Genomic DNA, 227,585 nt, shown 5'->3' on the forward strand with positions numbered 1-227,585 from the left:
ACTGGAGGTTTGTCATGCGTAAGGTCGCCGACTGCCGGGACATGCCCAGCGAATCCGGTTGCACGCTGACCATCGCCGGCGAGGAGGATGAGGTCGTACGTGCGGCGTCCGAGCACGCCGCGTCGGTCCATGGACACGCGGACACCCCGGAGCTGCGCGAGATGGTCCGCGGAAGCCTGAAGGACGAAGCCCCGCAACACGTCTGAACGAGCGGACGTCTGAACGCGTGGACCGGCCCGAAGCCGTGGCCCGTCCGAACCCGGGGTCGAGGTCCCGCTCCACCAGTACTGCCGGACTCCGCCGCACTGACCTGCGGCGGAGCCTCCGTATGCCCGCTTCATGGTGACGGATGATTAGACCGCATGGGTTACGCATGGTTTCCGGATTTGCGGACAGATGCGCGGAGGGATGCCGTCCGGTTGGCCGCTCGTGTGCTGCGGACGCCGGACGGTCGCCTTAGTGTCGGATAACAGACCGTCACAAGACCGCACAGCCCAACACGAACTGCAGGAGCCTTCATGCCGGAGCTGTTCATCGGCGGCCAGTGGACCGCCGCCTCCGACGGGCAGGTGCGCGAGATCCGTTGTCCGGCGGACGGCAAGCTGGTCGCCACCGTCGATGAGGCGGGTCCCCAGGACGCCGCCGCCGCGGTGGGCGCCGCACGCGAGGCGTTCGACAACGGGCCCTGGCCCGGCACACCGGCCGCCCAGCGCGGCCGGCTGCTGCTGCGGGTCGCCGATCTGCTCGAGCGCGACAAGGCCGCCTTCGCCCGCGCCGAATCCCTGGACACCGGGAAGCGGCTGGTCGAGAGCGAATACGACATGGACGACATCGCCAACTGCTTCCGGTACTTCGGCAATCTGGCCGCCTCGGGCGGCACCGACCGGGTCATCGACACCGGCAACCCGGAGACGGACAGCAGGGTGGTGCACGAGCCGGTCGGCGTCTGCTCCCTGATCACCCCGTGGAACTACCCGCTGCTGCAGACCGCGTGGAAGGTGGCCCCCGCGCTCGCGGCCGGCAACACCTTCGTGCTCAAGCCCAGCGAGCTGACCCCGCACACCGCCATCCTCCTGATGGGGCTGCTCAAGGAGGCCGGGCTGCCCGACGGCGTCGCCAACCTGGTGCTCGGTGCCGGGGCCGTCGCGGGAGCGCCGCTCAGCACGGACGAGCGCGTCGACCTGGTGTCCTTCACCGGCGGGCTGATCACCGGACGGCGCATCATGGCCGCCGCCGCGCCCACCGTGAAGAAGATCGCCCTGGAACTGGGCGGCAAGAACCCCAACATCGTCTTCGCCGACGCCGAGTTCGACACCGCGGTCGACTTCGCCCTGATGGCGGTGTTCCTGCACTCCGGGCAGGTCTGCTCGGCCGGCGCCCGGCTGCTGGTCCAGGACGAGCTGCACGACAGGTTCGTGGACGAGCTGGTGCGACGGGCCCAGGAGATCCGGCTCGGCGGCCCCTTCGACAAGGATGCCCGCACCGGCCCGCTGATCTCCGCCGCGCACCGCGACAAGGTCGAGGCGTATGTCGCGGCCGGCCTGGCGGAAGGGGCGGTGCTCCGCTGCGGCGGTGCGCGACCCGAGGACCCGGCGCTGGCCAACGGCTACTACTACCCGCCGACGGTGCTGGACGAGTGCACCGCTGGCATGTCCGTGGTCCGCGACGAATCGTTCGGCCCGGTGCTGACCGTCGAGCGGTTCCGCGACGAGGCCGAGGCGGTCGCGCTCGCCAACGACACCGTCTACGGACTGGCCGGAGCGGTCTGGACGCAGGACGGCGAACGTGCGCACCGGGTGGCCGCCCGGCTGCGCGTCGGAACCGTATGGATCAACGACTTCCATCCCTACGTGCCACAAGCCGAATGGGGCGGTATGAAGCAGTCCGGCGTCGGCCGTGAACTGGGCCCGGCCGGACTGGCCGAGTACCAGGAGGCCAAGCACATCTGGCGCAACACCGCGGCGCGCCCGCAGCGGTGGTTCGAATGAGCGCCCCCGGCCCGGCCTCCGAGCCGGTGAGCGGCGAGGTCGACAACGACGCGGCGCTCACCGAGCTCGGCTACAAGCCAGGACTCAAGCGCACGCTCGGCAACTTCCACACCTTCGCCGCCGGGATCAGCTACATCTCCATCCTGACCGGCACCTTCCAGCTGTTCTACTTCGGTGTCAGCTTCGGCGGGCCCGCCTACTGGTGGTCCTGGCCGATGGTCTTCATCGGCCAGCTGATGGTGGCGCTGTGCTTCTGCGAACTCGCGGCGCGCTTCCCCGTCGCGGGCTCGGTCTACAACTGGGCCAAGCAGACCGGCGGCCCGCACATCGGCTGGCTGGCCGGCTGGATGATGACGGTCGCGACCATGGTGTCGCTGGCCGCCGTGGCCCTGGCCTACCAGCTGACGCTCCCGCAGATCTCCAGTTGGTTCCAGATCATCGGCGACGGCACCGGCAAGTACGACGCGGCCGCCAACGCCGTACTGCTGGGCACGATCCTGATCATCTTCACCACCGTGGTGAACGCCTTCGGAGTGAAGCTGATGGCCACCATCAACTCCACCGGGGTCTTCATCGAGCTGATCGCCGCGGTCGTCCTGGTGATCCTGCTCGCCGCGCACATCACCCGCGGCCCGAGCGCCATCATGCACACCAACGGGCTCGGCCAGGGGCAGACGCTCGGCTACTTCGGCGCGTTCCTCACCGCCTCGCTCGCCTCGGCGTACGTGATGTACGGCTTCGACACCGCGTCCTCGCTCGGCGAGGAGTCCATCGACCCGGCCAGCAACGCCCCGCGGGCCATCCTGCGGGCGCTCATCGCCTCGTTCATCCTCGGCGGTCTGATCCTGCTCTTCGCGCTGCTGGCCACCCCGGACCTGCACGCCAAGGAACTCTCCGTGGACGGGCTCCAGTACGTGGTGAAGGCCACGCTCGGCGAGACGATCGGCCAGGCGGTGCTGTGGTGCGTGGTCATCGCCATCACCGTGTGCGCGCTGTCCGTGCAGACCGCGGGGCTGCGGCTGGCCTTCGCGATGGCCCGGGACAACAACCTGCCGGCCGGCCACAAGCTGGCCAAGCTGCACCCCCGGTTCCAGACGCCGGTGCTGGCCACCTGTGTGATCGGGATCGTGGCGATCGCCATCCTGGTCGTCAACATCAACCAGCCGCAGATCTTCTCGGTGGTCACCAGCATCGCCATCATCATGATCTACGTCGCCTATCTGCTGGTCACCATGCCCATGCTGGTACAGCGGCTGCGCAAGAAGTGGAAACCGTCGACCGACCACTTCTCGCTCGGCCGGTGGGGCCTGCCGGTCAACATCCTGGCCGTGCTCTGGGGCATCGGGATGACCGTCAACCTGCTGTGGCCGCGCGCCGAGGTCTACAACGCCACCGGTCCTCAGCACTGGTACCTGCGCTGGGGCGGTGTCCTGTTCGTCAGCGTCGTCGCGGTCGGCGGCTTCACCTACTACTGGTTCGTCCAGCGCAAGAAGACCGGCGTTCTCGCCGAACACGCCTTCGGCGCGGAGCCCGCACCGATCCACGGCGGGCCCTGACACGGGCCGCCCTGACCCGGGCCGTACGACCGGACCGTGGGACCGCACCGTGAGCACGCACTGTGAAACGAGGAAGAACTGACATGGACGAGTTCGACTATGTTGTGGTCGGTGGCGGAACGGCCGGCGCCGTGGTGGCCGCCCGGCTGACCGAGGACCCGAGCGTCAGCGTCTGCGTGCTGGAGGCCGGACCTTCCGACGTCGGTGACGACAACATCCTGCGACTCGACAAGTGGATGGGGCTGCTGGAGTCCGGCTACGACTGGGACTACCCGGTGGAGCCGCAGGAGAACGGCAACAGCTTCATGCGGCACGCCCGCGCGAAGGTGCTCGGCGGCTGTTCCTCGCACAACTCCTGCATCGCCTTCTGGGCACCTGCGGAGGACCTCGACGAGTGGGGCGCGCTGGGCTGCACCGGCTGGAGCGCCGCGGACTGCTTCCCGCTCTACCGGCGGCTGGAGACCAACGACGCGCCCGGCGACCACCACGGCCGCTCGGGCCCGGTCACCATCCGCAGCGTCCCGCCGAACGACCCGTGCGGCACGGCACTGCTGGAGGCCTGTGCGGCGGCCGGCATCCCCACCACACCGTTCAACACCGGCACCACCGTGGTGCGCGGTGCGCACTGGTTCCAGATCAACGCCCGTCAGGACGGCACCCGCTCCTCCGCGTCGGTTTCCTATCTGCACCCGATCCTCGGCAAGCGGCCCAACCTCGAGGTCCGCACCGGTCTGCAGGCCAAGCGGCTGCTGTTCGACGCCGAGAAGCGCTGCACGGGCGTGGAGTACCTGGCGCCCGACACCATCCACTCGCTGGCGGTCGGGGCGCGGCGCGAGGTGATCGTGGCCTGCGGGGCCATCGACTCGCCCAAGCTGCTGATGCTGTCGGGCATCGGCCCGGCCGGGCACCTCAAGGACTCCGGTGTGGACGTCCTCGCCGATTCCCCCGGAGTCGGCTCCCACCTCCAGGACCACCCGGAGGGCCTGGTCATGTGGGAGGCGAAGCGGCCCATGGTCGCCACGTCCACCCAGTGGTGGGAGATCGGCATCTTCACCGACACCCAGGAGGGCCTGGACCGGCCGGACCTGATGTTCCACTACGGCCAGGTGCCGTTCGACCTGAACACGTACCGCTACGGCTACCCGACGTCCGAGAACGCCTTCTGTCTCACCCCGAACGTCACCCGGGCCCGGTCGATGGGCACCGTCCGGCTGCGGACCCGCGACTTCCGGGACAAGCCGCGGGTCGACCCGCGGTACTTCACCGACGAGCACGACGTGCGGGTGATGACCCACGGGCTGCGCCTCGCGCGGGAGATCGTCGCGCAGTCCCCGATGGCCGACTGGGCCGGTGCGGAACTGGCCCCCGGTCCCGCGGCCACGTCCGACGAGGAGCTGCTGGACTACATCCGCAAGACCCACAACACGGTCTACCACCCGGCGGGCACCGTACGGATGGGCGCGGTCGACGACCCCGAGTCGCCGCTCGACCCGCAGCTGCGGGTCAAGGGCGTCACCGGGCTGCGGGTGGCGGACGCCTCGGTGATGCCGTTCCTGCCGGCCGTCAACCCGTGCATCACGACGATGATGATCGGCGAGAAGTGCGCCGACATGATCAAGTCGGCCTGATCCCCGGCGGTCGCCGCACCCCGGCACCTGTCGGCGCCGTCGCGTGACCGCGCTGTCAGGGGTCGGGGGAGGTGATCGCCCGCGCGGCGCTCACCTCCTGGCGGAGCGGGGCGAGGACCCCCTCCTCGTCCCCCGCCAGCTCGGCGCGGACCTCGATCAGCCGGTCCGAGCTCCGTACGCCGGCCGCCAGTTCCCGCAGGTGGAACGCGACCGCTTCGACCTCGGCGGGCGCGGGGTCGGGCGCGCCGTGGTTGACGCGGACCCGGGCGGCGGTCGTCGCGTCGACGATCCGCTCGACCGCGACGACCAGCGGCCACCAGGCGGCGGCCCGGGTTCCGGTGGGCGGCGGTTCGGTCAGCGTGCGCTGGAACTCCGTGCGCACGGTGGACAGATCACGGTAGAGGCGGCGTCGCTGCCGGGTGCGTGAGGCATGGTCGGTGGCCGGTCCGAAGGCGGTCTCCACATAGTGCGCGGTGTCTTCGACGGCACTGGCGAGCCGGTCCCCGATACGGGTCTGCCAGCTCTCGGGCCACAGCAGATACCCCGCGATCAACGCGATGCCGCACCCGATGAGGCTGTCGACGAGGCGCGGGACCACCAGCGCGAACCCCTGGTGGTTGAGAACGTCGGAGAGCAGCAGGATCACCGGGGTGATGGCCGCCGTCTGGTAGGCGTACCCCTTCGCCGACGCGGCCGGGATCAGCGCCGCGAGCAGCACCAGGGCCAGCACGTCCCACCAGCCGCGCGGCACCTGGCTCAGCACGGCCGCCGCGGTGACCAGGCCCACCGCCGTACCGAGTGCGCGCAGCACGGCGCGGGAGAAGACCGAACCGAAGTCGGGCTTGAGGACGAAGGTGACGGTGAGCGCGACCCAGTAGGAGCGGGGCACGGCGATCAGCGAGACCAGGCCCTGGGCGATCCCGATGCAGAGCGCGAGCCGCAGACCGTAGCGCCAGGACCCCTCGGAGAGCAGTACGTTACGGGTCGCACGGCGGACCCGGATGCGGAGCGCGGCCGGCAGGCCGAGGCGGTCGTCGACGTTGTACGGGTCGGGGTCCGTCTCGTACACGACGGCGGCCGCGTGGCGGAGCGCGACGTCGACGGCGAGTTCGGAAGGTACGGGCGGAGCACTCGCCGAGGGGCGGTGACCGGGGGACGGGCGGGCGGGTCCGTCCGCGTCGGGTGGTCCGGCGTCCGGCCGCCCCGTAGTGCCCGTCTCGACCGCGTCGGCCAGGTCCCGTACGGCGGCGGGAATCCCGGCGGGCAGCGGCGCGCCGTGCAGATGGGCGGCGGGCGCCGCCTCGACGAGCGGGATCAGCACGTTGAGCGCGGACAGGAGCCGTACGAACGGGCCGCTGCGACCGTGGGCTCGGGCGCGCCGGGCGAGGATCAGGTCGTACGACGTGTTGAGGGCCTGGGTGACCGCCTGCCGCTTGGCGTCATAGGTGTCCTTGCCCGCCGCTTCGAGGAGATCCGCGACCGCGCGGTAGGCGGCGGCGACGGCGGCGCGCTCGGGTTCCTGTCTGCGGAACGGCCAGGCGAGCAGGGCGAGGAACAGCACGAACAGGCCGCCGCAGGCGAGCAGCAGCGGGGCCTTCCACCACGGCCCCGGCAACGGGAGCCCGGCCCCGATCACCGAGTTCAGCAGAAGCAGCAACCCCGATACGGAGGCCACCGCGCCGATGGTCGACATCATCCCGGAGACGAGCGCGATCAGTGTCAGCGCGCCGACCGCCAGCCAGCCGTGACCGAAGACGATGGTGCCGAACATGACGCCGAGGGCACCGAAGAGCTGTGGCACGGCGATGTTGAAGACCCGCATGCGGTAGGCGTCGGCGGTGTCGCCGATGACCCCGGACAGGGCTCCCATCGACACCAGCGCCCCGTACGCCGGCTGTCCGGCGGCCAGGCCCACGGCGAGCGGCGCCGCCATGGCGATGCCGGCGCGGCCGACGGCGGGCCAGGGGATGGGAGCGGTCTGCGGGGTGAGTGTCCTGACCAGCCAGGCGGGCGGGGCGAGGCGGCTTTGCATGGGGCCCATTATCGGTGTCCGGGCGCGGCCGCGGGCTCGGGGGCTGCCGTGGGCTCCGCGGGCCCAGTCGTGCGCCAGGAGGGCTGGCCGGCAGCCGGTGCGGTCCGCGCGGCGCGGCAGTCGGTGTGGACCGGGCGGTCCGGGCCGTTTGCGGGATGCCGGGGGGAAGTCCGGCATCCCGCTCGGGTCAGTGACCACCGGCTCCCGGTGCGGTGGCCACCAGTGCGGACCACTCGCGGTCGTACTGGCCGGGCACTATGCGCCCGGCCTGGTGCCACTGCAGGGCGAGCGCGGCATAGATCGGAGGCCCGTCCACAAGAAGAACCGATTCTTCGGCCGTGCCGTCGCCTGTCCTCCGCCGCCGGCCGGTCGGAACCCCGGCCTCCTGGATCGCTGTCACGCCCCGACCAACGACCTCGTACCGGACAGGCAATCCCCCTCGGCCGCCCTTCACCCCACCGAGTGCACGAGGCGCCGTGAGCATGATGCACCGGCACGCCCCTCGTGCGGGTGATCGATTTCGGGGCCGGGTCAGCCGCTGTCCGGCCGCGGCCGGCCGGCGCGGCCGACGGCGTGCAGCGACCCGAGGAGGGCGAGGGAGTCGGCGTTCGCACTGCCCGGCTCGGCGGTGCCGACCAGCAGATACTGCCCGGGCGCACTCTGGACGTCGAAGCTCTGGTACGCCAGCTCGATCCGGCCGACGTCCGGATGGTTGAAGACCTTGCTCCTGCTGCCCAGGCGGCTGACGTCGTGGTGGTGCCACAGCGCGGCGAACTCCTCGCTGTCGGCGAGGAGCTCGGCGACGACCGCGGCGATCCCGGGGTCACTCCGGTCGTAACCCGCGGCCAGCCGCAGCGCCTCGACCGAGTCGCTCGCGACGGACTGCCAGTCGGCGAAGAGTTCGCGGGCGGCAGGATCGTGGAAGAGCGAGCGGATCATGTCGCGAGGGTTGGTCAGCGGTGAGAGCAGAGCGTCGGCCAGTGCGTTCGAAGCGAGGATCTCCAGACGGCGGTTGGTGACGTAGGCGACGGCCGAGGGAAAGGCGTCCATCAGTTGGAGCAGGGCGGGATCCACCAGGTCGGGACTGCCGGCGGGTACCGCCTTCGGCACGAGGCCGGCGAGCCGGTACGCGTGCCAGCAGGCGTCGGCGTCCAGCCGCAGAGCCCGCGCGATGGCGTCGATGACCTGACCGGACGGGTTCCGCTCCCGGCCCTGCTCCAGACGGGCGTAGTAATCGGCGCTCACCCCGGCCAGGACGGCGACCTCCTCGCGCCGCAGTCCGGCGACCCGACGCGCTCCGGAGGACGGAATCCCCACGTCAGCGGGTTTCAGCCGGGAGCGGCGCGCCCGCAGGAATTCACCCAGTTCATGACCGCTCATCCATGCATCGTACGTCGCCCGATCCTGGGAGTGGCGCACCCAGGAAGCCTCGTCCTGCCCTGTCGGCGGGATGTGGCGCATGCTCGGAACCGCGGTGGACCGCGCCCACCGCGCCGCCGAACCGCGGGACGACACAGGAACGAAGGAACGAAGCAGCGATGGTAACGAAGCAGCAGGTGGAAGCGTGGGTCGAGAGCTACGTGCGGGCCTGGAGCACCGGCGCGGCGAAGGACATCAAGGCCCTCTTCGCGCCGGACGCCGAGTACCACGAATGGCCGTACGCGACCGATTGGAACGGGCGCGACGAGATCGTCGAGGGGTGGCTCGGCCGGGAGCCGTGGCAGCAGGGCGGCTGGACGTTCGAGTGGTCCCTTCTCCTGATCAACGGAGACACGGCGGCCATCCAGGGCACCGGCGTCTACAAGGAACTCGGCACCTTCTCCAACCTCTGGACCGTGACCTTCGACAACCGCGGCAAGTGCACCGTGTTCCGCATGTGGAACAACGAGGCGTGACGCCCGATGTCTGACGCCTGGTCTGACGCCCGATGTCTGACGCCTGGTCAGGCGACGCGGCTGATGCGGCGGACGGCGAGCCAGAGCAGCAGGGCGGCCAGCGCGATGAAGATGCCGGTTTCGATGCCCTGGAACGCCCAGAAGCGGTCACCGGGCTGGAAGCGCTGCCAGTTGTAGGCGCCGCGCCCCAGACCCATCTGGCTCAGACAGCTGTCGGCGTCGGGGAGTCCCGGGGCCGCCTTGGTCCCGACCGACGGGCACCCCACCTGGCTGTTGCTCATGACGGCTCTGCCGCCGGCGTCCCGTACGCCCATGGAGGACACCCAGTTGCTCAGGGACGGGTTCGGCTGCAGGTTGCCGCTGACCGCGTAGGTGAGGTTGCGCGGGGCCATGTAGTGCATTCTGGCGAGGAGTTCGATGCCGATGCGGACCACGAGGAACCCGCCGAGAGTGACCGCCATGGCGGGCATCACCTTGCGCCAGACGGTGCCGGCGAAGATACCCAGTGCCACCGCGAACAGGGTGTAGCCGATCGGTGCGATGCCCTGCACATCGAAGAAGATGTAGGTGAACCGCCCGTTCCCGATGGTGGCCAGAGGTTCCGACCACCAGGAGACGCCCAGCGCGTACACGACGGCGAGGAGCGTCGTGGCCCCGCCGATCAGGCCGAACTTGGCCACTGCCCAGTGCCGACGGCTGACTCCTTGCGTCCACACCAGCCGGTGGGTGCCGTGCTCGACCTCCCGGGCGACCAGTGGGGCGCCGAAGAACAGCCCGACCAGGAGCGGCAGAGCCACGAACAGCACGCTGATGAATGGCATGGCGGCGAACTGATTGGAGAACTCGGTGCTGAGCTTGTGACAGTCGTTGTGGGAGACGAGCTCGGCCGAACCCAGCTTGGACAGACAGGCGGCCAGGCCGGAGCTCTTGATGGAGTGGTGCATCCGCAGCCCGGTGGGCACCACGAGGGCGGCGAGCAGCGCGAGGGCGATGACGGTGAACAGGGCCTGCTTGCGGTGCTGGCGCCAGGTGAGCCAGATCATGCGGTCACATCCATCGAGGTGCGGGCCGGACGGGCGGCGGCGGTGAGATAGGCCAGGACGAGGTCTTCGAGGGTCACTTCGTGCTCGGACCACGCGAGGTCGTCGAGCGGGCGGCCCTGGGTGCGCACGAGCAGAGTGGACTGCCGGTCGGTGTGGCTGGCGCGGACGACCTTCGCCGGACCGGGGATCGCGTCGGTCCCGGTGCGCGGGCCGACCCACGTCCGGTGTTCGGCGAGCAGATCGTCGACGGGGCCGGCCAGTTGGACCTGAGCCGTCTGCAACACGATCAGGTAGTCGCAGGTGCGTTCCAGGTCGGTCAGCAGATGCGAGGAGAGCAGGACCGTGGTGTCGGTCTCGCCGACCGCGCCCATCAGCGTCTGCATGAACTCATGGCGCGCCAGCGGGTCGAGACTGGCGATCGGCTCGTCGAGCAGCAGCAGGCGGGGCCGCTTGGCGAGCGCCAGGGCCAGCGCGACCTGGGCGCGCTGCCCACCGGACAATTTGCCGACCGGCTTGTCCGGCGGGAGGTCGAGCTGGGCGAGCCGGTCGCGGGCGAGGGCGGCGTCCCAGCGGCGGTTGAGCTTGCCGCCCATGGTGATCAGGTCGGTGGTGGTGAAGTCCTCGTAGAGCGGGGTGTCCTGGGCGACGAAGCCGATGTCGGCCAGCACCGAGGGGTTGTCGCGCGGGTCCTGGCCGAAGACCCGTACCTGTCCGGAATCCGGCCGCAACAGGCCGACGGCCAGGTGCAGCAAGGTGGACTTGCCCGCACCGTTCGGTCCGACCAGTGCGGCGATCCGCCCGGCCGGCAGCTGCAGTGAGCAGTCGCGCAGCGCCCAGGTACGCCCGTAGCGCTTGCCCAGGGCGTCCGTTTCCAACGCCGTGTCCGTCATGTGTGCTCCCACTTCGCTCATGAGATGTCCTTGGGTGCCGGGCCGTCGAGGGTGGCGCGCAGGGTGGTGTCGATCAGGGCGGCGATGTCGTCGCGGGGCAGGCCGGCGGCCTGCGCCTTGCGAAGCCAGATCACCAGGTCCTCGCGCAGGTCGGCCTGGTTGACCAGCGACGGTCCTGCCAGCGTGCGCACGATGAAGGTGCCCACGCCGGGGCGGCCCTCCGCCAGACCCTCGATCTCCAGTTCCCGGTACGCCTTCAGGACGGTGTTCGGGTTGATCGCCAGCGACTGGGCCACCGCCCGCACCTTGGGCAGCTGGTCGCCCGGCTCCAGCAGTCCGACCCGTAGCGACTGCTTCACCTGGAGCACCAGCTGCATGTAGGTGGCCACCCGCGAGCGGCCGTCGAGCACGAACTCGATCACCAGTGTTCTCCTATTGTCCTACGACAGTAAGACAGGATCCTCAGGGCACTTCGCACTGTCAAGGCCCAACAAGCGGAAGGGCGAACTCCGTTGATCCGTCGAAGGGCTTCGGCGGCGCGGCGCGGTCGCGTCGCCCCTGGTCGCCGGTGGTGTCGCAGGCCGGGCCCGGGCGGTGCAGTGTGGAACGCAGCCACCGTGAGGAGAGCGATGATGTCGGCGAACGGCGATGTACGGGTGCGTCGGATCTACGAGGAGCCGGCGCCGGACGACGGTGCCCGGGTGCTGGTCGACCGGCTCTGGCCGCGTGGGCTGACCAAGGCCAAGGCGGCCCTCGACGAGTGGTGCAAGCAGGTGGCCCCGTCGGCGGAGTTGCGTCAGTGGTACGGCCACGACCCGGAGCTGTTCGCGGAGTTCGGCCGGCGTTACCGCGCCGAACTGGAGGAACCCGAACGGGCGGCCGCGCTGGCGCACCTGCGCGAGCTCGCGGGGGAGGGGCGTCCGCTGACGCTGCTCACGGCGACCAAGCGCCCGGAGATCAGTGAGGCCGAGATCCTGGCCGGGCTGCTGGACGGCCGAACCCGCTGATCCGCGGGAGGCTCACTGATCGATGGGGCCCCATCGATGGGGCCCTGATCTGCGGGGCTCCAGGTCTGGGTGAGGCCCCCCGATCCGCTGGAGAACGTCCGAAGGGCCGGAAGGCGGCGTATGCGGGAGGAAGGGTCGGGTGTAGCGTGTGCTTACACGTGTAACTCAGGGGGTCGCGGGCCGGCCCGGGGCAGGAGAATCATGAAGCTCAACGTCCATGAACGCGGTGACGGCGACAAGGTCGCGCTGCTCATCCACGGCGGCATGTCGGACTACCGCACCTGGCACGCCGTCGAGGACGATCTGATCACCCGCGGCTACCGCGTCATCGCTCCCGACCTGCGCGGACACGGCCTCAGCCCGCGGGGCGAGTACCGGCCCGAGCTGCTGGCCGACGACCTGGTGGAGAACCTGCCGACCGGCGCGGACCTCGCCATCGGCCACTCGCTGGGCGGTCTGTCCCTCGCGCTCGCCGCCGACCGGCTGCGGCCGGCCCGCGCGGTCTACTCGGACCCGGGCTTCCGGCTGGAGAACATGCCGCCGAACGCGTCGGCGTTCATGCTGGCCATGGTCGCGAACGCGACCGGCGACAGCGTGCGCGCGATGAATCCCCGCTGGTCGGACGCCGATGTCGCGGCCGAGCTGGCGGGCTTCGCCCTCTTCGACCGTGACTTCTTCGCGCTCACCGAGAAGGGCACGGCCCTCGGATACCTGCCGGCGAGCGCCGTCGTGCCGTCGCTGGTGCAGCTGGCCGATCCCAGCCTGTGCATCAGCCCGGAGAACGCCGAGGAGCTGCTGGCCAACGGGTTCGAGATCCGTACGGTCAAGGGCGCCGGGCACTGCATCCACCGTGACGACTTCGCCGGCTTCATGGCGTCGCTCGACGGCTGGATCTGACCGCGACCGGGGACCGTGGATCGGTGGTGAACGGGCCGGGGAGCGGTGCCGGCCCGTTCACCAGCACACCCTGACCCGGCTCCGATTCCTGTTCCTGCTCCGGTTCCGGCTCGGGTTCCGGCTCCGGTCTCAGTGCACGGAGAGACCTCCGTCGACGAAGATCGCCTGCCCGGTGACGTAGGCCGAGGCGCGGCTCGCCAGGAACACCGCGGCGCCCGCGAAGTCCTCGGCCAGGCCGTTGCGCCCCACCATCGTGCGGGCGGCGAGCGCCGCGACCTTCTCGGGGTCCGACGACAGCCGTTCGTTGAGCGGGGTCATCACGAACCCCGGTACGAGCGTGTTGCATGTGACGCCGGACGGCGACCACGCCTCGGCCTGCGACCGGGCCAGCGACTCCAGTGCCCCCTTGGAGACGCCATAGGCGCCGCTCTGGACGAACGCCCGGTGGGCCTGCTGGGAGGTGATGTGGATGATCCGCCCGAAGCCCCGCTCGGCCATCCCGGGACCGAACCGCTGCCCCAGCAGGAAGGGGGCCTTGAGGTTCACGGCCATCGTGGTGTCCCACACCGCATCGTCGAGCTCGCTCATCGGCGGCCGCAGATTGATGCCCGCGCAGTTGACGAGGATGTCGGGTTCCCCGAACACCGCGGCCGCCTCGTCGGCCGCCGTTCGGACTCCGTCGCCGGTACTCAGGTCGGCGCTCACCCAGGCCGCCCGGCAGCCGTCGGCCGCCAGCTCGCCGACCGTGGCGGTGAGCTCCTTCTCGCGGCGCGCCACGATCACGACGCTCGCCCCCGCCCGGGCCAGCGCCCCGGTGATGGCCCGGCCGATGCCGGAACTGCCGCCGGTCACCACGGCGACGCGGCCGTCCAGCGAGAACAGGTCGGAGAGATATCCCTGCGAGATCATCCCAGCACCCTAGGCCCTGTCTTCAAACTGGCGGCGTCCGCCCGCCGGGCAGGCGCCAGTTTGAAGACAGGGCCTAGATCGCGCACCCGCGAGGGTGACGCCCGGGGCGGTTTCGATCGGGCGCGGTGAAGTCCGGTGGGGGAGCGGGGAAAGGTCTCTAGGGTGTGAGGCATGACGGGGAAGTGTCAGATCTGCGGGGAGCCGATCGAGGCCGGTGGGCGGTCCGGCAGGGCCGCGGTGTACTGCTCCCAGGCGTGCCGGCAGCGCGCCTACCGGGAGCGGCGGCAGCCGGCCGGGGTCCCGGCCGAGGAGCTGGTCACGGATATCGGGGACCGGGTGCGGCGGCTGCGGCTGGCTCCCGCACTCGCGTTCCACGCCGACGTCGAGTCGCTCTCGGCGCGGTTCGCACAGCTCCGGCGGGTGGCCCGCCAGGCGCGCGAGGAGTCCACCACGCCAACCCCGACACCGGACCCGACATCGACCCCGTCCCTGACACCGGACCCGGCTCCGACACCGTCCCCGACACCCGACCCGGCTCCGACGGCTCCCGCCGCGGCCGCCGAAAACGTCACACCCGACCGCGTGACGATTCTCGACGAGGACGGCTTCGCCGCGCTCACCGAGGAGCACCGGCGGGAGCTGCGGGTGCACTGCTACCGCCTGCTCGGTTCGTACGACGAGGCGGAGGACCTCACGCAGGAGGCGTTCCTGCGGGCCTGGCGGGCCCGCGAGACGCTCGCCGACGTCGGCAATCCACGGGCCTGGCTCTACCGGATCGCCACCAACGCCTGTCTGGACTTCCTGCGCAAGCACAACCGGCGCCCGACCACGTACGAGCCGGTGCCGGGCATGGACGCCGGTGACGGGCCCCCGCCGCCGCGGCTGCCGTGGCTCCAGCCGTTCCCCGACGACCAGCTGCCCGAGACGCCCGCACCCCAGCACGAGCCGGACGAGCAGGCGGTGGCGAGCGAGACCCTGGAGCTGCTCTTCCTGACCGCGATCCAGCAGCTTCCGCCACGGCAGCGGGCGGCCGTGATCCTGCGCGACGTCGCCGGCTGGTCCGCCCAGGAGACCGCCGACCTGCTGGGCGGCAGCCTGGCCTCGGCGAACAGCGCCGTCCAGCGGGGCAGGTCGGCGCTGCGCGAGGCGCTGCCGGGGCGGCGCGAGGACTGGACCGCGGCGGAGCCGAGCGCCGAGGACATGGCGCTGCTGCAGGGCTACATGGAGGCCGCCGCCCGCTGCGACATCGACGCGATGACGGAGCTGGTACGAGCGGACGCGGTGCTCACCATGCCCCCGAACCCCTTCTGGTTCACCACCCGCGAGGCGCTCTTCGCGTTCGTCCGGCCGAACCTGGATCCGGCGTCGCCGATGTTCGCCGGGTACTGGAGGCACCTGCCGGTGCACGCCAACGGCCAGCTCGCGGTCGCCGGCTATCTGCAGCGGCCCGGCACCAGCGTCTTCCGGGCGCAGCTGATCGACGTCCTGCGGGTGGAGGAGGGGCGGATCGCCGAGATCACCACGTTCGAGCCGCACCTGTTCACCGCGTTCGGGCTGCCGATGACGCTCTGACGAGCCGGCGACCGATGAGGCGGCGACCGGCGAGGCGGCGACCGATGAGTTTCCGCGTCGGGTACGTCGTATGGGGTGACGGGCGCACGGAGCGCCCCTGATCGAGGGATTGAGAACCATGCTGAAGAACAAGGTCGCGGTGGTCTACGGCGGAGCCGGCTCGCTGGGTTCGGGAGTCGCCAAGGCCTACGCGGAGGCCGGCGCGCGGGTGTTCCTCGTCGGCCGTACGGAGGCCACGCTGAAGAAGGCCGCCGCGGAGGCCGGCGCCGAGTACGACGTGCTCGACGCCCAGGACGAACAGGCCGTCGAGGCCCACGCGGCCTCGGTGGTCGAGCGGGCCGGCCGGCTGGACGTCTCGCTCAACCTCGTGCCCAGGGGGGACTTCCAGGGCGTGCCGCTCATGGACATGACGCTCGAGGACTACACCCGGCCGGTCGTGCGGGGCATCGCCTGCCAGTTCATCACCGCGCGGGCGGCCGCCCGCCGGATGGTGCCGCAGGGCTCGGGCGTGATCCTGTCACTGAACAGCGGGTCCGCCAACGGCAGCCCGATGATGGGCGGCACCGCCGCGGCCGATGGCGCGCTGGACGCGCTGATCCGCCAGTTCGCCCAGGAGATCGGTCCGGCCGGAGTCCGCGTCTGCGGGATCTGGACCGCCGGGGTCGCCGACAGTCTGACGCCGGAGAAGCTGGCCGCGGCGGGCGCCACCGGTATGGACGAGGCCGCCGTGCAGGGGCTCGTCGGACATCTGGACAGCATGCGGATGATGAAGCGCTCGCCGCGGATCGCCGACATCGCCGCGCTGGCGACGTTCCTCGCCTCCGACGCCGGGATCTCCATCACCGGCACCTGGGTCAACGCCACCGCCGGAATGTTCCCCAGCTGACCTCCGCTGACGGACCCGCTCTGACGGACCTCCCTCTGGCGGACCTCCCGCAGCCGGCCCCTCGCCGTCCGCGACGGCGGGGGTCAGAGGTGGTTCCGGCAAGGGCAGACCTGTCCCATAGGCGAAGCACCGCCGGCCCGCACGGTGGTGGTGACCGTGCGGGCCGGCGGACAGACGCACCCGTCAGGAGTGGGCGGCTCCCCGGGCCGAGACGGCGACGTACTGCACGCGCATCGGATGGCCCGGCTCGGTGGCGGGACCTGCGGGGGCTCCGAGCGCGGCGGGGAGGTTGCCGCCGACGGCCACGTTCAGGATCAGGAACAGGCCGTGGTGCACGGCGTCGTCCCAGGTCCTGGGATCCATCTGAGCCGCCGTGACCTTGTGGTACTCGCGTCCGTCGAGGTACCAGCGCACCTGTTCCGCACCGGCGGTGAGGTCGACCTCCACCGCGTAGGAGTGGAATCCCGTCCGGCAGTCGGGGCAGGACCGGTCCCCCGATCCCAGCCCTTGCGGCTCCTTGCAGGGGCCGCCTTCGAGCGTGCCGCAGTGCATCGTCCCGAAGACGGAGTCACGGCCGCTGACGTTCTCCATGACGTCGAGCTCACCGATCGCGGGCCAGCCGGTGTAGCCGTTGCGCAGTCCGGAGCCCAGGGTCCAGAAGGCCGGCCAGTAGCCGGCCGCCGCCGGTCCGGTGACGTCGGGCAGCGCGATCGACGCCTCGATCCGCAGTACCCCGCCGGGCGGTGGGGCGTAGTCGGAGCGCTTGGACTCGATACGGCCCGAGGACCACTGGCCGTTCCGCAGCCGGGGCACGATCTCCAGCGCGCCCTTCCCGTCCAGCCGGACGTTGTCGGTCGAGTCGGTCATCGTCTCGATCTCCCCGGTTCCCCATTGGGCTGCCGGGCAGCCGGGATAGCAGGTACCGAGGTCGTACTGCCACTTCGAGGCCGACGGGCGGCTGCCGGCCGGGCCGTCGAAGTCGTCCCTGAGGAGCTCGGTCCACCGGCCGGAAGGCACCGCGTCGCGGTCGGGGAGACCGCCCGCGTCCGTCAGCAGCCGCTCCAGCCGAGGGGTCAGTACGGTGGCGGCGACGTTGGTCAGATGCGCGTCGTCCCGGTACAGCAGGATCCGTTCCAGTACCGCCGGGCAGGTGGCACCCGCTCCGGGGCACAGCACGGAGTTCACCTCGACGGCCCGCACGCCCGGGACACGGCCGGCCGCGATCGATGCCGCGAGCGGATCGGGCCATTGCGCCGCGGCACGGTCGAACGCGCAGGCGTCCGGGTCCTTGGTGTGTCCGGAGACGCAGGCCGGGATGTCCGTCCCGGGGATCGGGGTGTCCTGGATGTAGACGATCGGCACCCCGAGGGCGCGCAGCGGCGACAGGGTCTTCTCCCAGGCCGCGGTGAGGAGCTTCCGGTCGTCGGTGTAGCGGTTGAGGGACGCGACGACGATGAGTCTGGGCTTGGGACCCTGGCGCAGCCGGGCCAGGCTGTCCGCGCGCCAGGTGTCGCACTCGGTGTACGTTCTGCCCAACTGGGGGTTCCGCACCGTCAGTCGCGGCAGCGGGCAGCCCTGCTTCACCAGTTCCTGCAGCGCCCAGCCGCGTTGGGCCGCGATGCCCAGCAGCGGGGAGAACCACTGGCCGGCGTGCGAGTCCCCGAGCAGGACGATCCGGTCCGGGCTCGCGGTCGCGCCGAACAGGCAGGGCGGGCTGGTGGTCGCGGTGGGCGCCACCTCGCACGCGCCGTCCGGTGGGAAGTCCTTGCGGGCCTGGACGGCGCCCGGCACCGGTGGGCCGGCCTCGAGCGGGGTACCGGTCCGCAGCAGCAGCGACCTGCCGTCGGCCGCGCCCGGCGGCAGCCCCTTCAGGTCGAACGCCGGAGCCGACGCGAGCAGATTCATCGTTCCGGTGCCCACCACCAGCGCCAGGACCACCGGCAGGACGACCGCCGCGATCCCCAGCGCGAGTCCGCGCCGCGGGAACTCGGAGACGGTCCTGCTGCGGCGCAGCGGCTGTTCGACCCAGCGCATGGTCGCGAGGGCGGGCAGTGCGGACGCCACGGTCAGCGCCGCCCTGGCGGGCCAGCCGAGCGTTCCCAGCCGGGCTTCGGCGAGCACGAGGACCGGCCAGTGCCACAGGTAGAGGGTGTAGGAGAGGCGGCCGATCGCCCGCGGTATCCGGCCGCTCAGGATCCGGCCGACACCGTACGCGGTCGCCCCTTCCGTCGCGTCCGCGTCGCCGGTCCCCGCCAGGATGACCGCGGCGGTGGCGAGCGTCGGCACGAGCGCCGCGTAGCCGGGGTACGGCGTGGCGCCGTCGTAGCGCACCACGCACCACACGATGGCCGAAGCTCCGGCCCACCCGGCCACCAGACGAATGAAGGACAGCCCGCGCAACCGGTGCCATGGCGTCAGTGCCAGCAGCGCTCCGACCCCGAACTGCCAGGCGCGGGACGGCGTTCCGAGGTATGCCAGCGCGACGGAGGTGTGTGTCCAGTGCAGTGCCAGGAGGAACGAGCCGAGTGTCAGCAGGGCGGTGACCGCGAACACGGCCGACCGCACGGCCCGGCCCCGGCGGGACGTCCTGAGCACCGCGAAGACGATCAGGGCGAGCAGCGGCCCCCAGAACAGATAGAACTGCTCCTCCACGGCGAGCGACCAGAAGTGCAGCAGCGGGCTCGGATCGCGTCCCGCGGCCAGGTAGTCGGTCTGCTCGGAGACGAAGCGCCAGTTGGCCGTCGACAGTGCGGCGGCCAGTACGTCGTACTCCAGGTCGGTACGGCGCAGCGGGACGGTGAGCCAGGCGGCGGCCAGCGCGGTCGCGCCGAGGACCACGGCCGCCGAGGGCAGCAGCCTGCGGGCCCGGCGGGAGAAGAACTCCCCGAGCCGGATGCGGCCGGTCGTGGCCGCCTCACGGATCAGCAGCCCGGTGATCAGGTAGCCGGAGATGACGAAGAAGATGTCCACACCGACGAACCCGCCGGTCAGGCCGGGCAGTTCGGCGTGGAAGGCGAGCACCGCGAGGACCGCCGCGGCGCGCAGGCCCTCGATGTCGGGGCGGAAGCCGGGAGCGGGGGGCCTGGACCCGGTCGGGCCGGGCTTCCGGAATCGGTCTCGTGCGGAGCCCGGCCCAGGGGTCGGACGGCTGGAACGGGTTTCGGTTTCCGGATGTCGGTCCGGAACCGTGGTGGAAGGCATGGGTGTGATGGCCTTTCAGCTCAGCCAGGGAAGCATGGGACTGACCCATCCGGAGGCGAGCAGCGCGGTGAGCAGGAGCAGTGAGGTGGCGGCCAGCGCTTCGGGCCAGCGCCGGGGCAGCATGCCGAGGCGGCCCGGGCGAGCGGCTCGTACGGCCTTGGGTCCGGCCTTCGCCGGACGCAGTTCGGCGATCAGATCGCGGACCAGCGGGAGGCCGATCTGGCACTGCACCAGGAGGTACAGGCCGAGACCCCAGTTGGGCCACCAGCCGTTGCGGGCGACGGAGAGGGCGAGCCCGGCCGCCGCCGCGCCGATGGATCCGCAGAGCCAGGCGAGCGAGATCAGCACGACTTTGTGTGCCATGCCGCTGGGCTTCACCCGTCCGGCGCCGGTCGGGACCCAGGCGGCGCTGTGACCGCGCAGCGTGTGCAGGAACGCGGCCGCGGCGGCGACACTCGTCAGGACGTTGGCGCGGATGACCTCGACCCGCCACCGGGTGTGGCTGATCCGGGGCAGCAGCACATGCCAGAGCCAGAGCGGCGCGAGCAGCGGCAGGACGTGCCAGGGACGGATCTGGTCCGGGTACCAGAACATCATCACCAGCGGCGGCAGCGGCGCGGCGAACGTGTTCACCGCGGCGGTCAGATAGCCGACGATGCCCTCGTAGAAGCACAGGCGCATCCGCCAGGGCGCGCCCATGCGCTGGAGGTCGGAGTTCCTGATCAGGTGCAGGTTGCCCATCGCCCAGCGGTACTGCTGGTTCACGAAGGACGAGAGATTGTCCGGCGAGGTGCCCTTGGCGACCAGCACCGGGACGTAGAGGGTGCGGAACCCCTGCTCGTAGAGGGCGAGTCCGGTGTACAGGTCCTCGCTGTGGTCGAGCTTGGCGAACCCGCCGGCCGCGTCGATCGCGGTGCGCCGGTAGACCGCGTTGCTGCCGCAGCAGATGGCCGCGTCACTGGCGTCCCGCGAGGGCTGGATCCACCGGAAGAACCACTCCTGGGCGGAGCCCGCGGCGCGCTGGATCCAGTCCATCGACTCGTCGGTGTCGAAGCACTGCGGGCTCTGGACGATGCCGATGCCGGGGTCGGCGAAGTACGGCACCAGGTGGTGCAGGAAGTCCGGCCGGGGAGCGAAGTCCGCGTCCAGGATGGCGATGTACTGCCCGCTGCTCACGGTGAGCGCGTGATTGAGGTTGCCGGCCTTCTTGAGGTGCCCCCGGTCCGGCCGGACGACGTACCGGTAGCCGTGCGCGGCCGCCAGAGCGGCCACTTCGGAACGGTCCGCGTCGTCCAGCACCCAGACGGTCAGCGCCCCGGCCCAGTCGACCGCCGCCACAGCCTGGTAGGCGTTCTCGAGGACGGCGAGCGGCTCGCCGCAGGTCGGCAGATAGAGGTCGACGTCCGGCAGTTCGGCCGGCTGCCAGGCCTTGGTCAGCACTTCGTGCGAGTGCCTGGTCAACCGCCGCTGGCGCAGGCTGTTGACCGACGAGAGCGCCAGCGCCACCAGATTGAGCACGAGGACGGCGAGGAAGGCCCACAGGGCCGGGGTTCGCAGCGCGAAGGTGAACATGGTCGCCGCCGTGAACACGAAGGCGAGTGAGGTGCAGATCAGGACCCAGCGGCGCTGCGGTCCGAAGTACCAGTAGAGCTCGTGATCCGACGGTGGTTGCGGCAGATGGTCGACGGTCAAGTGTCCCCCCACGGGCGCATGATGGACGATCCAGTGATCACCCTACTCGCAAAGGTATAGACCACTGGCGCCTCCATCCACGGACCGGGACAGGCGTCGACATATTCATGGTGACGACAGGATTCCGCGACAGTCCTGTCATCCTCCGTTCCTCTGGGAACGAGGTCAGGGGCAGTCCGGCAGGCTCACTCCGCGCTCCCGGGCTCTCCTCCCGCCAGTCCGCGCGCCCAGTCGGCGAGTTCGTCGAAGTCCGCCGCGAGGAGTCCGACGCCCGGTTCGATACGGAGAAGGAGGGACGGCGCGGAGTGGTGAGCGGTGACGTACTCGCGGTCCGGGAGCCGGATCTCGTCGTCGATCCACGCGAACGGCCGGCCGGCGGCATACCTGACGATGTCGTGGGTCTTGAAGTACGTGCCGTCGTCGCGTCGGGCGTGGAGCTCCGGCCAGTCGATGGCGGGAAGTTCCGGCAGACCCAGGCGCGGGCCGATCCAGCGGTTGGCCTGCGCGCCCCACGTCGTCGCCCACACCAGGTCGAACGGCAGCCCCATCAGCAGCGGGCCATGGGCGGGGTTGAGCCACACCCGCAGTGGCTTCTGCCAGGGCAGGTCCCAGCCGGAGGGCCGCGTCCGGTGCGTGGTGTAGCCGTCCGGTCGCTGGTGGGGCCGTGCCGCGAACGGGTTGAGGGGGCCGTCCACATCGATGAGGAGGAGGGGCTTCGCGGTCACGCTGACTCCTTGCCGGCTGGGTGCGGTGAGCGGCCGGTGTGCGAGGCCGGTGGACCTCCTCCCGCCGGAAAGCGGACGCCCGACTCAGCTACCCGGTCCCGGAGGGCACCAACCCATCGGTCCCGGACCGGGGGGCGGATCCCCGGATCCAGGACCGGTCGTGATCAGGCGGAGCACGAGCCGGGAACCGGTCAGGAGGACATGGCCCGCCGGGGCGGCCGAACGTGCACCGCCGACCCGCACGAGAGGCGGGTCGGCGGTGCGTCCGGCCGGTGCTTCAGCCGGTCAGCGGAGCGACTTCTGGGCCGAGCGGGTGCCGTGCGCGGTCGCCGCGGCCCAGAAGCCGCACTGGTGATCCGCGGCGAAGGCGGTGGACGTACGGTCGGCCACGGGGTTGAGGGTGAGGACCGTGTGCCGGGGGCCGGCCGGCGGCCACGGGGTCTGTCCGGCCACGCCGGGGTTGCCGGAGCGGGCGAACGCGGCCCAGTAGCGCTTCATCCGGTTGCCCAGGTCGACCTGGACACCGGTCAGCGGGCGGTCGCCCATGGTGAAGTCGTAGAGGTAGGCGAGTTCGGCGCTGTGCGCGTTGGCCATGTCCACTCCCGGGACCTGCGCCCCGTACAGCGTCGGTGAGTCCGGGTCGTCGAACTCGTAGACGTACGTGGGCACCTGGCCGGCGAAGGTGTCCGCCGTCCAGTAGGTGTGGCAGGCGAAGGTGGAGTCGGTGAGCAGCGCGGACATCGCGAGGTACGGGCTGGCGTATCCGGCCAGCGGATAGCGTGCCAGCACCTGTGACGCCGCCGGCCCGTACGTCGCCGTGATCTGGTCCGTGTACTGCTGCGCGGTCAGGTACGGCTGGGTCAGCGCGACGAAGAGCCTGCTCTCGGCACGGTTGCCGCCGATCAGGACAGGCACCTTGTTCCAGGTCCCGGCGGCGATCGCCTCGGAAGGCTGTGCGGGCAGCAGGAGATCACCGAACGCGGGCCCGCTCGTCGGCAGCGTGACGGCGGCCGCCGTCAGCCGGTCCGCCGGGGCGGCCCGCAGACAGGCGGCGCTCACCTTCGGGTCGGGGCAGCCGGCCGCGGCGGCGTAGCTCCGGGCCGCGGTCTCGGCCTGGACGCGGTCGGGTGCGGCCAGCAGCGTGCACGGACCGCTCTGCAGGATGGCGCGGGAGAACAGCCCGGCGGCCTGCGGTGCGGCGAGCAGCGAGCAGACCGAACCGCTGCCCGCGGACTGCCCCGAGATCGTGATGTTGCCCGGTGCGCCGCCGAACGCCGCGATGTTGCGCTGGGTCCACCGCAGGGCGGCGAGCTGGTCCATCAGCCCCCAGGACCCGGAGCGCAGCGCGTTCTGCCGCGCGAGCTCCGGCAGCGCCAGATAACCGAGCTGGCCGAGGCGGTAGTTGATGCTGACCACCACGGTATGAGTGAGGTCGGCCATGGTGCGGCCACCGAACTGGGTCCCGGTGCCCTGGCTGTAGCCGCCCCCGTGCATCCAGAAGACCACCGGCAGATCCGCTCCCGGACGGGCGTCCCGGGGGCGGTACACGTCGAGGTAGAGGCAGTTCTCGCTGACGGCCCGCGGGTCCCGCAGCCCGAACGGTGAGAACTGCAGGCACGCGGGTGCCTGGGTCGTCGCGTCCCGCACCCCGGTCCACCGGGCCGGCCGCTCCGGCGCCCGGAACCGCAGGTCGCCGACGGGCGGCGCCGCGTACGGGATGCCGAGGAACTCCTGCGCCCCGTCATGGACCTGCCCCCGCAGGACGCCGTCGGAGAGCGCCACCACCGGCGGGCTCACCGACGCTCCGGCGGTCGGCGCGGCGGAAGCGGGCAGCGCCTGGAGGAACAGGGCGGCCAGCGCGAACAGAACCACGAGATGAAGGGGCCGTCGGGAGCGGGCCCCGGACCTTGCGGCGCGGTCGGTCACGGGCGCAGCCCGGCGAGCAGGGCGGTGGCCGCCGCGAAGTCGGCCGGGCCGCTGTTCCAGTCGGCGTTCATGGGGGCGATGGAGACCTTGTCGGCGTTCACGGCCGCCACGTCGGAGCCCTTCGCGGGAGCGAGCGGGTCGAAGGACACCGTGACCTTCCACGTGCCGTCGCCCGCGTCGGTGTAGTGCGGGGTGAGCACCGTCTGGGCGTCCTGGAAGGTGAGGGAGACACCGCGCGCGGTGCCGGTGCCGTCCGCGCCGACGATGGGGTGGTTGACGTTCAGTCCGACACCGTCGGGCAGCAGGCGCCCGGACTTCGCGCGGGCCTGCAGCCGGTCGATGAGCTTGACGGTGAAGTCGGCGGTGACGCGCATGGCGTTGAGGGTGGGCCCGGGGGCGGGCACCGAGAAACTGCCGGTGCTCACCGCGATCGCGGGGATGCCGCGTTCCAGGGCGGCGATGGCGCCGCCGACGGTGCCGGAGTGGGTGGCGAAGCCCGCGACGTTGGTCCCGAAGTTGGTGCCCGAGATCACCAGGTCCGGGGCCCGGTCGGCGAACACCTGGGAGAGTCCGAAGGCCACCGCGTCGCCCGGGGTGCCGTCCACGGCCCACACCTGGGCCTCGGGGTGCTGCACCACCACGCTGGTCGCGCTCATCATCTTCGTCCCGGCGCCGCTCTGGTTCTGCAGCGGGGCGACGATGGTGACCTGATGGCCGGCGGCGGTCAGCCGGTCGTACTCGGCCCGGATACCGGGCGCGTTGTAGCCGTCGTCGTTGGTGAGCAGGATGCGCAGCGGGCCGGAGGACGCGGCGGGTTGGGCCGCGGCTGCGGGCAGCGTCACAGATACGGCGGACAAACACAGCAGCAGGGCGGCCGATGACAGCACGTGCTGACGTCTCACGATGTTGCTCCTTTGTGTCGGGGCAGCGGTGGGACCGGCGGGTGGCGGACCGGTGGACGGTCCGCGACCCGCCGGAGTTCTTGTCGGATCAGCTCTCCGGGGATCCGGCGGACGGCGCGGAGACCGGGGACGGGGGTGGTGCCGCGGTTGCCGGGGATGCCGGAGTGAGCGCCGGCAGCCGGGTCTATCGGGTTTGTCGGATCGGCCCGGTCAGCGGACGCTGCGGATGGGGAGGATCGCCAGCGCGCCCAGCAGCGACAGGGCGCCGCCGACCAGGAACAGCGGGGTGTAGCCGCCGAGGGTGGTGACGATCGCGGAGGCGACGAACGGGGCGATGATCTGCGGCCCCGCGTTGGCGATGTTGAGCACGCCCATGTCCCGGGCGGCGTCCTCCGCCCTGGGCAGGACGAGCGTGACCAGCGCGGTGTCGACCGCCATGAAGCAGCCGAAGGCCAGACCGTTGAGCGCGCTGAAGACGATCATCCCGGTCCAGGTGGGGCTGATCACGGGGACCGCCATGACCAGTCCCGCGAGGGCGGCCGAGACGGCGACGAACACCTTGCGCCGGTTCCAGCGGTCGGAGAGCAGACCGCCGACCACGGTCGAGACCGCCATCGCGACCATCGACACCGGAGTGAGGATCGCCATCGCCGCGGCCGGTTCCAGACCGGCGGGCAGCGCGATGTGATCGTCCAGGATGTACAGCTGGTATCCGGCGACCGAGAAGTATCCCAGCACCATCAGGGCGCGGCCGATGAAGGCCCACCGGAAGTCGTGATGGGACAGTGCCGACAGGAACGCGGCCAGCTGTTCGCGGCGCGGTACGGCCGGTGCGGGCTCGTGCCGGGGCACGTCGCGGCAGAGCGTCGTCAGCAGCACCGCGGCACCGGCGACGAGCACGCCGAACACCAGGTAGCCGGTGCGCAGATGGTGCGCGGTCTGCGAGCCGATCAGCACGCCGACCGTGCCGCCGATCGGCAGCGCCAGCCCGACGAGTGCGGACGCCGTTCCACGGCGGGCGGCGGGAATGCGGTCGGGCACCACGGCGGTGACCGCGGCCTGGTAGACGTTCATCGTCGCCTGCACCAGGCACCAGCCGATGCCCACCAGCAGCGCGGTGTGCACGCTGCCGATGAACGCCAGGCCCGCCAGTGAGGCGAAGGCACCGCCCAGGATCCAGGGGTTGCGCCGGCCGGTCCGGTCCGACAGCGCGCCCGCGATCGGGTTGAAAGCGGTGGCGAAGACCGCGCTGATGCCGCCCACCACGCCCAGGATGGCGACCTTGTGGGCGGGATCGATCGCCTCGATCTGGGTCGGCAGCAGAACGGCGCCGACACCCATGTACACCGCCAGCATGGAGGCGTTGGCCACCAGCAGCAGCGTCAGGAGTCCACGGTGTCGTGGCGTCTCCGGTGCGGGGCGGGTGGTCGGCTGGAGTACTTCGGTCGCGGTCACGGCGTCCTCCGGAGTCCGAGGGCCGCGGCCGGGGCGCGGCGGGTGCTGAGGGCGTACATGTCGACTCCTTGAGGGACGGAGCGGTGGCGTGGGACGGGAGCGGGGGAGGGTGAAGCGGCCCGGGTTCGAGCGGTGGTGGCGGGGTGACCCGGGAGGTGCGGGCAAGTCATCGCCGTGACTAGTTACACGTGTTATCTAACGCGGTAAGCACTGTGTAGCACCCTTCCGCTTCCCGCACCAGATCTGTTTCCGAACCGCGATACGGATCGTGATGATCGGTCGGCTCGGGATATATGCACGTGTAACTAATCTGGTTCCGGGGCGGTGCGGACGCGAGGCGCCGTGGTGAGGTGGGCCGGGGAATCCGTGCTCCCCGTCCGGGTGGGCCTGGGATTCCATGCTCTTCGTCCGTGCGGACGCCGATGGCGTGCCGCCTCGGGGTCGGCAGGGAACGCTTCCATGTGTATCGTCTGCGTTGCGACGGTCAAAAATGCGCAATGCCTACCGGCGGCGCGAGACCGCCCGGGAGCCGGGTGCACCCCAGACGCGAACGCGCGGGGACACCCTCGGCCCGCACCACCCCGCACCCGATCGCTCCGCTTCCCATCGCGCGGCGTCCCACTTGCCCCGCACAGGGGGGCCGCGACGATCCGGCCGCGCGGCGGTGATGCCCCCTGCGCACATCCTGCGCGGACCCCAGAGCACGTCCCGCATCCCCGCGTACAGCCGTCCCCTCGCCGCATGCCCCGGGCCCGTCCGCCCGGTGAGCCGACCGTGAAAGGCCGATCATGCAGAACGCGACTCACCTGTCCGAATCACCGCCGCCTCCACCACCCGTGGCGCCGCCGCGGCACCATCTCCCCGCCATCCCGCCCCGCGGCGCCCTGGTGGCGGGCGTCACCCTGCTCCTGCTGGCCGCAGGCATCGGACTGATGCTCCGCGGTGACCGGCCCCCGTTCTTCGAAGGCCTCGACGAGCGCTGGCTGGTGTGGACGACCGGGGCGCGTACGGGTACGGCCTCCGACCTGGCCCGCGATCTCGACCGGCTGGGCGGGCCGTTGGGTCTCGTCCTCCCCTTCGGCCTGATCGGCTGCCTGTGTGTGTACGGGCGTTGGAGGTCGGCGGTGTTCGTCTTCACGTCCGCCGTCCTCGCGAACATCCTGGTGATTCTGCCGCTGAAGCAGGTGGTCGACCGTCCACGTCCGCCCCGGCCGTGGGTGCTGGTGAACAGCGGCTCGTTCCCGTCCGGCGAGGTCTTCACCGCGACGACGCTGGTGATCGCGGTCGCCGTGGTCGCGTTCCGCCCCCGCGCGCGGCGCTGGTGGTGGCTGATCGGCGGCTCCTATGTCGCCGCGATGATGTGGAGCCGTACCTGGCTGCACGCGCAGTGGCTCAGCGACACCGTCGCCGGGCTCCTGGCCGGCGCCGGAACGGGCCTGCTGCTCTGGCTGGCCTTCGCTCCGCTGCTCAGGGGGGAAGCGGTGCGCGCGGCCGCCGACCGGCTGTGGGAGTGACGGCAGGACGGCCCGGTGCCCCGCGGCCGACCCGCTACCTTGGCGGCGGGGGCGGCCGGGCGCCGGACGACAGGGCGCGGGGCGGCCGGGCACGTGGTGGCCCGGCACCGGGTAGTCGGCCACGTGGTGGCCGCGCAACGACACCGTACGACCTAGAGGGGACGTAGCGCTGTGCGAGAGCTCGCTTTGGGGATCGCTCTGGGTTTCAGCGCCGGCATCAGCCCGGGACCGCTGCTCGCGCTGGTGCTGTCCGGGACGCTGCGGGGCGGTCTGGGCATCGGGTTGAGGGTCGCCGCGGTTCCGCTGCTCACCGACCTGCCGGTGATCGTGTCGGCCGTGACGGTACTGGCGATGCTGCCGGACTCGGCGATCTCGATGGGCGGCGTCGTCGGAGGGATCTTCCTCCTGTACCTGGCGCTGTCCACGCTGCGCGAGGCCCGGACCGCGCAACTGCCCAGCCGTGACGGGTCGGATGCCGGGGACCAGGCGAAGCGGGCCCTGTGGCAGGGGGCGCTGGCCAATCTCCTCAGCCCGCACCCGTGGATGTTCTGGCTCACGACGGGTGCGCCGCTGCTCGTGGCGGCCTGGCGGCACGGGTCACTGGAGGCCGGGTCGTTCCTGTTCGGGTTCTATCTCCTGCTGGTGGGCAGCAAGGCGTCGCTGGCCCTCGTCATCGCCCGTGCCCGGCACCGGATCGGAACGCGGGGCTTCCGCTGGACGCTCGCCGGCTCCGGCGTCCTGCTGATGGCCGCTTCCGGGCTGCTGCTGGCGGAGTTCGGACCCGGGCTGGTGGCCGCGTTCCGGTCCACGGCCGACTCGTGAACCCCGATGAACTGCTCGAGACGACCGTTCCGGATGGAGGCCCGGCACGCTCAGGAGGCCTCGGGATGTCGCCTCCGCTGATGTGTGACCCGGTGCGCTGATCATGACGGCTGGTCATGACGACTCGTCATGACGACTCGTCATGAGGTGAGTTCACGACGGAGGGCGCGGGCGATTTCGTCGGCCCGGTCGGCCGGCACACACTCCTGCTCGGGGCGTTGGAGCAGGCCGAACACATGGGGGCCCCGCAGTTCCCGGGGCAGATCCGCCATCCTCGGCACGATGTGGAAGTGGACGTGGGAGAAGCCCTCGGCCTCGGCGAACTGTATGACGTAGGTCTTCGTGCACCCCGTCACCCGGTGCAGGGCCCGGGAGAGCCTGACCTGCCAGGTTCCGAGTGCGGCGGCCTCCGCGTCGGTGAGGTCCTGCACCGCGGTGACGTGGCGGCGGGGCAGGAGCACCAGCCAGCCGGGCAACGCTGTGTCCAGGGCGTGGACCACTCGCCAGTGCTCGTCGGCGACGATGCGCTCGCGCGGCGGCAGTTCATCGAACCGGGACTCCTTGCCGCACGCGTAGCAGTTCGGTATCGGCATGCCTCTGAGCCTAGGGCCGGCCCTCAGGCCGGGGGGCGATGTTCGGACAGGGCGGCGATCCGGTTCGGGACTGCCGAAACAGCCGAGACTGCTGTGCGGACTGCCGAGCCGGCTACCGAGCGGACCACCGGGCCTCGGCGTCGCGGCGGAACAGGGCCGTCCACAGGAAGGGCTCGCCGAAGTACGGGGACTCGGGCGGTTCGTCGTGCATGCGGCGCAGTTCGATCTCTGTCAGGTCGGAGAAGATCCAGCGCAGGGACTCCGGGGTGTAGGCGAGTCCGCCCTGGAGGCCGGATTCGCGGTAGAAGTCCGTGTCGGGGAGTTCGGAGCCCATGCCGGCTGCACCGGCCGCGAAGCAGGTGAGGGCGAGATGTCCGCCGGGGGCGAGGGCGCGGTCGAGGAGGGCGAGGTAGCTGATGCGGCGGTGGGGCGGCAGGTGGTGGAAACAGCCCGAGTCGTGGATGAGGTCGTACGGGCCGTTCAGTTCGGTGTCCGTGAGGGCGAAGGCGTCGGCGCAGTGGAACCGGATGTCGGCTCCCGCCTCGCGGGCGCGGTCCTCGGCCCAGGTGATGGCGGCGGGGGAGAGGTCGACGGCGTCCACCTCGAAGCCCAGCGAGGCGAGGTGGAGCGCGTTGCGGCCGGGGCCGCAGCCCAGATCGAGCGCGCGGCCCGGAGCGATCAGGCCTCGGTCGAGGTAGGAGGCCAGGCTCTCGTCCGGCCTCGCCACGAAGAACGGCACCGGCCTTGAACGGTCCGCGTAGAAGCCGTCCCACCAGTCGGCCGCGCCGGCCGTCCAGCGATCGGCCCCCGGCGCGAACAAGCCGTCGAGGAGCCGCAGAACGTCGTCGACCGTACGGATGTTCCGGTCCATCCGGACCCCCTTTCGCGAAGGGCAATCCTATGCCAGAAACCGATGAAAGACCAGGTCAGGCAGGGTATGGAGGGGGTGCTGAGGGGTGATCTGCGGGCCCGCACGGCGGGCCTGGCGCGCCTCACCTCGGACCCCGCGCACTCGCCCGCCCACACCTCCGCCCAAGGCCGTGAGGGAGGCATTCGCCGTCACCCTCAGGTGGCTTTTCCTGTCGGTCCGGGCGGAGTTCCGGCGCGAGCGGCGGGTCAGTGCACGGTTCCGGCGTAGCGCTGGACGAACCCGGTGCCGGTGCCCGCCGTGACGGTGACGTCGTAGCGGCCGTCGTCCAGCGGCCAGGTGAGGGTGGTGCGGGAGCCGGGGGCCACCGTGACGGTCTGCGCGGTGCCGGCGTGGTCGTTCGGGGTGACGGTGAAGGAGACTCCGGTCAGGCCGTCGTTGACCAGGTTCAGGACGAGGGATTCGCCGGGGGACGCCGTCACCGACGGCACCGCGGCGGCGTTCTGGCCGGCGCGGACGACGGTCCCGGCGAAGCGGCGGACGAAGCCGTCGGGGCCGTGCACCGTGAAGTCGTAGCGTGCGTCGGCCGCCGACGTGACCCACGTGTACGCCTTCGAGCCGCCCGGGGCGACCGTGAACGGGGTGCCGGCGAAGGGGTGAGTGATGTTCGGGTACACGGTGTAGTGGAAGCCGGCCGTCCCGGCGTTGGTCATGGTGCAGGTGAGTACACCGGTCGCGCGGTCGACCGCGAGGTCGGCGCCCGGGGCGTAGGGCAGTCTGCGATGCGGCCGCGCCGCGGTCTCCTGCGCGGGCACGTACTGGGTGCCGGCGGCCGGCAGGGCGACGGCGGGGAGTTTCGCTCCGGCGTCGGCCTTGGCCATCAACGCGACGGTGTCGGGCAGTTCGGGGATCGTGTAGTCCGGGTCGGTGAAGTCGAAGCAGCTGGTGAGGTCGCCGCACACGGTCCGGCGCCAGGCGCTGATGTTCGGCTCCTGGACGCCCGTCACCTTCTCCAGGAAGCGCAGTACGGAGGTGTGGTCGGAGACCTGCGAATTGACGTATCCGCCACGCGACCAGGGGGAGGCCACCCACAGCGGCACCCGGCTGCCCAGCCCGACCGGCCGGCCCTGGGCGAACTCCTCGGGGGTGCCGGCCTCGGGGTGGGCGGGATCATGTGGTCGAAGTAGCCGTCGTTCTCGTCGTACATCACCAGGAACACGGTCTCCTTCCACAGCTGCGGATTCGACATCAGCGACTGCAGGGCGGAGTTGACCCACCAGGCGCCGTAGTCCGGGCTGGCGGTGGGGTGTTCGCAGTACACGTAGGGCGCGACCAGCCAGGAGACGGTGGGCAGCGAGCCGTCCTTGCAGTGCTGGTCGAAGACGGTGAGATCGAACTTCGTCATCGCGTTGACGTACCGCGGGTCGTTCTTGGGAAAGGTGTGGAACTGCCGGAAGTACGCGAGCGCGCTGTCGCCGTAGTCCCCGGTCAGATCGTCCTCGGTCGGATTGTGGTAGACCCGCCAGCTGACCTTGGCGGCCTCCAGCCGTTCCGCGTAGGTCGTCCAGTCGGCGACGGGATTGTCCGCGCTCGCCGTGTTGTCGGTCCATGGACCGGTGGTGCCGTCCCGGCCCGGGCCCGAGGTACCGCTCCACAGGTAGAGCCGGTTCGGGATCGTGGGGCCCGCCAGGGAGCAGAAGTACGCGTCGCAGAGGGTGAACGCGTCGGCCAGCGCGTACTGGTACGGGATGTCCGCGCGGGTGAAGTAGCCCATGGTGCGCTCGCCCTTGGCGGCGATCCACGCGTTCATCGCGCCGCTGTTGACGGCCTGGTGGCCGGTGGACCAGTCGTGCGGGAGGCCGGCGGCGTTCTGCGCGTTGTACTTCGACGTGTCCATCCGGTACGGGAGCATGACGCCGCCGTCGGTGCGGGCCGGGTCGGGCTGGCGGAAGACGTCGCCGCCGCCCGGGAACTGCAGGGCCTGCTTGTCGCCGAAGCCGCGGACGCCGTTGAGGGTGCCGAAGTAGTGGTCGAAGGAGCGGTTCTCCTGCATCAGGATGACCACGTGCTTCACGTCGGCCACGGTGCCGGTGGGAGCCGCGGCGGCGTCCTGGGCGGAGAGGCCGACCATGGTGGCCGCGCCGGCGGCGCCGGCCGACAGGAAGGTGCGGCGGCTGAGCGGAGTCATCGATCGGCCTTTCGGAGTGGCGAGGGTGGCGATGGCAGCGGCGGCGTCGCAGAGCCGCACAGGAGCGGCGGCGCTCGCGCCCGCATTTCGGCAGGGGCCGGTCGGGTTGACGACCCATCAGTGATCCACGGCTGGCGTGGAGTATTCCATGCGGGTCCCATGAAAGGAATTCTGGAAAAGGTTCTGGATTTGGTGTCGAAAACGGGGCGCCGCCATTGCGGCTGATTATCCGACCGGAGTTCCCCGTGATAGCCGGCGGTGAGGCGGAGCAGGGCGTGCAGCGCGTCGCCGACCTGCCGGCAGGCAAGAGCTTCGCCGATTACGCGCCGAATCCGGCTCATCGGACGGCGAAACTGCTGCGCCCGGCCGAGCAGGGACGTGCCGCGGTGCGGCGGATCGGCCCGGCTCACGCGGACTTGGGCGCGCGACTGGCCGACACTGTCGGCCAGGAACTGGCTGAATTGTGACAGTCTGGAGTCATCCGGGATGGGTAGATGGGTTAATGCAGGGCGATTCGGACGATCGTTGGTCCAGCGGAACACGTTGGGTGACGCGGCGCCAACCTATGTGGTGCGCTGTCCGGATCAGCTCTGGAATGACCCCCGGTGACCGCGCTTGCGGGACGTTTGGGCTTCGGCCCAACCACCATCGGTCTTCAGTCCCATGAAAGCGCTCATGCGAATGCACCGCACCTCCCTCGCCCTGGCCGGATCCGTTCTGCTGGCCACCGGCGCCGCGTGCCTCCTCCCCACCGCAGCACAGGCGGGGGCCGCCGCCACCGTTCCGTGTTCGGAAACCGCGCTCATCGCCGCGGTGAACGCGGCCAACACGGCCGGCGGCGGGACCATCACCCTGACGAACGGCTGCACGTACACGCTCACCTCCGCCCACGGCAATGACGGCGTCAACGGCCCCGACGGCCTGCCGATCATCACCACGCCGATCGCCCTCTCGGGGAACGCCAACACGATCACCAGGTCGGCGACGGCCGCCGCGTTCCGGATCGCCCAGGTCGCCGCGTCCGGTGGCCTGACCCTCAACGCGGTCACCCTCAGCGGCGGCAACGCGACGACCGCGGGCCACAACCACGGTGGCGGCGTTCTCAACTTCGGTGCGGTGACGCTGACCGGGAGTGCGATCAACGGCAACACGGCGGGCGGTCTCGGCGGTGCGATCTACAGCAGTGGCGCGGCCGCGGCGGCCACGTTCACCAGCAGCACGGTCAGGAGCAACACCGCGAACCAGGCGGCCGGCATCGCGAGCGCCGGAGCGACGCTCACCATGACCAGCTCAGTGGTCACCCTCAACACGGCAGCCACCCAGCCCGGCGGGATCTACTCCTCCGGAACCTCCACCATGACCACCACCTCGGTGACGGCCAACACCCCGACCAACTGCGTCGGCAGCCCGCAACCGGTCACCGGCTGCGTCGGCTGACCCCTTCAGCCATCTGAGCCGGATCCCAACCGCGCTCCGGCGAACCGGGCCGTCCGCCACCGCGGGCGGCCCGACCCTGCGGCCCGACCCTGCACCCGCGCTCCCGCACCCACGCCCCCGTACCGCAATCCCGTGGTCGTCCGTCATCGGTCATCGGTGGTCGGCCGGTGGCAGGCGATGGACCGCGGAGGGGGACTGGGGGCGCTGTCCGCCGCCGCTCGCGATCATGCGGACCTGGCCCGCGTCGCTGATCTCGGCACGGATGATCTTGCTTGCGTCGACATAGATCGGATATCCGCCCGACCCGATCGCGGTCGTCGCGAAGACCTCGACGACCTGCTGGGCGGGTGCGCCGTCCACCGGGAGAGGGTTGGTGAAGGTGAGCTCGAAGCCCGCGCGCTCGGACATGGCGTACTCCCAACGGTGAGCGATACTTCGACGCTACGACCGCCGCCGGTGGCACGCGACCGCAGCCCGTCGCCGCTCCACGCCGGGGCCGGTCATACAGGGGCTACGGCTTGTATTCCTGCCACTTCGTGACGGCTGCTTTGGGATTCCATGCCGAATTCGACGTGTGAGTGGCCAAACAGCGGTATTCCTTTCCCAGATACGACACCCGGTCATTCTCCGAATACTGCTTCTTGACTTTCCAGTCCGAGAATCCTGCTGCCATGCGAGAGCGCCCCTTCACTGGACCGGCTCACTGCCGACCTACCTGGATCTTCCCACGGCGATCCGGCACGCCCCTCCAGCTCACCGATCCCCGGCCGGCCGGACCACCCGGATTCAGCGGTCGCCCGGACCGGGCCGGTCGGCCGTGGCCGGGTGGTTCTGCTGGCCGGGGACCGTTCCGTTGCCGCCGGGGATGTACTGGTCCGCCTGGGACTGGAACATGCGGTGGTAGCGGCCGGCCTCGTCGGCCAGGAGTTCCTGGTGGGTGCCCTGTTCCACCAGGAGGCCTTCGTGGAGGACGTAGATCAGGTCGGCGTGCTGGACGGCCGCCATGCGGTGGGTCACCAGGACGACCGTGGTGGTCGGTGAGCGGAGCCGGCGGATCTTCTCGAAGCAGGCGATCTCCGCCTCGGGATCCAGCGCCGAGGTCGGCTCGTCGACGATGATCAGCGATGCGTCCCGATACCAGGTACGGCTGAGCCCGATGGTCTGCCACTGGCCGCCGGACAGTTCCGATCCGCCGCGGAACTGCAGGGCCAGGAGGGTCTTCATGCCGTGGGGGAGGGCGTTGATGACCGCGTCCGCGCCGGAGAACGCGGCCGCCGCGGCCAGCTGCTCCGGCTCCGGGGTCCGAGCGGGCTTGCCGATCGCCAGATTGGTCTCCGCGGTGAACGGCCACCTCGCGAAGGACTGGTCGAGCAGCGCGATGTGGGAGAAGACCTGATCGCGGTCGGCCTCCGCCAGATCGACCTTGTCCCACACGATCCGGCCGGCCTGCGCCTTGTGGAGGCCGGCGAGCAGCTTCACCAGGGTGCTCTTGCCGGATCCGTTCGTTCCCACCAGCGCCACCACACTCCCGGCGGAGATGGTGAGCGAGATGTCGTCGAGGGCGGGCCGCTCACGATCCGGATACCGGTAGGTGACGTGCTCGAAGCGGATCTCGGCCGGGTGCCGGGGCACCGGAACGCCGCCGACGGGAATGGCGCGGGCGGTCGCTTCGACGATGTACCGGTCCAGGTCGCCCGCGTACAGGGACTCCTCATGCAGCCGGTTGACGGATCCGACGAGGGCGCCGAGATTCGCCGATCCGGTCCGTACCGCCATGACCGCGGTACCGGCGACCGCCATGCTCATCCGGCCCGACAGCAGCAACCACGCCAGCGTGACGTACGCCAGCAACGACGCGGCGCCCGACAGCGAGGCGGCCAGGAGCTCGGTGGCGGCCTTCTCCTTGGCCAGCCGGGTCTGCTCCGCCTCCGCGGTCCTGGCCATCTGCCCGAAGTGCCGCAGCAGGAAGCTCCCGACGCCGTGCACGCGGGTCTCCTGGGCGGCGCTGCGCCCGGTGATCGATTCTCCGATGACCCGGGCCGCACGCTCGTGCTCGATCCAGGCCATGGTGGAGGCGTAGCGGCGCTGGGCCACATGCAGGGCGCCCCACCCGCGCGGCGCCGCGATCAGCATCAGCAGGAACAGGAGCACCGGGTGCAACACGGTGAGCACCCCGGCCGCGGCGACGAGAGAGAACGTGCCGTTCAGCGTCGCCACCATGGCGCTGATCATCTGGCGGGAGGACTGGGCGCCGAACTGCGCGGAGTCCAGCAGCTTGCGGAACGCCCCGTCCTCGACGGCCTCCAGCTCCACCCGCTCGGCGTGCCGCAGATACTCCTGGGTGGCCAGCCGCTCGACCTTCGGCTCCAGCCGGCCGGTGCCGGCCGTCGACAGGGACGCCGCCACCGCGCTGGTCACGGCGATGACCATGCCCACGATCAGCGCCGGCACCGCCGCGCGCACCCGCGCGACCGTGTCCCCGCTCCCGAACAGCGACTGCAGCACCTCGTTGGTGACCAGCAGCCCGACGGCATGGGCCGCACCCTGGTAGATCTCGGCCAGGACCATCGTCAGCATGGCGGTCCGGTCGGCCCGCCAGGCCAGCCGTACGGTCCTGCCCACCAGCCGCGGTGCCGAGCGGGCCATGGACAGCGCCGAGTGCTCCAGCATCGTGTACTCGTGCCGGGCCCATCCGTAGTCGTAGCGCAGCGCCCCGCCGAACAACAGCTGCTCGCTGTCGGACACGGCCGTCTCGACGGGCTGCGGCCTGCGGAACCACCTCCTCATCGCCACACCGCCCAGGCGTCTGCCGAGTGGGTGTGCGGCGTCGTGCGGCAGGGGCAGCGGCAAGGGAGTACGGCGCGAGTCATGGCGGCGTCCTTCGACGGTTTCGACGATTCGGACTGCGCACAGCACCTGCTGATGCCGTGAGAAGGCCCGGAAGCATCTAGACCTGCCCACCTCCGGTCCGCATCACCGCTCGGCGAACCGATGGACGGAAGCACGCCCGGAGCGCGGCGGGCGGACGCGCGCGATGCGGGGCGCAGTCGAATGGGCGCGGATACCGCCGCAGGAGGCAGGAGGGCAGGAACAGCCGTGGCCCGACCGCGTCACCGCAGGCTTCGCTGCCACCTGATCTCACCGTCGTGCCATGTGCCGGTGGGCGTCAGTCCGCACGCTGCGGCGACGGCGGCCGACGCCCGGTGGTCCGGATGGACATGGGCGACGAGGGTGAAGGGGCCGTCGACGGGTTGGCCCGCCAGCCAGGCGACCAGGCCCAGCGCCGCCTCCGTGGCGATGCCGCGCCCTTGCCACGGGGTGCCGACGACCCAGGCGATCTCGGCGGTCAGGCCGTCCCCGGAAGGGCCGATCGTCGCCTGGACCGTGCCCGCCAGGGAGGCCTCCTCGCGCAGCCGGATCACCCAGTTGCACCACGAGACGGCAGGGTCGGGTGCGCCCGCGACCATGCGTTCGTAGCGGGCGCGCAGGTCCCGCGGGGTGTCCGGGGTGCCCCCGATGAAGGTGTGCAGGGCCGGGTCGGACAGCGCGGCGGCCATCTCCTCGGCGTGATCCACGCGGAGTGGCAGCAGTTCCAGCCGCTCGGTGCCGATGGCCGCGGTCCTGATCGTGGGATTCACCGTCCTGGCTTCCGGTCCCGGTCGGCGCGTGCGGCCGAACTGCTCATCCGCTGATGGTGCCTGATGCTGCCGGCCGGAGGAACCGATTAATTCGGATGGGAATCCGGGCCTGTTCGGCGTTGAATCGATCCGGTAACCCGAGACAACCCGAGGTAACCCGAACCGGTGCGTTCTTCCAGCGGTTCTGAAGGAGAAATGCGATGCAATACACCCGCCTGGGTGCATCAGGACTCGTCGTGTCCCGGCTGGGGCTCGGCATGATGAGTTACGGCGACACCAGCCGGCGCGCCTGGCACCTCTCCGAGGACGAGGCGGAGCCGATCGTGCGGCACGCGGTGGAGCAGGGAGTGACGCTGTTCGACACCGCCGACATGTACGACAGAGGTGCCAGCGAAGAGGTCACCGGGCGGCTGCTCGCACGGCTCTTCGGCGACCGTGACGACTATGTCCTCGCCACCAAGGTGTACTACCCGATGAGCGAGAAACCGGGTGACCGGGGTCTGTCGCGCAAGCACATCCTCGCCTCGGTGGACGGCTCCCTGCGCCGTCTCGGTACCGACCACATCGACCTCTATCAGATCCATCGCTGGGACCACGAGACGCCCATCGAGGAGACGATGGACGCGCTCGACACCGTCGTGCGGGCCGGGAAGGTCCGCTACATCGGCGCGTCGAGCATGTACGCATGGCAGTTCGCCAAGGCGCAGCACACCGCCGTGCTCGCCGGTGGCACGCGCTTCGTGTCCATGCAGAACCACTACAACCTCGTCTACCGCGAGGAGGAACGGGAGATGATCCCGCTCTGCCTCGACCAGGGCGTCGGCGTCCTGCCGTACAGCCCGCTCGCGCGCGGGCTCCTCGCGGGCGGCCGGGGTCGCGGCGGGGAGCGCACCACCACACGCGGAGGTACCGATCCGCTCGCCGACCAGCTCTACACGGAAGCCGACTTCGACGTCGTCGACACGCTCCGCTCGGTCGCCTCGGAGCTCGGTGTGCCACCGGCCCGGGTCGCCCTCGCCTGGCTGCTGAACAAGGAGGGCGTGAGCGCCCCGATCGTCGGTGCGACCAAACTCGCCCACCTCCAGGACGCCGTCGGGGCACTGGACGTCACCCTCTCACCGGCACACATGGCGCGCCTGGAGGCGGACTACAGGCCGCACCCGGTGACGGGGCCGGAGTAGCGGCACGCTCGAACCGAGGGCGAGGGCCGCGGGCGGAACCGTGGGCAAGAACCGTGGGCCGAAACGCCGTCCTGGAACGGCGCTTGAGCGGGCCGCATCGCCTATGGACGGACGGCGCACGGTCGGGCACCGTGGGTGATCGCATATCCGGCGCCGGGTGTTCGCTCACCGGTGCACGGGCATGCCCTGTCATCCATCCGGTATCAGGAAACTGGGGTCCTTCGTGAGACACGTGACCAAGGTCTTAGCCGCACTCTCGTCCGCGGCGCTGCTGTCGCTCGGCGCTGCCAACTCCGCCCAGGCGGACAGCCCCGACAACGGCTTCTTCAACAAGCTGACCAATCTGAACTCCGGCATGTGCGCCGCGGTGGGCAACAACTCCACCCAGCCCGGCGCCGGGCTGATCCAGTTCCCGTGCGACAACAAGTACAACAAGCAGTTCTCGTCGGGCTGGGCGGGTACCAGCGCCTACTTCCTCCGGGTCCGGTCGACCGGTCAGTGCGTCACCCCGCAGGGCCCGGCCAACCACGCCCTCGTCGTCCAGTCGTACTGTTCCAACAACGACGCGCAGGTGTGGGTCGCCGAGTCGCTCGGCAACGACAGCTACCGGCTCAGGAACCGCTCCAGCGGCCTGTGCCTGACGGCCGCCTGGGGTATGACCAACAGCGGTCAGCCCCTCGACCAGTCCACCTGCGGTGGATTCAACGGCCAGGCCTGGCGCTTCTCCGCGATGCACAACTGATCGCGTGATCCAGAACTTCCGGGCAGCGGGCTGACTCCTTCGCCGGCCGCTCAGGGGTCGCCCGCACTCCCTTCCCGGGGACGGAATGCCGCGGGACGACCCGAACCGCCCCCGCCCAGCACGTACGCGACTCCGGCGCAGTTCGCGCGCCCGGGCAGCGCGCGCCGGGCGGGGGCACTCGCTTGTCGTCCGGGCTGCGCACCGTGGGCCGGGAGAATCAGGTCAGGTCAGGTCAGGCCAGGTCAGGTCACGTCAGGCCAGGCCAGGTCCGGCCGGATCAGGTCAGGGCCGGGTAGAGGGCGTCCACGCCCCCGGCGAAGCCCGCCTGCACCTGGCGGCTGAGGTCGTCGGCGAGGATCTCGTACGCATCCGCCTCGATGCCGTCGATCGCGAGGGCGGCGACAGCGGCGGGGTCCATCTTCGGAGCGGTGACCGTCGCGGCCATCTCGGTGTCCATGAATCCGACGTGCAGTCCGGCGACCCGGATGTTCTGCTCGGCGAGCTGGACCCGGAGGGCGTTGGTCATCGACCAGGCGGCCGACTTCGCGGCCGAGTACCCGCCGACGGTGGGCAGCGAGATCCACGACAGGACGGACAGGATGTTCAGGATCGTCCCGCCGCCGTTGGCCGCGACCCCCGGTGCGAAGGCACGGATCATCGACAGGGAACCGAAGTAGTGCGTATCCATTTCCAGCCGCAGGTCACCGAGGTCGCCGGTGAGCAGATCGGCCCCGGTGGAGGACCCCGCGTTGTTGATGAGCAGGGTCACCGCGCCGGCCGCCTTGGCGGCTGCCGCGACCGACTCGGGGTCGGTGACGTCAAGGCTGATCGGGATCACACCGGGCACGTCGATGGTGTCGGGGTTGCGCGCTCCGGCGTAGACGGTGGCGCCGCGGGCCACGAGCTCGGTGGCCAGCAGCCGGCCGAGGCCGCGATTGGCGCCGGTGACCAGGGCGGTCTGTTCGGAGATGATCATGGCGGAACTCTTCTCATGGAGCCTCGGACCAAGCTTGCAAATTGCAAGCTTGCATAAAGGAAGCTAACATGGGGGCTTGCGGCTTGCAAGCTGCAAGTCGCAGAAGGCAGTGAAAAGGCAGTGAATGGGGAACCCGGTATGAACAGCACAGATCTCGCCTCCGGGCCCTGCCCCCTGGGCCGCGCCGCCGGCATCCTCGGCGACCGCTGGACGCTGCTGATCATGCGGAACGCCACGCTCGGCGCGACGCGCTTCGAGCAGTTCCGTACCGGTCTGGGGATCGCGGACAACATCCTGTCCAACCGGCTGGGCAAGCTGGTCGACGCCGGGGTCCTCACCAAGGAGCCCTACGAGGACGGCAACCGGATCCGCTCGCACTACCGGATCACGCAGGCGGGAGTCGCCCTGCGCCCCGTCCTGGAAGCGCTCGCCGTCTGGGGCCACACCTACGCGAATCCGGCGGAGCCCACGATCGCCGTGCGGATCGTTCACCTCGCGTGCGGCCGGCCGACCGCCGACGGAAGCTACTGCGACGTCTGCGGCACCGAGATCACCAACGAGGACGCCGCCTGGGTCATGCCCTGGGTGTCGGAGGAGCCCATCCCCCTGGCCACCGCGGCCGCGACCGCCGCACCCGACGGAAGCTGACCACCCACTGCCGGAAGCTGACAACCCAGAGCGGACGGCCGGGAACCCGGCACCGCGTGGCCTCGGACAGGCTGCTCGTCCGGGGTCTTGGCGGAACCGCTCGGCGCGTGCCGATGCTGGAGACGGTCGCCCTCGATGTCGAGGTCGGGGATGTACCTGCCGAACCACTTCGGGTGGTACCAGATCTTCGCGCGGATGATCGCCATGAACGCGGGCACCAGGGTGAGCCGGACCACGAAGGCGTCCAGGAAGACACCGGCGGCGAAGCTGAAGCCGATTGCCTTGACGATCGGGTCGTCGGTGAACATGAACGCCACGAAGATGCTGAACATGATGAGCGCTGCCGCGGTCGCCACGCGCGCCGCGAGGCCGGTGCCGCGCTCGACGGCTTTGAGCGCGTCCCCGTTCTTTCATAGCCTGGGAGAACCACTCCCTGGCGACCGCTCGTCATGGTCGCCCTCGGCCGGAATTCACGACGTCGACGAACGCAATCTTCTAGTAGGATCCAGCGCCGATCGGTGTACGCCGGTGCCGGGGACGGCAGTGGCGGTACGACGACTTCCGTCCGGGAGGGCCCATGAGCGCCGACACGGTCGCAGCGCGGCAGTCGTGGGGGGAGTTCGGGCGACGGCTGCGCACGCTGCGCAGGTCGGCCGGGCTGACTCAGCGTCAACTGGCGCTGCGTGTGGGGTATCACCACACGCTGATCAGCAAGCTGGAGGGCGGCGTGCGGGAGCCGCCCGCCGGGCTGCCGCTGCGACTCGACTCGTTACTCGGAAGCCGTGGTGAACTCCTCGCGATCCTCGCCGACCGGCCGGACGTCCACCACGGCGCGCCGATGCTGCCCGCGACGCTGTTCTCGACCACCCCCCGCGGCGCCGCCGACCCGGCCCCGCCACAGCCCGTCGACCACTGGCCCACCCGGCTGTTGTCCTGTCCGCTGCACGGTGGCGGCGACTGCGAGGTGCCACCGCTCGCCGACGCGCTCACACTCCTGACCGCCGCCGACGGCGACCATGGGCGGACGGCGATGTGGCCCGGCACCGACGCCGACGCCATGCACGCGCTGACCGCTCTGATCGTCGGGTACACCCAGGACGGTCTGGAGAGCGTCTCCACGGAAACCGTCGGCTCGGTCGAGCGGGTGCTGCGCGTCGTGGTGCGGTGGGCCGAGACCCTGAACGGGCGCGGGACACTGCCGGTGCCGCAGCTGCGGCTCGCCGCCGAATGCGCGCAGATCGCGGGCTGGCTCCGGGTGGAGCGAGGGCAGCGGATCCTCGGGATGGCCTGGTTCACGCGGGGTCTGACCTGGGCGGACGTCGCCGATGACGTGGTGGCCCGGGCCACTTTGCTGTGCGACGTCTGCACGCTGGTCCGCCTCGACGGGGACGGCGCGTCCGCGCTGGCCTACGCGCAGGAGCTGGAGGCGGTGGACCCGCGCCGGGCGTGGATGGTGGCCATGTCGCATCTGCACCAGGCGCGGGCGCGGGCGCTGGGCGGCGACCTCGCGGAGTGCCGCAAGCGCGTAGTCCTCTCCCGCCGGGCGCTGGACCGCCTCGAGGGGCGGGACTTCCTCGAGGCGCCCTGGCTCGCCGGCGCCACCGGACGCCTGCAGGTGGAGGCGTCGATCGGCGGGACGCTGCGCGACGCCGCCGCGATCACCGGGGACCTGTGGGTGGCCCGACAGGCCGTCAATGCCACCGAGGCGTCGCTCAGCTGTCTGCCCGCCACGCATCGGCCGACCGTTCTGCTGCTCACACTGCGACTCGCCGACGCGCTCGTGTGCTCCGGACAGCTGGACGCCGCCGTGGCCGCCGCCGCGCCGGTGATCCCGGAGGCGGTCGCCGCGGACCGGACCAGTGTGAACCGCGAGCTCGACGGATTCCGGACGAGGCTGACGACGCGATACCCCGGCGCCCGGGAGGCCCGGAGCCTGCTGGAGCAACTGCCCTACCGTGTTTGAGGGTTGGCAGGACGGCCGTGCCGAGTCTGAGGATTGACAGGTGAGTTCACCTTCGGCGGTCCCCTTCCGTCCTCGGTTCGGTGTCCGCTGAGCGGTGCCGTCGAGCTCACGGGTTGCCGGAAGTTGCCGGATGTTGCCGGAGTTGGACTAGTCCATTGACGGGGTCATGGCGCGATGTGAACGTTTCGCTCGCTCACTCGAAACACGTAAGTCCCCCCTCGCTCACCGGCCCGGGCCGATCGTCCGGCCGTCGAGTGGACGGCTTCGTGGTCGAGGCATGCCCCTAGTCAAGGAGCCCCCCATGAAACGCAGAGCAGTGACGGCCGGGACAACCCTGGCCGTCCTCGCCGGGATGATGGTCGCCACCAGCGGCCCGCCGGCCGCCGCGGCCCCCGCCCCGACCGTCTCCCCAGGGCCGCTGGCGCTGGCGGTGTCGGCGGCCGACCGGGCCGCCGCCAGCGGCCTCGACACGCTGGTGAACGGGCCGGGTGAGAGCTACGAACGGCGTCAGGTGACGCCCTGGGTCAACGGCCTCTACTCGGTCGCCTACGAGCGCACCTACCGTGGCCTGCCGGTGGTCGGCGGGGACGCGGTGGTCCTGGCCGACGGCCAGGGCCGGGTGCAGGCGTCACAGTCCGCCGACTCGACGCGCATCAACGTGCCGACCACGGCGACCGTCACGGCCGGCACCGCAGAGGCCACCGCCCGCCGCCAGCTCACCGCGGTGGACAAGGTCGACTCGCACCGCCTCGTCGTGCGGGTCAAGGACGGCCACGACGCGCTGGCCTGGGAGACGGTCCTCGCCGGCCGCACCGCCAAGGCCCCGAGCCATCTGCACGTCTTCGTGAACGCGACCACCGGGGGGGTGCTCGACCATTACGACGACGTCAAGGCCGGCACCGGCAACAGCCAGTGGAACGGCCCGAACCCGCTGACCATCGCCACCACCAACTCGGGCGGCAGCTACTCGCTGCGCGACCCGGGGCGCCCCGGCCTGACCTGCGCCGACTACACGACCGGCGGCGTCTTCACCAAGTCCAGCGACACGTGGGGCACCGGCAGCGCCACCTCCAAGGAGACCGGCTGCGTCGACGTGATGTGGGCGGCGCAGCACGAGTGGGACATGCTGCGCGACTGGCTGGGCCGCAACGGGCACAACGGCAACGGCGGCAGCTGGCCGGTGAAGGTCGGCCTCAACGACGTCAACGCCTACTGGGACGGCTCCTCGGTCTCCATCGGCCACAACACGGCCAACCAGTGGATCGGCGCGATGGATGTCGTGGGCCATGAGTTCGGCCACGGCATCGACCAGTTCACCCCCGGCGGGACCAGCACCGAGGCGGGACTGGGCGAGGCGACCGGCGACATCATGGGCGCCCTCACCGAGGCGTACACCAACGAGCCCTCCCCGTACGACAGCCCGGACTACACGGTCGGCGAGACCATCAACCTCACCGGCAGCGGCCCGATCCGCATCATGTACAACCCGTCCCAGATCGGCGACCCCAACTGCTACAGCTCCTCGATACCCAGCACCGAGGAGCACGCGGCGGCCGGCCCGCTGAACCACTGGTTCTATCTGCTGGCCGAGGGCTCCAACCCCGGCGGCGGCAAGCCGACCAGCCCGACCTGCAACAACTCCACCGTCACCGGTGTCGGCATCCAGCAGGCCGGCAAGGTCTTCTACGGCGGGATGCTGCTCAAGACCAGCGGTATGACCTACAAGCGGTACCGGACCACGACCCTGACCGCGGCCAAGAACCTCGACCCCAGCTGTGTCCTGTTCACCAGGACCAAGGCCGCCTGGGACGCCATCACCATCCCCGCGCAGAGCGGCGAACCCACCTGTACCCCCAGCGGCAACAGTGACTACTCGATGTCGCTGAGCCCGACCGCCGGATCGGTGCAGCAGGGCGCCTCTGCCAACGTCACGGTCAACACCACCATCACCTCGGGCAGCGCGCAGACCGTGAACCTGACGGCGTCCGGCGCCCCGACCGGTGTGACGGTCGGGTTCACCCCGGCGTCGGTGCAGTCCGGCGCCTCCTCGACCATGAAGGTCACCGTCGGGTCGGCGGTCGCCGTTGGCTCGTACGTCCTCACCGTGACCGGCAGCGGAACCCAGAGCCACACCGCGCAGTACACCCTCACCGTCACTCCGGGCGGGACCAATCCCGGCGGCACCGCGCCGGACATCAGCGTGGCGAACGTCCAGGCGCACCTGGCGCAGCTGTACACGATCGCCCAGCAGAACGGCGGCACCCGGCAGGCCGGCACCAGCGGATACACGGCGTCGCTGGCCTACGTCAAGGGCAAGCTGCAGGCGGCGGGTTACAGCGTCACCGAGCAGTCCTGCACCGGCTGCACCAACCGCGGCAACAACCTGATCGCGGACTGGCCGGGCGGGCCCACCGACCAGGTCGTCATGTTCGGCGCGCACCTGGACAGCGTGTCGGCCGGCCCCGGCATCAACGACAACGGCTCCGGCTCGTCCTCGCTGCTGGAGAACGCCCTCGTCCTGGCCCAGCAGAACCCCACCATGGCCAAGCACGTCCGCTTCGCCTGGTGGAACGGCGAGGAACAGGGCATGCAGGGCTCGCAGTTCTATGTGAGTCAGCTCGGCTCCACGCAGCGCAGCGCCATCAAGGCGTACTACAACTTCGACATGGTCGGCTCGACCAACGCCGGCTACTTCATCAACAACATCACCTCGTCCGCGGCGGCCCCGATGAAGGAGTACTGGGACTCGCTGAACCTCCGTCCTGAGGAGAACATCGAGGGCCAGGGACGCTCCGACGACTACTCCTTCCAGCAGGCGGGGATTCCCACCTCTGCCTACGCCACCGGCGCCGACGCCATCAAGACCGCGGCCCAGGCCACCAAGTGGGGCGGCACGGCCAACCGGTCGTACGACTCCTGCTACCACCAGTCCTGTGACACCACCGCCAACATCAATGCGACGGCGCTCGACCGCAGTGCCGACGGTGTCGCCAACACGCTGTGGAAGACCGCGGTCGGCACCACGGCCCCGGCCAACGACTTCTCGGTCGCGGTGAACCCCCTCTCCGGCAGCGTCCAGCCGGGCGGCACCACCACCGCGACGGTCTCCACCGCCACCACCAGCGGCAGCGCCCAGACCGTCAACCTGACGGCGTCCGGCGCTCCGACCGGTGTGAACGTCTCGTTCGCCCCGGCGTCCGTACAGTCCGGGTCCTCCGCGACCATGACCGTGGCCGTCGGAGCGTCGGTGACCGCGGGCACCTACACCGTGACCGTCACCGGCACGGGGACCGCCACCCACAGCACCACCTACTCGCTGACGGTCACCGGTGGAGGCGGCGGCTGCACGGGTACGACCTGGGACCCGAACGCCATCTACGTCGGTGGCAACCAGGTCAGCTGGAAGAGCCACAACTGGCGGGCCAAGTGGTGGACCACCGGAGAGGAGCCCGGTACCACCGGCCAGTGGGGCGTCTGGCAGGACCTCGGCGCCTGCTGAACGAAGCCCTGCTGAACGAAGCCCTTCTGAACGGAGCCCTGCCCTCGAAGCCGCGGCCCGCGTCCAAGCCTCACGGACGCGGGCCGCGGCGGGCGGTCGCCAGCGGCCGGAACCGCTGGTGACCGCCGACCCGCTACAGCTGGAACGCGTGCTCCGAGCAGCAGGGTTCGCGGCGCAGTTGGCGGCTGACGTCGAGCCAGTCGGTCCGGTCCGTGGTGCGCCGCTGGGCGAGGCTGGTGCCGAACTCACCGACGAGGTCGTCCTGGCGGTACACGATGCCGTCGCGCATCACCCAGGCCGTGCGGACCAGATCGTCGAAGTTCTGGAACGGATTCCCGTCGATCACCGCGAGATCGGCGAGCTTCCCTGCTTCGAGCGTTCCGAGATCGTCACCCACACCGAACAGTTCGGCCGGCGCCACGGTCGCGGTCCGCAGTGCCTGGGCGGGGGTGAGGCCGCCCGCGTAGTGCAGTGCCCGCAGGCCGAGATGCAGGTGGAGGCCGATCGGGGTCAGGGGCGCGTCGGTGCCCAGGGCGAGAGCGCCGTCGTCGGCGAGGATGCGCTGGTAGACGGCTGTTTCCATGGCGATGGTGCGTCTGGCCGCCTCGCTCGGCGGGGTGGCCGCCTGGCTCTCGACGAGGGCGGCGTCCCAGGGCGGCATGAGTGTGGTGACCCGGGGGTCCTCGGCCAGTGAGGGATCGTCACCGAGCAGGGCGAGAGCGCTGAACGGCGTGATGATGATTTTGAAGTCGCCGCCCCGGTATGTCTCGTGGACGTCCTGGTAGGAGTGGCCGGTGGGGGACAGGGCGCGCCCGTACTCCGATCGCTGGGTGGCCTGCAGATGGGTGGTGAGGTCCTGGCCGACGTTGGCTCCCGGTGACAGGAGGTGGCTGCCGGCCATGACGCCGAGCTTGTCGTGGGCGGTGCGGGCGGCCTCCCGCATGATCCAGCTGGGGGCGCGGACATAGGTCTTGACGAAGTCGTAGTCCAGGTCGACCGCCCGCTGCAGGGAGCGCTTCACCCCGGCCTCGGTGCGGTGCGCCCGGCTCATGCTGTAGGCGACCCGGCTGCCGTCGAGCAGTTCGCCGGTCGTGAACAGCCGGGGTCCGGCCGTCCGTCCGGCCGCGACGGACTCCCGGATCCGTACCGCCTCATGGGCGAAGCCGCCGAGTGAGACGTTCGTGGTGACCCCGTAGGCGAGCATCAGACTCGTCTGCCGGCCGCCGTAGGTGTACTGCCATGGATGGGTGTGGGCGTCCCACAGGCCGGGAACGACCGTGGACCGGGACGCGTCGATCAGCTTCTCCCCGGACCTGGCCGGGCCCGGGCGGTGCGGCTCGACGGCCCGGATGCGATTCCCGCCGATCACGATGTCGACGTCCTCGCGGACCGTCTCCCCGGTACCGTCCCACAGCCGCCCGGCGTGCACCCGGGTCACCTCGTTCCGGGCGGGCAGCCGGCGGCTGTACTCCAGCGGCACCCGCACGGTGCGCCGGCCCGTGCCGTCCCGTTCGACCAGCCGCAGCTGACCGCTCGCCTCGTAGAGCAGCCTGCGCGAGTCACCCGACCAGGAGGGGTGGTCGGCCGCCTCGTCGGTGATGCGGCGCGGCTCGCCGGCCGGCGAGCCGTCCGGGCCGACCGGCATGACCCACAGGGCGGACTCCATGATGAACGCCATCGCGGTGCCGTCCGGCGACCAGACGGGGCCGGCGTTGCCGCGGTCGGACAGGGAGGCGTGCGGCATCGGCAGATGCGCGGTCCACGTCCCGGTGCCGCTGTCGACCACCCGGATGATGTTGTACCCCTCGCGGAACCGCTGGTTGAGGCGGTTGCGGTCGCAGAAGGCGAGATAGCGGCCGTCGGGGGACCAACTGGGACGTCCCGGAATGCCGTTCGCGCCGAGCGGCGCGACGAGCGTCCTCTCCGTCCCCGCGGCGAGATCGCGGACGATCAGGTTGCCGGTGGTGTCCTGGCAGGCGAGCCTGGCACCGTCCGGGGAGAGCACGGGGTTGAGCCGGCCACCGGTCGACAGCACCTCGTCCTTCCCGCCCTCGAGCCAGTGCCGGTGAACGCTGATCAGGCCGTTTCCCTGAGCGCCGCCTTCGTACGAGTAGAGGACGCTGCGCCCGTCCGGTGCCCAGGACGGCATCTGCACATAGGCGGACGGGGTCGCCTGGACGAGCTTGCGCGGGCGGCCGCCGATCGGCAGCACCCACAGGGCGTTGAGGGCGGCGAAGGCGACGGAACCGCCGTCGGGGGAGAGCGCGGGAAGGTGGACTCCGCGCACCGGGCGGGCGGTGGTCGAGCCGAAGTCGTACGCCTTCCTGCGGTATTCCGGCCGCGGTACGTCCAGTGCGGCGGTGAACGGGATCTCCTCGGCCGCGGACCCGGCGGGGGTCTTTCCCGGCCGGCGGGACCGCAGGTGGCCGTCGGCCACGTAGAGGAGTTCACCGTCCGCGGTCCAGCACGGCGGCAGCGGGGCGACGTCCTCGTCCCCGGTGACGGGCGCACCGTCCACCATCAGCACGGAACTCGGCGCGAAGGCATACAGAACCGTCTCCGCGACCTGGACATAGGCCACCCGGCCGTCCGCGGAGACCGCGGGGGAGGAGAGCAGTCCCGAGGTCGTGGTCCGGACGACCGTCACGGCTCCGCCCCGGGCGGGGACCGAGGCGAGGGTGTGGGCGCCCTTGCTTCCGGCCCGCACGAACAGGACTTCGTCACCGTTCGGATGCCAGGCCGGGTCGAAGTCCTCGACGCCGGTGTCGTGCGTGAGCCGGGTCAGCTCGCCGGAACGCACGTCCACGGTCCAGATCCGGTACGAGGCACCGGCCGTGGGATCTCCGCCACGCTCCGACGAGAAGGCGATACGGGTGCCGTCCGGCGACCAGGCGACGCCCCGGTCGTCCCACGGCCCTGACGTCAACTGGCGCAGCCGGGAGCCGTCCGGCTCCATCGTCCACAGATGGAATCCGCCGCCCTGGTAAGCGCAGACCGCGATCTGCGAGCCGTCCGGCGACCAGGCGGGGCGGGTCGGCTCCAGCTCGGGCGTGGTCAGCGCGGTCGCGGTGCCGCCCTTGCGCGGCAGCGACCACAACACCCCCTGGACCTCGACGATCAACCGGTCGCCGGCGGGGGAGGCGGTCACCGAAGCGTTGGTGCCTGCCGTGAAACGGAGGGTCCGGGTCGCCCCCGCGTGCGGGGACCGCTCGGTGGTGGGCAGCGGGGAAGCGAGGGCGTTCCCCGCGGGGAGCGACAGGGCGGCGACACCGAGTCCGCCGACTCCGGCTTTGACAAAACCTCTACGGGATAACTCGTTGAACTGATCCATGGGGAAGAACATAAACCAGGGGGCTGATCACGCACGGGCGGCGTGAACGGCGCGTTCCGCGCCTGACGTACCGGGAGAAACCGGGCTCCACAAACGGAATCCTAGCGTCGGTTCTCGGACAGGTGTAGTCCTCACCCCGGGCTCACGGGTCGTCGCACCGTGGTCCGGTACCCCCCGATCGGGGCCTTCAATGGGGAGGGTTGCGAGGTATCTCCGCCCTGTTCACAGATGTGCAGGCGGGGCTTGATCATGACCTTGCAGGGTACTGGCCGGTATCGGGATACTCAGCCGCACCAACTGGCACGGACGGGCAATCCTTGCTGTTCCGCCCGTTCGTGACCGCACATCCTGCGGGCCCGCTGTCGACCAGGCGGGCCCACCCCCCACAGGAGGAACTGAGTTGAAGCACCGTCGGATAACCAGGCGTCGTATCGCGATCGCCGGGACGAGCGCCGCCGCCGTCGTCGCTGCGGGCGTTCTCCTTCCCCACGCCAACGCCGCCCAGCCGACCGCACCGTCCCCCAAGGCATTCGCCCCCGCCGCCGCGGCCCAGCTCGCGGGAGACCTCACCTCCCGTCTGGGTGACCGCACCGCGGGCTCGTACTACGACGCGAAGACCAAGCAGCTCGTCGTCAACGTTCTGGACGCGACCGCCGACCAGAAGGTGCAGGACGCCGGAGCCGTCGCCCGGACCGTCCAGCACACCATGGCCGAACTGCACCGCTCGGCACAGACCCTGGGGGCGCAGCCCCGCATCCCGGGCACCGCATGGTCCATCGACTCCCGCACCAACCAGGTGGTGGTGACCGCGGACAGCACCGTGAAGGGTGCGCAGCTCGACAGCCTCACCAAGAGCGTCAAGGCGCTCGGCGGCACCGCGCAACTGCACCGCTCCGCGGGCCGCTTCAAGCCGTTCGTCGCCGGCGGGGACGCGATCTTCGCCGACGGTGCACGCTGCTCCCTCGGCTTCAACGTGGTCAAGGACGGTCAGCCCTACTTCCTGACCGCGGGTCACTGCGGTGTGGCGTTCAAGAGCTGGTCCGGATCGTCCGGCGGCCAGGAGATCGGCAACGTCGAGGCCGCCACCTTCCCCGGCCATGACTTCGCGCTGGTCAAGTACACCGACACGAGCGTGGCCCACCCGAGCTCCGTGGACCTGTACAACGGCAGCACGCAGGCGATCACCAAGGCCGGCGATCCGACGGTCGGCCAGACGGTGCAGCGCAGCGGCAGCACCACCCAGGTGCACGACGGCACGGTCACCGGACTCGACGCCACCGTCAACTACCAGGAAGGATCGGTCACCGGACTGATCCAGACCAACGTCTGCGCCGAGCCCGGCGACAGCGGCGGTGCGCTCTTCTCCGGCGACACCGCGGTCGGCCTCACCTCCGGCGGCAGCGGCGACTGCACCAACGGCGGGGAGACGTTCTTCCAGCCGGTGACGGCCGCGCTCACCGAGTACGGCGCGCAGATCGGCTGACACCCGTCAGTGCGTGACCGAGGGGCGGACCTCCCAGGGGGTCCGCCCCTCTTCCGTGCCCGTCCGGCAGCGCCCCTGGGCGTGAGGGCTTGACCCGTCCCGGAGCGCAGGAGGCTAGTGCCGCGCGGTCGCCGCGTCGATGAGTGTCGCGGCGACCGTCTTCGCCATGTCGGCGGCACCGGGGTTGCGGTCCATCCTGGCGGCGACGCCCGCGCCGTCGTAGAGCAGCACCAGCCGACTCGCCAGCTGCTCCGGCTCGGGGGCCCCGGCGTCCCGGGCGAGGTCGGTGAACAGCGAGCGGACCCACCCGCGGTACGTGTCGGTGGCCTGCATGACGGGGCTGTCGGGGCCGACCTCCGCGCTGGCGTTGAGGAAGGCGCAGCCGCGGTATTTCGGCTCGGCGAACGCCTCGCCGAGCGCGTCGAAGACGGCCAGCAGCTTCTCCCGCGGCGCGTCGTGGCGGTCGACGGCCGCCGTCACCCGGCGGCGGCGGATCTCGTGCCGGCCGGCCAGATAGGCGGTGATCAGCCCGTCCTTGTTCCCGTACGCGCTGTAGAGGGTCGCTTTGGCGACACCGGCGCGTTCGATCACCCGGTCGATGCCGACGACATGGATGCCCTCCTCGTAGAAGAGCTCGTTGGCGGCGGCCAGCAGACGCTCACGTGCGGTGGGGCGCCCCGCGGCGGCGGGGCGGTCTGCGATCGCTTTCGTAGCCATGACTTGACAGTACCAGACCGGTCTGTCTACCGTAAGGACCACTAGACAGACCGGTCTGATCGGACCGGCTCCCGCTAGGCGAAAGAAGCCCTCCGTGTCCCTGCCGCCGACGTTCCCCGTGACCGACCCCTTCGTCCGCAGAAGCCGGCGGCTCGGCTCGGGTGCCGCCTTCTACCTCCAGGCGTCGATCGTGGTGGCCTTCCTCGCCGCCTCCAGCGCCCCCACCCCCCTCTACGCCGTCTACCAGGGCGAATGGGGCTTCTCGCCGATCACCACGACGATGGTCTTCGGCATCTACGCCCTCGCCGTGCTCGCCGCGCTGCTCACCGTCGGGTCGCTCTCCGATCACATAGGGCGCCGTCCTGTCCTGCTCGCGGCGATCGTGCTGCAGGTCGTCGCGATGGTCGTCATGACCACGGCGGGCGGGGTGCCCGAGCTGATGATCGCCCGGGTCGTCCAGGGTCTGTCGACCGGCGCGGCCGTCGGCGCGGTCGGGGCGGGGATGCTCGACCTCGACAAGGCCAAGGGCACCATCGCGAACGCGATCGCCCCCATGACCGGCACCGCCACCGGGGCGCTCGCCTCCGGCCTGCTGGTCCAGTTCCTGCCCGCGCCCACGCACCTCGTCTACCTCACCCTCCTCACCGTGTTCATCCTGCAGGGAATCGGTGTCGCTCTCATGCGCGAGACCTCCGAGCCCAAGCCGGGCGCGCTCGCCTCGCTGCGTCCCCGCTTCGGTGTCCCGAAGGCGGCCCGCGGACCGCTGCTGGTGGCCGCCCCGGTCCTGGTCGCCGTCTGGGCGCTCGCCGGGCTCTACGGCTCCGTCATCCCTGCGGTCATCCGCAGCGTGGTCGGCTCGGACTCGCTGCTGCTCGGCGGCCTGGCGCTGTTCGCCCTCGCCGGAAGCGGCGCGGTGTCGGTACTGCTGCTCCGCAACGTCGCCCCGGGCCGGGTGATGCTGCTCGGCACCGTCGCCCTCATCGTGGGCGTCGGCCTCACCCTGCTCGCAGTCGACCACAACTCGGCCACCGGCTTCTTCATCGGAACGGTCATCGCGGGCGTCGGCTTCGGCGGCGGTTTCCAGGGCGCGATCCGCACCATCGTCCCGCTGGCCGCACCGCACGAGCGGTCCGGGCTGCTGTCCACCATCTACGTGCTGTCGTACCTGGCCATGGGCCTGCCCGCGGTGATCGGCGGCTTCCTGGTCGTGCACGGCGGGGGACTGCTGCCGACGACCCGGGAGTACGGGATCGCCGTGATGGCGCTCGGAGCGCTCGCGCTGCTGGGACTGGCGATACCGCGCCGGGCAACGGTGACCACGGAGTCCGTCGTGGTGAGCAGCAGCGTCCCCGCGCCGCTGAAGGCCGCCGTCCGGGAAGCGGAGTACGCGAAGCGCTAGCCGACCACGACCCCGGAGGACGCCGGGCGCCGACGACGAAGGCCCTGCCACCCCGCCGCAGCGGGAGGGCAGGGCCTTTCGGCGGTGGGGGGCCGCCGTCAGATGGTGGCCGTGTCGATGACGAAGCGGTACCGGACGTCACTGGCGACGACCCGCTCGTACGCCTCGTTGATCCGGTCGGCGGAGATCACCTCGATCTCGGCGCCCAGGCTGTGCTCGGCACAGAAGTCCAGCATCTCCTGGGTCTGCCGGATACCGCCGATCATCGAGCCGGCCAGGCTGCGCCGGCCCCCGATCAGCGAGAACACGTTCAGCGAGACCGGGTGCTCGGGCGCGCCCACGTTGACCAGGGTGCCGTCCACCCGCAGCAGCCCGAGGTAGGCGTCCAGGTCGAGGTTGGCCGAGACGGTGTTCACGATCAGGTCGAACGTCCCGGCGAGCTGCTCGAACGTCGACTCGTCGCTGGTGGCGTAGTAGTGCTCGGCGCCGAACCTCTTGGCGTCGTCCTGCTTGCGCAGGCTCTGGCTGAGAACGGTGACCTCGGCGCCCAGCGCGGCGGCGATCTTGACGCCCATGTGGCCGAGGCCGCCCATGCCGACGATGGCGACCTTCTTGCCGGGGCCGGCGTTCCAGTGCTTCAGCGGTGAGTAGAGGGTGATCCCGGCGCACAGCAGCGGGGCGGCGGCATCGAGCTCGATGCCGTCCGGGATGCGCAGGACGAAATGCTCGTCCACGACGATGTGGGTGCTGTAGCCGCCGTAGGTGGGCTCGCCGTCCCGGCCGGTGGCGTTGTACGTGCCGGTGCCGCCGTTCAGGCAGTACTGCTCGTCACCGGCCAGGCAGTTCTCGCACTCGCGGCAGGAGTCGACGAAGCAGCCCACGCCGACCCGGTCACCCACGGCGTACTTCGTGACGCCCGGGCCGACCTCGGTGACGACGCCGGCGATCTCGTGGCCCGGCACCATGGGGAACTTCGCGCCACCCCACTCGTCCCGGACCTGGTGGATGTCGGAGTGGCAGATGCCGGCGAACTTGATGTCGATCAGCACGTCGCGCTCCCGCACGGCGCGTCGGGGAATCGTGGTGCGCTCCAGCGGTGCAGTGGCGGAGGGAGCGGCGTAAGCGGAGACAGTGGTCGTCATCGTGCGTGGATCTCCAGAAAATCGTCGGGATCGGCGAGCACGGGCCGTGGCACGGCCGGACTCGGTGCGGTCAGGGACGCGGTGAGGTTGGCCAGCAACTGCAGCGCGGTCTCGGAGGGCGAACCTGACTCGGTGGTATAGACGAAGAGGGTCTGGTCCGTGTCGCCCGGTGGGCTGAGGGCCTCGTACGCGACGGTGATCTCCCCGACCTGGGGGTGCCGGTAGCGCTTGGTTCCGTGCGAGCGGCGGCTCACGTCGTGCGCCGCCCACGCCGTTCGGAACTCCTCGCTCTTGACCGCGAGTTCACCGATCAGCTCGCAGAAGGCCCGGTCCTCGCAGTTGCGCCCCGCGTCGAGGCGCAGCACCGCGGCGGTCTCCGCGGCGATCTGCTCCCAGTCCGGGTACAGCTGCCGGGCGGACTCGTCGAGGAAGATGAACCGGGCCAGATTCCGCTCCCGGTGCGGCAGCGCCTCGAAATCGGAGATCAGCGAGCGGGCCAGCCGGTTGCTGGCCAGCACCTGCATCCCGCGGCCGACGATGAAGGCCGGCGTCAGCCCGTCCAGCGTCTCCAGCATCCGGTGCAGCCCCGGCCTGACCCGCTGGGGGCGGGCCGACGGACGCCGTGCGGCGCGTGGCTGCGGACGGGCGAGCTGTATGAGGTAGATGTGCTCCACCTCGTTGAGCCGCAGCGCGCGGGCGACGGAGTCCAGGACGCTCGCGGAGACGTTGCGGTGCCGCCCCTGCTCCAGCCGCGCGTAGTAGTCGGTGCTGACCCCGGCCAGCCGGGCCAGCTCCTCCCGGCGCAGCCCGGGCACCCGGCGGGCGGATCCGTTGACTGCGACCCCCGCGTCCCCAGGACCCAGCCGGGCCCTGCGGGAACGGAGGAACTCACCCAGTTCGACATTGTGGTCCAGACCCATGACTCAAGTATTGCCGCGGCCGGAGCGTTTTCCGTGGCCCAGGGTAGGTCTGTCAGACCCCCCCGGCACGAACCAGGCGGGAGGTGTGAGCGGCGCGCGTGAGGCCGGCCCGGCAGGGAGGTTCCTACCTGGTCAGCGCTGTTTGCCCAGGGTCGAACCCCGGACCACCAGCTCCGGCTGCAGCACGATCTGCTGGTGGCGGTGGTCGCCGGCGTGGTCGCCGGTCTCCGCGATGAGCAGTTCGGCGGCGGTTCGGCCCATGCGGTGGGCGGGCTGGCGCACCGAGGTCAGCGGGACCGCGGCCGCCGCCGCGAACTCGATGTCGTCGTAGCCGACGAGCGCGAGCTCCTGCGGCACGGCGACGCCCGCCGCGTACAGCGCCTGCAGCACGCCCAGGGCGAGCAGGTCGTTCGCGCAGAACACCGCGGTGGGCCGGCCGGCCATGCCCAGCAGCCTGGCCCCCGCGTCGCGCCCGGCGGCGACGTCCAGCCGGTCCGTCTCGATGTGGGACAGCGCCTCGGGGGGCAGTCCCGCCGCGGCCAGCGCGTCGAGCGCACCGGTCCGCCGGTCGCGGCACTGGGTCAGATGCATGGGACCGCTGACGTAGACCAGCCGCCGGTGGCCCTGGTCCAGCAGGTGGCCGGCGGCCAGCCGCCCGCCGGCGATGTCGTCGACCGACACCGAGCACGCCGACGCGCTGGGCACCACGCGGTCGACGAAGACGAAGGGGATGTCATGGCGCCGGAACGCGTCGAGGTTGCGCCCCGTGGCGTCGGCGGGGGTGACCAGCACTCCGCGCACCCGGTGCTCGGCGAACAGGCTCAGGTACTCCGCCTCCTCGGTCGCGCTGCCGGCGCTGTTGCACAGCATCACGCCGAGCCCCGCCTCGCGGGCGGCACGCTCGGCGCCCGACGCGACGTCGACGAAGAAGGGATTGGCCATGTCCAGGACGAGCAGGGCGATGATCCGGCTGTGGCCGGCGCGCAGCTGGCGGGCCGACTCGCTGCGCACATAGCCGAGTTGGTCTATCACCTCGAGCACCCGGGTGCGGGTCTGCTCGGAGACCATGTCCGGGCGGTTGATCACGTTCGACACGGTGCCGACGGAGACCCCGGCCTGCCGTGCCACGTCCTTGATGCCCATCATGCGCGCCACGAGCTCCGAACCACCGTCTCCCGCGGCTCTCCGCGGCCGCGGTCTCATGCTACGCACATCTTGTGTGATCAGCCTGCGCCGCGGAGACCGAGCGACGAGGTCCTGACGACCAGCTCCGGCTGGAACACGATCTTCTGATGTTCGTGCGCTTCGGGCCGCCCGTCCGTCTCCTCGATCAGCAGTTCCGCGGCGGTGCGGCCGATGCGGAACGAGGGCTGGCGCACGGAGGTGAGCGGGACGGCGGCGCCCGCGGCGAACTCGATGTCGTCGTAGCCGACGAGCGCCATGTCGTCCGGCACCCGGATCCCGGCCGCGAACAGGGTCTGCAGCACGCCCAGCGCCAGCAGGTCGTTCGCACAGAACACGGCCGACGGGCGGTCCGCGGCGGCCAGCAGCCGGGCCCCCGCCGCCCGGCCGGAGGCGACGTCGAACCGCTCCACCTCGACCACCGTCAGACTCTCCCGCGGGACCCGCGCCTCGTCGAGGGCGTACAGCGCGCCCTGACGACGGTCCCGGGACTGGGCCAGGTGCGGGGAACCACTGACGTAGGCGATACGGCGATGGCCCGACGCGAGCAGATGCCGCACGGCGAGCCGGCAGCCGGCCACGTCGTCGACGGACACCGAACAGGCCTCATCGCCGGACCATTCCCGGTCGGCGACGACGAAGGATATGCCGCGGCTCCGCAGCGCCCGCAGATCCTGGCCGGTGCCGTCGGTGGGAGTGACCAGCACACCGCGCACCCGCTGTTCGGCGAACATGCCCAGGTATTCGGCCTCCTGCGACGGATCACCCGCACTGGTGCACACCATGACGGCGAGTCCCGCCTCGCGGGCGGCCTGCTGGGCCCCGCGGGCCAGCTCGACGAAGAACGGGTTGGCCAGGTCGAGCACCAGGAGCGCGAGCATTCTGCTGCGACCGGCCCGCAGCTGGCGCGCCGTCTCACTGCGGACGTACCCGAGCCGCTCGATCACCGCGAGCACCCGCCGCCGGGTGGGTTCCGACACCGTGTCCGGCCGGTTGAGGACGTTCGAGACCGTGCCGAGCGAGACGCCCGACTGCTCGGCGACGTCCTTGATGCCGATCGCGCTGCGCTTCACCCGGCTTCCCGGCGCGCGGCCGGGAAGCCGGACGGGTTCGCCGGCGCCGTCCGCGCGGCGGGAGAGCGACCGATCCCCGGTCAAGAGACCTCGACCAGTTCCAGGCCCGTGAGGTCGGCCACCGCGCGCAGTTCGGGCACGATGTGACCGGTGGCCAGCGCCCAGTGATGGGCCACGCCCGTGGCGCTCCAGGCGTCGGTCCACTCGCCGGGATCGGTGCCGAAGTCCACCCGGGACGTGGTGTTGCCGATTTTCAGCAGCGGGCCGCCGACCACCTCGCCCTGCGAGGTGACCAGCTTGTAGCGGCCGTCGCGGGTCTGCCCGAGGCCGACCAGGGTGACCGGGCCGTGCCGTACGTCGAACTCGACGGACACGCCCCAGCCGCGCTTGCCGTGGAAGACGCCGAGGCCGCGCAGGAGCGGCCGGTGCTGGCTGATGCCGAGGTGCGCGGGCCCGTCGTGGCCCATCTCCACCACGCCGTCACGGAAGTTGAGCGCCTGCAGTTCGGTGAAGGAGCCGCCCGCGCCGAGCCGGTCGGCGATCAGCATCGCCAGCGACGTACGCAACTCGTACTCGCCCGCCGCCGGGACACCGCGGGCGGTGAGCAGGGAGGCGCCGAGGATCATGCCGGCGCCGAGCCGCTCGTGGATCTCCCCGTCGAGACCCCGGTGGTAGTACGCGAGGCTGTCGAGGTCGAAGTCGGCCACCAGCCGGTCGAGTCCGACCGACACCCGGGCCGCCCACTCCACGTCGTCCGCCACGACGGAATCGTCGAACGCGAAGGTCTCCCTCGCCTCGGCGAGCTTGTCGGCGACCTCCGCGTCGGTGACGTCGTCCACCCGCACCCGCAGATCGTCGAACTCCAGTACCTCCACATGACCGCCGAGGTTGCCGGAGACCATGGCCAGGTCGGTCGAGACGTCGTACATGCCCGGGTACAGATGGCCCATCAGGCCGTGCCGGCCGTTGCGGAGCACCGATCGCACCCCTGCCGCCCGGATCCACCGGCCGATCCGGGCCCAGGCCCGGTCGTCCTCCAGATAACCGGAGACAGAGCGGAACGGGACGCCGGCGCGCTCGAAGGAGTTGGCCATCTCGGGCAGCGGGCAGGCGCCGCAGTACGCCAGCCACTGACCGGTGTCGAACGTGGCGTGGTCCATCGCCTCGGTGGGCTGCAGATTGATCAGCAGGACCGGAGCGCCCGAGCGCTGGGCCACCGGCGCCAGCATGGTGGCGGTCATGTACGTGGTGAGGAATCCGACGATGAGGTCGCATCCGGCGGCACGCAGCATCTCCGCGGCCGCCGCGCCCTCCTGGGCGTCCGAGATGAACCCGGCGTCGACGACATCGGCGTCGAACTCCTTCATGCGCTCGGTGACGCGTGCGGCGGAGCGGCGCAACTGGGGGAGCAGGTCGGGGAACTGGGGCCAGTAGGCGCCCAGTCCCCCCGCCACGAGACCGATCTTCGGCCTGCGCGCGGTGGCGGGGGTGCGGGTCATGGCGGATGTCTCCGTTCGTGGGGTCGGCCGGGGAGCGGTCCGGCCGGGTCGCCGGCCGTCACATGAGGTGGAAGATCTCGGTGAGGGGGCGTATCGCCCGGTCGGGCCGGCCGTCGTCGGGGGCTTCGAAGAACCCGGCCATCTCCGTCTGCCAGTGGGTGTTGACCTCGGTGGCGGCCATCGCGGTCCGGGCCGCGGCGAAGTCCGCGGTCTCCAGGTAGCCCACCAGCAGCCCGTCCTCGCGGAGGAAGAGCGAGTAGTTGTGCCAGCCGGCGGCGGACAGCGCGGCGGTCATCTCCGGCCACACGGCCTCGTGCCGGCGGCGGTACTCGTCGATCCGGTCCTGGCGGACCTGAAGCAGGAAGCAGACACGCCGCATGGACCCGGTCCTTTCACCGCCGGCGGCCGGCCGCGCCGCCGGCGGGCGGCGGGCCGGTCTGTGGGGCACGCTCAGAAGTCGAAGCCGTCGATGTTGCTCGTGTCGAAGACGGTGGGCTTGCCGAGGATGACCTCACCGTCCTTGCCGACGGTGAAGGTGCCCAGGTCACCGGCCTTGAACGTCTGCCCCTCCGCGCCGGTGATCTGACCGGAGCACAGGGCGGCCGCGGCGTACGCGGCGAGCCGGCCGAGCTTCTTGGGGTCCCACAGGGAGAACTGCGCGACGGTGCCGTCCTTGACGTACTTGCGCATCTGGTTGGGGGTGCCCAGCCCGTTCACCACGACCTTGCCCTTGTAGGACGAGGAGCTGATGTAGCGTGCGGACGCCGCGATGCCGACGGTGGTCGGGGCGATGATGCCCTTCAGGTCCGGGTAGGCCTGCAGCAGTCCCTGGGTCTGCTGGAAGGACTTCTGGTCGTCGTCGTCCCCGTAGGCGACCTTCACCAGCTGCATCCCCTGGTAGGCCGGCAGCGCTAGCTCCTTCTTCATGAACTCGATCCAGGTGTTCTGGTTCGTCGCGTTCTGGGTCGCGGACAGGATCGCGATCTTGCCCTGGTAGTTGAGCTGCTTGCCGAGGTTCTGCACCAGGCTGCGGCCGATCTGCTCGGAGCTCGCCTGGTTGATGAAGAGCTGCCGGCAGTCCTTGGCGGTGTCGGAGTCGTACGCCACGACCTTGATGCCCTTGGCCATCGCCTGCTTGAGCGGACCGCAGACCGCGTTGGGGTCGTTGGCCGCCAGCAGGATCGCGTCCTGCTGCTGCTGGATGAGCGTGTTGATGTAGGAGACCTGCGAGGACGCGCTGGCGTCGGAGGGCCCGACCTCCTTGGCGGTGCTGCCGAGCTCCTTCGCCGTCGCGATGCCGGAGTTGTCGACGATCGTCTCGTAGGGGTTGTTGATCTGCTTGGGCAGGAACGCGAGCTTCAGATCCTTCTTGAGCGCGGCCCCGGGATCGGCCGAGGCCGTCGAGGCAGTGCCCGGCCCCTGGTCGGAGCTGGACTTCTTCGTGCCACCGCAGGCGGTCGCGGTGAGGGCGAGAGCGCAGACGGCGGTCACCGCGGTGAGCGCGCGCACCGTGACGCTGGTGGGGAGGGACATGGCGAAGCCCTTCTTCGGGGATTTCCTGGGGGAGTTCTTCGGGTGACGGTTCTACGGAGGGGGCGGTGCGGCGCCGTCAGACAGCGGCGGCCGCGCGCCGGTGGCGCCGTTCGAGGGCCGCGGCGATCACCCGCGGGGTCAGTACCGAGGCGACCAGCAGGAGTCCGGTGACGATCACCTGGACCTCGTTGGCCACGTCGTTGAGGATGAGCAGGTTCTTGAGCAGGCCGATCAGCAGCACTCCGGCGATGGCGCCGCCGAGCGTGCCCTTGCCGCCGTCGAAGTCGACGCCCCCCAGCAGCACGGAGGCGATGACGAGCATCTCGAAGCCCTGCCCGTTGTCGGCACGGGCGCTGCCGTAGCGCAGCGTGAAGACGATGCCCGCGAAGGCCGACAGCAGTCCGGTGAGGACGAACAGCAGCAGCTTGATCCGCTTGACCCGGATGCCGGAGAAGTAGGCGGCCTCCTCCTGGGCGCCGGTGGCGAACAGGGAGCGGCCGAATCCGGTGGCGTGCAGCACCACACCGGTGACGGCCGCCAGGACGATGAACAGGGCGAAGGGGTAGGGCAGGAACCCGAGCACGGTGTTGGTGTCCGACGTCCACCGGGCGTACGTCTCGGGGAAGTCGGTGACCGCGTTGCTGCCCAGCGCCACCGACGCCAGCCCACGGTAGAGCGTCAGCGTGCCGATGGTGACGGCCAGCGAGGGCAGCCCGACCCGGGTGACGAGCCAGCCGTTGAGCAGGCCGCCGACGACGCCGATGGCCAGGACCACCGGAACGATGGTTTCGAACGCCCAGCCCGATTCCCACAGTTTGCCGCTGACCGCGCTGGCCAGGCCGAGCATGGAGGCGACCGACAGATCGATCTCGCCGGCCACCACCAGCAGCGTCATCGGCAGCGCGATGATCGCGACCTCGGCGATGTCGTTCAGGGCGAAGGACAGGTTGCCGGTGGTGGCGAACCCCTCGGTGGTGCCGGCCCCGGTGGCGAAGACGGCCACGAGCAGGATGCCGACCGCGACGTCCCAGCGCAGGAACCGGCTCAGGTCAGACTTGGTGGACATGGCGCGCGTTCCTCTTCCTCAGGGCGCTGGTCATGCGCAGGGTCACGATCCGGTCGACGCTGATGGCCGCGAGCAGCAGGGCCCCGGTGATGGCGCTCTGCCAGAAGGAGTCGACCTTCAGGACGACCAGGACGCTGCCGACGGTGGTGAGCAGCAGCGCGCCGAGCGCCGCGCCCCAGACACTGCCGGTGCCGCCGGTGATGGCGACGCCGCCGACCACCACCGCACTGACCACGGTCAGTTCCCAGCCGTGGGCGTTGTCGGCGACGACGGTGCCGAAGCGGGCCAGCCACAGGGCGCCGGCGAATCCCGCGACCGCGCCGGAGAAGACGTAGGCCGCCAGGATCCGGCGGCGGATCGGGATGCCCGCCAGCCGGGCGGCCTCCGGGCTGGAGCCGATGGCGTACAGCTCCCGGCCGCCGCGGTAGGAGCGCAGGTAGTAGGAGGCGGCGGCGAGTACGGCGACGGCGATCAGTGCCAGGTACGGGACGCCGAGGACGCTTCCGCTGCCCAGGTCGAGGACGGACGCGGGGACGTCGGCGGCGTTGATCTGCTGACCGTGCGCCCACCAGTAGTCGGTGCCCTGGATGATGTAGAGCATCCCCAGCGTGACCACCAGGGACGGTACCCGTCCGAAGCTGACCAGCAGTCCGCTGACGAGGCCGCAGAGCGCGCCGACGCCGATGCCGAGCAGCAGGGCGAGGACGGCGTTGCGGTCGGTGCCGGAGACGAACTTCCCGCAGGCGAAGGCGGACAGTCCCACGACCGAGCCGACCGAGAGGTCGATGTTGCGGGTGAGGACCACGACCGACTGGCCGACGGCCAGCAGGATCAGGATCGACGCGTTGAGGAGCAGGTCCTTGATGCCCTGCTCCGACAGGAAGCGGTGGTTGGCCGCCCAGGTGCCGAGGACGAGCAGCACCAGGCACCCGGCGATGCTGATCTCCCGGGCCCGGAAGACGGTCTCGGTGAGCGAACGGGCCGTCACCTTGCGCGCGCCGGGCGGCGCCGTGGGCTGTTCCACTGTCGCTGTCATCAGGCTGCCTTCTCTCCGCCGGCGTTCCGGCCGGTGGCCGCGGCCATGACCGACTCCTCGGTGGCCAGTGCGCGGGGGAGTTCCGCGGTGATGCGTCCTTCGTGCATGACCAGCACCCGGTCCGCCATGGCGAGGACCTCCGGCAGGTCGGAGGAGACCATGAGGACGGCGAGTCCTTCGGCGGCGAGCGAGGACAGCAGCCGGTGGACCTCGGCCTTGGTGCCGATGTCGATGCCCCGGGTCGGCTCGTCGACGATCAGCACACCGGGTTCCGTGGCCAGCCACTTGGCCAGCACGACCTTCTGCTGGTTGCCCCCGGAGAGCACGCCGACCGGGTCGGAGAGCCGGTTGTACTTCAGCTGGAGCCGCACCGCCCAGTCCGCCGCCCGGCCGCGCTCCAGCGTTCTGCGGACCAGGCCGCCGCGGCCGAGCCGGTCGAGTCCGGTCAGGCCGATGTTCCGTTCGATGGACAGCTCCATCACCAGGCCCTGTTGGCGCCGGTCCTCCGGCACCAGGGCGACGCCGGCGGCCATCGCGGCCGTGGGCGAGCCGGCCGGCAGCTTGTTCCCGGCCACGTGGACGTCCCCGGCGTCGGCGCGGTCGACACCGAAGACGGCGCGTACGACCTCGCTGCGGCCGGCGCCCACCAGTCCGGCCAGTGCGACGATCTCGCCGCGGCGGACGTCGAAGGAGACGTCGGTGAAGACGCCCTCCCGGGTCAGCCGGCGCACGGCCAGGGCCGTTTCGCCGATCCGCGCGGGCTGCTTGGGGTAGAGCTCGTCCAGGTCACGGCCGACCATCCGGCGTACCAGGTCGTCCTCGGTCAGGCCGTCGACCGGGTCGCTGGAGATCAGCCGGCCGTCCCGCAGGGTGGTGACGCGCTGGCAGAGGGCGAAGATCTCCTCCAGCCGGTGCGAGATGAACAGCACGGCGGTGCCCTGTTCGCGCAGCGTCCGCACCACGCCGAACAGCCGGGCCACCTCGGCTCCGGTCAGCGCCGCGGTGGGTTCGTCCATGATCAGGACCCGGGCGTCGAAGGAGAGCGCCTTGGCGATCTCGACGAGTTGCTGGTCCGCGATGGACAGGCCGCGGCAGAGTTGCCCGGGGTCGAGATCGACCCCCAGCCGTTCGATGAGCGCCTGGGTCGCGTCCCGTACCGACCGGTGGTCGACCCGGCCGAAGGAGCGGCGCGGCTGGCGGCCCATGAAGATGTTCTCGGCGACGGTGAGGTCGGGAAAGAGCGTCGGTTCCTGGTAGATGACCGCGATACCGGCGTCCCGGGCGTCCGAGGGTCCGTGGAAGGTGACGGGCTCGCCGTCCACCAGCACCCGCCCGGCATCCGGCCGGTGCACTCCCGCGAGCACTTTGATCAGGGTGGACTTCCCGGCCCCGTTCTCGCCGGCGAGTGCGTGCGCCTCCCCGGCGAAGAGGGCCAGGGACACACCCTGCAGAGCCCGGACCGCACCGAAGGACTTGCTGGCGTCCTCCAGCGAGAGTACGGGCCGTTCCGCCGACTTCGGCTGGTCCATGGTGGGGCCTCACATGAAAGGTTTCAACTGAGTTGCACGGACGTTAGGCCAGTGCGACATGACGCGTCAATGCTTTCGTTTCAAGTTTTCGGCTCCGGTGTCCGCAGTCGGCTGAACTCCCGTAACCAGGAGGTTGACACTCCCTCTTCGGGCACCTAGCTTCCCCTCAGTGAAACGATTCATGGCGGGAGCGATGAACATGACCGACCTGTCCACGGTGAAGGCCGCGCTGAAGGCCCAGTCCATCGAGACACCGTCCTGGGCGTACGGCAACTCCGGCACGCGCTTCAAGGTGTTCGCGCAGGCTGGCGTGCCCCGTACTCCGCAGGAGAAGATCGACGACGCGGCGCGCGTCCACGAGTTCACCGCGGCCGCGCCCTCGGTGGCGCTGCACATCCCGTGGGACAGGACCGACGACTACCCGGCGCTGGCGGCCCGCGCGGCCGGGCAGGGTGTGCGGCTCGGGGTGATCAACTCCAATGTCTTCCAGGACGACGACTACAAACTCGGTTCAGTCACCCACCCCGATCCCAAGATCCGGCGCAAGGCCACCGACCATCTGCTGGAATGCGTCGACATCATGGACGCCACCGGCTCGCGCGATCTGAAACTGTGGTTCTCCGACGGGACGAACTACCCCGGACAGGACGATATCGCCGATCGTCAGGGACGGCTGGGCGACGCGCTGACCGAGGTCTACGAGCGGCTCGCCGACGACCAGCGGATGCTGTTGGAGTACAAGCTCTTCGAGCCGGCCTTCTACGCCACGGACGTGCCGGACTGGGGCACCGCGTACGCCCACTGCCTCAAGCTCGGCCCCAAGGCGCAGGTCGTCGTCGACACCGGCCACCACGCCCCCGGCACCAACATCGAGTTCATCGTGGCGACGCTGCTGCGCGAGGGGAAGCTCGGCGGCTTCGACTTCAACTCGCGCTTCTACGCCGACGACGACCTGATGGCCGGCGCGGCGGACCCGTTCCAGCTCTTCCGGATCATGTACGAAGTGGTGCGCGGCGGCGGGCTCGCGGCCGAGACCGGAGTGGCCTTCATGCTCGACCAGTGCCACAACATCGAAGCGAAGATCCCGGCGATCATCCGGTCGGTGATGAATGTGCAGGAAGCCACCGCCAAGGCGCTGTTGGTCGACCCCGTCGCCCTGCGCGCCGCGCAGCAGGCCGGTGAGGTGCTGGAGGCGAACGCCGTACTGATGGACGCGTACAACACCGACGTCCGTCCGCTGCTGCGCGAGATCCGTGAGGAGCAGGGCATCGACCCGGACCCGATCGCCGCCTACAAGCGTTCCGGCTGGGCCGATCACATCGTCGCGGAGCGGGTCGGCGGGACGCAGGCGGGCTGGGGGGCGTGACGCCTCCGACGCCCGCCGCCACCGACTGCCGCTTCCGCTCCGCATCCCCATCCGTATCCGCAAGGGACTCCACGATGACCGCAGAACCGCACCCGCAGGCGGCGGAGCTGCTGGCGCGCAGCCACCGACTCGGCGCCGATCCGCGCAACACCAACTACGCGGGCGGCAACACGTCCGCCAAGGGCACCGCCACCGACCCGGTGACCGGCCAGGACACCGAGCTGATGTGGGTCAAGGGCTCCGGCGGAGACCTGGGCACCCTGCGCGCGACCGGGCTCGCCGCGCTGCGGCTCGACCGGCTGCGCGCCCTCGTGGACGTCTATCCGGGCGTCGACCGCGAGGACGAGATGGTGGCGGCCTTCGACTACTGCCTGCACGGCAAGGGCGGGGCGGCGCCCTCCATCGACACCGCGATGCACGCCCTGGTCGGTGCCGAGCACGTCGATCATCTGCACCCGGACTCCGGCATCGCGCTCGCCTGCTCCGCCGACGGCGAGGCGCTGACCAAGGAGTGCTTCGGGGACCGGGTCGCCTGGGTGCCGTGGCGCCGCCCGGGATTCCAACTGGGCCTGGACATCGCCGCCGTCAAGGACGCCAACCCGCAGGCCATCGGCTGCGTACTCGGCGGCCACGGCATCACCGCCTGGGGTGCGACCTCGCAGGAGTGCGAGGGGAACTCCCTCGACATCATCCGCACCGCCGCCGAGTTCCTCGACCGGCGCGGCAGGAGCGAACCGTTCGGACCGGTCCTGCCCGGCTACGAGCCGCTGCCCTCGGCGGAACGCCGGGCCAGAGCGGCCGCACTGGCCCCCGTCCTGCGGTCCGTCGCCTCCGCCGACCGTCCGCAGATCGGGCACTTCAGCGACTCCGAAGCGGTGCTGGACTTCCTCTCCCGCACCGAACACCCGCGGCTGGCCGCGCTCGGCACCTCCTGCCCCGACCACTTCCTGCGCACCAAGGTCCGCCCGCTGGTCCTGGACCTGCCAGGCGACGCGCCGCTCGACGCAGCGGTGCGACGGCTGCGGGAGCTGCACACCGAGTACCGCGAGGAGTACGCCGCCTACTACGCGCGGCACGCGACGCCCGACTCGCCTCCGATGCGCGGCGCCGACCCGGCGGTGGTCCTGGTCCCGGGCGTCGGGATGTTCTCCTACGGCAAGGACAAGCAGACCGCGCGCGTCGCGGGGGAGTTCTACCTCAACGCGATCAACGTGATGCGCGGTGCCGAGGCGGTCTCGTCGTACCTGCCGATCGAGGAGTCCGAGAAGTTCCGTATCGAGTACTGGGAACTGGAGGAGGCGAAGCTGCGCCGGATGCCCCCGGCGCAGCCGCTGGCGACCCGGATCGCGCTGGTGACCGGCGCCGGCTCGGGCATCGGCAGGGCGATCGCCCACCGGCTCGCCGCCGAGGGAGCCTGCGTGGTCGTGGCCGACATCAACGCGACCGGTGCCGCGGCCGTCGTCGAGGAACTCGGCGGGGCGGACCGCGCGGTCGCGGTGACGGCCGACGTCACCTCCGAGGAAGAGATCCGGGCGGCGTTCGACGCGGCGGTGCTCGCCTTCGGCGGAGTGGACCTGGTGGTCAACAACGCGGGCATCTCCATCTCCAAGCCGCTGCTGGAGACCACCGCCGCGGACTGGGACCTGCAGCACGCGATCATGGCCCGCGGATCCTTCCTCACCTCGCGCGAGGCCGCACGGATCATGATCCAGCAGGGCCTGGGCGGTGACATCGTCTACATCTCCAGCAAGAACGGGGTCTTCGCCGGCCCCAACAACATCGCCTACGGCGCCACCAAGGCCGACCAGGCCCACCAGGTGCGGCTGCTCGCCGCCGAGCTGGGGGAGCACGGCATCCGGGTGAACGGCATCAACCCCGACGGGGTGGTCCAGGGCTCGGGGATCTTCGCGGGCGGCTGGGGCGCCCAGCGCGCCGCCGTGTACGGGGTGAGCGAGGAGAACCTCGGCGCGTTCTACGCCCAGCGCACCCTGCTCAAGCGCGAGGTGCTGCCCGAGCACGTCGCCAACGCCGTCTTCGCGCTGGCCGGCGGAGACCTCAGCCATACGACGGGCCTGCACATCCCCGTCGACGCCGGGGTGGCAGCGGCGTTCCTGCGATAGCGGGTCCCGGCCGGCGGCGGCGACCACCCCTGCCGGCCGGCGAGCTCCCCGTACCCATCACTTCCTGTGAGGCTCCGCATGCCACCGAGCGACCCCCGTGCCTTCGCCGCCGTCGATCTCGGCGCTTCCAGCGGGCGCGTCATCGTCGGCCGGGTGACCGCCCGGTCGGTCGGCCTGGACGAGGTCCACCGCTTCCCCAACCTTCCGGTACGCGTCGGCGGCACCCTGCACTGGGACGTGCTGGCGCTGTACCGCGGGGTCCTGGACGGCCTGCGGGCGGCGGGCCGGGTGACGTCCGTCGGGATCGACACCTGGGCCGTGGACTACGGACTGCTGGCGGCCGACGGTTCGCTGCTCGGCAACCCCGTCCACTACCGCGACGCCCGGACGGAGGGCGTTCCGGAGCGGATCGGGCGGAAGGTGCCGCAGGCGGAGCTGTATGCCGCCACCGGTGTGCAGCACGCTCCGTTCAACACCCTCTACCAGCTGGCCGCTGCCCAGGGGACCCCCCAACTGGACGCCGCCGCGCGGCTGCTGCTGATGCCGGACCTCCTGTCGTACTGGCTCACCGGTATCGCCGGCACGGAGCTGACCAACGCCTCCACCACCCAGCTCCTGGACCCGCGCACCGGTGACTGGGCGCACGCACTGGCCGGGCGGCTCGGTATCGACCTGTCGCTCTTCCCGCCGCTGCGCAGGCCCGGCGACCCGGCCGGCGAGCTGCTGCCGGAGGTTCTGGAGGCGACCGGTCTTGAGCACCCCGTGCCGGTGGTGGCGGTCGGCTCGCACGACACCGCGTCGGCGGTCGCCGGGGTGCCGGCGGACACCCAGCGCTTCGCGTACATCTCCTGCGGCACGTGGTCGCTGGCCGGCGTGGAACTGGCGGCACCGGTCCTCACCGAGGACTCGCGCGCCGCGAACTTCACCAACGAACTGGGCGTCGACGGCACCGTCCGCTATCTGCGCAACATCATGGGCCTGTGGCTGCTGCAGGAATGCCTGCGCACCTGGCGGGCCGCGGGCCTTCCGCACGACCTCGGCCGGCTCCTTGCCGCAGCGGCACAGGCCCCGCCGCTGCGCTCCGTCGTGGATGCCGCCGACCCGGCCTTCCTCGCCCCGGACGGCATGCCGGACCGCATCGCCGAGTCCTGCCGCAGGACTGACCAGCCGGTACCGCGGAACCCCGCGGAGACGGTGCGCTGCATCCTGGACTCCCTCGCGCTGGCGCACCGCGCGGCGATCGAGGACGCCCAGCGGCTGTCGGGACGGCACGTCGACGTCGTCCACATCGTCGGCGGCGGCGCGCGCAACGAGCTGCTCTGCCAACTGACGGCGGATGCCTGCGGGCTGCCGGTCGTGGCCGGCCCCGCCGAGGCGGCGGCCCTGGGCAACGCCCTGGTGCAGGCGCGGGCCGCGGGCGTGATCGGGGGCGGCCTCGCGGACATCCGGTCCCTGCTCCGCGCCACGCAGCCGCTACGCCGCCACGAGCCGACCGCCGACCGCACCCGGTGGAACGAGGCGGCCGCGCGGACGACCGGCACGCAGGACGCCGTCCGGACCTAGCGTCTGTCGTCCGGTTCCCACGCGCTGATGTCCGGCACGAAGCGCGCGCACTCGTCCGTGACGAGCCCTCCGCCCGGGTCGTGCCGGCGCACCGTTCTGCTGGCTCCGGTGTCCGGAACCACGGGTTTCGGCAGCTCATCGGTGGAAGCCGGGCAGAGCCGGCGCCCCGGTTGATCCAATTCATGCCTCTGGCCTGCGCACCTGTGGTTTTCTGTCCGGGCGCAATCGGGCAACCTCTTGCCCGGAACGGGGCGGCGCACGGCCTGGGCGCGGCGGTATAACTCATGGACGGGCCCATTCGGGCCACGGATGCCCGAACGGGCGGAGAAGGGCGGGTGGCGGTGATGAGGTCGGAGGAGAGGCATCACCGGCTGCTGGCTCTGGCGCGCCAGGCGGGCCGCGTCGAGGTCGCCGTCGCGGCCGCCGACTTCAGGGTCGCTCCGGAGACCATCCGGCGGGACCTGAGCGCGCTGGAGCGCAGGGGACTGGTCCGCCGCACCCATGGCGGCGCCTACCCCGTCGAGAGCGCGGGCTTCGAGACCAATCTGGCCCAGCGCGTCACGCTGCACGTCGAGAGCAAGCGGCGGATCGCCGCCGAAGGCGTCAAGCTCCTCGACGGCGCGGAAACGATCTTTGTGGACGAGGGTTACACACCGCAGATCCTCGCCGCACTGCTGCCGACCGACCAACCCCTGACCGTGGTGACCGCGTCGCTGTCGACGGCCGCGGCGGTCGCCGAGTCGGACACCACCACCGTCCTCCTCCTCGGCGGCCGGGTCCGCGCCCGGACGCTCGCCACCGTGGGCTCCTGGGCCTGCGCGATGCTCTCGGGCTTCGTCATCGACCTGGCCTTCATGGGATCGAACGGGATCTCCCGGGAGTTCGGGCTCACGACGCCCGACCCGGTCGTGGCGGACGTCAAGGCCAAGGCGATCGAGGTCTCCCGCAGACGGGTCTTCCTGGGGCACCACGGCAAGTTCGGGGCGAGCAGCTTCTGCCGGTTCGCGGAGGTCGCCGACTTCGAGGCCATCGTCACCGACACCGGACTGTCCAGCGCGGAAGCGCACCGCTACACCCTCCTGGGGCCGCAGGTCATCCGCGTCTGACTCGACGGCTCCTCCACCCCCTCCACCCCCTCGATCCGCGGCCCCCGGCCGCGGGCAGCTGTGGCGTGGGCGAAATCAGCTGACACCCGGTCCCACCCGGCCGGATCACCAACGAAGGGATCCAGCGTGACGACAAGACCGAGGAACACGCCGCGCACCGTCGCAACGGTCGCCGTGGCGCTCTGCACCAGCCTGCTGGCCGCATGTTCGGGCGCCGGTGGCGGGGGCGGCGGCTCCCAGACGCACTCCATCAACGTGCTGATGGTCAACAACCCGCAGATGGTGGATCTGCAGAAGCTGACCGCGGACAACTTCACCAAATCCACCGGCATCAAGGTCAATTTCACCGTGCTGCCGGAGAACGACGTCCGGGACAAGATCAGTCAGGACTTCGCCAGCCAGGCCGGACAGTACGACGTGGCGACCATCAGCAACTACGAGACCCCGATCTACGCCAAGAACGGCTGGCTGTCACCGCTGACCGCGCAGTCCAAGGCCGACACCGCCTTCGAGCAGGGCGACATCCTGCCCAGCATCCAGGAGTCCCTCACCTCGGGCGGACAGATCTACGCCGAGCCGTTCTACGGCGAGTCGTCGTTCCTGATGTACCGCAAGGACGTCTTCGCCGCCAAGAACCTGACGATGCCCGCCAACCCGACCTGGACCCAGGTCGCGGACCTGGCGGCGAAGGCCGACGGGGCGCAGCCCGGCATGAAGGGCATCTGCCTGCGCGGGCAGCCCGGCTGGGGCGAGCTGATCGCACCGTTGACCACGGTCGTGAACACCATGGGCGGCACCTGGTTCGACAAGGACTGGAAGGCCCAGCTCAACAGTCCGGAGTTCACCAAGGCGACGAAGTTCTATGTCGACCTGGTACGGGCGCACGGTGAGGCGGGCGCCCCGCAGGCCGGCTTCACGGAGTGCCTGAACAACATGGAGCAGGGCAAGGTCGCCATGTGGTACGACGCCACCTCGGCCGCCGGCCTGCTGGACGGCACGGGCTCCCCGGTCGCCGGGAAGATGGGATACGTGCCCGCGCCGGTCGACCGGACGAAGAGCTCGGGCTGGCTCTACACCTGGGCCTGGGGTCTGCAGAAGGCCAGCAAGCACCAGGACGACGCATGGAAGTTCATCTCCTGGGCGTCCGGCAAGAACTACGAGAACCTCGTCGGCAGCAAGCTGGGCTGGTCCAAGGTCCCGGCCGGCAAGCGCACCTCGACCTACACCAACGCCCAGTACCTCACCGCCGCATCGGCGTTCGCCGCGGCCACCAAGACCGCGCTGACCAACGCCGATCCGCTGAACCCCGGTGTGCAGCCACGACCCGCCCCCGGCATCCAGTTCGTCGGCATCCCCGAGTTCACCGATCTGGGCACGCAGGTCTCCCAGGAGATCAGCTCCGCCATCGCCGGCCGCGGCAGCGTCGAGAGCGCCCTGAAGACCAGCCAGTCCCGGGCCGAGACGGTCGCCGCCAAACACGCGGGCCAGTGAGCGGGCCGCGCACCCACAGAACCACTCCCGACCCGCCCCCGCGGGTCGGGAGGCCACCCGCGCGAAGCGGAGAGACACCATGACCGTCCCCCTGACCGCAAAACGCCCGCGACTCCTGCGCCAGGGAGTGCGGGAGTCGTCCACCCGTCCCGCCGACCGGCCGCGTGGCGCCTGGGCCCGCCGGGCACCGCTGCTTCCGGCACTGGTCTTCCTGATCGTCGTCACCCAACTGCCGTTCCTGGGCACCCTGGGCATCTCGTTCATGCGCTGGAACGCCCTCGACCCCGACAACCGGGGCTTCGGCGGCCTGGCCAACTACCGGACCGCACTGACCGATCCGACGCTGCGCTCGTCCATCACCACCACCGTGATCCTGACCGCCTCGGTGGTCCTGGTGAGCCTGCTCTTCGGCCTGGGGCTGGCCCTGCTGCTCGACCGGCGGTTCCGCGGTCGCGGCATCGTCCGCACGATGCTCATCACCCCCTTCCTCGTCGTGCCGGTGGCCTCCGCCCTGCTGTGGAAGCACGCCCTGTACAACGCCTCCTACGGGCTGATCAACGGCACTCTGACGTGGATCTGGAGCCTGTTCGGCAGCTCCGACGCCCCGCAGTTCGACTGGCTGTCCACCAACCCCCTGATAGCCGTCGAAGCCTCACTGATCTGGCAGTGGACACCGTTCATGATGCTGATCCTGCTCGCCGGCCTGCAAAGCCGACCCCTGGACATCGTCGAAGCCGCCCGCGTCGACGGCGCCGGCACCTGGCAGGTCTTCCGCCATCTGACCTTCCCGCATCTGCGCCGCTACCTGGAACTGGCCTCGCTGCTCGGCAGCATCTACGTCGTCCAGAACTTCGACGCGGTCTTCACCCTCACCTCCGGCGGACTGGGCACCGCCAACCTGCCCTACTCCGTCTACCAGACCTTCTACCAGGCGCACGACTACGGCCTGGCCTCCGCGCAGGGCGTCATCGTCGTCGCCTGCTCCATCCTCATCGCCACCTTCGCACTGCGCACCGTCTCGTCCCTGTTCCGAGAGGAGACGTCATGACGAGCACCACGACCACCGCCCCGGCCGGCCGGCCGCGCCGCAGTACCGGCCCGTTCCGCCACCGCGGCAGCATCTGGGGTCTGCTGGCCTGGGTCTGTGGTCTGCTGTTCTTCCTGCCGTTCGGCTGGATGCTGCTCACCTCGCTGCACAGCGAACCGGCCGCCGCCACGAACCCGCCCAACATCGGCGCAGGACTCACCCTCCAGGGCTTCCGCGAGTTCTTCGGTGAGAGCACCGGGGTCAGTCCCTGGCCGCCGTTGATCAACTCGCTGACGGCGAGCATCGCCTCCACCGTCCTGGTGCTGGTCCTGGCCGTCCCCGCCGCCTACGCGCTGTCCATCAAGCCGGTCCGCAAGTGGACCGACGTGATGTTCTTCTTCCTCTCCACCAAAATGCTCCCCGCGGTGGCCGGGCTGCTGCCCGTCTATCTCATCGCCCAGCACGCCGGCCTGCTCGACAACATCTGGCTGCTGGTCATCCTCTACACCTCGATGAACCTGCCGATCGCGGTGTGGATGATGCGCTCCTTCCTCGCCGAGGTCCCCAAGGAGATCCTCGAAGCGGCCTCCATCGACGGCGCGGGGCTGCTGACCGTACTCACCCGGATCGTCGCCCCGGTGGCCGCGCCGGGCATCGCGGCCACCGCGCTGATCTCCTTCATCTTCAGCTGGAACGAGCTGCTGTTCGCCCGGGTGCTGACCGGTGTCGTGGCGGGGACCGCACCCGTCTTCCTCACCGGATTCGTCACCAGCCAGGGCCTGTTCCTCGCGAAGGTGTGCGCCGCCGCCGTCTGCGTCTCCCTCCCCGTACTCATCGCCGGGTTCGCCGCCCAGGACAAACTCGTCCAGGGCCTGTCCCTTGGAGCAGTCAAGTGAAAGCAGCCGTCATCAGCGCCCCCGGCGTCGTCGTGATCGAGAACGTCGAGGATCCGTCCCCCGGCCCCCGGGACGTGGTGGTCCGGGTCGCCGCCGTCGGCCTGTGCGGCACCGATCTGCACATCCTGCAGGGCGAGTTCGCCCCCACCCTGCCGATCACCCCCGGGCATGAGTTCGCCGGCGAGATCGTCGCCGTCGGCGGTCAGGTCGATGAGTTCGCCCTCGGCGACCGGGTCGCGGTCGACCCGTCCCTGTACTGCCACGAATGCCACTACTGCCGTATCGGACGCAACAACCTCTGCGAACGCTGGGCCGCGATCGGCGTCACCAACCCCGGCGGCGCGGCCGAATACGCCCTCGCCCCGGCCGCCAACTGCGTGAGACTGCCCGAGCACATCCGCACCGAGGACGCCGCGCTGATCGAACCGCTCTCCTGTGCCGTCCGCGGATACGACATCCTCCGCAGCCAGCTGGCCACCAACGTCCTGATCTACGGATCCGGCACCATGGGCCTGATGATGATGGAGCTCGCCAAGCGCACCGGCGCCGCGACCGTCGACATCGTCGACATCAACCCCGACCGGCTGGAAACCGCCCGAACGCTGGGCTGCACCCATGCCGTCACGTCCGCCGACGAGATCGAGCAACCGCGCGGCTGGGACGTCGTCATCGACGCGACCGGCAACGCCAAGGCCATCCAGGAGGCCATCGGCCGCGTCGGCAAGGGCGGTACCTACCTCCAGTTCGGCGTGGCGGACTACGCGGCGCGGGCCACGATCGAGCCGTACCGGATCTACAACCAGGAGATCACCATCACCGGCTCCATGGCGGTCCTCCACAGTTACGAACGCGCGGCCCGGCTGTTCGCCGCCGGCGTCCTCGACCCACAGGTCTTCATCAGCGACCGGCTGCCGCTGACCGACTACGCCGCCGCACTCCAGCAGTTCCAGGACGGCAAGGGCCGGAAGATCCTGGTCACCCCCTGACCCGGGACGCCGTCCCGACCGGTCAGGGAAGTCCCTCCCCCATGGAGTCGCCCATGCCACCGCCCCTGCCGATGCCGGAAGCCCCGGCATCCGAAACGCCGACGCTCGTCATCGGCGAGGCACTCACCGACATCCTCACCGGCCCGGACGGGTCACGGCGCTGCCGTCCGGGCGGCAGCCCGGCGAACGTGGCGCTGGGTCTGGCCCGGCTAGGACACCCGGTCCTGCTGACCACCCGGATCGGCCGCGATCCCTTCGGCCAGGTGCTGCGGACCCATCTGGGCCGCAGCGGGGTGGTGCTCACCGAAGGGTCCGTCTCCGACGTACCGACGTCGACCGCCACAGCCCGTCTCGATGCGGCCGGGGCGGCCGACTACACCTTCGACATCTCATGGGAACCGTCTCCCCTGGCCCTGGAGCCAGCCCGCGCCGGTACGGCGGGCCACCTGCACACCGGATCGATCGCCACGGCGCTCGCGCCCGGTGCCGATCAGGTACTCGCCGCCGTCGAGTCCGCACGGCACACGGCGACCGTCTCGTACGACCCGAACCTCAGGCCCGCACTGCTCGGAAAGCCCGGCGACGAGCGTCCCCGGGTCGAGCACCTTGTCTCGGTCAGCGATGTGGTGAAGGCCAGTCAGGAAGACCTGGCGTGGCTCTACCCCGGGCAGGACATCGAGGAAGTGGCGCTCCGCTGGTCGCGCAGCGGACCCTCACTGGTGGTCCTCACCTTCGGCGCCGGGGGCTCCCAGGTCTGGTGGCGGCAGGGCCGGCACGCTCTGCCGGCGCCCGCGGTCGAGGTCGTCGACACCGTGGGAGCGGGCGACGCCTTCATGTCGGGGCTTCTCAGCGGCCTGCTGCGGGCCGGGATGCTCGGCGCGGGAGGTGCCGCCGGGGAGTCCGACGCATCCGCTCCGCGTACGGGACTGCGCACTGCGGCCTCCACCGTCCACCCGCACCAGGACGTGCTCCGTGCCCTGCGACTGGCCACCCGCGCCGCCGCACTGACCTGCACCCGGGAGGGCGCCGACCCACCGACCTGGGCCGACCTGGCGTGACGTGGCTCGTTCCCTGGTGCAGGCGGGGATGGTACCGGGGTACTACCGACCGTTTGTGGATCAGTCCGGGGTACCACGGTTGCGGGGGCTGCGGCTCATAGCGTTACGGGTGAGGCGGTCGGGCAGGACCGGCGCCCGTGAAGCGAGGGAAGACGCGATGATCGAGGCGCAGCAGCTGACGAAGAGGTACGGGGAGACGACGGCGGTGGACCGGCTGGACTTCACGGTCAGGCCCGGCACCGTCACCGGCTTCCTCGGCCCCAATGGCGCGGGCAAGTCCACCACGATGCGGATGATCGTCGGTCTGGACGCTCCCACGCACGGCACGGTCACGGTCAACGGCCGCCGCTACGCCGAGCACACCGCCCCGCTGCAGGAGGTCGGGGCGCTGCTGGAGGCCAAGTCGATCCACCCGGGCCGCTCGGCGTTCGACCACCTGATGGCGCAGGCGTACACCCATGGCATTCCGCGCCGCCGGGTGGAGGAGGTCATCGGGATGACGGGTCTGGACTCGGTGGCGAAGAAGCGCGCCGGGGCCTTCTCCCTGGGAATGGGCCAGCGGCTGGGCATCGCGGCCGCGCTGCTCGGCGATCCGGCCACCGTCATGCTCGACGAGCCGGTCAACGGGCTGGACCCCGAGGGCGTGCTGTGGATCCGCAATCTGCTCACCGGGCTGGCGAACGACGGCCGCACGGTGTTCGTGTCCTCGCACCTGATGAGCGAGATGGCCCTGGTCGCGGACCACCTGATCGTCGTCGGACGAGGGCGGCTGCTGGCCGACACCACCGTCGAGGAACTGATCAGCCAGGCCGGCGGGGACACGGTGCAGGTCGCCACGGCGGATCCCGCCCGGCTGCGCGAGGTCCTGGCGGGGCCCGGCATCGAGATCACCGGCCGGGTCGGCTCCGAGGAACTCCAGGTGACGGGGATCGCGGCTCGGGCGATCGGGCTGAAGGCAGCCGAGGCCGGCATCGCGCTCTTCGAGCTCACGGCGAAGGCCCTCTCCCTGGAGGAGGCGTTCATGGAGCTGACGCGGGACGCGGTCGAGTACCACGGCACCACCGAGACCTCCGGGAGCGCAGCATGAGCACCATCACGTCGAGCCACACCCCTGTCCCGAGCCCCGTGCAGGGCGGACGTCCGGTCTACCGGGTGACCGCGCGGCGCGTGCTGCGCTCGGAGTGGGCCAAGCTGTGGTCCCTGCGCTCCACCTGGATCACGCTGGGCCTGGGCCTGCTGTTCCTGGTGGCCTTCGGTCTGATCGCCTCGTGGCACTACAAGTCCAGGATCACCTCCGGCGATCACATGGACCGGGACTTCGCCACTTCCACCGCGGTGAGCCTGTCCCTGTTCGGCACGAACTTCGCGCAGTTGGCGCTGGGCGTGCTGGGCGTGCTGGTGACCGCGGGCGAGTACTCCACGGGCATGATCCGCTCCACGCTGGCGGCGGTACCGCGCCGGCTGCCGGTGCTCTGGTCCAAGTCCGCCGTCTTCGGCGCGGTCGCCCTGGTGGTCGGCACCGTGGGAGCGTTCATCGCCTTCCTCTTCGGCAGCGGAATCGTCTCGGGAACGCCCGCGGCCCTCTCGATCTCGGACCCGGGTGTGGTGCGCAGCCTGCTGGCGGCGGGCCTCTACCTCGGTCTGATCGGGGTGCTGGGAACGGCCCTGGGCGCGCTGCTGCGATCGGTGGCCGGCGGCATCTCGGTCCTGGTCGGTTCGCTGATGCTGGTCCCCGGCCTCATCTCGCTGCTGCCCAGCTCCTGGCAGGACCACGTCAGGCCCTATCTGCCCAGCGAGGCCGGAGCATCGATGTTCGCCCTGCACCACGAGGCGCACACGCTGACTCCTACGGCCGGGCTGCTGGTCTTCCTGGCCTGGACCGGACTGGCGATGGCAGGTGCCTCCTGGCGCCTGATGCGCACCGACGCCTGACCCTGCCGAAGCCGACGACCCGGGATCACGGCGTCGGCGCGTCGCCCGGCAGCTCGGGTGCCGTGCCGGCGCCGTTGGCCCACGATGGGCAGGTGACCCCCGTGACCACCGACCTCCCCGCCGGAGCTGACCCCTCCGCGCGCCCGCTCCCTCCCGCGGAACCCGATCCGCTGTGGGGACACCCGCTGGTGATCGCGCTGAACCGGGTCGTCCAGCGCCTGCGCGCGGCCGACCTGCGGCGTCCGTGGGTGCTGGACACGGCCGTGGCGGTCGGGGTCTTCCTGCTGTTCGGCGCGGCGGACCTGGTGCACGACGGCGACCGGCACGAGATGGCCGTGAGGTTCACGCACCTGCCGGTGGCCGGGGTGCTGGCCCTGCAGGCCGGGCTGGTGCTGCCCCTGCTGTGGCGGCGACGTATGCCCTCGGCGACGTTCGCCGCCGTTCTCGCCGTGTTCCTGATCCAGTGGCTGCTGGGGGCCTGGCTGCGCGCCGACGTGGCGCTGCTCATCGCTCTGTACAGCCTGGCACTGCACGGGCGACTGCGGCATCTGCCCTGGGCCTGCGCCGCCATGGCCGGCGTTCTGGGGCTGGTGTCGGTGCGCGTCTCGGAGGCGGTGTCCGTCGGGGACGCGCTGTTCTTCCTGTTCAGCGCGGTGACCGCGGCGCTGGCCCTGGGCCTTGCGGTGCGCATCCGCCGGTCCCAGCTCGCGGGCCTGCGGGAGCGCGCGGCCCGCCTGGAGATCGAACGGGACCAGCGCAGCAAACTGGCCGCCGCCGGCGAACGCACGCGGGTGGCACGCGAGATGCACGACATCGTCGGCCACAACCTGTCCGTCATGATCACACTTGCCGACGGTGGTGCGTACGCGGCCCTCATCGCTCCTGAGCGGGGCAAGGAAGCACTGGAACTCATCGGCGAGACCGGCCGGCAGGCCCTGGGCGAACTCCGGCGCATGCTCGGTGTGCTGCGCGATCGGACGGACGCGCCCGAACTCAGCCCGCAGCCCGGCATCGCGGACATCGACGCCCTGTGCGCCCGTATCCGGGCCGCCGGCCCCAAGGTCCGCTACCGCACGATCGGGGAACTGGACGCCCTGGACCGCGGTGTACAGCTGACGGCCTACCGGATCGTGCAGGAGGCGCTCACCAACTCGCTCCGGCACGCCGGCGCCGAAACCGAGGTGCGACTCGCCCTCACCGTCGACGGCACACAGCTGCGCATCAGCGCCGACGACACCGGGCCGCCGACCGGGAACGGGCGGCCCGCACCGGCGAACCAGGAGGGACACGGCCTCGCGGGCATGGCGGAACGCGCCGCGCTGTACGGCGGGAGCATCGTCGCCGGACCACGGCCCGGCGGAGGATGGACCGTACAGGTCACCCTCGACCTCACCCCGCTCACCGGTCCCCCGGGAGAGACCTCGTGACCGCCGTCCTCATCGGAGAGTCCTCATGACCACCGTCCTCTCGGAGACCTCATGACCACCGTCCTCATCGTGGACGACCAGCCCATGCAGCGACTGGGCTTCCGCATGCTGCTGGAGTCCGTCCCGGACACCGACGTGGTCGGTGAGGCCGCGCACGGAGCCGACGCCGTACGCCAGGCCGCCGAACTGCGCCCCGACGTCGTCCTGATGGATGTGCGGATGCCCGGCATGGACGGTATCGAGGCGACCCGCCGCATCGTCGCCACCGGCGGACGCTCCCGCGTCCTGGTCATGACCACCTTCGACCTGGACGAGTACGCCCACACCGCGCTGCGCGCCGGAGCCAGCGGCTTCCTGCTCAAGGACGCGCGCCCCGAGGAACTGCTGGCGGGCATCCGCGCGGTCGCCGCGGGCGACGCCGTCATCGCCCCGGCCCTCACCCGGCGCCTCCTCGACGCCTACGCCCACCATCTGCCCGGCCACCTCCAGGACCACGAGCCGCAGGACGACCCCAGGCTGCGCACCCTCACCGGACGCGAACGGGAGATCCTGGTCGCCATCGGCCGGGGCTGGACCAACGCGGAGATCGCCGAGCGGCTGGTGCTGGCGGAGTCCACCGTCAAGACCCACGTCGGACGCGTGCTCGTGAAGATCGCCGCCCGAGACCGGATCCAGGCCGTCATCTTCGCCTACGACCTGGGCCTCACCCGCCCCCACACCACCGACTGACGGCAGACGGGACCACTCGAGCGCGACGGCACGGAGGCGGTCCGTGCCGTCGCGCCCTCGGCGGACATCGATCTGGAATGGGACTACCCGGACTGCGACTGAATCCGCATCAGTGAGCGCGTTCCAGCATCAGCTGACGCGGTCCTGCATCAGCGAGCGCGATCCGACCCGTAATTCACCCGGCGGAGCTCATCCCAGCAGGGCGGCGGCCTCCTGGAAGTCGTCGTGCGCCTCGGCGTACTGCTTGCCCGCGACCAGCAGGGTCGATCGGTCGGTGAGAGCCCTGGCGAGAACGTCAGTGCCCTGGTCCTCGCCCAGCCCGGCCGACCGGCGGGCCAGTGTCACTCCCTCGTCGAACAGGGGCCGCAGGTTCTCCATGAACCGGTAGTGATGCCCCCGCTGGTGAACGGCCGACCGGATGGTCAACCTGCGCTGAACGGTGATCAGTTCGGCCAGGTGACGGCGCGGATCGCGCCGGGCCAGGGGAGTGAGGACGGCGACGGTCTCCTCCAGTGCGGTACGCCCCTCGACATAGGCGCGCCTGATGTCGGGCGACCAGCCGTCGGGCGAGCCGAACGGCGGTGCCGGCTCGCCGGGCGCCGGCTGTTCGTCCGCTCGTCCCGACAGGCCCAGCAGGACGGTCCACCAGTCGACGATGTTGCTCCAGCTCTTGCGTTCACCGGTCGCGGCCAACTCGGCCAGCAGGGTGAGAACTTCCCCTCGCGCTGTACGGGCCTCACCGTGCCGCGCCCGGGCGTCGAGCAGCTGAGCGAGCCGGACCAGCTCCCACACCCTGATGGACAGCGACGAGCGGCCGCCTTCCAGCTCCGCGCGGCCGGCGGCCGAGAGTTCGGTGAACGCGTCGATCGCCGCATCGTGCAGTCCGGCGGCGTCGAGCTCGGCCGACCACTCGACCATCGGCCACCAGAGGCGGCCGTCCGACGGATCGCCGCCCGACCGAACCGCCTCGACCATCTCCCCGTACAGCTGCGCCGCTTCGAGGTGACGGCCCTCCTCGGCCAGCCCGGCCGCCAGCGGCCCGCACCCGAACACGGGGCTGTCCACCTTGCCGTCCTTGAACGCCCTGCGTCCGGTCAGAGCCATCTCCTCGCGAACGGCGAAGCCCTCCGCCCGCCGGCCGAGCGTGTACAGCTGGTGCTGGTAGTCGTTCAGGGTCTCGATCAGCAGCTCGGTTCGCTTCGGTTCCGACGCGTCCAGCCTGCGCACGGCGGTGAGTGCCTCGGCGACCAGGTTCAGCTGGATCTCCGGCCGGTCCCGGAACTCCAGGTGACTGAGCATCAGAAGTGCCCGGACCAGCTTCGGCAGGTAGGTCAGCGGCCCCACTTGGGCGAGCACTCGGTACGCCCGGATCTCCTCGTGAAGGCCGATTCTGCCGGAGCCGAGCAGGATCGCGCGTGCTCGTAGGACCGATTCGTGATCGACGTTCTGGGAGTGATTCATGAGGGCGATTGTGGGAGTTCTCGAGGGGGCCGGACAAGGTTCCCCGGACGTGCTGTTCGTCCTACGAAAATGCCCTCTGACCTGTCATGATGGGTGTGTCATAACTCCGGCGGCCGAGAAAACGGACGCCCCGGGCAGCACCGCGGGCCCGCGTCGCCGACCGGAACCGGGCCTCCTCTGCGACGAGTACCTGGCGCGCCGTGCCGACGACCCCTCACTCACCTTCCGCAGGCAAACGCTGCGACGGCCGCACCGCAGGGAGCGGTACGGCCGTCGCGGTTCTGTGCTCCGCGGCGCTAGTTCCAGCCGGTCAGTCCGGCGCCGTAGGGATAGAGCGGGTTTCCGTAGGTGGTCGGCACCGGTTGTCCGGCGTCGATCTTCGCGCGGATCTCGGCGCGTTGGGCGTCCGTGGCGCCGAGGTCGTAGGGCAGGTCCCAGCTCTCGTTCGCATCCGCGACCGTGTCGGTGCCGCCGGGCTTGAGGACCTGGTCCAGGCTTCGGGGCAGTTGCCAGGGCAGCTTCCCCCTGGGGGTGTAGTCACCGAAGAGCAGCCCGGCCGTCGCCGGGCCGGTCTCCTCGCCACCGCGATAGGTCACCACGACGGCGTCCGCCAGACCGTTCCAGTCGCTGATCACGATCGGCCGGGGCAGGGTCAGGACGACCACCACCGGAATCCCCTGGTTCTTGAAGTTCTGGATGACGGCGAGCTGATCCGGCGGGAGATAGGGCTGGGTGTCCACCCATGCGGTGGCGTGGGTGTAGGACGGCTCTCCGACGGCCACGACGGCGAGCTTCGGTGCGGGGCCGGTGTCCTGGTAGACGTTGACGCCGGCCTTGGCGGCCCGGGCCCGGATGGCCTCCAGCGGAGTGAGCGAACCGTAGTCCGGGTGGAAGTAACTGGACCAGATGCAGCACGCGGCGCCATCGGTGGCGCGGGCGCCGGCGACGACGATGTTGTCCCCCGCAGTGAGCTTGACCGGGAGCACGCCGTTGTTCTTGAGCAGGGTGTTGGACTCGCGCGCGGCCTGGTTGGCGAGGGCGGTGTAGGACGGCTGGTGGAACCGGTAGGGGCCGTTGACGGGGTCGCCGTAGGGGTGGTCGAAGATGCCGAGTTCGAACTTCAGCCGCAGGATCCGCGTCACCGCGTCGTTGATCCGCGCGAGCGGTACCTGGGCCTCGAAGCCGGCCATGGTGAACCCGACGGCGCCCGGGTCGGCACCGCCCATCACGTCGGAGCCGGCGTCGGCGGCGTTCACCCAGGCGCCGGAGGGCAGCCAGTCCGTGGTGATCAGACCGGTGTAACCGATGTTCTGCCGGAGGTAGTTGAGGATCTTGGCGCTGTCGCCCGCGCCGGGGCCGCCCGGGTCGAGATAGGAGCTGCCCGCGTACCCCGGCATGATGTTGACCGCTCCGGCTTCGATCGCGGCCCGGAACGGGATCATGTGGTACTTGATCGTCACCGCGTCGTAGACGATGCCCGCCTCACCCCCGGCGCCCTCGCCGGGCCAGTGCTTGACGGTGGCGAGGACGGAGCCCGGGTTGAGTTCCGGGCCGCCCTGCAACCCGGCGACCTGCGCCCGCAGTTGGGCCGCCGCGACGTCGGCGTTCTCGCCGCCGCCCTCCTGGATGCGTGGGTAGAGCACCTTGGTGCCGACCTCGGCGAGCGGGGAGAGCGTGCCGCGCGCGCCGACCTCCAGCTCCTCCTTGCGCTGCATGTCCCCCAGCCGGTAGTCGAGCGGATAGTCCTTGCCCGCGGCCAGCGCACTCTGCAGTGGGTACGTGGTCTGGTAGCCGGCGGTGGTGTCGCCCGCGGACACGGGCGGGATGCCCAGCCGGGTGGCCGCCGTGGAGACCAGCACGTTGTGCAGGTCGGCCGGTTGGGCCGGCCCGAAGTGCCAGCCCGACATCGGGTAGGACTGGACGTTGTAGAACATCTGGAAGGCCTTCTCCTCCAGCGTCATCCGGCTCAGGAGATCGGCGGTCCGGGTGCCGACCGGCTGGCGCCAGTCCTCGTACGGCTCGATGGTGCCGTTCTTGTTGAGGTCCCGGGCGCCGTTGACGATGGCGACGCCGTCGTTCACGGTCTCGATGTCGGGCAGGTAGACGCTGAAGGTGCGGATGCCGGAGGTGGTGCGCGCGCCGGAGCCGCTCACCGCGACGACGAACCACTGGTAGGTCCACCGGTCGCTGATGTCCCAGGTCGGGGTGTACGTGGCGCCGGTCGGTTCGGCGACCTTGGTGTAGAGGTCGAGCAGACTGCCCGAGGCGGCGAAGTCGTAGTCGGTGCGGCTGATGTTGAGCCAGACCTCGTAGTGGGCGGTCCCCGCGACGCCGGCCCAGGAGAGCGCCGGCCGGCGGGTGTTCGTGACCATGGCCTTGTCCGCGGGTGCGGCCAGCGCGAACTGGTTCACCGTGGCCGGTGCCTTGGTGGGTCCGGAGAGCAGCGGCGGGGTGGCGGTGGACGTGTCGACGGTGCCGAGGACCTGGAACTCCCACAGCGAGTAGCCGTAGCCGGTGGCGCGGGCGGTGCCGGTCAGCCGGACGTAGCGGCCCTTGCCGCTGACGGTGAGGTTCTCGACGCCGCCCTTGCCGCTGGTAGTGCTGTAGAGCGGCGACCAGGTGGTGGCGTCGTCGGACACGTCGAGGTGGTAGCCCGTGGCATAGGCGGACTCCCAGTTCAGCGAGATGCCGCTGACCGTGGCCCGGCCGCCGAGGTCGACCTGCAGCCACTGGTTGTCGGTGTACAGGCTGGACCAGCGGGTGTTGGTGCGCCCGTCCAGCGCCGCCGCGGGAGCGTTGGCGCCCTCCCACGAGGAGGCCGAGACCTGTCGGTAGGCGGAGATGACCGCGCCGCCCGGGTCGCCCGGATCACCGGGGCCTCCGGAACCGCCGGTGTGCACCGTGAACTCCCACAGCGAGTAGCCGTAGCCGGTGGCGCGTGCCGTGCCGTACATCCGGACGTAGCGGCCGGTCCCGCTGACCGTGAGGTTCTGGGTTCCGCCGCCGCCGGCGGCGGTGGTGTAGAGGGTGGTCCAGTTGCCGGTACCGGTGTCGGAGACCTGGATCTGGAAGCCCGTGGCGTACGCCGTCTCCCAGGTCAGCGAGACCTGGCAGACGTCCTGTACGGAGCCGAGGTCGACCTGCAGCCACTGCGGGTCGGTGGCGGCGCTCGACCAGCGGGTTCCCGCGTTTCCGTCGACCGCCGCTGTTGCCGGGGTACCGCCGTTCTCGGTCGACGACGCGGTCGCCGGACGGTTCAGGGCGGCGTTGTCGGTGCCGCAGGTGCCGGGCTGCGTGCCGCCGCCGGTTCCGTAGACCTGGAACTCCCACAGGGAGTAGCCGTACCCGGTCGCCCGGGTGGTCCCGTACAGGCGGACGTAGCGCCCGGAGGCGGTCACGTCGAGGGTCTGGTGGCCGCCCGGGCCGGTGGTGGTGGAGTAGGCGTCGGTCCAGGTGGTGCCGTTGCCGGAGACCTGGATCCGGAACGCCGTGGCGTAGGCGGCCTCCCAGTTGAGGGCGATCTGGGTGATGTCCTGGGTGGAGCCGAGGTCGACCTGCAGCCATTGCGGGTCGGCGACGGCGCTCGACCAGCGGGTTCCGGCATCGCCGTCGACCGCCGCCGATGCGGGGGTGCCCGCGTTCTCCGTCGAGGACGCGGTCGCGGGCTTGCCCTGCGACAGCAGGGTGGTGGCCGCGTTCGCGGTGACGTTCATGGCGCCGAGGGCGCCGCCGGTCGCGAGGACCGCCGCGAGAACCACCGCGATCAGCCGTCGGCGCCGTGCGAGGTGGTGAAGGAGGAGAGACAGGAGGCTCATGCACATCTCCGTGGGGTGGGGTGTGATGCCTCTTGCCACCGCCACGCCGTCATGAGCCCGACGACGGTGCGGCGGCTGTGGGCTGGTTCGGCCTGCTACTGCGGGCTGTTGTGGGTTCGGGTAATGACGCCATGAATGCTGGAGAGCGCTCTCCCGGGGGAGTTTCTTCCAATGCCCGAACACTGTCAACAGATTCGACAGACCCCGCGCCGAGCCGGGCACCGCCGGCGGACCGGAGGGATCTTCACCGTCGAGACGCGGGGGCGCCGTGGGCCGGGCTGCGACGGGTCACCGGGGGCCGTCACCGGGGCCGGTCATCGGGACGGGTCGTCGGGACAGGTCACCGGGCGCCCGTCACCGGGACCGGGAACGTCCACGGGCCTCGAACAGCAGCGGAAGGAGCGAGACGGCGACGATCAGCGCGACGATCAGCAGCAGGTAGCGCTCGATGCCCGGTACGGCGTTCCCCAGCCAGTAGCCGGCCAGCACGAGGCTCTGCGACCAGGCCAGGCCCCCGACGATCTGCCAGAGGGTGAACGTGCGCACCGGCACCTTCAGCGCGCCCGCCAGCGGGCTCAGCACCGTACGGACCACCGGGATGAAGCGGCCGATCACGATCACCTTGCGGTATCCGTAGCGGCGCAGCAGCTCGTCCGAGCGCGACACCGCCGACTTCAGCCGTTCGTTCCGGCTGCGGGCCAGCGCCGCGCGACCGCCGTGCCGCCCCAGGAGGAAGCCGACCTGCGCGCCGGCGATCGACCCGACGGCGGCGCAGAGGAGCACCTGCCACAGGGACAGGTGCGGACCTGATTCGACGCCGCCGGCACAGAGCACTCCGGCGGGGAAGAGCAGGGTGTCGCCGGGCAGGAAGAAGCCGACCACCAGCAGACCCGATTCGGCGAAGACCACCACCAGCACGGCCAGTGCGCCGAAGGCCGCGAGAAGGGACGCCCCGCTCGTCGGGTCGACCGCCATGAGCGCCCAGCTCATGGCGTCCCGGCTGGAGGGCGCCATACATCCGCGTGTCGTCCTGCACGGGAACTGAACACATCTTGAACGGTACCCGCGCGGCGGGGGGTCGGCCCGGCGAGGACCTGGCCCGGGGGAGCGTCCACGACCATCGACGGTTACGCCGCGTCATCGCACCAGGGGGCTCGCGCGCTCGCCTGACCGGCTCCGCAGACAGCGCAGAGCTGCGGATTCGTAGGCCGGAAGCGCGCGGGCGGACCCTCGTCATGGACCTGCCGCCGGTACGTCACGAGGCTGCTCATGCCATGGCGCTACGGACGGTGACGCGGGCACCGCAACCGGCTGTTCGGGGAGTGTCGATTCGGCCGGGCCCCGTTCGTATGGAGGGTGGGACGCCGGCGGGCCGCGTCGGCGCGGACGAAGGGCTGTGAGACGGATGAACGAGGTGCGGACGCTGCTTTCCGGGCGGGGGCTGCTCGAGTCGCCGCGCTGGCACGGTGACCGGTTGTACTTCTCCGACTGGTCCGCGGGCGAGGTCGTCGCCGTGGACCTCCAGGGCCGCAGCGAGGTGATCGCCCGCGTGAAGTCCCTGCCGCTCTGTACGGACTGGCTCCCGGACGGCCGGCTGGTGATCGTCTCGTCCTCCGACGGACTGCTGCTGCGCCGGGAGCCCGATCAGTCGCTGGTGGTCCACGCGGAGCTGGGCATGCCGGGATGGAACGACCTCGTGGTGGACGGCCGAGGCAACGCCTACGTCAACCGCGTCGGCTTCGATCCGCTGGCCGGTGAGGCGGTCGAACCCGGGTTCGTCTTTCTGGCGGCGGCGGACGGGTCGGTGCGCCAGGTGGCCGACGACATCATGTTCCCCAACGGGATGGCGGTGAAGGCCGACAACTCCACCCTGATCGTCGCGGACTCGTACCGGCACAGCCTGGTGGCCTTCGACATCGGCGCGGACGGCGGGCTGTCCGGCCGGCGCGTCTGGGCCGACCTCGGCGAGGGCACCCCCGACGGCATCTGCACCGACGCCGAGGGCGCGGTCTGGTACGCCGATGTGCCCGGCAGGCGATGCGTGCGCGTCGCCGAGGGCGGTGAGGTGCTGCGGGTCGTCGAGCTGGACCGCGGCGGCTTCGCCTGCGCGCTCGGCGGACCGGACGGGACGACGCTGTTCATGGTGGCGGCGGAATGGCGGGGCATGTCCGAACTGGTGGCTCCGGGCAGCGGTCAGGTGCTCGGTGTCGAGGTCGACGTGCCGGGAGCGGGCTGGCCGTGATGCGGGGCCCGTGCGCGGCTCACATTGCAGCGAGGGCCCTCAACGGTGCTGGAAGAATGCCGCCCATGCCCTTTCTGGTCGCTCCCGCGATACCCACCGGTGCTCTAGCCGCCTCCGGCCAGCCGGTTCTGCCGGTCGGCGCCGACGTGTCCCTCCGCCCCTGGCTGCTCGCCGACGCCGAGGCCGTGCGGGACGCGTTCCAGGACCCGGCGATCCAGTGCTGGCATGTGCGGCGAGCCGATTCCGTGGACGAGGCGCGGGAGTGGATCAGAGGGTGGCAGAGCGGTTGGCGGGACGAGACGGAAGGGCACTGGGCGATCGTCGATGCCGCGAGTGACGCGCTGCTGGGCCGTATCGCCCTGAAGTCCCTGGCCTTGGCGGACGGCAAGGCCGAACTCGCCTACTGGACGGTGCCGTCGGCACGCGGTGGTGGGCTCTGCCCCCGCGCGGTCACGGTGCTGACGCGCTGGGCGCTGGGGGAGGGCGGGTTCCACCGCATCGAGCTGCAGCACTCGACCGCCAATCAGGCGTCGTGCCGGGTGGCGGTCAAGGCCGGTTTCGAGGAGGAGGGAATCCGCCGCGGAGCGGCGCTGCACGCCGACGGCTGGCACGACATGCACCTTCACGCCCGTGTCCGGCAGGACCGGCAGCCCGTCATGACGTAGAAAATCCGCGCCACCGGCCGGACCGTGCGAAGGCCGGGCCGGTACGGGGGTGGACCGGGTACGGATTGGGCCGGGTGCGGGGTGGGCCGGAGGCTTTCTCAGGCCTGGTCGAGGAAGCGGACGGACCATGCGTAGCCGCTGGTGCTGCCGGAAGGGACCTGGCGGACTTCCGTCACCCGGCAGCCGTCATGGGCGTACTTGCGGGCGAACCGGTCCAGGCGCTGCGCCTCGTCGAGTGCTTCCATGGACAGGGGAGCGCCCACGACGAGGTCCTCGTGCAGCGTCGCTCCGTCGGTGGCGTCGGTGGAACAGGTACGGCACTGGTGCGTTGCGGGTAGGGGCATGGCTCCAGTGTGCGCCCGATGTGCCGCATAGCCCGCATGCATGCCGTCAGCGGACCCGGGGGAACGTCACCAGAGCTTGTCGATCTCGCCCGGGTACAGCTCGATGCGGGAGTGGGCGAACGCATCCCGCGCCTGCCGTCCCGCGGTCGAGAAGAAGTCCGCCATGGTGACCTTGCCGAAGCCCGGCCGGTCGCTCGGAAAGGGAGCCTGCGGCGTTCCTCCGACGAGCACGGCCCCGGGGAGCAGCTGCCAGCCGGCGCTCTCGTAGAACGCCTGGAGCGGCCGGTCGCAGGTGAACAACCCCAGGTCCAGGCCCTGGGCGGGCATCGCCTCCCGGGCGGCGGCCACCAGGCGCCGGCCATGGCCGTGACCGCGCGTGGCCTGGCGCGACACCACCGTGCTCAGCCCGCCCACGGCATAGCGCCGACCCGCGTGGACGATCTCCTTGGACAGGATGTCCAGCGCGGACAGCACCGTGCCGTCCGCCACGAGCAGCATCGACAGCGGCCGAAGCGCTGGATCATGGGTCGGCGCCTCGACGGGGACCGGCAGGGCATTCCCGGCCGGCCACGCCTGCTGCTGGAGATCCAGCACCTGGACACGCAGCTCGGACGGGGTGGCCTCTTCGGGGAACGACAGGATCTGCACCTGCTGATTCTGTTCACGCCGCGCGCAGGCGCAAGCCTCCGTCCGGGAGCGGGATCCGGTCAGGGCTGCGTGGAGCCCCGGGTGTCCAGCGTCAGCGTGAGGTGGTGAACCGCGCGGTGAGGGACCGAGATGGCGTGGTACTCGCTGTAACGCACGGCGGGACCCGCACGGAAGTGCAGGCGCAGCAGTTCCTCGATAGCGGCGACCGTCGCTTCGTCTGCCGCCTCGATGCTCACGTTGCCCTGTCCGTCGGGAAGCTCGTCTGTCCTCATGCCTCTGTTGTAGGCCGACTCCGCCGGCGGCGCCCGGTGGGGTGAAACGGCCGTCGCTAGACTGCTCCGGTGAACGCACTGCGCGGAACGGCTCCAGGGCGTCGGGGTGTGCTCCTGCTCGGCATGGTGGCCGCACTCGCGGCGTGCGGTTCCACGGCGGAGAAAGCGGACGGGGACAACGTCCGGTCGGACACCGAGCCGCTGGAGCGTCGCTTCCCCGCCTTCGGGCCCCTCTCCGACGCGCATTGGCTGGGATTCGCGCTGGGAGAGCAATCACGCGTGCCCGCTCCGGGCCCCACCGACATTCGTGTGGTGGGCTTCGCCCAGCTGAGGCACGGTGCCGGCGCGGCGATCATTGCGGCGGGTGAGCGCCACTTCCAGCCCGAGGCGCCCGGTCCGCTTCCTGGACCCCTGGCCGATTTCACGCCCCAGGGCGCCAACTGGGTCCGCAGCGCGTCCTTCGACGTCGAGATGACGCGGGACAACTACCCGGGTGCGTTCTACCTGGACCCGGCGTCGGACAGGGTCTGTTTCGACACGATGAACCCGAGCGCCGCCACCGACGCCGTGCCGTGAGCCCGAAAGCATTGACGCCTGCTCAGGACAGCCTCAGCGTGATGTAGGCGATGGTGTCGCCCGGCAGCACGTACCTCTCGAATTCGACGAATCCGTGCGCCAGCGCGAACCGCAGCCCGTCCGGGTTGGACGCCAGGACGATGGTCTCGATCACCTCGGCGCCCAGCTTCCGCGCCTGGGCGAGCCCCTCCGCGTAGATCTCCCCGCCGAACCCCTGCCCGCGGTGAGCGGGCAGCACTCGGGCGATCACCGTTGCCGTCGAGGTGTCGTCCGCGGGCGGGCGCACCGTCGAGCAGCCCACCAGAACGTCGCCGAGATACGCGACGTCCAACCGGTTGCGCCGCACGCGTTCGCGCACGTCGTCGAGGGACAGCGGGGCGGTCGGGATGATCAGGTTGTGGACGCGCTGCCAGTCCTCGACGGCGGCCTCGCCGTCGACCTGTTCGATGCGGAGCTCGGACATCGGAACAGGAAATCGCACGCCCAACGGGGCGTCAACCACCCCGGGTGGTTCGGCCCCGGACGTGGTGCTGCCCGGCAGGATGTGACATCCGCCGGGCAGCACCGTGTGACTGGGTTGTCGGGATCAGCAGGCGCCGAGGTCCTGCCAGACGCCCCATTCGCCGGTGGTGCCGGGCTCCTCGCCCGTCGTCCACCACTTGGCCTTCCAGGTGTGGCCCTTGTGGGAGACCTGCATGCCGTTGGTGTAGACGGCGCCGGTGACCCAGGCGGCGGCGGTGCACTGGTGGCCCGTCCCGCCGGTGACGGTCAGGGTGTAGGTCGCCGAGTGGCTGCCGGAGGTACCGGAACCGGTGACGCTGATGGTGTAGGTACCCGATACGGTCGCCGCGGTCGTGGCGAGGGTGAGCGTCGAGGAGCCGCCCGCCGTCACCGAGGTGGGACTCAGCGAGGCGGTGACACCCGCGGGGGCGCCGCTGACGGTGAGGCCGACGGTCTGCGCCTGGCCCGCCGTCACCGCGGTCTTCACCGTGCTGGTGGCCGAACCACCCGCGACCACGGACCCGGAGGCGGGGGTGGCCGTCACCGAGAAGTCGTTGGCCGGGGTCGTGGTACCGCTGGTGAAGGGCGCGAAGATGTGGGTGAAGTCCCAGGTGTTCTGCTGGATGCCGGAGCAGTTGTCGGCGGCCGCGCCGCCCGGGCAGCCGCCGTTGTCACGCTGCAGTGCCCAGAACGAGAGGGTGTTGATCCCCTTGGAGACCGCCCAGTTGTAGACCTGGGTGGCGTTGGCCACCGTGAAGGTCTCGGCCGGCCCGAAGTCGTCGACGCCCGGCATCTCGGTGATGCCGACCATGGCCCAGAGCTGGGCGGCCGTCTTGGCCGGGTAGAGCCTCGCGAGCTGGTTGTACAGGCCAGTGGCGGCGGTCTGGGTGTCGTTCGCCATGTTGTGGGTGGCGTTGTCGTAGTAGTCGAACGTCATGAGGTTCGCGACGTCGACCCGCGCGCCGTTGGCGACGGCGTTCTGCAGCACCGCGAGCCCGGTCGCGCCGAGACCACTGGTGGTCGTGGGGAGTGTGTAGGAGACCTCGACCTTGCGGCCGTTGGCGGCCGCCCAGTCCTGGACGAGCTTGATGGCCTTGTTCCGCCGGTCGATGCCCGCGGTGTTGTCCAGCGAGTCGACCTCGACGTCCATGTCGAGCCGCGAGATGTCGTAGGTCGTGATGACCTTCTCGTACGCGGCGGCGATCTGGTTGACGTCGGTACAGCTGTCGGCGATCTCGGTGCCGGTGCTGTCGGCGGTGTAGCCGCCGAACGAGGGGATGACGTCCCCGCCCCTGCCCTGGATGGTCTTGATGTCGGCGCCGAAGTTGGCGGCGGCGATCGGCATCCCGCTGTCGCCGTTCCAGTACACCGTGCAGGAGCCCTTGGTCGCCGCCTGGATGAACGCCATCGTCAGGTGCTTCGCACCGGACTGGGCGGCCAGGGCGGCGGGGCTCTCGCCGGTCCATGCCTCGAAGTAGGGGGCGAAGACGTGGGCCGGCAGGGGAGTGGCCGCCTGAGCCGTGCCGCCGCTGAGCGCGGCCAGGCCAACGGCGGCCACAGCGGTGACGGTCGCGGTGACGACCGCGTGGAGGGAGCGCATGCTTCTCATGCTTGTCCAAGCTGTGAGGGGGGTGACCGCCAATTCCCTTGGTGCGGGGCGGCTTTGAGTATGGGACCCCTTGAGCAGGCAGCATGTCAATGGTCTGGACCAAGATAGGACTAGACCAATACCCGAATAGGCTCACCTCCCGCCAGCCCAGCAGGCGCTCCGCGCACTGGACCACATCCGGGCGCCACCGCAGGTTGGCCGGAACGGCATGCGTACGGGCCGGCCTCCGCGATCACGGAAGCCGGCCCGTACGGATGCGGATCAGGCCGCGCCCTCGGCGCTCCAGCCCGGGACCTGGAACCGGGCGGTGAGGTCGGTGCTGCGCACTTCCTCGCCGCAGTCGCGGCAGACGACGGCCGGATCGAGGTCGGCGCCGCAGGAGTGCTGGAAGACGGTCGGGGGCAGGTCCGTCAGGTGCTGGTCGCCCCAGTGCATCAGCATGAGGAGCACCGGGCGCAGGTCGCGGCCGGCCTCGGTCGCGACGTACTCGAACCGGGGCGGCCGCTCGTTGTAGAGGCTCTTCTCCAGGACGCCCACCTCCACCAGACGGCGCAGCCGCGCGGCGAGGATGTCGCGCGGGGCTCCGGTGTTGCGGGCGATGGCGTCGAAGCGCCGGACGCCGAAGAAGACCTCGCGCAGCACCAGCAGGGAGTACTTCTCGCCGATCATGCCGAGCGCGTCGGCGATCGAGCACGGGCGCGATGTGGTCATACGGCCAGCCTAGACCAGGTGGGTTTGCGAATCCAACCCATGGCGCTATGGTGAATCCAGTTTTCCAACTAACTGATCGCGTCCGAGAGCTGCCAGAGCTTTCGAGAGTTGAGGAGGCGACCGCCATGCGCGACGCCGTCATCGTCGAAGCCGTCCGCACGCCGATCGGAAAGGGCCGGCCGACGGGCACGCTCGCCGGTGCGCACCCGGTCGAGCTGCTCGCCCACACCCTGCGCACCCTCATCGACCGCGCCGGCGTGGATCCCGCGCTCGTCGACGACGTGGTCGGCGGCTGTGTCGACCAGGTGGGTGAGCAGGCCATGAACACCACCCGTTACGCCTGGCTGTCGGCCGGGTTCCCGGAGTCCGTGCCGGCGACCACGGTGGACCGTCAGTGCGGCTCCTCTCAGCAGGCCGTGCACTTCGCGGCCCAGGGAGTTCTCGCCGGGGCCTACGACCTGGTCGTGGCCTGTGGCGTCGAGTCGATGAGCCGGGTGCCGATGTGGTCCAACGTGCCCCCGGGCGCCGACCCGTTCGGCCCCGGGATCGCCGCCCGCTACCCCGACGGGCTCGTCCCGCAGGGCATCAGCGCCGAGCTGATCGCCGCGAAGTGGTCCATCAGCCGCGATCAGATGGACACCTTCGCCACCACGTCCCACCGTCGCGCGGCCGCCGCCCACGCCGACGGTCGCTTCGCCGCCGAACTCGCCCCCGTCACCACGGAGACCGGTGTGGTCGACACCGACGAATCCGTCCGTCCCGGCACGACGCCGGAAGTGCTCGCCGGCCTCCGCCCGTCCTTCGCCGACCCCGCCTTCGCCGAGCGGTACCCGCAGATCAACTGGTCGGTGACGGCCGGAAACAGCAGCCCGGTCAACGACGGCGCCTCCGCCGTCCTGATCACGTCCAGCGAAACGGCCGCCCGGCTGGGACTGCGGCCCAAGGCCCGGCTGCACAGCTTCGCCGTCACGGGCTCGGACCCGCTGATGATGCTGACCGGGGTCATCCCCGCCACCGAGAAGGTGCTGCGCCGGGCCGGACTCGGACTCCACGACATCGATCTGTTCGAGGTCAACGAGGCCTTCGCCAGTGTGGTCCTGGCCTGGCTCCAGGAGACCGGGGCCGACCCCGCCAAGGTGAACGTGAACGGTGGCGCCATCGTGCTCGGCCACCCGCTCGGCGCCAGCGGCACCCGCCTCATGACCACCCTCGTCAACGCCATGGGGCAGCGCGGCGCGCGGTTCGCCCTGCAGACCATGTGCGAGGCGGGCGGACTCGCCAACGCCACCATCCTGGAGTCGCTCCAGTAGCCGGTGGCTCCGTGATGAGCGCGGTTCGCCGCCGGCCGGGGGCGTCGGGGCGCCCGCGCACGTCGCCGCGATCATGCACCCCGTTCATCTGGGAAGCTTCGGACATGAAGCCAACCGATGCCACGACCGAGGCCACGCGCTCCGCGGCGGAGATCCGCGAGTACCTGGTCGGGCGGCTGAACGCCGCCCTGCCCCGGCCGGAGATGTTCGGCGGGGAGATCGCCCTGCGGACCCTGCTCGACCACCTGGCCTTCGTGGACGACCGCGAACAGGCCTGGGGGGACGAGAACCAGGCGCTCCGGGCGAGTGGCGCGTTCCAGGCCACCGGTGTCATCGGCGGTTTCGCCCTGCTGCTGCCGGACCACCGCGACCAGAAGGCCGCGGCCTCCGTCTACGCCGAGTTCGCCCATCGCAACGGCTGGCTGGAGCTGGACCGGGCGCTCACCCCCGAGGAGTACCGGGCGCTGCGCGGCGAGGTGCCCGCCTGGTGCGCGGAGAACAAGTGGTTCACCGATGTCGTCGAGTCGTTCGGGCCGCCCTCGCTGCTCATCGGCGGTACGAACCCACAGTTCTCGAAGACGCTGGGCTACGCCACCGAGCGCCCCGAGGATCCGATGGTCTTCTTCCACCTCTGGAACGGGACCCGGCCGGGAAACCCGCCGGGGGGAGCGCCGATGTACGGCCAGCCGGTCGTGATGGCGGTGCGCCGCGCCGACGGCGGCGACGGCCCGTTCGCCGGCACGTTCACCTTCACCCCGGAGGGCGCGCACCGCAGGCCGCCGGCGCAGGAATACTGATCAGGCACGGGATCGCGTGACCCTATGAACTGTTGATGGCCCTTGCTACCCTCCGCCGCATGATTTCCACGGTTGTCTGGGGCACCGGAAATGTCGGCCGCGCGGCCGTCCGTGCCGTCGAGGCCCACCCGGCGCTGAAACTCGTGAACGTGCTTGTCCACAACCCTGAGAAGGTCGGCCGTGACGCGGGCGATCTCGGCGGGCTCGACCATCAGTTGGGCGTCGCGGCGACCGACGACATCGACGCGGTGCTGGCCGCCGGTCCCCAAGCAGTGGTGTACGCGGCATCCGGCGACATCCGCCCCGACGAGGCCCTCGACGACATCGTCCGGGCGCTCCGGGCCGGAGCCGTGGTCGTCAGTCCCGCGCTGTATCCGCTCTACGACCACCGCAACGCCCCGCCGGAATTCCGGGACCCGGTACTGGCCGCCATCGCGGAGGGCGGCGGCTCGCTGTTCGCCTCCGGTGTCGACCCCGGCTGGGGCAACGACGTCCTGCCCCTGCTGATCAGCGGACTCGGCACCACCATCGATGTGATCCGCTGTCAGGAGATCTTCGACTACTCCACCTACGAGCAGCCCGACTCGGTCCGCTACCTCGTCGGCATGGGCCAGCCGATGGAGTACGAGCCGCTGATGCTCATGGAGACGATCCCCACCATGGTGTGGGGCGGTCAGATACGGATGATGGCCAGAGCACTCGGCGTCGAACTCGACGAGATCCGCGAGACGATGGCCCGGCGGCCGCTCGAGTCCACCGTGACCACCAGGACGATGGGCGAGTTCGAAGCCGGCACCCAGGGCGCGGTGCGGTTCGAGGTGCAGGGCATCGTCGAGGGCGAGGCCCGCATCGTCATCGAGCACGTCACCCGAATCCACCCGTCCTGCGCACCGGACTGGCCGACGCCGCCCGACGGCACCGGCGCACACCGGGTGATCATCGAGGGCCGGCCGCGCATCGAGGTCACCATCGAGGCCAGTGACGAGGGCGAGAACCGGTCCGCGGGCGGGAACGCCACCGCGGTCGGCCGGCTCGTCGGCGCCATCGACTGGCTCGTGGACGCGGAGCCCGGAATCTACGACGCACTCGACGTCCCGCTGCGTCCCGCAGTCGGCAAACTCGGAAGGAAGCAACGATGAACATCGACATCCCCGAGGGCCAGGAGCCGATCGGGTACGTGTGGGGCGACATGGTCCCCGGCATCGGAATGGCCGCGGCGAACTTCTCGCTGTCGGTGTACGCCCACACCACCCTGGGACTGCGTGAGTTCGAGGCCGCCAGGCTGCGGATCGCGCAGATCAACGGGTGCCTGTTCTGCCTCGACTGGCGCACCGACCGGGACGGGGAGAAGGTCGAGGAGGAGTTCCCCGACGCGGTGACCGAGTGGCGCACCACCGACGCGTTCGACGACCGCACCCGCCTCGCCGCCGAGTACGCCGAGCGCTACGCCCTGGACCACCACGGCCTCGACGACGAGTTCTGGGACCGGATGACCGCGCACTACAGCCAGGTCGAGATCGTGGAGCTGAGCATGAGCATCGGCTCCTGGCTGGCGTTCGGCCGGCTCAACCACGTACTGGGCCTCGACGCGGTGTGCGTACTGCCCACGGGTTGAGGTGTTCCGGGGCCGCCCGGTGCGACCGGCCGGCCCCGGATTCGCGCATACCCCGTAGGAGGGACTTTCCGTCGTCTCCTACGGGGCGGGCTGCCGCTTCGGACCGTCGCGCCGGTCGGTCGCATGAGGCCGTCGCTTCATGCCGTCGCCACCGGGGCTACAGGTCGGTGGCGATGATCTTCTCGATGTTCCGTTCGGCGAGTGCCGTGATGGTGACGAACGGGTTGACGCTGGTGTTGCCGGGGATCAGCGCGCCGTCGATGACGTACAGGCCGGAATAGCCGTGCAGGCGGCCGTAGTTGTCGGTGGCCTTGTTCAGCACCGCGCCGCCGAGCGGGTGGTACGTGAGGGTGTCGTTCCAGATCTTGTAGACGCCGAACAGGTCGGTCCGGTAGATCGTCCCCTCCTTCGCGTTGATCTTGTCGAAGATCGTCTTGGCCATGTCGATGGACGGCTGCTTCCAGGCGGTCTGCCAGTCCAGGTCGACCCGGTTGGCGCCGGCGTTCCAGGTGAACGTGCCGCGGTTCGGGTTCTTGGTGATCGACAGGTAGAACGAGGCGAACGTCTCGATCCCGGTGGGCAGCGGCGCGACCTCGGCGAACGCTCCACCGGCGGCCCAGTTGTCGATGCCCCCGCAGGGGATGGTCGCCTGGAGCGAGCCGGTCGGGTCCCAGATGTGGTTGGCCCGGCCGCACATCACGTTGCCGTTGTCGCCCCAGCCCTTGCCGATCTCGCTGTTGAGGTCGGGCAGCGCGCCGGTGGCCTTCAGCTTGGTCAGCAGCTTGCTGGTGCCGACGCTGCCGGCCGCGAAGAACACCTTGTCCGCGGTCACGGTCTTGGTGACGGTGGTGTCGCCGTTGGTGTTGATCTGGTCGATGAGGACCGTGTAGCCGCCGCCGGAGGCCGGGGAGACCGAGGTGACCTTGTGCAGTGGCGAGATGGTGACCTTGCCGGTCGCCTTGATCTGGGCGATGTAGGTCTTCTGGAGCGATTTCTTGCCGTAGTTGTTCCCGTACAGGATCTCGCCGGCCAGCGCCGACTTGGTCGCGGTGCCGGCCGCCTCCTGCTTCATGTAGTCCCAGTCGTATACGTCCGGCACGAAGACGAACGGGAAGCCGGAGCGCTGGGCCTGCTTGCGGCCGACCCGGGCGTACTGGTAGCAGTCGGTCGTGTCGAACCAGGCCGGGTCGATCATGCCGACGCCGAGACCCGCGTTGGCGCGCGGGTAGTAGGTGTTGTACATCTCGTCGGCGTTCACCGACGGGAGGATGGCGCCGAAGTTCTCGCGCTTGGGGGTGACGGCCATACCGCCGTTGACCAGCGAACCGCCGCCGACGCCGCGGCCCTGGTAGACGGTGATGCCGCTGAAATCCTCGGCGTCCAGGATCCCGGTGTAGCGGGGGATGCTCTTGTCGATCGGGATGCCGAAGAAATTGCTGAGGGGCTGTTTGGTCTTGGTGCGCAGCCAGTAGGAGCGGTTGTCCGGCGAGGTCGTGTTGCAGAAGATCTTGCCGTCCGAGCCTGGGGTGTCCCAGGCCATGCCCATCTCGATCATTTGCACGTTGACGCCCGCCTGCGCGAGACGTAGGGCGGCTACGGAACCGCCGTAGCCGGTCCCGATCACCAGAACCGGAACGTGGGCGCCGTTGTCGATCACGGCGGCCGCGGGAGTGGCGGCCGCCTGGGCTGCGCTGACGCGCGCGGAGAGCGTCACGGCTCCCAGAATAGAACCTGTTCCAACGATGAACCGACGGCGTGAAACGCCCCCGGAACCGTTACCGCGCATGGTAGAGTCGCTCATGTGACGTTCCTCACTCTCGGTGGAATGGGAACAAGTTCTACTGTTACCAGCTTGTGAAGTCACGCCATACTTATGGGTAACTTCTCCCCGATCACCCAGCTGTGGCTCGGGGTCGGCGGCGCGCTTCCGTTCCGCAATCGGAAGATGCCGCCGTGCCCGGCGGCCGGCGCCGCGGACCGCGGCGGCATCCGGTGATCGTGGAAACTGTCGCTGTGAACACCACTGCCGACGACGGCTCATCGGAACGAACGGGCTACCGGCGATCGGCGGGCTCGCCGCGCGGCGAGGCCAGACGCCAGGAACTGCTCGACAGCGTCACCGAGGACCTCGCGGTCAACGGGCTCGTGGACTTCTCGCTGCGGCGTGCCGCGCGAGCGGCCGGGGCCACCCACAAGGTCCTGCTCTACCACTTCGACGGGGCCGACGACCTGCTCGTGCAGGCGATCGTCCAACTGCGGGAACGGCGGATCGCGAAGGCGTTCGCCGCGGCCGCCGAGGGGCCGGCCCGCCGGCCGCTCGGGGAGTGGGTGCGAGCGGTGTGGCCCGTCCTGGTGGGCGAGGAGGCGCGGGTGCTCGATCAGGCCATCGGGCTGGCGATGTACGACCCCGGCCGCTACGCGGCACTCGGCCGGGAGGCGTCGCAGCAGTACCTTCCCCTGCTGCTGTCCATCTGTCCGGAGCACTGGTCCGGCGGACGCAAGCTCGAGGTCGCCGAGATGATCCTCGCGGTGCTGCGGGGGTTCCTGGTGGACTCGCGGACCAGCGGCGACGCTGCGGGGATCGCCGCGGGGTTCGCGGCCCTGGTGCGTGCGCTGGATCGCGAAGAGGCGGCCGACGAGTAACGGCCTGCGAGTAACGGCCCGCGAGTAACCGCCCTCGATCCGGGGCTCGGTGCGGCCGTAGGGCTTCCGTGGACACGATGCGAACCACGTGGTTCACTTTTGAGGAGAGCATCTCATCCACGGGGAGGCCGGCATGCAGATGTCCGCAGAGCGGGAGAAGGTCCGCTTCGTCAGCGGCGACACAGAGTGTGCCGCCTGGCACTATCCGGGGAGCAACGGCGGCTGCGTGATCATGACCGGCGGCGGCGGGGTGATCAAGGAACCCGGCACCGACGTCTTCGCCCAGCGGTTCCAGGAGGCCGGTTTCACCGTGCTCGCCTTCGACTACCGCCGGCTGGGGGAGAGCGGTGGTGAACCGCGCCAGATCGTGCGTACCGAGGAGCAGATGGCCGACTGGCAGGCGGCGATCGAGTGCGCCGCCGGCCTGCCGGGGGTCGACCCCGACCGCCTCGCGATCTGGGCCTTCTCGCTCTCCGGCGGGCACATCTTCCGCGTCGCGGAGCGCAATCCGCGGCTGGCGGCGGCGATCGCCCAGTCACCGCTGGCCGACGGGCTGATCGCCGCACGCAGCGCGGGAAGCCACCAGAAACCGCTCGCGATGCTGCGCTTCTCCGGGCGCGGCATCCGGGACGCTGTCCGCGGTCTGGCCGGCCGCGACCCCCTGCTGATCCCGCTCGTCGGAGAACCGGGAACGGTCGCACTCCTGACGACGCCCGACAGCCTGCAGGGCGACACGGCACTCAACCCGGGCAACAGATATCCGCAGTGGCAGCAGGATATGGCCGCCCGTTCCGCCCTGCGGATCATCTTCTACCGCCCCGGCCGCTCGGCGTCCCGGGTGCGGTCTCCGCTGCTGGTCGTCGCGTGCGACCAGGATCGGACCAACCCAGCCGCGCCCGCCGTCCGGGCCGCGCGGCGGGCGCCCCGCGGTGAGCTGTTCCGTGTCCCCGGAGGTCACTACGCACCGTTCCTGGCAGCCCACGAGCAGGTCGTCGAGGCCGAGCTGTCCTTCCTGCGCCGGCACCTGCTCGATGACGCGGGGGCGGACGCCTCCGCCACCGGCACCGCGGCCACCACGTCGCACCGGACGGCATGAAGACGGTCGAGCGGTCCGCCGGGACCGTCGAATACACGGACACCGGCGGCGACGGTCGTCGCCCGGCTCGTCACGGCGTTCCTGGACCGCCTCGGGCCAGGAACGCCTCGACGGTCCCGGTGAACTGCCGCGGGTCGTCGAGCCACGGGAAGTGGCCGGCGGCCGGCTGGACGGCCACTTCGGCCCGGGGGAACAACTCCGCGATGTCTGCGGCGACACGGGGGAGCGGACCACTGTCCCGTTCGCCCGCGAGGAGCAGGACTCTGGCGTCCGACGCGGCGATGGCGGCACGGGTCGCGGCAGGGTCGAACGCGCCGGAGGACGCGTAACGGTCCGCGGCTTCGTCATTGCTCTGCCTCACCTCGGCTGCGGCGTGTGCCTGAGCGGCGGTGTCCCAGCGGCCGTAGAAGAACGGGCTGATGGCATCCCGGTCGGCGTCGGTGGCGGAACCGGCCCAGACCCGTTCGTAGGCGTCGTGCGCGGCCTCGAACCACGGCTCGGCGGTGCGCAGGGCGGCGGCCTCCCGCCGGTGTTCTTCCGTGAAGTCGACACCGAGGGCGCGGGCCCGGGCGGTGATCAGGGTGAGAGTGCGGATGCGCCGCGGGTGTTGGGCCGCATGGAGGATGGCCAGGTCGCCGGCTGCCGAGTGCGCGAGAACGTCGACGCGTTCCAGACCGAGATGGTCGCGGAAGGCCTCGACATCGACGACCTGCCGGTCGCAGCGGTACGAGGCCGGGTCGACGGGGACACCGGAGCCGCCGGTGCCGCGCAGGTCGAGCATGATCAGGCGGCGCAGCTTCGACAGCCCGCCGAGATCGCCGAGGTACGCGGACGCGCGCATGGGTCCACCGGGCAGACAGAGCAGCGGTTCGCCCTCCCCGACGACGTGATAGGCGAGTTCTGTCCCGTCGGGGGCGGCGAAAGTGGGCATGGCCCCATCCTCATCGCCGCGCGACGCCCGAGGCAAGCGGTTCGGCGTCGATGCGGAGCGCCGCGCAGGTGGGCGCCGGCGAGTTCGCGAAGCCTGGTCCCGTCTCCTCGCCCTGGAGCGTACGTCCGCTCGGTGCCAGGTCCCGTTCGGGGACACCCCGTTGGCGCCGCCACAGGGTGGGTGACGGCGCCACGGTGTACTGCCGGCCGAGCCGCTGGGGTCACCAGCCGCTGACGGTCCAGGTGAACGTGGTGCTGCCGCTGGGGCCGTTGGCCTCGGTGGCGGTGACGGTGGAGCGGTAGGTGCCGGCGGTGATGGGAGTGCCGGTGATCCGGCCGGTGGCGGCATCGATCGTCAGACCCGCGGGCAGACCGGCCGCGGCGAAGGCGAGCGGATGTCCGTCACTCGCCTTCGCCTGGACCGGGACCGGGAAGATCCAGAAACCGGCCCAGCTCGACTGGTTGCCGGGGTTGGTCACCGTGACGCTGCCGGACCCGGGCGGAGTGACGGTCCAGGTGAACGTGGCGCTGCCGCTGGGGCCGTTGGTCTCGGTGGCGGTGACGGTGGAGCGATAGGTGCCCGCGGTGGTGGGCGTACCGGTGATCCGGCCCGTTGCGGCGTCGATGGCCAGACCGGCCGGCAGACCGGAGCCGGAGTACCGCAGGGTGGTGCCGGGCGAGCTGTCGGTGGCCGTGATCTGGAGGGTGACGGCGGTGCCGGTGGCGGTCGACTGATCACCGGGGTTGGTCACGGTGACGGTGTGTCCCGGGGTGCCCGCGACGACGAGCCGGACCCCGAGGTCGCTGAGGGCGTTGGAAACCGGGTAGAAGCTGCTGATGGTGTCGCTGCCGCCGCTGACGAGTCCGAGCGCGGCCGAACCGTCGTACAGGCCGCCGCCGCTGTCCCCGGACTGAGTGATGTTTCCGGTCTGGATGAGGTGGTTGACGACGACGCCGTTGTCGTACGTGACGGTCTGGTCGACGGCCTTGACCGTGCCGCAGGTGACGCCCGACGTGGCTCCCTTCTTGCAGACCTGCTCGCCGACCCGGGCCGTGCCGACACCGGTGAAGGCGCCCGGATCCGGGGCGAGGGCGTTGGTCACCAGGCTGGCGTCGGTGCCGTTGGGGCCGACCTTGGACGTGGTGCCGATGAACTGGCCGTCCGGGGTCTGCCAGCCGTTGGCCGCCTTGCAGTGCCCGGCGGTGAGGACGAAGTTGTCGGTGCCGTTGGTGACGTTGAAACCTATGGAGCACCAGCTGCCGGAATTGCCGACCACCTGGAGCTTGTCCCCGGTCGCGGTGCTCTGCTGCACCATGCGACCGGACGTGTGCTCCACGCGTACGAGGTTCCCGAGCGCGGCTGCCGTGTCCAGCAGCCGCGGCAGGCGTGGGCCGGCCGCGGCGTCGCTGACGGTGAGGACGACCTGCCCGGCCGAGGCGTCGATGCCCCACGAGGTGTTGGGTACGGCGGGCAGCGCGTCCAGCGCCCGCTTCGCGGCGGTGACCTGCTCGGACTGCTGCGGCGCCGGGTGGCCGATGGGTGACGCCGAAACGGTGGGGGCGGCGATCAGGACGAGGGATCCGGCCAGCAGGGTGCCGGCCAAAGTACCGGCGCCCAGGGTGTGTTGACGGAATTTCACTGAGGTTGGCCTCTCACATGGGGGTTGGTCCGGCCATGCTGGCCGCTCGGTGCGAGCGGGCCTATCAGGGGAATCCCTCGTTCTGAGGAACGGCCGCCGGTCGGCGGCGGGACGGGCGGACCGTGCGTCGGCCGCCGTCGTGACGAGGGTTTTCCCTGCGCGCTGGGCGAGGCGGATCGGCAGGCTGAGCGGTGTCGCCGCAGTGGCGGTCGATGCGGTGGAGGGGGGCAGATGGATCTGCGAGGGATAGTGGACGAGGCGCACGACGGGGCTGTCCGGCTGGTCGGAACGGGGCGGCAGGCACAGAGCATTCCGCTGCTGGGCGAGGTGCCGCTGGACCGGCTGGGGGTGGCGCTGGCCACGGTGGACGGCCAGGTGATCGGTGCCGGTGACTGCCGGGAACCGTTCTCCGTGCAGAGTCTCTCCAAGCTGTTCTCGTTGGCCCTGGTCCTCGCTCATGAGGGCGAGAGCCTCTGGAAACGGGTCCGCCGGCAGCCGTCCAGTCTGCGCTACGACGCGCTGGTCCAACTCGACGTGGATCACGGGGTGCCGCGCAACCCGTTCGTCAATGCCGGAGCCCTCGTTGTGGTCGACCGGCTGATGGCGGCGCGAGGGACGGGATCGGCCGCCGCCGTGCTGGAACTCCTCCGTACGGAATCCGGCAACCCCGCGATCCGGATCGACGGGCGGCTCGCCGCATCGGAACGGGGTGCCAGCCATCGCAATGCCGCCGCGGCGCTGTTGATGGCCTCGCACGGCAGACTGGAGCACGAGGTGACCGAACTGCTCGACCGGTACATCGACCAGTGCGCCATCGCCGCGTCCTGTGTCGATCTGGCGCAGGCGGGTCTGTTCCTGGCGCGGGGCGGCGTGCTCGGCTCCGGCAGGGCTCTGCTGTCGGAGCGCGAGGTGCGCCGGCTCAACGCCGTGGTGCTGACCTGCGGGACGTACGAGGCCGCAGGGGATGTGGCCTGCCAGGTGGGGGCTCCCGTCAAGAGCGGGATCGGCGGCGGCGTCATGGCGGTGTTCCCGGGACACGGCACGCTGTGCGCGTGGTCACCGGGTCTGGACGAGGCGGGCAACTCCGTCGCCGGCCTGGCCGTTCTGGAGGAGGTCGCCGATGCCACCGGCTGGTCCGTCTTCTGAGGACTCCGGCACGATCCCGCCGCCCGAACCGGCGGACGTCCCCGACGCGTACGCGGGTCTGCCGTCCGCGGTGGCGGAGCTCCGGGCCCGTGACCGTGGCTGGAACGTCGTGAGGATCCTCCCCGCCGGAGCGAGCGTCACCATGGAGCGGCAGGCCGGCCGGCTCAACTTCGAGGTCCGGGACGGTGTCGTACGACGCTGCTGGGCGGGCTGAACGGGTGGGCCGAACGCCTGGACCGAACGGGCGGCGCCGCGCTGGTCAGGTGCGCAGGGCCGCGGCCAGCTGGGTGCGGGAGCGGATGCCGAGTTTGCGGTAGACACGGCTGAGGGTCGATTCGACGGTCTTGACGGAGACGAAGAGGGTCGCCGCGGCGTCATGGTTGGTCAGCCCCTGAACGACGAGGAGGACGAGCCGGTGCTCGGCCTCCGTCAGTGGCGGGGGAGTCGCGCCCGGGACGGCGCGGGTCCCTTCCAGGCGGGCCAGCAGGCTCCCGGTCAACGCGGTCCACGGCCGCGCCTGAGCCTGCTGGAACAGCTCCGTCGCGTTCCTCCATGCGGTGCGCGCCGCGGCCGGCCGGCGGCGGGCGCGTTCGAGCAGGCCCAGTGCCACCCGGGCCCGCCCCTCTTCGAGCGGCAGTCGCAGGCACCCGAACCGTTCCGCGGCCTCGTGCAGCATCGCGGCCGCGGAGTCGCAGTCGCCGCGACGAGCGGCGCAATGGGCCTTCGCCCGTTGCAGGGCCGCGAACACTCCGGTGTCCGGATACGCGGCGGTGATCCGGGTGGCCTCGGCCGCGCGCCCGTCCGCCTCGTCGAGCCGTCCGGTGGCAGCCAGCGCCTCGACCAGTTCCGGCTGCCATCGCAGGATCCGCGGGTCGGCCACCTGCTGTTGCCGCTCCAGGGCGGCCACCCGCTCCAGCGTGCGCGTCGCCTCGGCGGTACTGCCGGTGATCAGCTGAACCGTACCGAGCGCGAGAAGGCTCCGGGACGCGAAGATCATGTCGTGTTCCTCGTGCGAGGTCCGTGCCGCGCGTACCGCGAGTTCGGCGGCCCGGGTGAAGCTGCCCCCGGCCGTCTCCGCGAGCGCGGCGGTGTACCAGACCGGGCCCGGGGACAGCCCGGAAGCCACGCATACCGCACGCGCCCGGTCGCTCCACTGCAGGGCCTGCGCGCAGGAGCCGGACCGGGCGTCGACCTCGGCCAGGCTGCGCAGCACCTCCTCCAGATCCGCCGCGTCGCCCTGCCGTTCAGCGACCCCGAGCAACTCCAGCAGCTGCGTTCTCGCCTCCGGCAGCCGGTCGTCGAAGACCGCATGACGGGCTGCCAGGTACTGCGGGCTGAAGCGCACACCCACGAGATCGACGGGGACGTCCAGGGCGAGCGCGTCACTCAGGGTGCGCTCGGCGGCGGGATCGTCGAGGATGCGCTCCATCCGGGCCCGCATCGTCAGCGCGACGGCCTCGGTCGCCGGATCGCGGCCCCTGCGTCCCAGTTCCGCGGCGCGCGCGGCGGCGGCGCGCGCCTTGTCCGGCCGTCCCTCGCACACGTTCGCCTTCACCGAGACGCGCATTTCCACCGCGGCCATCAGGGACGGATGCCCGTCGGCGGTGCTGGCCGCCTGGGACAGCACCTGGTCCAGCTCCTCCATCGCCTGACCCGCGGAGTCCACGACCGCCAGCAGCGCCGCGATCAACTCGGCCGGGCTGCCCCGGTTCACCCGGACCGCCGCGGCCACCTTCCCGGCCAGGTCGCTGCGCCCGGCGGCCGCGGCGTCGGTCGTCGCCGCGGCCAGCCGCGCCAGCCGGTAGGCCCGGTCGGACGGTGGGGTCCGCCGAGCGGCGAGGAGTTCCAGCTCCCCGGCCCAGGACCGCTGGCCCGCGCGACGGGCGTCGGCGGCCGCGGCCTCGATCTCGGTGGCCAGACCGGCGTCGAAGGTGTCCGCGGCCAGAGCGCGGTGCCAGATCGCCTCCACCGGGTCCTCGACCGCCCGGGCCAGCGCCTTGTGGGCGGCGCATCGCCGGCCGTCCCGCTCCTGTGACAGCACGGCGTCACGCAGCACGCTGCCGCGAAAGACGATGGAGCCGTCCGGCCCATGGGTCACGATTCCTGCCGCGGCGGCGAGCGCCAGATGCGCGTCCGCCCGCTCGCCCCCGGCACGCCGCAGGATGGCGGACGACGGGTCGACGGCCAGCGCCGCCATCAGCAGGGTGGCGGCGACCGGCTCCGGCAGGGCGGCCAGCCACGGTGCGGCCGCGTGCGACGCGGAGGCCGCACCGACCGGTGCCGGACCGGGCGGCGCGTCCCGCAGTTCCCGTGCGACCGCGAGGGCCAGGCCGGGATTGCCGCCGGACATCGCGTGCACCCGGGCTGCCCAGCGGGCGGGGAGTGCGTGACGTTCCAGAAGGTGCGCCACCTGGTCGACGTCGAGTGCCACGAGCTCGTACGGGACCGCTCCCGGTCCGCACACCCCCGAAGCCTGCGGCGGTGTCGCGCAGCGCCGGGTCACGGCGACCCGCAGGGTGCCGTGCGGCAGCGAGTGCAGGGCATGGGTCAGGGCCTGGGCGCTGTCGTGATCCATCCACTGGGCGTCGTCGATCAGGAGGAACGTCCCGGACATCCGGGCCAGCACGTGCGCCAGCGCGAGGCGGACCGCCACCGGATCCATACCGCGCCGCGGGACGGCACGGCGGCGCAGCAGCATGTCGACCGCCAGACGGAGCGGCCCGGTGGGGAGCGGGAGGCCCAGCGGGTCGAGTGCGCGGAGGAGGTCGGTGACTACCCCGTACGGGACGGGGGCGTCGTCCTCCCGCAGACGCAGTCGCAGGGTCCTGGCACCGCGCCCGGCGGCCGAGTCCGCGAGGGCGTCCAGCGACACCGTACGACCCGAACCCCGCACGCCCCACAAGACGGCGGGAGTCCCCACTGCCAGCCCGGCCTCCACCTGAGCCATGACCGGCCCGAGGCCCACCGGACCGTGAAGCGTCATGTCACACAGCCTTCCTCCCGAACCCGAACCCGGCCCCTGGCCCCCTGACCTGCCGGCCGTCGGTGCGTCGGCATCCCTGCGCGGCGGCGCCAGTCTCGGCCCGCTGCCGGTGCGCGTCAAGGAGTCGGACCGCGGGGGACGCGCCGAGGCAAGAACGAGGGTTTTCCCTGCTCCGGGCCGACAGGAGGCCGCCCTACAGAGCGTCGGGGTCGCAGTTGCTCCGGCGGACGCCGATCGCCCGCAGGGCGTTCACGACGTCGGACGGCTCCGAGCCGCGCAGCAGGTGGACGGAACCCTTCACGGCCAGGTGGTGGGCGGGTTCCACGCCGGTGAGGTGGGCGGCGACGATCACGACCGCCGGTGGCGGACTCAGGGTGCGCAGCTCCTGGCACAGGGCGAGCGGGTCGATGCCGTCGAGCCGGGCATCGATGATCACGACATCGGTCAGCAGGGTCCGCGCCAGCGCCAGCACGGTGGCGTCGTCCGTCCCGTGCGCGATGACGCGGAAGTGCCGGTTGGCGTGGATCGCCGAGCGCATGTCGCTGGACGTGTCGCTGTCGTGCTCCATGAGCAGTACCGTCATCACGGTCTCATGGTGCGTCACCCGGCGGCCGAGCGCGCGGAGTGGAGCCGCGCAACGCCGTTCGGCCGCACCTGACGGCCGTCCGGCGGCGAGCGCCGCGAAGGGCCGGCAGCACACTCACCGGACCCCGCGACCAGGGGACCCGCGGGGACCACCGGCCCCCGCGACCACCGCGATCAGAAGTTGATCATGTGCCCCGCCAGGCCGTGGACGGCCTCCTTGACCGCCTCGCCCAGCGTCGGGTGCGCGTGCACGTTGCGCGCCACCTCGTGGACCGTCAGGTCCCACTGCTGCGCCAGGGTCAGCTCCGGCAGCAGTTCGGTGACTTCGGGGCCGATCAGGTGCGCGCCGAGCAGCTCGCCGTGGGTCCGGTCGCTGATCACCTTCACGAAGCCGACCGGGTCGCCGAGACCGTGGGCCTTGCCGTTCGCGGTGAAGGGGAACTTCACCACGTTGACGTCGAAGCCCTTCTCCCGGGCCTGGGCCTCGGTCCAGCCGAAGCTGGCGATCTGCGGCTGGCAGTAGGTGGCCCGCGGAATCATGGTGAAGTCGAGTTCCATGGTCTCGGCATCAGCGATGGTCTCGGCCGCGATCACCGCCATCGACTCCGCCGCGTGCGCCAGCATCAGCTTCGCGGTGACGTCGCCGATCGCGAAGATCTGCGGCACGTTCGTGCGGCCGCGGGCGTCCACGTCGATCGCGCCGCGCTCGGTCAGCCGCACACCGGTGGCCTCCAGGCCGTAGCCGGTGACGCGCGGCGCGAAGCCGATCGCCTGCAGGACCTTGTCGGCCTCCAGGATCTGCTGCTGTCCGTCGCGGGTGACGGTGACCCGCACCTTGGCCGCCGGGTCGCTGTCGTCGATGGACTCGACACGGGTGGACGTCAGGATCTCGATGCCCAGCCGCCGGTAGCGCTTGGCGAGCTCGGCGGAGATCTCGGCGTCCTCCAGCGGCACGACCCGGTCGAGGAACTCGACGATCGTGACCTTCACCCCGTAGTTGTGCAGCACATACGCGAACTCGACGCCGATCGCGCCCGCCCCGGCGATGACGATGCTCTCCGGAAGCGTGTCGGTGAGGATCTGCTCCTCGTACGTCACGACCCGGTCGCTCAGCGAGGTGCCCGGCAGCAGTCGCGTCGTGGCCCCGGTCGCGACGATGCAGTGATCGAACGTCACCGTCTCGGTCCCGCCTGCCCGCAGCGCCACCTGCAGCGTGCGGTCGTCGACGAAGGTGCCCCGGCCGTCGTACTCGGTGATGCCGTTCTTCTTCATCAGGTAGTGCACGCCGGCGACGCGGCCGTCGGCGACCTTCCGGCTGCGCAGGTACGCCTCCCGGTAGTCGAAGCTGACCTTGCCCTCGACCTTGATGCCGAAGGTCTTCGCCTCATGGGTGAAGATGTGCGCCAGTTCGGCGTTGCGCAGCAGCGCCTTCGACGGGATACAACCGACGTTGAGGCACACCCCGCCCCAGTACTTCTCCTCGATGACCGCCGCGCGCAGTCCGAGCTGGGTCGCGCGGACGGCGGCGGTGTATCCGCCCGGACCGGCGCCGAGGACCACGACGTCAAAATGTGTACTCATGATCCACACCCTAGACATCCGGGACCCGGTCCGAGCGGGCATCCGGGCAAGCGTGCCGTCTCTCACACGGGTCCGCCCGGGCCCCCGCGCGCCCGCCGGCCGAGGCCTGGGGAGGGCTGCGATGTCCCGCTGACAGGCGCTAACTCCGTATTGGCCGCGGTTTTACCGATTGGTGGTACATCATTCGGCGCTGAACCCTACGCTGGCCCCAAGCCCTCCAGCCGGCCTCGCTGACAGCGGTTCGCGCCAGGGGGGCTGGGGAGGGGGCAGAACATGCAGTGGGGGGCCTACTCGGACGACCGGCCGTCGCCGTCACAGGACCGGTAGGCGAGCGGACATGGGTATCTTCGCCGCGCGTGCCACCAAACGACTCATCGAGTCCGACCTCGCACCGACGGGCAACTGGCTGGAACCGCCGTCCGACTGGCCCGCTGTCGACCGGGCCGATCTGCTCACGCTGGCGGCACTCCACACACTGACGCAGATCGACGTCGAGGACGCCACCTCCACCTGGGCCGCCGCGGGCGGCAAGGTCAACGTGGGCGAGGTGGCGGGCAAGAGCCTGCGGTCCCTGCTCCGCGTCGAGGGCGGGATCGAGGGCGGCTGCAGGTTCGTGCTGGGCGCGGTCGACCCGGTCGGTGGGTTCGCCCGCGACTGGTCGCTCCAGGCCACCCCCGAGGCGGCGGGCGTGCGGCTCACCGTGCCCTCCTGCCGCACCAGGGAGGACACCCTGGTCAACGCCGACCTGTTCGCCTGGGTCCGCTCCGCTCACGCGCAGACGCTCTCCGACGGCCCGCCGCTGCGCCTCACGGACGGGCCGCCCCGGCTCGACGGCCTGGTCGAGTCGCAGCCCCTGCGGGCGCCGACCGTCTTCCACGACGCCTCGCCCTTCGCCGACGACTACGTGATGCCGCTGCCGAGCGCGTTCAGGGACGGTGTCCGCATCCTCGTCCCGGCGACGGAGCGGGAACCGCTCGTGGCACTGCTGCACGCGTGCGGGCTGCCCGTCGCCTCCGGGCCGGGCACGGACCAGGGCCTCTGCGTCGTGGACCTGGACGGGGGCCGTCCAGGACCGGCCGCCCGGCTGCGCCTGGTCGGCGGCCTTCCGGGCACGGACAGCGACGAACTCGTCATCGAACTCCCGCAGGAATCGGAGCTGGGCCGCCAGCGCACCTTCCGTGCCATGGTCTGCCTGCTGTGGCGCATCGCGGACCGCGGCCACGCCGTGTGCCCGCAGACGGTGCGGACCCTCGCCGGGTTTCTCGAGGACTGCGGCGTCGACCGCTCCGATCCCGATCGCCAGGCCGTGTTCCGGCCCACCTGGAAGCCGGACCTGCCCCTCGGCGTGGTTCCGCTGCGACCGGGCACCTCGCTGCCGGTCGCGCTCTGCGTCCGCGGTCACGGGGATTCGCTGATGGATTGCCTGGCAGCGGCCCAGACCTGGCTGGTGGTCAGGGAACGCACCTGGACCCGCGGGATGCGGGCGGCCTCCCGCCAGAACAACAGGATCTACTCGATGCGCCGGCCGGCGTTCCTCACCCGGGACGGGAACCGGCTGCCGTATCTGCGGTACGCCCACACGGGTGTCGCTGATGTGGAGACCGCGGTGCTGACCGGCGCGGACACGATGTGGTTCTGGGAGTGCGTCCTCAAGTCCTCCGTGGGTGCGGACGGCGTGCGCGAGAGCGTCCTGATGGTCGACGGGCTGAGCCAGACCGACGGCGTTCTGGGCTACGGGGCGGAACTGCTGCGGCTGCTCGGCGCGTTCGCCCGACTGGTCCGATCCGTGGAACCCGCCGCCGAGATCCGGACCATCACCCTGGAGCTGTGAGCCGCATCCCGGACCGCCGGCCGTGTGCACGCCGCTCGGACCGGGCTACCGCAGCACGTGCACCGCGGCCGAGAAGACGGCGGGCAGGCGGGAGGCGGCCGGGACGACCAGCCGCGCGGTGCGCGGGTGGCGGCCCGCCGTCAGCAGCGCACCGGTCAGGAGACGGTGGCGCCGTGTCAGCCGCGCCCACGCCGCCTCGTACGCTTCCGGCCGGCCGCCGACCAGACTCCGCACCGCTGCCTCGGCGCTCCGCAGACCCAGCGCGATGCCCTCACCGGTGAGCGCGTCGGTGTAGCCCGCGGCGTCACCGACGAGCAGAATGCGGCCGGCCACCCGGCGGCGTACCCGCTGGCGCAGCGGCCCGGCGCCGCGTACCGCGGTCGCGGTCGCGTCGCGCAGCCGCGCCGCCAGCGCAGGAAAGGCGGCGAGGTGGTCGTCGTAGCCACGCCGGCTACGGCTCAGGACGGCCACGCCCACCAGGTCGTCGGCGACGGGCGTCACGTAGGCCTCGCCGTGGGCCGACCAGTGCACCTCGACGAAATCCGTCCACGGCTCCACCCGGTAGTGCCGGCGCAGCCCGTAGCGTCCCTCCGCGCGGTCCGGAAGGGCCAGCCCCAGGCCGCGGCGTACGGGGGAGTGCAGTCCGTCGGCGGCGATCAGCCACCGTGCCGTCATCCCCGCGGCGACCACGCGGTCCGCCGACTGGCGCACCTCGGAGACCTTGCCGGTCACCATCTCCACCCCGAGATCCCGGGCGCGTTGATGCAGTGCCGCGTGGAGGGTGGTGCGGCGGATCCCGAGCCCGGTGCCGCCGCGGAAGGCGGCCTCGGCCCGGCGGGTGGCGTCGAGGTAGCGGATACCGCGCAGTTCACGGCCGGCGACGTCGATGCCCAGCGTCCGCAAGGCGGCGACACCGCCCGGCATGACGCCTTCCCCGCATGCCTTGTCCACGGGAGCGGACCGGGGTTCCACGACGACGGCCCGCATCCCGGCGAGGGCGGCGTGCATGGCGGCGGCCAGCCCGGCCGGACCCCCGCCGGCCACCAGGACGTCGATCACGTCGTCGCGTCCAGACCGGCGGCGGATCCCGGCGCCCCGGCCGGCGCCGGTGGTCCGGCGGCGCCGGTCAGGGCCGCGTTCTCACAGCGCACACGCACGGCCAGCAGCGCGGCGTTCAGGGCGGTGAAGGCGACCGCGGTGACCCAGGCGGTGTGCACCAGGGGCAGTGCCAGGCCTTCGGCCACGACGGCGACGTAGTTGGGGTGGCCGAGCCACCGGTAGGGGCCGCCGGACACCAACGGCATCCCGGGAATGACGATCACGCGGGTGTTCCAGCGCGGCCCCAGGGTGCGGATGCACCACCACCGAAGGCCCTGAGCCGCCCCCACCACGGCCAGCATCGGCCATCCCAGGGCGGGTACGAAGGGGCGGTCGGCGAGCCCCGCCTCGATCAGGCACCCGGCGAGCAGCGCGGTGTGCAGGGCGACCATGGCCGGGTAGTGACCCTGGCCGGCCACGACCGCTCCGCGGGACAGGCTCCACCGCTCGTTGCGCCGGGCGACGACGAGTTCGGCGACCCGCTCGGCGGCGACCGCCGCCACCAACAGTGCGTACCAGATCATGCAGTCCTCCGACCTACCAGCGCAGCAGCACCAGTTCGCAGCAGAAACCGGGCCCCATCGCCAACAGCAGCCCCGGGGCACCCGCCGGCGGGCGGCGCTCCGCCCAGGTGTCGCGCAGCACGTGCAGGACCGACGACGAGGAGAGGTTTCCGACGGCGGCCAGATGCCGCCATGTCACGTCCAGCGCCCCGTCCCGCAGTTCGAGGCTCTCCGAGACTGCCTCCAGAACGCGGGGCCCGCCCGGATGGCAGACCCAGGTGGCCACGTCCTTCGGTTTGAGACCGTGCTCGCCCAGGAACTCCTTGACGTCGTCGGCGAGGTGGCGGCGCACCACGTCGGGGACGGCGGGATCCAGTACGACCTTGAAACCGGAGTTGGTGATGTTCCAGCCCATGACCTGTTCGGTGTCGGGGTACAGCCGGCTGCGTGTCGCCACGATCGTCGGCCCCGACGGTACGGGCGCCCCGGCGGACGGCTCGGCGGCGCGCGCGGCGCCGCAGGCCACGACCGCGGCCGCGCCGTCGCCGAACAGGGCCGTGGCCACCAGGTTGGCCATCGAGTCGTCGTTGCGCTGGAAGGTGAGCGAGCACAGCTCGACCGACAGCAGCACCGCCACGTGGTCCGGCCGTCCGAGCAGGTAGTCGTGCACCCGGGCCAGTCCGGCGGCTCCCCCCACGCAGCCGAGACCGAACAGCGGCATGCGCTTGACGTCCTCGCGCAGTCCGAGCCGTCCGACGAGCCGCGCGTCGATCGACGGGGTGGCGATCCCGGTGACCGAGGTGAACATCAGGAGATCGACGTCGGAGGGGACCAGCCCCGCCGCGCGCAGCGCCCCGCGGATCACCTGGGAGCCGAGGGTGGTGGCCCCGGCGATGAAGGCGTCGTTGGCGGCTCCGAAGCCGTCGAGTTCCGCGTACCGGTCGAGCGGCAGCGTCATATGGCGCGAACGGACCCGGGAGCCCTGATGGAGCCGGTCCAGCACCCGGCGGTCGGCGCTCGGGGGCAGACAGGTGCGCGCCACTATGTCCGTGATCTCGGCCTGCTCGTGACGATGGGGCGCCAGGGCGCCGTGAACGGCTGCGATACGGGTCATGGGACTCCCGACGTGGGGGCGGGGCCTGCTCGGGAACTTCGCCCGGGACAGGCATTCAACACCCGGTGATCGCCCGGACACGCTGCGACACGACCAGAGGTGCCTAGGATCGGCCCGTGGCCATCCCCGAGCAGCCGATCGCCGATGCCCCGTCCGCCCGACCAGGCGGCGGTCGAGCCGGACTGACGTGGTCCCGGGCGTGGTCCCGGGTGCGGGCCCTGGCGCGGGCTCTGGTGGGGTCCTGCCACCCCGGGCCCACGGCGGCCGTCACGGTGCTGGTGACCGTGCTGGCCTGGGCCGCGGGCCACAGTGCCGTGCGCACCGCGCTGATCGCCGCGGCCGTCCTGACCGGCCAGTCGTCGGTGGGCTGGTGCAACGACGCGTTCGATGCGCGCCGTGACATCGCCGCCGGCCGCCGCGACAAGCCGATCGCGGCCGGCGCGGTCGGCGTCAGGACGGTGTGGACGGCCGCGTGGTGCGCCCTGGCCCTGTGCGTGCCGCTGTCGCTCGCCGTCGGTCCGCTCGCGGGGGCCGTCCACCTGGCCGGGGTCGCCGCGGCCTGGGCCTACGACCTGCGCCTCAAGTCGACGGCCTGGTCCTGGCTGCCCTACGCGGCGGGCTTCGCGAGCCTGCCGGCCTTCGTGGCCCTGAGCCTGCCGGGGCACCCGTGGCCGGCCTGGTGGCTCGCCTGCGCGGGAGCGCTGTTGGGTGTCGGCGCCCATCTGGGCGATGTCCTGCCGGACATCAGCGGCGACCTCGCGGCCGGAGTACGGGGATGGCCGCAGCGACTGGGCGCCTCGGCCACCCGCCTGCTGCTCCCGCTGCCCCTGGTGGCCGCGACCGCCCTCCTGGTCCTCGGACCGCCCGGTCCACCCGGCACCCGGAGTGCGGCGGCACTTCTCGCCGCCGTACTCGTCGCCGTCACCGGATCAGTGGTGGGCCGTCAGTGGGAGCGGGCCGCCTTCGCCGCCGCCGTCATGGTGGCGGCGCTGGACGTGGCCCTGCTCGTCGGCCGCGGCGCGGCGATCACCTGACCGGGACCTCCGCGGGGGAGCTCCGCCGGGCGAGCGCGCGGCCCCCGACCGCGATGACGAGTGCGACGGCGATCAGTGCCGCCGCCACCGCGAACGTGATCCGCATACCGGTGGCTACGGCGTCGGGAGCCGCTGTGGTGATGTCGTTCGTCGCCGCCGCGAGGGCGAACACGGCGCCCATGACGGATGCGCCGGTGATGAGACCGAGGTTGCGCGAGAGATTGAGCATGCCGGAGATGACGCCTCGGCGGTCCGGCGGGACGTCCGTCATGACGGCGGTGTTGTTGGCCGTCTGGAACACCGCGTAGCCGGCGGTGATGACCACGATGGGCGCGAGGTAGCCGGCGATGCCGAGGCTCGCCGGTGTGAGGGACAGCACCAACGAACCGGCCGTCATGGCGACCAGCCCGAGGACGGTCATGCGCTGGGCGCCGAAACGGTCCGCGATGCGACCGGCGGGCACTCCGGTCAGCGCGGCGACCAGCGGACCGACGGACAGGACCAGTCCGACCAGCGCCTCATGGAGCCCGAGCGCGCGGGCGAGATAGAACGGCCCGACCACCAGCGTGGCCATCATGACCGTCGAGACGAGCGTGCTCATCGCGAGACTCGCGCTCAGCGCGGGATCGCGGAACATCGTCAGACGGATCAACGGTGACGCCGCTCTGCTCTCCGCGCGTACGAAGAGACCGACACCGACGGCGGCGGCCACCAGCAGACCCACGTTGAGCGAACCGAAGCTGCCGCGCCCCATGGTCATGGCGAGCGCATAGGCCGCGAGTGTCAGCGCGAGCAGGAGCGTGCCCACACGGTCGAAGGCGGCGCGGTCGGTCCCGGGTCTCTGCCGGTCGACGGGCAGGTGACGGTGGGCGAGGAAGAGGGCCAGGAGGCCCAGCGGCGCGTTGACGAGGAAGATCGCCCGCCAGCCGGGTCCTGCGATCAGAGCGCCGCCCAGGGACGGGCCGAGGGCGGTGCCGACCGCGGACATCGTTCCGAGCAGCCCCATGGCGCTGCCGGTGCGTGCCTTCGGCACCGTCTCACCGACGAACGCCATGGTGAGCGCCATCATGATGGCCGCTCCGAGGCCCTGCGCCGCCCGGGCGGCGATCAGCGACCAGAGCGTGGGCGCGAGACCGCACAGCACCGAGGCTGCCGTGAACAGGAGGATCCCGCCCAGGAGCAGCCGCCGCCGGCCGATGAGGTCACCGAGCCGGCCGACACTGACGATCACGGTGGTGATGGCCAGGAGATACGCGAGGACGATCCACTGGACCTGCTGGAACGAGGCGGTGAACGCCTCCGCCAGCGTCGGCAGGGCCACATTGGCGACGCTGGTGCCGAGTGAGGACAGCAGCATGGACAGCGAGAGGCCGGCGAGCGCCCACCGGACCGACGGCGTCGGCACCGTGGGTCCCGCCGCCGCGTCCTGTCCCGCACTGATGATTTTCACGGTGAACTCCGTTTCCTGGTGACCCGCGAACTCGCGCACTCGGTGGGTCCGGCAAGGTCATGGCCAGGAGCGTGCCTCTGCCGGGAGCGTAGCGGCAACTCTTGTTGCCAATTCCGGGACGGTGGGATGGAATGCCCGCATGGACACCCCACCGCCCCACCAAGCGGTCCTCGACGAGGTCGCCCCCCGGCTCCGACGGCTGCGCGCCGAGCACGGCCTGACGCTGGCCGCGCTCTCCGAGGCGACCGGCATCTCCAAGAGCACCCTTTCCCGGCTGGAGTCCGGACAGCGCCGCCCCAGCCTGGAACTGCTGCTGCCGCTCGCCGGCGCCTACCGCGTGGCGCTGGACGAGCTGGTCGGCGCCCCCGAAGTGGGTGATCCGCGGGTGCGGCTGACCCCGCGCGCCCTGCCGAACGGGGGTACGTCCGTAGCCCTGTCCCGGAGTCCTGGCCGACTCCAGGCGTACAAGATGGTCATCCCCGACCGGGGTGCCGAGCCGGTGCTGCGGACGCACGAGGGCTATGAGTGGCTGTACGTGCTGGAGGGCCGGCTGCGGCTCGTCCTCGCCGAGCACGATCTGGTCCTCGGCCCCGGCGAGGTCGCCGAGTGGGACACCCGGCTGCCCCACTGGTTCGGCAGCGCGGACGGGCGGCCCGTGGAGATCCTCAGCCTCTTCGGGAGGCAGGGGGAGCGCATGCACGTCCGCGCGAAGCCCAGCGCCTGACGGGACGACACCAGGTGCCGCCCTAAAGCGTGTTGCAGATCTCCGCGTATGGGCAGGTCAGGGCCTTGTTTGCGGAGGCTTTGGTCATGCGGCGAGGGCCAGGTTGTGCATGTGGGCTACGGCTTGGACAGCGTGGTGGAGGCCGTCGCCGTGCTGTCGGCAGTCGCGGAGGATCTTGTAGTTCTTCATACGGGCGAAGGTGTGCTCGACGCGGGCGCGGACTTTGCGGTGCTCGGCATTGTCCGTTTCCTCGCCCGGCAGTAGCGCCCGGCCCGGGCGTTTGCGGTGCGGGACGACGAGTCCGGTGTTGATGTACGCGCCGTCGCCGAGCACCGTCACACCCGTGCAGTGGGCGGACAGACCTGACTCCCGCCAGACCCGGGCATCGGCCCGGTTGCCGGGAACCGGACGGGCCGCGGCCACCACCAGCCTCGTGTCCGCATCGATGATGACCTGCACGTTCGCCGAGAACCGATAGTTTCGCGATGAGGCGGCCACTGTTCGGTCGCGGACCGGGATCAGGGTGCCGTCCACGATCCACAACCGGTCCACGGCCTCGTCCCGGCGGGCTATCGGCTCCAGCGCGAGCTGCGGGCCCAGCCGCTGGATGACTCGGCACACGGTGGCCGGCGAGACCCCGAACAGCGGCGCCAACTGCCGCATCGTGAGGTTCGTCCGGTAGTACACCGCGACCAGCAGCACCCGCTCGCCCAGGGGCAGACACCACGGCCGACCGATCCGCGGCCCATCGCCGCCCCGCTCCCGCACCACCCGCAACAGACCATCAAACTGCCGCATCCGCAGCCCCGTGAACGTCTCCACCCACACCCGCTCGACCCTCAACACCCCAGCCATACACCGGATATTCCCAGATCACAGCCTTCTGCAACACGCTTTAGGCCCTGTCTTCAAACTGGCGCCTGCCCGGCGGCGCCTGGCACGTACGCTCGCTGCGTTGTCGGGCCCGCCCCAGTACGTCCAGTACAGGGGCGACCCTCCGCCTTGCGATCGCACGCACCAGACGCCGCCGGGCCCGCCCTGCGGGCGGACGCCGCCAGTTTGAAGACAGGGCCTAGGTCGTGTCTTCGGCGGGGGAGCACGTCCCGATGCCCGGATGGCCCACGGCCGGGGCGCGGATGCGGCTCCTGGCGCGGAGAGTGGAGACGTATGTCCGTAGCCGTTCGAGCGCAGCCACCCACCTGGAGACAGCGATGACGTGCATCAACCGACGGGACCTCGGTCTGCTCACCCTCCGGGTCGGCACCGGGGCGGTGCTGATGGCCCACGGGACGCAGAAGCTGTTCGGCTGGTTCGGTGGTGGGGGCCTGACCGGGACCGCGGCCGCGATGGAGCACATGGGGTTCACGCCAGGCCGGGAGAGCGCGCTCGCCGCCGGTATCGGTGAGGCGGGCGGTGGAGCGCTGCTGGCACTGGGCCTGGGCACCCCCGTCGCCGGGGCGGCAGCGGCGGGCGCCATGGCAGGGGCAGTGGCGGTCCACGCGCCGGCCGGATTCTTCGCCCAGGGCGGCGGTTTCGAATACCCCGCGTTCCTCGGGTTCACCGCGGCCACGGTCGGTATCGCGGGGGCGGGCCGTTACGCCCTGGACCACGCCACCGGCCACCGTTTCGACCGGCCGTGGGTGGTCGCGGTGGCCTTCGTCGGCAGTGCGCTGATGGCCGCCGCCGTCGTCACGAAGCGGGCCAACGCGCAGGCGGCCGAGGACGACGAGGAGGAGGGCTTCGGACCGGACGAGGACGGCACGTCATGACGGGAAACCGATGTGCACATGGTCGTGATGCGTGTCGTCGGAGAAGAACTGATTCGACGTCATACCACCCGTCAGCAGCACCGGGCCGCCGACGTTGTACGAGCCGGCCGCCGCTGCGGCCCGCATGAACGCGGTGATCAGTGCGCGTGGGGTGGCCGGGTCGACGACCGGGTGGCCGTCGATGCGCCAGACGTCGAAGGCCCTGCCGACCGGATGGTCGCTGGGGCGGCTGGTGCCGAACACGTCCAGCGGATGCCCGGACCGCACCACGCTCACCGACATCCGGTAGGTGTCGGCCAGCCGCAACATCGCCTGGAGCACGCTCTCGTGCACGGTGCCGCTCCGGATGTCGGCGGCCGCAGCGGGCGGCAGCTCGATGGCCGAGCGAGCCAGCACCGCGCGTGTCGACGCGGTCGGCGACGGGGCGGCAGGCTCGGAGACCGCCGGATGCAGCGCGGTGACGCTCCAGCCGGAGCCCGTCCGGCTCAGCCGCACGTCCACCGTGGTGCCGCCGTCGATGACGGCTCCGGTGCCGTTCCTGCTCCATTGACGGCACACCACGAGGACGCTCGCGGTGTCGGTCAGCAGGCCGCCGTACTGTGCGTCGATCACCTGCAGCCGCGCTTCGTCCCCCGGTCCCAGCAGGGAGCCGGCCTGCGACGCGAGGTGGCCGGCGAGCGCGGCGGGAATGCCGAGCGCGGCGGCCCGCGCCGCGGCCCGGCGCTCTCCGGCCTGCCCGGCCCGCCACGATCCGAGCGCCTCGATGAGCGTGACGGCACTCCGCTTGGCCGCGGGCTCGATCTCGCCGGCACCCGGCCGCCACGGCGCGGTCGCGGGAAGCGTCGTGCTGGGCCGGGCGGACGTCGCGGTGGACGACGTGGGTGCGGCGGTCGCGGTGGTCGAGGTGGCTGACGTGGACGCGGCCGTGGTGGACGCCGTCTGCGGCCCGGTGGTACCCGAGGTGCCGGTGGACGACGGCGCCTTCGTGCCGTTCGAGCACCCCGTCGCCCAGATCAGTACGGACGATGCGCCCCACAGCAGCGACCGGCGGCCGACAGGACCGGTGGCGGCGGGGTGGGCGGGAGGCGCGGCCATTTGCAGCTCCTCGGACGAGGCGGCGTCAGGGCGCGACCAGTATCCGCCCGAGGAGGCTCAGCAGCGGGTTGCCACGGCGCAGGTCAGGCGGTGAGGCGCGGATTGCGCGGGTAGGCGCTGAAGGCGTCGGCCCGCAGCGGCGCCCGGCCGGTCACGAGGTGGCGCGGGGTGAAGTGCACCCGGCGTCCGGTCCCGCCGTCGTCGCCGGGAGCACCGGGTTCCGCCCACCGGACTTCGGCGGAGCCGGACAGGTGCAGCGTGGCGCCGGTGGCGAAATCCACGAACAGCAGGGCGGCGGTGTCGTCGACGGCGAGGTTGCCGAGGCTGTTGAACATGTTGTTGCCGGGGTAGTCCGGCCACCACAGGCCGTCGGGCCGGACGCGGACGAAGCCGGGCGAGCCACCGCGGTGGGAGGCGTCCGCGCCGCGGGTCGGATGGGTGGTTCCCAGGAAGAACGTGTCGGCCCGTTCGATCAGCCGCATGTCGTCGGCGTCCAGGGTCGTGTGCCGACCGTCGGTGCCCGCCCCCGCCACGGAGCGCGCTCCGTGTCCGGGCTCAAGGCGGCGCTGCTGGATGTACTGCGGGCAGTTGCCGTACGCCTGGTCGACCGACACCGTGAAGCCGGTGTCGTCGAGGGCGTCCAGGGTGCCGTTGACGCGCAGTCTGCGACGGGTCGCGAAGTCGATCGCGACGAGGCCGACCTGCTGCGCGGGCGCCGGCCCCGGTGCGGCCAGCGGATCGCCCGGCGCGGGCAGGGCGTGGACGCGGAGGGTCGTGTCGTGGCCGTCGAGAAAACCCGGGGCGCCGCGCAGAGGGGAGGTCCACAGCGTCCCGTCGTGGTCCCGGGCGGTGAGGACGGCCAGGTCACGCGCCTCCAGGAAGCGGCTCGCACCCCCGGTGAGGTCCGGCGGCGCGAGCATGCCCGACAGCCGGGCGGCCGCGCCGAGCGATCCGGCGCGGCGCTGCACGGCGAGTTCTCCGTCGTGGAATCCGGTGGGGGTGGTCGTGGGGGCTGTCCTGGCGGCTTCGCCGGTCTGCGGGAGCTGGGACATCGTGAACGCCTTCCGTGGGAGCACTCACTTTTACTAACGGATGGAGAAACCCCTATCCATTAGTACAATGCCACGGATGCCGGCTCAGGGCAAATGGTTGGATGGACTTGTATCCGTTAGATCGGCTGAGATGGGGCGGGCCGGTCGGCTGCCCGGTCAGGACCACGAGGGAGGCCGGTTCGACGGCGGCGGAGACGCGCAGCGGCTGCCGGGTGCGCTTCATGGTCATGCTCCTGTGGTGGAACCGGGGCGGACGATCATCAGGACGGTCACCGCGGCCCACAGCAGGTTGAAGATCCCGGTGAGCATCGCCAGCCGCGCTGTCGCGCCGCGCTCGACGGGTGGTGACCCCTCGTCGAGCTGGGTCAGCAGGGCCTCCTGGCGCGGCAGAACCAGGAGCGCCAGGACTCCGGCGGCCACCGCTGTGAGCACGATGGAAACGATGAGCCAGGTGTCACCGAGGACACCGAGGCTGCTGGCGGTGGCGAACCCGAAGACCGGGACCGCCAGCGCGATCACGGCGTACACGCGGCAGATGCGGTGTAGCAGCCGGACTGTCGCGATGGACGACGCGTCCGGGCCCGCCGCCTGGGCGCGGCGGGCCGCGGCGGGCAGCATGCTGGCGGCGACGGTCACCGGACCGATCGCGACGATGGCGGCCGGCCTGGACGTGTGCCTGTACATGATCCGCCGCGACCTGGGTTCCGCCGTGGCGGCCGACGCCGCCCGGCTGGCGGTCGTGCCGCTGGAACGGGAAGGCGGTCAGGCCCGGTTCATCGTCCACGAGCAGCCGCCCGTACCGCGGGGATCACTCCTGGAACCGGTGCTGTCCTGGATCGAGGACAACCTCGGACAGTACATCACCCTGGAGGCCATGGCCGCGTGCGGTGGGATGAGCGAGCGGACCTTCAGCCGGCGGTTCCGGGAGCAGACCGGCACCACGCCGCTGCAGTGGCTGCTGCGGGCGCGGGTGCGCCGGGCGCAGTTCCTGCTGGAGACCACCGACTACGCGGTGGAGCGGATCGCGACGCAAGCGGGTTTCGGGTCACCTACCGCGTTCCGCGAGCGATTCAAACGGGTCGTCGGAGTGACTCCGTACGGCTACCGGTCCTCGTTCCGCCGTTCCGCCGCCTGAGCGGACGCCGACGTCGCGGGTGCACGGCAGGGGCCGGTCGGGGCGGGGGAGCCGGACCAGGAGCGTCTTCCCCTGCTCGTCGGTGTCGGTGTGCGTGTGGGTACTGCCGAGGGCCTCCGCCGCGAGCTCCGCCACCAGCCGCAGTCCCCAGCCGCCGCTTCCGTCCGCATGCGGTTCGGGAGTCGGGCGGGGGCAGTGCGGGTGGCGGTCGTGCACGGCGACGATGAGACTGCGCGGGCCGAGCGCCAGGATGATGTCGGCGGTCGGGGACCGGTGCGCCGTGTGCTGAACGCTGTTGGTGAGCAGTTCGGTCAGGATGAACAGGGCCGTCTCCACCACCGGGTGCTCCACATCCAGATCCCACGTCGCGAAGTGCGCCCGGGCGCGGCGCCGGGCGGTGGGCACCGACACCGCGACGGTGGGCACGGTGAAGATGTGTTGGCGGAGCTGGGACTGGATGGAGACCGGCACAGCGCGGATCCTTCCGGTGGGGCGGCATCGAACCCGGGTTAAAACGTCCGTAGGCCGAGCGGGGCCGTTGCGGAATGGTGCCGCCGGGGAGGCCGGTCCAGTGGTTCGAACGGACTGGCTGAAACCCACCGTAAACCGGACCCTTCCTGAGGGGAATGCCGGATAGTAGACATTGACCATAAGTAGACGCACCCATTCTGGGGGTCAGGTGTCCGACGGTTTCCTGTCGCCGGTGGGGCTCGGAGAGGTCGAAAGCGGCCTCTACCTGCATCTTCTCTCGGCGCCGCGCAGCACTGCCGCACAGTTGGCCGTCCTGGACGGCTCGACCGCGGCACGAATCCGTCCGGCCCTGGGCCGCCTGGCGGACGCCGGCCTGATCACGCGGCTGACGGGCTCACCCGTGCGCTACGTCGCGTCCCCGCCCGAAGCGGCCGTCGGCTCGCTCGCCTCCCGCCGGCAGCAGGAACTGGAAGAGCTCCGTGCGCACGTCCGCTCCCTCGCGCTGCGGTTCCAGGGCGCCGACGCGGGCCACCCCAGCGAACTGGTCGAGCTGGTGGAGGGCCGCGAGGCGCAGCTGAACCGCGTCGAGCAGATGCAGCTCGGCTCGGCGGAGGAGATGCAGGTCATCGACTGCCCTCCGTACTTCAGCAGCCCGACGTTCAACCCGATCGAGTTCCAGCTGCTGCGCCGCGGGATCAGCTGCCGGGTGATCTACGACTCGGTGTCGCTCGAAGGGCGCATGCCCTTCGTCCAGGACTGTATCGACGCGGGTGAGCAGGCCCGGAGTCTGCCGGCGGTGCGGATGAAGATGCTCATCGCGGACCGGCGCGCCGCGATGATCCCGTTGAACTTCGAAGCGACCGAATCGATGGCGGCCCTGTTCGTCCACCCCTCTCCGCTGCTGACGGCCCTGGTCACCTGCTTCGACCTGCTGTGGGAACGGGCGACCCCGCTGGCCGTCGACAAGAAGGGCACGGCAGGAGGCCTGGCCCCCGCCGACCACGAGCTGCTGTCCATGCTGGCGGCCGGAATGAAGGACGCCACGATCACCCGCGCGCTCGGCATCACCCAGCGGACGATGACCCGCCGCGTCGCCCACCTGATGGATGCACTGGACGCGAAAACCCGCTTCCAGGCCGGTCTGCAGGCAGCCAAGCGCGGCTGGTTGTAGACGTCTTGTAGACGTCGCAGGGCCGGTGCGGCGAGGGCGGCCAGCCGATGGTGATCGTCTTGGCGATGCTGGGTACCCCGGCGGCGTCGAGGGCGAACAGCAGATAGCTGCCGGGCAGCGCCACGCCGGGGTCGGTGGGGACGGTCAGTTCGTAGACCCCCGTCGATACCTGATGGGACGTCAGCGGCACCCGCCGTTGGTCGTTGTCCGTGGAGTGGGTGGCCGCTCCGGTGCGGACGAGGGAGAAGGCCGTGACCGGCGTGCTGGTCGTGACGGTCAGCGTGGCGCCGTAACCGGCCGTCGCGGGCGGGGTGTTGGTGATGACGGGCCGCGGCCGCTGGGTGCCGTCGGGGTTGAGGAGATACGGCGGCGTGAAGATCGCGCCGTCGAAGTGGTTGGTGGCGCAGTCGCCGCACAGTCCGCCGCCGCCGGAGAAGATCCGGCCGTCGGGGAGCAGGTTCGCGACGCTGTGGTAGTTCCGGGGTACGGCCATGGTCGCCATGCGGGTGAAGGCGCCGGTGGCCGGGTTCCAGATCTCCGGTGTCATGGCCGAGGTGGCGTCGGAGAAGGGAACGGGCCGGGACTGGCCGCCGAAGACGGCGACCTTGCCGTCCGGCATGACGACGCTGTTGCTGAAGGCGCGGGCGAAGGCCATGTCGCCGGTGCGGGCGCTGACGGGCTGCGGCCCGGCGGTGAGGTCGACGGTGTAGGCGCGGTTGGTGGCGTTGACGTTCTCGTACGCGGTGGCGCCGCCGAGCGTGAGGAGCTTGCCGATGTCGTAGGCGACGGCGTTGCCGTTCATCGCGTCCGGGCTGTCGGCGCGCACTCCGGCCGGGGTGATGGTGCCGTTTCCGGTGGTGTCGATCCAGTTGAGCTGCTTGCTGGGCCCGAGCTGGAGCACCCGGCCGTTGGACGTGCCGTAGAGCCACTGGTGGTTGTCGGCCCGGTAGGGCCCGGCGGGGTCCGCCGTCATCGTGGTCGTGACCGGAACGCCGGAGAGGGTGCGCCAGGTGCCGGTCGCGGCGGACCACACCTCGCCGTCCTTGCCTCCCTGGCCGCCGTTCCAGGATCCGCCGATGACGAAGGCGTCGCCGTTGGAGAGCAGCGTCATGGCCTGGTAGCCGCGGGGGATGTTCATGTCCGCGGTCGCGCTCCAGGTATCGGTGCGGGGGTCGTAGATGCTGGCGCGGGCGGCGTTGCTGCCACCGGTGACCAGCACCCGGCCGTCGGCGAGCATCGCCACACCGGGGCAGAACATGTCGTGGCCGGTGTTGTCGACGCGCCGCTGGGTGACCTGGCCGGTGGTGAGATCCATGATGGCGGTCTGGGTGAAGCCGTTGCTGCCGCCGAAGCGGTCGGTGGCGTAGGCCGACCAGGCGAGCAGTTTGTTGTCCGGCAGCAGCGCGGTGGCCACCGGTACGAGCGGGAAGCCGGTGATGGGGCTCCACAGGCCCGCGACGGCCGGGTCGGCCGGCCCGCTGAGGCGGATCTCGGCCGCGGAGGACCACGGTCCGCGGCCGCCCGCCTCGCTGGTGGCGGTGAGGCGCACGAACCTGGCGGTGGTCGGCGCCGTGAAGGTGGCGCTCTTGACCGTGTCGTCGTCCTTCCACGTCCCTGCGGCCAGCGGAGCCCCGAAGGTGACCCCGTCCGGACTGGCGGTGACCGTGTAGGCGCCGATCCGGCCGTTGGGCCCCGAGACGCGTGGCGTGTAACTCAGTGCGGACACCCGCTGGTTGGCGTGCATGTCCAGCGTGATGGAGTGCGGCAGCGCGGTGGGAGTGCCGGACCACTTGCTGTGCCACAAGGTGGTGGCGTCGCCGTCCAGGACGTTGCCGGCGCGGTTGTTCTGCGCGGCGGTCTCCTCGTCGCTCGCCGTGGCGGTCCAGCCCGTGACGGGAAGTTCGACGACGGAGGCGGGCAGGCCGGGATCCCCCAGCAGGTTGATCTCGGCGGCCGACGTCCACGGGCCGCGGTTTCCGGCCTCCGTCGAGGCGGTCAGCCGGACGAACCTGGTTCCCTGGGCGGCGAAGTTCAGGGTCTTGATGGTGCCGTCGTCGGGCAGGGTGCCGGTCGCCACCGGTCGCGTCCACGTCAGCCCGTCCGCGCTGAGCGCGATGGCGTAGACCCCGACCCGGCCGTTGGCACCATTGGTGCGCGGCCGGTAGACGAGCGCGGACACCACCGCGGTGTGATGCATGTCGATGGTGAGGCTGTGGGGCAGCGCGGTGGCGGGCGCCGTCCACTTGCTGTGCCACAAGGTGGCGGCGTCGCCGTCCAGGACGTTGGCCGCGCGGTCGTTCTCGCCGACGGTCTCCTCGTCGCTCGCGGTCGCCGTCCAGCCGGCCCGGGACAGGACCGGTGCGATCGGCTCCATGGCGGATGCCGGTGCGACACCGTGGTGCGGGGCGGGTGGCGGCGCCGTACCGCCCACCACGGGGACGGCGGGACGGCCGTCCGCGACGGCAGGCCCGCCCGCCGCCAGGAACGGCACGAACGCGACGGCGACCGCGGTGAGCGACGTCAGGATCAGCCACCGCGAGCGCAGCCGGAGCAGCCACGGCAAACGCGAGGTCAGAAACGGCACAACGGTCCCCCCAGACACGTCAGCGACCGCCGTGCCCCCCAATTGAACCCGGCGATGGCCCGACCGTGTCAGCAAGGAGCGCCACTGTAAAGAGGCACTCGCCCGCCCCGGCTCTCCCGGGACGGGCGAGGACCGTCGGCCGTTACCACATGACGGGGAGCCGCTCGGGCATCCGCTTCATGAACCCGGTCCGCCATACGAGCTGTTCGACGGGGACGGCGAGCTGCAGGTCCGGCATCCGCTCCAGCAGCACTTCCAGGGCGATCTCGGTGTGCTTCTTGCCCAGCGCGGTGGCGGGGCAGTAGTGCTGGCCGCCGCCGAACGACAGATGTGCCGCGGTGTTCTCACGGCCGAGATCCAGTCGGTGCGGATCGGCGAACACCTCGGGGTCGAAGTTGGCGCCTTCGACGAGCACCAGGACCAGTTCGCCCTTCTTGACCTCCACGTCCCCGAGCATGACGTCCTCGAGGGCCAGCCGCGGCAGGCCGTCGCCGATCGACAGGTTGATCCGCAGCAACTCGTCGACCGCCGCGGGGATCTTGCCGGGGTTCTCGCGCAGTTCGGCCCACGTATCGGGGTGCTGGATGAGGGAGAACACCGCCATCGTCAGGAACGCCGAGGTCGAGATCACTCCCGCGCCGAACATGGTCACGCCCACGGTGGCGAGCATCTCGTCCGTGAGGTGGTCGTACTCCGGGTCCTTGCGCAGTGCGGCGATATCGGCCATCAGCCCGGTCGTCGACGGGTCGTCCAGCCGCTCCACCATGTACGCCATGTCGCGGTCCCAGTTCAGCTTCGCACCGCTGACGGGGCAGGCGGAGTTCATGAACGCGATGTCCAGACTCGCGGCCAGCCGGGGAGCGTCGTCCTGCGGGATGCCCAGGATGCGGCAGTGCATGGCCTCGGAGTACGGGTTGGAGAACTGCGCCCGCAGATCCACCGGAGCACCCTGCGTCGTCAGGCCGTCGACCAGGCCGTCCGCGTGGGAACGCATCCAGTCCAGCAGGCCGTCGGCCTTCGGGTTGATGGCCTTGAGCACCGCTTTGCGAAGACCCGCCCCCGTGATGTTGCCCATGTTGTTGACGACCTCGGGCGGGATCGTCAGGGCGTACTGCCTCGGCGCACCCGGCATCGAGGTGTCCTTCAGACTGAACCGGGTGTCCTCCAGCACCTGCTTGCACAGGGCGTGGGAGGAGACCAGCCACGCCTCGTCGCCGGCGATCGTCCGGACCCGCTTGACGGGCTCCTCACGCAACGCGTCTATTTCGTGCGGCAGTTGGTCGCCGCGCCAGGAGAACGGGAAGTCGAGCAGCGTCCCGGCCTGCGGGTCGAGCAGCGTCTCAACGGACATCGGAATCTCCTTGTGCGGGTGTGACGATGGCATGGCCCTGGTTGCGTGAGGCTCGCAGTCCGAATCCGCGCGAGTAGAGAAGTTCGGCCATCGGCAGGAGCTGGTGGTAGCAATTGAGGGAGGAGGGAACCTCCAGGATCGCGGGGGTGTCCAGGAACAAAGGGGCCTCCGCGCATACGTACTTGAGGCACACTTCGCGCTGCCGCTCGGTGCTGGGCTTCCCGTCCAGGACTTTGGAGGTGAGGAAGGAGTCCACGAGCGTGTCGCAGGTCTTCCGGAACTCCGGATCGGTGTCCAGAAGAGCCCAGAGGCGGTCGTGGATTCTCCGGTAGGCCGGGATGTCCAGGAAATCCGACATGGCGTGGGCCCTGAGCCGCCCCCCGTAGGAGGCGGCTTCCACGGCATTGGTCACCTTGGCCCGGACGCCGCGCAGATTCTTGACGGCCTTGCGCCGGGCGTCATCGGGCGTATAGCCGGATGCCTCGTACATCTCGGCGACATGGAGGTCGGTATAGACGAAATCGACCTGCCGGAAGTTGTCGATGCCCCAGCGGGCGAGATCGGAGATGCGCTGCGCCGAGAAGTAACTGTTTCCGGGCGACACACCGATGACGGCATGGTCGCCCTCAGCGCGGATCACCTGGCAGTGGGAGGTGTAGGGCTGAACCTCGAAGACTTCGGCCGCTGTCGCAACCGGTGTGCAGGACGGAATCTCGAAGATTTCGGTCGCTGTCGTCAACTGGAGAGCGTCCTTCGGTGTCGCTAGTCCCGGGGAGCCTTGTGCTCCTGGTGTGGCGACAATGCGAGAAGTTAGTGCCCGGCCACGGAGAGTGTCAACGGGGGATCCGGCTCGCGAGATGAACATGAATGGGACATGACGTCGCCTTGTATCAACACACCATGCGGGATTGGCAATTGATGAGGATTATCCGATTGATGGGGCGTCACCTGCGGGATGGTCGGGTCGCCGCGGCTGATGAATGACGTGGCCATGTCGATTCCGGGCCAATGGAGGGCGGGGCGGGAACGGATTGCGCCGTCCGCCGGCATTTCCGGAGGCCGCCCGGGTTGTTGCTACCCTAGGAGAACGATGGTTCTCGACGTGAGCGGAGATGGCTGGAAGTGCTGAGCCCCGAGCTGGCCGAGGCGCGCGTCCTGGACGCGGCCGAGACCCTGTTCTACGACCGCGGGATCCAGCTGGTGGGGATGGACGAGATCCGGTCCACCTCCGGCGTCTCCCTGAAGCGGCTGTATCAGCTGTACCCCGCCAAGGGGGACCTGGTCGAGGCGTATCTGCGGCGGCGGGACACGGCCTGGCGGCGCCGGCTGGCCGAGTACGCCGACGCCCGGCCGTCGCCGCGCGAGAGCCTGTTGGCGGTCTTCGACTGGCTCTACGACTGGTTCGGCGAGCCGGACTTCCGCGGTTGCGCCTTCATCAACTCGTTCGGCGAACTCGGCGCGACCTCGCCGGAAGTGGCCGCCATCGCCCGCGCCCACAAGGACGCCTTCCGGAGGTATCTCGCCGACCTCGTGGCCGCCGCCGGCGAACCGGCCTGGGTCGCCGACCATGTCGCCCTGCTGGCCGAGGGCGCCATCACCACGGCCGCGATCTCCGGTTCTCCCCAGTCCGCACGTCAGGCCAAGGACGCGGTGCGCATCATCCTCGAATCCACCGGCGGCACCCGGCCCGCCTGACCGGCGACGGCGAGTGGCCCCGCCGGGGGTCCGGCGGGGCCCTCCTCGGACGGTGAAGGCCGTCCGGGCGGGCGGCGTCAGGGGGATCAGAGGGAGATGCGGCGTTCGTCGGCGGTGATCGCGAGGTCGTTGATGCTCGCGTAGCGGCGCCGCATCAGGCCGTTCTCGTCGAAGTCCCAGTTCTCGTTGCCGTAGCTGCGGTACCACTGGCCCTGGTCGGTGTGCCATTCGTACTCGAAGCGCACCGCGATGCGGTGGTCGGTGTAGGCCCAGAGTTCCTTGCGGAGGCGGTAGTCCAGTTCCCGCTCCCACTTGGCCCGCAGGAACTCCACGATCTCGGCCCGGCCGTTGATGAACGCGTCGCGGTTGCGCCACTCGGAATCCTCGGTGTACCCGAGGGAGACCCGCTCCGGATCGCGGCTGTTCCAGGCGTCCTCGGCGGCCCGGACCTTCTGCAGCGCGCTCTCGGCGGTGAACGGCGGCAGCGGTGGCCTCTGCTCAGGCATGGTGCATCCCTTCCGATGGGAGAACCAGCGTTCTCCTCGCTTCGCAGCTTAGGAGAACGCTGGTTCTCACGCAAGGTTCTGGCCGGTTGCCCGCCGGCCTCCCCGGCTCCTGCGGGAGCTGCCCGGGTGGCGGTGCGGTGTCGGCGAGGAAGTCGAAGGCCAGGCCGCTGGAGCCCTCGCCCCGGCCGGTGCCGCGCGGATGGCGGGCCGGCGACCTACCGCGCCTTCCTTGCCACGTAGACGGTGTTCGTCGCCGTTCCCTCCTGCAGTGGATTGTCGAACGGGACGACGTGGGCCGCCGGTTCCGCGAAGACCTCCGCGAGGACGGAGTTGAACTCCTCGTCCGGCGGGTCGTTCGACCACAGGGCGAAGACACCGTCGGGATGGAGGCGTTCGGCGAGCGAACGCAGGCCCGCAGGCCGGTAGAGCGCCGCGTGCCGCGGGTGCAGGACGTGGCGCGGTGAGTGGTCGACGTCCAGCAGGATGGCGTGGAAGCGGCGCTCCGGTGCCTGGGGGTCCAGGCCGGTGGAGTCGCCGACCATCGCGAAGAAGTCGCCCTGGACCAGCCGGCAGCGGGCATCGGACGCCAGCTCGGCACCCAGCGGCACCAGGCCGCGCCGGTGCCAGTCGATCACCTCGCCGAGCGTGTCGACGACGATGAGCGAACGCACCCGCGGGTCGTCCAGCGCCGCCCGGGCGGTGTACCCGAGGCCGAGGCCGCCCACGACGACGTCCAGTTGGGCGGCGTCCGGCAGCGGCGCCAGTCCGAGCCGGGTGAGCGCGATCTCGCCCGCCGTGAAGAGGCTGGACATCAGGAACTCGTCGCCGAGCTTCACCTCGTACACCTCGTCGCCGGACACCGGGTCGCGTCGGCGCCGCAGACTGATGTCGCCCATCGGCGTCGGCTGCCAGTCGATCTCCTCGAAACGCGCGCTCATCCGTTCGCCCTTCTGGTGCCGGGATGACAGGAGAATGCCCGGCAAATCCGAAACGCCCACTCTCTCATGGCACAGGAGACGACTCTGCCGTGTGGCGATGGATCAACACGATCCCGGTGGGAGCGATGATTCCGGAGCGGCGCCGCAGTCTTCAGTGCCGTACACCCGGAGCGAGGAAGAGGAGCGAGTCCCATGCGCATCGTCATCAGTGAGTTCATGAGCCTGGACGGCGTCGTACAGGCGCCCGGCGGTCCCGAGGAGGACACCGACGGCGGGTTCGCGCACGGCGGCTGGTCGCACCCGTTCTTCGATCCCGAGGTGGTGGGCGGCGCGTTCTCCGACGCGTTGGCCAAGGCCGAGGCGCTGTTGTTCGGGCGCAGCACATGGCAGACCATGGCCGCGGCGTGGCCCGAGCGAGCGGGCGACCCGTTCGCCGATCAGATGAACACCATTCCGAAGTACGTCGTGTCCGGGACGCTCAAGGACGACGAGCTGACGTGGGACAACACCACGCTCATCCCCGGCGACCAGGCGGCCTCCCGCATCCGGGAACTGCGGGACGCCGAGGGCGGCGACCTGCTGGTCATGGGGAGCCCGACGCTCGTGCGCACCCTTCTGGGCGAGGGCCTGATCGACGAACTCCGCCTCATGATCATGCCGGTACTGCTCGGCGGCGGTAAGAGGATCTTCCTTGACGACGGTGCGCTGCGCACGCTCGAGTTGGTGTCCACCGTCATCAGCGACGCGGGCGTGCACGTGTGCACCTACCGGCCCGTCGCCGGTCGGTAGCACCGGCTCGGGGCGGCCCGAGAGTTGGCTCGGGGCGGCCCGAGAGTTGGCTCGGGGCGGCCCGAGACCCGGTTCGGGTCGGCGAGCGAAGGCGCGAGCGCGTCCCCAAGTGCGGTATGCCCGGCCAGGTTCGGGCATGCCGCACAGCCGTCTGCCGCATGCGTGTGAGACGTTGACAACGAGCACCGGAACCCGGATCGGGGAACCGGATCGGCGGTTGGAGCAGCGTGGCATCGCGCCATCGCACCAGGGCGGGAGGCTTTACGTGAGTCTGACGGGAACGTCGTTCTGGGTCGTGCTCATCACCGTGACGCTGCTGATGGTCATCGGCACGATGCTCCTGTGGGCGAAGATTCCCGGACCGCGCCTGGTGCGGGCACTGACCCGGCTGGTCATGATCCTCCTGTGTCAGCTCACCGCGATCTCGGTGGTGGCCGTATGGATGAACAACAGCTACGGCCTCTACTCCTCCTGGGACGACCTGCTCGGCACACCCGACAACACCAACACCATCGCGATGCCCGGCCCGCCCGTGGCCCGCGCCCAGTTCAACCGCAGCGACAACGGGATTCTGGACACCTACTTCCACGGAACGCACTCCAAGCTCTCCGGGCAGGTCATCGTCTGGACACCTCCGCAGTACGACGATCCCGCGTTCCGCTCCACCCGCTTCCCCGTCCTGATGCTGCTGCACGGCGTGCCGGGATCACCTCAGTCGTGGCTGGAGCACGGCGGTATGCCGGACGCCTTCCAGAAGATGGTGGACGCCCACCAGTCGCACCCGTTCATCCTGGCCATGCCGGTGATCAACCCGGGCAGCGTCGATACGGACTGCAGCGATGTGCCGGACCGCAAGGTCGCCACCTGGCTCGCGGCGGACGTCCCCGAGCTGCTGCGGGAGAAGTTCCGTACGGTGCCCGGACCCCATGGCTGGGGGGTGATGGGGTTCTCCACCGGCGGTTACTGCGCCGCGAAGCTCCCGCTGCAGTTCCCCCGTGTGTTCGGCGCCGGCGCCGCCCTCGATCCCGACCCGCTGACCGGCGACCCGTCCGTGCTGCCCGACCCGGCCCTGCGGGAGCGCAACAGCCCGACGCACCTGGTCGCGGGCTCCCGGGCGGACGTGGGGATCTTCCTCGCGACCTCGGCGCAGGACCGCGACAGCCCGCCGGCCTCCATCGAGCAGTTCGTCCAGGCGGCTCAGGACAGCAAGGTGCGGGTGAAGACCGTGCTGCTCGCGACGGGTGGGCACAACTACGGAACCTGGATCAGCGAGTACCCGGCAGCGATCGGCTGGCTCAGCCGGCAACTCGCCGGCCCGCAACAGGCCCCCGCACCGAAGAAATAGCCGCTGCCCCGCAGCCGTACCGCGCCTCGGGCCCCCTCGACCCGATCCCGGCGGTGCCACCCCGGCGGTGCCGCCCCGGCGTATGACAGGCCGAGCGGGCAGGAGCCTCAGCCGTGGTGGCGGAGGTCCAGCATGCAGAAGACCTTGTCGTAGCGGCGGTCGCCGACGGCGACGAAGTCGGGCAGCCGGCCGTACTCCGTGAAGCCCAGCGACCGGTAGAGGTGCAGGGCGTTGTCGTTGTCGCCACGGGCGTCCAGGGTGAGGACCTCGATGCCCGCCCGCCGGGCGTCGGAGATCAGGGCCGCGGTCAGCGCCCGGCCAACGCCACGGCCATGGACGGCGGCATCCACCGCGAGTTTCTCCAGGTCGGCGTGCGGCCGATGGGTCGGTCGCGCGTAGCGCAGCCAGTACCCCAACCCGACGAGCCGATGTCCGAGATAGGCCGCACGCAGTGCCCCGTCCCCGGCGTGCACCGCGGCGACCACGTGCTGGAGGAGTTCGGCCACTTCGTCGTGCGAGGGAGGTTCGACCCAGCCGAGTGCGGCGCCACCACGGACCAGGTCGGCGAGGATCCGGTGCGCCGACTCGGCGAACCGGGCCTCACGCTCCGGATCGGACGCCAGCTCCGCTACGCCGAGGAGGACGGGCTCGGCGGCCCCGTCGTCGGTCATGGCCGTATGCATGACGGGCAGCCTAAACGGCCTACCCCGGGCGCTCGCCGAAGGCCCGGCCGGCGCCGGGGCGGCGAAAGGGTTGGTGCGCGGGGCCGGCGGAACCGGGTAACGTCTTTGTCATGTTCTTCCAGACGCCGATTTACGAGTGAGAGCGTGATGGGCCTCTGCTGACGTCGTTCGACGTCGCCGCCCGTCCCCCACCGATGAATCCGTAGATCACTCCACATCATTACCGGGAGAACCCGTGACCGTGAGCAAGAACATCAACAACCCCGTGGGCATGGGCGGTGGCCAGCGCAAGAGGCTGTCGCGCGCCGAACGGCAGAACAACGGCCCGCACCGCAACCTCGACCGCCAGGGTGCGGCCGACCAGAAGGCGGAGCTGGTGCGCAAGATGCGCGAGAAGGCCGGCGCGGCTGAGGGCACCGGGCAGGCGGACGACGACACCGCACAGAGCTGACGCACCGCCGCCGCAGGGCGGCACCGCACGGAGCAGGGCCCGGACCGCGACGCGCGGTCCGGGCCCTGCGGCCGTATCGGGGCTCTGCTGCCGTACGGGCGCGGCCGGTCCCGTTCCGCTCTCGGCCTGCCTCGCACATCGGGGACGGTGCCGGCCTCATGCATTTGCTGTTCGGACGAAATAGGTGGCTGCTCGTTCCGGCCGAGAGTTCGCCGAAATTCGGCCAACTTTCTCCCGCCTCACCTGGGAGTAGTTGTGCGGAATCGATTACTCCTCCAATTACCGGCGTGAACGACCCTCTTGACACCCGAAATCACGGAACGAGACCATCGCGTGGTCGCGTTCCGGTGGGGCGTGGCGAACATTCCACATCGACGGTCGAACACCGTCGATAATCGCGGGGGAGGACGAACAATGAGTATTCTCGAACCAACGGAAGATCCGCTTCAGCGGGCTGAAATCGAACGCTCGGGCAGGCGGGTCTTCCTGGCCAGGACGCTGGGCGTGACGGCCGGTCTCCTCGCGGTCGCGGCGACCGGCGAGGCGCATGCCGCCACTCCATCGCAGGCGCCCACGGCCACGAAGTCCGCCACGAAGTCCGCCGCCAAGTCCGCCGCCAAATCCTCGGCCAAGGCCGGTGCGGCCCTGGCAGGACAGGCGGACTGGCGTTTCTGCAGCAAGTGCTACGGGATGTACTTCTGGGGCTATCCGACCGACGGCGTCTGTCCGGCCGGCGGCGCGCACACTGCTCAGGGGTACAACTTCGTCCTCCCGCACGATGTGCCCGCCACGCCGACAACGCAGGCCAATTGGCGCTTCTGTTCCAAGTGCTTCGGCATGTTCTTCTATGGATACCCGGACAACGGCCACTGCGCGGCCGGCGGCGCTCATGCTGCTCAGGGGTACAACTTCGTGCTGCAGCACGATGTGGCCGAAACACCCACCGCCCAGGCCTACTGGCGCTTCTGCTCCAAGTGCTACGGCATGTTCTTCTGGGGTTATCCGGCGAAGGGCCACTGCCCCACCGGCGGTGAGCACAACGCGGCTGGATACAACTTCGTCCTCCAGCATTCCTGAGGGCCCGCGAGCGCATTGAATCGCCGGTGGTTCGGGGTGGCCCTGCCAGGTCATCTCGAACCACCGGCGATTCGCCGTCCAGGGCCGGGCGGTGCCGGCCGGCGGAACCGCTCCCTGCGACGGCCCGCGTCACGCCCGCTCCGGCGTCCGTCATCGGAAGACGCTCCAGCGGTCCCCGGGGCGCCGTATGAAACGGTTGCGTTTCTCCGGGGCGGGCCTTAACGTTATGGAACGAAACGGTTCCGTACTATAAGGAGGCCTCGCGATGCCGGCCGACGCTCGCAAGACCACGGTGCGCCGCCCACGGATGACGCCCGACCGTGAGCTGGAGCTGCTCGTCGCGACGCTCGACGTCCTGCGCGAGGACGGTTACGAGGCCCTGACCATGGATGCCGTGGCGGCCAAGGCACGCTGCAGCAAAGCCACCCTCTACCGGCAGTGGCAGACCAAGCCCGAGATGATCGCCGCCGCGCTCTACGCCACCCGTCCGGTGCGGGTGAACGAGATCGACACCGGCTCGCTCCGCGGTGACCTGATGCTGCTGGTCGAGCAGGTGGCGCCCCGTGCCCAGCAGGACACCGCGCTGTTCACGGCCCTCGGGCATGCCGCTCTCTCCGATCCCGCACTGGTGCGGGCGCTGCGCGAGAGCGTGATCGATCCGGAGACCGCGAACCTGACCGCCTTCGTGGACCGCGCGGTGGCCCGGGGCGAGCTCGCGGCGCGACCCGCGGCGCTGGCCTTCCTGCCGCAGCTGCTCTTCAGCTCGCTCCACACCCGCCCGCTCTTCCAGAACGCCGTCGCCGACTACGACTACCTGGTCGGCTTCATCGATGACGTCGTGATGCCCGTCCTGCTGCACACCTGACCGGCGACCGCCGACGTCCGCCCCCTCATCCCCGGCTCACAGCCCTGGAGCGCTGAACCATGCCCAGAACACTCGACGACACGCCCATGGACATCCTGTCCAAAGCCCCGGTCCCGCCCTCCAGGGCGCAGGAGCCCGGAGCACGTCGCTGGTGGATCCTCGCCGTCGTCGGTCTCGCCCAGCTGATGATCGTCCTGGACGCGACCATCGTGAACATCGCGCTGCCCTCCGCGCAGAAGGACCTGGGCTTCTCCGACGGCAACCGGCAATGGGTGATCACCGCCTACGCGCTGGCCTTCGGCAGCCTGTTGCTGCTCGGCGGCCGGATCGCCGACCTGTTCGGACGCAAGATCACCTTCCTGGTCGGTCTGGTCGGCTTCGCCGGCGCGTCCGCCCTCGGTGGCGCGGCCGGCAGCTTCGAGGTGCTGGTGAGCGCCCGCGGACTGCAGGGCCTGTTCGGCGCCCTGCTCGCCCCTGCCGCGCTGTCCCTGCTGACCACCACGTTCACCGACGCCAAGGAACGCGCCACCGCGTTCGGCGTCTTCGGCGCCATCGCCGGAGCCGGCGGCGCGGTGGGACTGCTGCTGGGCGGTGTGCTCACCGAGCACCTCGACTGGCGCTGGACCATGTACGTGAACCTGATCTTCGCCGTCATCGCCTTCGTCGGCGGCATGGTGTTCCTGCGGCACAGCGCGCGCGACCGGAGCGTCAGTCTCGACATCCCCGGCGCCGTCCTCGTCTCCGCCGGCCTCTTCGGCCTGGTCTACGGCTTCTCCAACGCCGAGAGCCACGCCTGGGGCTCCCCTGCCACCTGGGGCTTCCTGGCCGCCGGTGTCGTGCTGCTGGGCGTCTTCGCCTGGTGGCAGACCAGGGCCGCCCACCCGCTGCTGCCGCTGCGCGTGCTGCTGGACCGCAACCGCGGCGCCTCCTTCATCGCGGTGCTGATCAGCGGCGCCGGAATGTTCGGTGTCTTCCTCTTCCTGACGTACTACCTGCAGCAGTCGCTGGGCTACAGCCCGATCCGGACCGGGCTGGCGTTCCTGCCGATGGTCGCCGCCCTGGTCCTCGCCTCGGCCCTCGCCAGCACCCGGCTCATTCCGCGCTTCGGCCCCAAGCCGATCGTGCCGCTGGGCATGGGCATCGCCGCGGCCGGCCTGGTCTGGCTGACGGCACTCAGCATGGACAGCACCTACGCCGCCCACATCCTGCCGCCGCTGGTCGTCCTCGGGCTCGGCATCGGCCTGGTGATGGCCCCGGCGATGAGCCTTGCCACCTCGGGCGTCGCCCCGCACGATGCGGGGGTGGCCTCCGCCGCCGTCAACACCATGCAGCAGATCGGCGGCTCCATCGGCACCGCACTGCTCAACACCCTCGCCGCCAGTGCCGCCACCGGCTACCTCGCCGGCAGGAACCCCGCCGACCCGGCCGTGCGCGGACAGGCCCTGCTGGAGAGCTACTCCACCGCCTACTGGTGGTCGGCCGGCTTCTTCGCCGCCGGGCTGCTCATCAGCGTCCTCCTCTACCGCCGGGGCGTCCCCGCCCAGGACGAGAACGCGGCACCGACCGTTCACATGTAGCGGGGTGACGGGACGTCACCGTCCCGCGGCAGGGAAGCCGGCGCTGTTTCCGCACTTCGGACGTGATCGTCGCCGTGGCAGGATGTCCGGCACGAACGCAGGACGGCACCGCGAACGAAGGACGGCATGATGACATCGGGCAGCGGTAACGCCTCGCGGGCCGTGCTGGGGACCTGGCCCACCCCGCTCGAACCGATGCCGCGGCTGGCCGCCGCACTGGGCCTCGGCCCGGACGACCTGTGGGTCAAACGGGACGATCTCATCGGCCTGGGCGGCGGCGGGAACAAGGTGCGCAAGTTGGAGTGGCTCTGCGGCGCGGCACGCGACGCCGGCGCGACGGTGCTGGTGACCACGGGCGCTCCGCAGAGCAACCACGCGCGGCTGACCGCGGCCGCCGCCGCGCGGCTGGGGCTCGACGCCGTCCTCGTGCTCGTCGGCACACCCGGATCACCGGGGTCCGGCAACCTCGTACTCGACTCCCTGTTCGGCGCCACCGTCGTATGGGCCGGTGAGGTCGGCGCCGAGGCACTCAAGGCCGCGGCCGGGCAGGTGGCCGGGGAACTGCGGGGGAAGGGCGCCGTTCCGGCACTGATCCCCTTCGGCGGTTCCAGCGTGGTGGGTGCGCGCGGCTACGTCGAGTGCGGGCGGGAACTCCTCGCGCAGGCCCCCGACCTGGCGACCGTCGTCACCGCACTGGGCTCCGGCGGCACGATGGCCGGCCTCGTCGATTCCCTGGGTACCGCGCGAGTGCTCGGCATCCACTGCGGCGCCGTCGCGGATCCCTCCCACACCGTTGCCGAGCTCGTCTCGGGACTGAGCGGGAAGCGCTGTGAGCCGGGGACCCTGCGGGTACGGCTCGACCAGGTCGGCGCGGGCTACGGCACACTGACCGACCAGGTCATGGACGCCCTGCTGCTGGCTGCCAGAACCGAAGGCATGGTGCTCGATCCCATCTACACGGGACGGGCGATGGCCGGCCTGATCGCGGCGGTCCGGGAAGGCGACATCGTGCCCGGACACCGCACGGTCTTCCTGCACTCGGGCGGTCTGCCCGGCCTTTACGGCCATCCGCAGACGCTCGCCAGAGCAGCGGCCGCACTGACCATCGGAACGATCAGCGGATGAGGACGATGTCGCGCAGCAGGCCGTGGGGCTTGTCGTCGAGGGGGCCGTCGGGCATCGCGCTCGCAGGGGTCCTCATAGTGATGTGCTGGTTGCTGAGCGGCTGCGGCACGCTGCACGCCGATGCCGGTGCCGGCGCGACCGGCACACGAAGTCCTTCCGCCGCGGAATCCGCCATCCCCTGGACGCTGGCGGCCCCCATCGCCGTGAACGGGCTGAGCATCGCTGCCGACGACCGCACCCTCCAGTTGGATGTCCAGGTGCCGGCCGGGACGAACTGCACGCGCGGGCTCAAGGCCGCCGTCGACACCGTGGAGAACGGTGTCATCTATGTGAAGGTGACCTTCGAGTCCCGCAGCATGGACCGGAGCTCGGGATGTACGCACGATGAGCGGGCGCTGACGACCGTTCGTCTGCCGGTGTCCGTCGTCGGGTACCCGGTCATGGTCAACAGCTCCGACGTCTTCACCCTGTCCGGCGCGACCCGCCCGGCCCTCCGCAAGTGCGGCAAGCTCGGCTGCGATCCGGCACCCACCGGCTGCACGAGCGCCTCGTACCAGCAGGCGATGCTCGTCGCCGACACCCCGCAGCACACCTACTGGGACGACCTCGGCTGCGACGGCCACTGGCTCATCCTCGAACTCTCCACCCGGATGGGGCCCGCCTGCGGCGACGCGTCCTCGGGCTGCAAGGAGAGTGCGCTGACCACGCGGTGGTTCTTCCGCGCGACGCCCGACGGATGGCACGCCTTGGGCACCTCCGGCGCGGCGGGATGCGCGGGCGTTCTGCGGATGAACCCGGCCTTCCCGGAGGCCCTGTGCCGTCATCTCCCGGCGCTGAAGCGCTGAGTCCTCAGGAGGCCGGTCCGGCGGGCGGGGCGCCGGTGATCGCCGCCCGGTAGAGGTCCTGGGTGGCGGCGCCGAAGTAGGCGCTGTAGGAGACCTTGGGGGTGTTGCCGCCGGTGTGGTAGCCGCCGATGACCCCGATCACCGCCCAGCCGCCCGGCCACGGCACCAGCATCGGCCCGCCGCTGGTCCCGCCCACGAACGCGTCGCACGCGATGCGTGGGAAGGTGCCCGGATCGGCCGGGTCGTCGCTCACCCACTTGGTGGTCCAACTCCAGCACTCCAGCGGCTTCGTCGCACCCGCCGGATACCCGATCATCCGAACCGGGGCGTGGTAGTACCCGCTCCCGGTGAGCAGTCGCACCCCACCGACCGCGTCCTGCAGGCGCGTTCCGACCTGATTGGGCTCGGTGACCGCGAAGCCGAAGTCGTACGCGGCTCCCGCGTGCTCGCCCAGGTCGTAGTACTGCTGCGAGACGTAGACGCCGTCGCTCGCGACGGGGAAGACACCGAACGGCTTGAGCCCGTCGTGGTACTGCGGCACGAAGGCGAGGTTGCGCTTGGGGGAGGTGCCGGAGTAGCCCTTCAGACAGTGCCCGGCGCTGAGTACCAGGTCGCGGCCGGGACCGCGCACCACGGATCCGCTGCAGGTGCGCCCGGTACCGGTGGCGTCGGTCCAGAAGAAGGTGCCTGCCTGGGGAATGCCGTCGAAGCTCCGGCTCGGCGGAATGTACTCACCCGGCCGGGGCCCGTCCACGGTGGGGGAGGCGCTACGGATGGACGAGCCGGTCCCGGGGCCGTTGCCCGGTTCGCCGCGCAGTGCCTCCGCCATCCGGGCCGGGCTCCAGTAGGCGTCGAGCTGGACGGCGGCCGGGTTCGACCGTGCCGGGTGGCCCATGGCGGATGCCGTCGGGGCGAGCCCGCCGCCGAGCAGCAGCGCTGCCACGGACACGGCGGCGTATCGGATGATCCGGGTCCTACGCACCATCAGTTCCCTTCTGGTCACACGCATATGACGGCTCACCATAAGGGCGACCATGGGTCGGTGCGCCAGACGGCGTGCGGTGGCGTCCCGCTCTTCGACCTGAACAGAGGGTGGTGATCAGGTCGGCCCGCAGCCACAGCCAGTGCCGTAGCCGGAGCCGGTGCCGGCCGATCGGCGGGAGAGAGGTCCCGGTAAGCTCACGTCCCCATGGACCCGAGTACAGGAACAGAGTTGGTCGGCATCCCGTCAGGGCGGGTGACGCTGTCGGACCGGCGGACACAGCGCAGTTGGTCGGTGGAGGTTGCGCCGTACGAGCTGGCGGCGTGCCCGGTCACCCAGGCGCTGTACGCGGAGATCACCGACCGAAGCCCGAGCACCGCTCAGGGCGACCGGCTGCCCGTCGAGAGCGTCTCCTGGTGGGACGCGGTCCGGTTCTGCAACGCCCTGTCCCAGCGCGACGGTTTCACACCCTCCTACCACCTTCACGCCGACGGCGAGGGCATCGACTGGGACACGTCCGCCGACGGGTACCGGCTGCCGACCGAGGCCGAGTGGGAGCACGCCTGCCGCGCGGGTACGGACGGACCCCGTTACGGCCCGTTCGACGAGATCGCCTGGTACCGCGGCAACTCGGACGAACGGGTCCATGACGTGGGCGGTAAACAGCCCAACCCGTGGGGCCTCTACGACATGCTCGGCAATGTCTGGGACTGGTGCTGGGACGTCTACGACGCCGAGGTCTACGGCACGTACCGCGTCCTCCGCGGCGGGGGCTGGTTCGACGAGCACTGGAGCTGCCGCGCCTCCGCGCGCCGCCGCAGCCACCCGACCTTCCAGGTCGACGACGTCGGGTTCCGCGTCGCACGTTCCGTCGCGCACGCGCTTCCGGCGTGACCGGTTGAGATGGTCCCACCGTGTCGGTCGCAGCCGCGCGTTCGCGACTGCGACCGAGTCGGTTCGCCTACCTGATGCGGCAGAGCGTCAGGCGGCGGCGCAGGCCGTGACGGCAGCTGCGGTCGCGGTGGCCGCGGTTTCGGCGGCGGCGACTCCGGCGGTGGTGGACGTCACCGCGGCCGCCGCGGCGGCGGTCGCCGTGCCGGCCGCTGTGGTGAGAGCGGTGGCAGGCGCCCCGGCCGCGACCGCGGCGGCGAGCTCCTTGACAGCGGCGGCCGCTGCGGCGGCATCCGTTTCGGCGGCCTTCGCGGCGGCCGCGGCGTTGGCGCTCGACGCGGCGGCCGCGGTGGTGGACGCGGCGCAGGCCGCCGGGTCGGCGAGCACCGCCGGGGCATGGTTCGCCGATGCCGTACCGGCGGTGAGTGTGGCTGCGCCGGCAGGTGCCACGGCCAGCAGGGCGCTTCCGGCGATGAACGTGCCGACGGCGAACGACGCGAGGGAGGTGCGGCAGATCTTCATGAGGGCTTCTTCCCGGTCAGGGAGCAGCGGGCCCCGCATGCCTGGCGGAAGCCGGCACGCGGGAAGCGAGCCGGCGGGATCCGCCGGTCACCTCTGAAGAGGAACATCGAAAACCCTGCACGGCGCGTTCGGACCCTCCGCGGAGCCGGTGCACGCGGGTCGGGTCTGTGGGCCGTCTGCCGAGGAACACCCGGTCGGGGTAGGTGGGGGAAGGACACGGACGAAAATCGGACATTGGTCCGAATGCCCCGAGGCCCGCGCCCGAGGCCCGCCCCCGAGGTCCACTCCCTGTGCCCGCCCCCGACGCAGCGTCAGGGCCGGACAGCGGGCTCTAGCCCCACTCCTCCGAGCCGCCCCCGCGCCAGCTCACCTGTGACGCGTCCGCGGTGTCCAGGTCGTCGAAACCCGCGCGCCGGGCGAACTCGACGACGTCCGCGACGGAGTACGCCTTGCCGACATTCACCTTGTTGATCCAGACACGGCGGAACGGCCTGTCGGCATGGTGGACATCCCACACGATGACCGACGGCGTCACGAGCCGCGCGCCCGGGTCCATGCATCCAGGCTGCGCCTTCGCCGGGCGATGCGCACCTCGGGCGTCCGGAAGTCCCTGGATCTTGTGCGACACCTGCCAGTAAGTTGATCGGTGCGTCTGACGAAATACGGCCACGCCTGTGTGCGCCTCGAAATCGGTGACCGAGTGCTCGTGATCGACCCGGGCACCTTGTCCGAGGGGGAGGCATTTCCGGCCCGCGGGTGAAGCTCGCCGAGGCCGTCGAATTCGCCCGGGCGGTGGGGCCGGCGCGCGCGTTCCCCATTCACGAAGCCCATCTGAGTGCCATCGGTCTGGAGAGCTTCGACTGGTGGATGGCCACGAAGGGCGGGACGGACTATGCGCGCATCCCGCTGGGGGAGTCCGTCGACCTCCCGTAGCGTCGGCCTCCCGTAGTCCGGTTCAGGCCCGTGATGCGGTGGCCGCTAGGGCCGGTACACGTACGGCGTCGTGGTGGTCAGAGCGCTGAACCCGAGGTTCCGCAGGATCGGGCGGCTCTGGTCGGAGGCATCGACCTGCAGATAGCGATAGCCGAGTTCGGCGGCGATGGCGGCTCGATGGGCGACCAGCGCCCGGTAGATGCCCCGGCCGCGCCAGGCGGCCACGGTGCCTCCGCCCCAGAGGCCGGCGAAGTCGGTGCCCGGGAGCAGTTCCATCCGCGCGGCGGACACCGGCAGGTCGCCGGCCATCGCGAGGACCATGCTGAAGGTCTCCGGCCGTCCCGCCAGCTGGGAGTGCAGGCGGTGCCGAAGCCGGTCGGCGCTCGTGCCGAAGGCCTGTTCATGGACGTCCGCCGCGAGATCCACGCCGGACGGACCGGTGACCGGCCGCAACCGCACGCCCTCCGGTGGTTCGACGACGGTGGAGAGGTCGTCGATCGGGGCGACCATCACGGTCTCCTCGGCCTCGGGGGAGAACCCCGCGGCCAGCAGCCGCCCGGCAAGGTCGCCGGGCCGGTCATGGCCGTACAGCTTCCATTCGAACTCGCGCCCGAGCGCGCCGAAGTGCCGGACCTGTGCCGCGATCGCCTCGTCCGCCGTGGTCCCGTCGAGATCGGACCAGACGACGCCGTTCCAGTCGTCGTTCCCGGCGCCGACCTGTCGCACCACGTCACCGGTCCGTTCGATGCGCGCAGCGGGATCGTCCGCCTGCGCGTCCCGTCGCATCTGCCGGTCGAACAGGGCGAGTACCGCTGCGTGATCCATCAGCTCAGTTCATCACCGAACGGACAACGGGGGCAACCGCGATTCTCCGGCGGATCCGGCGGATCCGGCCGTCGGCGCGCGTCCGGCGGTCGAACGCGGTCTCCTGACACGTCGGCCCGGCACGGCTAGTGTGCGATCCCTAGATCCCAATGCTGATCCAAAGGGGCATGACGTGACTTCCGTCGACGGATTCAAGCTGCTTGCCGAGGCGCACAGTTACCTGCGCACGGCCGTGCTCGGGGTGCCGGAGGACGCCTGGGGGAACCCGACTCCCTGCGCTGAATGGACGGTTCGTCAGGTCCTCAACCACGCGCGGCTCGACCAGCAGGCGCTCGTCATCCAGATCGCCGAAGTGGGCCGGCCGGCCGACCCCTTCGAGCCGGCGGACGCGCTCGACGCCGACCCGGTCGGGCAGCTCGACGAGGTGCTGGCCGCGGCGACCGCCGCCTGGGTCTCGGTCGGTCGGGACGCCGAGAACGTACCGACACCCTTCGGCCCGATCCCGGCGTGGCAGGGAACCGGGGCGGCCGCGCTGGATGCCGCTGTTCACGCCTGGGACATCGCCAGGGCCACGGGCCAGGAGCTGCCGCTCACGGCCGACCTGGCGGAGGGACTGCAGGTGATCGCCGATCTGATCGTCGATTTCATCCGCGACAACTTCCACAAGTTCGGGCCCGCCCTTCCGGCCCCGGAGGGGGCGACCGCCGCGCAGAAGTTGCTCGCGTTCACCGGCCGCGACCCCGAGTGGGCTCCCGCGGTGTGATCCCGGCCGAACCCGTGGTCGTCGATGATTCCGACGATGCCGCGCGCCGCCTGGACCGTGGGCAGCGAGGTGTCGTCGGGACCACGGGAGCAGGGGGGCTTCATGGATTTCCCACCTTGAGCGTGAGCGGGGTGATGCCCTGTCCCACGCCATACACCTGTGCGAGACGGCCGCCATCCTCGAGGACTGCGTCAGCGGGACGCCCTTTCCGCAGCATCCGCGCGCCCTGAACGAGCTCGGCGAGGCGGCGCTGGAGTATGAGGGCCAGGGGGAAGCCCTCATCTGGCGCTACGCCAGTGCGTAAGCGGTCCTGAGCATCACGCTCCTGAACCGGCTGGTGAGCAGAGAACCGCCGCTCGACGCGGATACCGTTCACCAGCTCTGCCGGGAACCCACGCTCGGCGGGTTGTGCGCGGCCCTGTCGATCCCGTCGAGCCGGCTCATCGAGCCGTCGGACGGTGAACAGCAGGATCCAGGGCAGACACCCTGCGATCGCCCTGAGTACGGCCGGAGGCAGCGTGCCGGCCGTGCGGATTGCACGACCGGTCACGCTCCCGATGGCTTTTCCGTCAGTGCCGGTGCAGGGTCTCGAGCGCCTCGACGAGGATCTTGGGGTCGTGCCCGCCCTTGTAGACGGGCGGCGGCTGCTTGTCGAGGCCCAGTAGGCCGGCGACGGCGGTCCAGGCGGTGCGTACGGAGTACTCGACGGTGAAGACGACGTCGTCGGGCACCTCGGCGTACTGGCCGATGAAGGCCAGGTTGGTCGACCCCGCGGGGACGACCTGGGGGCGGTCGCCCGCCTGGCGGACCAGGAACTGGCTGGTGATGTACGGCATCATCGCGGGGAGCACGATCGATCCGTCCAGGATCTCCGGGCGCTGCTCGAAGCGCAGGTGCCGCAGCACCTCGTCGAGGATCTCCCGGCCAGTGCATTGCGACATCGGCTTCTTGACGAAGTCACCCTGCTTGTCGGGGAACAGGGCGTAGCCCCACCACACGAAGGTGTCCTCGGACTGCTCGTGGAAGTGCGGCTGGTGGTTGAGGACGATGGTCAGCAGCCAGTTGGATTCCTTGAACGTGATCAGACCGCCCTTGCCGGCCTCGCTGCCGCTGAACTCCTCCATCAGCTTGAAGAAGACGGGATCCTTGGTGGTGACGGTGAACGACTCCCAGGTGGAGTCCGCGGTGCTGGAGTCGAACGCCGAGGGGTTGCCCAGCCCCGGGCGCTTGGCCGCGAGCGTCTCCCACAGCTGCCAGGAGCCACTGGTGCTGGTGGTGTCCAGGACCGGGGCCGCGTCGGTGGAGCCGAGGGTCGAGTTCGCCGTCATCGAGCCGTTGGTGACCATCGCCAGATCGCCGGCGTCCAGGGTGACCACCTCGGTCCTCCCGTCCCGGACCCAGGTGATGGTCTCGACGGTGAGGGCGGCGCCCGGGGCCAGTCCGAGGTCGGTGACCCGGGTGTCCAACTGCACGGTCACCCCCTGGTCGGTGAGCCATTTCAGCAGCGGGCGCACGATCGAGTCGAACTGGTTGAACTTGGTGCGGTAGATCCCGGACATGGTGTCGAAGGTCTTGAAGAGGTGGACGAAGCGGTTGAGGTAGCGGCGGAACTCGATCGCGCTGTGCCAGGGCTCGAAGGCGAACGTGGTGCACCACATCGCCCAGAAGTTGGTGGTGAAGAACTCCTCGTGGAAGCAGTCCGAGATGCGCTTGCCGTCCAGCAGCGTCTCCGGGGTGCCCACGCACTTGACCAGTTCCAGCCGGTCACGCTCCGAGAACGTCATCGAGTGCGCGTCGATGATCTGCCCCTCGGCATCCACCAGCCGGGCATGGTCGTTCCACGCGAAGTCCTCGTGGAAGGCGAAGGTGTCCTCGGTGACCGATTTCGACGGATCGTCGAGGGACGGGATCGAGGAGAGCAGGTTGTAGGTGCAGTCGAAGTGCACCTCGAACATGCGCCCGCCGCGCATCGTGTAGCCGGTCTCGGGAGAGCCCGCAGCGTCCAGGCTGCCGCCCTCACGGTCCTGCTCCTCCAGGATCACGATGTCGGCCCCCGAGAAGCCGCCTTCGCGGATCAAGAACGCCGCCGCCGACAGCGATGCGATCCCGCTGCCCACCAGATAGGCCTTCGCCATGTCCGTCCCTCACCTGTCGTCCGTCACTTGGGTCCCCGGGCCTGTGACCACGACTTTCCCCAGGGAGCGATGCGGTAGGGAGGCGTACCCGTTCGGCCGCGCCGCGACGCGGGGGGCACGGCCGGGTCCCCGGTTCGGCCGATAGGGCGCCCGCAGCGCCGGCCCCGTAACGCGCGGCCTTCCGCCCCGGCCATTCGCCCAGTTGCGGTGGGGTTACCGGGACGGGTCGGCGACCGGGGAGGCTTCGCCGAGGTCGGCGCCGTGATCGGCGTCGCGCAGGGTGTCGCCGGTGCCGCGCCAGTCCAGGCACATGACCGTCGCGTCGTCCTCCAGATGCCCGTCGTGGGCGCTGATGACATGTTCGATCAGGATGCGGGCGGCCTCGCGGGGGTGGAGGTCCTGGGTACGTTCGATGAGCTCGGGGAGGTCGATGTCGGTGGCACTGCGTTCCATCACCCCGTCGGTGAGCATCACCAGCCGGTCGCCCGCCCGGATGTCCAGGGACTGCACGGTGTAGGTGTGGGGGTTCTGGAACCCGAAGGGCATGTTCACGGCCGGCTGCAGCTGTTCGACCTTGCCGTTGCGCAGGAGCAGCGGCCAGGGGTGCCCGGCGTTGATGAACTCGTTGCGCCCGTCGAGCAGACTGATGCGCAGCAGTTGTCCGGTGACATAGCGGCCGCCGCTGTGGTCGATCACGGCCCGGTCGGCCTGTCGCGCCTGCTCGGCCAGGTCAGCGCCCTGCCGGCGGGCCCGGCGCAGGGCGCCGACCAGGAGGGTGGCCAGCAGCGCCGCCTGTACGTCGTGGCCCATCGCGTCGGTGACCGACAGCTGCACGTAGTCGCGGTCCATGACGTAGTCGAAGGTGTCCCCGCCGACGAACTCGGCCGGTTCCAGGGCGCCGGCCACCGAGAACTGCGCTGCCTCGCACGCCAGAGACGCGGGAAGGAGCCGGTGCTGGATCTCGGCGGCCAGGCTCAGCGGGGTGGTGCGCCGGCCCCACTGGTACAGGTCGGTGAACGGACGGTTCGCGATGACGATGTAGGCGAGGGCGTGCGCGCTCTGACTGATCTCCCGTATGACCGCGGAGTCCGGGTGGCCGGGGAGGTACAGCTCCAGGAGGCCGATGGCGTCCCCCCGGTTGGTCACCGGCGCGATCACCCGGGTCCAGGTTCCGTCGCCCAGCTGCTCCACATCGGGGCGCTGAGTCCTGATCACCTCTTCGTACACGGTGCCCGGCACGGCGATCGGGTCGGCGGGACGGTCGACGTCGATGCTGTCCACGGACCCGAGCCGCACCACCGCACTGCCCGTGAAGTCGGTGATCAGGAACGAGACCGAACGGGCACCGAGCTGCTCCCGCAGTGCGGCGGCGATGACGTCGACGGACTCCACCGGCGGCGCGGCCTCCGCCGCCTCCAGCGCCCTGCCCAGACCGTCGGATCTGCCGACCGGCATCGCAGCCCTCTTTCCGCGGTGCACCGCCGCTGTACGTGGATCCGCCGACCGTAGCGTAGACGCCGGAGCGGCCCGGTGACCCTGAGGCGCGACCGCGGGTCGTGTCCGGTGGCTCCTGACGCCGTCGAATGGCTTGATTCCGCTCCCAACTTCAAGGTCTGAACCATTGACCGCCTTCCCCGCAGACGCAATTCTGTTGCGGGCGGCTTACGGCCGGCTGAACCACGATCCGTAGGGTGAACGGCAATAGTGGAGGAAGACCCGAATTGACGTATGCAACGGGCGGGTTACGCAGATCCAGGATGATGTCGGCGCTGCGTCACCGGGTTCCGGTGGCGGTCACGTTCGCGCTGGTGGCCACCATCCTCGCCGTTCCGCAGGGCGCCTCGGCGCACGAGCCTTATCCGGACCCCTCGCTGCCCGTCGCGACGCGCGTCAGCAGACTGCTGGCGACGATGACGCTGGACGAGAAGATCGGCCAGATGACCCAGGCCGAGCGGGCGAGCGTCAGCAACGCCGACATCACCGACTTCGCCCTCGGCTCGCTGCTGTCCGGCGGCGGCTCGGCCCCGTCCCCGAACAACGCGACGAGCTGGGCCGACATGTACGACGGTTTCCAGAACGCGTCGGTGGCCAGCCGCCTCGGCATCCCGCTGATCTACGGCGTGGACGCGGTGCACGGCCACAACAACGTGGCCGGCGCCACGATCTTCCCGCACAACATCGGACTGGGCGCCACCCGCGACCCGGCGCTGGTGCAGCAGATCGGCCGGGCGACGGCCGAGGAGGTCTCGGGCACCGGCATCGACTGGGACTTCTCACCCTGCCTCTGTGTGGCGCGTAACGACCGGTGGGGCCGCACCTACGAATCGTTCGGCGAGAAGCCGGAGATCGCCACGTCCATGAGCACGTACATCACCGGTCTGCAGGGCGGCACGCTCGGCGGCGCGGCGTCCGTGCTCGCCACGGCGAAGCACTTCATCGGCGACGGCGGCACGACCAACGGCACCGACCAGGGCAACACCCAGATCAGCGAGGCCGAGCTGCGGGCGATCCACCTGCCGCCGTTCCAGGCCGCGGTGCAGAAGGGCGTCGGCTCGGTCATGATCTCGTACAACAGCTGGAACGGGGTCAAGGACCACGGCAACCAGTACCTGATCACTACGTTGCTCAAGGGCGAACTGGGCTTCTCCGGATTCGTCGTGTCGGACTGGAACGGTATCGACCAGATCGACGGCCAGGCCGGGTTCACCGCGGCCGAGGTCGCTCAGGCGGTCAACGCCGGGATCGACATGGTCATGGTGCCCACCGCCTGGAAGTCGTTCATCAGCATGCTGCGCGGCGAGGTGCAGGCCGGGCGCGTGCCCATGTCGAGAATCGACGACGCGAACCGCCGCATCCTGACCAAGAAGTTCGAGCTGGGTCTGTTCGAGCACCCGCTGACCGACCGCGGCTACACCTCGACCGTCGGCAACGCGGCGCACCGGGCCACCGCCCGCCAGGCCGTCCGCGAGTCCCAGGTGCTGCTGAAGAACTCCGGCAACGTGCTGCCTTTGGCGAAGACGAACAACAAGATCTTCGTGGCGGGCTCGAACGCCGACAACATCGGCAACCAGAGCGGCGGCTGGACGATCTCATGGCAGGGCGCAAGCGGTGCGACGACGACGGGCACGACGATCCTGCAGGGCATCCGTGCCCAGGCGGCCACCGGCAGCACCGTCACCTACAACCAGGCCGGGACCGGGATCGACAGCTCGTACAAGGTCGCGATCGCCGTCGTCGGCGAGACCCCGTACGCAGAGGGGGCCGGTGACCGCCCGAGCGGCATGGGCCTGAGCACCGCCGATCTGAACACCATCGCCAAACTGCGGGCGACGGGAGTCCCGGTCGTCGTCGTGATCGTCTCGGGACGGCCGATGGATCTCGCCGGCCAGCTGCCGAACTGGAACGCGCTCGTCGAGGCATGGCTGCCGGGAACCGAGGGCAACGGCGTCTCGGATGTGCTGTTCGGCGACTACGCGCCCACCGGCAAACTGCCCGACACCTGGATGCAGTCCGCGAGTCAGCAGCCGATCAACGACGGCGACGGCAAGCCCGCGCTGTTCCCGTACGGCTTCGGTCTCACCTACGGTGCCGTTCCGGCGCCCAGCGCCTACCAGCTGACGCAGGCGGAGACTTTCGCATCCCAGTCGGGTACGCAGAACGAGGCCTGCACCGACACCGGTGGCGGTACCGATGTGGGTTACATCGCGGCCGGCGACTGGATCGACTACGGCAGTCTCGACTTCGGCGCGACCGGCGCGGCCTCGGTCACCACGCGGTTGGCCTCGGGCGCGGGAGTCACGGGCACGGTGCAGTACCGGCTCGACAGTACGACGGGTCCGGTGGTCGCGAGCGTGCCGGTCGGCAGTACGGGCGGGTGGCAGAACTGGGCCAGCAGAACGACCGCCCTGACCGGGTCGGCGACGGGGGTGCACGCCGTCTACGTCACGTTCACCACCAGCGGCTCCGGTGACCTGGTCAATCTGAACTGGTTCCAGTTCGCGCACTGACGAGGCCGTCCGGCCGCACTTCCCGGGCGCCGGTGCCCGCGCCGCTCCTCGCGACCGGTCACCGGCGCCCGCGCCGTCCGGATCACTTCTCCTCTCCTTTACGTTAGTGGCACTAACGGTATAGCGTCGTCCCATGGTCACCGTCAGCGTCATCGATTCCCACATCGCCTACGCCGAGAGCGGCGAAGGCGGCCTGCCCGTGGTGTTCCTGCACGGCAACCCGACCTCCTCGCACCTGTGGCGCAACGTCACCCCGCACATCGCAGGACAGGCCCGTGCGCTGGCGCCGGACCTGATCGGCATGGGCGCCTCGGGCAAGCCCGACATCGATTACAGCTTCGCCGACCAGGCCCGCTATCTGGACGCCTGGTTCGAGGCACTGGAGCTGCGCGAGGCCGTCCTGGTCGGCCACGACTGGGGCGGCGCCCTGGCTCTGGACTGGGCAGCCCGTCACCCGGAGCGGGTGCGCGGCATCGCCCTGCTGGAGACCATGCTCAAGCCGCTGTCCTCCGAGGAGATGCCGCCGCCCGCACGCTCCCGGTTCGAGGCGTTCCGCACCCCCGGAGTCGGTGAGCAACTGGTGCTCGAGGAGAACGTCTTCATCGAGACCGCCTTCAAGGGCGGCGTCCTGACCCCGCTCAGCGAGGCCGAAGTCCAGCCCTATCGCGCCCCCTACCCGACCCCGCGCAGCCGCCGCCCCCTGCTGGCCTGGCCGCGCATGATGCCGATCGACGGCGAACCGGCCGACGTCGTCGCCCGCATCACCGACTACGACACCTGGCTCGCCGCCAGCGCCGACGTCCCCAAGCTGCTGCTGACCTTCGACTCCTCACCCACCCTGCTGATCGGCGAGGACATGATCGCCTGGAGCCGGGAGAACATCGCCGCCCTGGAGGTCGAGCACTGCGGCCCGGCCGGGCACCATGCCCCCGAGGACCAGCCCGACGCGATCGGCCAGGCGATCGCCCGCTGGCTGACCGCACACGGGCTGACCTCGAACGGCGCCGGCCAGGAGCGGAGCAGGGCGCGAGTGGCTCAGGAGAGCCGGTCGGCGTAGCGGGTGGGTCCGGCTCTACGGCGCGGCGGCGAGGACGGCGTCGGCCACGGACGTGCGGGCGTAGAGCACCGAGCGGCCGGCCCGGTGGGCGCTGACCAGGCCCGCATCGCGCAGGGCGGTGAGGTGCTGGGACGCCGCGGGTGCGGTGAGCCCCGTACGGCGGGCCAGGTCCGTGGTGGAGGCCGGAGTCTCCAGTTCGGTCAGCAGCAGGGTCCGCGAGCGGCCGAGCACGGCCGCGAGGGCGTCGGTCCGCGGGATGGGCCGGGACTCCCACAACGCGCCGATGCCGCGCGCAGGATAGGCCAGTTGTGGCGGCTCCGGCAGTGTGACCCGGGTGAGCAGGCCCGGGCCGGTGAAGGCCGACGGAATCAGCAGCAGTCCCGCCCCGGCGGTCTGCCGGGACAGCGTCCGCTGCCGGCGGGCGAGCCGTAGCGCGTTCTCGTCCCAGCTCACCGACGTGTGCAGATCGTTGAAGAGGCGGCCCACGCCGTGTTCCGCGACCTGCCGGGCCCGGTAGAACACATCAGCGTCGAGCACGGCCCGGATCCGCGCCCAGTAGGGGGCGATCGCCACTTCCCAATAGGTCTCGATCTCTTCCGCGACCCGGACCATGCGGGCCTGCGGTTCGGCGTACAGGGCCCGCAGGCGCGGGCCGGGAGGACCCTGGTCCTCCTGGATGCGGTCGAGTTCCCGGCGTACCCGGTCGACCGGTGTGGCCAGAACGCCGGCCAGCTCCTCCGCCAGCGTGGGGGCCGGTCCTATCGGCGCCGGGTTGAGGAAGTCGGGAACGTAACCCGTGGGCGGGATCAGCTCGGCGAGCCAGCCCCGGTCCAGGCCGGCGGCCGCGACCCGCGGCCGGACCTGCTCGATCCAGGGCTGGTGCACCGGATGGGCGGAGCCCGAACTCAGCAGCCGGAAGCTCGTTCCGGCCTCCCACATCGGGGAGATGGAGAAGCGCATCTGTGCCAGATCGCTCGCGGAGAACGCCAGCTCCGCCAGCACGGTCCCTCCCATGATTCAGACATACCTTAATCAATGGCCCGTAGCCTACAGGGCGGCCATCATCCCGGCATGACCTCACGGACGATGACCGCAACGACCATGACACCCCCAACGGACCAGCGCACCTGGGTGCTCGGCGACCTCACCGTCAACCGGATCGGCTTCGGCGCGATGCGGCTGACGCAGAACGGCGCGGCGTTCGAGGCCGGTGCCGCCCCCAGCGATCGCGGCCGCGCGATCGGTGTGCTGCGGCGCGCCGTTGAGCTCGGGGTGAACCACATCGACACCGCCGCGTTCTACTTCTCGCCGCTGCGCTCCGCCAACGAGCTGATCAACCAGGCACTGGCCCCCTATCCGGACGACCTCGTCATCACCACCAAGGTCGGCCCGAGCCGGGACGCGTCGGGTGCGTGGCAGCCCCACGCCACGCCTGAGCAACTCCGCGGCCAGGTCGAGGAGAACCTGCGCCAGCTCGGCCGCGACCACCTCGACGTGGTGAACCTGCGGATCGTCGGCACGGATTCGATCGCCGAGCGCTTCGGCGCACTGGCCCGGCTGCGCGACGCCGGGCTCATCCGCCATCTGGGCCTGTCCAACGTGCGCCCGGAACACCTCGCCGAGGCCCGGGCCATCGCGCCGGTGGTGTGCGTACAGAACCTGTACGGCCTCGGGGTACGGCCCGACCAGGACGAGTTCGTCCGGCTCTGCGGTGAGCAGGGTGTCGCGTTCGTGCCGTTCTACGCGATCGCCGGAGCCGGGCGCGAGGCCGGCGCCGGCGGCGCCGACGGCGAGGCGGTGCTCGCCGTGGCGCGCGCCCACGGGGCGAGCACGGCGCAGGTCCGGCTCGCGTGGACGCTGCACCGCGGTCCGCAGGTGCTGGCCATCCCCGGCACCGGAAACCCGGACCACGTCGAGGAGAACGTGGCCGCCGGAGCACTGCGCCTGTCCGAGGGCGAACTGGCCGTCCTGGACGCCTTCCACCAGGGCGGGGTGTAGGCGGCGTCACACCTTGTGGACGAAGGCCCGTCGGAGAGCGTGGTACGGCCGGCCGGGGTCGTCGAAGATCTGCCGCATCCGGCTGAGTTCCTCCTCGCGGTATGCAGCCAGCGGCTTCGCCGCCTCCGCGGCGTCACGCTCCGCCTTCTTCGCCGCGATCCGGGTCATGGTCGAAGGCATGGCGGCCAGCCGCGCGGCGAATTCGCCGACCTGCCCGGCGAATTCCCCCGGGCCGGTGTCGAACAACCGGTCCACCAGCCCGAGCCGCTGCCCGGTCGCGGCGCTCACCGGTAGCGCCCGCTCGGTGAGCTGCTCGGCGACCGAGGCGCCGACCCGGCGCGGCAGGGAGTACGTCCAGTACTCCGAGCCATACAGTCCCATCCGCCGGTAGTGCGGGTTGAGTACGACGCCGGTCCTGCACCAGACCTCGTCAGCGGCCAGGGCCAGCATCACCCCGCCCGCCGCCGCGTTGCCGCCCAGCGCGGAGATCACATAGCGGTCCGTCGTGGTCAGGATCGCCTGCACCACGTCGTCGATCGCGTTGATGTTGGCCCAGGACTCCGCGGCCGGATCGGGCGCGGCCTCGATGACGTTGAGGTGGATGCCGTTGGAGAAGAAGTCCCGGCCGCCACCCAGGACCAGCACCGACGTCGGCCGCGTGCACGCGTAGCGGTAGGCGGCCAGCAGACGTCGGCAGTGGGTCGTGCTCATCGCGCCGCCGGGGAACGAGAATCCGAGGAAACCGGTGTCCCCGTGCTCGCGGTAGTGGATGTCGGTCCAGGTGCGGCGGCCGTCGGGTGTGCCGTCGAGGGGGAAGGGCAGTTCCGGCACCGGCGGCAGCCGTTCCCCCAGGGCGGTTGTCGCGGGCAGCGAGAACGTCGGCGGCTGCCCCGGAACCCGTCGTGGCCGCAGCCGCGGGATCCATACGGCGCCGTCACGGGTCGCGCGGCAGATCGCGCCCGCGCGGGTGGCCAGTACGTCGCCGGGGGCGCCTGTCAGGGCGTCCTCGGGGTGGCCGCCGTGCAGGAACCACTGAGCGCCGAGGAGATCATCCAGGACCCCTGGCTGCGAGTCGGCGGAGCGCAGCTTGCGGGCCACCGTCTCGGTGCTGTCCGCGGCCCAGTCGATACGCCGTGTCTCCTGGCGCAGACAGGGCCGGGCGGTGACGGTGATCCCCTCGTCCGGGTCACTCTGCGAGCGGGGGACGAAGGTGCCCGAGGCGAAGCGTTCCACGGCCAGCAGCACGGCTTCGAGCGCCGCGTCGGAGACCTCATTGCGGTACAGATCGCTCTTGCCCACCTGGGGAAGCGAACAGGACACCGAGGCCCAGACGTCCCCGGCGTCCATCTCGGCGTTGGCGCGCAGAACGGTCACGCCCCACTGGTCGACGCCTTCCTGCACGGCCCAGTCGAGCGAGGACGGCCCGCGGTCGCCCAGCGGGCCCGGGTGCACGATCAGGCAGGTGTGCGCGGACCACACCTGCTCCGGGATCGCCTCCTTGAGCATCGGTGCCACGATCAGCGCCGGCCGGTGCCGTTCCAGCGCGTCGCGCAGCGCCCCCTCCTCGCAGGAGTGTTCCACCGCAACGGTGTGGCCCCGGTCCGACAGCTCGACGTACACGCGCTGCGTCAGGCTGTTGAACGCACCGGCGAGCAGCAGGATGTTCATGGCGACCTCCAGCGGATCCCGTGGGAGGGAAGGTGAGGACCCTGACCGGAGATCCTTGCGCGCCGGCCGCCGCCCACGACCGACGCGCGCCCGCAAGGTCACCCGAACGACGGCGCCACATGGCCCCGTCACCCGCCCGGTTCCACCCTCACCGAGCCATGCTGCTGTGCGTGTCGCGCTGTCGGGCCTCCAGGGACTCGACGCGTGCGACCTGGTCCTCGGTGAGCACGTCGCACACCCAGTCCCAGTGCAGGGCGACGCGGTCGCCGGGGGCGAGCCCGTCGAGCAGTGTCCTGCCGCCGGTCGACCAGCGCACCACCTCCTGCCGCTGCGGCCCGGTCCCGACCGTGGTCCCGCTCCAGTTCAGCGGGCTGGAGGTGACGGTCGCCGACTCACCGTGGACGTTCAGGACGACACCGGTGCGGATGCGGCATTGGTCGAGGACGGTCAGAGCGGTCGGGTTGTTGCCCGTGCGGAGCAGGTGCGCCCACGGGTAGACGTCGAAGACCTGGAAGCTGTGGTGGGCGAGGGCGCGGTGTGCGGCCTCGCGCCAGGTGCCGCCGATCTGGCCACGGAACCGGTCCAGCATGCGGTCCACCAATGCCGCGGAATCGGCCTGTTCCAGCAGGTCGTTGCCGATCCAGTAGGCCTCGACCACCCGCTCGTCGAGCGGATCGGCGATTCCGGCCGCTTCCGCGAGGAATTCGAGGTAGCACCAGGCGCCCTCGAACTGCCGCGCCCGCCGCTCGATTCCGGCGATCGCGCCGGAGTCGAGCAGGGCGGACGCGTCGGCAGGACCGCAGTAGCCGAGCTCGTTGGGCGGGTAGGCGTATCGCGCGAACAGGAGCGCGCCCCGAGCGCTCATTCAGCAGATCCTCGGGAGCTGTTCGCCGATGGGAAGGCCGATCACCCGGGTACCGCCCAGCCCGGTCCTGGCGACCACCATCCCGGGGTGATCCGCTCCGCAGGTGCCGATCCGGCGCGCCGACCGGCCCAGCGGGTGCGCCCGCAGCGCCTCCAGCACCTGATCCGCCGACTCGGCGGGCACGATGGCGAGCAGCTTGCCCTCGTTCGCCACCTGCAGCGGATCGAGCCCGAGGAGACTGCAGGCGTCCCGCACCGTCTGCGGGACGGGCAGGTCCCGTTCCACGAGGTCGATGCCGACCGCCGACGCACGGGCGATCTCGTTCAGCGAGGCCGCGACCCCGCCGCGGGTCGGGTCGCGCAGGACATGCAGATCCGCACCCGTGGCGATCATGCCGGCGACCAGGCCGTGCAGGGCGGCGGTGTCGCTCTCCACGGTGGTGCCGAACTCCAGACCCTCGCGGCAGCTCATCACCGCCACACCGTGCACCCCGATGTCGCCGCTGATGAGCACGGCGTCGCCGGGCCGCGCGCGACGCGGGTCGATGTCGACCCCGTCGGCGATCACCCCGATGCCCGCGGTGTTGATGTAGACGCCGTCACCGCTGGCGCTGTCGACGACCTTGGTGTCCCCGGTGACCAGACGGACGCCCGCGGCCTGCGCGGCCGTGCCCATCGCCTCGGCGATCCGGCCGAGTTCACTCAGTTCGGTGCCCTCCTGGAGGATGAAGGCGGTGGAGAGGAACAGCGGTGTCGCGCCCGACATCGCCAGGTCGTTGACGGTTCCGTTCACGGCCAGGTCACCGATCGACCCGCCGGGGAAGAACATCGGCTTCACCACGAACGAGTCGGTGGAGAAGGCGAGCCGGGTGCCGCCGATGGACAGGACGGCCGAGTCGCCCAGTTCCGCCGCCGCGGCCGCGCCGTACGCGGGCAGGAACAGATGCTCGACCAGTTCCCCGGACATCACCCCGCCGCCTCCGTGCCCCATCACGATGGTCGGAGTGTCCCGCAGCGGGACGGGGCAGACCCAGCTCTCGAAATCGAGGTCGCCCACACGGTGCATCGCATCAGTCACTTGGCATCGACCAGTTCCAGTCGGCGGTAGGTGTAGTACGCGGCACAGGCGCCCTCGGACGACACCATCGTCGCGCCCAGCGGGTTGCGCGGGGTGCACTCCTTGCCGAACGCCGCGCACTCATGCGGCTTGATCAGCCCCTGAAGGACCTCGCCCGCCCTGCACAGCGCCGACTCGGCCGTATGGATGCCGGTCACGTCGAACCGGAGCTCGGCATCGAACTCGCGGTATTTCGCGGACAGTTTCCAGCCGCTCCGCGGGATCATCCCGATGCCCCGCCACGTCCGGTCGGTCACCTCGAACACATCGCGCAGCATCTCCATGGCGGGGACGTTGCCCTCGTCGCGTACCGCGCGGGGGTAGGCGTTCTCCAGTTCGTGGCGGCCCTCTTCGAGCTGGATGACCGTCCGGCGGATGCCTTCGAGGATGTCCAGCGGCTCGAAGCCGGTGACCACGATGGGGACCTGGTACTTCTCCGCCAGCGGCGGGTACTCGGAGGTACCCATCACGCTGCACACATGCCCTGCGGCGAGGAAGGCCTGCACCCGGCAGGTGGAGGATTCCATGATGGCCCCGATGGCCGGCGGCACCAGGACATGGGAGACCAGCAGCGAGAAGTTCCGCACCCCCAGGCGCTTGGCCTGGTACACGGTCATCGCGTTGGCCGGCGCGGTCGTCTCGAAGCCGATCCCGAAGAAGACGACCTCCCGGTCCGGGTTCTCCCGGGCCAGTTTCAGTGCGTCCAGCGGCGAGTACACCACTCGGACGTCCCCGCCGGCGCTCTTGACGGCGAACAGGTCCTGGCTGCTGCCCGGCACGCGCAGCATGTCGCCGAAGGAGCAGAAGATGACTCCCGGGCGGGCCGCGATGGCCAGCGCCCGGTCGATGATCTCCAGTGGTGTCACACAGACGGGGCAACCCGGTCCATGGATCAACTCAACTCCGTCGGGCAGCAGTTGGTCGATGCCGTGCCGGATGATCGAATGGGTCTGACCCCCGCAGACCTCCATCATGGCCCACTGCCGGGTGGTGGCGGCATGGATCTGGTCCAGGAGCTTCTTCGCCAGGTCAGGGTCGCTGAACTCGTCGAGATACTTCATCTGCCGGCTCCTTCCGGGGCTTCCTTGTGCTTGGCCGCGAGTTCGAACCCGTCGCCGAACTCCTCCGCCAGGATTCCGAGCCGCTCGAAGTCGGCCAGGGTGTTCTGGGCCGACCGCTCGTCGAGGCGCTGGATGGCGAACCCGACATGCACGACGACGTACTCACCGATCGTCACATCGGGGATGTACTGCAGGCACACCTCTTTCTGCACCCCGCCGAAATCGACCTGGGCCATCAAGGTGCCGTCGACTTCGGCGGTACTGAGGACACGCCCCGGAACTGCCAGACACATGGTCCCTCTTCTCTGTGAATCCCGAAATCCCTGGGTATCCGGGTGGAGCCCGGTGGATCCGTCCGAGCCCCGGGGGTCAGCCCGAAGCGGCGATCAGCAGCTGGCCGAGGGCGATGCCACCGTCGTTCGGGGGGAGCAGCCGCGGCCGCAGGACGGTGAACCCCCGGCCGGTCAGCATGCGCTGCGCCTCCTCCAGCAGCACGGCGTTCTGGAAGACACCGCCACCGAGTGCCACCACCTCCAGGCCGCTCTGCGCACGGCAGATCTCCGCGAGGTCGACGATGAGTACGGCGACGGACGTGTGGAAGCGGGCGGCGATACGTTCCGCGGAGGTCCCGGCGCGTACGTCGTGCACCACCGCGCGGATCACCGGCCCCGGGTCGGCGACGGCGGGATGCGCGCCGTTCGCGGACCGGACGGCGAAGGCGTAGCGGCTCTCCGTCCCGTCGCCGTCCGCCGATGCGGCGCGGGCCAGGCCTTCCAGCGCGATGGCCGCTTCGGCCTCGTACTCCACCTGCTGCCGGACCCCGGTCAGCGAGGCGACGGCGTCGAAGAGCCGGCCCATGCTCGAGGTGGGCACACAGCCGAAGCCGCTCTCCAACTGGTGTGCCAGGACGTCGCGTTCTCTGGAGGGGCAGGCGGCGACGGCCGGCAGGTCGTCCTCCCAGGCGACCCCGGCGGCGCGCAGGTGGGCGAGCGCCATCCGGTAGGGGCGCAGCACACTGGCGTCGCCGCCCGCCAGGGGCACGTAGCCGAGGTGTGCCGCCCTGCGGAACGACTTGTAGTCGGCGATCAGTACCTCGCCGCCCCAGACCGCGCCGTCGGTTCCGTAGCCGGTGCCGTCGAAGGCGACGCCGATCACGCTCTCGCCGGCGCCCAGCCCGTGCTCGCCCATCACGGACGCGATGTGCGCGTGGTGGTGCTGCACCGTTCGCACCGGCCTGTCGTGTGCGTGGGTACGGGCCCAGTCGCCTGACCGGTAGTCGGGATGCCGGTCGGCCACCAGCTGGCGGGGGTCGACGCCGGTGAGGCGTTCGAGGTGGCTCTCGGTCCTGGTCAGTGCCTCGACGGTGGACAGGTCGTCCATGTCGCCGATGTGCTGACTGACCCAGGCGTAGCGGCCTTCCCCGAGCGCGCAGGTGTTCTTCAGGTCCGCGCCGACCGCGAGTGTCGGCGGTACGTCGAACGGCAGCGCGAGGGGCAGCGGCGCGTAGCCGCGGGATCTGCGGATCGGGAGCTCCGCACCCGCGACGAACCGGCTGACCGAGTCGTCGCACGGGACATGGATGGGCCGGTCGTGCCGCAGCCAGCCGTCGACCAGCGGAGCCAGGGTGGTGAGGGATTCGGCGTCGTCGGTGACGATGGGCTCGCCGGACAGATTCGCGGAGGTCATCACCAGCGCGTCCGGGCCCGGCCGATCGTCCCCGATCCCGAAGAGCAGAACGTGCAACGGGGTGTAGGGGAGCAGCAGCCCGAGGTCGGGGTTGCCCGGCGCCACGGCGTCGGAGACCCCGGCCCCCGGCTCCTTCCGGAGCCGGGGCAGGAGCACGATCGGCTTGCGGATGCCGGAGAGCAGCTCCCACTCCTCCCCGGTCATGGTCACCAGCTGTTCGGCGACCTCGGGACCGGAGACCATGACCGCGAACGGCTTGCCACCGCGCTGCTTACGGCGTCGCAGCTCGGCCACGGCCGCGTCGTTGCGGGCGTCGCACGCGAGGTGGTACCCGCCGAGTCCCTTGATCGCGAGGATCCTGCCGTCGGAGAGCAGTTCCCGTGCGGCTCGCAGGGCGTCCGCACCGTGCTCCGGGTGCCCGCCGTCCTTGCGGATCAATTCCAGCCGGGGTCCGCAGGCGTGACAGGCGATCGGCTGGGCGTGGAACCGGCGGTCCGCCGGATCGTCGTACTCCGCCCGGCAGTCGTCGCACATGTCGAACGCCGCCATGGTCGTGGCGGCCCGGTCGTACGGGGTACCGGTGACGATCGTGAAACGGGGGCCGCAGTGGGTGCACGTGATGAACGGATGGCGGTACCGGCGGTTCTCCGGGTCACCCATCTCGGTGAGGCAGTCCTCGCAGGTGGCGACATCGGGGGAGACGAGCGTGCGGGCGCGGCCGCCGTCGCTGGAGTCCTCGATGGTGAACTCCGTACCGCCACGCGTCGGCTGCTCGGAATCCCGCACGCTCTCCACGATGGCGAGCGGAGGGGCGTCCGTGCGCAGCCGCCGCCCGAACTCCGCCACCGCCTCCGCGTCGCCCTCGACCTCGACGACCACACCCGCGCTGGTGTTCGCCACCGAGCCGGCGAGGGCCAGTTCCGAGGCGGTGACGTAGACGAAGGGCCTGAACCCCACACCCTGGACGACACCGTGCACCTCGAACCGGCGCCGGGTCCGGCGGGTGCGGGCCTGGCCCATCATCTCCAGGCCCGAGAGGGCCTCGCGGGCCTTCTCCTGGTCGATGATCTCCATCGCGAAGCCCATGTGCAGCAGGACCCAGTCGCCGGGGCCGGGTGCCTCGTCGAGCATGCCGATGTTGATCCGCCGCTGCGCGCCCTCCACGTCGACCAGTGCGAGCTGCCCGGCGAACCCGTCCACGATCTCCACCACTTGACCGGGAATGCCAAGGCACATGATCAGGACCTCCGGGGAACGGCGGACGGGGCGGTCTCGGTGGGTTCGGGCGGCAGCAGACGACGGATCAGCCGGTGCACCGCCTCGATCGCGTCGGGTACCGCGGCGCAGACAGCCTCACTGAGCCCGATGCCCTCTTCGATTCCGGCGGGAGTACAGCCCACGAGGTAGGTGACGGGAAGAGTACCGCCCAATTGATCCAGATTTGCCAGAACTGACACCGGATTCATGCCATGCGCGTCGAATTCACCCGTACCGAGGTGCTCAGCGGTGATCTCCAGCACCGTCACCTCCCCGGCAGGCCCGCCTCCGGGGTAGGTGTCGACCAGCACCAGGGCGTCGTACCCGTTGAGCAGGTCATAGGCGAGATGCATACCGCGGATCCCGTAGTCGACCACCTGGACCCGTGGCGGGAGGCCGTCGGGTCCGGCCAGCCGGCGCACCACCTCCGGTCCGAAGCCGTCATCGCCGAGAAAGAGATTGCCGACGCCCGCGACCAGCACGCCGCCGGCCACGTCAGGACTGACCTTCGGTGGCCGGGGCGGTGGACACGGGCGCCTGCTGTGCGCGGGGCACGCCCGCGACCGGGCCCGCTCCCTCGCTCACATCGAACGCATTCTCAGATACCTGCGGATGTCGGGGATCGATTTCACTCCCACAGCCACGGCGACCAGCGCCACGGCCGCGGCCACGCCTGTGGTGATCATGCCCAGGGTTCTCATGGGGTCTCCTCTCGGTGTTCCATGGGGCTCTCGACGGGCAGGGGTTCCAGCTCGTCGGGGGCGAAGTAGAAGTAACGGCCGTACCAGTCGTGCAGGTCCGAGGCCGGATCGTCGACGAGGACCAGGGCGACGTGCACCGCTCCGTCGACATCCGAGAGCACCGCGGTCACCCGAGCCACCTGGTCGGCGAAGAACAGGTCCTGCGCGTCGGCGCGGCGGGACGGGTGCACCCGGACGAGGCTGCCCTTCGCCACCCGGACGCCGTCGATGACGACCGCGTCGGACTCCGGCCGCACCGCGGCATCGGTCGCGGGATCCCACCAGGGGACGCCACCGGTGTCGAAGGGGTCGGAGTCGAAGGGGGCCGACGTGTCGGCAGGAGACGGACCGGCGGGGGACGGACCCGCGGGAGCCGACCGCGGGGCGTGCGGATCGCGCAGCAGACCGTGGAGCTGTTGCAGGTCCGCGGGCGACATGCCGTCGCAGCGATCGATGATCTCCCGTGCCCGGGGGTCGGTGGCCCGGGCCTCCGCCTTCTCCGCGTCGGTCATGGTCATCACACGAAGCGTCAGGATCTCGTCGATCTCCGTGGAGTCGAACAGGGCGCCGGCGCTCTGTTCCGCCACCTCCGGGTAGTCGTACAGGATGATGGGCGCACCCAGCACGGTGTCGGTGGACCCGCTCGGGCCGGCCAGCACCGGCCAGCACCGCCGCTGCCGACAGCGGCCGGCCGCACCGGCCGCCTCGTCGGCGGGCTCGAGCAGGGAGACGAACCCGGCCCCGTGCGCCTGCAGGAGCAGGTGCGAGCCGATCAGCGAGGCGCGGATCGCGGAGTCCTTGTCGGAGGCGGTGTCCGGGTGCTCGTTGTCCACCGACACCGACAGCCGGACGAATCCGTCGTCGGCCGTCCAGCGGGTACGGATCCGGGCGGCCAGTGGCTGCCGGCGGCGCACGATGCGGCCCACCTCGGCGCCGCTCAGGTCCGTCAGGGGTTCGGTCTCCGACCCGCCGGTGACGCGGTGCAGCTGATCGAGCTCCTGGTGCCAGGCGAGTGCGGGCAGTGTGACTTCCCGCTCCACCGCCTCGTCCCAGCTCAGCACCGACACGCCGTCCACGACGAGCTGCTCGACCGGGGTGTAGCCGCCGTCCTCGTCGCGCCGTTGCACTTCGCGGACCTGCAGCTGGAGGAAGCGCAGATGGATCGTGACGCCACCGGGCGGCTCGTGCGGAGCCGTGAGCAGGCACTGCATCTCCATGCCCGGATCCTCGCTGAAGCTCGCGGCGGACGCGGACGGCGGCCCGAGGACTCCGAACTGCCAGCGTGACTGGTTCTTGTGCGAACTCGCCCGGTACGGGTAGAGCAGATACCCCTCGTAGAGCACCGCGTCGGCGATCGTGCGGACGTGATCGAGGCTCACCGGGCCGGCGGGGCTCAGCGCGTTCACGGGACCACCTCGCCGATGTCGGCCAGCAGGGTGCGCACGGTCTCGTCCCAACTGATCAGCCCGCGCCTGGCGCGGAAGTCGGCGATGCGGTCGAGCACGTCCTGGTCCAATCTGATCCAGCCGGAGTTGGGGAAGTAGGACGCGATCATCCGCCGCCACACCGTGACCGGCATCTGATGGCGGGCCTCGCAGTCCCAGGGCACCTGCCGTACACCGAAGCCGGCGGTCCCCTTGGTGAACACCGTGCCCGAGAAGAGCAGGGTCAGCGGCACCGAGCCCTCGCCGAGAGCATGCAGATAACGGGAGCCGATCACGTCGAAGTCGTACGTGCAGGGCAGGGCGAGGTCCACCTCGGTGGCGCCGGTGAACCCCTGCACCGTTGTGTTGCACTGCATCCAGAGGAAGGGCTTGAGGGTGTCGGACCAGCGCTCCCGATCCCCGAACAGCCCGCGCAGCCCGTCCTGTTCTGCGACGTCGTAGTGCCGTCGCTGCGGCTCGATGCGGACCTGGCAGCGCAGAACGATCGCGTGGATCCGCTCGCCGCTGTCCTCCTCGATCCGCAGCCGCGCGGTGAGTTGCGGCGCGACGGCGTACGGCTCGGCGACGACGTCGAGTACGGAGAAGCCGAGGCCGCTCACGACCGGTCGTCCAGGGTCGCGGGCCGGCTGCGCCCCGCCACGTAGGCGAAGAACACGTCCATCGCGTCGTGCGCCTCGCGGCCGCCGTCGAAGCCGCGCCACAGGGACCGGAGCCTGCCGACCAGTTCGTAGCAGGCGTCGATGGGCACCAGGTGGCAGGACCCGCCGCCGCCGTCTGCCCGGCGCACCAGCAGCGCCTCCACATCGGGGCGCAGGACGGCCAGTTCGGGGTTGGCCTCCACGATGGTGTCCCAGGCGTCCAGCGGCAGTTCGGACTCGGTGGCGCCCGCAGGACCCGGATAGAACGCGATGGTGCGGTCCTGGATGGAGTTGCGGAACAGGAAGGCCAGCCCGACCGGGATCTGCAGGGTGTCCCAGGTCCGTTCGTCGACGGTCGGACCGTCGAAGGACAGAAACCGCTCGGGGACCGCGCGATAGCGCAAGTGCGCGTCCTGATCGCTGAACAGCAGGTAGCAGGCCCGGCAACTGCACATCAGAGCCCGGCTCTCCAGGTTCACCACATGCGAGTGACCCGGGTCGATCGACTCCGCGCACATCTCGCAGCGTTCTCCGGCGGCCGGCTGCGGACGGTTGCGCGTCACCCGGAGCAGCGAGGCCACAGGTGACGCCGAGCGGCTTCCGCTGATCATGTCGCCGCCGGGGTGGGTACGGCGAGCGAGACGGTCGCACCGTCCGCGAGCAGTGGCAGCGGGTCCAGGTGCAGATCCTCCGCCTCGACGCAGGCACCGGCCCGCCGCACGTCGTAGTGCGCAAGGCAGGCGGGACACCGCAGCACCCCGTCGCCCGAGGCGCCGCCCAGCCGCCGGGCCAGTACGGCGCCCTCCAGCGGCCGCTCGCACCGGGCACAGCGGTCCCGGAAGGCGAACAGGTCCGAGCCGATGCGGCAGGCCAGCACCGGGACGAGCCCGGCGGTGAACCGTGTGACGGCACCGGATTCGAGGCCGGCCAGTTCCGGGACGAGCTCCCAGGACGAGCCGGAGTCGTCAGGAGCGGGAACGGTCTCGTGGAGGCGGGAGAACAGCGCCTCGACCGGGACCATCGGCCCGGCGGCTCCGGACTCCTCGTCGGCGGTGGTCTCGACCTCGATCGTGGTGATCTCGGGAGCGGCCGCCTCGACGGCCCCCTGCACGGCGAGCTTGAGGGTGGCCGAGGAGGACGGACAGCCGTCGCAGCTGCCGAGCAGCCGCAGCCTCACCACACCGTCGTCGGACACACCGAGCAGCTCCACGTCGCCGCCGTGCGAGCCCAGATAGGGCCGTACGCTCTCCAGCGCCTTCTCGACGCGGGTCTCCACGCTGTACGGGTGCAGGCCGTGCACGAGCAGCAGACTCGCGACCAGCTCGTCCGCGGCGAAGGAGGCCAGGACGTCATCGGTGAGACGGCCCTGCTCGTGAAGGAGGTCGAGCAGCTGTTCCAGCCCGGCACCGTAGAAATCGGTGACGAGCCGGACCAGTTCCTCGCTGCGTTCACGCGCGATGGCACCCCCCGACGCGCTGGCGGCGATCAGGGTGTCGATGCGCTCACCGGTCGCCCGCCAGTCGGACGGCGTGGCGGCGGACGGTACGGGGCCGGCCGATGCCGCTTCGGGCGCGGGCGATGCTTCGCTGTGCTCGGCCACGTCATTCACCGCCCGCGGACTGGGTGGGGGAGTGCAGCCGCTCGATCTTCTTGCCCTCGCCGAGGTACATGTGCACGCCGCACGGCAGACAGGGGTCGAAGCTGCGCACCGTGCGCATGATGTCGATGCCCTTGAAGTTCTCCCGGTCGTTCTCCTCGAAGATCGGCTGGCCCTGCACCGCGTCCTCGTAGGGCCCCGGCGTGCCGTAGGAGTCGCGGGGGCTCGCGTTCCACGGAGTCGGCGGGTACGGGTGGTAGTTAGCGATCTTGCCGTCGCGGATCACCAGGTGGTGCGAGAGGACGCCGCGCACCGCCTCGGTGAACCCGCAGCCCACCGCCTCCTCCGGGACCTCGAACTTCTCCCAGGTCTTCGTGCGTCCCGCGCGGATCTCCACGAGCGCCTTCTCCGCGAAGTGCAGCGCGCAGGCAGCCGCGTAGGCCTGGAAGTAGGTGCGCGCCCGGTTCCGCTCGATGGTGTTGCTCCACTGCGGGATGCGCCATTCCAGCTCCACCGGACCCTTGAGCGCGGTCTTGGGGAGATTGATCTGCACGCTGTTGCCGGTGGCCTTGATGTAGCCGATGTCGACCAGCCCGGCCAGCGCCGTGGTCCACAGGCGGGCCAGCGGTCCGCCACCGGTGTCGAGGGCGAGGTAGTCCTTGCCGTCGAACCAGCGCGGTGACATCACCCAGCTGTACTTGTCGCCCAGGTCCCGCTTCTGCGGCTGCGGGTTGGTGTGCTGGTTCCACGGGTGCCGGCGGTCGACCGGATTGCCGAGCGGGTCGTGGGTCACGAACATCTCCTGCTCTTCCCAGTCGTTGTAGTACGACGAGCCGAGCAGAATGCGGATGCCGAGGTTGATCTCGACCAGGTCGGTGGTGACCAGTTTCCCGTCGACGACGACGCCGGGGGTCACGTACATCTTCCGGCCCCAGTCGGTCATGTCCTTGTACTCGAAGTTGCAGTGTTCGGGATCCTGGAAGGATCCCCAGCAGCCGAGCAGAATGCGGCGGTTGCCGACCATCTCGTATCCGGGCAGCGCCTCGTAGAAGAAGTCGAAGAGATCGTCGTGCATGGGCACGACCTTCTTCATGAACTCGACGTACCGCATGAGCCGGGTGATGTAGTCGGTCATCAGCTGGATCGTCGCGACGGTGCCCACACCACCGGGATAGAGCGTGGAGGGATGCACATGGCGGCCCTCCATCAGGCAGAACATCTCCCGGGTCATACGGCTCACCTGGAGTGCCTCGCGGTAGAACTCGCCGGTGAACGGGTTGAGCGAGCGCATGATGTCGCCGATGGTCTTGTACCCATGGGCTTCCGCGTGCGGGGAATCGGTCCGATTGGCCTTCTCCAGCACCCCGGGGTTGGTCTCGGCGACCATCTTCTCGCAGTAGTCGACCCCCACCAGGTTCTCCTGGAAGATGTTGTGGTCGAACATGTATTCCGCGGCTTCGCCGAGATTGACGATCCATTCGCCGAGGTGCGGCGGCTTCACCCCATAGGCCATGTTCTGCGCGTAACAGGAACACGTGGCGTGGTTGTCACCGCAGATCCCGCAGATCCGGCTGGTGATGAAGTGCGCGTCGCGCGGGTCCTTGCCCTTCATGAAGACCGAGTAGCCGCGGAAGATGGAGCTCGTGCTGTGGCATTCCGCGACCACACGCTGCTTGAAGTCGATCTTCGTGTAGATACCCAGGCTGCCGACGATGCGGGTGATGGGGTCCCACGCCATCTCCACCAGTCCGTCTTTGCCCTGGGTTCCGCTGCCACCCTTGCGTTGCGTCGCGGTCATTGCGCCGCCTCATCTTTCTGTCTGTTGCGGTGGGTCACCAAGTGCGGGTGGCACCGGTCGTGAGGTCTTTTCCGGGCTTGCGCCACTTGGGCTCCCGGTCGAGCGTGTGCGTCGTGATGTGGCGCAGCCGCCGCATCGTCGCGCCGTACAGTCCGACGGTGTTCGTGGAGAGCTTTCCGCCGGGGGGCTCGTCCATGAAGGGCATGAACTTGTCCGGGAATCCCGGCATGGTGCAGCCGATGCAGATTCCACCGACGTTGGGACAGCCGCCGATACCGTTCATCCAGCCGCGCTTCGGCACGTTGCATTTGACGGTGGGGCCCCAGCAGCCGAGCTTGACGATGCATTTCGGCGAACCGTATTCGGTCGCGAAGTCGCCCTGCTCGTAGTAGCCCGCCCGGTCGCAGCCCTCGTGCACCGTCTGGCCGAACAGCCATGCCGGACGCAGTGCGTCGTCGAGGGGAATCATCGGGGCCTGGTCGGTGGCCATGTACAGCAGATACGTGAGGGTTTCCGAAAGGTTGTCCGGCTGGATGGGGCACCCGGGGACGCACACGATCGGGATTCCGGCCTTGGACTTCCAGTCCCAGCCCAGATAGTCCGGCACTCCCATGGCCCCGGTCGGATTGCCCGCCATGGCGTGGATGCCGCCATAGGTCGCACAGGTGCCGACCGCGACGATGGCGGTGGCCTTCGGGGCCAGCCGGTCGAGCCACTCGCTGGTGGTCATCGGCTGACCGGTGGCGGGGTCGTTGCCGAAGCCCGACCAGTAGCCCTCGTCGTGCAGCTGCTCGTTGGGGATCGACCCCTCGACGACCAGGACGAACGGTTCCAGCTCACCTCTGTCGGCCTTGAAGAACCACTCGAGGAAGTCGTCGGCGCCGCCGGTGGGGCCGCATTCGAAATCGATGAGCGGCCAGTGCACGGCCACCTGGGGCAGGCCGGGCAGGGCACCGAGGGCGATCTCCTCGATGCTGGGCTGGGTGGCGGCGGTCAGTGCCACCGAATCGCCGTCACAGCTGAGACCCGCATTGATCCACAGAACATGGATCAGTGTCTCTTCCGCTTTTATTGCAGCCTCTGTCGGCATAGTGCCGCCGCCTTCCGGGGCCGGCGGCTGATCCGCCGCGCTACGGGGATCGCCTTCGGCTCACACGTGTGGTGTCGATCACATTGGTACCATCTAGACTCCGTCAGAGCGCGCTGTCAACACGGGAATCCGCTCGATGGGCGCGGGCATATCGGCAATCATTCATGGCTCACATTGGGCCGAACGAGTGATTCGCGCGAGAAAGGCCGATGGTCAGCATGTGGGCCGGCCGGTGGCAGATTCTTCGGTTTTGATGGTGACACTGGAGCGAGGCGCTGATGCATGAATTGTCGATTACGCAGAGCGTCGTCGACGCGGTATGTGAACGCGCCGCCGGTCGGCCGGTACAGGTGGTGACCGTCCGGGTGGGAATGCTGACCGCGGTGGTGGCCGACGCGATGCGCTTCTGCTTCGATCTGGTCACCGCGGGGACAGTGGCCGAAGGCGCACGCCTGGAGATCGACCAGCCCGCCGGCGCCGGCCATTGCCGTGCGTGTGACACCGAATTCACGCTGGCCGATCTGATCCTCCTGTGCCCGTGCGGCAGTGCCGATGTGGAGATCACATCGGGTCAGGAGCTCCAGATCATCTCGATGAAAGTGGGCTGACGTATGTGTGGTACCTGTGGCTGCGACTCTGACGGCGGCACCGGGGGCGGGCACAGCCATCCGGTGAACGGCGAGACGCTCACCCTGGAGCAGAGAGTGCTCGCCAAGAACGAGGATGCCGCGTCGCGCAACCGCGACTGGCTGGCCGGCCAGGGGATCGTGGCGGTGAATCTGATGAGTTCACCGGGAGCCGGAAAGACCACGCTGCTGGAACGAACGATCGGTGATCTCGCGGGCAGACGTGCGGTGTCGGTCATCGAGGGCGATCAGGAGACCACGCTGGACGCCGACCGGATCAAGCGGGCCGGATGCGCGGTGGTCCAGGTGAACACCGGGGCGGGATGCCATCTCGACGCGGAGATGATGCACGGCGCCCTGAGGACCCTGTCTCCCGCCCCCGGTTCGCTGATCCTGGTCGAGAACGTGGGCAACCTGGTGTGCCCCGCGCTGTTCGACCTGGGTGAGCGCAGCAAGGTCGTCATCATCTCGGTCACCGAGGGCACGGACAAGCCACTGAAGTACCCGTACATGTTCGCCGCAGCGGATCTGGTCATCATCAACAAGATCGATCTGCTGCCCTACGTCGATTTCGACGTCGACCGCTGCGCGGAGTACGCGCGGTCGGTGAATCCGAAGGTGCGGGTGCTGACCGTGTCGGCGACGACGGGTGAGGGCATGGCCGACTGGTACGACTGGGTGGCGGAGCAGTACTGAGGGACGTGACCGCTCGCGAGTGGGATACCGGGCGGGCCGGCCGGGCGCTCTTCCGCTCGGCCGGCTCCGAAGGGGCCGCTCTGATCCGGCGGAGGAGTCAGGACCGGGAGGGGTCGGCGGAACGCGCGGCACGCCACTCGGGGGCGAGCACCGACCAGATCTCGGTGTCCTGCCGGATGCCCCGGTAGAGGGAGCTCTCGCGCTGGACCCCGTCACGGCTCATGCCGAGCCGCTTGGCCACGTTGATGCTCGGTGTGTTCTTGGAGGACACCAGCCACTCCACACGGTGGATTCCGCGCTGCTCGATCGCCCAGTCGATGATCACGCGTGCCGCACGGGTGACCAGACCGCGGCCGGCGGCGGCCGGCTCCAGCCAGCAACCGGCCTCACAGGTCTCGGCCTTCGCGTCGAAGACCCGGAAGAGGACGCCGCCCACGAGGAGCCCGTCGAGCCAGATGCCGTACAGCCGGCCGGCGTCGGCGGCGGTCTTGTCGGCGTAGGACTGGAGCCAGTTCCGCGCCGATTCGAGGTCGGCGGTGGCGTCGGGAAGCCCGACGTGCTGGCCGATGTATTCGCGGCCGCGGTCCATGTGGGCGAGGAACTCCTCGGCCTGCCAGGGTTCCAGCGGCCGCAGTTCGGCTCCGTCACCCAGCGATGTCGCGAACATTCTCGTCCTCCTCGGCGGTCCTGCGCGGTCCATGGATCCTCGCACGGCCACCCGTGCTTCTCGGCGCTGCCCCGGGAACCCTCCGGTGCGGGGCGAGCGGCTCAGTCCCGCTCGCCCGCGAACGGCCGGCCGGTGCCGAAGGCCAGGGCGGCGAAGCGTTCGCCCATGCGGTGGTGCGCGGCCGCGTCCGGGTGGAGCTGGTCGGGCAGCGGCAGCTCGGCGAAGTCCGCCTCACCGTAGAGGTCGCGGCCGTCGAGGTAGTGCAGGTTCGGGTCGTCTACCGCCCGCTGCTTCACGATGCGGGCCAGTTCGTCCCGGATGACGTTGAGCGTCAGCTTCCCGGCGGCCCGTTCCGCCGGGTCGCCCACGGCCAGGAACCGGATCCTGCCTTCGCTCAGGTTGCTGAAGTCCGGTGCGCTGGGGCCGGGAGTGTCCTCGTGGATGGGGCACAGGACGGGGGAGACGACCAGCAGGGGAACGGTGGGATGTCCCTCGCGGATGGTGTCGAGGAAACCGTGCACCGCCGGGGTGAAGGCGCGCAGCCGCATCACGTCGGTGTTGACCAGGTTGATGCCGATCTTGACGCTGATGAGGTCCGCGGGGGTGTCCCGCAGGGCGCGGGCGGTGAACGGATCGAGCAGGGCGCTGCCGCCCAGACCGAGGTTGATCAGCGCCACGCCACCGAGGGAGGCGGCCAGCGCCGGCCAGGTCGTGGTGGGGCTCGCGGCGTCGGAGCCGTGGCTGATCGAACTGCCGTGGTGCAGCCACACACGGCGGCCGTCCGCCGGCGCCGCCTCCACCGGGGCATCGGTGCGCAGGCTTACCAGCCGGGTGATCTCGTTGTAGGGCAGCCAGATCTCGACGTTCTTCATCCGGTCGGGCAGACCGGGGAACCGGACGGTGCCGACCGGGCCCGGCCGGCTCTCCACCGACCCGGTGGTCATGTCCACCAGCAGCACATTGCCGCCGGTCGCACTCGCCTGCCCGGCGAGGTGGCCGTCGACGAGCAGGTCGTACACGCCGTCAGGACGGGGCGGGGCGCCCTGGTAGGACATCTTGGTGCGGAGAGTGTCCAGCTCGACCGTGGTGGCCCGGGTGCGGAACACCAGCCGAACGCCGGAAGGCTGGGCCTCCACCATGGCCAGCTGCCCGTCGGAGCACTGCGCGCGGGCCCGCGCGGGCAGCCGGTGCGGCAGCACGCCGTGCTCGGTGAACTCCACGTCGAGCGCGCCGCGCAGGAGGTCCGCCGTGATGGGCGTGGTGGTCCAGTCCGTGCCTTGGGGCTCCGTGTCCTGGGGCGGGGTGGAGGAGCCGGGGACGGGGTCGTGCTGAGAGGTCATGGTCCCACCTTGTCAACCGGATACGTGGTGCGCACATGATTTACCCGGCCGCTGCCCCGAGCCCGGCGTCGAAGGCCGTCAGAATCCGGTGGAGGTGCGCAACGTCGCCGGTCATGATGGGCGCCATGAGCAATCATGTGCCTCCCGTGGAGAGCCTGATCGTTGTCGACGTTCAGTCGGCCTTCGTCTCCGGTGAGGGGGCGGTGCCCGCGGCGGAGCGGATCGTGGACCGGACGACGGATCTGATCGCACGGGCCCGGAAGAGCGGTGCGCTCATCGTCCATCTCCAGAACGACGGTCCGGCCGGAGCGGAGGACGAGCCCCACACGCCCGGCTGGGAGCTCCACCACCCCATCGAGGCCGGCCCCGCGGAGGTCGTGATCCGCAAGCCCAAGGACGATGGCTTCCACGGAACCCCGCTGGGCACCCTGTTGACCGACTCCGGGGTGCGGGCGCTCGCCGTCTGCGGAGTGATGTCCGAGATGTGTGTCCAGGCGACGGCCCGCACGGCCCTGGCGCTGGGGTACCGGGTGGTCCTGCCGCACGACGCCCACGCGACGCAGGACATCCCGGCGGCTCCCGGAATCAGCGACGGGATCCCGGCCGCCACGGTCTCACGGGTCGCCGAATGGGCCCTCGGCAACGAGGCCGAGGTGATCGCCCACGCCTCGGACGTGACGTTCGCGGCCCCGCCCTCGCGGTCCGGTGGTGCCACCCGCGACTGATCGTGGAATCGTGTGCGGCCTGATCGCCGCGCCTGCCGCGAAGGGGCAGGATGCGGGAACGCGCTTCCCGATCAGCATTCCGAACTTCCTCGACCGGCTCGAACCGGTGCCGCGCCGTATCGAACAGGGCCCGCCGCCCTGCTAGGGCAGTCCGCCGACTCTGTTCAGGAGCCACTTCTGGGCGTCGGTCTGGTTGTTCTCCCACTGCTGGACGTTGGCGTGGTTGGCCGTGCTGGCGTTGTCGACGTCGAGGACCCTGCCGCTGTTGACGTTCGTCAGGGTGTGACTGCCGCTCGCCAGCCGGTGGATCAGCCACTTCTGGGCGTTGGAGCCGTTGGCCTCCCACTGTTGGACGTTGGCGCCGTTGTGCGTGCCGGCGCCGCTCACGTCCAGAGCCTTGCCGCTGTTGGCGCTGATCACGATGTGGACGCCGTCGCCGAGCGGGTTGAGACGCCACAACTGGGCTTTGGACCCGTTGGGTTGGTACTGCTGGACGTTGGCGCCGGAGGCCGAGGCGGCGTTCACGACGTCGAGTGCTTTGCCGCTGTTGACGTTGACCAGGGTGTAGGTCCCGGCGGTGAGCGAGACGAGCTGCGGGGCGGGTTCCTCGAGCCGTACCGAGGAGACCGCGTCGTTCAGGTCCTCGATCGGACAGTCGTCGAGGAGGCCCGCACCCTTGGATCCGCTCCTCCGGACACCGGCCAGGCCCTGTCCCGGGTCCAGTCCGATCTCCCGGCCCCCGAAGTCCGCGTGGTCGAAGCAACCGACGTGGTACCGCGTGTGGTTCACGATCGACGAGGCGCGGTCGTTGAAGCCGTGGTCCTGGAGATCGGCGATGCTCTGGTCGGAGATCAGGATCTCGCCGGACCTGTTCCCCTCGTTGAAGTCGGCGTCGTCGTACAGCGCCCAGTAGTCCTCCGGGCAGGCGTACCTGCCCGCGCCGCGGATGATCCTGACCGTCACGTCGCCCTCCCCGGTGTCGTCGCCACGGTAGGTGAGCGCGGGATGCCCGTCCACGGTGCCGCGAGCGGAGCAGCGTGATCCGGTCAGGGCCGCCCCCGTGCACCTGCGAAAGGCCCGGTGTCGCGTTTCGCGTCGCAACGCCCCAGGGGATCCGCCTGGGCACCGGGCCTTTCGCGTGCTGTACCGGGGACCGCTCAGCTGTGGGAGACGGTCAGCCCGTAGAAGGCGACTCGTGCGCCCTTGGTGGTGCTGTCGGAGGACGACTGGTTGTACGAGCCGGCCTTGAAGTACTGCTTGTACGGGTTGAAGGACGACGGGATCGCGTAGTGCGTCGTGCTGCCGTTGACCGTCAGGTCGATCGTGTGACCGCCGGAGACGGCGATCGTGTAGCTCCACGTCTTGCCGACCGCGACATGGCCCACGGTGTGCGGTGTCTGGCCGCCGGAGGGCGAGTTCTCGAGGCCCGCGACGATGTCGCCGTTGGAGTGGTAGTAGAGCTCGATCAGCGGCTTCGTGGAGGAGCCACCGGTGCCGAGGTGGATCTGTCCGACGCAGACGTTCGACGTCACGGACACCACGCGCAGCGTCGCGTTGAGCTGGTGGGCGCCGCTGAGTGACCAGTTCGCCGAACTGCCGTTGGCGTTCATCTCACGGAGTTCGGAACGGGCGTAGTTGGAGTTGGGGGTGGTGACGCCCTTCTCCGGCGCCCAGAAGGTCATGGCTCCGTCGCGGGTGTCGGTGTAGAAGTACGAGTCCTGGAACCCGTTCGGACCCTGGAGCCGGGACGACGAGATGGTGGTCGGCGAGCCGGGGGAGCCGACCGGCTCCTGCAACTGCCATACGGACAGGTTGAAGTTGCCACCGGGCGCGACGGAGGGGGACGCCGCGTCGGCGTTGGCGCCCAGCAGGCCGAGCGTGCCGGCTATGCCCGCCGCGGTGGCCAGAGCGAGGACTTTGGAGCGAAGTTTCATGTGGGGGGCCTTCCAGCGCTTGTTCAAGGACGTGAACTAGGTCTAGTCCAACGGTGCGCCAGATCTGAATAGCACGGCCCTGTCGCGCCGTCAACGACGGTCTCCGCGCGTAGAGTTCATTCCCGCAGTTCAGAGCTTCGTGGTCGGGGAATGCGAGCGCGGCGAGGGCTGTGTTTCCCGGAGTTGCGGCAGTGTGGGCACTCGGCGTCGCGCATTCGGGGCGTACCGCGCAGAGTTCACATCCGTGGACGTCGAGCTGCTCGGCGGACGCCGGGGTGGCGACCCGGTGCCGTCAGAGCGGCTCGCCGAGCGGCCCGTACTCCTGCTCCAGGGACGCGGCCCAGTGAGCGGCGAAGTCCGGCTGTGTACCGTCCGCGTCGGTGAATCCGTACTCCTGGTACAGGCCCCAGGTGGCCAGCGCCCGACCGCTCTTGGTCATGATGTCGGGGTCGGCGGCCAGCGCGACGATCGCCCTTCCCAGATAGGCCGGGGTCTCGGAGTGTGCGAAGTTCGGGTCCTTGGCGACCCCGTCGCGCCAGTTGTCCTCGGTGACGCCGAAGTGCTCCAGCAGTGCCTCCGAGCGCAGGAAGCCCGGGGTGATCGCGACGGCGGCGACGCCGTGCGGTTTCAGTTCGGCCGCCTGCGCGACGGCGAGGCGGATCACGGAGGACTTCGCCAGATCGTAGAAGAACGATCCGCGATAGCGGGCGGTGTTGCCGTCGGTGACCTCCACCACCAGGCCGCGCTTGCGGGCGACCATCAGCGGCAGCGCGAAACGGCTGGTGATGACGTGCGTCTCGACCGCCTGCCGCAGCAGCCGGATCCCGGTGTCCAGGTCCTGCTCCCACAGCGGGTGTTCCCAGTCGGTGAGCGGATCGCCGCCCCACACGGAGTTGACCAGGACGTCCAACTGCCCGCTCTGCTCCGCCTCGATCCGCTCGACCAGGACGCGGACCTCCTCCGGCCTGCTGTGGTCGGTGCGCACCGGGATGCCGAGGCCTCCGGCGGCGGTGACCGCCTGCGCGGTGGCCTCGATGGTCTCCGGCCGGTCCAGGTCGGAGCGTCCGGCCGCGCTGCTGCGGCCGGTGACGTACACCGTCGCGCCCGCGGCGCCGAGGGCTACGGCGACACCCCGCCCACCGCCCCGGGTGCCCCCGGCGACCAGGGCCACTTTTCCGGTCAGCGGCCGGATCTCCTCGTTGGTCACGGCTGCTCCAGGGTGGATCGGTCGGGCGGCTGGAGGTGGGGGGAGAGCGCGGTGTCGATCCCTTGCCGGAGCCGTTGTGCGAGCGTGCCCTGCCGGTCGAGTGCCCACATCAGGCCGGTGCCGGCGGTGGCCGCCTGCACGGACCGGGCCAGTGCCACGACGTCCGTTCCGGTGCGGAGCGCGCCGGTGGAAACCGCCTCTGCCAGCAGGCTCTCCACTGCCTGCCCCTGGACCTGGTGAACGGCCAGTGCGTGCTGGTGGAACTGCGGATCGGTCAGGTCGATGCACAGGAAGGCCAGGTGGTTGGCGTACATCTCGGGCGAGGCCATGGGGGCCATCGACTCCACCGTCAGCGTCACCAGGGCCTCAAGAGCCGGCTCGTGCTCGGATCGCGTACGTCCGAAGAGCGCGCCGGCATCCTTCGCGGACTGCTCGGCGAGCGCCAGCAGCAGACCGCGCTTGGAGCCGAACCGCTGCACGAGCGTGGCGGGGACCATCCCCACCTCCCGGGCCACGACCGCCAGGGTGAGTCCCGCGGGACCTACCCGGCCGACCACCTCAGCTGTCGTACGCAGGATCACTGCGTCATCCACTCCCCGAGGGCGTCCTGTCACCATGACTCCCTCCAGTTAGTAAATGAACGTCCATTTATTAAAGCGCCTGGTCGTCCGCGCCGCAAGTGTGGCGGGGCGGTCGCCGACGAGGCGGGTGAATGCGAGGGGAGAGCCGGAGGTCCGGCCGCCGTTCCCCCCACGGGACGACGGCCAGACCCCCGCTGTCGCTGCTGGCCATGTGCAACGAGAACTGAACGTACGCGAGTGCTCTACGCACGGCTACCGTACCTGGGGAATGTGGCCGAGAATCAACCGAAAAGAGTCGAACACCTGCGCAGCGCGCGCAGCCGTCGGACCTACGGCCCCGGACGGCCGATCCGGTGTCAGGCGTGGGGGTCGAACGGGATCCCGGCAGGCTTGGAGTTGTTGAGGGCGTCGTTGAAGGTGCTGTCCGAAATCTTGATCGTGGCGTCGCCGAAGTTCGCGTTCATGAGCTTGTCGCGCAGGCCCGTCGGGTAGCCGTTCCAGCCGACGAGGCGGGGATAGAACCAGCCACCGGTGACGTTCTCCGGCGGTTCGTCGTTGTTGTTCGCCAGGCGGAAGAAGTGGGTCGAGGCGCCGTCCTTGTTGTAGACGACCTTCGGGTGGCTGCCGTCGAAACGCACCGACGAACGGGGATACCACTTCCAGCCGCTGTGCTGCGACGTCGAGACGTACTGGACCTGGTTGTCGTTGATCCACACCACGACGTGTTCCCAGTCGTGCCGGTGTCCGATGGCCGCGGGTCCGAGGGTGGCCTGGTCCTTCTCGAAGTAGCCGGCGTACACGACCGCGCACCAGCCGTTGTTGCACTTCTCGCGCGAGTACGTGTTGGAGTTCGCGAGCTGGGGGTAGTCGTGGCAGTGGCCGTTCACATCCCCGCCCGGCTTCAGGCCGGGGTTGAGGGTGCCGTCGGTGCCGATGGCGGCGGTCGCGTAGCAGCCGTCCCCGTCGTAGTCGAAGGCCGGGGAGAAGGACTGCTCGAGACCGTCGGCGTTCTGCGGCAGCGACTGGAGGATGGAGGCGCTCGCGTCGGTGGGGACCACCATCACCAGAGCCGCCGCGCTGAGGACGCTTGCGAGCGCGGACCGGCGGAACCTTCCCTGGCGCATCGGACGCATCGGACGCATCGGGCGGCGGATCGCCGCTGTTCCGGGGATTGTCGTCGACGACAGCATGCTGCGCACATCAACTCCATAGCAATACATATGGGGTGAGACATTCTCGCCCGGATTCCTGGCCGGGAATTGGGCAACTCTACGACGGTGACGTCGGCCGCAGAAGTCTCCGGACGAAAGGTCCGGTGTCCCGGACATGAATTGCGGACCTGCTGAACGATGGGGAATGCATCGCGCGCCGGGGGCGGCCGGTTGGCCGGGCCGGGGCTGTGTCAGTGGTCCGTGTGAGACTGCTTCACATGTCTCTCGCCGATCTCACTCTTGACCAGTGGCAGTCACTCGACCTGCCGGCCGCCCGGCGCTTCGCGCAGCTGGCCGCCGACCGGGTCGGCGGCCGCGTGTCCCTGGTCGGTGCCGTCGAGCGCCTCGGCGCGCCGTGGCACCGTGCCCGCATCGAGAAGGACGGGCGGGAGTTCGCTCTGATACCCGGCGGTGAGGTGACGCTCGGCTTCGACGTCGACGCCTGGCAGCCGACACCGGGGCAACTCGCCGACTACGCGGAGAGCATGGAAGAGGGCTTCGGCTACGGATCGGACCTGAAAGCCCATCTCGCCGAGCTGGTCAGTCCGCGCCGGACCGTCACGTTGGTCTCGATGCTCATGAGCGTCGAGGACGAGGACCTCACCGAGCTGCCCGCCGACATGCCGGCCCTGCTGGCAAAGAACGGCGTGCGGATGCCCAGCGCCGACGAGTGGGAGTACGCCTGCGGAGCCGGAGCGGCCACCCTCTTCCGGTGGGGCGACGAGTGCTCCCTCGACGGGACGCCGTACGAGGACGACAACGGTCCCCAGCATGAGCTGAGTGCCTTCGGGCTGCGCATCGCCTACGACGTCTACCGCACCGAACTGAGCAGTGACGTGACCGCCGTTCACGGTGGTGACGGCGGGGAGGCGGTCTGCGGGGGGTACGGCAACCTGCTGGCGTGGCTGCCGCTGGCGACCGCCAACCGCAATCCCTTTCTGGCCGAGTTCGTGTACGGACCGGACGGCGAGGGCGTCGGTGAGGAATTCTCCACGCGCCATGTCATCACGCTCGCCTAGCCATTCCGTTCCTTCGGTTCCCGCCGTTCCTTCTGTTGCCGTGCGATCGGTACCGTCGATGCGGCCGATGGGGTCGATGCGGTTTCCGGAGGGAAATCGAATGTTCCGCCGGTGGTCTGCGGAAAGATCTTTCGGTGGCCGCCGGTTCACGGCACAATCGCACCGTGACGATCACTGAAGCCCCCGCTCCCCATGGCGCAGGACCGGTTGTGCTGATCCGCGGATTCGCGGCCGCCGCGGTGGCCGGTGCCGCGGTGGCGTGCGTCGTCGTCGGGATCGTCATCGGGAACGTGGCGCTGTGGTGTGTCGGCGGCGGGCTCCTCGTTGTCACGTTCGCGGCCATGACCGTCGCGGGGCGGCTGAAGCGTGCGCGGAGGCCACCTCAGGAGAAGCACCGGGCCCTGGCCATGATCGAGAGCCGGCGCGCCACCAGCGGTGAGTCGGCGGACGTTCCGATCAGGTTCGTCCTGACGGTGGCGCCGGACGACCGGGCGGCGTACCGGGTCGAGTTCTCCCAGCCGATCAACCTGGTCGACGTCCCCGACTACCGGCCGCGCGGCATCGTGGTGGTCGAGTACCCCGCCGATGAGCCGTGGTCCGTCAGGATCATCACCGAACCGGACCAGGAGTGGGCGGCCAGGGCGGCCGAGGCGTTGCTGGACTCTGCCCCGGAGTCCAGTCTGGTGAAGGATCCGACCAAGTGGGGTTCGTGCTGCCTGATCGGCGTCGCGGGGATTCTCATCGGTGCGGCGATCGTCGTTCTGCTGTTCCGCGCGGAACTGTTCCGCGATGAGCACACGGGCGGGGTGAAGTCCGGCGGAACGGGGAGCTCTTCGTCCTCAACGACCACTTCCTCGTCGAGCACGACGACCGCGCAGACCTCGGAGTCGATGCTGCAGGACGGACGGATGCGCCGCACCGCCGCCGAGATGATCGCGACACACTCGCCGATGGCCGTCGAATTCACCATCGAGGACCACCGGATGTCGGCCCGCGGTGTCGGATCTGGAGAGTCGACCGCCGCTCACCCGCCGATCGACCTGCGGACCCTCCCGTACGAACGGCTCCCCGGCCTGGTCCGCGAGGCGCGCACCACCCTCGGTGTCAGCGACGCCGGCACCTGGCGCATCGATGTCGACCACGACCCGAAGACCAAGGCTCTGCTGTTCCGCGTGACCGTAACGGACGCTCACCGGTCGGCCTTCCTGCTCGCGGACGCTCTGGGTCGAGTCACGCAGCGCGGCGCCCGCTGACGCGAGACTTCTGACTCGAGGCCGCTGACGCGAGTCCTCTGACGTCCGGTCGGGCGGTTCTCAGCGGACGGCGGTCCCATCAGCGGTCGCGTGCAGCTGATCCCGCAGGGTGAGGGCCGCGGGCAGCGGGGTGGCGGGTAGTGCGGTGTGGATGGTCCGGTGGGGGAGCAGCCCGTCGAGCGGGCGCAGAACGAGTTCGGCCGGGACCGCCCACGCGGCCAGTGACGGGACCAGCGCGACGCCCAGGCCGGCGGCGGCGTAGCCGAACTTCCCGGTCCACTCGGCGATTCTGATGAGCTTCCGGGGAGTGAAACCCGCCCGGGCACAGGCGTCGTCGAGGAGGGTCGGGCGGCCGGCGGGCGGGTCCTGGAGCCACGCCTCGTCGCGCAGGTCGCGTAGGTCGATCGTGGCGGTCGCGGCCAGCGGGTGCTCACGGGGGAGGACGACGAGCAGCTCGTCCTGCAGCAGTTGGGTCGTCGTGACGCCCTCGGCCGTCGGAAGTCCGGACGGATAGTCGCTCACCACGGCAAGGTCGAGGGCCCCGTCCGCGAGCCGCTGCATTAGCGCGTTGCTGCGGCCCTCGACGGCGATGACCTCGATGTCCGGCCGCGCCCGCTGGAACGCTCGCAGGGCGGCGGGCAGCAGGGAGATGTTCGCGGTCGCGAACGCGCCGACCCGCAGCGTCCCGCCGTGCCCCGCGTGGATGGCGGCGACCTCCCGCTCCGCCCGCGCCAGCCGATCGAGCACGTCCACGGCGTGGCGGTGCAGCGCATGTCCCGCGGGATTCAGCCGTACGCCACGGGGGAGCCGCTCGAACAGCGGCCCGCCCGCCCGCTGTTCGAGCGAGGCGATCCGGCGGGACACCGCGGACTGTGTGTAGTTGAGCCGGTCCGCGGCCTGGGTGAACGACCCCGTGTCGGCGACGGTGACGAGCAGACGCAGCGCGTCGATCTGAAACACATTCCCCCTATGCATGGCTGCGATGCATTCTAGTCGCTGGTGGAATGCCTTGGCCCGTCCTAGCGTCACACCTGTGGCCGTGGTCGCGTCCGTCGGACCGGAACGCGGCGATGCCGTCACCCGTGAGTTCACATCCGAGGAGGCAGCGTGCTGGTGTTACTGCGGGTCGAGATGGAGCCGGGCCGGTGACCGCGGGAGCGGTGACCGAGCTGACGGCGATGCTGGCCGACCTGGAGGAACTCGTCGTCTGCGAGTCCTTCTCCGCCGACCATGCGGCCCTGGCCCGCAGCGCCGAGGTGGTCGGTGCGCTGGGCGCCCGACTGCTGGGCGCCGAGCCGGAGCGGATCGTGATCGAGGGCGTCACGCACCTGCGGTGGGTGTTCGGCACGCCGCGGGTGCTGCTGGTGGGGCATCACGACACCGTGTGGCCGATGGGGTCGTTGCGCAGCCACCCTTGGTCGGTGGTGGACGGGGTGGCCCGGGGCCCGGGGGTCCTGGACATGAAGGCGGGGCTGGTGCAGATGTTCCACGCAGTGGCGTCGCTGCCGTCCCTGGAGGGCGTGTGCGTGCTGGTCAACGGGGACGAGGAAGTGGGATCGCCGACCTCGCGGGGGCTGATCGAGCAGTCCGCGCGTGGCTGCGCCGCCGCGTTCGTCCTGGAGGCTGCCGCGAACGAACAGGGTGCGCTGAAGACGGCCCGCAAGGGCACGGCACGCTACGAGGTAGTGGTGCACGGCAAGGCCGCACACGCCGGTCTTGAGCCGCACAAGGGAGTCAACGCCGCGATCGAGGCGGCCCACCAGGTCCTGGCCATCACTGAGTTGGCGGCTTCCGTCAACACGGACGCCACGAGTGATGCCGGCTCCGCTCCGGGAGCCGCGACCATCACGCCCACGCTCCTCTCCGCCGGCAGCACACTGAACACGGTGCCCGCGCTCGCGAGGATATCGGTGGACGTCCGGGTGCCGAGTCCGGCGGCGCAGGACCGGACGGACGCGCTCATGCGGGGGCTGACCGCCAGGACGGACGGGGCGCGGCTGGAGGTGCTGGGCGGCAGGAGACGACCGCCCATGGAACCGGAATCGTCCGCCGAACTGTTCGCCCTCGCCGCGGGAATCGCCGAGGAACTGGGTCAGGAGCCGCTGCGGGGGATCGCCGTCGGCGGTGCGTCGGACGGCAACTACACCGCGGGCGTGGGCTGCCCCACGCTGGACGGCCTGGGTGGCGTCGGCAGCGGCGCCCACGCGGATTCCGAACACGTCGTGGTCGCCCGAATCATTCCCCGCACCCGGCTGCTCGCCCGACTGATCGAGCGGACACAGCGATGATCCCTGACCGATCGAAGAAGACGTCCATGGCCACCGCGAACACTCTGCCGCCCGAAGCCCGCGAACTGGCAGAGCATCATCATCTCGGCGCGCTGCAGGGCGCGTTCACCCCCAAGCCGATCGGCAAGGGGCTCGTCGCGCTCCACCTCTTCGCGACCGTCAACCTCCTGGCGATGTTCGTGATCCCGGGCCTGCTGTACTACTGGTTGCGGCGGCTGCCGAACTTCAACCGCACACAGGCCGCGAAGCGGCTGTACCTGTTCGAGCACGGACTGATCGTCCATCCGCAGTTCGGCGACGGCGTCATCGCCCTGCGCTGGGAGTCCGTCCGGCTCTACCAGAACATCATCCAGACGATCATCAACGGTGTTCCCGGCCCCACCACCTACACCTACTCCGCGGTCGGCCCGGGCAGGACGAGCGCGACGATCACGGAGTTCTACGACGGCCCCCGGACCTGGGGGCCGTGGATGCAGGACGCCGTGGTCCGCGCCCAAGGCCAGGCCGCCCTCGAAGCGGTTCTCGAGGGCGGGACGGTGAACTTCGGGTCGTTCACCCTCTCCCGCGCGGGCGTGAGCACCCATGCCAAGGGCCAGCTGCCCTGGTCCCATGTCCAGGAGTGCCGCGTCACCGCGGGCCGGGTGCACGTCATGAGGACGGGTGCGTCCAGCCCCTGGTCCAGCGACGCGGTCGGCAGCGTCGCCAACCTCCACCTCTTCCTGGCCCTCGCCGCCAACCTCGCCGCGGAGTGACCACCCCCACCGGGCCGTCAGCCGGTGGCCGGTCCGGTCCAGTCGGCGGCCACATGGCCGAGGCGGACGCGCTGCGGGTGGTAGCCGACGGGGACGGAGAGGATCTTCTGTCCGGTGGCGAAGTCGATCGCGGTGATCTGGTTCGCTCCGCTCTCGGAGATGATGCAGGCCGTGCCGTCCCCGCTCAGGGTGGCCCAGTACGGTTTCGACGCCGGAACGAGCGGGCCCTCCTGCAGCGTGGTCCGGTCGACGACCGTCGCGTAGTCGTCCACGGTGCCGGCGACACAGAGCTTGGCACCGTCCGGACTCATCGCCAGGCCGTGGTCGCGGGAGTCGTTGGGCCACGTGGTCCGGTCCGGGTTGGTGGCCGGGTTCTCCGGCAGTGTCTTGACCCGGGTGATGCTGTCCGTCGCGACCGAGTACTCGACGAAGCCGTTGAAGAACGACACCTGGAAGTACAGCTTCGACCAGTCCGGGGAGAACGCCACCGGCCGGACCGCATTGGAGAGGTCGGAGCGGCCGAACGCGTTGAGCCGGGACCGCATGTCGATGGTCCGGATCGGCTGGTAGGTGGAGCCGTCGACGACGGTGATGTGCCGGTCGCCCTTGGTCCAGTCCCACAGCGGGTCGTCGAGGTTCGTCTGGACCTCGCCGATCGACATGTTCCAGAGATACCTTCCGTCCCCGGTGAAGACGTTCTCGTGCGGCTTGTCGCCGGTCCGGAACGAGCCGAGCTGGCGGCCGGTCTGGATGTCGATCACAAAGGCCGTGTTCGCCAGCGAGGCGGAGACGACGACGCGGCGGCCGTCGGGGGAGAGTGCCATGTGGTCGGAGCGGTAACCGGCCACCTCGTAGCGCCAGTTGACCTTCCCCGTGGCGAGGTCGAGCGAGACCACGTCCCCGAAGCTGGGGCGGGAGACGACCACGGACTTTCCGTCCGGCGTGGTGTACATGTCGTCGACGTACTGGTCGTGGCCCTCACCGGGGCCCTGCTGGATGCCAAGGTAGATGGCGAGCCGCACCGGGTTGAGGTAGATCTCGGTGAGCCGCTGGGTCCTGTCGGGGATCACGTTGAGGTGCCCGACCTTCGCGAACGTGCCGGTGGAGCGGACCACATCGGCGGTGCCGTCCCAGTTGTTGCCGACGAACAGCACTTCCTTGAGGGGGTCGGCGGCTCTGGGCTCGGCGCCGGCCGGAGCGGTGCACAGAGCGGCGAGGGCCAGGGTTGCGGCGAGCAGCACGAGGGAAGTCCTCGGGCGTTTGCATGCGGTCATGGCGACTCCGGGGGACGGATGCTTCGAACGGGGGCTGGACGACCGGAAGTTCACTGCGGCTCGGGCGGAAGCGGCGCGGCGGCGTGCCGCACGGCGGGGTCTCCAGCACGGCACGCCGGTGTTACTTTTCGGTAGTCCAAAGGAAACCAAGGCGGCTCGCACCACCGATAGGCAGCGGTCCCCAATGACCTGGCCTCCGGTTGTGAATCGGCACCAAGCGTCTCTGGATACCGGGCGGAGGCTCGAAAGCGTGGTGGCTGAACCGGGTCGTAGCGCCCTCGCCGCGGTGTTCCGGGCCATGGCGGGCGATCCGGCCGTCGTCGACGAGGTCGTCGCGGCGGCGCGTGCCGAATCAGCGGAGGTGGCCAGGCTTCCGCCCGCGGAGAACCGGCGGCACGTCGAGGTGATGCTGGCTGCCGGGCTGGCCGCATTCGTACGACCCGGGCAACCCGGCGATCCACAACCCGGCGATCCGCAACGTGGACCGGAGCACGGACCGGAACGCGGACCGCGGGTCGGTCCACAGCTCGGACCCGACTTCGAGCCGGATTTCGTACCGGACTTCGAGGCGGCCGCACTGCTGGGCGCCGACCGGGCCGCACAGGGCGTGCCGATCACCGCCCTGCTGCGCGGCGTCCAGGCAGGCCGTAACCGCGCGGTGCAGATCGCCATGGAACGTGCCCGGGCGGCGGGCGTGCCTCCGGAGGTCATGCTGGAGGTCCTGCTGGAGTCGGACCGCTACACCGGCGCGCTGGAGATTCACGTCATCACCGGCTATCACGATGCCGAGTTGGAGCTGGCCCGTACGGCGCGCGACACTCGCACGCAGCTGTTGCGCCGGCTGCTGCTCGGCGACGCCGGCACGCTGACCGCCGATGAGCTGGCCGAGACCGGCCTGCAGGCCCACGGGCAGTACCACTGCGTCGTGTCGGATGTGACCGACCCGCTGCGCGCCCGCGCTCTGGAACGGCAGCTCGCGACCAACCCCGGCCTGTTCGGCCTGGTCGACGGCAAACTGACCGGGATCGCCGGCCGGCTCCCCACGTCGGCGGTGCCCGACGCCCAAGCGCTGGTGGTGGTCGCACCGCAGGCCCCACTGGACCGGATCCGCCCCCTGTACGCACTGTGCTTGAACGCGCTGGGATCCGCGGAGGAGCTGGGCTTGAGCGGTCTGCACCACGTCACCGACCTCGCCGGGCAGAGCGCGCTGTCCACCCAGCCCGCCATGGCGGACCTGCTGAGCCGGACCCTCCTCGGTGCCCTCGACCCGGCCGACTCCTTCCACCGGCAACTCGCGGCGACCGTCCTCGCCTACCTCGATCACGGGCAGCGCTTCGACCGCACCGCGACGGCCCTGCACGTCCACCCGAACACCATCCGCTACCGGCTCACCCGCTTCGAGGAAGCGGTCGGGATGTCGCTGCAGGCCGTCACCGTGGAGAGCCGGGCGGCCGTCATGGACACCCTGCACTGGTGGTGGGCCCTGCGGACCTGGCTCGGACCGCACTGACCCCGCTCCCGAGGGTCGGCGCCGGTGACGGCGCGCCACCGGACGGTGTCGGATGCCCGGGTGTTCCATCGGTGCGTACGGGTAGGCGAAGCCGACAGCAGCGATCGGGAGGACAGTCCGCTGATGACACAGCAGTCCGAGAAGGCGGCCGGGTCCCGGTCGGAAGAGGACAGCAGGACCAAGGTCACGATCATCATGGCGCTCGGCGCCAATCTGGTCATCGCCGTAGCCAAGGCCGTCGGAGGGCTCTTCGCCGGATCGCCCGCCCTGCTGTCCGAGGCCGCCCACTCGGTGGCGGACAGCATGAACGAGGTCTTCCTGCTGGCCTCGCTCAAGCGCAGCAAGCGTGCCCCGGACAACGAGCACCCCTTCGGCTACGGCAAGGACCGGTTCTTCTGGTCGCTGCTCGCCGCGGTGGGGATCTTCACGATGGGTGGCTGCTTCTCGGTCTTCCAGGGGGTCGAGGCGCTGCACTCGAGCGGTGAGGAGAGCCGTTCCGGCTATCTGGTGGGACTGGGGGTGCTGGTCGTAGCGCTGCTCGCCGAGGGCGCGTCGCTGGCGAAGGCGCTGCTGCAGGTGCGCGGGCAGGCCCGCGCGGCGGACCGGGGCCTGCTGCAGCAGATCCGGGTGGCCGACGATCCGGCACTGCGGACCGTCATGGCCGAGGACGGCACAGCCGTCATCGGTGTGCTGCTGGCCATCGCGGGAATGGCGCTGCACATGGCCACCGGGCAGGTGCAGTGGGAGGCCGGCGCGTCCCTGGCCATCGGCGTTCTGCTCATCTACGTCGCCTACCGGCTCGGGAAGGACGCCCGCGGGCAGCTGATCGGTGAGGCCGTCGATCCCGGGCTGCAGCTGCGGATACGGTCCTTCCTGGCCGAACAGCCCGAGATCGACGCCGTCACCTCATTGCTGACCATGCGGCTGGGCATGGACTCCACACTGGTCGCCGCGCGGGTGGACCTGGTGGGCGGGCTGGACAGCGAGGAGGTCGAGGAGATCTCCGGGCGGATCAAGGGCGAGATGCGGGAGAAGTGGCCGACGGCCGACCACGTCTTCCTCGACATCACCCATGCCTCGGACGAGGACCGCTCCCGGGCCGGCCGGGACCGGGAGATCCTCGACGGGGCGGCCGCGGAACACCCCGCAGGTCACTGACGTGCGCTCGGCCCGCCGCGTGGCCGAGGCCAGGCCCTAGTACCAGCCGGTGCAGACGATCTTGCCGTTGTAGCCGCAGGCCCGCATGACGTAGCCGGCATCGTTGAAGGCGGGTGTGTACGTGCCGGTGCCGGACCGCAGGTAGGTCATCCCCATCGGGCCGGTCCACGTCGCTCCACCGTTGGACGACCGGTCCACCCACACCTGGTTGCCCAGCTTCGACCGGCTGATCCGGCCCCACGCGCAGCGCGTGGCCGCGTTGTAGCGCAGCTCGATGATCATGTCTCCGTTGTGAGCGGTCTTCTTGCTCACGGCGCTGCTGGTGTTGCACACCACCGGCGCGCTCGATGCCGCGTCGGCGACGGGGGCCAGGGTGAGCAACCCGCCCCCGATGAGGGCGATGGCACCGATTCCGGCGGCGATCCGGCGCTTGAACACTGACATCCGCGGTCCTCTCGACAGGTTGTCGGATCAGGCCGGCACGGCCCGAATCCCACAGTGATGGCCCCCGAAGCAGGGGACGAACGGGATAAGCCTCCCCTATCGGGACCTTGTTGTGCGGTGATTCCGCCGCGTGTCACCCGCTCGAGCCACAGTGGACTCCGCCCGGACCGGACCCCGCACCGCTGACCGCTCCGCTCTCGGCGAACCTCTCAGCTGTCGGCGAAGTGGGGGCGCGCAGGGCCGCCGGCGGTGTTTGAGTAGCCGTATGGAGATCTTGGTATTGGGTGGAACGGCATGGCTGGGGCGCGAGGTCTCACGACAGGCGCTGGAGCGTGGGCACCGGGTGACGTGCCTGGCCCGGGGGGAGAGCGGCCAAGTCGCCGAGGGTGCGACCCTGGTGGCCGCGGACCGGAGCGACGCGTCGGCCTACGAGAACCTGGCCGGCCGGGACTGGGACGCCGTGGTCGAGGTGTCCTGGCAGCCCGGCTTCGTCCGCGGGGCGCTGGCGGCACTCGGCGAGCGGGCGGGCCACTGGTCGTACGTGTCGTCGGTCAGCGCGTACGCATCGCATGCGCGGCCGGACGCGGACGAGTCGGCCGAACTGCTCCCGGCGGCCGCAGGGGACGAGGCCGAGCGCGAGGAGTACGGGGAAGCCAAAGTGGCGTGCGAGGAGGCCTCGACGGTCGCGGTGGGGGACCGGCTCCTCATCGCCCGTGCGGGACTGATCGGCGGCCCCGGTGACCACAGCGGCCGTACCGGGTACTGGGTCGGGCGCGCGGCCCGCGAACCGCTGGCGCCGATGCTCGTACCCGATTCCCCCGGGATCCCGACGCAGGCGGTCGACGCCCGGGACCTCGCGGCATGGCTGCTCGACTGCGCGGAGAAGCGGACGACCGGGACGTACAACGCGGTCGGCCCGGTCGTGCCCTTCGGGGAGTGGGTCGCGCTGTCGCGGGAGATCGGCGGCCACACCGGCCGGGTGGTGGAGGCCGATCCCGGCTGGCTGCTCGCCCAGAAGGTGGGCCAGTTCATGGGCCCGGAGTCGCTCGCGATGTGGATGACCGACCAGGACTGGCTCGGCTTCAGCGCCCGCAACGGCGACGCGGCGAGCGCGGCCGGTCTGCGACACCGGCCCCGCGCGGAACTGCTGGCGGACACCTTGCGATGGGAGCGGGAAGAGGGTCTGGACCGGCCGCGCCGGGCCGGGCTGAGCGGCGAGCGCGAGCGGGAACTACTCGACGCTCTGGGGTGAGTGGGGCCCGGTTACCCTGGTGGGACGGGAGCGGCCGACGCTTCCGAACCACGGGGGTGGGCAGCTGTGCTGCGGGTGACGTTGGCCGGACTCAGGGCGTACAAACTACGCCTGTTGCTGTCATCGGTGTCGATAGTGCTCGGGGTCGCGTTCATCGCGGGCACGTTCATGATGACCGACTCGATCAACCAGGTATTCGACCACAGCTACGCCCGCGCCGCGGAGAACGTGGACGCGGCCGTGCAACCGTCGGACGCCGCGAAGCGGCGGCTCGCCGCGCAGCCCGGTGTCACGGTCCTCACCCCGGAGGTGCTGAACGCCGTGCGCCGCGTCGACGGGGTGGCCGCGGTGGCCGGGCGGCTCAAGGCGCCGGCGCCGATGCGGGACGTCGACGGGCAGGTGATGACGACCGACGGGATCGCCGGCAGCGCGCTGGCGATCCCGGACGACGTCGCACTCAGCGGCGGCACGGTCGTCGAGGGAACACCGCCGCACCGGCCCGGTGAGGCGGTGGTCGACAAGGACACCGTCGCGGAACGGCATCTGAGGATCGGTCAGGACGTCGAGGTCGTCGCGCACGATCAGCGGGTGCGGCGGTTCCGGCTCGTCGGAGTCATGGAGTTCGGGGTGGACAACCGGGCCAACGGCTACACCGTCGTGGGCCTGCAACCCGACGAGGCGTTGTCCGTCACCGGGCACACCGGCTACGACCAGATCGACGTACGTGCCACTGCCGGGGTCCCGCAGGCCCAACTCGCGGACCGCATCCGTGCGGTGCTCGGGCCGTCCGCCGATCTCTCGGTCCTGACCGGGCAGCAGTACACCCGGGCAACGCTGCTGCACCGCGCGAAGATCGCCGGAAACCTGCCGCAGATCCTCCTGGTCTTCAGCGTCACGGCGCTGCTCGTCGCGGCCTTCGTCATCTACAACACGTTCACGATCCTGGTCACCCAGCGGATGCGCCAACTGGCGCTGCTGCGCTGCGTGGGAGCGACCCGGAACCAGGTGTTCGTCAGCACCCTGCTGGAGGCCGCGGTGGTCGGGCTGCTCGCCTCGGTGGCCGGGCTCTTCGCGGGGATCGGCATCGCGGCGGGCTTGCGCTCCGTGGTCGGTGCCCTGTCCACCGCGGCGGTGCCCGGGGCGGTGTCGTGGTGCACAGCACCACGGTTGTCGCCGCCCTGACAGCCGGGATGGTCGTGACGGTGGCCGCCGCGGCGATACCGGCGCGCGCCGCGACGACGGTGGCGCCGATATCCGCCGTGAGCCAACAGCCGGACACGACCGCCTCCCGCGGCCGGATCGGCACGTCGAGGCTCTGGGCGGCGACCGTGCTGGGCAGCACGGGGATCGCGGTCATCGCGATCGGCACCCGCTCGGCCGACCTCTACGCCGGCATCAAGGTGATCGGTACGGGGTGCGCGACGGTCTTCCTCGCGGTGCTGGCGATCGGCCCGGTCATCGTCGGACCCCTGACACGCGTCCTGGGCTGGCTGCCGGCCAAGGTGCTCGGCACCCCGGCGAACTGGCGGCCGCCAATGCGCGGCGGAACCCGCGGCGGACCGCCACGACGATGGCGGCGCTCTCCGTCGGTGTCATGCTGATGAGCCTGTTCACGGTGATCCAGGACTCGGCCATGGTCACCCAGTCGCAGTGGATCGAGTCCCACAATCCCTATGACTACTCGGTCGACCCGCTCGCCGGTTCTGACCAGAGTGTGCCGTTCGCCGTGGCGGCCGAGCTGCGCAGAAAACCCGAACTGGCCCATGTCGCCGCGGTCGACGGTACGAAGACCGAGGTGAACGGGCACCCGTCGGACGTGGGTGCCGTCGAAGCGAGCGCCTACGGCTCGCTGTTCCGGCCGAACGTGCGCAGTGGCTCCCTCGCCGACTTCACCGCCGGTACGGTCGCCGTCTCCAACGAACTCGCCGCCACGTTGCACCTGAAGCTCGGTGACACGGTGAAGGTCGCGACCCCACGGGCCGGCACCGTCACGGCCCGGCTCTCCCTGATCTACCAGGTCTACACCGGGCACGGCATCGACTGGTTCGACGTCCTCCTGCCCCGCGACGACTTCCTCCGCGGCTTCGCACCCGCCGGCGACAGCCAGGTGCGGATCCTGGCCAGGGAGGGCGTGAACATCGTCGACTCGCGCTCGGCCGTCCAGGACGTCGTCTCCGCCCTCCATCTGCTCCACATCGGCAGTCTCGCGGAGAAGAAGTCCGACCTGGCCGGCAGCGCCCGGTCGACCCTGACCCTGTTCACCGTGATGCTGGCCATGGCGATCCTGATAGCAGTCCTCGGCATCGCCAACACCCTGTCCCTGTCGGCCGTGGAACGCTCGCGGGAGTCCGCACTGCTCCGCGCCCTGGGGCTCTCACGCGGCGGGATGATGAAGATGCTCTGGGTGGAGACCGTACTGACGGCCCTGCTGGGCACCCTCATCGGGATGCTGCTCGGGGTGTCGTTCGCCGGGGCCTTCGAGCAACTCATCGGCCACAGCCAGGGCGGCGCCGTACTCAGCGTCCCGATCGCGAAGCTGGTCGCGTATGCGCTGATCGCCACGGGGGCGAGCCTGTGTGCGGCACTGCTGCCGGGCAGCCGTGCCGCGCGTGCCTCGGTGGTGGCGGCGTTGGCGGACGCCTGATACCAGCCTCAGGTAGGGGGCGCGCGGGAATGCCGATGCCGATGGGTCCGGCGGACGACCGCCGGACCCATCGGCATCTTCTGATCTGCGTGTGCCACGTGGTGAACCGAACAGTCCTCGGGGGATGTCCGGCACACCGTCGAGCAGACCGCGAATCAGTGGTCGCAGTCGTCCTTGCCGCCGTGACCCTTGCCGCCCTGCTGACCGCTCTCGTGGTGCATGCCCTGCGGGCGGCTGTGGTGGTCGCCACCGCGGCCGTCATCGCCGGTCATGTGGTGGTCCGAGGAGTTCTCACAGCTGTTGCCGAACGCGGGGTTCAGCAGGCCGATCACGTTGACCGTGTTGCCACAGAGGTTGACCGGGATGTGCACGGGCACCTGGAGGAGGTTGCCGGACAGGACACCGGGCGAACCGACGGCCGCCCCGTGCGCACCCGCGTCGGCGGAGGCCATGCCCGCACCGGCGAACAGGGCGGATCCCATGACGGCGATGACCGTGGTGGCCTTCGTGAAACGCGACATCAACAGCTCCTTGATGGAGGAAGTACCGCACCTGTTGCGGCACAGACCCCATGATCAACACCACACAATCGCCATGAAAACCGGCCCAACACGCCGACTTTGCGCGGACGGGAACGGCATCTCACCGCAACGGAGCACGCGACCCCGGCCGTTACCGGAATGCCGGCCCGTTCCGTGGCGTACGCAAGGCCGGGGAAGACGGCCGGCAGGAGCCGGTCCGGGAGGTCCGCCGACGGCAGATCGCGGTTCAGGCCGGTCGGTAGACGGCGGCGGCGAGATGGACGAAGGAGCGGATCAGCGGGTTGGTGTCGCTGCTGTTCCACGCGATCACGAGGTCGCTGGACGGCATGTCGATCAAGGGCACGGAGGTCAGGCCCTGGGGAAGGGCGTGGGCGAGCGGTGCCAGTCCCACGGCGCCGTCCCACAGGACGGACTGCAGGCACTCGTGCACGGTGCGCACGACCGGGCCGTCCCGTCGGTGGGCGGTCGCCGGCGGGCCGTTCCAGAAGGCCCGCCACGCGGGATCGGTCCCTTCGGGCAGCTGGAACCATCGCCGGTCCGCGAGATCGTCCGGTCGCAGGCTCCCACGGTCGGCGAGCGGGTCGTCGGTTCGCAGGACCACGCCGACGGGGTCGGAGCGCAGCACGCGGACGGTGATGCCGGTGTCGTCGAAGGGCGCCCTGGTCAGGGCCACGTCCACCAGGCCGGCCCGCAGTCCGGCGGTCGGGTCGGTGAAGTCGGCCTCGCGGATGCGGACACGGGCACTGGGGTGACGTTTCCGGTAGGCGGCGGCCAGCCGGGTGTCGACCTGTTCGGCGCTGTCGGCGAGGGTCCCGATGGTGAGGGTGGCGGTGCCGCCCGCGGCCGCCACCCGGGTACGGAGCTGTTCGACCTGGGACAGCAGGGTGCGTGTCTCGTCGTAGAGCACGGCCCCGGCGTCGGTGAGCGAGACACCGGCGGGGGTGCGGTGCAGCAGTGCGCAGCCGAGGTCCGACTCCAGTTGCTGGACGGCCCGGCTCAGGGGTGGCTGGGTCATGTGCAGTCGTGCGGCGGCCCGGCCGAAGTGGAGCTCTTCGGCGACCGCCACGAAGTAGCGCAGCGTCCGCAAGTCCATGAACAGCAACGATACCCGCTCAGTATCGGCGGGAAGGAATCGGTGTTGGACACCTGGGACACCCCGCGGCTGACTGGGACCACGGGACCCGCCACGACAGGCCCCCGACGGACCCCCGGGTGTCGGAACGGCACCGCCGGCTCGGTTCGATCGTCGACGAGACCCAGGAGCCACGATGGCCGCACACGTCATGCCGGACCCCGCCGTACAGGTCACGGAGGTGCGGGAACTCGCCCGTGACCTGGTGGTCATCCCTGATCGGCGGGTCCAGCTCGTCCCGAACATCGGCATCATCGGCGGTCGGGAATCGGTTCTGGTCGTCGAGACGGGCCTGGGCCCCGGCAACGCCGCGAAGGTGCTGGAGTTCGCGGCCGACTACGCCAGGGGCCGCCGGCTGTTCCTGACCACGACGCACTTCCACCCCGAGCACTCCTTCGGCGCGCAGGTCTTCGCCGGCGAGGCGACGTTCCTGGTCAACCGGGCCCAGGCCGAGGACCTGAAGGTGAAGGGCGCCGGCTATCTGGAGATGTTCAAGGGGCTCGGGGAGCCGGTCGCGCGCCGGCTGCGGGGCGTCGAGCTGGTGGAACCCGATGTCGTCTACGACGAGGCGTACGACCTGGACCTGGGAGGCCGGGTGGTCCAGCTGCGGGCCACCGGCCGGGCACACAGCAAGGGGGACCAGGTCGTCAGGGTGCCGGACGCCGATGTCCTGTTCACGGGGGACCTCGTGGAGGCCGGCCAGTTCGCCATCTTCCCGTGGTTCCCGCCGTACGACGCCGACGTCTCGGGCACCCGCTGGCTCGCCGTGATGCAGCGGCTGGCCGCCGAGGGCGCGGGGGTCGTGGTGCCCGGTCACGGTGACGTCGGCGGCCCGCGGCTCCTGTCGGACGTCCGCGACTACCTGCGGCTCCTGCGCGACGAGACCTGGATCCGCCGGGACTCCGCGGTCGGTGAGCAGACGATCATCGACGAGATATCGGCGCTGATGATCGAACGGCACCCGGACTGGGCCGGTCAGGAGTGGATCGAGAAGGGCGTCAGCTGCCTCTGCTCGGAACACCCCGCGTGAGACACGCCGGCGCATATTCGGTCGCAGTCCGCCGCGAGTCGGACACCTGTGCGGGTACGCCGGGTTAGGGCGGTCGGGGGCCGCCGGGTCAGGCGGTCCGGGCCGGAGTCACCGACCCCGGTCAGGCCGTCGCGGGACGGCGGCGGATGCTCCAGCCGAACGTGCCCCGACACACCAGGTCTCCCGCCGCGTCGGTGACGTCGGCGACGGTGGTGATCCGAGCCCGGGTCGCCTTGCCCGACAGCACCGGTCGCAGCACACGGCGGGCCTCGGCGTCGAGGCGGCAGGACGCCAGGAGCTTGCCGCGGGCGGGCGCCCGGAAGTCGAGCGCCGCGGTCGCCCCGAGCGGAACGACGTGCTGGAAATCGTCCGCGGCCTCGCACGCGGCGATGATCGCCGCCAGCCCCGCGGCGTCGACCAGTGTGATGAGACCGCTGGAGTGCAGGGAACCGATGACGTTCGTCATCTCCGGCAGCGTCACCATGGCGACCTCGGCGGCGCCGTCGGCGGCGCGCAGGACTTCGAGCCCCGCCGCCCGATGGGCCGGTATCGGTTCCAACAGCGCGCGAGCCAATGTCGTGACGTCCACGGGCGCAGCGTGACAGCACGGGGGAACGCGGGAGTGGCCGCAGCCCCAACACCGCGCGAAAGTAGGTGGTCCGTGACCGGTGGCGCGCGCTAGGTTCGCCGGGCGGCATCGATCTCCGCGCCTCCGAAGCCCCCGAACGGACAAGGTTCTTTGTGACGCTCATTCGTATCGCCCGCGCCGACGAACTCCCCGCCCTGGTCGAGCATCCCGGTGATGCCGAACGCAACGCCGCGACCCGCGAGTACCTCACCGGGCTCCTCGACAGCGGATGCACGCGGCCGCGGTGGTGCCTGGTCGCCGAGGGCGGCGACGGGCGGCCGGCCGGCAGCGCGGTGCTGTGGACCATACCGGGCCAGGAAGTCCCTCGCGCCCTCGTGCTGTTCGAAGCACCCGAGGACTCGCCGGAGACCGGCGTCGCGCTGCTCGACGCGGCAGCCACGCAGGCCAGGGAGCTCGGAGCGACCGAACTGGAACACGTCCTGGACTCGCCCGCCCAGGCCCCGCAGTTCCAGCGCGACCCCCAGCGCCGGCAGGAGCTCCTGCGGGGCGCGGGGTTCGGGCTCATCCGTGACGGGCTGCGCTTCCGCCGCACGCTGGCCGGGGAGCAGCTGACCGCGGATGACGCCCGGCTGGACTTCCGTTCGCTCGCCGTCATCGGCCGGGAGCCGTTCATCGACGCGCTGGAGGAGCTCCTCGCGGACACCGCCGACGCGCGCCTCACCGCCGACGTGGACAAGCACGGGTTGCGGCACGCGGCCGAGCTGCTCTTCGAGGACACCGCCGGGCTGCGGCACGAACCGGAGTGGTGGGAGCTCGGCTACGCCGCGGACGGCACCCCCGCCGTGGTCAGCCTGCCCGCCGAGAACCCCAGCGTGCCGGTGATCGGATTCGTCGGCGTCACACCGGCCCACCGGGGCAACGGATACGCGGCCTCGGTCGTACGCCGGAGCACCCGCATTCTCGCGGCGAACGGCGCGACCGAGATCCGTGGGGACTGCGACCGGGCCAACGTGGCCATGGCCAAGGCGTTCCGGAGCGCCGGATACGAGAACTTCGCGGGCCGGCTGGAGTTCAGCCGCGCGCTGTGATCCCGGCGGACGCTCAAGGCCCCGCCCGGCACCGTGGCCCCCCTCAGCAGGACCGCTCAGCCGCCGGTGCGGATCGAGCAGTTCGCGTCCGGGGCGCGCCCGGCGGGCCAGGCCAGCCGGTCGAAGGCGGCGGACTTGGTCACCGGGTCCAGATGCACGATGGCGACCGCCTTGTTGTAGGGGTTGCCGTACTGGTCCAGGCAGATCCAGCCGCCGGCGCCGTTGACCCGGTTGCCGCCGTGCAGCCGGAGCCAGCTGTTGGCCACCTCGTCCAGGGTGGGCATCTCCACCTTGCCCACGGTGTCGTTGCGGATGCCGCTGATGGCCGTGGTGACGGAGTCGTACGTGATGATGGTGCGCGAGTCCGAGAGCGAGGTCCGGCCGATGCCGGTGGCCGACGTGTTGCCGAACGTCGTGGCGAGATCGGCGAGTTCCTTGTACGCCCTCCTGGAGCCGCCCGGCGTCTCGGGACCGTCGCCGCTCCAGGAGTCGGGGTGCGCGAGGGCGGCATAGCGGACGGTGATTCCGGCACCCGCGGTGAGCGAGGCCCACTGGTCCTGGAACTTGGCGTCCACGGTCAGGGTGGAGGCGTGCGAACCGCTGATGACCGTGTAGTGCTTGGCGCAGTTGCGGCGTCCGAGCTCGATGAGGAACTGCCGCAGCTGCACCGGACGTCCGGCGAAGTAGATGGTCTTGGCGTCGGAGGAGCAGATGTCCGGGACCATCTGGTGGAAGTCGTTGGCGAGGTTGCCCTCGTCGTTGAAGTCGGTGGGGGACCGGAAGGTCTCCGGGGCGTGCGGTGCGCCCTTGGCGAGCTTCTCGAAGGCCTGGCGCAGGGTGGTGAGGTAGTTGTCGTCCTCCCGGACGTCCTCCACGACCATGGTCTCGGCGGGTTTGATGTCCGATCCGAAGGAGCCCAGGGCGGCCGCCTGGTCGGAGTTGCTGGGGGCGACGCGGGCCAGGCCGGGGTAGGCGTGCGGGCGGGCGGCGCTGTTCATGATGTCGTCGGCGGTCATGGGTCCGGCGACCACGGGAATGCCCTTGGCCGCGGTGAGGAAGGCGATGGCCTTCTCGGTCTCCTTGAGGCTGATGTTGATGCCCGTGACGGCGCGGAGGTTTTCGGTCGGTGAGGCGGCGGCGTCGGCGAGCTGCTGGGCCACCGGCTCCCAGAACTCGTAGTTGCGGCCGGGGTTCGCGAGCAGCAGCCGGATGGGCGGCCGCTGCCCGTTGGCCTGGTGGTTGGCGCGGTACTGGGCGAGATAGGCGCCCTGCACCTGCTCGGTGAACTCGTGCTGTTCGGCCGGGTTGTCCGAGATCATCGGGATCATCAGGGCGACGGTGGCCGGTGACTTGTCGGCGATGCTGTCGTTCTCGGCCTTGATGCGCCCGAAGACCGGTGCCAGCGCCTCGGCGAAGTGGAAGCTCCCGTCGGTGACTCCGGTGCATTCGCTCTTCGTGCCGCGCTTCTCGACGCCGTGCGCGCACCCGGTGTCATCCGTGACCAGCCAGGCCACGAGGAAGTAGATGCCCAGGCCGAGTACGACGGTCGCGGTGCCGAGTACCAGGGCGCGGTAGAGCCTTCCGTCGGGCAGTAGCTTCATGTGCCGGACACTCCGTAGGTCTGCAGGTTGGGCGCCTGGGTCCAGTGGTGCAGTTCTCGCGGCCACTCCTCATGGGCGCGGAAGAAGATCTTCTGGGCCTCGGGCCCGCTGTTCTGGGCCAGGGTGAGCAGCTGCAGCCCGATGCTGTTGATCGAGGCGGCCATGGGGACCGACAGCGGCTGGGACAGCTGCCACAGGTGGTTCACGAGGAGCCGGACCGCCTGGTGGACGGGATGATCGGCTTCGGCGGCGCAGCCCGGGCACGGCACGGTGTCGTCGGCCGGGGCGGGCAGGGTGTCCGGGGGAGCGGGTGCCGCGCAGACGAGGTTCACGGCGGACAGCCACCCCGTGGCGTCCTGCTCGGTGAACCGCCGGTGCAGACAGCGCACGACCAGGTCCGTCTCGCCCAGCGCGAGCGAGTGGTGCAGATAGCGCGTGTCGGGGCGATGGGCGGCACCGCCCTGGTCGTGCGGGTCGTACAGGGACCGGCAGCGCCGGTGGATGGTCTGCCACGGCTCGGCGCCGGGCACCCGGCCGGTGCGGGCGCTCAGTTCGTGCAGCAGCAGAAGCCGCAGCGGTGCGTCGCCGACGAACGGCCCCTCGACACCGGCCCAGAGCACCTGGGACCACTGGTTGTCGCGCAGATGGGCCAGCGCCTCCTGGACCGGGACACCGCCCGGGTCCTGCGGCGGGTAGACGGTGCTGAGCCGGTACGCGGCCATGTCGTCCAGCGCCGACGCGTAGTAGGTGAGCCGCTCACGGGCCACCTCGTCCGGTATCAGACGCTCCAGCAGCCTGCCGTTCACGGACGGTTCCGGGTCGGCGGCGGCCGGAAGGTCGAGGAGCCCCGCGAGGCTGGTGTCCTCGCGCAGCCGGACACGTCGCGCGACGGCCTGGACCAGGCTGTGGGCCACCCCCGCCCGCCCACCGCTGAGGCGCAGGATGAGCCGGGCGGCACCCGGTGGCGGGTGGTCCTCCCCGAACATGTCCTTGACCTCGTCGAGATCCAGCTGCGCCAGCCGCAGCGGCACGATCCAGTCGGCCGGCGCGTTCGGCCGGCTGTCCTGCCAGAAGGACCGGATCACGCGCCGTGTCGACGGCAGTATGTCGTCGTCCCGCACGGGTGTGACCTCCTGCAACGCCGTCGCGATGACGACCGGCCGCATCACCCTGCGGGAGCCGGCCGCCTCCTCGTGCCAGACCCGCACCAGCGCGTCCAGGAACACCCGGCCCAGTGGGCTGTGGACGTTGTCCAGGAGCAGCAGCGGACGCGGCACGCCGTTGGCCACCTGCAGGAAGCCGTAGTGGTCCGCGATGTCCGCGAGCAGCGCGGCTATCAGGAACCGTTCGGCCAGCTGCCGGTCCTCCGCGTCACCGCGGAACCTCATCGCCAGTTCCGTCAGCTGGTCGTGGGCATCGCCCTGCGGTGCCACCTGCCGGCTCGCCCACCACGTCAGACCGCCCCGGTGCGCGCGCGGGCTGAACAGCTCGGCGGCGACGATCCGCAGCAGCGCCTGCACCATCGCGTCCATCCCCGCGGGCAGCGGCAGCGGGCCGACCGCCTGGATGACCTCGTCGACCCAGGCCGCGGCCTTGTCCCTGCGCCGTTGCTGGTCGGGCTGGCTCGCTCTGAGCAGTTCCGCGAGCCGCCGTTTCGCGGCGGCCAGTTCCTCCGGCCGCACCGCGTGCCCGGGGTTGTCGGCGCTCTCCGCCTGCCATCCGCTGACGGCGAGCAGCCCCTGCGTCAGCCGGGGGAAAGACATTTTCTTGCCGAATTCCGCGGGTTTTCTGCTCAGCCGGAAATTGAGATAGAAGAGCAGATCAGACGTACGGGAGGCATTCGCCGTGGTGTCCTCGGCCAATGCGGCGAGTCCCGGCTGGCCGAAATCGATCGCCGCGAGATCCGCGTGTGCCTGAGGTATGCGCTGTGCGTACTGTTCGGCGAGGGCCGTCAGAGCGGCGCTCTTGCCGGAGCCACGGCCGCCGACGCATTTGATCAGCAGCGGATGACCCCGCCGTGGCGGGTCGATGCGCCCCGTGCCGCTCGGCTTGAGCCCGACCAGTGAGGGCACCACGGTTTCCAGTAAGACCGTCCCCCCGTACAGCCTTGCCATGATCCTCCCGGTCGCCCGCCTCAATGGTGCGCAGCAGCAGTGACAGGAGAATATGCGACCTGGCCAAGACCCGTACTTAGTACCGGTATTGACGCACGATCAGTTATCCATTCGTGACGCGTGGGGCGGCGGGGAGTGCAGGGATTCGGAATCGAATACCTGCGATGCGTGCTGGTTGCCCGATGTGCCGCCGTACGCGCGGAAACGCCGTTTCGCGAGGAGGCCGTCCGTTTCGCGAGGAGGCCGTCCGTCCGCAGCGGGCGACCAACAGCAAAGGCGAGGAGATACCTCTCCTCGCCACTATCAATCTATAGCGCACCGGGGGGCTTGCGGCAAGACCCCGGTGGTACCGCAGAATCGGCGGCGCAAAGCTGGAACCTGCGGAAACGGGGAGTTGCGAAGTGCGTGTGCTGTTGACGTCATGGGGGTCGCGCGGGGATGTCGAACCGCTGGCGGGACTGGCGGTGGAGTTGCGGGAACTGGGAGCGGAGGTGCTGGTGTGTGTGCCGCCGGACGAGGATTTCGGTGCGCTGCTGGCGCGGGTCGGCGTGCCGCTGGTGCCGCTCGGCCCGACGGTGCGCTCGGTGGTCGCCGGCACGGAGCCGCCGTCGGCGGAGGACGCGTTCCGGCTCGCCCCCGAGCTGGTCGCAGCGCGGTTCGACACGCTCACCGCGGCGGCCGAGGGATGTGACGTGCTGCTGGCGACCGGTCTGCTGCCGGCCGGAGCACGGGACGTGGCCGGGAGACTGGGCATCCGCTACGTGTACGCGTGCTTCCACATCTTCGGACTGCCGTCGCGGCGCTTCCGCCCGGGGGACTGCCGGGCATGCCGACCCCGCAGGACGAGACCGACAACCAGGTGCTGTGGGAGAAGCACGCCCAGGGGATGAACGCGTTGTACGGGGAGGCGCTCAACAGCCACCGGGCGGCGATCGGACTGCCGCCGGTGGACAACGTCCGCGACCACGTCTACACCGACCGGCCGTGGCTGGCGGCGGACGCGACGCTGTGTCCGTCGCAGGGCATGACCGACCTCGACGTCCTGCAGACCGGCGCGTGGATCCTGCCCGACGACCGGCCGCTCCCGGAGCGGCTGGAGGCGTTCCTGGAGGCGGGCGCACCACCGGTGTACGTGGGCTTCGGCAGCATGGCCGCGCACGCCCCGAAGGGCATCGCCCGGGTGGCCGTCGAAGCGAACCGTGCGCAGGGCCGCCGCGTAATCATCGCCCGCGGCTGGGCGGACCTGGCCCCGATCGACGACGCCGACGACTGCTTCGTCGTCGGCGAGGTCAACCAGCAGAAGCTGTTCCGGCGGGTGGCCGCCGTGGTGCACCACGGCGGCGCGGGCACCACGGCGACGGCGGCCCGGGCCGGCGCGCCTCAGGTGGTGGTCCCCCAGATCGGGGACCAGCCGTACTGGGCCGCCCGCGTGGCCGAGCTGGGCATCGGCGTGGCTCACGAAGGCCGGACGCCGACCTTCGACTCCCTGTCCGCCGCGCTCACCATGGCCCTGACCCCCGAGATCCGGGCCCGCGCGAAGGCCGTGGCCGGCACGATCCGCACCGACGGGGCGACGGTGGCCGCGAAACTGCTGCTCGAAGCAGCCGGCCAGGAAGAGCCGCCCGTGTCCGTGTGAACCGCACGCCACTGGTGCGCCCTCCGGGGTCAGGACCGGAGGGCGCACCCGTCGTGGGGTCGGCATGCCGCGGACGGGGTGGGGCCGCCAACTACCCGGCCCCGGGCCCCGCCACCGAGGTCTCCGCCGTCACCTCCAGCGCCGCACGCAGCGGCAGTTCGGCCGACGAGGAGCCCACGAACAGGGCGACGTCGCCGGGCTCGGTGCGCCAGCCGGAGTGTTCCGGCGACCAGTACTGGAAGGCTCGCGGTGCGATGCGGATGGTCGCCGTCACCGTCTCACCCGGTTCGGCCCGGACGGCGGCGTACCCCGCGAGCCGGCGCTCCGGTCCGCGCGCCGATCCGTCCGGCGGTCGGGAGAGGTACACCTGGACCACCTCCCGGCCCGCCCGCGCGCCGGTGTTGCGCAGACGGACGTCGACCGTCAGGGCGGCTCCCGCGGCGAGCGTTCCGGGGGCCGAGACGCCCTCGTAGCTCCAGCTGGTGTAGCCGAGGCCGTGCCCGAACCAGAAGGCCGGCTCGTTCGTCGCGTGCAGCCACGCCTGGTAGCCGATCCGGGGGCCTTCCGCGTAGTGCAGGACGCCGTCGACGGGCACGGTGTCGAGCACCGGGACATCCTCGGTTCGGGCCGCCCAGGTGGTGGGGAGCCGGCCCCCCGGTTCCGCGGCGCCGAAGAGCACATCGGCCAGCCCGTCGCCCGCCTCCTGCCCGGGGAACCAGCCGAGGAGGATGGCCGGAACCGCCGCCCGCCAGGGCATGGCGACCGGTCCGCCGGAGTTCACGATGACCACGGTGCGCGGATTGACGGCCGCGACGGCGGCCACCAGCTCGTCCTGCCGCCCCGGCAGGGCCAGCCCCGGACGGTCGAACCCCTCGCTCTCGAACTCGTCGGTGGTGCCCACCACCACGATCGCCAGCTCCGCGGATCCGGCGAGTTCCACCGCCGCCGCCAGCTCCGCGTCCTCGTCACGGCGCGGCGGGTCGGCGGCCAGCGCCACCGCGTACCCGGAACCGGCCTCCATCCGGCGGCGGGCCACCAGCCGTACGTCCTGGCCGGCCTCGGCCTGCCAGGCCACCTGGCGGAACGACGGCGCGACATGGAGGTAGGTGGGGTCCCGGGACTCGGGCGTCACGTACTCGTCGATCAGTGCCCGGCCGTCGACCAGGAGGCTCACCTGGCCGAGCCCCACCACGGCGAACTGCCACTCCCCGGACCGGGCCGGCCGGAGCAGGGCGCTGACCTCGACGGTGGTCGCCGCGCTGATGTCGGCGCCATCATCGGTGGGTTCGAGGATCCGGCCGCTGAGCCGGTGCTCGACGTGCACCTCGGCATCCTGGTCGTCGAGGTAGCGCACCAGGATGCCGGGTTCACCCGTACGCGGATCGCGGGCGTCCCGGGCCGACAGCGGTGTCGGGCGGGCGGTGAGGAAGACGCCCGCGCAGTGCTGGACCTCGGCGATACCGGCCAGCGCGCCGCGGATGCCCTCCAGGGGTGAGAGCGCGGTAGCGGGGAAGACACCGGCGCTGCCGCCGCCCTGGATCCGGGCGGCGGCGGCGTTCGGCCCGATCACCGCGACCGTCCGCAGCCGTGTGCGGTCCAGCGGCAGCAGGGCCTCCTCGTTGCGCAGCAGGACCGCCCCGGCGGCGACGGCGCGGCGCAGCAGAGTCCGCGCCGCAGCGGGGGAGGGCGCGGGCGCGGGGAAGGAGTGGGGCGGTTGGCCGGCCAGGGCGCCGACGCGGGCGGCGAGCCGCAGAATACGGCGGATCTTCTCGTCGATCGCGGCCTCGGGGACGGTGCCGTCCTCGACCGCCCGCACCAGCGCCGCGCCCCACAGGGGGTTCGGTCCCGGCATGGACAGGTCCTGGGCCGCGCGGGCCGAGGCGGCGGTGGAGCGCACCGCGCCCCAGTCCGAGACCACCAGGCCGTCGAAGCCCCACTCACCCTTCAGCGGCTCGTCGAGCAGCGGGCTCTCCGACATGGCGGTGCCGTTGACGGCGTTGTACGCCGACATCACCACCCAGGCGCCGGCCTGGACGGCGGCTTCGAAGGGCGCCAGATACACCTCCCGCAGGGTGCGTTCGTCGATGTGCGCGTCCAGGGTGAGCCGTTCGGTCTCGGAGTCATTGGCCACGTAGTGCTTGGCGGTGGCCGCTACCCCGCCGCTCTGCACCCCGCGTACGTACGCGGCGCCGGTGCGGCCGGTGAGCAGCGGATCCTCGGAGAAGCACTCGAAGTGACGGCCGCCGACCGGGGAACGGTGCAGGTTGAGGGTGGGCGCGAGCAGGACGTCGATCCGCTTCCGGCGGGCCTCACCCGCCAGCAGGCCGCCGAGTTCCTCGACGAGTTCCTCGTCCCAGCAGGCGGCGAGCGCCGTGGGGGACGGGAGGGTGAGGGCGGCGTCGCGTTCGTCCCAGCGCTCGCCCCGCACGCCGACCGGGCCGTCGGAGAACGTGATGGCCCGGAGTCCGACGGCGGGCTCCGCCGGGGTGCGGAACACCGCGGAGCCGGAGAGCAGGCGCACCTTGGCCGGCAGATCGAGCTTGGCGACGAGCCGGTCCAGCTCCTCGGTGGACGGCAGCGGAACGGCGTCCGGGGGTACGGAGACGCCGGCCGGAACGGGGACGGGCGGTTCGGAGGGGTCCTCTGCGGTCACAGTCATCCCTTCATCGCTCCCTGCATGATTCCGTCGAGGATCTGGCGGCCCATCAGAAGGAAGACCACGATGATCGGCAGGCTGGAGACCAGCGTGCCGGCGAGTACGAGTGAGTTGTCCCGGAAGTAGCCGCTGGCCAGTTCCGACAGGGACAGCTGGACGGTGGGGTTCTGCTGCGTCATGACGACCTTGGGCCAGTAGAAGTCGTTCCAGGTGGCCATGAAGGTCAGCATCCCCAGCACCGCCATCGCCGGGCGGGCGGCGGGCACCACGACGTGCCAGCACAGGCCGCGGGTGGTACAGCCGTCCATCCGTCCCGCGTCGAGCAGTTCGTCGGGGACGGCGGTGACGAGGTACTGGCGCATGAAGAAGACGCCGAAGGCGTTGGCGATGGAGGGGACGATGAGCGCCTGGAGGTGGTCGGTCCAGTGCAGCCAGTTCGCCATCATGATGTAGAGCGGGATGATGCCGAGCTGCGTGGGCACCATCATCGTCGCCACGACGGCCCCGAGCAGGCCGTTGCGGCCCCGGAAGCGCAGCTTCGCGAAGGCGAAGCCGGCCAGGGTCGAGGTGGCGATCACCGAGACCGTCACCAGTGAGGAGACGATCACCGAGTTGAGCAGGGCCAGTTGCATGTCCGACTGGCTGAAGACCCGGCCGAGGTTGGACCACAGGCGGGAGCCGGGCAGCAGGACGGGTGGCATGCGGGTGATCGAGGCGTTGTCGCGGGACGCGGCCACCACCGTCCAGTAGAGCGGGAAGAGCGAGAGCAGGACCACCACGGCCAGCACGGCGTAGATACCCCGTCCGGCGGTGAGCTGGCTGTTGCGGCCCTTGCGGGGACGTCGGAGCGACGGCGCGCCGTCGCTCCGGAACGGGACCCGGGCGGGTGTCGTTGCCTGCGCCTGTGCCGGTGCGCTCATGCGGCGTCGACTCCCTTCATACGTCGCGCGAGGACGAAGTTCAGCGCGACGATGAGGACGATCACCAGGAACATCGCCCAGGAGATCGCAGCCCCGTAGCCGTACTTGAACTTGCCCCAGAACTGGTCGTACGTGTAGAGCGCCATCGTCTGGAACTGGTGTTGCGAGCCGCCGGCCATGGGCGTCTGGCTGGCGCTGAACAGCAGCGGCTCACCGAACATCTGCAGCGCTCCGATGGTCGAGGTGATGACGGTGAACAGAATCGTCGGACGCAGCATCGGGACGGTGATGCTGCGGAACTGCCGCCACCGGCTCGCCCCGTCGATGGCGGCGGCCTCGTACAGCTCGAACGGCACGGCCTGCATGGCGGCGAGGTAGATCAGGGCGTTGTAGCCGGTCCAGCGCCAGGTGACGATGCAGGAGATGCCCACCCAGGAGGACAGGGTGCCGGCCTGCCAGTCGGTGTGGCCGGCGCCGAACAGGCCGAGCACCCAGTTCACCAGCCCGTAGTCCCGGCCGAAGAGCTGGACGAAGATGATGGTGACGGCGGCCACCGAGGTGACGTTCGGCAGCAGCACCCCCATCCGGATGAAGGTGCGCCCGCGCAACCGGTAGTTGAGCAGATGGGCCAGCCCGAGCGCGAGCAGCAGTTGCGGAACGGTCGACAGGACGCCGATGCCCAGGGTGTTCTTCAGCGCGTTCCAGAAGAACTGGTCGTGCAGCAGCGTCCGGTAGTTGTCCAGTCCGACGAAGGTGTGCTCGCTGCCGTCGGTGTCGGCCCGCCATCCGGTCAGGGAGACGTACGCGGTGTACAGCAGCGGGAAGAGGCCGAAAACGGCGAACACCAGGAAGAACGGGGCGATGTAGAGGTAGGGCGAGGAGGTGCGCTCCAGGCGGCGCCAGGCGAACCGGGAGGGCCCCCGGGCGAGGGGAGCCGCAGCCGTACCGGCGGCGGGTGGTGATTCGGTCGACACGGCCATGGCGGCGTACTCCTTGCGGGCGGGGATCGGGAAGCCGGGCGGGTCAGCCGCCGGTCAGCCGCCGATGTTGGCGATCTCGGCGAGGGAGTTCTTCCAGGCCTTGTCCGGGGTGGCCTTGCCCTGCTCCACGGAGACCAGGCCGTTGCCGAAGACATTGCCGATGTCACCGCCGTGCGCGCCCAGCGGCTGCGGGTTCAGCGCCTTCGCCGACTCGGAGAAGATCTTTCCGGTGGGCGCGTTGTTGAACAGCGGGTCGGTGAAGGACGCGATGTCCGGCTGGCTCCACAGCGCCTGGTCGGAAGGGAAGTACCCCTTGTTCTTGAACAGCCACGCCTCCTGGGCCGGCGCGCTGAGCCACTTGGCCAGCTCCACGGCCGCCGCGGTGTGCTTCCCCTGGGTCGGAACCGTCAGGTACGAACCGCCCCAGTTGCCCCCGCCGCCGGGAATCCTGGCCATGTCCCACGTACCGCCGCCGACGGGCGGGTTGGCCTTGAACTCGTAACTCATCCAGGCGGGGCACGTGACGGTGGCGAACTGGCTCTTCTGGAAGCCGGTGTCCCACGCGGGGGTGAACGCGGCGATACCGGCGGACTCGCCGTCCTTGACGGCGGCGCCCACCTGGTCGAAGGCCTGCTTGACCGCCGGGTTGGAGTCGGCGATGACCTTGCCCGAGTCGTCGTAGAAGCCCTGCGGCGACTGCGCGGTCATCGCGGAGAAGACGTTGCTGCCCGCGTCGAACCACTTGGCCTTCTTGTCCGGGCTCTTGGCCAGGAACTGCTTGCCGGTGGCGAAGTAGGCGTTCCAGTCCGTGAGCAGCGCCGAGACCTGGTCACGGTCGGTGGGCAGGCCCGCCTTCTTGAAGAGGTCGCTGCGGTAGCAGAGCGCCATGCCGCCCATGTCGGTCCCGAGGCCGTACAGGGACGTGCCGTCCTTGCTGCTGGCGGGCTTGGTCTTGGACGGCACCCACTGGTTCCTGTCGACGCCGTGGTCGAGGAAGTTCACGAACTTGCCCGCCTGCCCCTGGAAGCCGGCGATCTGCCCGATCTCCACGGCCTCGATGTCGGCGGTGCCGCTGCCGGCCATCAGGTGGGCGTGCAGGTTCTGGTGGTGCGCCCCCATGTCGGCGCGGTTCTCCTTGATCGTGATGTTGGGGTGCAGCTGGTGGTACTGGGCGTAGAGATCCTTGTAGCCGAAGTCGGAGAAGAGGTTGACGGTGAGCGTGATCCTGACGTTCGCGCTGTCGGCGGCCGGCTTGGCGTCGCTGCCGCCGCAGGCGGTGACGAGCAGCGCGCCGACGAGCGTGGCACCGACGGCGGCGAGCCGGGTCGTACGTCTGGTGAGGGTGTCGCGCATGGTGGGTCCTCGGTGGCTGGGGGTGGGAGAGCACGGGGCGAACGGTGTTGGAACGCGTTGGGAGAGCGCTCTCCCGCTGCCGTAGATTCCTGCCGGAGGGTCATGCCTGTCAAGGGTTCGCGACGGATGCGGGACGGGGAATCCACGCCATGGCCGAGTCAATGCCAACAACCCTGACAATTCACCGACATGGAGCGGCCGGCAGAACCCCCGATCCGGTCACAACGCTTGACACTCCGGAAACGCGAAGGAAACCATCACCCCACTCAGAGAGCGCTCTCCCGGCGCTCCGCCCCCACGCCCCGGACAGGACTCCCGGTATGCGACCTCCCCCCTCCGCCGCCGCACGGCGCGGCGGCCTCCCTCCCGCACTCCGACTGACGGCCCCGCTCGTGATCGCGTTCTGCCTCGCGCTCTACGCGCTGATCGCACCGGTCGGCCGCGCGCACGCCGCCGACCCCGTTCTGCTGTCCCAGGGCAGGCCCGCGCTCGCCTCGTCCGCCGAAGGGGACGGCCTGGCGGCCACCGCCGCGGTCGACGGCAACGCCGGCACCCGCTGGGCCAGCGCGTGGAGCGACCCGCAGTGGCTCCAGGTCGACCTCGGCCGCTCGTCGGCCGTCAGCCAGGTCGTCCTGAAGTGGGAGAACCACGCGACCGCTTACAAGATCCAGGTCTCCGACGACGGCACCACCTGGACCACGCCCTACTCCACGACCACCGGCGCGGGCGGCACCGAGACCCTCGCCATCTCGGCCACCGGCCGCTACGTCCGGATGTACGGCACCGCCCGGGTCAACGGCTACGGCTACTCGCTGTGGGAGTTCCAGGTCTACGGCGGCGATGGCGGCCCCACCGACCCGCCGCCCACCGACCCGCCGCCGGCCGGTGACTGGACCACCGTGTGGAACGAGGACTTCACCGGCGCGGCCAACACCGCACCCTCCGCCGGCAACTGGATCACCCGGACCGGCACGTCCTACCCCGGTGGCCCGGCGAACTGGGGCACCGGCGAGGTCGAGACCGCTTCCGACTCCACGGCCAACGTCGGCCTCGACGGCGGCGGCAACCTGAACATCACCGCGCTGAAGAACGGCGACGCGTGGACATCGGGCCGGATCGAGACCCGGCGCAGCGACTTCGCCGCGCCGGCCGGCGGACAACTGCAGATCTCCGCGACGATCAGGCAGCCCAACCCCGCCAACGCGATCGGCTACTGGCCGTCCTTCCGCGCCACCGGCGCCGGCTACCGCGGCAACCCCGCCGCCTGGCCCGCCGTCGGGGAGACCGACATCATGGCGGACGTGCACGGCCGCAGCCAGCAGGCGGCGACCCTGCACTGCGGCACCGCCCCCGGCGGCAACTGCGACGAGTACACCGGCCTGAGCAGCGGACTGGCGAACTGCACCGGCTGCCAGACCGGCTTCCACACCTACTCCGAGATCATCGACCGCTCGAAGTCCGACGAACAGATCCGCTGGTACCTCGACGGCAAGCAGATCTGGCAGGTCAACGAGTCACAGACCGGGGTCAGCACCTGGGACGCGGCCGTCCACCACGGCTTCTTTCTCTCCCTGAACCTGTCGATCGGCGGTTCGTACCCCAACAGCATCTGCGGCTGCACCTCCCCGACCGCCGCCACCAGCTCCGGCGGCACCCTCAGCGTGGGTCAGGTCACCGTCTCGCAGACCACCGGCCCGGCGCCCGCGCCGCTCACCGACCCGCCGGTGCCCACCGGCGCCAGCGACGTGCACGTCACCGGCGGCCAGGGCAACTGGCAGCTCAAGGTCAACGGCGCCCCCTACCAGGTCAAGGGCATCACCTGGGGACCCTCCAACGACACCGCAGGCGCCCACATGCGCGATCTGAAGTCGATGGGGGTCAACACGCTGCGCGACTGGGGCACGGACGCGGGCAGCAAGGCGCTGCTGGACAGCGCCTCCGCCTACGGCCTGAAGGTCATCAACGGCTTCTGGCTCAACCAGGGCGCGGACTACGTCAACGACGCTGCGTACAAGGCCGCCGCCCTCGCCGACATCAAGAAGTGGGTGACCACCTACAAGGACCATCCCGGCGTCCTGATGTGGGACGTCGGCAACGAGGTGCTGCTCACCATGCAGGACCACTACTCGGGACCCGCGATCGGGCAACAGCGCGTCGCCTACGCCCAGTTCGTCGAGCAGGTCACCCAGGCGATCCACGCCATCGACCCCAACCACCCCGTGACCTCCACCGACGCCTGGACCGGCGCCTGGGCGTACTACAAGGCGAGCACCCCGAGCCTGGACCTGTACGCCGTCAACTCCTACGGCGCGGTCTGCGACGTCAGGAAGAACTGGACCGACGGCGGCTACACCAAGCCGTACATCGTCACCGAGTCCGGCGAGGCCGGTGAGTGGGAGGTGCCCAACGACGCGAACGGCGTCCCGACCGAGCCCACCGACATCCAGAAGCAGGACGGCTACCTCAGCGCCTGGAACTGCATTTCCGGGCACGCCGGGGTCGCACTCGGCGCCACGCTGTTCCACTACGGCAACGAGAACGATTTCGGCGGCATCTGGTTCAACGTCCGCCCCAGCGGCTGGAAGCGGCTTGCCTACTATTCCGTCGCCAAGGACTACGGCGGCACCCCGCAGACCAACACCCCGCCGGTGATCAGCGCGATGAGCCTGAACAACACCACGACCGTGCCGGCCGGCGGCACCTTCACGGTCAGCACCACCACCTCCGACCCGGACGGCGACGCGCTGCGCTACCAGCTGATGTACACCAGCAAATACGTCGACGGGAACACCGGCTTCCAGCAGGTCACCTTCACCCAGACCGGCGACGGCCGCTTCACCGTCACCGCCCCGAAGACGCTGGGGGTGTGGAAGGTCTACGTCTACGCCTACGACGGGCACGGCAACGTGGGCATCGAGACCAGGTCCTTCCGGGTGACCGCCCCACCGGTCAACGGCACCAACGTCGCCCTCGGCAGGCCGACCACCGCGTCGACCTACCAGTCGCAGGGCAACGGCGCGCCCTTCCCACCGTCCAACACCACGGACGGCAAGTGGGACACCCGCTGGGCCAGTGAGTGGAGCGACCCGCAGTGGCTCCAGGTGGACCTGGGCCAGGTCACCGCACTGCACCACGTGCAGCTCGGCTGGGAGGGCGCCTACGGCAAGGCGTACCAGGTCCAGACGTCGAACGACGGGACCAACTGGAGCACGGCCTACTCCACCACGACCGGCACCGGCGGTATCGAGGACCTCGCCGTCAACGCGTCCGGACGATACGTGCGGCTGAACATGACGCAGCGCGGGACCGCGTACGGCTACTCGCTGTACGAGTTCGGCGTCTACAGCTGACGGCGGCCGGCGGCGGCCGGCGTATCTGGTGACGACCTCGGCCGGCCCGGTGAGTGACCGGGCCGGCCGAGTGCTGTGCACGGAGAGCGCTGAGGTGGGGGTGGAGTGCTGAGCTGGGGGGGGAGTGTGGTGCCTGTGGTTCTGGTGGTGCCTGTGGTGCCGGACTACGGGAGGACGTACTGGTCGTTGAGGGCGGCGCCGGCCTCGGGGTGGGTCTGGTCGTAGCCGCGGGCGTCGCACTGCAGGCCGCCGTCGATGCAGTGGGTGACCAGGGCGCTGAGGGTGGGTGCGTCCCAGGCGTTGTAGAAGTCGTAGTGGAACGAGAAGGCCCGGCCGCTGGAGAGCCGGACCTGGGACATGTCCCCGGAGACCGGGAAGGCCATCTTGAACTCGATCATCGGCAGGGCGACCGGGTGGTCCGCCGTGCACCGGCCGTTGACCGGGTAGGCCATGTGGCTCTTGTGGTCGGGGGTGTCCAGGTACTTGCCGTCCCAGCAACTGGGGGCCTGGTAGCGGATGTTGAGCTGGCTGCCCGGCGTGCAGGTGACCGGGAAGTCGATGTTGTGGTAGCTGTCACCGCACTCCCAACCCGCCACGTACCCAGGGTCCTGCCGGAACTGGTCGGCGGTCGCCATCGGGCTGCCGACGACGAAGCGCAGTCCCTTGGGGAACGGCCGGACGCTGGTGTAGTCGATGAGATTGGTCTTGTAGTAGATGACCTGGGGCCCGATCGGCTTGATGACCTGGTTGCCGTTGTAGAGCGTCGGCATCCAGTAACCGCTCTTGTCGCCGGGCGCCTTGCACGAGGTGCCGCCGGCGTTCAGCGATGCCTGGGTGCTGTTCGCGTCCGTCGTGGTGTTGCCCATGAAGGTGTGATCGTGCGAGGCGCCGGGCTGACCGGGGTAGACGATCGGATCGTCCGGGATGTTGCGGGTGACCGAGCAGTTGGCCTGGAACTCGTGGAAGTACCGGTTGGGCGGGGTGGCCTGGGACGGGACCACGCCGGTGACCTGCGGGTCGGCGAGTACGTAGGTCCCGGCCGGGGCCGCCATCATGGCGGCGGTGTGCCCGAGGTGGGACGCCGCCTGGGCGGCGGGGTCGGCGCCAGGGGTGGCGGTGGCGCCGATCGTATTCAACCCGAACGCCACCAGAGCGGCGGCGGTGGCGATCAGACCACCGGAGAAGAGTCTGGACTTGCGTACCATGCGGGCCTCCAAGACCTGCGGGAGAGCGCTCTCCGAAAGCGTCAACAGTGTTTCGCCGGCCGCGCGAACATGTCAATAGAAGATGAACTCGCGGGCATAAAGAGGGTGTTGAGGGGGTAATGTTCCGGTCCGGCTCGGGTGGGCCCGTCCGCCTGCTTCTCCTGGCCGCCGTCGCCAACGCCCTTGGGGGAGCGCTCTCCAGCACCGAAGGGCCGGGTGCACCGTCAGCGCCAACGAGACGGCTCTCTGCTGATCGTGGTCACGGACCGTGCCGTCATTGTCCAGGCGCGGGTGCGGGACCGTTCCCTGGCCGGGCATGAACAATCGCCCGACCGCGACGGCCGGACTTCTTTCGGTGGCGGGGGAGACCTCTTCCAGCCCGGATCACGGCGCCGGTCCACGGCGCGCAGGGGTCCAACCGACGGCCTGTCCCGTCCTCCTCCGGCGAGCAGGGGCGCCCGCTGTGCGGGGGATCGCGTTCAGTGCGGCGGGACGGTGGCGGCCGTGCCGGCGCGCACCGCGTGGACCACCTCGTCGTGCAGCGTCCGGCTCTCCGTCTCCGACGGGCAGGGGATGGGGCTGCCGGTCATCGTGAACCAGTCCGATGAGCCGCTGTACTGCACGGCGACCCGTGCCTCGCCGCCGGACCAGGTGGTGTGCACAGTGAGGTCGCCCGTCAGGATTCCGGCCTCGTCGGTGCGCACCCCGCCACGGCCGGCGAAGACACCTGTGGTTGTCCATGACGCCCAGCTCATCTCTCCACTGTCACACTTCTGGCGGATCCCGGCGAGCGGGGGACGGCGGGCCTTCCGGAGGCCCTGCAGAGACCACTCGGAGGCCCCGCGGGGCCTCCGGCAGGGCCCCTCGGCGGCCCAACTGAGCGGAATGTCCTCCAAGGGGTTCTTTCAGGATCACAAAGCTTCAATAAGGGAACAAATTACGTCATATATAAGGGCTGGAAGCGTGCGCGCAGCTGGGATTCCCGAGGCCGCGAGGGTGCACGCTTCGCGAATCACATATTTCAGGCCCAATGCGAATAATGCCGCCTTGTTCTCGGCGGATGCCGGAGACCACGATCACCTCGTTCCGGCGTCATCCCTGGCCACCGCCCGGATGTGACGCCCGTCTTCGAGGAGGTTCCTGTGAACGATCGACTCAGTCTCGGTCCGGATGCGGCACGGCAGCTGGCCACCGCCACCAAGACCAGCCCGCAGATGCGCGGCATCACCCCGCGCTATCTGCTGCGCGCTCTGCCCTGGGTGGACGTCGAATCCGGTGTCTACCGCGTCAACCGCCGCCGGACCTTCGTCCTGGGCGACGACCTGATCAGCAGCTACAGCGAGGACGGCACCCACCACATCGTCCCGGAGGACCTGCGGGAGGTGCCGTACCTGAGGGACGCCGACGAAGCGCTGCTCACCGAACTGGCCGCCGCGTTCACGGAGGTCACCTTCGAGTCCGGACAGTTACTGGCCTCGGAGGGCGACGCCTCCGATCGGATATGGGTGCTCGTGGAGGGCCGGGCCGAGAAGCGCGTGACGGGCCGATACGGTGAGGACGCGCTGCTCGAAGTGATCGGGGACGGCCAGTTCTTCGACCTCGACGCCTGGACCCGCGCCGAGCCGATGCCCTACCGGGTCAAGGCCCTCACCTCCGGAGTGGCGCTCTGCGCCGACCGCAGCGCGCTGGCCGGACTGACCACCCGCAGCGAAGACCTGCAGGCGGCACTCGACTCGTACCTCGCCGGGGACATGCCCGTGCCGGGCTCCGAGGTGCCGGTGGATCTCACCGCCGGCCACGTCGGAGAACCCGATCTCCCGGGCACGTTCGTGGACTACGAGGACACGCCGCGGGAGTACCACATGAGCCTCGCGCAGACGGTGCTGCGGGTGCACACCCGCGTCGCCGATCTCTACAACGGGCCCATCGACCAGACCCGCGCCCAGGCCAATCTGACCATCCAGGCGCTGCGCGAGCGCCAGGAGTCGTCGATGCTGAACCACCCGGAGTTCGGGCTGCTCAACACGGTCGCACCGGGGCAGCGGGTGCAGTCGCGGACGGGCTCGCCGACCCCCGACGATCTGGACGAACTGCTGGCGAAGGTCTGGAAGCAGCCCGGCTTCTTCATCGCGCACCCCCGGGCGATAGCCGCCTTCGGACGGGAATGTACGCGGCGGGGTGTGCCCCCGGTGACGGACAGCAGATTCGGCAGCCCCCTGCTGACATGGCGGGGAGTGCCGCTGCTCCCCTCCGACAAGGTGGGGTTCACGGGTCACAACGGCGCCAGCACCACCTCGATCCTGCTGATGCGGGTGGGCGAGGCCGAGCAGGGCGTGGTGGGGCTGCGGCCGACGAAGGTCCAGGACGAGGTCGAACCGGCGCTGTCGATGCGGAACATGGGCGTCGACCAGAAGGGCATCACCTCGTACCTGATGACGGCCTACTTCAACACCGCGGTGCTGGTGGAGGACGCCACCGCCGTCCTCCGGAACGTCGAGGTGCACAACTACCATGACTACTCCTGACGTTACGGAGCGCGCGGTCCTGGGCGGCCTCACCCCGAACGGGGTCGCGGGTGCGGTCCCGGGTTCAGCCCCGGGCTCGGCCCCGAGCGTGGTCCCTGCCGCATCTCCGGCTGCGGCTCCGGCTCCGACTCCGGGGTCGGGGACGGGGTCGGGAATGGGCCGGCAGGGCGGTGCCTTCTCTCCTGAGACGGCTCGCAAGGACTTCCCGATACTGCAGCGCCTGGTCAACGGCCATCCGCTGGTCTGGCTGGACAACGCCGCCACGACGCAGAAGCCGCGTCAGGTGATCGAGGCACTCGCCGCCTACTACAGCGCGACCAACTCCAACATCCACCGCGGCGCGCACACCCTGGCGCGCGAGGCCACCGAGGCGTACGAGGCGGGCCGGGCCGCGGTCGCCGAGTTCCTGGGCGCCGCGTCTCCGGAGAACATCGTCTTCGTGCGCGGCACCACGGAGGCGATCAACCTCGTCGCGCAGAGCTGGGGGCGGGCCAACCTCGGGCCGGGCGACGACATCCTGGTGCCGGTACTGGAGCACCACTCGGACATCGTTCCCTGGCAGCTCATCGCCAAGGAGACCCGGGCCCGCGTGGTTCCGGTCCCGCTCGGACCGGACGGCCAGATCGACCAGAACGCCTACGCCGACCTGCTCTCGTCGCGGACGCAACTCGTGGCGATCAGCCACGCGTCGAACGTACTCGGCACCGTCCCGCCGGTGCGGGAGATGACGGCGCTGGCGCACCGCTACGGCGCCAAGGTGCTGGTGGACGGGGCACAGGCGGTCGCTCATTTTCCGGTCGACGTCCAGGAGATGGATGCCGACTTCTATGTGTTCTCCGGCCACAAGATCTTCGGTCCAACGGGCATCGGTGTGCTGTACGGGAAGCCGGAGGTATTGGAGAGCATGCCGCCGTGGCAGGGCGGCGGCAACATGATCGACTCGGTCAGCTTCGCCCGCACCACGTACGCACCCGTTCCGCAACGGCTGGAGGCCGGCACCGGTCATATCTCCGGGGTGGTCGGACTGTCGGCCGCGCTGAACTGGCTGACCTCCTTCGACCGGAGCGCTGTCGCCGCCTACGAGCAGGGGCTGATGTCCTACGCGCAACAGGCGCTGTCCATGGTCCCCGGCCTCGAGACGGTGGGGGCCGCACCCGACAGGATCGCCGTCCTGACCTTCACGCTCGCGGGTCAGGACCCGGCCACGGTGGCCGACTGGCTGGACCGCGACGGCATCGCCATCCGCGCCGGCCACCACTGCGCCCAGCCGGCCCTGGCCCACTACGGCCTCGAATCCGCGGCACGCGCCTCACTCGCGCTCTACAACACATCCGAGGAGGTGGACCAGCTGGTAACCTCCCTGCGCCGGCTCACCGACAGCACGCCGTGACGAGGAAGCGCTCCTAGCAGGCCCGGAGGGACGCCCGCCGCCCGCGGCCGGGACGGCGAAGGGGGCGCCCGGCCGGCCGGGTACCCCCTTCGTGTGTCATGACGGTCGCGCTGCTCAGCCCTGGAAGTGACTCATCGAGGAGTCGTCGAAGCGGGCGTTCATCACCTTCGAGGACCAGCAGGACGAGATGACGCCGGTGCTCACCTTGATCTTGCAGATCTCGCAGCAGGCGTGGTTGATGCAACCGCCCGGAGCGGCGTACGTCGTCCAGGTGGCGGTGTCGCGGGCGGCGACGGCCGGGCGCGGTAGCTTCGTCACGTCTGCCGCCACCCCCTGTACACGGCACCGCCGCTGCGGAGATCCTTCGGAGCGGTAACCGACAGAGCCGCCGCTACCGCCGGCCTCCGTGACCGGCGGCCATATCCGGGAGAGAGTGCATTGACTCAGGAACCGACACCGGATGCCGAGATCAGGGCGCTCCTGGCGTCCCTGGACGGACAGCGACGGCACGTCCTGGGAATCCTCGACGGGCTGGACGCGGACGCGCTGCGTCGAGTCGTGCTGCCGTCGGGATGGAACTGCCTCGGGCTCGTCCAGCACCTCGCCCTGGACGTCGAGCGGTTCTGGTTCCGTGCCGTCCTCACCGGGGACAAGGACGTCATCCGCAGCCTGGACGAGATCGACGACGCGTGGGTGGTGGGACCCGATACCCCGGCCGTCGACGTCCTCGAGCGGTACCGCCGGGAGACGGACCTCGCGAACGCGGTCATCACCGCCACCGCCGCGGACGCCCCACTGGCCTGGTGGCCCCACCACCTCTTCGGCGAACCCCACCTGCACACCCTCCGAGACGTCCTCCTCCACGTCATCACGGAGACCGCCTGCCACGCGGGCCATCTGGACGCGGCGCGGGAACTCCTCGACGGCCGCCGCTGGATGGTCCTGACCTGAGCCGCCCCGCAGCGGCCGGCGAAGGAGGCCGTCACTTCGAGGCCGCCCGACGGGCCGTGCCTTGTTCTGTGATCGTGAACAAATAGACTCTTCCCCATGCCGTGCGAAGGTCGCCCCAGGGTGTGCAGCCGCAGGTACTCGCCGATGAGGGGGCCGACACGTGGGAGGCGGACGGATGGATCCGGAAGCGCGGCCGCCGGTGATGGCGGATGTGGCGCGGGTCGCGGGCGTGTCGCATCAGACGGTGTCGCGGGTTCTCAACGGGGCGTCGCATGTACGCGAGGAGACGCGGGACCGGGTGCTCGCCGCGATCCGGCAGCTGGACTACCGGCCCAATTCGGCGGCCCGGGCCCTGGTGACCCGGCGCTCCCAGACGCTGGGCGTCGTCAGTTTCGGCAGTGTGCTCTACGGGCCCGCCTCGATGCTGGACGGGATCGAGCAGGCGGCGCGCAGCGCGGGCTACTTCGTCAGTGTGGCGAGCCTGCGGTCCCTGGACAGCCGCTCGGTGCAGGAAGCGGTGGACCGGCTTCGTGACCAAGGCGTGGAGGGCATCGCGGTGATCGCGCCGCAGACGTCGGCGGTGAGCGCGATCGGCAAGCTCTCGACCGTCGTGCCGGTGGTCGCCGTCGGTTCGGGCAGCGAGTCCCGTGTGCCGGTGGTGGCGATCGACAACGAGTCCGGCGCGCTGGCCGCCACCCGGCACCTGCTGGATCTCGGGCACACCACGGTGCACCATGTCGCCGGCCCGCCCGGCTGGTTGGAGACGACGGCCCGCCAGAACGGCTGGCGCAAGGCGCTCAAGGCGGCGGGGGCGCCGGTGCCTCCGGTGCGGAGCGGGGACTGGAGTGCCCGCTCCGGATACGAGGCCGGTCTGGGGCTCGCGGCGGACCCCGCGGTCACGGCGGTGTTCTGCGCCAACGACCACATGGCACTGGGGCTGCTGCGGGCGCTCCACGAGTCGGGCCGCGCGATCCCCGGCGACATCAGCGTCGTCGGGTTCGACGACATCTCCGAGGCCGCCTACTTCTCACCGCCCCTGACCACCGTGCGTCAGGACTTCGGCGAGTTGGGCCGCCGCGCGCTGGAGCTCCTGGTGGAGGAGCTCAACGGCGCCGGCCACTCCCGACAGCACATCCTGCTGCCACCGGAAATGGTGCTGCGACGGAGTACGGGCCCGGTCCCGTCCCGCTGAGTGCGGCGGCGGATGAGTGATGTTCGGACCCGAAGAACCCCCGCGGTTGCGTGGCCGAGCCCGGCTCCCGGTCCTCGGCGCGCAACTTTGTTATCGTTAACAATCACATCCGCTCTTCATCGTGTCAGCTCCAGGAGGGTCTGTGCCGCGGCCTGCCGAAGACACTCGTCTGCCCACCATGTCGGACGTCGCCCAGCTGGCGGGCGTCTCGCATCAGACCGTGTCCCGGGTGCTCAGCGGCCATCCGAACGTGCGCGAGGTGACCCGCGCCGGGGTACAGAAGGCGATCGACGAGCTGGGATACCGTCGCAACTCCACCGCGCGGGCCCTGGCGACCCGGCGCACCCGCACGCTGGGCGTGGTCGCGGCGGACACCACGCTGTTCGGCCCGGCCAGCACGGTCGCGGGGCTGGCGGAGTCGGCCCGTGCCGAGGGGTACATGGTCTCGACCGTGAGCGGGCGGGCACTCAGCCGGCACAGCCTCACCGAGGCGTTGGAACACCTCGGTGAATGGGGCGTCGAGGGGGCCGTGGTCATCACCCCGCAGCGCGAGGCGGCGGCCGCGCTCTTCGAGCTGCGGCACCCGTTCCCGGTGGTGACCGTCGAGGGCGGCCACGATCTGGAGATCCCCAGCGTGTCGGTGGACCAGCACCTGGGTGCCCGGCTGGTCACCGACCATCTCCTCGGGTGCGGCCACCGCACCGTCTGGCACGTGGCCGGGCCCCAGGACTGGCTGGAGGCGGCGGCCCGCATGGCGGGCTGGCGTGCGGCCCTGCACGAGGCGGGTGCCGACGTGCCACCACCGCTGATCGGCGACTGGAGCCCGCTCTCCGGCTACCGCGCCGGCCAGGAACTCGCCGGCCGTGTCGGCCGCCGGGTAGCCGGCGGCTCCGATCTGACGGCGGTGTTCGCCGCCAACGACCAGATGGCGCTGGGCATCATGCGCGCCTTCCGGGAGGCCGGAGTGCGGATCCCCGTGGACGTGGCGGTCGCCGCCTTCGACGACATCCCCGAGGCGGAGTTCTTCGCACCGCCGCTGACCACCGTCCGGCAGGACTTCGCCGCGGTCGGGCGGGCCAGCATCCGGCTGCTCCTGGACCGGATCGAGGGCGGCGACCGCGACCGCGACCGTACGGCCGTCCCGCACCATGTGATCGAACCCCAGCTCATCGTGCGCGGCAGCACGACGACCCCGGTGGTCTGAACCCGCCGGCGTACCGGCGCAACGTCATGCTGCCGGCCCCCGAGAGCACCTCTCGGGGGCCGGCAGCGAAACCCACAGCGGGGTATGAGGTGGGTGCGGGACGGGTCAGGAACGGGTCAGGATCGTCAGGAACCGATCTTGCGCTTGTTGTAGACGTCGAAGCCGACGGCCGCCAACAGCACCAGCCCCTTGATGACCTGCTGGTAGTCGGTGCCTATGCCCACCAGCGACATGCCGTTGTTGAGCACACCGAGCACCAGACCGCCGATGATCGCGCCGAGGACGGTGCCGACGCCGCCGGCGGCCGAGGCGCCGCCGATGAAGGCCGCCGCGATCGCCTCCAGTTCGAAGTTGATACCGGCCTGCGGCGTACCGGCGTTGAGCCGGGCCGCGAAGACCAGACCGGCCAGCGCGGCCAGGACGCCCATGTTCACGAAGGCCAGGAAGACGACGCGCTTGCTCTTCACGCCTGACAACCGGGCGGCCGGCTCGTTCCCGCCGATCGCGTAGGTGTGCCGGCCGAGTATCGAGTTGCGCATCAGATAACCGAAGCCGACCAGCAGGACGCCCAGGATGAGCAGGACGACCGGGAAGCCGTGATAGCTGGCGAGGAGCAGGGTGAACACGGTCACCGCGGCGGTGATGGCGGCCAGTTTGGCGAGGAAGAAGCCCAGCGGAAGCAGTTCGAGCCCGAAGGCGGCGGCCTGCCGTCGGCCGCGGACCTCCTGGAGCACCGCGATGGCGAGCACTCCGATCCCGAGCAGCAGCGTCAGGTTGTGGTAGTCGGTGTACGGGCCGACCTCCGGCATGAAGCCGCTGCTGATCTTCTGGAAGCCACGCGGGAACGGGGCCACCGACTGGCCCTGGAGCAGGATCTGGGTACCGCCGCGGAACAGCAGCATGCCGGCCAGCGTGACGATGAACGACGGGATGCCGACGTACGCGATCCAGAACCCCTGCCAGGCTCCGGCGACCGCGCCGATCAGCAGCGCGGCGACGAGCGCCACCGGCCAGGGCACCTGGTGTTTGACCATCATCACCGCGGCGGCCGCGCCGATGAAGGCGGCGAGCGACCCGACCGACAGGTCGATATGGCCCGCGATGATGACGATCATCATGCCGATGGCCAGGATCAGGATGTAGCTGTTCTGCTGGATCAGGTTGGTGACGTTGAGCGGCTTGAGCAGGGTGCCGCCGGTCCAGATCTGGAAGAGCAGGACGATCAGCGCCAGCGCGACCAGCATGCCGTACTGGCGGATGTTGCCGCGCAGGGCCTGGACCAGCTGTTCTCCCACCCCGCCACCACCGCCCTCAGGGCCTGTCGGCCTGTCGTCGGCCGGTGTGCTCGCCTCGATGCCGGAGGTCTGTGTCTGGGCCATGCGTCACACCTGCTCGTTCTGGGTTGCCGCGCTCACGGTCATGAGGCGCATGAGTGATTCCTGAGTGGCGTCGGCGCGGTCCACCTCGCCGGTGAGCCGGCCCTCGGCCATCGTGTAGATCCGGTCGCACAGGCCCAGCAGCTCGGGCAGTTCCGAGGAGATGACCAGCACCGCCTTGCCCTGGGCGGCCAGCTCGGCGATCACCGTGTAGATCTCGGCCTTCGCACCGACGTCGATGCCGCGGGTGGGCTCGTCGAGGATCAGTACGTCGGGCTCGGAGAAGATCCACTTGCTGAGGACGACCTTCTGCTGGTTGCCGCCGCTGAGCTTGCCGGTCGCCGCGAAGACGGAGGGCGCCTTGATGTTCATCGAGGCGCGGAACCTCTCCGCGACCCGTGTCTCCTCGTGCTCGTTGACCCAGCCGCGCCGGGCGACCTTCCCGAGCGCGCTCAGCGAGATGTTGCGACTGATGTCCTCGGTCAGATGGAGCCCGAGCTGCTTGCGGTCCTCGGTGACGTACGCGAGGCCGTGCCCGATCGCCTCCGGAACCGTACGGGTCCTGATCTCCACTCCGTTCAACAGCACCCGGCCCCCGGTGTACCGGCCGTAGGAGCGGCCGAACACGCTCATCGCGAGTTCGGTACGCCCGGCGCCCATCAGCCCCGCGACACCGACGATCTCGCCGCGCCGCACATGGACGGAGACCGCGTCGACGACCTTGCGCTGATGGTCGATCGGATGGAGGACGGTCCACTCCTCGACGGCGAAGGCGACGTCGCCGATGTCGGGAGTGCGTTCGGGGAAACGGTGGTCCAGGTCGCGGCCGACCATGCCCCGGATGATGCGGTCCTCGGAGATGCCCTCGGTGCCGACGGCGACGGTCTCGATGGTCCGGCCGTCCCGCAGGATGGTGACGGAGTCGGCTACGCGGGCGATCTCGTTGAGCTTGTGCGAGATGATGATGCAGGAGATCCCCTGCGCCTTGAGTTCGAGGATGAGGTCGAGCAGCTTGCGGCTGTCCTCGTCGTTCAGCGCGGCCGTCGGCTCGTCCAGGATCAGCAGCTTCACCTCCTTGGCGAGCGCCTTGGCGATCTCGACCAACTGCTGTTTGCCCACCCCGATGTCCGCGATCCGGGTCTGCGGGTTCTCGTGCAGACCGACCCGCTGGAGCAGCTTCTTCGCGTGGGTGAGGCTGCGGTGCCAGCTGATGATGCCGTGCGAGGCGTGTTCGTTGCCGAGGAAGATGTTCTCGGCGATGGAGAGATAGGGCACCAGGGCGAGTTCCTGATGGATGATCACGATGCCGCGCTGCTCGCTCGCCCGGATGTCCTTGAAGGCGCACGGCTCACCCTCGAAGAGGATCTCGCCCTCGTACGAGCCGTGCGGGTACACCCCGCTGAGCACCTTCATCAGGGTGGACTTGCCGGCGCCGTTCTCACCGCAGACGGCGTGGACTTCGCCGGGTGCGACGCTCAGGGTGACGTCGGAGAGCGCTTTGACGCCGGGGAAGGACTTGCTGATCGAACGCATCTCCAGGACGGGTCCGGCCATGATGGGCATCCGTTCGGGTCGGGGTCAGGGTTGGGGGGGCGGGTCGGGGGCAGGTCGGAGGCGGGGCGGGGAAGTTCGGTGGGTAGTGGGGAACACGCTCTCGGAGTCGGCTACTTGAGCTGAGCGGCGGAGAGCTGCCCGGTGTCGACCAGCACCTTGCGGTAGTTGTCCTTGTCGACACTGACCGGCTGCAGCAGGAAGGCCGGTACGACCCTGGTGCCGTTGTTGTACTGCTTGGTGTCGTTGACCTGGGGCTTGCCGCCGGTGAGCAGCGCGTCGCCCATCTGCACGGCCACCTTGGCGAGCGCCCGGGTGTCCTTGGAGACGGTCTGGGTCTGCTCGCCGGCGATGATGGACTTCACCGACGCCAGTTCGGCGTCCTGACCGGTGACGATGGGCAGTTCCTTGCCCGACCCGCCGTATCCGACGCCCTTGAGGGATGACAGGATGCCGATCGAGATGCCGTCGTAGGGGGAGAGCACCGCGTCGACCCGGGCCGTCGAGTAGGACTTGCTGAGCAGGTTGTCCATCCGGGACTGCGCGAGCCCGCCGTCCCAGCGCAGGGTGGCGATCTGGTTGAAGTTGGTCTGGCCGCTGCGGACGACGAGCTTCTTGTCGTCGAGGTACGGCTTGAGCACGCTCATCGCGCCCTGGAAGAAGTACGGGGAGTTGTTGTCGTCCGGTGAGCCGCCGAACAGCTCGACGTTGAACGGGCCCTTGCCGTCCTTGAGGCCGAGCTTGTCGGCGATGTAGGTGCCCTGGAGGACGCCGACCTTGTAGTTGTCGAAGGTCGCGTAGTAGTCGACGTTCTTGGTGCCGAGGATGAGCCGGTCGTAGGAGATCACCGGGATGTCGGCGTCGGCCGCCTTCTGCAGCACATCGGTGAGTGACGAGCCGTCGACTGCCGCGATGACCAGCAGCCGGGCGCCCTTGGTGATCATGTTCTCGATCTGGGACACCTGGTTCTCCACGACGTTGTCGCCGTACTGGAGATCCGTCCTGTACCCCTTGTCCTGGAACTGCTTGACCATGTTGGCGCCGTCGTTGATCCACCGTTCCGAGGATTTGGTGGGCATTGCGATACCGACCAAACCGCCCTTGGCGTCAGGGTGTTTCGCATGGGCGCCGACGCCGTTGGCACTCTGCCCGCAGGCGGCCAACACCATTGTTAGCGCAACCAGGGCGAGGCCCGTCGAAATTTTCCGCACACTTCCTCCAGTGATGTGCCGCGATCAGCGGGACCCGCGTACGGCGTCCGCGTGACCCCGGTGTCCTCGGACCGGTCGAGTCCCCGTGCTGGGGCGGGGTGTGATGAGCGCGCAGGAATCGCGCACGGATCTGGCTCGTCCGACAGGGGCCCGGTGGCTGCTGACAAGCCCGCCGATGCCCGGCCGGGCCATGGCGCCGGCCTGGCGTTACAAGAGTGTTAACGCTAACAGAACGAGCGTCAAGGCCCGGAGGGTCACCGTTTCGAATCGCACACCATCAGGGCGGCGTCCGCACGGCACCGCACGGCATCGCAAGCCATCGGGCCGGCGTCGCAGGGGGCATGGGGCGGCGGCGCACGGCATGGGGCGGCATCACGCGGGCCGCCGCCCGTTGTCGATTTGTGATCTGCGCGGAGCATTGACGCCATCTGTTGTTAACGCTCACACTCTGGGGGTCGGAAACCTTCGGGCAACATGCCGGGGTCGCCGGTTCTTGGGTCGGGCGCCGGCCCCGCCCGTCAAGCCCCACCGTCCCAACTCACGCAACGGAGAGCTCGACTCATGATTGTTAACGCTAACAATTCGGCTGGCGCCTTGCCCGCCACTGCCGGGGCCGCGGCCACCGGGGCCTCCCGCACCACCCGGACCGACTACGTCCTGGGCATCGACTTCGGCACGCTCTCCGGACGCGCCGTCGTCGTCCGGGTGTCGGACGGTGCCGAGATCGGCAGCGCCGTCCATGAGTACTCCCATGCGGTGATCGACGACCGATTGCCGGGCAGCAACGTCCCGCTGCCACCGGACTGGGCCCTCCAGCATCCGGAGGACTGGCTGGACGTGATCCGCCGCGCCGTCCCCGAGGCCATCGCCGCCGCCGGGATCGACCCCGCCGCGGTGATCGGTATCGGCACCGACTTCACGGCCTCCACCTGCCTTCCCACCAGCGCCGACGGCACCCCGCTCTGCCTTCGTCCGGAGCTCGGGTCCCGGCCGCACGCCTGGCCGAAGCTGTGGAAGCACCATGCGGCCCAGCCCCAGGCCGACCGGATCACCGCGCTCGCCCACGAGCGCGGTGAGGACTGGATCGCCCGCTACGGCGGTCTGATCTCCTCCGAGTGGCAGTACGCCAAGGCCCTCCAGGTGCTGGAGGAGGACCCGGACACCTACCGGCGCACCGACCGCTGGATCGAGGCGGCGGACTGGATCGTCTGGCAGCTCACCGGCGTCGAGACCCGCAACACCTGCACGGCCGGATACAAGGGGATCCACCAGAACGGTGGCTACCCGTCGACCGGGTACCTGGCCGCTCTCAACCCCGCCTTCGCGGACTTCGCGCGGACCAGGCTGGAGCACCCGCTCTCCCCGCTGGGCGACCGGGCCGGTGGCCTGACGGCCCGGGCCGCCGCCTGGACCGGGCTCCCGGAGGGCATCGCCGTCGCGGTCGGCAACGTGGACGCCCACGTCACCGCCCCGGCGGCACGGTCGGCCGGACCCGGCGAGCTGCTCGCCGTGATGGGCACCTCCACCTGTCACATCCTCAACGGCGAGCAGGTGGCCGAGGTCCCCGGCATGTGCGGGGTGGTCGACGGGGGAGTGGTCGACGGGCTGTGGGGCTTCGAGGCCGGGCAGAGCGGCGTCGGGGACATCTTCGGCTGGTTCGTCGAGCACGGCATCCCGCCGACCTACCACGAGCAGGCCGCCGCCGAAGGCATCAGCCTGCATGAGCACTTGACCCGGCTGGCCGCCGGCCAACCGGTGGGCGGGCACGGCCTGGTGGCGCTCGACTGGTGGAACGGAAACCGGTCGGTGCTGGTCGACCACCGGCTCTCCGGGGTGCTGGTCGGTGCCACGCTGGCCACCCGGCCGCCGGAGATCTACCGTGCGCTGCTCGAGTCGACCGCCTTCGGCACCCGGGTCATCGTCGAGGCCTTCGAGAAGTCCGGCGTCCCCGTCACCCGCTTCACGGTGGCCGGAGGCCTCACCAGGAACGCGCTGCTGATGCAGATCTACGCGGACGTGCTGCGCCGCCCGCTGAGCGTCGCCGCCTCAGAACAGGCCCCGGCGCTGGGCTCCGCCATCCACGCGGCGGTGGCGGCCGGGGCGTACGAGAACGTGCCGGCCGCGGCCGAGCGGATGGGGCGCGTGCACCGGGACCGGTACCTCCCGGACGCGGCCCGTGCCGACGCGTACGACCGGCTGTTCGCCGAGTACCGCGCCCTGCACGACCTGCTCGGCGGCGAGCACAGGGGCGTGCTGCACCGACTGCGCGAGTTGCGCAACGCGACCGGCACCTCTGCCGCCAACTGACCCGTACGGAAGGCCGCCATCATGACCGAGCGCACAACCGACGACCCCCGCACCGAGCGCGCAACCGAGGACCCCCGCACCGAGCCCATGGCCGACCCCGGGACCGCATCCCTCACCGCGCTCACCGCCCTCACCGACCCCGCGATCGGCCGGATACGGCAGCAGGTCAGCGATCTGCACCAGGATCTCGTCCGCTACCAGCTCGTGGTGTGGACCGCAGGCAACGTCTCGGCCCGCGTGCCGGGACACGACCTGATGGTCATCAAGCCCAGCGGTGTGTCCTACGACGATCTGACTCCCGAGAACATGATCGTCTGCGATCTGTACGGGCAGGTCGTCGAAGGTACGCACAACCCGTCCTCGGACACCGCCGCCCACGCCTACGTCTACCGCAACATGCCCGAAGTGGGGGGCGTGGTGCACACCCATTCCACGTACGCCACCGGCTGGGCGGCGCGTGGTGAGGCGGTGCCCTGCGTCGTCACCGCGATGGCGGACGAGTTCGGCGCGGAGATACCGGTCGGCCCGTTCGCGCTGATCGGCGACGACTCGATCGGCCAGGGCATCGTCGCCACCCTCAAGGGCCACCGTTCGCCCGCCGTGCTGATGCAGAGCCACGGCGTGTTCACCATCGGCAAGGACCCGAAGGCCGCCGTCAAAGCCGCCGTGATGTGCGAGGACGTCGCCCGCACCGTCCACATCTCCCGACAGCTGGGAGAACCGGTGGGCATCGCCGCACCGGACATCGACTCGCTCTACGACCGCTATCAGAACGTATACGGCCAGCAGCCCGCCGGCCGTGAAGGAGTGCAGGAATGAAGTCGCTCGAAGGCCGCGAAGTCTGGTTCCTCACCGGCAGCCAGGGACTCTACGGGCCGGACACCCTCCGGCAGGTCGCCGAACAGTCCCAGCAGATCGCCGAGGCACTCAACGACGGGCCGGACATCGCGGTCCGGGTGGTGTGGCTGCCCGTACTCACCGACGCGGAAGCGATCCGGCGGGTCTGCCTCGACGCCAACGCCGCCGACGACTGCGTCGGCGTGATCGCCTGGATGCACACGTTCTCCCCGGCCAAGATGTGGATCGCCGGCCTCGACGCGCTGCGCAAGCCGATGCTGCACCTGCACACCCAGGCCAACCGGGCGCTGCCGTGGGGCTCCATCGACATGGACTTCATGAACCTCAACCAAGCGGCGCACGGGGACCGCGAGTTCGGGTACATCCAGTCCCGTCTCGGAGTGGCCCGCAAGACGGTCGCCGGACACGTCAGCGACCCGTCGGTGGCCCTGCGGATCGGATCCTGGGCCCGTGCCGCGACCGGTCACGCCGCGCTGCGCGGCCTGCGGGTGGCGCGGTTCGGCGACAACATGCGGGACGTCGCGGTCACCGAGGGCGACAAGGTCGAGGCACAGCTGCGGTTCGGCGTCTCGGTCAACACCTACGGCGTCAACGACCTCGTCGCCGTGGTCGACGCGGTGACCGACGCCGACGTCACCGAGCTGACGAAGGAGTACCAGGAGACGTACCGGGTCGCGCCCGAGCTGCGCTCCGGAGCGGAGCGGCACGACGCGCTGCGGTACGCGGCGCGGATCGAACTCGGCATGCGGGAGTTCCTCACCGACGGCGGTTTCCAGGCGTTCACCACCAACTTCGAGGACCTCGGAGGGCTGCGCCAGCTGCCCGGTCTGGCCGTCCAGCGCCTGATGCTCGACGGTTACGGCTTCGGCGGTGAGGGGGACTGGAAGACCGCCGCGCTGCTGCGCACCGTGAAGGCGATGTCGGCGGGTCTGCCCGGTGGGACGTCGTTCATGGAGGACTACACCTACCACCTGGAGGCCGGGCAGGAAGTCATCCTCGGTGCGCACATGCTCGAGGTCTGCCCGTCGATCACCGCCGAGGTGCCCTCGTGCGAGATCCACCCCCTGGGCATCGGTGGCCGGGAGGATCCCGTCCGGCTGGTCTTCGAGGCCGCCCCGGGCCCGGCCGTCGTCGTGGGGCTCGCCGACATGGGGGACCGGTTCCGGCTGGTCGCCAACGAGATCGACCTGGTCGCCGCCGCGGAGCCGCTGCCCAACCTTCCGGTGGCGCACGCCGTATGGAAGCCGCAGCCCGACCTGCGGACGTCGACCGAGGCGTGGCTCACGGCCGGCGCCCCGCACCACACCGTGCTCTCCAGCGCCATCGGGACGGAAGAGCTCGTGGATCTCGCGGAGATGACAGGGGCCGAACTCCTCGTCATCGACGCGGGGACCACCATCCGGCGGTTCAGCCAGGAGATCCGCTGGAACCAGGCGTACCACCGGCTGGCACGAGGTTTCTGAGCGGCTTCCTGTTCACCGCAGAACCACTCCAGTCGCACCACCGCAGTCGCACCACCCCGGTCATACATCGCAGGGAATTCCCCGGCTCGAAGGAGAGTGCACGATGTCCCTCACCGCCTCCACCCCGGCAAGACCCCGTCACCCACGACTGCGTACGCGCAGTGCCGCCGCGGCCGTGCTGGCCGCGGCGCTGTGCCTCTCCCTCGCCGCCTGCGGCGCGGGCAAGAAGGCCCCCGCCGGCAGCGGCACGGACGCGAACGGCGCCAAGAAGCTGGTCTTCGGTTTCTCCCAGGTCGGATCCGAGAGCGGCTGGCGCGCCGCCAACACCAAGTCCATCCAGGACGCGGCGAAAACCGCCGGCTTCGAGCTCAAGT

Annotated in this window: 200 protein-coding genes and 6 pseudogenes (1 of these 206 running past the window's edge); 94 read left to right on the forward strand and 112 right to left on the reverse strand. The window is 70.5% G+C overall.

All coding sequences use genetic code 11. The annotated features are described in order from the left end of the window. Positions 1–14 precede the first annotated feature (14 nt). The 4 genes from LNW73_RS32485 to LNW73_RS32500 all read left to right on the forward strand — a co-directional run bounded on the left by LNW73_RS32485 (position 15) and on the right by LNW73_RS32500 (position 5,172). Complete coding sequence (locus tag LNW73_RS32485) at positions 15–206, forward strand: DUF1059 domain-containing protein (RefSeq protein ID WP_250974105.1); 192 nt, start codon at positions 15–17, stop codon at positions 204–206. Between the two features lie 312 nt (positions 207–518). Beyond that, on the forward strand, positions 519–1,988 hold the full coding sequence (locus LNW73_RS32490) for an aldehyde dehydrogenase family protein (RefSeq protein ID WP_250992427.1): 1,470 nt from the start codon (positions 519–521) through the stop codon (positions 1,986–1,988). Further along, on the forward strand, positions 1,985–3,544 hold the full coding sequence (locus tag LNW73_RS32495) for an APC family permease (RefSeq protein ID WP_250992428.1): 1,560 nt from the start codon (positions 1,985–1,987) through the stop codon (positions 3,542–3,544). The genes LNW73_RS32490 and LNW73_RS32495 overlap by 4 nt, the downstream gene beginning before the upstream one ends. Positions 3,545–3,627: 83 nt before the next feature. Beyond that, positions 3,628–5,172, forward strand: a complete 1,545-nt coding sequence (locus LNW73_RS32500) for a GMC family oxidoreductase (protein ID WP_250992429.1) — start codon at positions 3,628–3,630, stop codon at positions 5,170–5,172. A 55-nt stretch (positions 5,173–5,227) separates the two neighbouring features. Here the strand turns inward: LNW73_RS32500 and LNW73_RS32505 are convergent, their stop codons facing one another. From LNW73_RS32505 to LNW73_RS32510, 3 genes are all read right to left on the reverse strand, one after another. Next, positions 5,228–7,213, reverse strand: coding sequence for an FUSC family protein (locus LNW73_RS32505; protein ID WP_374118237.1), 1,986 nt, complete (start codon positions 7,211–7,213; stop codon positions 5,228–5,230). 178 nt (positions 7,214–7,391) lie between these two features. Further along, entirely contained in the window at positions 7,392–7,520 is a 129-nt protein-coding gene (locus tag LNW73_RS36120; RefSeq protein ID WP_285369262.1) for a hypothetical protein, read from the reverse strand. Positions 7,521–7,735: 215 nt separating this feature from the next. Further along, positions 7,736–8,584, reverse strand: a complete 849-nt coding sequence (locus LNW73_RS32510; protein ID WP_250992431.1) for a helix-turn-helix domain-containing protein — start codon at positions 8,582–8,584, stop codon at positions 7,736–7,738. A 158-nt stretch (positions 8,585–8,742) separates the two neighbouring features. Between LNW73_RS32510 and LNW73_RS32515 the strand changes: the two genes are divergently transcribed. After that, positions 8,743–9,099 carry a nuclear transport factor 2 family protein gene (locus LNW73_RS32515; protein WP_250992432.1) on the forward strand — a complete coding sequence of 119 codons (357 nt, stop codon included), beginning with the start codon at positions 8,743–8,745 and terminating at the stop codon, positions 9,097–9,099. A 47-nt stretch (positions 9,100–9,146) separates the two neighbouring features. Here LNW73_RS32515 and LNW73_RS32520 read toward each other — a convergent pair whose 3' ends face one another. Genes LNW73_RS32520 through LNW73_RS32530 form a run of 3 tightly spaced genes read right to left on the reverse strand, consistent with a single transcriptional unit; the run spans position 9,147 to position 11,454 of the window. After that, the gene (locus LNW73_RS32520) at positions 9,147–10,142 is read right to left on the reverse strand and encodes an ABC transporter permease (protein WP_250974098.1); all 996 of its coding nucleotides are present in this window, start codon (positions 10,140–10,142) and stop codon (positions 9,147–9,149) included. After that, positions 10,139–11,053 carry an ABC transporter ATP-binding protein gene (locus tag LNW73_RS32525; protein ID WP_250974097.1) on the reverse strand — a complete coding sequence of 305 codons (915 nt, stop codon included), beginning with the start codon at positions 11,051–11,053 and terminating at the stop codon, positions 10,139–10,141. Before LNW73_RS32525 ends, LNW73_RS32520 begins: the two co-directional genes overlap by 4 nt. Beyond that, complete coding sequence (locus LNW73_RS32530) at positions 11,050–11,454, reverse strand: GntR family transcriptional regulator (RefSeq protein WP_250974096.1); 405 nt, start codon at positions 11,452–11,454, stop codon at positions 11,050–11,052. The genes LNW73_RS32525 and LNW73_RS32530 overlap by 4 nt, the downstream gene beginning before the upstream one ends. Before the next feature lie 207 nt (positions 11,455–11,661). Here LNW73_RS32530 and LNW73_RS32535 point away from each other — a divergent pair, with 207 nt between their 5' ends. Beyond that, the gene (locus tag LNW73_RS32535; RefSeq protein ID WP_250992433.1) at positions 11,662–12,039 is read left to right on the forward strand and encodes a DUF488 domain-containing protein; all 378 of its coding nucleotides are present in this window, start codon (positions 11,662–11,664) and stop codon (positions 12,037–12,039) included. Positions 12,040–12,240: 201 nt separating this feature from the next. Next, entirely contained in the window at positions 12,241–12,936 is a 696-nt protein-coding gene (locus LNW73_RS32540; protein WP_250992434.1) for an alpha/beta fold hydrolase, read from the forward strand. A gap of 129 nt (positions 12,937–13,065) precedes the next feature. On the opposite strand, the gene LNW73_RS32545 is transcribed toward LNW73_RS32540, so the two are convergent. Continuing rightward, the gene (locus LNW73_RS32545) at positions 13,066–13,845 is read right to left on the reverse strand and encodes an SDR family NAD(P)-dependent oxidoreductase (protein ID WP_250992435.1); all 780 of its coding nucleotides are present in this window, start codon (positions 13,843–13,845) and stop codon (positions 13,066–13,068) included. Positions 13,846–14,016: 171 nt separating this feature from the next. Between LNW73_RS32545 and LNW73_RS32550 the strand changes: the two genes are divergently transcribed. Both LNW73_RS32550 and LNW73_RS32555 read left to right on the forward strand, forming a co-directional pair. Beyond that, positions 14,017–15,417 (forward strand): RNA polymerase subunit sigma-70, encoded by a 1,401-nt coding sequence (locus tag LNW73_RS32550; protein WP_250992436.1) that lies wholly within the window; start codon positions 14,017–14,019, stop codon positions 15,415–15,417. Between the two features lie 118 nt (positions 15,418–15,535). Continuing rightward, positions 15,536–16,303, forward strand: coding sequence for an SDR family NAD(P)-dependent oxidoreductase (locus LNW73_RS32555; RefSeq protein ID WP_250992437.1), 768 nt, complete (start codon positions 15,536–15,538; stop codon positions 16,301–16,303). A gap of 183 nt (positions 16,304–16,486) precedes the next feature. Here LNW73_RS32555 and LNW73_RS32560 read toward each other — a convergent pair whose 3' ends face one another. The 6 genes from LNW73_RS32560 to LNW73_RS32585 all read right to left on the reverse strand — a co-directional run bounded on the left by LNW73_RS32560 (position 16,487) and on the right by LNW73_RS32585 (position 26,204). Then, complete coding sequence (locus LNW73_RS32560; RefSeq protein ID WP_374118238.1) at positions 16,487–19,504, reverse strand: acyltransferase family protein; 3,018 nt, start codon at positions 19,502–19,504, stop codon at positions 16,487–16,489. A gap of 15 nt (positions 19,505–19,519) precedes the next feature. Beyond that, positions 19,520–21,196 (reverse strand): glycosyltransferase family 2 protein, encoded by a 1,677-nt coding sequence (locus LNW73_RS32565; protein WP_250993110.1) that lies wholly within the window; start codon positions 21,194–21,196, stop codon positions 19,520–19,522. 185 nt (positions 21,197–21,381) lie between these two features. Further along, positions 21,382–21,921, reverse strand: a complete 540-nt coding sequence (locus LNW73_RS32570) for a hypothetical protein (RefSeq protein ID WP_250992439.1) — start codon at positions 21,919–21,921, stop codon at positions 21,382–21,384. A gap of 285 nt (positions 21,922–22,206) precedes the next feature. Further along, complete coding sequence (locus LNW73_RS32575; RefSeq protein WP_250992440.1) at positions 22,207–23,793, reverse strand: carboxylesterase/lipase family protein; 1,587 nt, start codon at positions 23,791–23,793, stop codon at positions 22,207–22,209. 50 nt (positions 23,794–23,843) lie between these two features. Beyond that, complete coding sequence (surE, locus tag LNW73_RS32580; protein WP_250992441.1) at positions 23,844–24,749, reverse strand: 5'/3'-nucleotidase SurE; 906 nt, start codon at positions 24,747–24,749, stop codon at positions 23,844–23,846. A gap of 210 nt (positions 24,750–24,959) precedes the next feature. After that, on the reverse strand, positions 24,960–26,204 hold the full coding sequence (locus LNW73_RS32585) for an MFS transporter (RefSeq protein WP_250974086.1): 1,245 nt from the start codon (positions 26,202–26,204) through the stop codon (positions 24,960–24,962). A 788-nt stretch (positions 26,205–26,992) separates the two neighbouring features. Here LNW73_RS32585 and LNW73_RS32590 point away from each other — a divergent pair. Both LNW73_RS32590 and LNW73_RS32595 read left to right on the forward strand, forming a co-directional pair. Then, positions 26,993–27,718 (forward strand): phosphatase PAP2 family protein, encoded by a 726-nt coding sequence (locus LNW73_RS32590; protein ID WP_250992442.1) that lies wholly within the window; start codon positions 26,993–26,995, stop codon positions 27,716–27,718. A 171-nt stretch (positions 27,719–27,889) separates the two neighbouring features. Further along, positions 27,890–28,540, forward strand: coding sequence for a LysE family translocator (locus LNW73_RS32595; RefSeq protein ID WP_250974084.1), 651 nt, complete (start codon positions 27,890–27,892; stop codon positions 28,538–28,540). Positions 28,541–28,680: 140 nt separating this feature from the next. On the opposite strand, the gene LNW73_RS32600 is transcribed toward LNW73_RS32595, so the two are convergent. The 4 genes and pseudogenes from LNW73_RS32600 to LNW73_RS32615 form a co-directional block, all read right to left on the reverse strand. Continuing rightward, positions 28,681–29,133: an HIT family protein gene (locus LNW73_RS32600; protein ID WP_250992443.1), complete on the reverse strand. Its 453-nt coding sequence runs from the start codon at positions 29,131–29,133 to the stop codon at positions 28,681–28,683. A 112-nt stretch (positions 29,134–29,245) separates the two neighbouring features. Continuing rightward, entirely contained in the window at positions 29,246–30,004 is a 759-nt protein-coding gene (locus tag LNW73_RS32605; RefSeq protein WP_250992444.1) for a class I SAM-dependent methyltransferase, read from the reverse strand. Positions 30,005–30,249: 245 nt separating this feature from the next. Continuing rightward, on the reverse strand, positions 30,250–30,882 hold the full coding sequence (locus LNW73_RS32610) for a phospholipase domain-containing protein (RefSeq protein WP_374118292.1): 633 nt from the start codon (positions 30,880–30,882) through the stop codon (positions 30,250–30,252). Between the two features lie 174 nt (positions 30,883–31,056). Then, positions 31,057–32,189, reverse strand: a pseudogene (locus LNW73_RS32615) (alkaline phosphatase family protein); the annotation flags it as partial. Positions 32,190–32,464: 275 nt separating this feature from the next. Between LNW73_RS32615 and LNW73_RS32620 the strand changes: the two are divergent. Together LNW73_RS32620 and LNW73_RS32625 are read left to right on the forward strand one after the other, a co-directional pair. Then, complete coding sequence (locus tag LNW73_RS32620; RefSeq protein ID WP_308407761.1) at positions 32,465–32,656, forward strand: hypothetical protein; 192 nt, start codon at positions 32,465–32,467, stop codon at positions 32,654–32,656. A 208-nt stretch (positions 32,657–32,864) separates the two neighbouring features. Continuing rightward, on the forward strand, positions 32,865–33,626 hold the full coding sequence (locus LNW73_RS32625) for a hypothetical protein (RefSeq protein WP_250992447.1): 762 nt from the start codon (positions 32,865–32,867) through the stop codon (positions 33,624–33,626). Positions 33,627–33,776: 150 nt separating this feature from the next. Here the strand turns inward: LNW73_RS32625 and LNW73_RS32630 are convergent, their stop codons facing one another. The 4 genes from LNW73_RS32630 to LNW73_RS32640 form a co-directional block, all read right to left on the reverse strand. Beyond that, entirely contained in the window at positions 33,777–34,034 is a 258-nt protein-coding gene (locus LNW73_RS32630; protein ID WP_250974079.1) for a DUF6296 family protein, read from the reverse strand. Positions 34,035–34,137: 103 nt separating this feature from the next. Further along, positions 34,138–34,299, reverse strand: a complete 162-nt coding sequence (locus LNW73_RS36760) for a carbohydrate-binding protein (protein WP_374117134.1) — start codon at positions 34,297–34,299, stop codon at positions 34,138–34,140. Positions 34,300–34,412: 113 nt separating this feature from the next. Beyond that, on the reverse strand, positions 34,413–36,413 hold the full coding sequence (locus LNW73_RS32635) for an ABC transporter ATP-binding protein (protein WP_250992448.1): 2,001 nt from the start codon (positions 36,411–36,413) through the stop codon (positions 34,413–34,415). Positions 36,414–36,736: 323 nt separating this feature from the next. After that, a complete protein-coding gene (locus LNW73_RS32640) occupies positions 36,737–37,264 on the reverse strand; it encodes a GNAT family N-acetyltransferase (protein ID WP_250992449.1) in 528 nt (175 codons plus the stop codon). Positions 37,265–37,464: 200 nt separating this feature from the next. On the opposite strand from LNW73_RS32640, the gene LNW73_RS32645 reads away from it, so the two are divergent. Both LNW73_RS32645 and LNW73_RS32650 read left to right on the forward strand, forming a co-directional pair. Next, complete coding sequence (locus tag LNW73_RS32645; protein WP_250992450.1) at positions 37,465–38,445, forward strand: aldo/keto reductase; 981 nt, start codon at positions 37,465–37,467, stop codon at positions 38,443–38,445. Positions 38,446–38,677: 232 nt separating this feature from the next. Continuing rightward, positions 38,678–39,187, forward strand: coding sequence for an RICIN domain-containing protein (locus tag LNW73_RS32650; protein WP_198357883.1), 510 nt, complete (start codon positions 38,678–38,680; stop codon positions 39,185–39,187). A 277-nt stretch (positions 39,188–39,464) separates the two neighbouring features. Here LNW73_RS32650 and LNW73_RS32655 read toward each other — a convergent pair whose 3' ends face one another. Further along, positions 39,465–40,163, reverse strand: coding sequence for an SDR family oxidoreductase (locus tag LNW73_RS32655; protein WP_250992451.1), 699 nt, complete (start codon positions 40,161–40,163; stop codon positions 39,465–39,467). Positions 40,164–40,301: 138 nt separating this feature from the next. On the opposite strand from LNW73_RS32655, the gene LNW73_RS32660 reads away from it, so the two are divergent. Beyond that, positions 40,302–40,811, forward strand: coding sequence for a winged helix-turn-helix transcriptional regulator (locus LNW73_RS32660; RefSeq protein WP_250992452.1), 510 nt, complete (start codon positions 40,302–40,304; stop codon positions 40,809–40,811). Between the two features lie 227 nt (positions 40,812–41,038). Here LNW73_RS32660 and LNW73_RS32665 read toward each other — a convergent pair. Further along, positions 41,039–41,143 (reverse strand): annotated as a pseudogene (locus LNW73_RS32665) (MMPL family transporter); the annotation flags it as partial. Between the two features lie 245 nt (positions 41,144–41,388). On the opposite strand from LNW73_RS32665, the gene LNW73_RS32670 reads away from it, so the two are divergent. Continuing rightward, positions 41,389–42,774 (forward strand): helix-turn-helix domain-containing protein, encoded by a 1,386-nt coding sequence (locus LNW73_RS32670; RefSeq protein WP_250992453.1) that lies wholly within the window; start codon positions 41,389–41,391, stop codon positions 42,772–42,774. 301 nt (positions 42,775–43,075) lie between these two features. Beyond that, positions 43,076–46,273, forward strand: a complete 3,198-nt coding sequence (locus LNW73_RS32675) for a M28 family peptidase (RefSeq protein ID WP_250992454.1) — start codon at positions 43,076–43,078, stop codon at positions 46,271–46,273. A 133-nt stretch (positions 46,274–46,406) separates the two neighbouring features. Here the strand turns inward: LNW73_RS32675 and LNW73_RS32680 are convergent, their stop codons facing one another. Next, entirely contained in the window at positions 46,407–49,604 is a 3,198-nt protein-coding gene (locus LNW73_RS32680; protein WP_250992455.1) for an amidohydrolase family protein, read from the reverse strand. Between the two features lie 400 nt (positions 49,605–50,004). On the opposite strand from LNW73_RS32680, the gene LNW73_RS32685 reads away from it, so the two are divergent. Beyond that, positions 50,005–51,087: a S1 family peptidase gene (locus LNW73_RS32685; RefSeq protein ID WP_250974069.1), complete on the forward strand. Its 1,083-nt coding sequence runs from the start codon at positions 50,005–50,007 to the stop codon at positions 51,085–51,087. A gap of 114 nt (positions 51,088–51,201) precedes the next feature. Here the strand turns inward: LNW73_RS32685 and LNW73_RS32690 are convergent, their stop codons facing one another. Further along, positions 51,202–51,804 (reverse strand): TetR/AcrR family transcriptional regulator, encoded by a 603-nt coding sequence (locus tag LNW73_RS32690; protein ID WP_250992456.1) that lies wholly within the window; start codon positions 51,802–51,804, stop codon positions 51,202–51,204. Between the two features lie 94 nt (positions 51,805–51,898). Between LNW73_RS32690 and LNW73_RS32695 the strand changes: the two genes are divergently transcribed. After that, entirely contained in the window at positions 51,899–53,203 is a 1,305-nt protein-coding gene (locus tag LNW73_RS32695) for an MFS transporter (RefSeq protein ID WP_250992457.1), read from the forward strand. Between the two features lie 98 nt (positions 53,204–53,301). On the opposite strand, the gene LNW73_RS32700 is transcribed toward LNW73_RS32695, so the two are convergent. From LNW73_RS32700 to LNW73_RS32745, 10 genes are all read right to left on the reverse strand, one after another. Then, complete coding sequence (locus LNW73_RS32700) at positions 53,302–54,345, reverse strand: NAD(P)-dependent alcohol dehydrogenase (RefSeq protein ID WP_250992458.1); 1,044 nt, start codon at positions 54,343–54,345, stop codon at positions 53,302–53,304. Next, positions 54,342–55,265: a helix-turn-helix domain-containing protein gene (locus tag LNW73_RS32705; RefSeq protein ID WP_250974065.1), complete on the reverse strand. Its 924-nt coding sequence runs from the start codon at positions 55,263–55,265 to the stop codon at positions 54,342–54,344. Before LNW73_RS32705 ends, LNW73_RS32700 begins: the two co-directional genes overlap by 4 nt. Before the next feature lie 132 nt (positions 55,266–55,397). Beyond that, complete coding sequence (locus LNW73_RS32710; RefSeq protein WP_250980013.1) at positions 55,398–56,411, reverse strand: LacI family DNA-binding transcriptional regulator; 1,014 nt, start codon at positions 56,409–56,411, stop codon at positions 55,398–55,400. A gap of 77 nt (positions 56,412–56,488) precedes the next feature. Next, positions 56,489–57,520, reverse strand: a complete 1,032-nt coding sequence (locus LNW73_RS32715) for a LacI family DNA-binding transcriptional regulator (protein ID WP_250992459.1) — start codon at positions 57,518–57,520, stop codon at positions 56,489–56,491. A gap of 80 nt (positions 57,521–57,600) precedes the next feature. Then, positions 57,601–59,019 (reverse strand): L-fucose/L-arabinose isomerase family protein, encoded by a 1,419-nt coding sequence (locus LNW73_RS32720; protein ID WP_250974064.1) that lies wholly within the window; start codon positions 59,017–59,019, stop codon positions 57,601–57,603. Positions 59,020–59,077: 58 nt separating this feature from the next. Beyond that, positions 59,078–59,398: an L-rhamnose mutarotase gene (locus LNW73_RS32725; protein ID WP_250992460.1), complete on the reverse strand. Its 321-nt coding sequence runs from the start codon at positions 59,396–59,398 to the stop codon at positions 59,078–59,080. Between the two features lie 71 nt (positions 59,399–59,469). Continuing rightward, on the reverse strand, positions 59,470–60,552 hold the full coding sequence (gene rhaS / locus LNW73_RS32730) for a rhamnose ABC transporter substrate-binding protein (RefSeq protein WP_250992461.1): 1,083 nt from the start codon (positions 60,550–60,552) through the stop codon (positions 59,470–59,472). A gap of 76 nt (positions 60,553–60,628) precedes the next feature. Further along, complete coding sequence (locus LNW73_RS32735; protein ID WP_250974062.1) at positions 60,629–61,618, reverse strand: ABC transporter permease; 990 nt, start codon at positions 61,616–61,618, stop codon at positions 60,629–60,631. Then, positions 61,602–62,654 (reverse strand): ABC transporter permease, encoded by a 1,053-nt coding sequence (locus LNW73_RS32740; protein WP_250992462.1) that lies wholly within the window; start codon positions 62,652–62,654, stop codon positions 61,602–61,604. Before LNW73_RS32740 ends, LNW73_RS32735 begins: the two co-directional genes overlap by 17 nt. Further along, positions 62,654–64,183: a sugar ABC transporter ATP-binding protein gene (locus tag LNW73_RS32745; RefSeq protein WP_250992463.1), complete on the reverse strand. Its 1,530-nt coding sequence runs from the start codon at positions 64,181–64,183 to the stop codon at positions 62,654–62,656. The genes LNW73_RS32740 and LNW73_RS32745 overlap by 1 nt, the downstream gene beginning before the upstream one ends. A gap of 199 nt (positions 64,184–64,382) precedes the next feature. Between LNW73_RS32745 and rhaI the strand changes: the two genes are divergently transcribed. The 13 genes from rhaI to LNW73_RS32810 all read left to right on the forward strand — a co-directional run bounded on the left by rhaI (position 64,383) and on the right by LNW73_RS32810 (position 79,884). Continuing rightward, the gene (rhaI, locus tag LNW73_RS32750; protein WP_250993111.1) at positions 64,383–65,549 is read left to right on the forward strand and encodes an L-rhamnose isomerase; all 1,167 of its coding nucleotides are present in this window, start codon (positions 64,383–64,385) and stop codon (positions 65,547–65,549) included. 74 nt (positions 65,550–65,623) lie between these two features. Then, positions 65,624–67,669, forward strand: coding sequence for a bifunctional aldolase/short-chain dehydrogenase (locus tag LNW73_RS32755; protein WP_250992464.1), 2,046 nt, complete (start codon positions 65,624–65,626; stop codon positions 67,667–67,669). Between the two features lie 78 nt (positions 67,670–67,747). Continuing rightward, positions 67,748–69,232 carry a rhamnulokinase gene (locus LNW73_RS32760; protein ID WP_250992465.1) on the forward strand — a complete coding sequence of 495 codons (1,485 nt, stop codon included), beginning with the start codon at positions 67,748–67,750 and terminating at the stop codon, positions 69,230–69,232. Positions 69,233–69,576: 344 nt separating this feature from the next. Continuing rightward, positions 69,577–70,338 carry a DeoR/GlpR family DNA-binding transcription regulator gene (locus tag LNW73_RS32765; protein ID WP_250992466.1) on the forward strand — a complete coding sequence of 254 codons (762 nt, stop codon included), beginning with the start codon at positions 69,577–69,579 and terminating at the stop codon, positions 70,336–70,338. Between the two features lie 126 nt (positions 70,339–70,464). Further along, complete coding sequence (locus LNW73_RS32770; RefSeq protein ID WP_250992467.1) at positions 70,465–71,829, forward strand: ABC transporter substrate-binding protein; 1,365 nt, start codon at positions 70,465–70,467, stop codon at positions 71,827–71,829. A 79-nt stretch (positions 71,830–71,908) separates the two neighbouring features. Further along, positions 71,909–72,877 (forward strand): carbohydrate ABC transporter permease, encoded by a 969-nt coding sequence (locus tag LNW73_RS32775; RefSeq protein WP_250992468.1) that lies wholly within the window; start codon positions 71,909–71,911, stop codon positions 72,875–72,877. Then, complete coding sequence (locus LNW73_RS32780; protein WP_250992469.1) at positions 72,874–73,752, forward strand: carbohydrate ABC transporter permease; 879 nt, start codon at positions 72,874–72,876, stop codon at positions 73,750–73,752. The genes LNW73_RS32775 and LNW73_RS32780 overlap by 4 nt, the downstream gene beginning before the upstream one ends. Further along, positions 73,749–74,738, forward strand: a complete 990-nt coding sequence (locus LNW73_RS32785) for a zinc-dependent alcohol dehydrogenase family protein (protein WP_250992470.1) — start codon at positions 73,749–73,751, stop codon at positions 74,736–74,738. Before LNW73_RS32780 ends, LNW73_RS32785 begins: the two co-directional genes overlap by 4 nt. A gap of 53 nt (positions 74,739–74,791) precedes the next feature. Then, the gene (locus LNW73_RS32790; protein WP_250992471.1) at positions 74,792–75,796 is read left to right on the forward strand and encodes a carbohydrate kinase family protein; all 1,005 of its coding nucleotides are present in this window, start codon (positions 74,792–74,794) and stop codon (positions 75,794–75,796) included. Between the two features lie 157 nt (positions 75,797–75,953). Continuing rightward, complete coding sequence (locus tag LNW73_RS32795) at positions 75,954–76,883, forward strand: ABC transporter ATP-binding protein (RefSeq protein WP_250992472.1); 930 nt, start codon at positions 75,954–75,956, stop codon at positions 76,881–76,883. After that, positions 76,880–77,728, forward strand: a complete 849-nt coding sequence (locus LNW73_RS32800) for an ABC transporter permease (protein ID WP_250992473.1) — start codon at positions 76,880–76,882, stop codon at positions 77,726–77,728. Before LNW73_RS32795 ends, LNW73_RS32800 begins: the two co-directional genes overlap by 4 nt. Before the next feature lie 170 nt (positions 77,729–77,898). Then, positions 77,899–79,155, forward strand: coding sequence for a sensor histidine kinase (locus tag LNW73_RS32805; RefSeq protein WP_250993112.1), 1,257 nt, complete (start codon positions 77,899–77,901; stop codon positions 79,153–79,155). Positions 79,156–79,206: 51 nt separating this feature from the next. After that, positions 79,207–79,884, forward strand: a complete 678-nt coding sequence (locus tag LNW73_RS32810; RefSeq protein WP_250992474.1) for a response regulator — start codon at positions 79,207–79,209, stop codon at positions 79,882–79,884. Between the two features lie 189 nt (positions 79,885–80,073). Here the strand turns inward: LNW73_RS32810 and LNW73_RS32815 are convergent, their stop codons facing one another. The 3 genes from LNW73_RS32815 to LNW73_RS32830 form a co-directional block, all read right to left on the reverse strand. Further along, complete coding sequence (locus LNW73_RS32815; RefSeq protein ID WP_250992475.1) at positions 80,074–81,345, reverse strand: hypothetical protein; 1,272 nt, start codon at positions 81,343–81,345, stop codon at positions 80,074–80,076. 296 nt (positions 81,346–81,641) lie between these two features. Next, complete coding sequence (locus LNW73_RS36765) at positions 81,642–85,160, reverse strand: discoidin domain-containing protein (protein ID WP_374118239.1); 3,519 nt, start codon at positions 85,158–85,160, stop codon at positions 81,642–81,644. 354 nt (positions 85,161–85,514) lie between these two features. Continuing rightward, positions 85,515–86,174, reverse strand: coding sequence for a DedA family protein (locus LNW73_RS32830; RefSeq protein WP_250974046.1), 660 nt, complete (start codon positions 86,172–86,174; stop codon positions 85,515–85,517). A 391-nt stretch (positions 86,175–86,565) separates the two neighbouring features. On the opposite strand from LNW73_RS32830, the gene LNW73_RS32835 reads away from it, so the two are divergent. After that, positions 86,566–87,402: an SMP-30/gluconolactonase/LRE family protein gene (locus tag LNW73_RS32835; RefSeq protein WP_250992476.1), complete on the forward strand. Its 837-nt coding sequence runs from the start codon at positions 86,566–86,568 to the stop codon at positions 87,400–87,402. A gap of 65 nt (positions 87,403–87,467) precedes the next feature. Next, positions 87,468–88,067, forward strand: a complete 600-nt coding sequence (locus tag LNW73_RS32840) for a GNAT family N-acetyltransferase (protein ID WP_250992477.1) — start codon at positions 87,468–87,470, stop codon at positions 88,065–88,067. 98 nt (positions 88,068–88,165) lie between these two features. Here the strand turns inward: LNW73_RS32840 and LNW73_RS32845 are convergent, their stop codons facing one another. From LNW73_RS32845 to LNW73_RS32855, 3 genes are all read right to left on the reverse strand, one after another. Further along, complete coding sequence (locus LNW73_RS32845; protein WP_250974044.1) at positions 88,166–88,411, reverse strand: hypothetical protein; 246 nt, start codon at positions 88,409–88,411, stop codon at positions 88,166–88,168. Positions 88,412–88,477: 66 nt separating this feature from the next. Continuing rightward, a complete protein-coding gene (locus LNW73_RS32850) occupies positions 88,478–89,059 on the reverse strand; it encodes a GNAT family N-acetyltransferase (protein ID WP_250992478.1) in 582 nt (193 codons plus the stop codon). Positions 89,060–89,118: 59 nt separating this feature from the next. Further along, positions 89,119–89,331, reverse strand: a complete 213-nt coding sequence (locus tag LNW73_RS32855) for a hypothetical protein (RefSeq protein ID WP_250992479.1) — start codon at positions 89,329–89,331, stop codon at positions 89,119–89,121. A 69-nt stretch (positions 89,332–89,400) separates the two neighbouring features. Between LNW73_RS32855 and LNW73_RS32860 the strand changes: the two genes are divergently transcribed. Further along, the gene (locus LNW73_RS32860) at positions 89,401–89,907 is read left to right on the forward strand and encodes a hypothetical protein (RefSeq protein WP_250992480.1); all 507 of its coding nucleotides are present in this window, start codon (positions 89,401–89,403) and stop codon (positions 89,905–89,907) included. A 22-nt stretch (positions 89,908–89,929) separates the two neighbouring features. Here the strand turns inward: LNW73_RS32860 and LNW73_RS32865 are convergent, their stop codons facing one another. The 3 genes from LNW73_RS32865 to LNW73_RS32875 all read right to left on the reverse strand — a co-directional run bounded on the left by LNW73_RS32865 (position 89,930) and on the right by LNW73_RS32875 (position 92,728). Continuing rightward, positions 89,930–90,370, reverse strand: a complete 441-nt coding sequence (locus LNW73_RS32865; RefSeq protein ID WP_250992481.1) for a GNAT family N-acetyltransferase — start codon at positions 90,368–90,370, stop codon at positions 89,930–89,932. Between the two features lie 123 nt (positions 90,371–90,493). Beyond that, complete coding sequence (locus LNW73_RS32870) at positions 90,494–92,017, reverse strand: chitinase (RefSeq protein ID WP_250992482.1); 1,524 nt, start codon at positions 92,015–92,017, stop codon at positions 90,494–90,496. 261 nt (positions 92,018–92,278) lie between these two features. Further along, positions 92,279–92,728: a winged helix-turn-helix transcriptional regulator gene (locus tag LNW73_RS32875; protein WP_250974038.1), complete on the reverse strand. Its 450-nt coding sequence runs from the start codon at positions 92,726–92,728 to the stop codon at positions 92,279–92,281. 125 nt (positions 92,729–92,853) lie between these two features. On the opposite strand from LNW73_RS32875, the gene LNW73_RS32880 reads away from it, so the two are divergent. From LNW73_RS32880 to LNW73_RS32895, 4 genes are all read left to right on the forward strand, one after another. Further along, a complete protein-coding gene (locus LNW73_RS32880; RefSeq protein ID WP_250992483.1) occupies positions 92,854–94,038 on the forward strand; it encodes a thiolase family protein in 1,185 nt (394 codons plus the stop codon). A 104-nt stretch (positions 94,039–94,142) separates the two neighbouring features. Next, positions 94,143–94,835, forward strand: coding sequence for a hypothetical protein (locus LNW73_RS32885; RefSeq protein ID WP_250992484.1), 693 nt, complete (start codon positions 94,143–94,145; stop codon positions 94,833–94,835). 59 nt (positions 94,836–94,894) lie between these two features. After that, complete coding sequence (locus tag LNW73_RS32890; protein WP_250992485.1) at positions 94,895–95,974, forward strand: NAD(P)H-dependent amine dehydrogenase family protein; 1,080 nt, start codon at positions 94,895–94,897, stop codon at positions 95,972–95,974. Beyond that, positions 95,971–96,450 (forward strand): carboxymuconolactone decarboxylase family protein, encoded by a 480-nt coding sequence (locus LNW73_RS32895; RefSeq protein ID WP_250974034.1) that lies wholly within the window; start codon positions 95,971–95,973, stop codon positions 96,448–96,450. Before LNW73_RS32890 ends, LNW73_RS32895 begins: the two co-directional genes overlap by 4 nt. A 157-nt stretch (positions 96,451–96,607) precedes the next feature. Here LNW73_RS32895 and LNW73_RS32900 read toward each other — a convergent pair whose 3' ends face one another. Continuing rightward, positions 96,608–98,236 (reverse strand): GMC oxidoreductase, encoded by a 1,629-nt coding sequence (locus tag LNW73_RS32900; protein WP_374118293.1) that lies wholly within the window; start codon positions 98,234–98,236, stop codon positions 96,608–96,610. Positions 98,237–98,323: 87 nt separating this feature from the next. On the opposite strand from LNW73_RS32900, the gene LNW73_RS36125 reads away from it, so the two are divergent. From LNW73_RS36125 to LNW73_RS32910, 3 genes are all read left to right on the forward strand, one after another. Further along, positions 98,324–98,446 (forward strand): hypothetical protein, encoded by a 123-nt coding sequence (locus LNW73_RS36125; RefSeq protein ID WP_285392012.1) that lies wholly within the window; start codon positions 98,324–98,326, stop codon positions 98,444–98,446. 17 nt (positions 98,447–98,463) lie between these two features. After that, a complete protein-coding gene (locus LNW73_RS32905) occupies positions 98,464–99,093 on the forward strand; it encodes a TetR/AcrR family transcriptional regulator (RefSeq protein WP_250992487.1) in 630 nt (209 codons plus the stop codon). A gap of 133 nt (positions 99,094–99,226) precedes the next feature. Beyond that, the gene (locus LNW73_RS32910) at positions 99,227–100,189 is read left to right on the forward strand and encodes an alpha/beta hydrolase (RefSeq protein ID WP_250992488.1); all 963 of its coding nucleotides are present in this window, start codon (positions 99,227–99,229) and stop codon (positions 100,187–100,189) included. A 70-nt stretch (positions 100,190–100,259) separates the two neighbouring features. On the opposite strand, the gene LNW73_RS32915 is transcribed toward LNW73_RS32910, so the two are convergent. Both LNW73_RS32915 and LNW73_RS32920 read right to left on the reverse strand, forming a co-directional pair. After that, entirely contained in the window at positions 100,260–101,120 is an 861-nt protein-coding gene (locus LNW73_RS32915; protein WP_250992489.1) for an alpha/beta fold hydrolase, read from the reverse strand. A 220-nt stretch (positions 101,121–101,340) separates the two neighbouring features. Continuing rightward, on the reverse strand, positions 101,341–102,759 hold the full coding sequence (locus tag LNW73_RS32920) for a putative Ig domain-containing protein (protein ID WP_250992490.1): 1,419 nt from the start codon (positions 102,757–102,759) through the stop codon (positions 101,341–101,343). 231 nt (positions 102,760–102,990) lie between these two features. On the opposite strand from LNW73_RS32920, the gene glsA reads away from it, so the two are divergent. Together glsA and LNW73_RS32930 are read left to right on the forward strand one after the other, a co-directional pair. After that, the gene (gene glsA, locus LNW73_RS32925; protein ID WP_250992491.1) at positions 102,991–103,905 is read left to right on the forward strand and encodes a glutaminase A; all 915 of its coding nucleotides are present in this window, start codon (positions 102,991–102,993) and stop codon (positions 103,903–103,905) included. Beyond that, the gene (locus tag LNW73_RS32930) at positions 103,880–104,119 is read left to right on the forward strand and encodes a proteinase inhibitor I78 (RefSeq protein ID WP_250974028.1); all 240 of its coding nucleotides are present in this window, start codon (positions 103,880–103,882) and stop codon (positions 104,117–104,119) included. Before glsA ends, LNW73_RS32930 begins: the two co-directional genes overlap by 26 nt. 45 nt (positions 104,120–104,164) lie before the next feature. On the opposite strand, the gene LNW73_RS32935 is transcribed toward LNW73_RS32930, so the two are convergent. From LNW73_RS32935 to lpdA, 3 genes are all read right to left on the reverse strand, one after another. Next, positions 104,165–106,888 carry a helix-turn-helix transcriptional regulator gene (locus LNW73_RS32935; protein ID WP_250992492.1) on the reverse strand — a complete coding sequence of 908 codons (2,724 nt, stop codon included), beginning with the start codon at positions 106,886–106,888 and terminating at the stop codon, positions 104,165–104,167. A 193-nt stretch (positions 106,889–107,081) separates the two neighbouring features. Beyond that, positions 107,082–107,471, reverse strand: a complete 390-nt coding sequence (locus LNW73_RS32940) for a response regulator (protein ID WP_250992493.1) — start codon at positions 107,469–107,471, stop codon at positions 107,082–107,084. Between the two features lie 176 nt (positions 107,472–107,647). Beyond that, positions 107,648–109,054, reverse strand: coding sequence for a dihydrolipoyl dehydrogenase (lpdA, locus tag LNW73_RS32945; RefSeq protein ID WP_250992494.1), 1,407 nt, complete (start codon positions 109,052–109,054; stop codon positions 107,648–107,650). Between the two features lie 337 nt (positions 109,055–109,391). Here lpdA and LNW73_RS32950 point away from each other — a divergent pair, with 337 nt between their 5' ends. After that, complete coding sequence (locus LNW73_RS32950; RefSeq protein WP_250992495.1) at positions 109,392–110,885, forward strand: hypothetical protein; 1,494 nt, start codon at positions 109,392–109,394, stop codon at positions 110,883–110,885. A gap of 45 nt (positions 110,886–110,930) precedes the next feature. Here LNW73_RS32950 and LNW73_RS32955 read toward each other — a convergent pair whose 3' ends face one another. From LNW73_RS32955 to LNW73_RS32965, 3 genes are read right to left on the reverse strand one after another with little or no spacing between them, the layout of a single operon-like run. Beyond that, positions 110,931–111,944, reverse strand: a complete 1,014-nt coding sequence (locus LNW73_RS32955) for an NAD(P)/FAD-dependent oxidoreductase (protein WP_250992496.1) — start codon at positions 111,942–111,944, stop codon at positions 110,931–110,933. Continuing rightward, positions 111,941–112,507, reverse strand: a complete 567-nt coding sequence (locus LNW73_RS32960) for an isoprenylcysteine carboxyl methyltransferase family protein (RefSeq protein WP_250992497.1) — start codon at positions 112,505–112,507, stop codon at positions 111,941–111,943. Before LNW73_RS32960 ends, LNW73_RS32955 begins: the two co-directional genes overlap by 4 nt. Positions 112,508–112,520: 13 nt before the next feature. Continuing rightward, the gene (locus LNW73_RS32965; protein WP_250974021.1) at positions 112,521–113,600 is read right to left on the reverse strand and encodes a type III polyketide synthase; all 1,080 of its coding nucleotides are present in this window, start codon (positions 113,598–113,600) and stop codon (positions 112,521–112,523) included. Positions 113,601–113,716: 116 nt separating this feature from the next. Here LNW73_RS32965 and LNW73_RS32970 point away from each other — a divergent pair, with 116 nt between their 5' ends. Continuing rightward, the gene (locus LNW73_RS32970; protein WP_374118243.1) at positions 113,717–114,634 is read left to right on the forward strand and encodes a UbiA family prenyltransferase; all 918 of its coding nucleotides are present in this window, start codon (positions 113,717–113,719) and stop codon (positions 114,632–114,634) included. Here LNW73_RS32970 and LNW73_RS32975 read toward each other — a convergent pair. Then, complete coding sequence (locus LNW73_RS32975) at positions 114,627–116,084, reverse strand: MFS transporter (protein ID WP_250992498.1); 1,458 nt, start codon at positions 116,082–116,084, stop codon at positions 114,627–114,629. The two genes, LNW73_RS32970 and LNW73_RS32975, sit on opposite strands and share 8 nt — an antisense overlap. A gap of 139 nt (positions 116,085–116,223) precedes the next feature. Between LNW73_RS32975 and LNW73_RS32980 the strand changes: the two genes are divergently transcribed. Then, positions 116,224–116,808 (forward strand): helix-turn-helix domain-containing protein, encoded by a 585-nt coding sequence (locus LNW73_RS32980; RefSeq protein WP_250974019.1) that lies wholly within the window; start codon positions 116,224–116,226, stop codon positions 116,806–116,808. Positions 116,809–116,892: 84 nt separating this feature from the next. On the opposite strand, the gene LNW73_RS32985 is transcribed toward LNW73_RS32980, so the two are convergent. Then, positions 116,893–117,663: a transposase family protein gene (locus tag LNW73_RS32985; protein ID WP_250988700.1), complete on the reverse strand. Its 771-nt coding sequence runs from the start codon at positions 117,661–117,663 to the stop codon at positions 116,893–116,895. Positions 117,664–118,019: 356 nt separating this feature from the next. Between LNW73_RS32985 and LNW73_RS32990 the strand changes: the two genes are divergently transcribed. Then, on the forward strand, positions 118,020–118,577 hold the full coding sequence (locus tag LNW73_RS32990; RefSeq protein ID WP_250974018.1) for a DoxX family protein: 558 nt from the start codon (positions 118,020–118,022) through the stop codon (positions 118,575–118,577). Here the strand turns inward: LNW73_RS32990 and LNW73_RS32995 are convergent. The 3 genes from LNW73_RS32995 to LNW73_RS33005 all read right to left on the reverse strand — a co-directional run bounded on the left by LNW73_RS32995 (position 118,572) and on the right by LNW73_RS33005 (position 121,408). Beyond that, a complete protein-coding gene (locus tag LNW73_RS32995) occupies positions 118,572–119,672 on the reverse strand; it encodes a hypothetical protein (protein WP_250992499.1) in 1,101 nt (366 codons plus the stop codon). The genes LNW73_RS32990 and LNW73_RS32995 overlap by 6 nt on opposite strands. 83 nt (positions 119,673–119,755) lie before the next feature. Then, a complete protein-coding gene (locus LNW73_RS33000; RefSeq protein ID WP_250992500.1) occupies positions 119,756–120,724 on the reverse strand; it encodes a pyridoxamine 5'-phosphate oxidase family protein in 969 nt (322 codons plus the stop codon). 225 nt (positions 120,725–120,949) lie between these two features. Next, entirely contained in the window at positions 120,950–121,408 is a 459-nt protein-coding gene (locus tag LNW73_RS33005) for a hypothetical protein (protein ID WP_250992501.1), read from the reverse strand. Between LNW73_RS33005 and LNW73_RS33010 the strand changes: the two are divergent. Continuing rightward, a pseudogene (locus LNW73_RS33010) lies at positions 121,371–121,859 on the forward strand (GlxA family transcriptional regulator); the annotation flags it as partial. The gene LNW73_RS33005 and the pseudogene LNW73_RS33010 sit on opposite strands and share 38 nt — an antisense overlap. Here LNW73_RS33010 and LNW73_RS33015 read toward each other — a convergent pair. Beyond that, positions 121,770–122,330 (reverse strand): ATP-binding protein, encoded by a 561-nt coding sequence (locus LNW73_RS33015; RefSeq protein ID WP_250992502.1) that lies wholly within the window; start codon positions 122,328–122,330, stop codon positions 121,770–121,772. The pseudogene LNW73_RS33010 and the gene LNW73_RS33015 overlap by 90 nt on opposite strands. 208 nt (positions 122,331–122,538) lie before the next feature. Here LNW73_RS33015 and LNW73_RS33020 point away from each other — a divergent pair, with 208 nt between their 5' ends. Then, a complete protein-coding gene (locus LNW73_RS33020) occupies positions 122,539–123,501 on the forward strand; it encodes a helix-turn-helix domain-containing protein (RefSeq protein WP_250974012.1) in 963 nt (320 codons plus the stop codon). Here the strand turns inward: LNW73_RS33020 and LNW73_RS36130 are convergent. The 3 genes from LNW73_RS36130 to LNW73_RS33040 form a co-directional block, all read right to left on the reverse strand. Next, complete coding sequence (locus tag LNW73_RS36130) at positions 123,395–126,085, reverse strand: discoidin domain-containing protein (protein WP_308407764.1); 2,691 nt, start codon at positions 126,083–126,085, stop codon at positions 123,395–123,397. The two genes, LNW73_RS33020 and LNW73_RS36130, sit on opposite strands and share 107 nt — an antisense overlap. 142 nt (positions 126,086–126,227) lie before the next feature. Further along, complete coding sequence (locus LNW73_RS33035) at positions 126,228–127,436, reverse strand: cytochrome P450 (protein WP_250992503.1); 1,209 nt, start codon at positions 127,434–127,436, stop codon at positions 126,228–126,230. Further along, positions 127,426–128,175, reverse strand: coding sequence for a tRNA-dependent cyclodipeptide synthase (locus LNW73_RS33040; protein ID WP_250992504.1), 750 nt, complete (start codon positions 128,173–128,175; stop codon positions 127,426–127,428). The genes LNW73_RS33035 and LNW73_RS33040 overlap by 11 nt, the downstream gene beginning before the upstream one ends. Positions 128,176–128,558: 383 nt before the next feature. Between LNW73_RS33040 and LNW73_RS33045 the strand changes: the two genes are divergently transcribed. Continuing rightward, positions 128,559–129,131, forward strand: coding sequence for a TetR/AcrR family transcriptional regulator (locus LNW73_RS33045; RefSeq protein WP_250992505.1), 573 nt, complete (start codon positions 128,559–128,561; stop codon positions 129,129–129,131). Positions 129,132–129,217: 86 nt separating this feature from the next. On the opposite strand, the gene LNW73_RS33050 is transcribed toward LNW73_RS33045, so the two are convergent. Then, positions 129,218–129,637: a nuclear transport factor 2 family protein gene (locus tag LNW73_RS33050; RefSeq protein WP_250992506.1), complete on the reverse strand. Its 420-nt coding sequence runs from the start codon at positions 129,635–129,637 to the stop codon at positions 129,218–129,220. Between the two features lie 215 nt (positions 129,638–129,852). Then, positions 129,853–130,575 (reverse strand): spermidine synthase, encoded by a 723-nt coding sequence (locus tag LNW73_RS33055; protein ID WP_250992507.1) that lies wholly within the window; start codon positions 130,573–130,575, stop codon positions 129,853–129,855. A gap of 192 nt (positions 130,576–130,767) precedes the next feature. On the opposite strand from LNW73_RS33055, the gene LNW73_RS33060 reads away from it, so the two are divergent. Further along, on the forward strand, positions 130,768–131,364 hold the full coding sequence (locus tag LNW73_RS33060; protein WP_250992508.1) for a dihydrofolate reductase family protein: 597 nt from the start codon (positions 130,768–130,770) through the stop codon (positions 131,362–131,364). A gap of 265 nt (positions 131,365–131,629) precedes the next feature. Continuing rightward, entirely contained in the window at positions 131,630–132,709 is a 1,080-nt protein-coding gene (locus tag LNW73_RS33065) for an alpha/beta hydrolase (RefSeq protein ID WP_250992509.1), read from the forward strand. Between the two features lie 107 nt (positions 132,710–132,816). Here the strand turns inward: LNW73_RS33065 and LNW73_RS33070 are convergent, their stop codons facing one another. Beyond that, on the reverse strand, positions 132,817–133,392 hold the full coding sequence (locus LNW73_RS33070; protein WP_250992510.1) for a GNAT family N-acetyltransferase: 576 nt from the start codon (positions 133,390–133,392) through the stop codon (positions 132,817–132,819). Positions 133,393–133,627: 235 nt separating this feature from the next. On the opposite strand from LNW73_RS33070, the gene LNW73_RS33075 reads away from it, so the two are divergent. The 6 genes from LNW73_RS33075 to LNW73_RS33100 all read left to right on the forward strand — a co-directional run bounded on the left by LNW73_RS33075 (position 133,628) and on the right by LNW73_RS33100 (position 139,332). After that, the gene (locus LNW73_RS33075; protein ID WP_250992511.1) at positions 133,628–133,843 is read left to right on the forward strand and encodes a DUF6243 family protein; all 216 of its coding nucleotides are present in this window, start codon (positions 133,628–133,630) and stop codon (positions 133,841–133,843) included. A 504-nt stretch (positions 133,844–134,347) separates the two neighbouring features. Further along, complete coding sequence (locus tag LNW73_RS33080; protein ID WP_250992512.1) at positions 134,348–134,920, forward strand: hypothetical protein; 573 nt, start codon at positions 134,348–134,350, stop codon at positions 134,918–134,920. Between the two features lie 265 nt (positions 134,921–135,185). Continuing rightward, on the forward strand, positions 135,186–135,785 hold the full coding sequence (locus LNW73_RS33085; protein WP_250992513.1) for a TetR/AcrR family transcriptional regulator: 600 nt from the start codon (positions 135,186–135,188) through the stop codon (positions 135,783–135,785). 86 nt (positions 135,786–135,871) lie between these two features. Then, positions 135,872–137,362 carry an MFS transporter gene (locus tag LNW73_RS33090; RefSeq protein ID WP_250993116.1) on the forward strand — a complete coding sequence of 497 codons (1,491 nt, stop codon included), beginning with the start codon at positions 135,872–135,874 and terminating at the stop codon, positions 137,360–137,362. A gap of 129 nt (positions 137,363–137,491) precedes the next feature. Then, positions 137,492–138,487: a pyridoxal-phosphate dependent enzyme gene (locus tag LNW73_RS33095; RefSeq protein WP_250992514.1), complete on the forward strand. Its 996-nt coding sequence runs from the start codon at positions 137,492–137,494 to the stop codon at positions 138,485–138,487. Positions 138,488–138,567: 80 nt separating this feature from the next. Beyond that, entirely contained in the window at positions 138,568–139,332 is a 765-nt protein-coding gene (locus LNW73_RS33100) for a hypothetical protein (protein WP_250992515.1), read from the forward strand. 4 nt (positions 139,333–139,336) lie between these two features. Here the strand turns inward: LNW73_RS33100 and LNW73_RS33105 are convergent, their stop codons facing one another. Then, complete coding sequence (locus tag LNW73_RS33105) at positions 139,337–140,317, reverse strand: trypsin-like serine peptidase (protein ID WP_250992516.1); 981 nt, start codon at positions 140,315–140,317, stop codon at positions 139,337–139,339. Between the two features lie 204 nt (positions 140,318–140,521). Here LNW73_RS33105 and LNW73_RS33110 point away from each other — a divergent pair, with 204 nt between their 5' ends. Beyond that, positions 140,522–141,208 (forward strand): formylglycine-generating enzyme family protein, encoded by a 687-nt coding sequence (locus LNW73_RS33110; protein WP_250992517.1) that lies wholly within the window; start codon positions 140,522–140,524, stop codon positions 141,206–141,208. 87 nt (positions 141,209–141,295) lie between these two features. Here the strand turns inward: LNW73_RS33110 and LNW73_RS33115 are convergent, their stop codons facing one another. Both LNW73_RS33115 and LNW73_RS33120 read right to left on the reverse strand, forming a co-directional pair. After that, complete coding sequence (locus LNW73_RS33115) at positions 141,296–141,727, reverse strand: hypothetical protein (protein ID WP_250992518.1); 432 nt, start codon at positions 141,725–141,727, stop codon at positions 141,296–141,298. Between the two features lie 331 nt (positions 141,728–142,058). Then, positions 142,059–142,283, reverse strand: coding sequence for a hypothetical protein (locus LNW73_RS33120; RefSeq protein ID WP_250973994.1), 225 nt, complete (start codon positions 142,281–142,283; stop codon positions 142,059–142,061). Positions 142,284–142,373: 90 nt separating this feature from the next. Between LNW73_RS33120 and LNW73_RS36770 the strand changes: the two are divergent. After that, positions 142,374–142,469: pseudogene (locus LNW73_RS36770) on the forward strand (MBL fold metallo-hydrolase); the annotation flags it as partial. Positions 142,470–142,483: 14 nt separating this feature from the next. Then, positions 142,484–142,660 carry a hypothetical protein gene (locus LNW73_RS33125; protein WP_250992519.1) on the forward strand — a complete coding sequence of 59 codons (177 nt, stop codon included), beginning with the start codon at positions 142,484–142,486 and terminating at the stop codon, positions 142,658–142,660. 45 nt (positions 142,661–142,705) lie between these two features. Here the strand turns inward: LNW73_RS33125 and LNW73_RS33130 are convergent, their stop codons facing one another. After that, positions 142,706–143,485: a GNAT family N-acetyltransferase gene (locus LNW73_RS33130; protein WP_250992520.1), complete on the reverse strand. Its 780-nt coding sequence runs from the start codon at positions 143,483–143,485 to the stop codon at positions 142,706–142,708. A gap of 172 nt (positions 143,486–143,657) precedes the next feature. Here LNW73_RS33130 and LNW73_RS33135 point away from each other — a divergent pair, with 172 nt between their 5' ends. After that, positions 143,658–144,248: a TIGR03086 family metal-binding protein gene (locus LNW73_RS33135; RefSeq protein ID WP_250973991.1), complete on the forward strand. Its 591-nt coding sequence runs from the start codon at positions 143,658–143,660 to the stop codon at positions 144,246–144,248. A gap of 100 nt (positions 144,249–144,348) precedes the next feature. Here LNW73_RS33135 and LNW73_RS33140 read toward each other — a convergent pair whose 3' ends face one another. The 3 genes from LNW73_RS33140 to LNW73_RS33150 all read right to left on the reverse strand — a co-directional run bounded on the left by LNW73_RS33140 (position 144,349) and on the right by LNW73_RS33150 (position 147,838). Beyond that, positions 144,349–144,798 (reverse strand): hypothetical protein, encoded by a 450-nt coding sequence (locus LNW73_RS33140; RefSeq protein ID WP_250992521.1) that lies wholly within the window; start codon positions 144,796–144,798, stop codon positions 144,349–144,351. A 19-nt stretch (positions 144,799–144,817) separates the two neighbouring features. Continuing rightward, the gene (locus LNW73_RS33145) at positions 144,818–146,383 is read right to left on the reverse strand and encodes an oleate hydratase (RefSeq protein ID WP_250992522.1); all 1,566 of its coding nucleotides are present in this window, start codon (positions 146,381–146,383) and stop codon (positions 144,818–144,820) included. Between the two features lie 213 nt (positions 146,384–146,596). After that, the gene (locus tag LNW73_RS33150; RefSeq protein WP_250992523.1) at positions 146,597–147,838 is read right to left on the reverse strand and encodes a PP2C family protein-serine/threonine phosphatase; all 1,242 of its coding nucleotides are present in this window, start codon (positions 147,836–147,838) and stop codon (positions 146,597–146,599) included. A gap of 332 nt (positions 147,839–148,170) precedes the next feature. Between LNW73_RS33150 and LNW73_RS33155 the strand changes: the two genes are divergently transcribed. Together LNW73_RS33155 and LNW73_RS33160 are read left to right on the forward strand one after the other, a co-directional pair. After that, complete coding sequence (locus LNW73_RS33155) at positions 148,171–150,390, forward strand: glycoside hydrolase family 3 N-terminal domain-containing protein (RefSeq protein ID WP_250992524.1); 2,220 nt, start codon at positions 148,171–148,173, stop codon at positions 150,388–150,390. 133 nt (positions 150,391–150,523) lie between these two features. Beyond that, positions 150,524–151,447 carry a haloalkane dehalogenase gene (locus tag LNW73_RS33160; protein ID WP_250992525.1) on the forward strand — a complete coding sequence of 308 codons (924 nt, stop codon included), beginning with the start codon at positions 150,524–150,526 and terminating at the stop codon, positions 151,445–151,447. A 15-nt stretch (positions 151,448–151,462) separates the two neighbouring features. Here the strand turns inward: LNW73_RS33160 and LNW73_RS33165 are convergent, their stop codons facing one another. Further along, on the reverse strand, positions 151,463–152,461 hold the full coding sequence (locus LNW73_RS33165; protein ID WP_250992526.1) for an ArsR/SmtB family transcription factor: 999 nt from the start codon (positions 152,459–152,461) through the stop codon (positions 151,463–151,465). Positions 152,462–152,518: 57 nt separating this feature from the next. Between LNW73_RS33165 and LNW73_RS33170 the strand changes: the two genes are divergently transcribed. Continuing rightward, entirely contained in the window at positions 152,519–153,445 is a 927-nt protein-coding gene (locus LNW73_RS33170) for an oxidoreductase (protein ID WP_250992527.1), read from the forward strand. A gap of 6 nt (positions 153,446–153,451) precedes the next feature. Here LNW73_RS33170 and LNW73_RS33175 read toward each other — a convergent pair whose 3' ends face one another. The 14 genes from LNW73_RS33175 to LNW73_RS33235 all read right to left on the reverse strand — a co-directional run bounded on the left by LNW73_RS33175 (position 153,452) and on the right by LNW73_RS33235 (position 168,406). Beyond that, complete coding sequence (locus tag LNW73_RS33175) at positions 153,452–155,113, reverse strand: hydrogenase maturation protein (protein WP_250992528.1); 1,662 nt, start codon at positions 155,111–155,113, stop codon at positions 153,452–153,454. Positions 155,114–155,261: 148 nt separating this feature from the next. Beyond that, positions 155,262–155,978: a DUF6390 family protein gene (locus LNW73_RS33180; RefSeq protein ID WP_250992529.1), complete on the reverse strand. Its 717-nt coding sequence runs from the start codon at positions 155,976–155,978 to the stop codon at positions 155,262–155,264. Next, positions 155,979–157,043: a hydrogenase expression/formation protein HypE gene (hypE, locus tag LNW73_RS33185; protein WP_374118244.1), complete on the reverse strand. Its 1,065-nt coding sequence runs from the start codon at positions 157,041–157,043 to the stop codon at positions 155,979–155,981. Between the two features lie 8 nt (positions 157,044–157,051). Continuing rightward, positions 157,052–158,155 (reverse strand): hydrogenase formation protein HypD, encoded by a 1,104-nt coding sequence (gene hypD, locus LNW73_RS33190; RefSeq protein WP_250992530.1) that lies wholly within the window; start codon positions 158,153–158,155, stop codon positions 157,052–157,054. Then, a complete protein-coding gene (locus tag LNW73_RS33195; RefSeq protein ID WP_250973980.1) occupies positions 158,152–158,448 on the reverse strand; it encodes a HypC/HybG/HupF family hydrogenase formation chaperone in 297 nt (98 codons plus the stop codon). Before LNW73_RS33195 ends, hypD begins: the two co-directional genes overlap by 4 nt. 76 nt (positions 158,449–158,524) lie before the next feature. Further along, on the reverse strand, positions 158,525–161,077 hold the full coding sequence (gene hypF, locus LNW73_RS33200) for a carbamoyltransferase HypF (RefSeq protein ID WP_250992531.1): 2,553 nt from the start codon (positions 161,075–161,077) through the stop codon (positions 158,525–158,527). A 2-nt stretch (positions 161,078–161,079) separates the two neighbouring features. After that, positions 161,080–161,592, reverse strand: coding sequence for a hydrogenase maturation protease (locus tag LNW73_RS33205; RefSeq protein WP_250992532.1), 513 nt, complete (start codon positions 161,590–161,592; stop codon positions 161,080–161,082). Positions 161,593–161,679: 87 nt separating this feature from the next. After that, entirely contained in the window at positions 161,680–161,799 is a 120-nt protein-coding gene (locus LNW73_RS36775) for a DUF6893 family small protein (RefSeq protein WP_374117127.1), read from the reverse strand. After that, positions 161,796–163,244 carry a hypothetical protein gene (locus LNW73_RS33210; RefSeq protein WP_250992533.1) on the reverse strand — a complete coding sequence of 483 codons (1,449 nt, stop codon included), beginning with the start codon at positions 163,242–163,244 and terminating at the stop codon, positions 161,796–161,798. The genes LNW73_RS36775 and LNW73_RS33210 overlap by 4 nt, the downstream gene beginning before the upstream one ends. Continuing rightward, a complete protein-coding gene (locus LNW73_RS33215; RefSeq protein WP_250992534.1) occupies positions 163,241–163,882 on the reverse strand; it encodes a DUF6084 family protein in 642 nt (213 codons plus the stop codon). Before LNW73_RS33215 ends, LNW73_RS33210 begins: the two co-directional genes overlap by 4 nt. Next, the gene (locus LNW73_RS33220; protein ID WP_250992535.1) at positions 163,879–164,484 is read right to left on the reverse strand and encodes a DUF5947 family protein; all 606 of its coding nucleotides are present in this window, start codon (positions 164,482–164,484) and stop codon (positions 163,879–163,881) included. Before LNW73_RS33220 ends, LNW73_RS33215 begins: the two co-directional genes overlap by 4 nt. Positions 164,485–164,528: 44 nt before the next feature. Beyond that, entirely contained in the window at positions 164,529–165,521 is a 993-nt protein-coding gene (locus LNW73_RS36520) for a NifU family protein (protein WP_250992536.1), read from the reverse strand. Between the two features lies 1 nt (position 165,522). After that, a complete protein-coding gene (locus LNW73_RS33230) occupies positions 165,523–167,316 on the reverse strand; it encodes a nickel-dependent hydrogenase large subunit (RefSeq protein ID WP_250973973.1) in 1,794 nt (597 codons plus the stop codon). A 34-nt stretch (positions 167,317–167,350) separates the two neighbouring features. After that, positions 167,351–168,406, reverse strand: a complete 1,056-nt coding sequence (locus LNW73_RS33235; RefSeq protein WP_138351533.1) for a hydrogenase expression protein HypE — start codon at positions 168,404–168,406, stop codon at positions 167,351–167,353. A 278-nt stretch (positions 168,407–168,684) separates the two neighbouring features. On the opposite strand from LNW73_RS33235, the gene LNW73_RS33240 reads away from it, so the two are divergent. Next, on the forward strand, positions 168,685–169,014 hold the full coding sequence (locus LNW73_RS33240) for a hydrogenase maturation nickel metallochaperone HypA/HybF (protein ID WP_250973972.1): 330 nt from the start codon (positions 168,685–168,687) through the stop codon (positions 169,012–169,014). A 63-nt stretch (positions 169,015–169,077) separates the two neighbouring features. Beyond that, a complete protein-coding gene (hypB, locus tag LNW73_RS33245; protein ID WP_250992537.1) occupies positions 169,078–169,728 on the forward strand; it encodes a hydrogenase nickel incorporation protein HypB in 651 nt (216 codons plus the stop codon). Positions 169,729–169,825: 97 nt separating this feature from the next. On the opposite strand, the gene LNW73_RS33250 is transcribed toward hypB, so the two are convergent. Together LNW73_RS33250 and LNW73_RS33255 are read right to left on the reverse strand one after the other, a co-directional pair. Then, entirely contained in the window at positions 169,826–170,395 is a 570-nt protein-coding gene (locus tag LNW73_RS33250) for a GNAT family N-acetyltransferase (protein ID WP_250992538.1), read from the reverse strand. Between the two features lie 101 nt (positions 170,396–170,496). Then, positions 170,497–171,735, reverse strand: coding sequence for a GDSL-type esterase/lipase family protein (locus LNW73_RS33255; protein ID WP_250992539.1), 1,239 nt, complete (start codon positions 171,733–171,735; stop codon positions 170,497–170,499). 125 nt (positions 171,736–171,860) lie between these two features. On the opposite strand from LNW73_RS33255, the gene LNW73_RS33260 reads away from it, so the two are divergent. Together LNW73_RS33260 and LNW73_RS36140 are read left to right on the forward strand one after the other, a co-directional pair. After that, positions 171,861–172,460, forward strand: coding sequence for an isochorismatase family protein (locus LNW73_RS33260; protein ID WP_250992540.1), 600 nt, complete (start codon positions 171,861–171,863; stop codon positions 172,458–172,460). Positions 172,461–172,470: 10 nt separating this feature from the next. Further along, positions 172,471–172,605, forward strand: coding sequence for a hypothetical protein (locus tag LNW73_RS36140; protein WP_285392031.1), 135 nt, complete (start codon positions 172,471–172,473; stop codon positions 172,603–172,605). On the opposite strand, the gene LNW73_RS33265 is transcribed toward LNW73_RS36140, so the two are convergent. The 5 genes from LNW73_RS33265 to LNW73_RS33285 form a co-directional block, all read right to left on the reverse strand. Continuing rightward, positions 172,602–173,477: an RICIN domain-containing protein gene (locus tag LNW73_RS33265; RefSeq protein WP_250992541.1), complete on the reverse strand. Its 876-nt coding sequence runs from the start codon at positions 173,475–173,477 to the stop codon at positions 172,602–172,604. The genes LNW73_RS36140 and LNW73_RS33265 overlap by 4 nt on opposite strands. A gap of 140 nt (positions 173,478–173,617) precedes the next feature. Continuing rightward, on the reverse strand, positions 173,618–174,394 hold the full coding sequence (locus LNW73_RS33270; RefSeq protein ID WP_250992542.1) for a polysaccharide lyase family 7 protein: 777 nt from the start codon (positions 174,392–174,394) through the stop codon (positions 173,618–173,620). A 292-nt stretch (positions 174,395–174,686) separates the two neighbouring features. Further along, on the reverse strand, positions 174,687–175,601 hold the full coding sequence (locus tag LNW73_RS33275) for an SDR family oxidoreductase (RefSeq protein WP_250992543.1): 915 nt from the start codon (positions 175,599–175,601) through the stop codon (positions 174,687–174,689). Further along, entirely contained in the window at positions 175,598–176,194 is a 597-nt protein-coding gene (locus LNW73_RS33280; RefSeq protein ID WP_250992544.1) for a TetR/AcrR family transcriptional regulator, read from the reverse strand. The genes LNW73_RS33275 and LNW73_RS33280 overlap by 4 nt, the downstream gene beginning before the upstream one ends. A gap of 344 nt (positions 176,195–176,538) precedes the next feature. Further along, entirely contained in the window at positions 176,539–177,306 is a 768-nt protein-coding gene (locus tag LNW73_RS33285) for an NPP1 family protein (RefSeq protein ID WP_250992545.1), read from the reverse strand. 305 nt (positions 177,307–177,611) lie between these two features. Here LNW73_RS33285 and LNW73_RS33290 point away from each other — a divergent pair, with 305 nt between their 5' ends. Next, positions 177,612–178,412, forward strand: coding sequence for a hypothetical protein (locus LNW73_RS33290; RefSeq protein ID WP_250992546.1), 801 nt, complete (start codon positions 177,612–177,614; stop codon positions 178,410–178,412). 164 nt (positions 178,413–178,576) lie between these two features. Further along, a complete protein-coding gene (locus LNW73_RS33295) occupies positions 178,577–179,665 on the forward strand; it encodes a hypothetical protein (protein WP_250992547.1) in 1,089 nt (362 codons plus the stop codon). Between the two features lie 60 nt (positions 179,666–179,725). Here LNW73_RS33295 and LNW73_RS33300 read toward each other — a convergent pair whose 3' ends face one another. Further along, positions 179,726–180,625 (reverse strand): LysR family transcriptional regulator, encoded by a 900-nt coding sequence (locus tag LNW73_RS33300; protein ID WP_250992548.1) that lies wholly within the window; start codon positions 180,623–180,625, stop codon positions 179,726–179,728. Between the two features lie 218 nt (positions 180,626–180,843). Here LNW73_RS33300 and LNW73_RS33305 point away from each other — a divergent pair, with 218 nt between their 5' ends. Next, on the forward strand, positions 180,844–181,953 hold the full coding sequence (locus tag LNW73_RS33305) for a M20/M25/M40 family metallo-hydrolase (protein ID WP_250993118.1): 1,110 nt from the start codon (positions 180,844–180,846) through the stop codon (positions 181,951–181,953). 26 nt (positions 181,954–181,979) lie between these two features. Then, complete coding sequence (locus LNW73_RS33310; RefSeq protein WP_250992549.1) at positions 181,980–182,705, forward strand: DUF6585 family protein; 726 nt, start codon at positions 181,980–181,982, stop codon at positions 182,703–182,705. 17 nt (positions 182,706–182,722) lie between these two features. On the opposite strand, the gene LNW73_RS33315 is transcribed toward LNW73_RS33310, so the two are convergent. Further along, positions 182,723–183,979, reverse strand: coding sequence for a YncE family protein (locus tag LNW73_RS33315; protein ID WP_250992550.1), 1,257 nt, complete (start codon positions 183,977–183,979; stop codon positions 182,723–182,725). A gap of 250 nt (positions 183,980–184,229) precedes the next feature. Here LNW73_RS33315 and LNW73_RS36525 point away from each other — a divergent pair, with 250 nt between their 5' ends. Both LNW73_RS36525 and LNW73_RS33325 read left to right on the forward strand, forming a co-directional pair. Continuing rightward, positions 184,230–185,489 (forward strand): helix-turn-helix domain-containing protein, encoded by a 1,260-nt coding sequence (locus tag LNW73_RS36525; RefSeq protein WP_250992551.1) that lies wholly within the window; start codon positions 184,230–184,232, stop codon positions 185,487–185,489. A 123-nt stretch (positions 185,490–185,612) separates the two neighbouring features. Then, a complete protein-coding gene (locus LNW73_RS33325; RefSeq protein ID WP_250973958.1) occupies positions 185,613–186,647 on the forward strand; it encodes a cation diffusion facilitator family transporter in 1,035 nt (344 codons plus the stop codon). 36 nt (positions 186,648–186,683) lie between these two features. Here the strand turns inward: LNW73_RS33325 and LNW73_RS33330 are convergent, their stop codons facing one another. Next, the gene (locus tag LNW73_RS33330) at positions 186,684–187,091 is read right to left on the reverse strand and encodes a DUF2690 domain-containing protein (protein ID WP_250973957.1); all 408 of its coding nucleotides are present in this window, start codon (positions 187,089–187,091) and stop codon (positions 186,684–186,686) included. 265 nt (positions 187,092–187,356) lie between these two features. Between LNW73_RS33330 and LNW73_RS33335 the strand changes: the two genes are divergently transcribed. From LNW73_RS33335 to LNW73_RS33350, 4 genes are all read left to right on the forward strand, one after another. Further along, positions 187,357–188,343: an NAD-dependent epimerase/dehydratase family protein gene (locus LNW73_RS33335; RefSeq protein WP_250992552.1), complete on the forward strand. Its 987-nt coding sequence runs from the start codon at positions 187,357–187,359 to the stop codon at positions 188,341–188,343. 114 nt (positions 188,344–188,457) lie between these two features. After that, on the forward strand, positions 188,458–189,525 hold the full coding sequence (locus tag LNW73_RS33340) for an FtsX-like permease family protein (RefSeq protein WP_250992553.1): 1,068 nt from the start codon (positions 188,458–188,460) through the stop codon (positions 189,523–189,525). Next, positions 189,495–189,944, forward strand: a complete 450-nt coding sequence (locus tag LNW73_RS33345) for a hypothetical protein (protein WP_250992554.1) — start codon at positions 189,495–189,497, stop codon at positions 189,942–189,944. The genes LNW73_RS33340 and LNW73_RS33345 overlap by 31 nt, the downstream gene beginning before the upstream one ends. After that, the gene (locus tag LNW73_RS33350) at positions 189,914–190,987 is read left to right on the forward strand and encodes an ABC transporter permease (RefSeq protein WP_250992555.1); all 1,074 of its coding nucleotides are present in this window, start codon (positions 189,914–189,916) and stop codon (positions 190,985–190,987) included. Before LNW73_RS33345 ends, LNW73_RS33350 begins: the two co-directional genes overlap by 31 nt. A 248-nt stretch (positions 190,988–191,235) precedes the next feature. Here the strand turns inward: LNW73_RS33350 and LNW73_RS33355 are convergent. Both LNW73_RS33355 and LNW73_RS33360 read right to left on the reverse strand, forming a co-directional pair. Further along, positions 191,236–191,508, reverse strand: a pseudogene (locus tag LNW73_RS33355) (chaplin); the annotation flags it as partial. A 247-nt stretch (positions 191,509–191,755) separates the two neighbouring features. Then, on the reverse strand, positions 191,756–192,622 hold the full coding sequence (locus LNW73_RS33360; RefSeq protein ID WP_250992557.1) for a LysR substrate-binding domain-containing protein: 867 nt from the start codon (positions 192,620–192,622) through the stop codon (positions 191,756–191,758). A gap of 175 nt (positions 192,623–192,797) precedes the next feature. On the opposite strand from LNW73_RS33360, the gene LNW73_RS33365 reads away from it, so the two are divergent. Next, the gene (locus LNW73_RS33365) at positions 192,798–193,691 is read left to right on the forward strand and encodes an MBL fold metallo-hydrolase (protein WP_250992558.1); all 894 of its coding nucleotides are present in this window, start codon (positions 192,798–192,800) and stop codon (positions 193,689–193,691) included. 121 nt (positions 193,692–193,812) lie between these two features. Here the strand turns inward: LNW73_RS33365 and LNW73_RS33370 are convergent, their stop codons facing one another. Then, the gene (locus tag LNW73_RS33370; RefSeq protein WP_250992559.1) at positions 193,813–194,280 is read right to left on the reverse strand and encodes a PaaI family thioesterase; all 468 of its coding nucleotides are present in this window, start codon (positions 194,278–194,280) and stop codon (positions 193,813–193,815) included. A 152-nt stretch (positions 194,281–194,432) separates the two neighbouring features. On the opposite strand from LNW73_RS33370, the gene LNW73_RS33375 reads away from it, so the two are divergent. Then, complete coding sequence (locus LNW73_RS33375) at positions 194,433–195,368, forward strand: GNAT family N-acetyltransferase (RefSeq protein ID WP_250992560.1); 936 nt, start codon at positions 194,433–194,435, stop codon at positions 195,366–195,368. 56 nt (positions 195,369–195,424) lie between these two features. On the opposite strand, the gene LNW73_RS33380 is transcribed toward LNW73_RS33375, so the two are convergent. Both LNW73_RS33380 and LNW73_RS33385 read right to left on the reverse strand, forming a co-directional pair. Continuing rightward, positions 195,425–196,969 (reverse strand): ABC transporter substrate-binding protein, encoded by a 1,545-nt coding sequence (locus LNW73_RS33380; protein ID WP_250992561.1) that lies wholly within the window; start codon positions 196,967–196,969, stop codon positions 195,425–195,427. Then, on the reverse strand, positions 196,966–199,041 hold the full coding sequence (locus tag LNW73_RS33385; protein ID WP_250992562.1) for a hypothetical protein: 2,076 nt from the start codon (positions 199,039–199,041) through the stop codon (positions 196,966–196,968). Before LNW73_RS33385 ends, LNW73_RS33380 begins: the two co-directional genes overlap by 4 nt. A 443-nt stretch (positions 199,042–199,484) precedes the next feature. On the opposite strand from LNW73_RS33385, the pseudogene LNW73_RS33390 reads away from it, so the two are divergent. Next, positions 199,485–200,719: pseudogene (locus LNW73_RS33390) on the forward strand (glycosyltransferase). Between the two features lie 91 nt (positions 200,720–200,810). On the opposite strand, the gene LNW73_RS33395 reads toward LNW73_RS33390, so the two are convergent. From LNW73_RS33395 to LNW73_RS33410, 4 genes are read right to left on the reverse strand one after another with little or no spacing between them, the layout of a single operon-like run. Further along, complete coding sequence (locus LNW73_RS33395) at positions 200,811–203,378, reverse strand: glycoside hydrolase family 3 C-terminal domain-containing protein (RefSeq protein WP_250992563.1); 2,568 nt, start codon at positions 203,376–203,378, stop codon at positions 200,811–200,813. Next, positions 203,375–204,295, reverse strand: coding sequence for a carbohydrate ABC transporter permease (locus LNW73_RS33400; protein ID WP_250992564.1), 921 nt, complete (start codon positions 204,293–204,295; stop codon positions 203,375–203,377). Before LNW73_RS33400 ends, LNW73_RS33395 begins: the two co-directional genes overlap by 4 nt. Further along, complete coding sequence (locus LNW73_RS33405; protein ID WP_250992565.1) at positions 204,292–205,275, reverse strand: carbohydrate ABC transporter permease; 984 nt, start codon at positions 205,273–205,275, stop codon at positions 204,292–204,294. Before LNW73_RS33405 ends, LNW73_RS33400 begins: the two co-directional genes overlap by 4 nt. Positions 205,276–205,329: 54 nt before the next feature. Then, complete coding sequence (locus tag LNW73_RS33410; RefSeq protein WP_250992566.1) at positions 205,330–206,628, reverse strand: ABC transporter substrate-binding protein; 1,299 nt, start codon at positions 206,626–206,628, stop codon at positions 205,330–205,332. A 320-nt stretch (positions 206,629–206,948) separates the two neighbouring features. Between LNW73_RS33410 and LNW73_RS36845 the strand changes: the two genes are divergently transcribed. Further along, complete coding sequence (locus LNW73_RS36845) at positions 206,949–209,978, forward strand: galactose-binding domain-containing protein (protein WP_250992567.1); 3,030 nt, start codon at positions 206,949–206,951, stop codon at positions 209,976–209,978. Between the two features lie 164 nt (positions 209,979–210,142). Here LNW73_RS36845 and LNW73_RS33420 read toward each other — a convergent pair whose 3' ends face one another. Then, on the reverse strand, positions 210,143–211,183 hold the full coding sequence (locus LNW73_RS33420) for a DUF1996 domain-containing protein (RefSeq protein ID WP_250973940.1): 1,041 nt from the start codon (positions 211,181–211,183) through the stop codon (positions 210,143–210,145). A 479-nt stretch (positions 211,184–211,662) separates the two neighbouring features. Then, the gene (locus tag LNW73_RS33425) at positions 211,663–211,938 is read right to left on the reverse strand and encodes a hypothetical protein (RefSeq protein ID WP_250992568.1); all 276 of its coding nucleotides are present in this window, start codon (positions 211,936–211,938) and stop codon (positions 211,663–211,665) included. A 387-nt stretch (positions 211,939–212,325) separates the two neighbouring features. Between LNW73_RS33425 and LNW73_RS33430 the strand changes: the two genes are divergently transcribed. Both LNW73_RS33430 and LNW73_RS33435 read left to right on the forward strand, forming a co-directional pair. Then, the gene (locus LNW73_RS33430) at positions 212,326–213,708 is read left to right on the forward strand and encodes a family 2B encapsulin nanocompartment shell protein (protein WP_250992569.1); all 1,383 of its coding nucleotides are present in this window, start codon (positions 212,326–212,328) and stop codon (positions 213,706–213,708) included. 154 nt (positions 213,709–213,862) lie between these two features. Beyond that, positions 213,863–215,098: a SufS family cysteine desulfurase gene (locus LNW73_RS33435; protein ID WP_374118245.1), complete on the forward strand. Its 1,236-nt coding sequence runs from the start codon at positions 213,863–213,865 to the stop codon at positions 215,096–215,098. Positions 215,099–215,212: 114 nt separating this feature from the next. Here LNW73_RS33435 and LNW73_RS33440 read toward each other — a convergent pair whose 3' ends face one another. Continuing rightward, positions 215,213–215,416, reverse strand: coding sequence for a hypothetical protein (locus LNW73_RS33440; RefSeq protein WP_250992571.1), 204 nt, complete (start codon positions 215,414–215,416; stop codon positions 215,213–215,215). A 120-nt stretch (positions 215,417–215,536) separates the two neighbouring features. Here LNW73_RS33440 and LNW73_RS33445 point away from each other — a divergent pair, with 120 nt between their 5' ends. From LNW73_RS33445 to LNW73_RS33455, 3 genes are all read left to right on the forward strand, one after another. Beyond that, a complete protein-coding gene (locus LNW73_RS33445) occupies positions 215,537–216,049 on the forward strand; it encodes a DinB family protein (protein ID WP_250992572.1) in 513 nt (170 codons plus the stop codon). A gap of 175 nt (positions 216,050–216,224) precedes the next feature. Continuing rightward, a complete protein-coding gene (locus LNW73_RS33450) occupies positions 216,225–217,241 on the forward strand; it encodes a LacI family DNA-binding transcriptional regulator (protein WP_250992573.1) in 1,017 nt (338 codons plus the stop codon). 142 nt (positions 217,242–217,383) lie between these two features. Further along, on the forward strand, positions 217,384–218,445 hold the full coding sequence (locus tag LNW73_RS33455) for a LacI family DNA-binding transcriptional regulator (protein ID WP_374118246.1): 1,062 nt from the start codon (positions 217,384–217,386) through the stop codon (positions 218,443–218,445). Positions 218,446–218,570: 125 nt separating this feature from the next. Here LNW73_RS33455 and mmsB read toward each other — a convergent pair whose 3' ends face one another. The 3 genes from mmsB to chvE all read right to left on the reverse strand — a co-directional run bounded on the left by mmsB (position 218,571) and on the right by chvE (position 222,583). After that, entirely contained in the window at positions 218,571–219,824 is a 1,254-nt protein-coding gene (mmsB, locus tag LNW73_RS33460; protein ID WP_250992575.1) for a multiple monosaccharide ABC transporter permease, read from the reverse strand. A 3-nt stretch (positions 219,825–219,827) separates the two neighbouring features. Next, positions 219,828–221,375: a multiple monosaccharide ABC transporter ATP-binding protein gene (gene mmsA, locus LNW73_RS33465; protein ID WP_250992576.1), complete on the reverse strand. Its 1,548-nt coding sequence runs from the start codon at positions 221,373–221,375 to the stop codon at positions 219,828–219,830. Positions 221,376–221,485: 110 nt separating this feature from the next. After that, entirely contained in the window at positions 221,486–222,583 is a 1,098-nt protein-coding gene (gene chvE, locus LNW73_RS33470) for a multiple monosaccharide ABC transporter substrate-binding protein (protein WP_374118247.1), read from the reverse strand. Between the two features lie 657 nt (positions 222,584–223,240). Here chvE and araB point away from each other — a divergent pair. The 4 genes from araB to LNW73_RS33490 form a co-directional block, all read left to right on the forward strand. Then, positions 223,241–224,890 (forward strand): ribulokinase, encoded by a 1,650-nt coding sequence (araB, locus tag LNW73_RS33475; RefSeq protein ID WP_285393773.1) that lies wholly within the window; start codon positions 223,241–223,243, stop codon positions 224,888–224,890. A 21-nt stretch (positions 224,891–224,911) separates the two neighbouring features. Then, positions 224,912–225,709, forward strand: a complete 798-nt coding sequence (locus LNW73_RS33480; RefSeq protein WP_250992578.1) for an L-ribulose-5-phosphate 4-epimerase — start codon at positions 224,912–224,914, stop codon at positions 225,707–225,709. Continuing rightward, entirely contained in the window at positions 225,706–227,211 is a 1,506-nt protein-coding gene (araA, locus tag LNW73_RS33485) for an L-arabinose isomerase (RefSeq protein ID WP_250992579.1), read from the forward strand. The genes LNW73_RS33480 and araA overlap by 4 nt, the downstream gene beginning before the upstream one ends. A 103-nt stretch (positions 227,212–227,314) precedes the next feature. Further along, positions 227,315–227,585 carry the 5' portion of an ABC transporter substrate-binding protein gene (locus LNW73_RS33490; RefSeq protein ID WP_250992580.1) on the forward strand. It continues 770 nt past the right edge of the window, so 271 of the gene's 1,041 nt are visible here — the first part of the coding sequence; the start codon lies at positions 227,315–227,317; its stop codon lies off the right edge, out of view.

The organism is Streptomyces sp. RKAG337, assembly GCF_023701715.1.
GTDB lineage: Bacteria > Actinomycetota > Actinomycetes > Streptomycetales > Streptomycetaceae > Actinacidiphila.

What these genes read in the sequence shown, in the direction of transcription:
- LNW73_RS32485 (WP_250974105.1), top strand. Translation starts at nt 15, where the DNA reads ATGCGTAAGGTCGCCGACTGCCGGGACATGCCCAGCGAATCCGGTTGC.
- LNW73_RS32490 (WP_250992427.1), top strand. Translation starts at nt 519, where the DNA reads ATGCCGGAGCTGTTCATCGGCGGCCAGTGGACCGCCGCCTCCGACGGG.
- LNW73_RS32495 (WP_250992428.1), top strand. Translation starts at nt 1,985, where the DNA reads ATGAGCGCCCCCGGCCCGGCCTCCGAGCCGGTGAGCGGCGAGGTCGAC.
- LNW73_RS32500 (WP_250992429.1), top strand. Translation starts at nt 3,628, where the DNA reads ATGGACGAGTTCGACTATGTTGTGGTCGGTGGCGGAACGGCCGGCGCC.
- LNW73_RS32505 (WP_374118237.1), bottom strand. Translation starts at nt 7,213, where the DNA reads ATGGGCCCCATGCAAAGCCGCCTCGCCCCGCCCGCCTGGCTGGTCAGG.
- LNW73_RS32510 (WP_250992431.1), bottom strand. Translation starts at nt 8,584, where the DNA reads ATGAGCGGTCATGAACTGGGTGAATTCCTGCGGGCGCGCCGCTCCCGG.
- LNW73_RS32515 (WP_250992432.1), top strand. Translation starts at nt 8,743, where the DNA reads ATGGTAACGAAGCAGCAGGTGGAAGCGTGGGTCGAGAGCTACGTGCGG.
- LNW73_RS32520 (WP_250974098.1), bottom strand. Translation starts at nt 10,142, where the DNA reads ATGATCTGGCTCACCTGGCGCCAGCACCGCAAGCAGGCCCTGTTCACC.
- LNW73_RS32525 (WP_250974097.1), bottom strand. Translation starts at nt 11,053, where the DNA reads ATGAGCGAAGTGGGAGCACACATGACGGACACGGCGTTGGAAACGGAC.
- LNW73_RS32535 (WP_250992433.1), top strand. Translation starts at nt 11,662, where the DNA reads ATGATGTCGGCGAACGGCGATGTACGGGTGCGTCGGATCTACGAGGAG.
- LNW73_RS32540 (WP_250992434.1), top strand. Translation starts at nt 12,241, where the DNA reads ATGAAGCTCAACGTCCATGAACGCGGTGACGGCGACAAGGTCGCGCTG.
- LNW73_RS32545 (WP_250992435.1), bottom strand. Translation starts at nt 13,845, where the DNA reads ATGATCTCGCAGGGATATCTCTCCGACCTGTTCTCGCTGGACGGCCGC.
- LNW73_RS32550 (WP_250992436.1), top strand. Translation starts at nt 14,017, where the DNA reads ATGACGGGGAAGTGTCAGATCTGCGGGGAGCCGATCGAGGCCGGTGGG.
- LNW73_RS32555 (WP_250992437.1), top strand. Translation starts at nt 15,536, where the DNA reads ATGCTGAAGAACAAGGTCGCGGTGGTCTACGGCGGAGCCGGCTCGCTG.
- LNW73_RS32560 (WP_374118238.1), bottom strand. Translation starts at nt 19,504, where the DNA reads ATGCCTTCCACCACGGTTCCGGACCGACATCCGGAAACCGAAACCCGT.
- LNW73_RS32590 (WP_250992442.1), top strand. Translation starts at nt 26,993, where the DNA reads ATGCAGAACGCGACTCACCTGTCCGAATCACCGCCGCCTCCACCACCC.
- LNW73_RS32600 (WP_250992443.1), bottom strand. Translation starts at nt 29,133, where the DNA reads ATGCCGATACCGAACTGCTACGCGTGCGGCAAGGAGTCCCGGTTCGAT.
- LNW73_RS32605 (WP_250992444.1), bottom strand. Translation starts at nt 30,004, where the DNA reads ATGGACCGGAACATCCGTACGGTCGACGACGTTCTGCGGCTCCTCGAC.
- LNW73_RS32610 (WP_374118292.1), bottom strand. Translation starts at nt 30,882, where the DNA reads ATGGCCAAGGCCGACGCCGGAGCGAAACTCCCCGCCGTCGCCCTGCCG.
- LNW73_RS32625 (WP_250992447.1), top strand. Translation starts at nt 32,865, where the DNA reads ATGCGAATGCACCGCACCTCCCTCGCCCTGGCCGGATCCGTTCTGCTG.
- LNW73_RS32630 (WP_250974079.1), bottom strand. Translation starts at nt 34,034, where the DNA reads ATGTCCGAGCGCGCGGGCTTCGAGCTCACCTTCACCAACCCTCTCCCG.
- LNW73_RS36760 (WP_374117134.1), bottom strand. Translation starts at nt 34,299, where the DNA reads ATGGCAGCAGGATTCTCGGACTGGAAAGTCAAGAAGCAGTATTCGGAG.
- LNW73_RS32635 (WP_250992448.1), bottom strand. Translation starts at nt 36,413, where the DNA reads ATGAGGAGGTGGTTCCGCAGGCCGCAGCCCGTCGAGACGGCCGTGTCC.
- LNW73_RS32645 (WP_250992450.1), top strand. Translation starts at nt 37,465, where the DNA reads ATGCAATACACCCGCCTGGGTGCATCAGGACTCGTCGTGTCCCGGCTG.
- LNW73_RS32655 (WP_250992451.1), bottom strand. Translation starts at nt 40,163, where the DNA reads ATGATCATCTCCGAACAGACCGCCCTGGTCACCGGCGCCAATCGCGGC.
- LNW73_RS32660 (WP_250992452.1), top strand. Translation starts at nt 40,302, where the DNA reads ATGAACAGCACAGATCTCGCCTCCGGGCCCTGCCCCCTGGGCCGCGCC.
- LNW73_RS32670 (WP_250992453.1), top strand. Translation starts at nt 41,389, where the DNA reads ATGAGCGCCGACACGGTCGCAGCGCGGCAGTCGTGGGGGGAGTTCGGG.
- LNW73_RS32675 (WP_250992454.1), top strand. Translation starts at nt 43,076, where the DNA reads ATGAAACGCAGAGCAGTGACGGCCGGGACAACCCTGGCCGTCCTCGCC.
- LNW73_RS32680 (WP_250992455.1), bottom strand. Translation starts at nt 49,604, where the DNA reads ATGGATCAGTTCAACGAGTTATCCCGTAGAGGTTTTGTCAAAGCCGGA.
- LNW73_RS32690 (WP_250992456.1), bottom strand. Translation starts at nt 51,804, where the DNA reads ATGGCTACGAAAGCGATCGCAGACCGCCCCGCCGCCGCGGGGCGCCCC.
- LNW73_RS32700 (WP_250992458.1), bottom strand. Translation starts at nt 54,345, where the DNA reads ATGACGACCACTGTCTCCGCTTACGCCGCTCCCTCCGCCACTGCACCG.
- LNW73_RS32705 (WP_250974065.1), bottom strand. Translation starts at nt 55,265, where the DNA reads ATGGGTCTGGACCACAATGTCGAACTGGGTGAGTTCCTCCGTTCCCGC.
- LNW73_RS32710 (WP_250980013.1), bottom strand. Translation starts at nt 56,411, where the DNA reads ATGATGGGCATCAAGGACGTGGCACGGCAGGCCGGGGTCTCCGTCGGC.
- LNW73_RS32720 (WP_250974064.1), bottom strand. Translation starts at nt 59,019, where the DNA reads ATGACCCGCACCCCCGCCACCGCGCGCAGGCCGAAGATCGGTCTCGTG.
- LNW73_RS32725 (WP_250992460.1), bottom strand. Translation starts at nt 59,398, where the DNA reads ATGCGGCGTGTCTGCTTCCTGCTTCAGGTCCGCCAGGACCGGATCGAC.
- rhaS (WP_250992461.1), bottom strand. Translation starts at nt 60,552, where the DNA reads ATGTCCCTCCCCACCAGCGTCACGGTGCGCGCGCTCACCGCGGTGACC.
- LNW73_RS32735 (WP_250974062.1), bottom strand. Translation starts at nt 61,618, where the DNA reads ATGTCCACCAAGTCTGACCTGAGCCGGTTCCTGCGCTGGGACGTCGCG.
- LNW73_RS32740 (WP_250992462.1), bottom strand. Translation starts at nt 62,654, where the DNA reads ATGACAGCGACAGTGGAACAGCCCACGGCGCCGCCCGGCGCGCGCAAG.
- LNW73_RS32745 (WP_250992463.1), bottom strand. Translation starts at nt 64,183, where the DNA reads ATGGACCAGCCGAAGTCGGCGGAACGGCCCGTACTCTCGCTGGAGGAC.
- rhaI (WP_250993111.1), top strand. Translation starts at nt 64,383, where the DNA reads ATGACCGACCTGTCCACGGTGAAGGCCGCGCTGAAGGCCCAGTCCATC.
- LNW73_RS32755 (WP_250992464.1), top strand. Translation starts at nt 65,624, where the DNA reads ATGACCGCAGAACCGCACCCGCAGGCGGCGGAGCTGCTGGCGCGCAGC.
- LNW73_RS32760 (WP_250992465.1), top strand. Translation starts at nt 67,748, where the DNA reads ATGCCACCGAGCGACCCCCGTGCCTTCGCCGCCGTCGATCTCGGCGCT.
- LNW73_RS32765 (WP_250992466.1), top strand. Translation starts at nt 69,577, where the DNA reads ATGAGGTCGGAGGAGAGGCATCACCGGCTGCTGGCTCTGGCGCGCCAG.
- LNW73_RS32775 (WP_250992468.1), top strand. Translation starts at nt 71,909, where the DNA reads ATGACCGTCCCCCTGACCGCAAAACGCCCGCGACTCCTGCGCCAGGGA.
- LNW73_RS32780 (WP_250992469.1), top strand. Translation starts at nt 72,874, where the DNA reads ATGACGAGCACCACGACCACCGCCCCGGCCGGCCGGCCGCGCCGCAGT.
- LNW73_RS32790 (WP_250992471.1), top strand. Translation starts at nt 74,792, where the DNA reads ATGCCACCGCCCCTGCCGATGCCGGAAGCCCCGGCATCCGAAACGCCG.
- LNW73_RS32795 (WP_250992472.1), top strand. Translation starts at nt 75,954, where the DNA reads ATGATCGAGGCGCAGCAGCTGACGAAGAGGTACGGGGAGACGACGGCG.
- LNW73_RS32800 (WP_250992473.1), top strand. Translation starts at nt 76,880, where the DNA reads ATGAGCACCATCACGTCGAGCCACACCCCTGTCCCGAGCCCCGTGCAG.
- LNW73_RS32810 (WP_250992474.1), top strand. Translation starts at nt 79,207, where the DNA reads ATGACCACCGTCCTCATCGTGGACGACCAGCCCATGCAGCGACTGGGC.
- LNW73_RS32815 (WP_250992475.1), bottom strand. Translation starts at nt 81,345, where the DNA reads ATGAATCACTCCCAGAACGTCGATCACGAATCGGTCCTACGAGCACGC.
- LNW73_RS36765 (WP_374118239.1), bottom strand. Translation starts at nt 85,160, where the DNA reads ATGAGCCTCCTGTCTCTCCTCCTTCACCACCTCGCACGGCGCCGACGG.
- LNW73_RS32830 (WP_250974046.1), bottom strand. Translation starts at nt 86,174, where the DNA reads ATGGCGCCCTCCAGCCGGGACGCCATGAGCTGGGCGCTCATGGCGGTC.
- LNW73_RS32835 (WP_250992476.1), top strand. Translation starts at nt 86,566, where the DNA reads ATGAACGAGGTGCGGACGCTGCTTTCCGGGCGGGGGCTGCTCGAGTCG.
- LNW73_RS32840 (WP_250992477.1), top strand. Translation starts at nt 87,468, where the DNA reads ATGCCCTTTCTGGTCGCTCCCGCGATACCCACCGGTGCTCTAGCCGCC.
- LNW73_RS32845 (WP_250974044.1), bottom strand. Translation starts at nt 88,411, where the DNA reads ATGCCCCTACCCGCAACGCACCAGTGCCGTACCTGTTCCACCGACGCC.
- LNW73_RS32855 (WP_250992479.1), bottom strand. Translation starts at nt 89,331, where the DNA reads ATGAGGACAGACGAGCTTCCCGACGGACAGGGCAACGTGAGCATCGAG.
- LNW73_RS32865 (WP_250992481.1), bottom strand. Translation starts at nt 90,370, where the DNA reads ATGTCCGAGCTCCGCATCGAACAGGTCGACGGCGAGGCCGCCGTCGAG.
- LNW73_RS32870 (WP_250992482.1), bottom strand. Translation starts at nt 92,017, where the DNA reads ATGAGAAGCATGCGCTCCCTCCACGCGGTCGTCACCGCGACCGTCACC.
- LNW73_RS32875 (WP_250974038.1), bottom strand. Translation starts at nt 92,728, where the DNA reads ATGACCACATCGCGCCCGTGCTCGATCGCCGACGCGCTCGGCATGATC.
- LNW73_RS32880 (WP_250992483.1), top strand. Translation starts at nt 92,854, where the DNA reads ATGCGCGACGCCGTCATCGTCGAAGCCGTCCGCACGCCGATCGGAAAG.
- LNW73_RS32885 (WP_250992484.1), top strand. Translation starts at nt 94,143, where the DNA reads ATGAAGCCAACCGATGCCACGACCGAGGCCACGCGCTCCGCGGCGGAG.
- LNW73_RS32890 (WP_250992485.1), top strand. Translation starts at nt 94,895, where the DNA reads ATGATTTCCACGGTTGTCTGGGGCACCGGAAATGTCGGCCGCGCGGCC.
- LNW73_RS32895 (WP_250974034.1), top strand. Translation starts at nt 95,971, where the DNA reads ATGAACATCGACATCCCCGAGGGCCAGGAGCCGATCGGGTACGTGTGG.
- LNW73_RS32900 (WP_374118293.1), bottom strand. Translation starts at nt 98,236, where the DNA reads ATGCGCGGTAACGGTTCCGGGGGCGTTTCACGCCGTCGGTTCATCGTT.
- LNW73_RS36125 (WP_285392012.1), top strand. Translation starts at nt 98,324, where the DNA reads ATGGGTAACTTCTCCCCGATCACCCAGCTGTGGCTCGGGGTCGGCGGC.
- LNW73_RS32910 (WP_250992488.1), top strand. Translation starts at nt 99,227, where the DNA reads ATGCAGATGTCCGCAGAGCGGGAGAAGGTCCGCTTCGTCAGCGGCGAC.
- LNW73_RS32915 (WP_250992489.1), bottom strand. Translation starts at nt 101,120, where the DNA reads ATGCCCACTTTCGCCGCCCCCGACGGGACAGAACTCGCCTATCACGTC.
- glsA (WP_250992491.1), top strand. Translation starts at nt 102,991, where the DNA reads ATGGATCTGCGAGGGATAGTGGACGAGGCGCACGACGGGGCTGTCCGG.
- LNW73_RS32930 (WP_250974028.1), top strand. Translation starts at nt 103,880, where the DNA reads ATGCCACCGGCTGGTCCGTCTTCTGAGGACTCCGGCACGATCCCGCCG.
- LNW73_RS32935 (WP_250992492.1), bottom strand. Translation starts at nt 106,888, where the DNA reads ATGACGCTTCACGGTCCGGTGGGCCTCGGGCCGGTCATGGCTCAGGTG.
- LNW73_RS32940 (WP_250992493.1), bottom strand. Translation starts at nt 107,471, where the DNA reads ATGACGGTACTGCTCATGGAGCACGACAGCGACACGTCCAGCGACATG.
- lpdA (WP_250992494.1), bottom strand. Translation starts at nt 109,054, where the DNA reads ATGAGTACACATTTTGACGTCGTGGTCCTCGGCGCCGGTCCGGGCGGA.
- LNW73_RS32950 (WP_250992495.1), top strand. Translation starts at nt 109,392, where the DNA reads ATGGGTATCTTCGCCGCGCGTGCCACCAAACGACTCATCGAGTCCGAC.
- LNW73_RS32960 (WP_250992497.1), bottom strand. Translation starts at nt 112,507, where the DNA reads ATGATCTGGTACGCACTGTTGGTGGCGGCGGTCGCCGCCGAGCGGGTC.
- LNW73_RS32965 (WP_250974021.1), bottom strand. Translation starts at nt 113,600, where the DNA reads ATGACCCGTATCGCAGCCGTTCACGGCGCCCTGGCGCCCCATCGTCAC.
- LNW73_RS32980 (WP_250974019.1), top strand. Translation starts at nt 116,224, where the DNA reads ATGGACACCCCACCGCCCCACCAAGCGGTCCTCGACGAGGTCGCCCCC.
- LNW73_RS32985 (WP_250988700.1), bottom strand. Translation starts at nt 117,663, where the DNA reads ATGGCTGGGGTGTTGAGGGTCGAGCGGGTGTGGGTGGAGACGTTCACG.
- LNW73_RS32990 (WP_250974018.1), top strand. Translation starts at nt 118,020, where the DNA reads ATGACGTGCATCAACCGACGGGACCTCGGTCTGCTCACCCTCCGGGTC.
- LNW73_RS32995 (WP_250992499.1), bottom strand. Translation starts at nt 119,672, where the DNA reads ATGGCCGCGCCTCCCGCCCACCCCGCCGCCACCGGTCCTGTCGGCCGC.
- LNW73_RS33000 (WP_250992500.1), bottom strand. Translation starts at nt 120,724, where the DNA reads ATGTCCCAGCTCCCGCAGACCGGCGAAGCCGCCAGGACAGCCCCCACG.
- LNW73_RS33005 (WP_250992501.1), bottom strand. Translation starts at nt 121,408, where the DNA reads ATGTACAGGCACACGTCCAGGCCGGCCGCCATCGTCGCGATCGGTCCG.
- LNW73_RS33035 (WP_250992503.1), bottom strand. Translation starts at nt 127,436, where the DNA reads ATGTCCGTTGAGACGCTGCTCGACCCGCAGGCCGGGACGCTGCTCGAC.
- LNW73_RS33050 (WP_250992506.1), bottom strand. Translation starts at nt 129,637, where the DNA reads ATGCCTGAGCAGAGGCCACCGCTGCCGCCGTTCACCGCCGAGAGCGCG.
- LNW73_RS33055 (WP_250992507.1), bottom strand. Translation starts at nt 130,575, where the DNA reads ATGAGCGCGCGTTTCGAGGAGATCGACTGGCAGCCGACGCCGATGGGC.
- LNW73_RS33060 (WP_250992508.1), top strand. Translation starts at nt 130,768, where the DNA reads ATGCGCATCGTCATCAGTGAGTTCATGAGCCTGGACGGCGTCGTACAG.
- LNW73_RS33070 (WP_250992510.1), bottom strand. Translation starts at nt 133,392, where the DNA reads ATGCATACGGCCATGACCGACGACGGGGCCGCCGAGCCCGTCCTCCTC.
- LNW73_RS33085 (WP_250992513.1), top strand. Translation starts at nt 135,186, where the DNA reads ATGCCGGCCGACGCTCGCAAGACCACGGTGCGCCGCCCACGGATGACG.
- LNW73_RS33090 (WP_250993116.1), top strand. Translation starts at nt 135,872, where the DNA reads ATGGACATCCTGTCCAAAGCCCCGGTCCCGCCCTCCAGGGCGCAGGAG.
- LNW73_RS33095 (WP_250992514.1), top strand. Translation starts at nt 137,492, where the DNA reads ATGACATCGGGCAGCGGTAACGCCTCGCGGGCCGTGCTGGGGACCTGG.
- LNW73_RS33100 (WP_250992515.1), top strand. Translation starts at nt 138,568, where the DNA reads ATGTGCTGGTTGCTGAGCGGCTGCGGCACGCTGCACGCCGATGCCGGT.
- LNW73_RS33105 (WP_250992516.1), bottom strand. Translation starts at nt 140,317, where the DNA reads ATGGTGCGTAGGACCCGGATCATCCGATACGCCGCCGTGTCCGTGGCA.
- LNW73_RS33110 (WP_250992517.1), top strand. Translation starts at nt 140,522, where the DNA reads ATGGACCCGAGTACAGGAACAGAGTTGGTCGGCATCCCGTCAGGGCGG.
- LNW73_RS33115 (WP_250992518.1), bottom strand. Translation starts at nt 141,727, where the DNA reads ATGAAGATCTGCCGCACCTCCCTCGCGTCGTTCGCCGTCGGCACGTTC.
- LNW73_RS33120 (WP_250973994.1), bottom strand. Translation starts at nt 142,283, where the DNA reads ATGGACCCGGGCGCGCGGCTCGTGACGCCGTCGGTCATCGTGTGGGAT.
- LNW73_RS33130 (WP_250992520.1), bottom strand. Translation starts at nt 143,485, where the DNA reads ATGGATCACGCAGCGGTACTCGCCCTGTTCGACCGGCAGATGCGACGG.
- LNW73_RS33145 (WP_250992522.1), bottom strand. Translation starts at nt 146,383, where the DNA reads ATGGCGAAGGCCTATCTGGTGGGCAGCGGGATCGCATCGCTGTCGGCG.
- LNW73_RS33150 (WP_250992523.1), bottom strand. Translation starts at nt 147,838, where the DNA reads ATGCCGGTCGGCAGATCCGACGGTCTGGGCAGGGCGCTGGAGGCGGCG.
- LNW73_RS33160 (WP_250992525.1), top strand. Translation starts at nt 150,524, where the DNA reads ATGGTCACCGTCAGCGTCATCGATTCCCACATCGCCTACGCCGAGAGC.
- LNW73_RS33165 (WP_250992526.1), bottom strand. Translation starts at nt 152,461, where the DNA reads ATGGGAGGGACCGTGCTGGCGGAGCTGGCGTTCTCCGCGAGCGATCTG.
- LNW73_RS33170 (WP_250992527.1), top strand. Translation starts at nt 152,519, where the DNA reads ATGACCTCACGGACGATGACCGCAACGACCATGACACCCCCAACGGAC.
- LNW73_RS33175 (WP_250992528.1), bottom strand. Translation starts at nt 155,113, where the DNA reads ATGAACATCCTGCTGCTCGCCGGTGCGTTCAACAGCCTGACGCAGCGC.
- LNW73_RS33180 (WP_250992529.1), bottom strand. Translation starts at nt 155,978, where the DNA reads ATGAGCGCTCGGGGCGCGCTCCTGTTCGCGCGATACGCCTACCCGCCC.
- hypE (WP_374118244.1), bottom strand. Translation starts at nt 157,043, where the DNA reads ATGCACCGTGTGGGCGACCTCGATTTCGAGAGCTGGGTCTGCCCCGTC.
- hypD (WP_250992530.1), bottom strand. Translation starts at nt 158,155, where the DNA reads ATGAAGTATCTCGACGAGTTCAGCGACCCTGACCTGGCGAAGAAGCTC.
- LNW73_RS33195 (WP_250973980.1), bottom strand. Translation starts at nt 158,448, where the DNA reads ATGTGTCTGGCAGTTCCGGGGCGTGTCCTCAGTACCGCCGAAGTCGAC.
- hypF (WP_250992531.1), bottom strand. Translation starts at nt 161,077, where the DNA reads ATGTGCCTTGGCATTCCCGGTCAAGTGGTGGAGATCGTGGACGGGTTC.
- LNW73_RS36775 (WP_374117127.1), bottom strand. Translation starts at nt 161,799, where the DNA reads ATGAGAACCCTGGGCATGATCACCACAGGCGTGGCCGCGGCCGTGGCG.
- LNW73_RS33230 (WP_250973973.1), bottom strand. Translation starts at nt 167,316, where the DNA reads ATGACCGCGACGCAACGCAAGGGTGGCAGCGGAACCCAGGGCAAAGAC.
- LNW73_RS33235 (WP_138351533.1), bottom strand. Translation starts at nt 168,406, where the DNA reads ATGCCGACAGAGGCTGCAATAAAAGCGGAAGAGACACTGATCCATGTT.
- LNW73_RS33240 (WP_250973972.1), top strand. Translation starts at nt 168,685, where the DNA reads ATGCATGAATTGTCGATTACGCAGAGCGTCGTCGACGCGGTATGTGAA.
- LNW73_RS33250 (WP_250992538.1), bottom strand. Translation starts at nt 170,395, where the DNA reads ATGTTCGCGACATCGCTGGGTGACGGAGCCGAACTGCGGCCGCTGGAA.
- LNW73_RS33255 (WP_250992539.1), bottom strand. Translation starts at nt 171,735, where the DNA reads ATGACCTCTCAGCACGACCCCGTCCCCGGCTCCTCCACCCCGCCCCAG.
- LNW73_RS33260 (WP_250992540.1), top strand. Translation starts at nt 171,861, where the DNA reads ATGAGCAATCATGTGCCTCCCGTGGAGAGCCTGATCGTTGTCGACGTT.
- LNW73_RS33270 (WP_250992542.1), bottom strand. Translation starts at nt 174,394, where the DNA reads ATGAAACTTCGCTCCAAAGTCCTCGCTCTGGCCACCGCGGCGGGCATA.
- LNW73_RS33285 (WP_250992545.1), bottom strand. Translation starts at nt 177,306, where the DNA reads ATGCGCCAGGGAAGGTTCCGCCGGTCCGCGCTCGCAAGCGTCCTCAGC.
- LNW73_RS33290 (WP_250992546.1), top strand. Translation starts at nt 177,612, where the DNA reads ATGTCTCTCGCCGATCTCACTCTTGACCAGTGGCAGTCACTCGACCTG.
- LNW73_RS33305 (WP_250993118.1), top strand. Translation starts at nt 180,844, where the DNA reads ATGCTGGCCGACCTGGAGGAACTCGTCGTCTGCGAGTCCTTCTCCGCC.
- LNW73_RS33310 (WP_250992549.1), top strand. Translation starts at nt 181,980, where the DNA reads ATGGCCACCGCGAACACTCTGCCGCCCGAAGCCCGCGAACTGGCAGAG.
- LNW73_RS33315 (WP_250992550.1), bottom strand. Translation starts at nt 183,979, where the DNA reads ATGACCGCATGCAAACGCCCGAGGACTTCCCTCGTGCTGCTCGCCGCA.
- LNW73_RS33325 (WP_250973958.1), top strand. Translation starts at nt 185,613, where the DNA reads ATGACACAGCAGTCCGAGAAGGCGGCCGGGTCCCGGTCGGAAGAGGAC.
- LNW73_RS33330 (WP_250973957.1), bottom strand. Translation starts at nt 187,091, where the DNA reads ATGTCAGTGTTCAAGCGCCGGATCGCCGCCGGAATCGGTGCCATCGCC.
- LNW73_RS33335 (WP_250992552.1), top strand. Translation starts at nt 187,357, where the DNA reads ATGGAGATCTTGGTATTGGGTGGAACGGCATGGCTGGGGCGCGAGGTC.
- LNW73_RS33350 (WP_250992555.1), top strand. Translation starts at nt 189,914, where the DNA reads ATGGCGGCGCTCTCCGTCGGTGTCATGCTGATGAGCCTGTTCACGGTG.
- LNW73_RS33360 (WP_250992557.1), bottom strand. Translation starts at nt 192,622, where the DNA reads ATGGACTTGCGGACGCTGCGCTACTTCGTGGCGGTCGCCGAAGAGCTC.
- LNW73_RS33365 (WP_250992558.1), top strand. Translation starts at nt 192,798, where the DNA reads ATGGCCGCACACGTCATGCCGGACCCCGCCGTACAGGTCACGGAGGTG.
- LNW73_RS33380 (WP_250992561.1), bottom strand. Translation starts at nt 196,969, where the DNA reads ATGAAGCTACTGCCCGACGGAAGGCTCTACCGCGCCCTGGTACTCGGC.
- LNW73_RS33395 (WP_250992563.1), bottom strand. Translation starts at nt 203,378, where the DNA reads ATGACTGTGACCGCAGAGGACCCCTCCGAACCGCCCGTCCCCGTTCCG.
- LNW73_RS33400 (WP_250992564.1), bottom strand. Translation starts at nt 204,295, where the DNA reads ATGAGCGCACCGGCACAGGCGCAGGCAACGACACCCGCCCGGGTCCCG.
- LNW73_RS33405 (WP_250992565.1), bottom strand. Translation starts at nt 205,275, where the DNA reads ATGGCCGTGTCGACCGAATCACCACCCGCCGCCGGTACGGCTGCGGCT.
- LNW73_RS33410 (WP_250992566.1), bottom strand. Translation starts at nt 206,628, where the DNA reads ATGCGCGACACCCTCACCAGACGTACGACCCGGCTCGCCGCCGTCGGT.
- LNW73_RS36845 (WP_250992567.1), top strand. Translation starts at nt 206,949, where the DNA reads ATGCGACCTCCCCCCTCCGCCGCCGCACGGCGCGGCGGCCTCCCTCCC.
- LNW73_RS33420 (WP_250973940.1), bottom strand. Translation starts at nt 211,183, where the DNA reads ATGGTACGCAAGTCCAGACTCTTCTCCGGTGGTCTGATCGCCACCGCC.
- LNW73_RS33425 (WP_250992568.1), bottom strand. Translation starts at nt 211,938, where the DNA reads ATGAGCTGGGCGTCATGGACAACCACAGGTGTCTTCGCCGGCCGTGGC.
- LNW73_RS33435 (WP_374118245.1), top strand. Translation starts at nt 213,863, where the DNA reads ATGGGCCGGCAGGGCGGTGCCTTCTCTCCTGAGACGGCTCGCAAGGAC.
- LNW73_RS33450 (WP_250992573.1), top strand. Translation starts at nt 216,225, where the DNA reads ATGGATCCGGAAGCGCGGCCGCCGGTGATGGCGGATGTGGCGCGGGTC.
- mmsB (WP_250992575.1), bottom strand. Translation starts at nt 219,824, where the DNA reads ATGGCCCAGACACAGACCTCCGGCATCGAGGCGAGCACACCGGCCGAC.
- mmsA (WP_250992576.1), bottom strand. Translation starts at nt 221,375, where the DNA reads ATGGCCGGACCCGTCCTGGAGATGCGTTCGATCAGCAAGTCCTTCCCC.
- LNW73_RS33480 (WP_250992578.1), top strand. Translation starts at nt 224,912, where the DNA reads ATGACCGAGCGCACAACCGACGACCCCCGCACCGAGCGCGCAACCGAG.
- araA (WP_250992579.1), top strand. Translation starts at nt 225,706, where the DNA reads ATGAAGTCGCTCGAAGGCCGCGAAGTCTGGTTCCTCACCGGCAGCCAG.